Here is a 224,448-nt window from a genome sequence, read left to right on the forward strand (position 1 = left end):
CTGCTGGCGGAACAGCGCGGGGTCTTTGAGTTGCATGGCGGTCTCCTCGGACATCGTAGCGGCAGGCCCGCTGCGGAAAGTTTGGCTAACGCGACGATGATCTGAACCGTCCTCGGGCGTCCGGTTCCTGCCGCTTCGTTACTGCGAATGGTCATGCTAGGACCGCGGCCAGCCGGCCGGCAAGTTCATGGCGCGCGGCGTTGTCCTGCCATTGACCGGTCTGATGCACGGGCGCGTCTGTTACGCCTTGTTACCCATTGCCGGCCACCCTGCGCGGTATAGTCACGCGCCGGCGGCCAGGCCGCCGCATCCCGTTGACCGATAAATGGAGCTATTCGTGAAAGCATTGATGACAGGCGTCGCGACTGCCGTTCTGCTGCTCAGCACCGCCGCGCAGGCGCAGTTGAAACCGGAAGAAATGGTCGAAACCCGCCAGGCCGGCTACCAGTTCATGTCGTGGAACATGGGCAAGATCAAGGCCCAGGTGGTCGACGGCGAGGAGTCCTACGACCAGGCCAAGGTCGCCGCCGCCGCCAACGCCATCGCCGCCATCGCCAACTCCGGCATGGGCAGCCTCTACAGCCCGGACACCACCACCGCGCAGCTCGGCGACAAGACCCGCCTGAAGCCGGAGTTCTTCCAGAACCTCGACGAAGCCGGTCGCATTGGCCGCAACTTCACCACCGCCGCCAACCAGCTCGCCAAGGTTGCCGCTGAAGGCGATCAGGCCGCGATCAAGAAGGCCTTCGGTGACGTCGGCGGAAGCTGCAAATCCTGCCACGACAAATTCCGCGCCGAATAAGCGCTCCGGCCTGCCGGTCGCCTGCCGCGACCGGCCGTGCCTCCTACCAGTCCAGACTGGGCGCCGCCGCCGCGGGTGCCGGCTTCATCCGCTCCGCCACCGTCTGCACCGCCCATACGCTCCCCAGCGCCACGATAACCGCCAGCGCGGCCGCCAGCAGCGAGCCACCGCGGGCATCCTGCTGCGCGGGATGCTCGCGCCGGGCGCGCCCGGCGATCATCGCGCGCACCAGCGGCTTGCGCCGGACCAGGCCATACCAGCCGATCGCCGTCAGGTGCAATCCGATCAGCGCCAGCAGCAGCCACTTGGCCTGGCGATGCAGGCCGCTCAGCCAATCGCTGGTCGCGCTGTCGACCAGCGCATAGAGCGGCCCCTGGAGGGCGATGTCGTCGGTCGCCAGCAGTCCGCTGGCCACCTGGAAGCCGACCAGCCCCAGCATCGCCAGCACCGAGAACGCGCCGAGCGGGTTGTGCCCGGCCTCGCGCCAGTTGTCCTGCAGGTAGTCACGCACGCCGAGCGTCGCTGCAAGAATCCGCGACCAGCGCGCATAGGTGGAACCGACGAAGCCCCACAGCAGGCGGAACACCAGCAACCCCAACACCAGCAGACCGAGACGGCCGTGCCAGACCATCAGGTTGCCGCCGATCCAGCCGGTGACGATGGCGGCCGTTACCGACGCGGCGAACAGCCAGTGAAAGATCCGCAGTGGCGCATCCCATAGTTTGATATGACCCACGTTCCCCCCTCAGCAATCCGAACAGGCACGGCCGGCGCGGCCGTGCGGTCGCAAGGGTAACAGCCGTCCGCAGCGCCGGCAGCCGTCCGGCGGTCGCACTGCGTCGCGCCGACAACGGCGCCCCGGCCGGCATGGACGCCTGCGGAGGACATGCGTATGATTGCGCCCCGCAACGCATCCGTAGCTCAGCTGGATAGAGTACTGCCCTCCGAAGGCAGGGGTCGTGGGTTCGAATCCCGCCGGATGCGCCATCTCTCCCGCCGCTGGTTTGCCTGAAGCCAGCGCCGCGCTCAGCAGCACTTCTTCCCGTTCCCGAACCCATCACCCGTCGCATCGCGGCCGGTGCGCAGCGGCGTGACCATGCCCGCCGGTGCGGGCATGGTCTCACTTGCCGTGCCGCTTATTGCACGCTGCAGACGCGATTGCGGCCCTGGGCTTTGGCCTCGTAGAGCGCGCGGTCGGCGCGGTCGATCAGGCTGGCGACGGTTTCGCCGGCGTTCAGCTGCGCGACGCCCAGCGACAGCGTGATCGGCCCCACCTCCGGGTGCGGCGAACGTTCGATGCGTGCGCGAATCCGCTCGGCCTGCTCCATCGCGGCACGCAGCTCGCAGTGCGGCAGGATCACCATGAATTCTTCGCCACCCCAGCGCACCACGCCATCGGTCGCCCGCACGCAGGCGCGCAGCAGGCGCCCGACGCGCTCCAGCACGCGGTCGCCGGCCGGATGGCCGAAGGTATCGTTGATCGCCTTGAAGTGGTCGATATCGGCCAGGATCAGCCCGAAGGGCGCACCACCCTCGCGCGCGCCGATATAGGTGCGTTCGAGCAGGCTTTCGCCGCCGCGGCGGTTGTACAGCCCGGTCAGCATGTCCAGCGAGGCTGCATCGCGCAGCGCCTGTTCGTGGCGCACGCGCGCCGTCAGGTCGCGAATGATGCTGACGAAATGGGTGCGGTTGTCGTCGCGGCCGCGCACCGGCGAGATGGTCTGGTCGGCATGAAAGATGTGACCGTCGCGGTGGCGATCGGCGAAGGTCGCAAGGAATGGCCGCCCGGCGCGCAGACTCTCGTAGAGGTCGGCGTAGAAGGCGTCGTCGTGTTCCCCGGAGCGCAGGAACGCCGGGGTGCGACCGAGGACTTCAGCCACCGCGTAGCCGGTCATGGCCTCGAAGGCCGGGTTGGCGAACTCGATGATGCCGTTCTCGTCGGTGATCAGCACCGCGTCATGCGAGGCGGCCAGCGCCTCGAAGAGCAGCTGGCTGGTGTGCTGCGCCGCGACCAGTTCGGAAAAGCCGCGCTGCACCGACACGTAGTGGGTGACGGTTCCTTGCGCATCGCGAATCGGCGAGATGTTCCATTCGACCCAGTACGGCTCGCCGTCCTTGCGGTAATTGACCGTCGAACCGTGGAAGAAACGCCCCTCGTGCAGGCACTGGCGCAGCTCGTCGAGCACGTCGCGGTCGGTCAGCGGGCCCTGGAGGATGCGCGGCGTCTGGCCCGCCAGCTCTTCGGCGCTGTAACCGGACAGCGCGCAGAACGCGGCGTTGGCATAGAGAATCCGCGGGCCGTGCGGCGCCGGTTGCGCATCGGTGATCAGGACCGAGTTGAAGGCCTGCTCGACTGCCTGAAGCAGCAGCTGCGGCGAGATTGCATCGGGGATGGCCTTCATGGTTTTACTCTGGCGGCAGAAACAACGTGCATTCTAGAGCCGGCTCACATTGACGCGCTTGATCGATGCGCGCATGCCGCTCGTCCATTAGGCGTAGGCGAAGCGCGCCGCGGATTAATCATCCGTTGCCCTGCAAGCCCGCGCCGCCTGCGCTCAGCGGCGGTGGATCGCCCGCGCCGCGTTAAGGATGCAGCGCGTCAGCTCCGGCACCGAGAACTTGGTGAGAATCTCGTTGGCGCCCACTGCCTTCGCCCGGTCGGTGCTGATGGTGCTGTCCAGCGAGGTGTGCAGCAGCACATAAATACCGGCGTAGGTCGGATGCTGGCGCAGCGCCTGGGTGAAGGCGTAGCCGTCCATCTCCGGCATCTCGATGTCCGAGACCACCACGTTGATTTCCTCCGGGCCGCCGTGCAGCTCATCGAGCCTGGCCAGCGCGGCGCGCGCGCCGGTGACGGCATGGCAGGTCACGCCCAACTGGCCCAGCGCAGCCAGCGACATGCTGCGCGCGACCTGGCTGTCGTCGACGATCAGCGCGCGCGTCTCGGTGAGCAGCTGCGCATCCTCGACGTTCAGGTCGGACAGATCGGCTTCGGCCGAAGCCGGCGAGATGTTGTGCAGCACCTTTTCGATATCCAGCACCTGGATCAGCTCGCCATCCACCTCGGCGGTGCCGGTGATGAACGAGCGCCCCTTGGCGCCGTAGGGCGGCGGCAGGATCTTCGAGGTGGCGCAGCTGACGATCCGCGCCACCGCCTGCACGTGCAGGCCGTGCTTCTGCCGGCTGATCTCGGTGACCACCAGGCAGCCACCGCGCGGGTCCTCCAGCGGCGCCATGCCGATCGCCTGGCTCAGGTCGATCACCGACAACGGCTCGCCGCGCAGAGTCGCCACGCCTTCGATGTGCGGATGCGCCTCGGGCAGCCGCGTCAGCCGCGGCATGGGGATGATCTCGCTGACCTTCAGCAGATTGATCGCCATCTGCTTGCCGCTGCGCAGCGTGAAGAGAAGAAGCGACAGTGAATCGGCGGTGTAGGAGTTGCTCATGTCTTGCCCTGCGACTGCGTTGGCCGATGGCCGTTGCGCGGGTTATCGGCACGCCTTGGATTTCTTGCAGTCCGGCGATGCGCTTTGCCTGCCGTTCGGCGGCTGTCATCTGCCGGACGATGAATGGTCGGCCGTGCATCATGCCTCAATGTCACAATGACATCATTGTTCAGCCCTACCCCGCACCACCACGAGCTCACCTCCATGCACGCCGACATCCGCTATTCCGTCATTCTCGAACGCACCGGGCAGACGCTGCTCGCCCAGGCCGATCTGCAGCAACTCGAAGCCTTCTGGGACGCCCACGATGCGGAGTACGTCGGCCTGCGCATCGAGGACGAGCAGAGCCGCCACCCGCGGGTGATCGTTACCGACCAGCTGCCCGCCGAGGAAGACGCCGATCTGGTGTGACGACGCGGCGCGGCCGCGCCACGTCGGCGGCAGGCGGTTTACTTGTCGCGATCGATATTGAACGGAGACCAGGCCTGACGCGTCGGCATCACTTCCAGGCGGTTGATGTTGATGTGATCCGGCAGGGTGGCGACGTAGAAGATCTGCTCGGCGATGTCCTCGGCGCTCAGCGGCGTGGTGCCGCGGTAGAGCCGGTCGCTGGCGGCCTGATCGCCCTTGGTGCGCACCAGGGTGAACTCGGTTTCGGCCATGCCCGGCGCGATGTCGGTGACGCGCACGCCGGTGCCGAGCAGGTCGCAGCGCAGGTTGTAGCCGAACTGCTCGACGAACGCCTTGGTCGCACCGTAGACGTGGCCGCCCGGATACGGCCAGTGGCCGGCCACCGAGCCGATGTTGACGATGCTGGCGCCCTTGCCGGTGGCGATCAGCGTCGGCAGCAGCGCGTGGGTGACGTTAACGAGGCCGGTGATGTTGGTGTCGATCATGGTGTGCCAGTCCTGCAGGTCAACCTGCTGCGCCGGCTGCGGCGCCAGCGCCAGGCCGGCGTTGTTGACCAGGCAATCGATCTGGCGGAATTCGGCGGGCAGCTGCTCGACCACCTCCTTCACCGCGCCGGCGTGGCGCACGTCGAGCGTGGCGATGTGCACCGGCACCTTGGCCGACAGCTCGGCCTTCAGCTCCTGCAGGCGCTCGCTGCGCCGGCCGGTGAGGACCAGCGCCCAGCCGGCCTCGGCGAAGCGGCGGGCAGTGGCGCGGCCGAAGCCGGAGGTGGCGCCGGTGATGAATACGATCTTCTGTTTCATGCTCTTCCTCTTTTCTGACAGGCCCGACCGTCGTGTAGGCGACGCGGCAGCTCGCCGACCAGCTTAGGGGCGCGCGCCGCGCAGGCAAAGCCTTGCGTGCACCGACTGGCCGCTGCGCTCACCGTCGAAGCTTCACCGAATGGTCATCGCAGGTTCACGGACGCTTAGCGGGACTGCAACAGAGCCTGACTACCTTCTCGTCTAGACAAGTTGGCCGACCTCCCCGGCCGCGCAGACGAGAGGGCAAGACATGAATGCGGCTATTCGAGTCGAGCGACTGAACAAGACCTTCGCCGGCAAGCAGGCGTTGTTCGACCTGGGCCTGGCAATACAGCCGGGCGAGATGGTGGCGCTGATCGGCGCGTCCGGTTCCGGCAAGTCCACGCTGTTGCGCCATCTGGCCGGCCTGGCCTGCTGCGACCGCACCGCCGGCGGGCGCATCGAGGTGCTCGGCCGCGAGGTGCAGGCCACCGGCCAGCTGCACGGCGAGGTGCGCCGCCTGCGCGCCGACATCGGCTACATCTTCCAGCAGTTCAACCTGGTCACCCGGCTCAGCGTGCTGGACAACGTGCTGCTCGGCTTTCTCGGCCGCATGCCGCGCTGGCGCGGATCGCTGGGCATGTTCAGCGACGAGCAGAAGCGGCAGGCCATGGCCGCACTGGAGCGCGTCGGTCTGGCCGAGCGAGCCGCGCAGCGTGCCTCGACGCTCTCCGGCGGCCAGCAGCAGAGGGTGGCGATCGCCCGTGCGCTGACCCAGCAGGCCGAGGTGATCCTCGCCGACGAACCCATCGCCTCGCTCGACCCGGAGTCGGCGCGCAAGGTCATGGAAATCCTCGCCGACATCAACCGCCAGGACGGCAAGACCGTGGTGGTGACCCTGCATCAGGTCGATTACGCGCTGCGCTACTGCTCGCGCGCCGTGGCGCTCAAGGGCGGGCGCATCCATTACGACGGCCCCTCGGCGGCGCTCAGCGACCGCCTGCTTAACGATCTCTACGGCGCCGATCTGGACGCCAGCCTGCTGTTCTCCGACCGCGCCCGCGCCGCCGAGCCGCGGCAGCTGCAGCTGGTCAACGGCTGAGCCGCGGGCCAACCCGACAACCAACGCCACACCCCAGGAGTGATCTCCATGTTGAAACGCTTCAGCCGCGCCCTTGCTGCCTCCACGCTGGTCGCCGGTGCGATGCTCGGCACCGCGCAGGCCGCCGAGACCATCACCTTCGGCATCATTTCCACCGAGTCCTCGCAGAACCTGCGCAGCGTCTGGGACCCCTTCCTCGCCGACATGAGCAAGCAGACCGGCTACGAGGTGAAGGCCTTCTTCGCCCCCGATTACGCCGGGGTGATCCAGGGCATGCGCTTCGACAAGGTCGACCTGGCCTGGTACGGCAACAAGTCGGCGATGGAGGCGGTGGACCGCGCCGGCGGTGAAGTCTTCGCCCAGACCGTCGCCGCGAACGGCAGCCCGGGCTACTACAGCCATCTGATCGTGCACAAGGACAGCGCCCTGAACTCGGTCGAGGACGTGCTGAAGAACGCCAAGAGCCTGACCTTCGCCAACGGCGACCCGAACTCCACCTCCGGCTACCTGGTGCCCGGCTACTACGTGTTCGCCAAGAACAAGGTCGACGCCAGCCAGGCCTTCAAGCGCAGCCTCAACGGCAGCCACGAAGTGAACGCGCTGTCAGTGGCGAACAAGCAGGTCGATGTCGGCACCTTCAACAGCGAAGGCATGGAGCGCCTGGAGATCACCGCGCCGGACAAGGCCGCGCAACTGAAGATCGTCTGGACCTCGCCGCTGATCCCGGCCGACCCGCTGGTCTGGCGCAAGAACCTGAGCGACGAGCAGAAGAACAGGCTGCGCGAGTTCTTCATGAGCTACGGCGCCAAGCCGGCCGAGAAGGAAATTCTCGCCGCGCTGCAGTGGGCACCGTTCCGCGCCTCCGACAACGACCAGCTGCTGCCGATCCGCCAGCTGGAACTGTTCAAGAAGCGCAGCGAAGTCGCCGCCGACAGCAAGCTCTCCGACAGCGACCGCCAGGCGCAGCTGCAGGGCATCGACGACGAGCTGGCCAAGCTGGAGCAGCGCATGGCCGAGCGCGAGCAGAAGAACGCCGCCGCCAAGGCCAGCTGAGCAACGCCGGGCGTGGCGCGCTGGCGCCACGCCCCCGTCCGTGTCGTTTGTGAGAACCGAACATGACCACTCTGAGCACCACCCCGCCACTGGCGGGCAACGACAAGCGCAGCTGGTTGCGCCTGCTCGGCTGGGGCCTGTGCCTAGCCGTGCTGGCCTGGTCCTGGCAAGGCGCGGAGATGAATCCGCTGCTGCTGATTCGCGACAGCGCCAACATGGCGACCTTTGCCGCCGACTTCCTCCCGCCGGACTTCAGCAACTGGCAGCTGTACCTCAAGGAGATGGTCACCACGGTGCACATCGCCCTCTGGGGCACCCTGCTGGCGATCGTCTGCGCCATTCCGCTGGGCATTCTCAGCTCCGAGAACATCGTGCCCTGGTGGGTCTACCAGCCGGTGCGCCGGCTGATGGATGCCTGCCGGTCGATCAACGAGATGGTCTTCGCCATGCTCTTCGTCGTCGCCGTCGGCCTCGGACCCTTCGCCGGCGTGCTGGCGCTGTGGATCAGCACCACCGGCGTGCTCGCCAAGCTGTTCGCCGAAGCGGTGGAAGCCATCGAGCCGGGCCCGGTGGAAGGCGTGCGTGCCACCGGCGCCAGTGCGCTGCAGGAAGTCATCTTCGGGGTGATTCCGCAGGTGCTGCCGCTGTGGATTTCCTACTCGCTGTACCGCTTCGAATCCAACGTGCGCTCGGCCACGGTGGTCGGCATGGTCGGCGCCGGCGGCATCGGCGTGATCCTCTGGGAAGCCATCCGCGGTTTCCAGTTCGGCCAGACCGCCGCCCTGCTGCTGATCATCATCGCCGTGGTGAGCCTGATCGACCTGCTCTCCCAGCACCTGCGCAAGCTCTTCATCTGACGGAGCGAGGCGCTGTGCGCCTCTCGAAAACACCATGCAGTTGTCTAGACAACCCAGCGAACCGCTCTACCTCGAACTGGCCCAGGTGCTGCGCGGCGAGCTGCGCCACTACCGCATCGGCGACTTCCTCCCCGGCGAGATGCAGCTGGCGCGGCGCTTCGCGGTCAACCGCCACACCCTGCGCCGTGCCGTCGACGAGCTGGTCCAGGAAGGCCGCCTGCTGCGCCGCCAGGGCAAGGGCACCCAGGTGCTGCAACGCCCGCTGGTGTATCCGCTGCAGGCCGACAGCGCCTACAGCGAATCGCTGGCCGCCCTCGGCTTGCGTACCGAGGCGCGCCTGCTCGCGCGCCGTCAGCTCAGCGCCAGCGCCGAGGAAGCACGTCACCTGCAACTGGCCGAAGGCGCCGCGCTGATCGAGCTGAGCACCCTGCGCCTGCTCGACGGCGAGCCGGTCAGCCTGATCCGCCACCGCTACTGCGCCAGCCACACCGAGCTGCTCGCCGACTACCAGGGCGGTTCGCTGCGCCGCTACCTCGGCGAACGCGGCCTGCCGCTGACGCGCCGTTTCAGCCTGATCGGCGCGCGCCTGGCCGACCGCGACGAGGCCGCACAGCTGCTGATGCCGCTGCGCATGCCGCTGCTGTCGGTCTTCACCCTGTCCTGCGATGCCACCGGGCGACCGGTGGAGATCGCCCTCTCGGCCAGCCGTTCCGACCGCTTCCAGTACCAGGTCGCCACCTGATGGAGAACCCCATGCACATCCGCGAACAATCCCCGCGCCAGCGCTGGATGGCCGTGCTGGCCCGCGCCAGCGCCGCCGATCTGGCGCCTTTCGAGAGTGACCTGCGCGACTGCGCCTACCAGCTGATCCGCCCCGCGGAAATCGGCATGACCCTGGTGCGCGGCCGCATGGGCGGCACCGGTGCGCCGTTCAACCTCGGCGAGATGAGCGTCACCCGCTGCGTGGTGCGCCTGGCCGACGGCAGCACCGGCTACAGCTACCGCGCCGGCCGCGACAAGCGCCAGGCCGAGCTCGCCGCGCTCGCCGACGCCCACCTGCAAGGCCCGCAACAGAGCCGCTGGCTCGCCGAGCTGATCGAACCGCTGGCCGCCGCGCAGGCCCGCCGCGCCGCGCAAAAGGCTGCCGAAACCGCCACTACCCGCGTGGAGTTCTTCACGCTGCTGCGAGGAGAAGACTGATGAATAGCGCCCCATCCGACCTGTTGCAGGCCGCCTTCGCCGACCCGGTGCTGGACGCGCAGAAGTGCTTCCGCGCCGCGCTCAAGGCCCTGGCCGAGCCGGGCACGCGCCAGCCGCTGGTCAGCGTCGCCGCCGTCGACCATCTGCAGGCCGCCGGCTACGCGCTGTGCCTGAGCCTGTTGGATAACGACACGCCGCTGTGGCTGGCGCCGGCCTTTGACACCCCGGCGATCCGCGCCAACCTGGCCTTCCACTGTGGCTGCCCGATCGTCGAGGCGCGTGAGGAGGCGATGTTCGCCCTGCTCGACGCCGCGGCGCTTGACGACCTCTCCGGCTTCTACGCCGGCAGCGAGCGCTACCCGGACCAGTCCTGCACGCTGCTGATCCAGCTCGACCGGCTCGACCGCGGCCCGGCGCTGAGCTGGCAGGGTCCGGGCATCGACGGCAGCCGGCTGGTCGGCCTGCCGCTGAAACCGGCGTTCTGGCAGCAGCGCGCCGCACGCAACGACTTCCCGCGCGGGCTGGACGCGCTGTTCTGCGCCGACGGCGAAGTGCTCGGCCTGCCGCGCAGCACGCGCATCGGCGATTCGCTGCAGGAGGTGGCCTGATGTACGTCGCGGTCAAGGGTGGCGAACAGGCCATCGACAACGCCCACGCGCTGCTGGCGAAGAAGCGCCGCGGCGATACCGGCATCGCCGAACTCGGCGTCGAGCAGATCCGCCAGCAGCTGCCGCTCGCCGTCGCGCGGGTGATGAGCGAAGGCTCGCTGTATGACGAAGAACTCGCCGCGCTGGCGATCAAGCAGGCCGCCGGCGATCTGGTCGAGGCGATCTTCCTCTTGCGCGCCTACCGCACCACGCTGCCGCGCTTCGCCGAAAGCCTGCCGCTGGACACCGGCGCCATGCAGCTCAGCCGGCGCATCTCGGCGACCTTCAAGGACGTGCCCGGCGGCCAGCTGCTCGGCCCGACCTTCGACTACACCCATCGCCTGCTGGATTTTGCCCTGCTCGCCGAAGGCGAACGTCCCGGCCCGCCGGTGGATGAAGGCGCCACGCTGGGCAACTGCCCGCGGGTACTCGGCCTGCTCGGTGAGGAAGGCCTGATGACCCCGGAGATCGACCGCGGCGAGCCGGTGCCGGACCTCACCCGCGAGCCACTGGAGCTGCCGACGAGCCGCGCCGAACGCCTGCAGGCACTGGCGCGCGGCGACGAGGGCTTTCTGCTGGCGCTGGGCTACTCGACCCAGCGCGGCTACGGCCGCAACCACCCGTTCGCCGGCGAGATTCGCATCGGCACCGCCGAGGTCTGGATCGAGCCGCAGGAGCTGGGTTTCCCGGTCTGCCTCGGCGAGATCGAGCTGACCGAGTGCGAGATGGTCAACCAGTTCGTCGGCGAGAGCGCCGCACAGGCGCAGTTCACCCGTGGCTACGGCCTGGCCTTCGGTTATGCCGAGCGCAAGGCGATGGGCATGGCGCTGGTCGACCGCGCGCTGCGTGCCGGCGAGTACGGCGAGGAGGTGCAGGGTCCGGCGCAGCAGGAGGAGTTCGTCCTGATGCACTGCGACAACGTCGAGGCTGCCGGCTTCGTCTCGCACCTGAAGTTGCCGCACTACGTCGACTTCCAGTCCGAACTGGAGCTGATCCGCAGGCTGCGCCAGCCGCAGGCCGAGCCGGCCGAAGCGCTCGCTGAAACGCCAGCGAAGGAGAAACGCGCATGAATGCCCACGCCATCCCCGCCAGCGAGGCGGGCTACAACTTCGCCTACCTCGACGAACAGACCAAGCGCATGATCCGCCGCGCGCTGCTCAAGGCGGTCGCCATTCCCGGCTATCAGGTGCCCTTCGGCGGCCGCGAGATGCCGCTGCCGTACGGCTGGGGCACCGGCGGCATGCAGCTGACCGCGGCCATTCTCGGCGCCGACGACGTGCTCAAGGTGATCGACCAGGGCGCCGACGACACCACCAACGCGGTGTCGATCCGCCGCTTCTTCGCCCGCACCGCCGGGGTCGCCACCACCGAGCGCACCCCCGCGGCGACGGTGATCCAGACCCGCCACCGCATCCCGGAAACCCCGCTCGCCGCCGGGCAGATCATGGTCTACCAGGTGCCGATTCCCGAGCCGCTGCGCTTCATCGAGCCGTCGGAAACCGAGACGCGCACCATGCACGCGCTGGCCGACTACGGCGTGATGCACGTGAAGCTCTACGAGGACATCGCCACCTTCGGCCACATCGCCACCAGCTACGCCTACCCGGTGACGGTGGACGGGCGCTACGTGATGGACCCGTCGCCGATTCCCAAATTCGACAACCCCAAGCTGGACTGCAGCCCGGCGCTGATGCTGTTCGGCGCCGGCCGCGAGAAGCGCCTCTACGCCGTGCCGCCGTACACCCGCGTGGTCAGCCTGGATTTCGAGGATCACCCCTTCCAGATCCAGCAGTGGGAGCAGAGCTGCGCCATCTGTGGCAGCGGCGATTCCTACCTCGACGAGCTGATCGTCGACGACGCCGGGACCAAGCAGTTCGTCTGCTCGGATACCGACTATTGCGCGCAGCGCGCCCAGCCCCAGGAGAGCCGCCCATGAGTGCCGCCGAACAATTGCTGCCCGCCGCGAGCGTCGCCACCGAGCCGCTGTTCGCGGTGCGCGACCTGACCCGTCTGTACGGCCCGGACAAGGGCTGCCAGGGCGTGTCCTTCGACCTCTACCCCGGCGAGGTGCTGGGCATCGTCGGCGAGTCCGGCTCGGGCAAGTCCACCCTGCTCTCGCTGCTCTGCGGCCGCTGCCCGCCGGATCGCGGCACGGTGCTCTACCGCGACGCTGCCGGCGACTGGCTCGACCTCTACGCCGCCAGCGAGGCCGAGCGGCGCACGCTGCTGCGCACCGAGTGGGGCTTCGTCGAACAGAACCCGCGCGACGGCCTGCGCATGGGCGTTTCCGCCGGCGCCAACATCGGTGAACGGCTGATGGCCCAGGGCGTACGCCATTACGGCCAGCTGCGCGCCGCCGGGCTGGACTGGCTGCAACAGGTGGAGATCGACCCGGCGCGCATCGACGACCTGCCGCGGACCTTCTCCGGCGGCATGCAGCAGCGCCTGCAGATCGCCCGCAATCTGGTTTCCAGCCCGAAGCTGGTGTTCATGGACGAACCCACCGGCGGCCTCGACGTGTCGGTGCAGGCACGTCTGCTCGACCTCCTGCGCGGGCTGGTGCGCGAGCTGGACCTGGCGGTGGTGATCGTCACCCACGACCTCGCCGTGGCACGCCTGCTGGCCGACCGGCTGATGGTGATGCGCCGTTCGCGGGTGGTGGAGTCCGGCCTGACCGACCAGATCCTCGACGACCCGCAGCACCCCTACACGCAGCTCTTGGTGTCCTCGGTGCTGCAGCCATGAAGGAATCCGTCATGACGAACCTGATCGAGGTCCGTGACCTCGCCAAGACCTTCACCCTGCACCAGCAGCACGGCATCCGCCTGCAGGTGCTGCGCGGGCTGAACTTCACCGTCGCCGCCGGCGAGTGCCTGGTGCTGCACGGCCAGTCGGGTGCCGGCAAGTCGACCCTGCTGCGCACGCTGTACGGCAACTACCTGCCGGCCGGCGGCAGCATCCGTATCCGCCACGCCGGCGACTGGCTGGAGCTGGTCGGTGCCGAGCCACGCCAGGTACTCGCCGTGCGCCGGCAGACGCTGGGCTATGTCAGCCAGTTCCTGCGGGTGATCCCGCGGGTGCCGGCGCTGGAGGTGGTGATGGAACCGGCGCTGGCGCGCGGCTGGACGCGTGTCGATGCCGAGGCGCGGGCCAGGGCGCTGCTGACCCGGCTGAACATTCCCGAGCGGCTCTGGCAGCTGGCCCCCGGCACCTTTTCCGGCGGCGAGCAGCAGCGCGTCAACCTGGCGCGCGGCTTCATGGTGAGCTGGCCGGTGATGCTGCTCGACGAGCCCACCGCCTCGCTGGACGAAGCCAACGCCCGCGTGGTGCTGGAACTGATCGATGAGGCCAGGGCCGCCGGCAGCGCGCTGATCGGCATCTTCCACGACCGCGCGATCCGCGAGGCAGTCGCCGACCGCTATCTGGACATGACGCAGGAGGACCTGGCCCATGCCAGCTGAACAGATACTCAGCAACGCCCGCCTGGTGCTGGCCGATCAGGTGATCCATGGCAGCCTGCTGATCCGCGATGGCCTGATCGCCGATATCAGCGAGGGCGCCAGCAGCCTGCCGCAGGCCCAGGACCTGGGCGGCGACCTGCTGCTGCCGGGGCTGGTGGAACTGCACACCGACAACCTGGAAAAGCACATGAGCCCGCGTCCTGGCGTGGACTGGCCGTCCGCCTCGGCGGTGCTGACCCATGACGCACAGATCGTCGCCGCCGGCATCACTACGGTGTTCGATGCGCTGTCGATCGGCGATATCAATCCCAAGGGCAAGCGCATGCAGCAGCTCGGGGTGATGCTCGAGGCCATCGCCGAGGCCGAGGCGGCCGGGCAGACCCGCGCCGAACACCGCCTGCACCTGCGCTGCGAAGTCAGCCACCCGCAGTGCCTGGAGCTGTTCCGCGAGCTGGTCGAGCAGCCCCTGGTGCAGCTGGTCTCGGTGATGGACCACGCGCCGGGCCAGCGCCAGTTCGCGCGCATGGAGAAGTACCGCGAGTACTACATGGGCAAGTACCACCTGAGCCCGGCGGAGATGGATGCCTTCGTGACCGAGCAGCTGGCCAACTCGGCGCGGCACAGCGACCAGCAGCGCGCCGCCATCGTCGACATCTGCCGCAGCCGCGACCTGGCGCTGGCCAGCCACGACGATGCGACCCTGGAGCACGTCAGCGAGTCGGCGGACTACGGCATGGCCATCGCCGAATTCCCGACCACCTTTGAGGCCGCCGAGGCCAGCCACGCACGCGGGCTGAAGGTGCTGATGGGCGCGCCGAACATCGTCCGTGGCGGCTCGCACTCGGGCAATATCGCCGCTGCCGATCTGGCCCGGCGCGGCGTGCTGGACATCCTCTCCAGCGACTACTACCCGGCCAGCCTGCTGCAGGCCGCGCTGGGCCTGGCCGAACAGGACAACGGCTACGACCTGCCGCGCGCCATCGCCACCATCAGCCTGGCGCCGGCACGCGCGGCCGGGCTGGATGATCGCGGCGAGATCGCCGTCGGCCTGCGCGCCGACCTGGTCCAGGCGCAGGTGCACAAGGGCCAGCCGGTGATCGGACAGGTCTGGCGCCAGGGCCGGCGGGTGTTCTGATGGCGCACTCCGATAAAGCTGACAAGGCGCCAGCAGGTAGCGCGGCTGGCTCTATACTGCCTGCCACTGCGCTGGCTTCGATGATCGGGAGTAACCCCATGAAAGGCCGCTTGATTTACCTGATCGGCCCCTCCGGGGCCGGTAAGGACAGTCTGCTCGACGCCGCACGCGCAGCGCTCGCCGAGCGTGGCGTGCGTATCGCCCGGCGGGTCATCACCCGCTCGGCAGAAGCCATCGGCGAGGCCGCGCAGGCGGTGAGTCCAGAGCAGTTCGAGCGCCTGGAGGCCGAGCAGGCCTTCGCCCTCAGCTGGCGCGCCAACGGGCTGGCCTACGGCATCCGCGCCGAGATCGACGCCTGGCTGGCGGCCGGCGAGGATGTGCTGGTCAATGGCTCGCGTGGTTACCTGGCCGAGGCGCGCCAGCGCTACCCGGACCTGCTGGCGGTGCTGCTGACCGTCGAGCAGGACGTGCTGCGCGAGCGCCTGCTGAATCGCGGACGGGAAACCCCGGAGCAGATCGAGGCGCGACTGGCGCGCAACGCGTTGTTCAGCGGCGAGCTGGACGACTACATCCGCCTGGACAATTCCGCCTCGCTGACCAGCAGCGTCGAACGCCTGCTGCAGCTGCTCGACGAGCACCGCCGATGCGACTGACCCTACTCGGCACCGGCGATGCCGCGCAGCTGCCGGTGTACAACTGCGGCTGCCCGGCCTGCGCCCGCGCCTGGCGCGAACCGGCCTATCGCCGCGGTCCGTGCTGCGCACTGATCGAATGCGCCGGCCAGCGCTGGCTGCTCGACAGCGGCCTGACCGATCTCGGCGAGCGCTTCGTCCCCGGTAGCCTCAGCGGCATCCTGCAGACGCACTACCACGCCGACCACGCCCAGGGTCTGCTGCAGCTGCGCTGGGGCACCGGGCTGCGCATTCCGGTACACGGCCCGGACGATCCCGCGGGCTTCGCCGATCTCTACAAGCACCCGGGTATCCTCGATTTCAGCCAGCCGTTCGCCGCCTTCGAGCGCCGTGCGCTGGGCACGCTGCGCGTCACGGCGCTGCCGCTGCAGCACTCGAAGCCGACATTCGGCTACCTGCTCGAAGGCGTCGGGCGCAAGATCGCCTATCTCACCGACACCCTCGGCCTGCCGGACGACACCCGCGCCTACCTGCAGGGCATCGCGCTCGACGTGCTGGTGCTCGATTGCTCGCAGCCGCCGCAGGAACCACCGCCGCGCAATCACAACGATCTGACCCGCGCGTTGCAGAGCGTCGAAGCACTGCAGCCGGCACAGGCCGTGCTGACCCACGTCGGTCATGCGCTGGATGCCTGGCTGATGGAACAGCCACGGGAACTGCCGGGCAACGTGCGGCTGGCGTACGACGGCATGATGCTTTAGACGACGCGTGGAAAACGCTGCGCGGTTTTCCACCCTACCGATGCCGATGCCGATGCCGATGCCAGTCGTAGGGTGGATAACGCGAAGCTTATCCACCTTGGCCCCACGCACAGTGCAATGCACCTCAAGCAAACCCGGAGCTACGTGACAAGGCTGCGCACCGTCGGCGGGCAGCAGCCCCTGGGCCGCTCAGCGCCCCGGCTGCGGACGAAAGCCCGGCACGTTGTCCGGCCGCTCGATGCGCGCGGCGGGCAGCGTGCAGTTGAGGTCGCGGAAGGCGCGCTCGTTGAGCCGCTGCCAGCCCTCGCCCGGGGAGGTCTGGCGGCAGATGACGGTGCCGTCGAGCTTGCTCTGCCACTGGTAGTACGGCGCTGGCGCGGCGTCGGCCAGCAGCGGCAACGACAGGCAGAGGAGCAACGGAAGCAGGCGCATGACAGGCTCGGGAGGGACGATGGCGCCACTCTAATCCATCGTCGGCGCCACGCAAGCACCGCCGGGCGCGCCGGGTATCGGCAAGAATCCGCCGATCACCGACGCAGCATGAGCGATTCTCCGCTTATCGGAACCCCGTCGCGGCGCCGCACGCCCGAGCTAGCGCAGTTTCGCCAGCTGGCACAGCACGTGCAAAGCCACCATGCCCGTTGCGATCACACGAACAAGAAAAGCCGCACGCCGCGCTCCGCTTCCCCGGGAAGCCTCCGCTCGCCGCCTCGTCTTTTCCTGTCCGCCGGCAACCTGCAGGGTTGCCGCCGATCGCCTATGGTCTACAGCGCCCGAATCCAATAACAACACGGAGAAACACCATGAGACTGACCAAGCGCATCAGCCTGCTGGCTGCCGCCGCAGCCTTCACGGCCAGCACCGCGGCCGTCGCCGCGCCGACCTTCATCAACATCCTCACCGGCGGCACCAGCGGGGTGTACTACCCCATCGGCGTGGCGCTGTCGCAGCAGTACAACAAGATCGACGGCGCCAAGACTTCGGTGCAGGCGACCAAGGCCTCGGTGGAAAACCTCAACCTGCTGCAGGCCGGGCGCGGCGAACTGGCGTTCGCCCTCGGTGATTCGGTGGACGATGCCTGGAACGGCGTCGAGGATGCCGGCTTCAAGGCGCCACTCAAGCGCCTGCGTGCCATCGCCGCGACCTATCCGAACTATATTCAGATCGTCGCCAGCCAGGAATCGGGCATCAAGACGCTGGAAGACCTCAAGGGCAAGCGCATTTCCGTCGGCGCGCCGAAGTCCGGCACCGAGCTGAACGCCCGCGCCATCTTCAAGGCCGCCGGGCTGAGCTACGAGGACATGGGCCGGGTGGAATTCATGCCCTACGCCGAGTCGGTCGAGCTGATCAAGAACCGCCAGCTGGATGCCACGCTGCAGTCCTCGGGCCTGGGCATGGCGGCGATCCGCGACCTGGCGTCGATGGTGCCGATCACCTTCGTGGCGATCCCGGCCGAGGTGGTGGAGAAGATCGGCAGCAGCGCCTATCAGGCCAAGGTGATCCCGGCCGGTACCTACGACGGCCAGGACGCCGACGTGCCGACCGCGGCGATCACCAACATCCTGGTCAGCCACGACAAGGTGTCCGACGAGGTGGCCTATCAGATGACCAAGCTGATGTTCGACAACCTCGATCGCCTGGTCAGTTCGCACTCCGCGGCCAAGGACATCAAGCTGGAGACCGCCACCGAAGGCCTGCCGATCCCGCTGCATCCGGGCGCCGAGCGTTTCTACAAGGAAGCCGGCGTGCTCAAGTAAGCACGTCCGCCGCCAGCCACCGCGCGATGCAGCCGGTGGCCGGCGGCCCTTGCGGAACCCGCAATGACACGCTGCCCGCGCCACGGGCAGCGTCCCCCGCATCGTCCGCTTGAAGCCCCGACGCTTGAAGCCGCTGTTCCGGAGAGTTCTCCATGAGCGAATCCAAAGGCCTGCACGCCAGCCCCAGCGAATGGCCGAAGGCGCTGTTCTACACGGCCCTGCTGTTTTCCACCTACCAGATCATCACCGCGGCCTTCCACCCGGTGTCCAGCCAGGTACTGCGCGCCGGCCACGTCGGTTTCCTGCTGCTGATGGTGTTCCTCTGCTACCCGGCGCGCGGCAACGACCGCCCGTGGCAGCCGATGGCCTGGCTGCTGGGCCTGGCCGGCATGGCCACGGCGTTCTACCAGTGGTACTTCGAGGCCGATCTGGTGCAGCGCTCCGGTGACCTGACGCAAACCGACCTGATCGTCGGCATCACCCTCACGGTGCTGGTGTTCGAGGCCGGGCGCCGGGTGATGGGCATCGCGCTGCCGCTGATCTGCGCGCTGTTCCTGGCCTACGGGCTGCTGGGCGAATACCTGCCGGGCGACTTCGCCCACCGTGGCTATGGTTTCGACCAGATCATCAACCAGCTGTCGTTCGGTACCGAGGGTTTCTACGGCACGCCGACCTACGTCTCGGCGACCTACATTTTCCTGTTCATCCTGTTCGGCTCGTTCCTCGAGCAGGCCGGGATGATCAAGCTGTTCACCGACTTCGCGATGGGCCTGTTCGGGCACAAGACCGGCGGCCCGGCCAAGGTCTCGGTGGTGTCCTCGGCGCTGATGGGCACCATCACCGGCTCGGGCGTGGCCAACGTGGTCACCACCGGCCAGTTCACCATCCCGCTGATGAAGCGCTTCGGCTACAAGCCAGCCTTCGCCGGCGCGGTGGAGGCCACCGCGAGCATGGGCGGGCAGATCATGCCGCCGGTGATGGGCGCGGTCGCCTTCATCATGGCCGAAACCATCAATGTGCCTTACGTGGAAGTCGCCAAGGCAGCGCTGATTCCGGCGATGCTGTACTTCTTCGCGGTATTCTGGATCGTGCACCTGGAGGCACGCAGCAAGGGCCTCAAGGGCCTACCGAAAGACCAGTGCCCGAGCGCCTGGGCATCGGTCAAGGAGCGCTGGTTCCTGCTAGTGCCGCTGGCGGTGCTGGTGTTCCTGCTGTTTTCCGGCCGCACGCCGATGTTCTCCGGCACGGTGGGCCTGGCGCTGACGGCCATCGTCATCCTCGGCTCGGCGATCATCCTCAAGGCCAACAGCTTCTGGCTGCGCGCGGTGTTCTGGATCGCCCTGGGCGTGCTCTGCGCCGGCTTCTTCCAGCTCGGCATCGGAGTGATCTTCGGCGTCATCGGTGCGCTGGTGGTGGCCTGCTGGTTCATCAAGGGCGGTCACGACACCCTGCGCGCCTGCCTGTACGCCCTGGTCGAGGGCGCACGCCACGCGATCCCGGTGGGTATCGCCTGTGTGCTGGTGGGGGTGATCATCGGCATCGTTTCGCTGACCGGCATCGCCAGTACCTTCGCCGGCTACATCCTAGCCATCGGCGAGAACAACCTGTTCCTCTCGCTGCTACTGACGATGCTGACCTGCCTGGTGCTGGGCATGGGCATTCCGACGATTCCCAACTACATCATCACCAGCGCCATCGCCGCGCCGGCGCTGGAGCAGCTGGGCGTGCCGCTGATCGTCTCGCACATGTTCGTCTTCTACTTCGGGCTGATGGCCGACCTGACGCCGCCGGTCGCGCTGGCCTGCTTCGCCGCGGCACCGATCGCGCGCGAGAACGGCTTCAAGATCAGCCTGTGGGCGATCCGCATCGCCGCCGCCGGCTTCGTGGTGCCGTTCATGGCCGTCTACGACCCGGCGCTGATGATGCAGGGCGACAGCTGGCTGGCCACGGCGTACATGGTGGTCAAGACGGTCTTCGCGGTGTGCCTGTGGGGCATGGCGGTTACCGGCCACCTGAGCCTGCGCATGCCGATCTGGGAGCGCCTGTGGGCGTTCGCCGCTGGCGTCGCGCTGATTCTGGCCATGCCGGTCAGTGATGAAATCGGCTTCGTGCTGGGCATTGCGCTGCTGGCGCAGCATATTTGGCGCGCCCGTCGCACCGAGCGGCTGGCAACGGCGTGATCGGCCTCTGCTTGGGCCTGGCCGGTGTGGTGTGGGCGCAACTGCCCACACCCGCCTTCACCCTGGCGTGGAACCACACCATCGAGAAGATCCGCTGGGAGGAGGATTACCGCGTCACGGCGGACGGCCTGCTGCTCGGCGAAGCGCGGATCAAGGGTTCGGGGGCCGGCATGGAAGCGCCGGAAGGTGCCGAACTGCGCAACGGCGCCTGGCACTACCGGCGCCAACTGCCGGCGCTGCAGCCGCTGCGCGTCGGCCGCACGCCCGAGGCCGGTGACTACCAGCTGTGCTTCGACGGACAGTGCCACGCGCTGAGCGAATGGCTCGGCCCGCCGCGCGCCGACCGACCGGGGCTGGAGCTGTGGAGCTGCGAGGTGGCGCGGCGATCCTGAGCCTCGGCGGTGGATCGTTAAAGCGTTGCCTACCCTACGCTCCTGCTCAGACCGCCAGCTCCACTTCCCGCCGCAACGCCGCGTGCTGCCGCGCACGGCGCTTGCGCCACCAGATCACCACGCCGGTCACCGACAGCACGGCAATCGCCACGCCGAGCACGGCGATCAGGATGCGCCCCGGCAGGCCGAGGATGCGTCCGCCGTGGATCGCCGGTTGCAGCAGGTGAAACTGCTGGCCCAGCGTGCCCTGGCCGGGGATTTCCTGACCGAGCAGCCGCGTGCCGTCGGTGCCGTGGAAGAACAGCCAGGCGTTGCCCTGGTTGCTGTCGTGCGCACCGAAACCGGCGCCGTAGAAGTTGTACTCGAAGCTGTAGTACAGCTCGGTGATCGGCTCGCGCAGGCCCAGCGTCGCCGCGTGCTGCATGGCGTAGTCGTAGGCCTGATGGAAGTCGTAGGCGGTGCTGCCCAGCTGCTCAGCCGGCAGCCGCCCGCGCGCCTCATAGACGCTCGGCTCCACCGCGGAGAACAGCGAGACCACCGGCTTGAACACCTGCTCCGGCAGGTTCATCGCCACGCTGCTGACCGCCACTGGCGTCAGCAGCAGCCACAGCCACAGGCCGCCGGCGCGGTGCACGTCGTGGTTCAGGCGCTGGCGCTTGATCTTCCAGGCCGTCCACCACTTGCCGAAGAACGGCCGGCCGCGCGGCAAGGTCAGCAGCAGCGAGACCAGGCAGTCGATCACCCAGGCGATCGCCACCAGGCCCATCAGCCACAGCCCCCAGTTGCCGGGCAGCGCAAGGTTGTAGTGGAACTCGAGCAGGAACGGCACCAGATTCTTGCGCGAGAAGCAGCACTCGCCCCAGTAGCGCGTGCCCACGGTCTCGCCGGTCACGGTGTCGAGGTAATGCACCACCGGGCGCTCGGCAAAGGGCTTGCCGGTGGCCGGATCGTTGCGCGGCACCAGGGCCAGCAGCGCGGCGTGGCCCGGTTCGTCCGCGAACTCCATGTACCAGACCTGCAGGCGCGGGTTGGCCGCCTCGACGCGCTCGACCAGCGTGCCCGGCGCCAGCAGCGGACCGTCACTGGCGGTGTGGTAGAACTCCGGGTTCAACCACTCGTCCAGCTCGTGATGAAAGGCCAGCACGCTGCCGGTGAGGCCGGCGAGAAACAGGAACAGCGCGGTCGCAAGGCCGACGTAGCGGTGCAGCAGCACGAGGATCGGGCGCATCGGCGGTCTCCGTTTGCAGAAAGCACAAGGCCGCCGCCCCTTGGGAGCCGGCGGCCGCTGGGGGCGTTCAGAAGTCGTAGGTCACGGTGGCCATGACGTTGCGCGCCTCGCCGTAGTAGCACTGGCTGAGGCTGTTGCACGCGGCGACGTACTTCTCGTCGGTGAGGTTGTTCAGGTTCAGGCGCACGCCGACCCCCTGCAGCCCGACGCGCGACAGGTCGTAGCCGAGCATGGCGTCGTACAGCGTGTAGGACGGGATGTGCAGGGTGTTCTCCGCATCGGCCCAGCTCTTGCCGAAGTAGCGCGCGCCACCGCCGATCTGCAGACCGGCCAGCGGTCCCTGATCGAACGTGTAGTCGGCCCACAGCGAAGCCATGTTGCGCGCCACGGCGTTGGGCCGGTTACCGCGGTTGTTCACCCCGGCGGCGCCGGTGAAGTCCTTGGAATACTCGACGTCCATGTAGGTGTAGCTGGCGATCAGGTTGACCTGCTCCACCGGTTTCAGACGCGCCTCGACTTCCACGCCCGTGGAGGTCAGCTCGCCGACCGCGCGGTAGAAGTTCTCGTTGGAATCCTTGTTCGCCAGGTTGGACTGTTTCAGGTCGAACCAAGAGATGGTGTACAGATCATCGGTGCCCAGCGGCTGGTACTTCAGGCCGACCTCGACCTGCTCGCCCTCGGTGGGATCGAGCAACGCGATGTCGTAGACGCCCGGTGCAACCTCGTTGTAGGCCGCGGTGGCGTTGGGGTTGAACGACTCGGAGTAGCTGGCATACGGCGACAGGCCGTTGTCGAAGGCATAGAGCACGCCGACGCGGCCGGTGAACTGCTCGAGCTTGGCGTTATCGGCCTGATCGCCGTAGCTCGCATCCTCGGTATGGTCGAACGACACATCCACCCAGTCCTGACGCATGCCCAGCGAGAAGCGCCAGTTGCCCAGGCTGATCAGGTCCTGCACATACAGGCCGGTCTGCTCCAGCTCGCGGGTCTCGTCGTACTGGTGGTAGAACACCGGGCTGCCGACGCCGACTGCGCCGCTGTAAGGGTTGATCGGCGCCAGGCCGTAGCCGGCGTCGTAGGCGACCTTCGCCTTGCGCCGCTGATAGTCGAGGCCGGTCACCAGAGTGTGGCTGAGCGCGCCGGTATCGAAGAGAAACTGCAGCTGGTTGTCGATCGTCCAGGCGTGCAGCGCCTCGTCGGCACCGGTGTAGTAGCGCACCAGCTCGTCGGCCGTCGCGTAGCCGTACTGGTAGACCTGGCCGGATTCCACGGTCGAGTCGAGGTACTGGAAATTCTGCCGCGCCGAAACCACGTCGTTGAAGCGATGCTCCAGCTGATAGCCGATCATCTGCTGGTCGCGCTCGAACTGCTCGTAATCCTCGTCGCCCTCGAAGAAGCTGCGCGAAATGCGCTGGCCGTTGTGCGAGGTCACCGTGCCGTCCGCCGGCAGGCCACCGTGATAGCCGCTCTCGGGGTCCTTCTGCAGCATCGCCAGCAGGGTCAGGCGGGTGTCGTCGGTGAAGTCGATGCTCACCGACGGCATCACCGCGTAGCGCTGTTCCTCGATGCCATCGACCTGGTTGTCGGCATCCTTGACCACACCCGCGAGGCGATAGGCGATGCGCTCGTCCTCCAGCGGCCCGGTGAAATCGAACGCGGTCTGCTTGTAGTCGTGGCTGCCGTAGGAGAACTGCAGCTGGCGACGGGTTTCGTGCTGCGGCTTCTTGGTGGTCATCGCCACCAGCCCGCCGGGCAGGCTGCGGCCGTAGAGCACCGAGGACGGCCCCTTGAGGATGTCGATGCGCTCGATGAAGTATGGATCGACCTGCAGGCTGCTGTAGGTGCCGCTGTCACCGAGCAGCTTCTGCCCGTCGAGGTAGAGGTTGTCCACCGAACCATCGGTGATGCCGCGCATGGCGACATAGTCGTAGCGGGTCGTCGCGCCGTAGGGCGTGCTCATCAGGCCCGGCGTGTAGCGCACCGCCTGGGCGATGGAGCGCGAGCCCTGATCCTCGATCTGCTGGCGGGTGACCACCGAGACGGTCTGCGAGGTTTCCACCAGCGGCATGCTGGTCTTGGTCGCCACGCTGCTGTGGGTGGCGCTGTAGCCGTCCATCTCGCCCAGCGCGTTGCCCAGGGCGAAGCCCTGCACGGTCATCGGCTGCAACTCGACCGCACCGGTTTCGCTGGCGCGGCGGACCAGCGAGTAGGTGCCCTGGCTGTCGCGCACCGCCTGCAGGCCGCTGCCGGCAAGCAGTGCGGCAAAGCCATCGTCGACACCGTACTGACCGCGCAGACCGTCCGACTGCAGGCCCTGCAGCAGGCTGCCATCCACCGACAGCAGCACGCCGGCCTCGCCGGCGAAGCGGCTCAGCACGCTGGACAGCGCGCCGGCGGGAATGTCGTAGCGGCTCTGCGCCTGCTGGCTCGAAGCCGGTTCGGTGGCGCTCGCCAGGCCGGGCAGCGTGGCCGTCAGCGGCAGGCAGAACAGGGTGGCGCGGATGGCGCGCGCAAGCACGCGCGGACGATGGGGGGCTGAACGCATGAAAAAATCCCTAGTGGTGAGGACCGGCACATGGCCTTTGCAGCTGAAGCCCGTTACCACCGATAAAAGGGAACCTCATATGCGATTATTTTTCATTGGCGATGCAATCGCATCACGCCGCGCCGGAAGGCTCCAGGCTGACCCACCAGGACATGCGCCGCTGCACGCGTACCGGCAGCGTCGCCGCCAGCGCATCGAGCACACGGTCACTGTCGGCCAGCGGGAAGGCACCGACCACGCGCAGTTCGGCGATGCGCGGATCGCAGCCGAGATAGCCGTGGCGGTAGCGCGCCAGCTCGGCAAGGAAATCCACCAGGCGCAGGTTGTCCGCCAGCAGGATGCCGCGCGACCAGGCCTGCTGCCCGGCCTGTACCGGCGCGGGCGGACCGATCCGGTTGGCACTGAAGCCGACCTGCTGCCCGGCGCCGATGCCACGGCCGAGTCCGCTGTCATCCGGCTGGATGTCCACCATGCCGCTGAACACGCTGAGCTGGGTGCTGCCGTCACGCTGGCGCACCGAGAAGCGCGCCGCCTGCGTGACGCGCAACTGGCCCTCGCGGCTTCGCAGCAGCAGCGGTCGCGCTTCGTCCACGGCTTCGACCAACACTTCGCCGCGATACAGCGCCAGCCGCCGGAGCGCGCCGTCGAAGCCGGCATCCGCCGCGCTGTCGGTGTTCAGCCAGAGCCGCGATCCATCGGCGAGCCGCGTCTCGCGCACCTCGCCGACGCCGGTGCGCAGATCGGCGCTCCAGTCCTGCCAGGGCAGCCTGCCGCCCGCCAGCCCCAGCGCCGCACCGCCACACACCAGCGACAGCAGCTTGAGCGCCTGCCGGCGGCTCGGCGTGCGCTGCTGCAGCATGCCACCCGCCGCGCGCCCGGCCGGATGCGCGCTCAGCGGCGCGAATCGACCGCTGATGCGCTGCACCTTCTGCCAGGCGCGCGCGTGTTCCGGCTGGCGCACCCAGGCGGCCCAGGCCTCGCGCTCGGCGGCGTCGACCGTATCCGATTCGAGCCGCGCGAACCATTCGGCGGCCTCCTGCAGCACGCGGTAATCGAGGCTCATGCGTCGTCGTCCAGCAGCATCAGGCAATGCAGCATGGCCTGCGCCATGTACTTCTTGACCATCCGTTCGGACACCTCCAGCTCGGCGGCGATGGCGGAGTAGGTCATGCCCTGCAGCTGCGACATGAGGAAGGCGCGGCGCACCTTGTGCGGCAGGCGGTCGAGCATCGCGTCGATCTGCAGCAGCGTCTCGACGATCAGCGCCTGCTCTTCCGGCGACGCCGCCAGCGGTTCGGGCTGCAGCGCCAGCGCGTCGAGATAGGCCTGCTCGATCTGCCGACGCCGCCAGTGGTTGATCAGCAGCCCCTTGGCGATGGTGTGCAGGTAGGCGCGCGGCTCGCGGATGGCGGACAGGTCCTGCGCTTCCCTGGTCAGCACGCGGACGAAGGTGTCCTGCGCCAGGTCGGCGGCACGCTGGCTGCACTTCAGGTGGCGGCGCAGCCAGCCGTTCAGCCAGCCGTGATGCTCGACGTAGAGCCGCTGCACGAATTGCTGCCGGATGAAACCGTCGGCGGCCATGAGGACCTCCCGGATGCTGAGTGCTGAATGCTAACGCTTCTCAACAACACACGCCACGGCATTCGCCTTGCGCGCGTGCTCCCAGGGTTTGGCTACGCTGGGTAAACCCCTGTTGCCACGGAGCCACGCCATGAACCGCACCCTGATCGCCTTCGCCTTCCTGCTCTCATGCAGCCTGCCGGTGCAGGCCGCGCCGATCCTGCCTGGCCTGTGGGAATTCACCAGCCGCGACATCCAGGTCGACGGCCAGCAGATGCCTGGCGTCAGCGAGATGCTCGAACAGATGCAGAACCTGCCGGCCGCGCAGCGCCAGCAGATGGAGGACATGCTCGCCGCGCAGGGCGTACAGCTCGGTGGCCAGGGCGTGCGCATCTGCCTCAGTGAGGCGCAGGTGAATGCCGAGGAACTGCCGTTCAGCGATCAGCCCGACTGCACCCAGGAGATCACCGAACGCACGGATCGCCTGTGGAAATTCCGCTTCCAGTGCCCGGACGCCAGCGGCCAGGGCGAAACCCGCTTCATCAGCGAGCGTGAATTCGTCAGCGTGGTGGAAAGCCAGTACAGCGCCGGCGGCGAGCGCGGCAGCAGTCGCATGGAGTCGCAGGCGCGCTGGCTCGGGGAGGATTGCGGCGCGCTGAAACCCGCACGCTAGCCGGTCGTTCCACGTGAAACCCCCGGCCGCACTGGGCTGCGCGGGTCAGTCGCCGCTTTCCCAGCGCCCGCCGCTGTTCTGTTCGCAGGCCGGCCGGAGGAAGCGGCCGTCGCTGGCGACGCCGTAATAGTGGATGTCCTGGCGGTACGGCAGGTTGGACACCTGGGCGTCGCGGCAGATGCCGAACGCACCGCTTGGGCAGCTCTCGACGAACTCCACGTCCACCTGCTGGTCCTTGAGCTGCGGCTGGCAGAAGCCGCTGCGGAACAGTTCGGCGGGGATGTTGCGATTCTGCTGGCAGAGCCGCACTTCGATGCGCGCATCCCGGCTATGGACGATGCAGGCCTCGGCCAGCACCTCACCGGCCAGACTCAGCAGCAGCGGCAGCAGCAACATCGGACGCATCGCGTGACCCTCTCCCTCGAACGGCGGCGACTCTAGCATGGCGGCGCGGAAAAACGGCTTCCCCGCGCACGCCAAAATGCGGACCATGCCGGCATGCTCACACAGATTCCTACCCACCTGATCGGCGGCCCGCTGGGCGCCGGCAAGACCAGCCTGATCCGCAACCTGCTGAGGCAGAAGCCGGCGGGCGAGCGCTGGGCGGTGCTGGTCAACGAATTCGGCCAGATCGGCCTGGATGCCGCCCTGCTGAGCACCGATGCCGCTGGCATCGGCATCGCCGAGGTTGCCGGCGGCTGCCTGTGCTGCGTCAACGGCCTGCCGTTTCAGGTCGGCCTGACGCGCCTGCTGCGCCAGGCCCGGCCGCAGCGCCTGCTGATCGAACCCTCCGGGCTTGGCCATCCGGCCGAGCTGCTGCGCCAGCTCCGCCAGCCGCCGTGGACCGAGGTGCTGGCCGTGCAGCCCAGCGTGCTGGTACTGGATGCCGCCGCGCTGGCGCACGGCGCGGCACTCCCGGACAGCCAGCAGCAGGCGCTGGACAGTGCCGGCCTGCTGGTGCTGAACAAGAGCGCAGCGCTGGATGCCGCGACGCGGACGGCACTCGCCGCGCGCCTGCCGGCGCGGCCGCTGCACTGGACCGAACAGGGCGCGCTACCGCTGGCGCAGCTGCCGGGCAGCGCCCAGCAGGCGTGCGCGGACAATGGTCGCGATGCACTGCCGGCCGCTGCGGCGCCACTGCCCGGCATCTGGCTCGATCCGCGTCAGCCGATCTGCCAGGTTCAGGCCGGCGCGGACGGCTGGAGCATCGGCTGGCGCTGGCATCCGAGCCAGCGCTTCGACATGGCACGGCTGCAACACTGGCTGCGCCGCTGGCCATGGCGGCGCGCCAAGCTGGTGCTGCATGGCGAAAGCGGCTGGTTGTCCGGCAACGCGCTGGATGGCGCGCCGATGCATCTGCAACCGAGCGAGTGGCGCAAGGATTCGCGACTGGAGCTGATCTTCGTCGCACCGCAAGCGCAGGCGGCGCTGCAACAGTCGCTCGATGAGTGCCGGATCGGCTAGTCAGCAGGTTGCTTTCAACGCCGGCTAGTGGCGCCGCCAGTCATCGAGCTGGATGACCTGCCCGCTCGGCGGCTCGGCGGGGGCACGGAACGGATGCGCCTCAAGCTCGATCCGCCCGACGTGCGCGCCGAACATGACGATCTGCCCGACGTGCCGCTGCTCGCCGGTCACGGTGAACTCGAAGCCATAGACGCGCGCCAGGCGACGATGTCCGGCGCCATCGCGCAGCAGCGCCAGACGCTTGAAGGCGACGTTGCCGTCGAGCAGCTCGACGTCCAGCTTCTGACAATGCCGGCGCGCCGCGACCAGCGCGCGCTCGCGAATGCCGTGGCCGTGCCAGAGCCACGCCACCACGCTGGCCAGGACCAGGAAGACGAACAGGTTACCGAGCGTCAGCATGGCGCGTTCCCGCCGCTCATCGCGATGCTCATGCGCCGCTTTCCAGCCACACGTCGCGCACCCAGTGCCAGACCGTTTCCCAGGTCTGCTCGGTGAGCTCGTGGCTTTCGCCGTCGAACAGCGTGACCTCACCCTCCAGATCGACCACGTAGTAATCGGGGCCGTCCTGGCAGATCGGCAGCAGATCGCGCGGCACGCCGGCGTCCCAGGCGTTGGCGGCCACTTCCGGCAGGTAGGTGTGCGACTGCGGATCGCTGGCGGTGACCGGCTCCAGCCGGCCGTAGACCACGTCGCTGACCAGCAGCAGGAACTCGCGCAGGCCGAACGGCAGGTTGATGAACAGCTGCTCCTCGACCTCGACCAGTTGTTCGTCGTCCGGCAGCTCGAGCGGCACCGGCACCGGCTCGTTGCGTTCGCGCAGCTCTTCGATGACTTCTTCCATCGCTCCTCCTGTTCATGCACCGCGGGGCAAGGCGCCGTTATACAGCCCCGCGGTGCGCCGAACCAGCCGCGCGGCGCCGGTGGCGCGGCAGCCGTGCCCGGCGGTTCAGGGCACCAGTACCGCCGCGCCCTGAAAGCGCCCGTGGCGCAGATCGTCCAGCGCCTGGTTGGCCTTTTCCAACGGGTAGGCATGGATTTCGGTATGGATGCCGACCTGCGCGGCGACCGGGAAGAAGTCCAGACCATCCTGTCGGGTCAGGTTGGCCACCGAAACCAGCTCGCGTTCCTGCCAGAGGATGTCGTAGGGAAAGCTCGGGATGTCGCTCATGTGGATGCCGGCGCAGACCACCCGGCCGCCCTTGCGCACCGCGCGCAGCGCCGCCGGCACCAGCTCGCCGGCCGGTGCATAGATGATCGCCGCATCCAGCGGCACCGGCGGAAGCTCGCCCGAATCACCCGCCCAGAGCGCACCCAGCGAACGGGCGAAGTCCTGCGCGGCCACATCGCCAGGGCGGCTGAAGGCATAGACATCACGTCCCTGCCAGCGCGCCACCTGCATGACGATATGCGCCGCGGCGCCGAAGCCGTACAGCCCGAGGCGCTTGCCGTCACCGGCCTTGACCAGCGAACGCCAGCCGATCAGCCCGGCGCAGAGCAGCGGCGCCAGTGCTACGGGGTCGCCGTCCTCGCCGAGGGCGAAGGCGAAGCGCGCGTCGGCCACCACGTATTCGGCGTAGCCGCCGGGACGGGTGTAGCCAGTGAATTGCGGCGCGTCGCAGAGGTTTTCCTCGGCGTGCTGGCAATAGCTGCAGGTGCCGCAGGTATGCCCCAGCCACGGAATGCCGACGCGCTGGCCCAGCTCGAAACCGCTGACGCCCTCGCCCAGTGCATCGACCCGCCCGACGATCTCGTGGCCCGGAATGATCGGCAGCGGCGCCGCCGGCAGCTCGCCATCCACCACGTGCAGGTCGGTGCGGCACACGCCGCAGGCCAGCACCTTGACGCGCAGCTCGCCGGGGCCGGGCTGCGGCTGGGGAATGTCACGCAGGTGCAGCGGTTCGCCGGTTCGTTCCAGCAGCATGGCGCGCATCGACGGCTCTCCTTTCGTCTCCTGTTCTGCTGCAGGGTAGGCCGATCAGCGGAAAAAGGCTCTAGGTACCGCCCATTCGAGGCACGCCTGGTGGGCTGAAGCCCACCCTACGGGTTCGGCGTGGCTTTGTAGGGTGGGTTTCAGCCCGCCCAGGGCACTCGGCACTGCGAGAAAAGTCTCTACACTCGACACGTCTTGCCATTTCCGGAGTACGACCCGATGACGCTTTCGCCCTTCCATCTCGCCATTCCCGTCTACGATCTGGCCGCCGCCCGTGCCTTCTACGGCGAGGCGTTCGGCTGTGCCGAGGGCCGCAGCAGCGAGCACTGGGTGGATTTCGATTTCTTCGGCCACCAGCTGGTGATCCACGAGGCGCCGAAGATGCCGCATCAGGAGGCGGCGCACAGCAATCCGGTGGATGGCCACGACGTGCCGGTGCCGCACTTCGGCGTGGTGCTCGGCTGGGAGCAATGGGAGGCGCTGGCCGAGCGGCTGAAGGCGCGCGGCACGCGCTTCGTGATCGAGCCCTACGTGCGCTTCCAGGGCCAGGTCGGCGAGCAGGCGACCATGTTCCTGCTCGACCCCTGCGGCAACGCCCTGGAGTTCAAGGCGTTCAAGGACATCGGCCAGCTGTTCGCCAAGTGAGCGGGATCAGCCGCGCTCGGCGAGGTGCTGGTCCTTGAGCTTGACGTAGTTGCCGGCGGTATAGCTGAAGAAGCTGCGCTCCTTGTCGGTCAGCGGGCGCGCCTGCTTCACCGGGCTGCCGACATAGAGGTAGCCGGACTCGAGCGTCTTGCCCGGCGGCACCAGGCTGCCGGCGCCGATGATCACCTCGTCCTCGACCACCACGCCGTCCATCACGATCGAGCCCATGCCCACCAGAATGCGGTTGCCCAGGGTGCAGCCGTGCAGCGTGACCTTGTGCCCGACCGTGACCTCGTCGCCGATGGTCAGCGGAAAGCCGTCCGGGTTGTACGGCCCGGCATGGGTGATGTGCAGCACGCTGCCGTCCTGGATGCTCGAGCGCGCGCCGATGCGGATGCGGTGCATGTCGCCGCGGATCACCGTCAGCGGCCAGACCGAGCTGTCGGCGCCGATTTCCACATCGCCGATGACCACCGCGGAGTCGTCCACGAACACGCGCTCGCCCAGTTGCGGCGTGCGGTTTTGGTAGCTGCGTATCGCCACGATAGAAACCTCTCTGGCTGCGGGAAGAGTCGATTGTAATTAAGATGGCCGGCATTGCCGCCGCCGCACGACCGGAGCATCGCCCGGCCGGTGTGGTCTGAGTTCTACCCTCTTCGATCCAAGGTGTCCCGTGAGCGCGAACAATCCCCTGCTGCAAGACTTCGACCTGCCGCCCTATTCCACCATCCGCCCGGAGCACGTCGAACCGGCCATCGACAGCATCCTCGGCGACAACCGCGTGGCGATCCTGGAGCTGCTCAGCCGTCCGGCCGAAAGCCTCGACTGGCAGACCCTGGTGGTCGGCCTCGACGAGCTGAACGACCGCCTCGGCCGCGCCTGGGGGCCGGTCGGCCATCTCAACGCAGTGTGCAACAGCCCGGAACTGCGCGCCGCCTACGAGGCGTGCCTGCCCAAGCTGTCGGCCTACTGGACGGAACTCGGGCAGAACCGCGCGCTGTTCGAGGCGTACCAGGCGCTGGCCCAGCGCCCGGAAGCGGCCGGCTACGAGGTGGCGCAGAAGACCATTCTCGACCACGCGCTGCGCGACTTCCGCCTGTCCGGCATCGATCTGCCGCCGGTCGAGCAGCAGCGCTTCGGTGAAATCCAGATGAAGCTCGCCGAGCTGGGCAGCCGCTTCTCCAACCAGCTGCTGGACGCCACCCAGGCCTGGACCCGCCACATCACCGACGAAAGCCTGCTGGCCGGCATCCCCGACTCGGCCAAGGCGCAGATGGCCGAGGCAGCCAAGGCCAGGAACCTCGACGGCTGGTTGATCAGTCTGGAATTCCCCAGCTACTACGCGGTGATGACCTACGCCGACGATCGTGGCCTGCGCGAGGAGGTTTACGCCGCCTACTCCACCCGCGCCTCCGATCAGGGGCCGAACGCCGGGCAGTTCGACAACGGCCCGGTGATGGAAGAAATCCTCGCGCTGCGCCACGAACTCGCGCAGCTGCTGGGCTACGGCAACTTCGCCGAGCTGTCGCTGGCGACCAAGATGGCCGAATCCACCGAGCAGGTGCTGAGCTTCCTGCGCGACCTGGCGGTGCGCAGCAAGCCGTTCGCCGCGCGCGACCTGGCCGAACTGCGCGCCTTCGCCGCCGAGCAGGGGCTGGACGACCTGCAGAGTTGGGATCTGGGCTACTACGCCGAGAAGCTGCGCCAGAGCCGCTACAGCCTGAACCAGGAGGAGCTGCGCGAGTACTTCCCGATCGACAAGGTGCTCTCCGGCCTGTTCGCCATCGTCCAGCGCCTGTACGGCATCGAGATCCGCGAGCTGGAGGGCTTCGAGCGCTGGCACCCGGACGTGCGCCTGTTCGAGATCAGCGAGCACGGCGAGCACATCGGGCGTTTCTTCTTCGACCTCTACGCGCGGCCGAACAAGCGCGGCGGCGCCTGGATGGACGGTGCCCGCGACAAGCGCCGCACCGCCGCCGGCACGCTGCAGACGCCAGTGGCCAACCTGGTCTGCAACTTCACTCCGCCGGTGGGCGAGCGCCCGGCGCTGCTGACCCATGATGAGGTCACCACGCTGTTCCACGAATTCGGCCACGGCCTGCATCACCTGCTCACCCAGGTCGAGCACGCCGGCGCCTCGGGCATCAACGGCGTGGCCTGGGATGCGGTGGAGCTGCCGAGCCAGTTCATGGAGAACTGGTGCTGGGACCCCGAAGGCCTGGCGCACATCTCCGGCCACTACCAGACCGGCGAGCGCCTGCCGCAGGACAAGCTGGACCGCATGCTGGCGGCGAAGAACTTCCAGTCCGGCATGATGATGGCGCGCCAGCTGGAGTTTTCCCTGTTCGACTTCGAGCTGCACGCCACCCACGGCGACGGCCGCAGCGTGCTGGAGGTGCTCGAACACATCCGCGACGAGGTCTCGGTGATGCGGCCGCCGGCCTACAACCGCTTCCCCAACAGCTTCGCGCACATCTTCGCTGGCGGTTACGCGGCCGGTTACTACAGCTACAAGTGGGCCGAGGTGCTGTCGTCTGACGCCTTCTCGCGCTTCGAGGAAGAAGGCGTGTTCAACGCCGAGACCGGCCGCGCCTTCCGCGAAGCGATCCTCGCCCGTGGCGGCTCGCAGGAGCCGATGGTACTGTTCGTCGATTTCCGAGGCCGCGAGCCGTCCATCGACGCCCTGCTGCGCCACCTCGGGCTGGTAGCGGAGGCCGCGGCATGAGCAACGACGTATCCCGAATCACCACCAAGCGCTTCATCGCCGGAGCCGTGTGCCCGGCGTGCAGCGCCAGCGACTGCATCAAGATGTGGGATGTCGACGGCGTGCCGCACCGCGAATGCGTGGTCTGCGGCTATGCCGATATCCTCAACGCCCAAGGCCAGTCGGTGCCGCTGGAACTCGGCACGCGGGTCAACAAGGTCCAGCCCAAGGCGGCCAATCCGCAGGTGCAGTCAGTGCAGTTCTTTCCGAATCCTAAGTTGAAGAAGCCGGAGTGATGCGGCTCGGTTGAACCTAAAAAGCCCGCCAAATGGCGGGCTTTTTGTTTTCTTCTCATTCATGTTTGGGGGGAACTGCCAGTTTTCGGGCATTGCTGGGCACGTTGCAGTCACGCCGGTCGGCAGAGTCGCTTGAAAGCTTGGTTTCGCCCTGCTGGGCGAGTCACTTTTGCCAGTCGCCGGAGGCCGGCCCCGACAAAAGTAACCAAAACCGCTTGCCCCTGCATCCGGCCCTGCGCTTCGCGCAGGGTCCGTTCGTTCCATCGCCGCTTCAAGGGGGCCGGCTTACAAGGGCCATCCTTGGCCCTTTAAGCCTCTCGCCGCATCCATGCGGCTCGCTCCCTTACGCAACGATTCCACTCACCCTCCTGAAAGGGGCGGTTGGTGCCGCCTGAAAGCCCGTGCAGCTAAAAGCCAAAGCAACAACGAAAAACCTTCAGGCGACTCGGGCTCCGATCCCGTCAGGAGGCCGAGTAGAGGTGTCGCGCAGGGGGACGCGAGGCAGGACGCCGAGCGAGTCACGAAGGGACAGGGACGTCCCTTCGTGACGTGCCCCCGGAGCGGCGCCGGAGCGAGGGAAGTCTGGTCGCAGGCCAGACCCGGATGTCGGGCGCGCTTTCTCTTTGGTCACTTTCTCTTTCGCGCGAGCAAAGAGAAAGTGACTCGGCCGGGTGGCCGAAACCAGAACCACCATCTCACGCGGTAATGGCCCTGATCTCCAGACCACAAACCTAAACGAGCAGGCAGACCACCCAGTTCTGCCAGCCAATACCGCCAATCTTTGCTTTTTCAGGGAAAGCGCGATGACCCTTGGGGCCGCCGGATCAGCCCTCGCTGCCCCGTGCCGCCCGCCCCGGCTGCGGCGCGCGGGCAAACAGGCGCTTGAGCTTCATCGCCGGCGCCTCGACCAGGTGCCAGGACAGCGCCGCGCAGATCAGCGTCGGCACCAACGCAATCAGCGACAGACCGACGACACCGATCTGCGGACCGAACAGGTAGACCGCCAGCTGCTGGAACGGAAACGCGTAGATGTACAGCCCATAGGAAAAGTCGCCGTACTTGCCGAAGCGCGACACCCACGGCAGCGGCGCGTACGCCAGGTAGAGCACCAGATACGGCAGCGCGACGAAGTACACCAGCTGTCCGATGTCGGTCCGGAAAGTCGCCACCAGCGCGGCGAACAGCAGCGCCGCGATCCAGCCGCGCCAGGGCACGTCGTCGCGGTAGAGGAACAGCGCCGAGCCCGTGTAGTAGAGCAGCCCGAGCTTGAAGATGTTCTTGATGAAGTACGAATCGATGCCCAGCTTGCCCAGCAGCCAGAAATGCCCGACGGCGAGCACGGCGATCGGCAGGAAGATCCGCCGGCGCGTGAGGAAGCCGGTCAGCCCGAGGATCATCACGCCGATGTACATCAACACTTCCAGCGGCAACGTCCACAGCGAACCGTTGACCACGTCCGGGTAGATGTTGCCGTCGAATACCCCGGGCAACTCGAAACGGGTCACCAGCAGGATGTTCTGCAGGTAGGTCCAGGTGCCGTCCGCGGCGAGGTAGCGAGCAAGGTCGAACTGCGTGACCAGCGGGCCGAGAACGAAGGTGGTCAGCAGCACCGCGACGATCAGCGCCGGGAAGATGCGCAGTGCGCGCTTGAGCAGGAAGCTCTGCGGACTGCTGCTGGCCAGCCAGGACGAGGCGATCAGGTAGCCGCTCATGACGAAGAAGATGCCGACCGCGATCGAGCCGCCCTTCTCGTAGCCGGTCAGCACGGTCAGCGGCTCGTCACCGCGCCGCCCGACCAGCGGATAACTGTGGGCGAACAGCACCAGCGCCGCGGCGAAGAAGCGCAGGAAGTCGAAGTTGTTCTCCCGCGTGTGGAAGGAGGTCTGCATGGTCTGCTCCTGAGGTGTCGGCAGCCGATGGAATTGAAGAGGCCTGGCCGGTACTGCCGGGCCGGTACGCGTACCGGCATCCCTGTGGAATCCGACCAGACTGGTTTGTCCCGGGCGCGGCGCAAATGTTCCCGGAGCGGATGACCGGTGGTCATCGCACCGTCGATCGGATCGCGCTAGCAGGCTGCTGCTCGAGTAAAATACTGTACGAATAAACAGTAACAGGCTCGATCCTCATGCCCGGCTTGCCTCAGACACCCCGCGGTCGCGGAACCGCGATCAATCCCGACAACCGTTTCGCGCCGACACGCAGCGAGGCCTACGATGACGGCTGGCAGCAGGACGTGCCGCCGACACGCGCCACCGAGGTGCGCCGGGAGATCGCCAAGTCGGTGCTGACACGCAATCAGTCGCCGGATGTCGGCTTCGACCGCTCGGTGAACCCCTATCGCGGCTGCGAGCACGGCTGCATCTACTGTTTCGCGCGGCCCAGCCATGCCTACTGGGACCTGTCGCCGGGTATCGATTTCGAGACGAAGCTGATTGCCAAGACCAACCTTGCCGAGCGCCTGGAGGCGGAGCTGAGCAAGCCGGGTTATGTGCCGCAGCCGATCGCCCTGGGGGTGAACACCGACGCCTATCAGCCGCTGGAGCGCGAGCAGCGGCTGACGCGCCAGGCGCTGGAGATCCTGCTGCGCTACCGCCATCCGGTGCACATCATCACCAAGGGTTCGCTGGTGCTGCGCGACCTCGACCTGCTGGTGCCACTGGCCGAGCAGCGGCTGGTCAGCGTGTCGGTCAGCCTCACCACGCTGGACGACGAACTCAAACGCATCATGGAGCCGCGCGCGGCCTCGCCGGCGGCGCGCCTGCGGGTGCTGCGCACGCTGCACGAGGCCGGCGTGCCGGTCAGCGTGATGTGCGCGCCGATGATCCCGATGATCAACGATATGGAGCTGGAACACCTGCTCGAAGCCGCCCGCGGCGCCGGCGCGGCGTCGGCCGGCTACGTCCTGCTGCGTCTGCCGCACGAGCTGGCAGAGCTGTTCGAGGCCTGGCTGGCCGAGCACTTCCCGCAGCGCGCCGCGCATGTAATGAGCCTGGTGCGCCAGTCGCGTGGCGGCCGCAGCAACGACAGCCGTTTCGGCAGCCGGATGCGCGGCGAAGGCCAGTTCGCCGAGCTGCTGGCGCAGCGCTTCCGCCTGGCCTGCCGGCGCCTGGGCTTCAACCGCCGCGAGCAGAACCACGGTCTGGATTGCAGCCGTTTCGCCCCGCCCGGCCGGCAGATGAATCTGCTTTGACGGCGTGCCCCGGCAGCGCGCAGATGCCGACGGACGCGTGGAAAACGCTGCGCGGTTTTCCACCCTACGCAGCGTCCGCGGGCCAGGCGGCGAGGAACTAACTGGCGCTGCCGCCGCACCAATTCCTGTATCCCCGTATCGGAGTGGGCTGTGGACTGGATCGATCTGCTGCAATGGCCGGCCATGCTCGTCACGGTGATCGCTGCCTGGCTGATCGGCTCGCTGCGCCCGGGGCGGCGCTTCATCGGTTTCTGCTGTTTTCTGCTGAGCAATCTGCTCTGGGTGATCTGGGGTTGGCACGCCCAGGCGTGGGCGCTGATCGTGCTGCAGGTCTGTCTGGCACTGATGAACTTGCGTGGAGTGAAGAAGAACGATGCGCCCACAACCCGCGTGGCAGACGCTTCCGATGTCTGAATTGCCAGTCAGGAATGGCTGTCTATACTCCGTTCGTAGGCGTACCTGATTGAAGTTCCGACTGCGCGTGCAGGCGCCGGCGTAACCACCGCTTCATAGCGGCGGTGCGGCGGCAAAATCGGGCTGATCGAAAACGTAGCTGGCATCCCGGAACGATTCCGGCCAGACGATTTTCGGCGGTGGCGATGGCAGTCGGCGGGATAACAAGAATCATAAGGGGAACCCGCAATGTCTCGACATCCATGCATCTGGATGGGGCTTGGACTATCGACGCTCGTCAGCCAGGCGCAAGCGGCCTGGGACGTGAACATGCGCTCGGGGGCGACGGAGGTCAGTCGCTCGGTATTCGACCTGCATATGGCGATCTTCTGGATCTGCGTGGTCATCGGCGCGCTGGTGTTCGGCGTGATGATCTATTCGATGATCGCGCATCGTCGCTCACGCCGGCAGGAGTCGGCCAACTTCCACGAAAACACCAAGGTCGAGGCGCTCTGGACGATCATTCCGCTGCTGATCCTGATCGGCATGGCGGTCCCGGCCACGCGCACGCTGATCCACATCTACGACTCCAGCGAATCGGACGTCGATGTGCAGATCACCGGCTACCAGTGGAAGTGGCACTACAAGTACCTGGGCGAGGACGTGGAGTTCTTCAGCAACCTCACCACGCCGCGCGAGCAGATCAACAACCAGGCGCCCAAGGGCGAGCACTACCTGCTGGAAGTCGACCAGCCGCTGGTCATCCCGGCCGGTGCCAAGGTGCGCTTCCTGGTCACCGCGGCGGACGTGATCCATTCCTGGTGGGTGCCGGACCTGGCGGTGAAGAAGGACGCCATTCCCGGCTTCGTCAACGAATCCTGGACCCGAGTCGAGCAGCCCGGCATCTACCGTGGGCAGTGCACCGAGCTGTGCGGCAAGGACCACGGTTTCATGCCGGTGGTGGTGGAGGTCAAATCGCAGGAGGACTACGCCGCCTGGATGGCCGAGCGCAAGGCCGAGGCCGCCAAGCTCAAGGAACTGACCGGCAAGGAGTGGACGCTCGAAGAACTCTCCGCGCGCGGCGAGAAGGTCTACCAGACCAACTGCGCCTCCTGCCACCAGCCGACCGGCGAGGGCCTGCCGCCGATGTTCCCGGCGCTCAAGGGCTCGGCCATCGCCACCGGCGAGGCCGGTGGCCACATCAACATCGTCGTCAACGGCAAGCCGGGCACCGCCATGGCGGCGTTCGGCAAGCAGCTTTCGGAAGTCGATCTGGCCGCGGTCATCACCTACGAGCGCAACGCCTGGGGCAACGCCAAGGGCGACATGGTCACGCCGAAAGACGTGCTGGATTTCAAACAGGCCGAAGAAGCCACCCAGTAAGAGGACAGGCTGATGAGTGCAGTGATCGACGATCATGGGCATGCCGGGCATGACCACCACCACGGCCCGGCCAAGGGCCTCTCGCGCTGGCTGCTGACCACCAACCACAAGGACATCGGCTCGATGTACCTGTGGTTCAGCTTCTGCGCCTTCCTGCTCGGCGGCACCTTCGCCATGGTGATCCGCGCCGAGCTGTTCCAGCCGGGCCTGCAGATCGTGCAGCCGGAGTTCTTCAACCAGATGACCACCATGCACGGCCTGGTGATGGTGTTCGGCGCGGTGATGCCGGCCTTCGTCGGCCTGGCCAACTGGATGATCCCGCTGATGATCGGCGCGCCGGACATGGCCCTGCCGCGGATGAACAACTTCAGCTTCTGGCTGCTGCCGGCGGCCTTCGGCCTGCTGGTGTCGACGCTGTTCATGGAGGGCGGCGGGCCAAACTTCGGCTGGACCTTTTACGCGCCCTTGTCCACCACCTACGCGCCGGAATCGGTGACCTTCTTCATCTTCGCCATCCACCTGATGGGCATCAGCTCGATCATGGGAGCGATCAACGTCATCGCCACCGTGCTCAACCTGCGCGCACCCGGCATGACGCTGATGAAGATGCCGCTGTTCGTCTGGACCTGGCTGATCACCGCCTTCCTGCTGATCGCGGTGATGCCGGTACTGGCCGGCGTGGTGACCATGATGCTGATGGACATCCACTTCGGCACCAGCTTCTTCAGTGCCGCTGGCGGCGGCGATCCGGTGCTGTTCCAGCACGTGTTCTGGTTCTTCGGCCACCCCGAGGTGTACATCATGATCCTGCCGGCGTTCGGCGCGATCAGCTCGATCATCCCGGCATTCAGCCGCAAGCCGCTGTTCGGTTACACCTCGATGGTCTACGCCACCGGCGCCATCGCCTTCCTCTCGTTCATCGTCTGGGCGCACCACATGTTCACCGTCGGCATCCCGCTGACCGGCGAGCTGTTCTTCATGTACGCCACCATGCTGATCGCCGTGCCCACCGGCGTGAAGGTGTTCAACTGGGTATCGACCATGTGGCGCGGCTCGCTGACGTTCGAGGCGCCGATGCTGTTCGCCGTGGCGTTCGTCATCCTGTTCAGCATCGGCGGCTTCTCCGGGCTGATGCTGGCCATCGCGCCGGCCGACTTCCAGTACCACGACACCTACTTCGTGGTGGCGCACTTCCACTACGTGCTGGTGCCGGGGGCGATCTTCGGCATCTTCGCCTCGGCCTACTACTGGCTGCCGAAGTGGACCGGGCACATGTATGACGAGACGCTGGCCAAGCTGCACTTCTGGATGAGCTTCATCGGCATGAACCTGGCGTTCTTCCCGATGCACTTCGTCGGCCTGGCCGGCATGCCGCGACGCATCCCCGACTACAACATGATGTTTGCCAACTTCAACATGGTCTCCAGCGTCGGCGCCTTCATGTTCGGCGCCACGCAGCTGTTGTTCCTGTTCATCGTCATCAAGTGCATCCGCGGCGGCGTGCCGGCCCCGGCCAAGCCGTGGGACGGCGCCGAAGGGCTGGAATGGAGCGTGCCGTCGCCGGCGCCCTACCACACCTTCACCACGCCGCCGGACATGGACACCCTGCACGAGCACCGCACGGGGCCCAAGCATGACTAGCGCAGCCGCCGGCCGCCCACGCGGGCGGCGCCTGCCGAGGAGCCGCCGATGAGCGAGTCACTGCCCACCGCGCGTCTGGTTCGCCGCCTGTTGCTGGTGGTGGCGGCGATGTTCGCCTTTGGCTTCGCCCTGGTGCCGATCTACGACGTGATGTGCCAGGCGTTCGGCATCAACGGCAAGACCGCCGGCGCCTATGACGGCAAGCAGACGGTGGATGCGGCGCGCCAGGTGCGCGTGCAGTTCCTCGCCACCAACGCCGCAGGCATGGCCTGGGAGTTCCAGCCGCTGGCCGCGCAGGTGGAGGTGCATCCGGGCGCCAGCCAGGAAATCCGCTTCGTCGCCTTCAATCCGACGGACAAGCCGATGACCGCCCAGGCGGTGCCGAGCGTCTCGCCGTCGAAGGCCGCGGCGTTCTTCCACAAGACCGAATGCTTCTGCTTCACCCAGCAGGTGCTGCAGCCGGGCGAGCGCATCGAGATGCCGGTGCGCTTCATCGTCGATCGCGACCTGCCGGCCGATGTGCGCCACCTGACCCTCGCCTACACGCTGTTCGACATCACGTCCCGCCAGCCACCGGTCGCCGCCCTGGCGACGGCCGCGGCCAAGGAGAGTCTGCAATGAGCACCCAGACCCACGAGCAGTACTACGTCCCGGCGCAGAGCAAATGGCCGATCGTCGCCACCATCGCCCTGCTGGTCACCTTCTTCGGCCTGGGCACTTGGTTCAACGATCTGAAGGCCGAGCGCGCCGAATCCAGCGGCCCGCTGATCTTCTTCATCGGCGCGCTGCTGATCGCCTACATGATGTTCGGCTGGTTCGGCGCGGTGGTGAAGGAGAGCCGCGCCGGGCTGTACAGCGCGCAGATGGACCGCTCGTTCCGCTGGGGCATGAGCTGGTTCATCTTCTCCGAGGTGATGTTCTTCCTGGCGTTCTTCGGCGCGCTGTTCTACGTGCGCTACTGGGTCGGCCCCTGGCTTGGCGGTGAAGGTGACAAGGGCGTCAGCAACATGCTGTGGCCGGGCTTCGAGTACAGCTGGCCGCTGCTGAACAATCCCGATCCCAAGCTCTATCCGGCGCCGGAAGGCACCATCAGCGCCTGGGGTCTGCCGCTGGTCAACACCATCCTGCTGGTGTCCTCCAGCTTCACCCTGACCTGGGCGCACCACGCGCTGCGCAAGAACAATCGTCAGCAGCTGAAGATCGGTCTGGCGGTGACGGTTCTGCTCGGCGTGGCCTTCCTGATCCTGCAGGCCGAGGAATACATCCACGCCTACAACGAGCTGGGGCTGACGCTCGGCTCGGGCATCTACGGCGCGACGTTCTTCATGCTCACCGGCTTCCACGGCGCGCACGTGACCATGGGCGCGATCATCCTCACGGTGATGCTGATCCGCATCCTGCGCGGGCATTTCAGTGCCGAACACCACTTCGGCTTCGAGGCGGCGAGCTGGTACTGGCACTTCGTCGACGTGGTGTGGATCGGCCTGTTCGTCTTCGTCTACGTGATCTAGGAAGCCAGCCCCGGGCGCAGTTCGCCGGACCAGAAGCCCCAGGCGATCAGCGCAACGGTCAGCGCAGCCAGGCAGACGCGCACGAACAGCGCCGCGATCACGCGAGAGCGGCGCCCCTCGTCGCGCACCAGGAAGAACAGGCCACTGAACAGACTGACCAGCGTGGCCACTAACGACAGGACGATCGCCGTCTTGAGCATGAGCGATTCCATGACGGGGGAGCGGGAGTGGGGGTGGAGTATAGCCAGCCATATCGACATTCCAGGGTGCCGGCCATGAGCCGCTTCCGCCCGGGGCTGCTGCCGACCCTGCTGGTGTTGGCGCTGCTGCCGCTGCTGGTCTGGCTGGGTTTCTGGCAGCTGGAACGCAGCGAGCAGAAGCGCGAGCTGCTGGAGCGCCAGCAGGCCCGCCAGGAGGCCGCGCCGCTGACGCCGGAGCAGCTCGACGGCAGCGCCGGGCAGGCCTACGCGCGCGTGTACCTGCAGGGGCGCTTCGATGCCGCGCACAGCTTCCTGCTCGACAGCCGCACGCGCGACGGCCAGGTCGGCGTGGAGCTGCTGCAGCCCTTCTACGACGAACCCAGCGGTCGCTGGCTGCTGATCAACCGCGGCTGGCTGCCCTGGCCGGACCGGCGCATCGCCCCGCAGTTCGACACACCGCAGCAGCCCCTCAAGCTCGCCGCCTGGCTGTACGTGCCGCCGGGCAAACCGTTCGTCTTCAGCGAGCGCATGGCCGAGGGCTGGCCGCGGCTGATCAGCCACGTCGATGTTCCGGCGCTGTGGGCGCTGCTCGGCCGCGACGGCGTGGCCCAAGAACTGCGCCTGGAGCCCGGCCCGAGCGCCTACCGCGCGGACTGGCCGGTAACCAGCATGAGTCCGCAGCAGCACGTCGGCTATGCGGTGCAGTGGTTCGCCCTGGCCGCGGCGCTGCTGGCGCTGTTCGTCTATTTCGGCGTGCATCAGGCACGAGGAGCACGGCATGAACCCGATGAATCCGACCATGACCGCCACTGAGCCGCGCCGCGGGCGCGGGCGCCTGCAACTGCTGCTCATCATCGCCGTGGTGCTGGGACCGATGCTGCTGGCCTCGGCGATGTACCGCTACGGTTTCTGGGTACCGCAGAGCCGCAGCTACCACGGCGTGCTGGTCGCCGACGGGCAGAACCGCGCGGCCATCGGCGTGCAGGCGCCGGCGGACGCGGCACGCTGGGAGCTGCTGGTCACCGCGCCGCAAGGCTGCGCGGCGGACTGCCTGCGGCTGGTCTACCTGGCGCGGCAGATCAACATCGGCCTGGCCCGCGAGGCGGCGCGCGCCGGCCATGCGCTGGCCAGCAGCGAGCCGCTGGCAGCCGAAGCCGAGCAGCGGCTGGCACGCGAGTACCCGCAGCTGCAGCGCTACGGGCTGACGCCGACCGGCGATGCCGCGCCGCAGCTGTGGATCGTCGATCCGCACGGCAATCTGGTGCTGCGCTACGACGCCAAGGCCGACGGCAAGGCGATCCTCGACGACCTCAAGTACCTGCTGAAGATTTCGCAGATCGGCTGAAGCCGGCTTAAAGGAGCGCCCGATGACCCGCCCCGGTTACCGCCTTGCCCTGTTCGCCACCGCGCTGGCCGTGGTGGTGGTGCTGCTCGGCGCCTACACGCGGCTGACCCACGCCGGCCTCGGCTGCCCGGACTGGCCGGGCTGCTACGGTTTTCTCGGCGTGCCGATGAGCGAACAGGCGCAGAGCCTGGCCGCCGAACGCTTCCCCGATGCGCCGGTGGAAGTGCACAAGGGCTGGAACGAGATGGTCCATCGCTATTTCGCCGGCAGCCTCGGCTTGGTGATCCTCGCGCTGGCGCTGCAGGCGCTGCGCCGTCGCAACGAGCCAGGGCAGCCGGTGAAGCTGCCGTTGCTGCTGCTCGCCGTGGTGATCGCCCAGGCGCTGTTCGGCATGTGGACGGTGACGCTGCAGTTGTGGCCGCAAGTCGTTACGGCGCACCTGCTGGGCGGCTTCACCACCCTGAGCCTGTTGTTCCTGCTGTGCCTGCGCCTGTCCGGGGCGCTACCGCCGCTGGGCGCGGTCGACGGCCGGCTGCGCGCCTTCGCGGCGCTCGCCCTGCTGCTGGTGGTCGGCCAGATCACCCTCGGCGGCTGGGTCAGCAGCAACTATGCAGCGGTGGCCTGCACCGATTTTCCCACCTGCCACGGTGAATGGTGGCCACGGATGGATTTCGCCAACGCCTTCAACCTCACCCATCACGACATCGGCCCCAACTACCTCGGCGGCCTGCTCTACGGCGAGGCGCGCACGGCAATCCACGTCAGCCACCGGCTCGGCGCACTGAGCGTGACACTGGTGCTGCTGGCGCTCGCCGCGCTGCTGCGGCGCAACGGCCTCGGCCGCCTCGCGGCGCTGGTGCTCGGCGCGCTGACGCTGCAGGTCGGGCTGGGTATCGCCAACGTCGTGCTGCACCTGCCGCTGCCGGTCGCGGTGGCACACAACGGCGGCGGCGCCGCGCTGCTGCTGGTGCTGGTGCTGGTCAACTACCGCCTGCGCCAGCCTGCACGCGCCCGACATCCCGCATCGATGACGTCCACGGCCGGTCGCTTCGACCTGCCCGGCGCCCGACCATAAGGAGAACACCATGGCCACCGTACTCAGCGAACACCGCGTCCAGGCCAGCTGGCGCGACTACCTGGAGCTGACCAAGCCGAAGGTGGTGCTGCTGATGCTCATCACCTCGCTGGTCGGCATGTTCCTCGCCACCCGTGCCGGCGTGCCGTGGACGGTGCTGCTGTTCGGCAACCTCGGCATCGCGCTGTGCGCCGGCGGCGCGGCGGCGGTCAATCACGTGGTGGACCGCCGCATCGACGCAGTGATGGCGCGCACCCACAAGCGCCCGCTGGCCGAGGGCCGGGTGTCACCCGCCGCCGCGCTGACCTTTGCGCTGGCATTGGGCGTCGCCGGGCTCGCGCTGCTGCTGGCCTTCACCAATGCGCTGGCGGCCTGGCTGACGCTCGCCTCGCTGATCGGCTACGCGGTGATCTACACCGGCTTTCTCAAGCGCGCCACGCCGCAGAACATCGTCATCGGCGGCCTGGCCGGCGCCGCGCCGCCGCTGCTCGGCTGGGTCGCGGTGACCGGCCAGATCAGCGCCGAACCCCTGCTGCTGGTGCTGATCATCTTCGCCTGGACGCCACCACATTTCTGGGCGCTGGCGATCCACCGCCGCGCCGAGTACGCCAAGGTGAACATTCCGATGCTGCCGGTGACCCACGGCGTGCACTACACCAAGGTGCACATCCTGCTCTACACCGCGATCCTGCTGGCAGTCAGCTTCATGCCGTTCGCCATCCACATGAGCGGCCTGCTGTACCTGGTCGCCGCGGCGTTGCTGGGCGCGCGGTTTCTCTACTGGGCCATCGCGCTGTACCGCGACAGCCGGCCACATGCGGCAATCAAGACCTTCAAATTCAGCATCTGGTACCTGTTCGCGCTGTTCATCGCGCTACTGGTTGATCATTATCTGCTGCTCGATTTCTAGTGGCCTGTGCGGTGAGTGGGTTGAGGCAAGTTCGGATGAACATGGCTCCGAGACAAGGCGCTGCGACGAGTCATGGCGAGCTATGGCAAGGAGCAGCAATGCAGTGTCGGGGTCAGGGGCGCCGAAATCGACCAACTGAGCTCACCAAACAGGCCACCCAGCCGCCCACAGGACGCCCATGACCCGCATCCAGAAAACCGTTTTCATCCTCGTTGCGCTGATCGCGCTGGTCGTCGGGCTGACGGTTTCCAAGGTACTCAATGGCGAACGCCAGCTCGACCCGACTCAACTGCTGGATGCCGGTATCGTGCTGCTGCCGCAGAGCCGCCCGCTGCCGGCGCTGAGCCTGACCGACGAGAATGGCCAGGCGGTGCAGGTCGACCAGCTCAAGGGCGGCTGGACGCTGCTGTTCTTCGGCTACACGTTCTGTCCCGACATCTGCCCGACCACCCTTGCCGAGCTGCGCCAGCTCAACGGCCTGCTCCCCGAAACGGTGCGCGGGCAGCTCCAGCCGATCCTGGTCAGCGTCGATCCGAACCGCGACACGCCGGCCAAGCTCAAGGAATACCTGGGTTATTTCAACGCCGGTTTTCACGGCTGGACCGGCACGCCGGAGAACATCCAGGCGCTGGCCAACGGCGTCGGTATCCCGTTCATTCCGCCGGACACCAGCAAGGAAAACTACACCGTCGACCACAGCGGCAATCTGGTCATCATCGGCCCGGACGGTCGCCAGCACGGCTTCATCCGCGCACCGCTGCGGGTGCAGAAGCTCGCCGAACAGTTGCCCGCGCTGGTGCAGCAGCCGCGCTGAGTGACCACCCCTTTCCGTAGAAACGACAAAGCGCGGCGAAAGCCGCGCTTTGCATTCGGGCCGCGCTTACTTGGTCTGCAGGATCAGATCGCGGCGCATCAGCGTCTTGATCTTCAGCAGGTGATCGTCTTCCTGGGTCTTGGCCTTGACGAAGCTGTCGCCGATGTTCGGATGGCCCGCGGCCTGCGCCAGCTCGATCAGCAGTTCCCAGGCGGCGTTGTCCGCCAGCTCCGCCGTCAGCAATGCATTCAGACACTGCGGGATGTTGGTGCGTGGATCGGTCAGCACCTGCATGATGCCCATCGCCATGACCCCGGCCACGTCGGCACAGGGCGTCTGCGCGGTGGGATCGGCGCCGAGTTTTTCCATCGCCGCGTGCACCAGCATCATGTGCTCGAACTCTTCGTCACGGATGTGCTGCAACTCGTCCACCAGCGCGCTGCCGGAATCGAGGTTGCGCGCCTTGGCGATCATCGCCTCGTACAGACGCACACCGTTGCGCTCGAACGCCAGGCGCTCGCCGAGCTTGTCGATGAACACCTCGGGGCTCTTGCCTTTCATCATGTCGAAGCCGGTCTTGAGCATGCCCTTGGCCGAACCTGGCACCGGTACCGAGCCGATGCGGTCGGCCTCTTCATTGCGTTCGGCGCGCTCGACCAGCATGCCGTGCTCGTCACCCGGCACGTCCGGATGAATCTCGTTGACGGCATCGAGCAGGCGCTTGGTGTCTTTCGGCGACATCTGCACGCCGGTGAAGTTGGTACCTACTTTCGCTGCAGTAGCCATGTTCGTCTCCTCAGGAAGCCTTGCGCATCAGTTCGCCACCCGGCGCCCACTGGTAACCCGCCGAGACGATGTCCGAGGCGAGCCCTTGCGAGGCGAGGTGGTTGCGGTAATCGAGCGAGGACTGCGGCTCCTTGGCCTTGTCCACATAGGCCGGGCCGGCGGTACGCAGGTTGACCTCGGCGGCCAGCACCTGGCGGACGAAATCACGCTGGCTCTTGAACTCGACCATCTTCGGCAGCGGACCGGCGAGAATCTCGGCCGGGTCGCGACCTTCGAGTTTCTTGAACCACTCGCAGGCGACGTTGAGGTGGCCCAGCTCGTAGTCGAGGAAACGCTCCCACATGGCCTTGATGCGCGGATTGGTCTCCTGCTCGGCGCAGCTGGCGTACATGTAGACCTCCATCGCCTCGTGCACCAGCCACTTCTCGATGTGGCTTTCGCTGGGGTCGGAGAGCGAGCCGTACTGGGTGACGTGCTGCTCCTCAACCGAGGCGATCTCAGCGTACAGCTGGCGCGCCAGCGGGTCGGCGAACAGCGGGCCGATGTTCATGTAGTAGTCGTGGGTCTGGTATTCCGCGCCGGTGATCAGCGCCGCGTGGATCTTGGTGATCAGCGCGGCGGAGTTCTTCTCGTAGTTGTCGCGAATGTCGTTTTCCGGATGACGATGGTGCTCCGACGTTTTCCGCCCGGGCACGATGTCGGTATAGCCCTGCAGGATGTTGTTGGCATCCTTGCCCTCGAGGCGATCGAGCATCGCCGAGTAGCGGTACAGGTGATCGAAGTCTTCCAGCAGGCCGAAGCGATAGGTCTGCGCCTGGTAGGGGTCGGGCTCGTTCTGCGCCACCGCGGCGGTCACCTCGATGGCCACCTGTTCGTAGGCCACGGTGGTTTCCAGCGGCGAGTGGTCGGCGCCGATCAGCCAGTTGATCATGGTCGCCTGGTGCTGCTCGGTACGCCGGATCTGCGCCAGCGGCAGGCGCAGTTCCTTGTTGAAGCGGGCGATGCCGTGGGAAAGGCGCAGGGCATCGGTCTCGACGCCGTTCATGAGGATGATGCGCACACGGGTAAAGGCATCGTCATCGAGCTTGCTGATCGGCTTGCCGGCCATTTCCTTCCAGGTGAACTTTTGCTTCTCCAGCGGCGTGCCTTTGTTGTCGAAAATTCCGGATAGGGTCTCCATGGAGCCTCCGTGGTTATGCGTGGGTATCAGGCATGAGGAATCGCCGCCGTATGAATCGGCGACCTAGTAAAGAGGACCGGAGGCTTCGGCAAACGATTCGCACCGTTCAGCGGTCGAGGGAATCGCCGCCGATGAACGGTATATCGCAACTTTTAGACACATGAACCGCGTTCGGCGCAAAGCGCCGTGGTAGCGCGCGGCGCCGTTGCGCCTGCTCAGTCGGACAGCTGCCTGAGCGCGGCCTCCCGCTCGTCGGCGGGATGCTCGGCGAGCGCCTCGACCGCCGCGTGAAAGCGCGCCCAATCGCGTTCGCTCTGTTCGAACAGTGCGGCAAACGCCGGCACCCAACGGTCGTACAGGCCGAACGGCACCAGGCTGGCGTTGTTCAGCGGCCGCGCGAACCAGCCATCGAAACGCCGCGAGCCGCCCCAGGCACCGTCGCGCAGGTGCCGGTAGTCACGCCGCAGCCGCGTGAATTCGGCCTGTTTGAGCGCCCGCAGCTCGGCCTGCGGCCTGCCCGAGGCATACAGCGCGGCCAGCCGCTCGCGCGTAGCCAGCAGCAGTTCGACCAGCTGGCGATACTGCCGCTGCGCCTGGCCGTCCAGCGGCGGCAGGCCGCGCGCGCGGCGCCACTGGCGCAGTCCCTCGCGCTCGACGAAGGTGGCGTAGGACTCGTTGAACGCGGTGTCACCGGGCACGTAGAGACGCTGGTGCGCCAGCTCGTGGAACAGCAGCGCGGCAAGCTGCTCGTCGTCACGGCGCAGCATCGAGCTGAGCAGCGGGTCGGCGAACCAGCCGAGCGTCGAATAGGCCTCGACGCCCGCCACGTGGGTATCCAGCCCCTGCGCCCGCAGACGCGCCGCCTCGCCGCGCGCGGCACCCTGGCGGTAATAGCCGCGATAGGCCACGCAGCCGGCAATCGGGAAGCAATGCTCGACGGGCTTCACCGAGAACGCTTCGGTGGCGAACAGGTTCCACACCACGTAGGGCCGCTGGATGTCCGCGTACAACCGGTAGCTGTCGTTGTCCGGCAGCCCCAGCGCGCTGCTGGCAAAGCGGCGCGCCTGCAGCGCATGGGTCAGGCGCTGGCGCAACGCCGGGTCGCGGGTTTCATCGGCGATCACCCGCGCGACCGGCTCGCGCTGGCGCAGCAGTTCGAGCTGACCGACCGCCAGCTGGCTGTAATAGCTGCAACCATTCAGACCAACGGCAAGCAGCAGGGGAACCCAGCGCAGGGCGCGGTGGTCGATGGTGGCGGCGTTGGGCTTCGGCATCGGGAATCAACCGGTGAGTCGCAACCGGCGTCGTGCCGGGTCAGCCGGCACCCTACAAAGGCCGCGCGGCGGATGGCAATCCCACGCCGGCATTCGCTTTCGATTCGCTAGCCGGGCGCCTGCTTCCCGGTCGGAGCCTTCCCGATGCGCGTTCTCATCGTTGCCCTGCTGCTTTCGCCCCTCGCCGGTTGTTCGCTGTGGATGCCCAAGCCCGACCCCAACCAAGCCTGGGTCGACCTCCGGCCGCATGGCGAAACGCAGTTGCAGGCGCTGGCGGTGGACGGCAAGGCACTCGACGACGGCCGCTACTTCCAGGTCGAGCCGGGCAGCCGCACGCTGGAGATGCGCTATCGCTTCCAGGTCGAGGGCAGCAACATCGGCCCGACCAGCGCGCCGCTGCCGCGCGACTGCAAGCTGACCCTGGCTTACGACCGTTTCAATGCCGGCGCCCGCTATCGGCTGGTCGCCGGCGGCTACGGCTTCCGCCCCTGGGCCAAGCTCTACGACGAACACCAGTACGTGCTGGCGCGCGCCGAGGAAAAGGGCTGCGGCAACCTCGCCGAACGCTGAGGCCGGCGCCCGCCTGGCGCGGTTGAAAAGCCCCGGCATCTGGCGCAGGCTCGCAGGATCGTGACGAGGCACTGGCCTCGTGCATGTCCGTCGAGGAACTCATCATGCGCCTGCCGCTCGCCCTGTTGCTCGCTCTCGCCGTCACCGGCTGCGCCAGCCCGTTGCCGCCGCACGATCCGCAGATGGCCTGGGTGGACATGCGCGCGCAGACCATCGACATCTTCATGTCCGACCGGCTGGACGGCAAGCGCACCTACGACGGGCGCTTCTTCCAGGTGCCGCCGGGCCGTCATGAACTCGAAGCCAACTACGAATTCGAAGTCAGTGGCGGCGGCCTCGGCATGTTCGGCGAGACCCAGACCATGCGCTGCACGATGGTGGTGCAGTACGACCACTTCGAGGCCGGCAAGCGCTATCTGTTCCAGGCGCGCTCGCTCGGCTTCACGCCACAGGGCTGGCTGCTCGACGAACAGCGCAACGTGCTGGTCGAGGCACAGGCCGAGCACTGCTATTGAGGAAGAGGTAGACGATGTCCCGTATTGCCCAGACCCGCTTTTCCGCCCTCGACCTGGCACCGATCCGCGATGACGGCACGCCAGCCCAGGCGCTGCACAATGCCCTGGCGCTGGCGCGGCACGTCGAAGGGCTCGGCTTCCAGCGTTTCTGGGTCGCCGAGCACCACAACATGGACGGCATCGCCAGTGCCGCCACCGCCGTGCTGATCGGCTACCTGGCCGCCAACACCACGCGCATCCGCCTCGGCGCCGGCGGGGTGATGCTACCCAACCACGCGCCGCTGGTGATCGCCGAGCAGTTCGGCACTCTGCAGGCGCTGTATCCCGGCCGCATCGACCTCGGCCTCGGCCGCGCACCGGGCGCCGACCAATTCACCGCCCATGCGCTGCGCCGCGACCGCATGGGCAGCGCCGACGACTTCCCGCAGGACGTCGAGGAGCTGGAACGGTTGCTCGGCCCGCGCCAGCCGAACCAGCGCGTCATCGCCATGCCCGGCATGAACAGCAACGTGCCGATCTGGCTGCTCGGCTCCAGCCTGTTCAGCGCCCAGCTGGCCGCGGCCAAGGGCCTGCCGTATGCCTTCGCCTCGCATTTCGCGCCGCGCTTCATGCATCAGGCGATCAAGCTCTACCGCGACAACTTCCAGCCCTCGGCGGTCCTCGACAAACCCTACGTGATGCTCGGCGTACCGCTGATCGCCGCTGACAGCGACGAGCAGGCCGAGTACCTGGCGACCAGCGTCTACCAGCGCATCCTCGCGCTGATCCGCGGCCAGAGCCTGGTGCTGCGCCCGCCGGTGCCGAGCATGCACGGCCTGTGGCTGCCGCATGAGCAGCAGGCGGTGGGCGATTTCCTCGGCCTGGCGCTGATCGGCGGGCCGGAGAAGGTCCGTGCGCGGCTGGACGTGCTGCTGGAGCAGACCCAGGCCGACGAACTGATCTTCACCTGCGATCTGTACGAAACCGCCGACCGGCACCGCGCCTTCGAGATCCTTGCCGGGCTGAAGTGAGCCCGGCATGCCTCAGCGCGGCTGCCGCATCAGCTGTCGTTGAGACGGAAGCCGATCTTCACCGCGACCTGGAAGTGCGCCACCTGGCCGTCGCGGATGTGCCCGCGAATCTCGCCCACCTCGAACCATTCTAGGTTCTGCAGCGTCTTGCCCGCCTCGGCCACGGCGTTGCGGATCGCCTCGTCGACGCTGTTGCGCGACGAGCCGACGATCTCGATCTTCTTGTAGGTGTGATGGTCCGACATGCATGCCCCCTTGCGTTCGATGAGCCTCCGCTCGATTGAGGCCGTCCCTGCCTGAATTGAGGCTAGCAGAGCCACGCGAAGTTCAGCCGCCGCGGCGGCCATTCAGGCAATGCGCCGGTAGGCATAGTGCTGCGCCTTGAAGACCTGATTGAAATGCCGGCCCAGCGAATCGGCCTCCAGCAGCGCCTGCACTTCCGCCGCCGGCACCTGCTCGTAGCGGTACAGCGCGCCGCTGGCGAACTCCACCTCCAGCACCTGCTGCGCGGCGTCGTAACCCAGCGAACGCAGGCTGCTGGAGGCCACCGGCGCGCGCTTCATCGCCGGCTGGTCCGGTTCACGGTTTGCGCTCTATCCGCTGATCGACGCCGCCGACGGCGAACTGCGGCTCCTGGCCCTGCCAGAGCAGCCGGTTATCGGCGCCTTCGACCGACACCTGCGCCGGCGCATCGAAGCGCAGCTCCAGCTCGTGCTCGGCGCCGCTCACCTCGACGACCGCCGGCTCGGCGCCCGCCACGATGGCCGTGCGCACACGGTTGCGGTTGGTGTCCACACTCAGGCGGCCAACGGTGTCGGCCTGCACGCTGTTCTCGGCGCCGGAAACGGTCAGCGCGGCGGCACGCTGCAGGCTCACCTGATGATCCGAGCCGTAGACCTCGACCGCGCCGCAGTCGCCGGTCAGCTGGATGCGGTTGCCGTTACCGGAGATGTTCACTGCCTGGCCGTTGCACGGCACGTCCCGCGACAGGCCGATGCCGTCCAGTTCGATGACGGCGGCCTGCACCGCGGCGGAGGCCAGCAGGCCGGCCAGCAGGGCCGGGGCGAAAAAGGTCGGGTGCATCTGGAACATCCTTTTTTTGCGCGAAGGGGCTCGCCGCAGGGGCCGTCGAACACGCCACGCGGCGATGCGCATAGGACTCGACGGCCACGCCGGAGTTCTGCCGCGGCGCCGGGGTCAGCCCGGCGACGGGCGCGCCGCGTGAAGCTCCGCACGCAACCACTCGGCCAGCCGCTCGGCGCGCCGGCCGACACGCCGCGTCGGCACCCACAGCGCCAGCCGCGCCGAGGTCTCGACGAAACCCCAGGGCGCCAGCAGGCGGCCGCTGGTCAGGTCGTCGGCGACCAGCTGCTGCGGGGCGATGGCTACGCCAAGCCCGGCCAGCGCGGCTTCCAGCAGGAAATACAGGTGCTCGAAGCTCTGCCCCAGCCGCAGCCGTGCCGGCTCCAGCCCCTGCTGGTGCGCCCAGCTCGGCCAGGCCTGCGGTCGCGAGGCCGGGTGCAGCAACGGCTCATCGAGCAGCGCCGCCGCCGGCAGGGCACGCAGCGCGGCGCACCGCGGATGATGCGGGCTGAGCACCGGGCCGATGCGCTCGGCGTCCAGCTCGAACACCTGCATGTCGGCCGGCCACGGCGGTTCGGCGTACCACAGCGTGGCATCCAGGCCGGGGCGGCGCGGGTCCAGCTCGCCCTCGCTGGCCGACAGTTGCAGGCGCAGTTCCGGCAGGTCGCGGTTGAGCCGGTCAAGCCGCGGAATGAACCAGCGCGCCAGCAGGCTGCCCGGACAGCCGAGCACGAACGGCGCCTCGGCGGTATCGCGTCGAAGCTCGTCACAGGCGCCGCGCAGCCGGGCGAAGGCCTCGCCACTCGCTTCGCCCAGCCGACGCCCGGCATCAGTGAGTTTTACGCCGCGCCCTTCCTTTTGCAGCAGCGCCACCCCGAGGGTTTCCTCGAGCGCCCGCAGCTGCCGACTGATGGCCCCATGCGTGACGTGCAGCTCGTCCGCTGCGCGCTTCAGGCTGCCCAGGCGGGCAACAGCCTCGAAGGCACGCAGCGCGTTGAGAGGAGGAAGCTCGGTTGCCATAGGTGAGTTTTCCTGACGTATTGCGGCGATCTTATCGCTTTTCCGCGAGGGTCTGCAGCCGTAAGCTCGCCCTCATACCTGCCGTAGGGTGGAAAACTCGCGAAGCGATTTTCCACCGTCGATCACGATGGTGGACAAGGCTGCGCCGTTGTCCACCCTACGGTCACCCCGACTGCGTATCGGCACCCTCCAAGGAGCTTTCCATGACCTCATACCGCACCGGCCCGGACAACCGCGGGCTGTTCGGCCGCTTCGGCGGCCAGTTCGTCGCCGAAACCCTGATGCCGCTGATCAACGAGCTGGCCGCCGAATACGAGAAGGCCAAGGGCGATCCGGCCTTTCTCGAGGAGCTGGCCTACTTCCAGCGCGACTACATCGGCCGTGCCAGCCCGCTGTACTACGCCGAGCGCCTGAGCGAGCACTTCGGCGGCGCGAAGATCTACCTCAAGCGCGAAGACCTCAACCACACCGGCGCGCACAAGATCAACAACTGCATCGGCCAGATCCTGCTGGCCAAACGCATGGGTAAAAAACGCATCATCGCCGAGACCGGTGCCGGCATGCACGGCGTGGCCACGGCCACCGTGGCCGCGCGCTTCGGCATGCAGTGCGTGGTGTACATGGGCACCACCGACATCGACCGCCAGCAGGCCAACGTCTTCCGCATGAAGCTGCTGGGCGCCGAGGTGATCCCGGTCACCGCCGGCACCGGCACGCTGAAGGATGCAATGAACGAGGCCCTGCGCGACTGGGTGACCAACGTCCACAACACCTTCTACCTGATCGGCACCGCCGCCGGCCCGCACCCCTACCCGGCCATGGTGCGCGACTTCCAGTCGGTGATCGGCAACGAAGTGCGCGAGCAGATCATGCAGAAGGAAGGCCGCCTGCCCGACTCGCTGGTCGCCTGCATCGGCGGCGGTTCCAACGCCATCGGCCTGTTCCACCCATTCCTCGACGATGAAAGCGTGCAGATCGTCGGCGTCGAGGCCGCCGGTCATGGCATCGACACCGGCAAGCACGCCGCCAGCATGGCCGGCGGCGCGCCGGGCGTGCTGCACGGCAACCGCACCTTCCTCTTGCAGGACGCCGACGGCCAGATCACCGACGCGCATTCGATTTCCGCCGGCCTCGACTACCCCGGCGTCGGCCCCGAACACGCCTGGTTGCACGAGATCAAGCGCGTCGAGTACGTGCCGATCACCGACCACGAGGCGCTCGCCGCCTTCCACGACTGCTGCCGCCTGGAAGGCATCATCCCCGCGCTGGAAAGTGCCCACGCCCTGGCCGAAGCCTTCAAGCGCGCGGCGACGCTGCCCAAGGAGCACCTGATGGTGGTCAACCTCTCCGGCCGCGGCGACAAGGACATGCAAACCGTCATGCACCACATGAGCGAACAGGAGAAGCACGCATGAGCCGCCTGCAGAGCCGCTTTGCCGAGCTGAAAGAACAGAACCGCGCGGCGCTGGTGACCTTCGTCACCGCCGGCGACCCGGACTACGCCACCTCGCTGGCGATCCTCAAGGGCCTGCCGGACGCCGGCGCCGACGTCATCGAGCTGGGCATGCCGTTCACCGACCCGATGGCCGACGGTCCGGCGATCCAGCTGGCCAACATCCGCGCCCTGGCGGCCAAGCAGAACCTGCCGAAGACGCTGCAGATGGTCCGCGAATTCCGCGAAACCAACGCCAGCACCCCGCTGGTGCTGATGGGCTACTACAACCCGATCTTCGCCTATGGCGTCGAGCGCTTCGTCGCCGATGCGAAAGAGGCCGGCGTCGATGGCCTGATCGTCGTCGACCTGCCGCCGGAGCATAACGACGAACTTTGCGACCCGGCCCAGGCCGCGGGAATCGACTTCATCCGCCTGACCACCCCGACCACCGACGACCAGCGCCTGCCCACCGTGCTCAACGGCAGCTCGGGCTTCGTCTACTACGTCTCGGTGGCCGGCGTGACCGGCGCCGGTTCCGCCACCCTGGAACACGTCGAGGAAGCGGTGGCGCGTCTCAAGCGGCATACCGCCCTGCCTGTGTGCGTCGGCTTCGGCATCCGTACGCCGGAACAGGCCGCGGCCATCGCCCGGCTGACCGAGGGCGTGGTAGTCGGCTCGGCGCTGATCGACCAGATCGCCAGTGCCAAGAGTCCGGAACAGGCGGTGGAAGGCGTGCTCGGCCTGTGTCGCGAACTCAGCGCCGGCGTGCGCAACGCGCGCGGCTAAGCCCCCCGCTCCACGTAGGGTGGAAAACGGCGCAGCCTTTTCCACCGGCCGGAACGCCGCAACGGCCCAGCGCCGGTGGATGATCGCCCAGGCGAGTCAGCCACCCTACGCGCTCCACCCCCCGCCATCCGTAGCCGTAGGGTGGGCTTCAGCCCACCACATGCCCCCTCATCCGGCATCGAACAAACCCTCGCCCATCGATGACCAATATCGACCGGCTCGATTTCGAGCGCGCCGTCCGGGCGCGTAGGATGCTCTGCACATTCCCAGTCCCCTCTCGAGGAGATCGCCATGCCTGATACCCCTTACGTCCCACCGAAGGTCTGGACCCACGACGCCCCCTCCGGCGGCCAGTTCGCCAACATCAACGCCCCCACCGCCGGCGCGCGGGTCGAGCGGGCGCTGCCGGTGGGCAAGCACCCGCTGCAGCTCTATTCGCTGGCCACGCCCAACGGCGTGAAGGTCAACATCATGCTCGAGGAACTGCTCGCCAGCGGCCATGCCGGCGCGGAATACGACGCCTGGCCGATCCGCATCGCCGATGGCGACCAGTTCGGCAGCGGCTTCGTCGAGGTCAACCCGAATTCCAAGATCCCCGCGCTGGTCGATCACAGCGCCGAAGGCGGGCCGCTGCGGGTGTTCGAGTCGGGCTCGATCCTGCTGTATCTCGCGGAGAAGTTCGGCGCCTTCCTGCCCAGGGAACTGCGCGCACGCACCGAGACGCTGAATTGGCTGTTCTGGCAGATGGGCTCGGCGCCCTTTCTCGGCGGCGGCTTCGGCCACTTCTACGCCTATGCGCCGGAGAAGTACGAATACCCGATCAACCGCTACGCGATGGAAGCCAAGCGCCAGCTCGACGTGCTCGACCGCCAGCTGGCCGAGCACCGCTACGTCGCCGGTGACGACTACAGCATCGCCGACATGGCGATCTGGCCCTGGTACGGCGTGCTGGCGCTGGGTGAGCTGTACGGCGCCGGCGAATTCCTCTCGGTGCAGGACTATCAACACGTGCAACGCTGGGCCGCCGAGATCGCCGAACGCCCCGCCGTGATCCGCGGGCGCAAGGTCAACCGCACCTGGGGCGAGGAAGCCGAACAGGCCCCCGAACGCCACAGCGCCGCCGATCTCGACTGAGCGCATCATCCAAAGCGCTGCCGTAGCCGTTCAGCAAACAAGCGCGGCGGCACGCGGCGCCGGTCCACGAATGGTCAGGCAGGGTCTACCAGATCCTGCCATTCCTCGTGGCGCTCGACGTACCTGGCGATGAACTCGCACTGCGGCACCACGCGCTTGCCGCGACGCCGTGCATCGTCCAGCGCGCCCTTGGCCAGCACGCTGCCCAAGCCCTGCCCGGACAGGCTGGGGTCGACCTCGGTATGGGTGAACACCATTCTGCCGCCCTGCTCGCTATACGCGGCGAAGCCGAGTGGCTGGCCCTCGACCAGCAACTCATAGCGCTGCTGCGCGGCATCGTGGCGGACGCTGGCTGGTTTATCGGTCATGGCAGACTCCTCTCAGTTGAATGATGGCGGCTAGAGGTACGAGTGGCCACGGCGGACAAGGGTTCAGCATGAGGCAGGGCTTCACGTAGCGGCCCTCAATCCACCCCGACAAACCCACCGGTCTGATGCTGCCACAGCCGCGCATAGAGGCCACCGCGGGCGATCAGCTCGGCGTGGGTGCCGGTCTCGATCACCTGGCCTTTGTCGATCACCACCAGCCGATCCATGCGCGCGATGGTCGACAGCCGGTGGGCGATGGCGATCACCGTCTTGCCTTCCATCAGGGTATCCAGGCTCTCCTGAATCGCCGCCTCGACCTCCGAATCCAGCGCCGAGGTGGCTTCGTCGAGCACCAGGATCGGCGCGTCCTTGAGCAGCACCCGGGCGATGGCGATGCGCTGCCGTTGCCCGCCGGAGAGCTTCACGCCGCGCTCGCCGACCATCGCCTCGAAGCCCTTGCCGCCCTGGCTGTCGTCCAGGGTCTCTATGAACGCGTCCGCACGGGCCTTGCGCGCCGCGGCCCAGAGTTCGTCTTCCGTGGCGTCGGGCTTGCCGTAGCGCAGGTTGTCGCGGATGGAGCGGTGCAGCAGCGCCGTGTCCTGGGTGACCACGCCGATATTGGCGCGCAGGCTTTCCTGGCTGACCTCGGCGACGTTCTGCCCGTCGATCAGGATGCGCCCGCTCTCCAGGTCATAGAGGCGCAGCAGCAGGTTGACCAGCGTCGACTTGCCCGCACCCGACGGCCCGACCAGGCCGATCTTCTCGCCCGGACGAATGTCGATGGTCAGCCCGCTAATCACCCCGCCCTGCTTGCCGTAGTGGAAATGCACATCCTCGAAGCGCACGCCGCCCTGCTCCACCTGCAGCGGCCTGGCGTCCTCGGGGTCGAGCACATCGCGCGGTCGGACGATGCTCTTCATGCCGTCCTGCACGGTGCCGACGTTCTCGAAGATGCCGTTGACCACCCACATGATCCACTCGGCCATGTTGTTGATGCGGATCACCAGGCCCAGTGCCAGGGCGATTGCGCCTGTGGTGATCAGCGCCTCGCTCCACAGCCACAGCGCCAGCGCGCCGGTGCCGACGATCAACAGGCCGTTCATGCAGGTGATGAGGAAATCCAGGCTGGTGATCACCCGCGACTGCAGGCGGAATTTGCCGAGCAGCTCCTGCATCGCCTCGCGGGCGTAGCTCTCCTCCTCGCGCGAGTGGGCGAACAGCTTGAGCGTGGCGACGTTGCTGTAGCCGTCCACCACCCGCCCCATCACCTTCGAACGCGCCGCGGACGCCGCCGCCGAACGCGCGCGGATACGCGGCACGAAGTACCAGAGCGCGGCGCTGTAGCCGACGATCCACAGCAACAAGGGCACGATCAGGCGCAGGTCGGCGGCGGCGAACAGATACAGCGCGCTGCCGGCATAGACCACCACATGCCAGAGCGCGTCGATCACCTGCATGGCCGAATCGCGCAGCGACGGCCCGGTCTGCATCACGCGCTGGGCGATGCGCCCGGCGAAGTCGTTCTGGAAGAAGTTCAGGCTCTGCTTGAGCACGTAGCGATGGTTCTGCCAGCGGATCAGATTGGTCAGCCCCGGGTTGATCGCCTGATGCGTCAGCAGGTTGTGCAGGCCGAATACCAGGGGCCGGATGACCAGCGCCACCGCCGCCATCCACAGCAGCGCGTTGCGGTGCTCGGCAAAGAAGGTCCGCGCGTCATCAGTCGTCTGGGCCATGTCGATCAGTTGGCCGAGAAAACTGAACAACGCCACCTCGATCAGCGCCGCGAAAAAGCCGACCACCAGCACGGCGGTCATCAACGGCCAGACCTGCTTCAGGTAATGGGCATAGAAACGCAGCATCCCGGCCGGCGGTGCAACGTCCGGGCTGGGCTTGAAGACATCGATCAGGTTTTCGAAACGGCGGAACAGCATGGGGAAGTCTGCTTTGTGGCGAGGTGGGCGAACGTCATTCGCAAATACGACCGCACGGGCGCGGCATCCCGGTTGGACGCCCGGAGCCCGCGAGCGTTTCGCCAACCGCCTGCCCTGCCCGTCGATTCGCGTCGGTGGACAAGCAGAGCGTTGTCCACCCTACGCCACTCGGCCTCCTCTGCCGACACCACGCACGCGTAGGGTGGAAAACGGCGAAGCCTCTTCCACGCGTCACGTCCGGACCACCTCGCTGCCTGCTCCGAGCGCAGCACCGTAGGGTAGGCTTCAGCCCACCAACCCCATAACCGAACCGCCCCGGTGGGCTAAAGCCCACCCTACCCGGCTAAGCAGGCCTAACGTTTGGTTAAGGGGCGGCTTTAGCCCGTCCCAGTGAGCGAAGCGAACGATTTGAACCAGTTGTTAGGCTCTGCCCCGGTTTTCAGGATGGATTAACTCTTTCAAAATGCTGACAAGACTTTGTGCGGAAAGTGATTGGTAGTGCTGTTTTTTAATGATTGGGTCGTATACAGAAAGCATTCGGTTGTACGCTTCGACCATAGGGCAGTGCGAGTTAAAGTATCTTTGTTTGAACTCTGAGAACCTATCCAATTCGTTAACGAGGAAAGAGGCTGTTCCCATGTACTCTGCTTCATTGTTTCCATCGAAGCCCCGAAATTTGGGGTCTTTTCCGAAAGGAGTTGCCTCTGCTTCAACAAAAGCTTTTTCATCGTCTGTAAGGTCGTCGTAACTTCTTTCGATAAAGCTCCACATATCAAGTATATTCAATACTTCCTTTACGATTTCAGGCGTGTCTTGTTCGTCGAAGGGGATGCCGGCGTACTTCCATGGAATACTCCATGTGTTATTGCTGAAAACTGCGGACCGTATGAAGTCGGGATCAATTTCACCTCTGACTTCCAACTTCTCGTATAGCTCACTCAGCATCAAAATTATTAGTTTCTCGCCGTCTGTGATTTTCATTCGAATTCCTTAATTCCCAGTTGCGATGGTTTCTTTCTTCTCGTCTGCCAGATTCTTGGCAACAGGTAGAAAACTATTGATCTTGTGATAAATTCGAGTGCCGATTTCTTTCTTTTCGTATTGTTGTGTCGCGTCAGCTAGAGACGTTATATCGTCGTTGAGGTCGCCGCATAATTCTAATGCATGATTCTTGAATAACTCAGAGTAATGCGTGCTGTGCTCATTTATTAGCCTGCAATACTCTTCAACATCTTTTGCAATGCTGCTGCAGTCAATACCAGTTAGCAAATTTAGGCTGGAAGATGGGCCTATCCTTGAAACGACACTAAGTATTCTTTTTGTCTCTGTGTGTATTTGAGATAGTTCGACCATCTCCCTTCGGGTTACAAGTTCACTTCTTACTCTTTCGGCTCTTAATGCAGATCTTGATGCATCGCGGGCCTCAATAAATGCCCATGCGGCACCACCAATGGATGCAAGGGAACCTATTATAGATATCCATGTTTCAGCAGTGCTCACTATTATGGATTCCTTATGAGCCTAACATTTGGTTAAGGGGCGGGATTTAGCCCGTCCCAGTGAGCGAAGCGAACGGTTTGAACCAGTTACTAGGCATTGGCCCAGCGTTGATGCCGAAACATTTGTTGATTTGCTCTTTAGGACAAGAGAACGAAACAGTTCGATCGGATCGTCTAGAGTTGTTCGAAGGGCAATGAAGAGTTGAATTAAGCCAGTATGATGTTCGGATGACGGCTCCACAAGTTCTGTGTGTAGTTGGTCAGCTGCATTTCCAAAGTGTGTCTTAAAGCCGGAAAGACTTTCTTTCCAATCGAGGCGCAAAATAGAGCCAGAAGGTTGCTCGCTGTAGATGCCCGGCTCATGAAATTCGGCCTGCCCGTAGAAGTCGTAGAAGATGCTATTGGTTACCTTGACAAATAGCGTAGCTATATCAACAGCGTCTTCAGCTTCAGCGCGTTCGGGAACTTTGAATTCGTGCTCCAAGAAATTTCTAGTTTTATTCACCTTTTGCAGTATCCGAGGTGCAACTAGGCCAATTCGTTGAAGTTGGCAGATTCTTTCAGGAAAATTCTTCTTCTTCGGGAGACCGAATTTGGAGATAAGTGCCTCTAACTGACAATCTATTGCACGCTTCGCGTTCGTGAGGGCGTTGATATTTCCAGCGTTATCTTCGTGTTGAAGGTCTCTCTCGGCTGACTTTAGATAATCATCGCCAGTTTGCTCAAATGGAAAATTGAGCGACCCCATAGCAAATAAACCCCATTCCGATAGATGTGGTCCGCGATTAATCAGAAATTTACTGAGCAGCATTTATTTGCCTAACGTTTGGTTAAGGGGCCGGCTTTAGCCGGTCCCGAGTGAGCGAAGCGAGCGGCTTGAACCATTTGTTAGGCTTTTTTATCCCAGCCGACTACATAGCCATTTTCTACTGTGATTCGAAGTGCGAAGCGGTTTACGCCTTGCCGATTGTATTTCCAGATTTCTTTAGTCTTTGTTTTTAACAGCTTGTTGTCGACAGCCTCAGGGTTGCCTAAGGAGTCTAGAAGCTGTTCAGAGGTTTGTCCCTCCCAGAAATATCCATCATAGATCTTCTGGGTAATTGTCTCGTCTTTGTATTTCTCACGTAGATATGCGAGGCGTTGCTGCTTTTTGTTGTGTTTGTATATTGCTATTAGGGTTAGCACTCCGACAACTATGAGTGATGGGACTACCCAGCCAGCTGTCTCAAATATTTTTGAAATTCCGTATATAGGAAGCCCAATAATCAAGGCAAGAGCGATTAAGCTATTTTCTGCCTTGGTTGATCTTCGAGCCATCACGGATCCTCTGTATAGGCCTAACGTTTGGTTAAGGGGCGGGCTTTAGCCCGTCCCAGCGAGCGCAGCGAGCGATTTGAACCAGTTGTTAGCCTTACCACGTTAGCTCAGTAGGCTTGTAGTTCTTCACCCACTTGTCAGCGTCATTTTCTAGCCATGTGACAACAACTGATGCTTTACAAGAATATGCTTCTTCTAAACTTTCAATCATGTCTGGAGTTGCCCAGAGCACTAGATAAACGGATGCACTCTTATAGTTTTTAAATGTTCTATCTGAACATAAATCAATGCTCTCCCCAGTGGGGAGCTTGACAGACTTGTGTTTAGCCAAGCATTTAACAAGGTCTTGACCAATAGCTGATGCTAACAGAGTAGAGTCAAGGTGCTGCATTGTGGGGACATAAATTACGCCATCACCGTGTTTTTGACATAACTCCAAAAATTTTAATACACCTGCTTTTGTGGCTGCGTGATCATCGCCAATGGCCTTTAGCAAAAATCTTTCTGTATTTCTCATGGGTTCTTCCTTGTGGCTAACGTTTGGTTAAGGGGGCGGGCTTTAGCCCGTCCCAGTGAGCGAAGCGAACGGTTTGAACCAGTTGTTATGCATTAAGGCTGAGCCCGACTGGATTGGCCTCAATCAATTCAACTGCATGTCGGATACCGTAGGTAATAATAATTCCAGTGTTATATCTATACGCCAGTGGCAATTGCTGAGCACCCTGATAGATAGGCTCTTCATTGTACCTATAACCTGAAATTACCCCGGCCACCTTGAAGTCATGTCTATTTTGCTCTTTAAAAACTACCGGGCCGCCCGAAAATCCCGGGTTATTGTGCCCGTCAAGAAACAGTAATTGATTACCAGTGGGCGTGGTATACATGCAAGACAAAATAGCTTGCTTTACGAAAGGAAGGGGAAAATCACGATTCATTTCTCCTATAGCCCCTGTCATACCATAGGGAAAGCCAAGAAAGTAAACGTCTTGTCCATAAACAATGCCTTCCATGGTGGCTGGAAGCGGATAGTTAGGAGATAGGAGCACATTTGTAGCGAGTACAGAGATATCTATTTCACCATCACAATGACCAACCAATGTCACATCTATATCTTTCCATTGGTCGCCGTGAAACATAGATATTTTTTGAGTGCCAGAAATTCCAGAAACCACATGTTTTGCAGTAATGATGTACTGCTTATCGGCAACATCAATTGTAAAGCATGTACCGATGGAATCGTCGACGCGAATATGAAATGTTCTTTGAATTACGTTGGTGGTAATCACATCACTTCCCTATGCATAACTATAATTAGACACCAATTGGTGCATAACACGCCGAACGGGCGTGGTGTAAAACATTCTCTTCGTTTCGCACAGACCTACTCTAGCTTGGGCAATACAGCGATATCAGCGCTCGTATTGCTTTTTATGCACCACCGCTTTCGCTCGGGCGCTGGCCCTGATGATAGAGCCGCGAGCGCAAATGGGCCGGAGTAGCTCGTAATGTCACAGCGGAACGACGAACAAATCGCAATTGCTGCGCGTGATGGCACATTAGCCACTGCTTCCGTATGGGTAAAGCAGACGATGGATTAATCCTCGATTCTCATACTGTCGCCTGACGCGCGGTCACTCGCGCCGGATGCGCTTTCCGCCCACCTACCCTGTCCACCCTACATGGCTCAGTTGCGGAGGTGATCGTGAAAGGCATGTTTTCAGTAGCGCAACGACATTGATACGCACGCTGGTGGTGGGCGTGCTGGCCTATATCAGCCTGGTGCTGCTGTTGCGCCTGTCGGGGCGGCGGACGTTGTCGAAGTTGAATGCGTTCGATCTGGTGGTGACGGTTGCGCTGGGTTCGACCTTCGCGACGATTCTGCTCAATCGCAATGTGTCGCTGGCCGAGGGGGTGCTGGCGTTCGCGCTGTTGATCGGGCTGCAGTATGTGGTCACCTGGTCCAGCGTGCGGGTGGCCTGGGTGCGGCGTACGGTGACGGGCGAGCCGGCGCTGCTGTTCTTTCGCGGGCATTTTTTTTGGCGATGCCATGCGCGTGGCGCGGGTGACCGAGGATGAGGTGCGGGCCGCCGCGCGCAGTCAGGGGCTGGCCGCGCTGGATGGCATCGAGGCGGTGGTGCTGGAGACCGATGGCAGTTTCAGCGTGATCACCGATGGCGCCGGCGACAGCCGTTCCACGCTGGGCGGGTGAATGTGCCGGGGCCGAACGAAAAGGGTGTTTGAGGCCGTGGCACCCTTCGCCGGCGGCTGATCGACGGGCCTGCCGCCGGGGGCCCGCGCCGGTCCGGTTGCCGCCACGCGGCGCTGCCGCCAGACTCGTTGCTCCTGCCCGCCATTCAATGCGACCCCACCGATGAAAACCAACCTCGACGAAATGCTCGCCTTTGTCAGCGTGGTCGACAGTGGCTCGATCAGCGCCGCGGCCGAGCAGCTGGAACAGACCGCCTCGGGTGTCAGCCGGGCGTTGAGTCGGCTGGAGGACAAGCTGGCGGTGACGCTGTTGCGCCGCACCACGCGGCGCCTCGAACTGACCGAGGAAGGCGCGGCGTTCCTGGCGCAGGCGCGGCGGATTCTGGCCAGCGTGGAGGAGGCCGAGGAGCAGATGGCGCTGCGGCGGCAGGCGCCGGCCGGGCGCTTGCGGGTCAATACCGCGTCGCCGTTCATGCTGCATGTGATCGTGCCGCTGATCGGCGATTTCCGCGCGCGCTATCCGCTGATCGAGCTGGAACTGCACAGCGACGACCGCATCGTCGATTTGCTGGAGCGGCGCATCGATCTGGCCATCCGCATCGGCCCGCTGCCCGATTCCAGCCTGCATGCGCGGCCGCTGTGCCACACCCTGCGGCGGGTGCTGGCGAGCCCGGCCTATCTGCAGCGGCATGGCGTTCCAGAGGGCGTCGAGGCGCTGGCCGGGCACAGTCTGATCGGCTTTACCGAGCCGGATCGCCTCAACGACTGGCCGCTGCGCCACGCGCTGGGCGAGAGCTGGCGGATCACCCCGGCATTGCGGGCCTCCAGCGGCGACACGGTGCGCGAGCTGGCGCTGGCCGGCGAGGGGCTGGCGTGCCTGTCCGATTTCATGACCGACAAGGATCGCCAGCGTGGCGAGCTGGTGGAGGTGCTGGCGGCGCAGCGGGTCGACGTGCGCCAGCCGATCAACGCGGTGTACTACCGCAACAGCGCGCTGGCCTCGCGCATCACCTGTTTTCTCGATTACCTCAGCGAGCGCCTGGGCGCCCATCAAGGGCACGGCTGAGCCAGCACCCATCACGTGGTTCCGCGAGCGCCGATTCGGGGCCAGGGGAACCGCCACCGCTTCAGCGGTCTTAGCTCTGGATAAACGCCGCATAGTGGCGTTTCATTCGCTTCGCGCCGCGCCCGGGTGGGCCGGCGTTTCGCCTTCTTCGCACAGGACCCATCGATGAGTATCGCCCCGAACGCAGGACGCCTGCCCGACCCGCACAGCCTGACCCACCTGCCGCGCCTGGTGGCGCGCTACTACAGCGACCGCCCGGACCCGTCCGATCCGGCGCAGCAGGTGGCGTTCGGCACCTCCGGGCATCGCGGCTCCTCGCTCAAGGGCAGCTTCAACGAATGGCACATCCTCGCCACCTCCCAGGCGATCTGCGATTACCGCCGCCAGGAAGGCATCGACGGCCCGCTGTTCATGGGCATGGACACCCATGCGCTGTCCGAACCGGCATTTATCTCGGCACTGGAAGTGCTGGCGGCCAACGGCATCGAGACGCGCATCGACGCCGGTTGCCCGGAAACCAACGGCGAGCCGGGTTACACCCCGACCCCGGCGATCTCCAACGCGATCCTCAGCTACAACCGCGGCCGCACGAGCGGGCTGGCCGACGGCATCGTCATCACGCCGTCGCACAACCCGCCGGGCGATGGCGGCTTCAAGTACAACCCCACCAATGGCGGCCCGGCCGACACCGGCGTGACCAAGTGGATTCAGGAGCGCGCCAATGCGCTGCTGGTCGCCGGGCTCGATGGCGTCAAGCGCATGGATTACCGCCAGGCGCTCAAGGCCTCGACCACTCAGCGCTTCGATTTCATCGACGCCTATGTCGGCGGACTGGAGCGGGTGATCAACCTCGCGGCGATCCGCGATTCGGGCCTGACGTTCGCCGTCGACCCGCTGGGCGGCGCCGGTGTGCACTACTGGCCGCGCATCGCCGAGCGCTTCGGCCTGCCGCTGGAGGTGCTGTCCACGGTGGTCGACCCGACCTTCCGCTTCATGCGCCTGGACTGGGACGGCAAAATCCGCATGGACTGCAGCTCGCCGCATGCCATGGCCGGGCTGATCGAGAACAAGGACCGCTTCGACGTGGCCTTCGCCTGCGACACCGACCACGACCGCCACGGCATCGTCACCCGCTCCGGCGGGCTGATGAACCCCAACCATTACCTGGCGGTGGCCATCGAATACCTGTTCACCCATCGCCCGGGCTGGAGCGCCGAGGCCGGCATCGGCAAGACGCTGGTGTCCTCGTCGATGATCGACCGCGTCGCCGCCGGCATCGGTCGGCGGCTGGTGGAAGTGCCGGTGGGCTTCAAGTGGTTCGTCGACGGCCTGATGGATGGCAGCCTGGGCTTCGGCGGCGAGGAATCGGCCGGTGCGTCGTTCCTCGACCTCAACGGCAACGCCTGGTCCACCGACAAGGACGGGCTGATCCTCGGCCTGCTGGCGGCGGAAATCACCGCCGTCACCGGCAAGGACCCGAGCGAGCGCTACCAGGCACTCACCGAGCGCTTCGGCGCGCCGGTGTACCAGCGCATCGACGCCGCGGCCAATCGCGAGCAGAAAGCGCGCCTGGGCAAGCTGTCGGCGTCGCAGGTCACGGCGAAGGAACTGGCCGGCCAGCCGATCACCCGCATCCTCACCGAGGCGCCGGGCAACGGCGCGGCCATCGGCGGGCTGAAGGTGGAAACGGAAAACGGCTGGTTCGCCGCGCGGCCGTCCGGCACCGAGGACGTGTACAAGATCTACGCCGAGAGCTTCGAGGGCGAGGCGCACCTCAAGCGCATCCAGACCGAAGCCAAGGCGCTGGTGGACTCGGTGCTGGCCGGCTAATCGGCAGCCGCGCCGCGCGCAGTCAGTGACGCGCCGGCGCGGCCTCGCTGTCGCCCTCCTCGGCAGACGGGGCCGCGCGGCCGTAGACGCTCTTCTTCATCTTGCCGACCACCTGCAGGCAGAGGTCGCTGTGCGGCATGATGCGGCAGGCCAGCGCCATGCCCTGCGCCTGTTCCTCGGCGCTGACGTGGGCCTGGCTCATGACCTTCGCCTCATAGCTGCCCTGGGTGACCTGCACCTTGCACACGCCGCAGCCGCCGCCGCGGCAGCCCAGCGGAATGCCGCGCCGGCCTAGGCGGGCCATGCCGTGCAGCACCGATTCGTGCTCGTCGCAGGGATAGTGCTCGGCGGTGTCTTCGATGGTGATCTGATGCTTCATCATCGCCCTCACTCTGCCGAATTGAGCCCAAGCGCTGCGAGCGCGGCACGGGCGCAGGCTTCGTCCTGCTCCTCACTGCCGCCGGAGACGCCGACGCCACCGATGCAGCGCCCCTCGACCAGAATCGGCAAACCGCCGCCGAGTACCACCAGCCGCGGTCGGGTGGTCAGTCCGGTGTACAGGCGCGGGTTGTCGCCGATCACCTCCAGCCACCGGCCGGTGGGGAAGCCGAAGCTGGCGGCGGTGTAGGCCTTGTCGACGGCGATGCTTTCCGAGTGCAGGAACGCCTCGGCCATGCGCAGGTAGGCCAGCGTGTTGCCGCTGCGGTCGACCAGCGCGACATGCACGCGGATGCCCAGGCGCTCGGCGCAGTCCAGCGCTGCCTGCGCGGCGACCGCGGCGCCGCGCCAGTCGAGGCGCGGCCCCTGGGATCGGAGGAAATCGCGATGGGTCATGATGCGGCCTCCCCTGCCTGATCGCGCGCCGCGATCTCCGCCGCGCGCAGCAGGTCGGCCGGTATGCCGCCGATCGACCAGTCCTCGGGTTGCACACGAATGCACAGCCCGCGCACCAGCTGCGGCTGCACATCGAGAATGCGCACCAGCAGTTCGGTGAAGCCAGCCATCAGCCGCCGCCGCTCCTCCAGCGGACGGCCGTCGAGCACACGGAATTCAAAGTACGGCGCCTGCCGCCCGACTTCGCCGGCGACGGCGAAACACTCGCGCGGGTACAGGCTGATCATCGCCCGCACGCGGTCGATCGGCGAGGCAAGCACCTGGCTGTACAGCCGCGAGGCTTCGCCAAGCAACTCGATCTGCTGTTCGGGGCTGGCGCTGCCTTGCGCCAGGTGAAAGTTCACGATGGGCATTGGGTTGTCTCCACGGCGTCGTTGTAATTGTTCGTCCGCTTCGTTTCGGTTGGCTGCCTGGCTCAGGGCAATCCGCGGCGGCGCCCCGAGTCGAGCATCAGCGTCGAGCCGGTCATCGCGTCGGCTTCCGGCGCCAGCAGCAGCGCCACCGCCCAGGCGACCTGCTCCGGCGTGGTGAAGGCGCCGAGCGAGGATTCGGCGCACATCTCGGCCAGCACCGCCGCGCTGTCGATACCGCGTTGCCGCGCGCGGTCGGCGGCGACCCGGTGCAGCCGCTCGGTGTCGGCCGGTCCGGGCGCAACCAGGTGCGCAGTGATGCCGCGCGCGCCGTAGGCCAGGCTCAGCTGGCGCACCGCGTTGACCAGTGCCGCGTTGGCGATGCCGGCCGAGGCGGCATAGGCGGTCGGCTCGAAGCCGTAGTGCCCGCCGATGGCGACCAGCCGTGAGCCGGCGCGCAGGTGCGGATCGACCGCACGCACCAGCCGCAGCAAACCACCGACTTTGATATTCACCGCATCCACTAGCGCGGCGACCGGCGCATCCAGCACGCCACCGGCGACCGCCACGCCCGGCCCGTGCACCACCATGCGCACCGGCCGGTCGAGCGCCGCGCCAATGGCCGCGACCGATGCATCGGCCGCGAGATCGGCGACGCAGGGAATCACCCGCGGACACTCCGCGCGCAACGCCTGCAACGGCGCTGCGCTGCGCGCCACCGCGAGCACGTCGAGACCGCTGTCGATCAGCCGCGCGACGATCCGGCAACCGAAAGCGCCCGAGGCGCCGACCACCACCGCCAGTTCGTTGGCCACTGTCTGCCCTCCTGCGCTGCGTGCCATCAGGCCCGGAAGGCGATGCCGCGCGCCTTGGCCATGGTCATCGCGGTGTCCGGGATCATGTCTTCCTGGCCGCCGATCATCTTCTTGCGGCCCAGCTCGACGAGGATGTCCCGCGCCGGCACGCCGAAGCGCTCGGCGGCCCGCTTGGCGTGCAGCAGGAAGGTCGAGTAGACGCCGGCATAGCCGAGGGTCAGCGACTCGCGGTCGACCCGCACCACGTGCTCCATCATCGGCACGATGATCTCTTCGGCGACGTCCATCAGCTTGAACAGGTCGGCACCGGTTTCCATGCCCATGCGCTCGCACACGGCGGCGAAGACTTCCAGCGGCGTGTTGCCGGCACCGGCACCGAGGCCGGCCACCGAGCCGTCGATGCGCGTGGCACCGGCCTCGATGGCGGCGATGGAGTTGGCGATGCCCATGCCCAGGTTGTGGTGGCCGTGGAAGCCGATCTCGGTTTCCGGCTTGAGCACCGCACGCAGCGCACCGACCCGCGCCTTGACGTCCTCGGGCAGCATGTAGCCGGCCGAATCGGTGACGTAGACGGTCTGCGCGCCGTAGGACTCCATCAGCTTGCCCTGCTGGGCGATGCCTTCGGCGTCGTTGAGGTGCGCCATCATCAGAAAGCCCGAGGTGTCCATGCCCAGCTTGCGCGCATAGGCGATGTGCTGCGGCGAGGTGTCGGCCTCGGTGCAATGGGTGGCCACGTGCACACTGCGCGCACCGCAGTCGTAGGCCGACTGCAGCTCCTTCATGGTGCCGAGACCGGGGATCAGCAGCACCGAGACCTTGGCCTGCTTCATCTGCGCCGCGACCGCGCTGATGTATTCCTCGTTGCTGTGCGGCGCGAAGCCGTGCTGCAGCGAGTTGCCGCCCAGGCCGGCGCCGTGGGTGACCTGGATATAGGGCACGCCGGCATCGTCCAGCGCGGTGGCGACCTTGACCATCTGCGCAACGCTGATCTGTTCGCGCTTGGCGTGCATGCCGTCGCGCAGGCACATGTCATGCAGGATGACCTTGCGGCCTTTCAGACTGTTGGACTGACTCATCACGCAACCTCCACGGCAGGCAGCTGGATTTTTCCGGCCAGGATTTCCTCGGCGAACATCTCGGCGGTACGGGTGGCGGCGGCGGTCATGATGTCGAGGTTGCCGGCGTAGGTCGGCAGGTAGTCGCCCAACCCGGCCACTTCGAGGAATACCGAAACCTTGTTGCCGTCGAAGATCGGCCCGTTGACCAGGCGATAGCCCGGCACGTACTTCTGCACCTCGCCGATCATCTCGAGGATCGAGGCGGTGATGCGGTCGCGGTCCGGCTCCTCGTCGGTCAGGCAGTAGACGGTGTTGCGCATCATCATCGGCGGTTCGGCCGGGTTGATGATGCACAGCGCCTTGCCACGCCGCGAACCGCCGACCTTGCAGATTGCGCCGGAGGTGGTGGTGGTGAATTCGTCGAGGTTGGCGCGGGTGCCCGGGCCGATGGATTTCGACGCCAGGCTGCCGATGATTTCCGCGTAATCCACGCTCTGGATGCGCGACACCGCATAGACCACCGGGATGGTCGCCTGGCCGGCGCAGGAGATCATGTTGACGTTCATCTCCAGTTTCTCGGCGTGCGCCTTGAGGTTCACCGGCGGCACGCACAGCGGGCCGATGGCCGCCGGGGTGAGGTCGACCATCAGCACGCCGAGCGCGTTGAGTTTGCGGCTGTTCTCGGCGTGCACGTAGGCGCTGGTGGCGTCGAAGGCGATCTGGATGCCGTCTTCGAGCACGTGCGGCAGCAGGCCGTCGACGCCCTCATGGGTGGTTTTCAGGCCCATTTCGCGGGCACGCTTGAGGCCTTCGGATTCGGCGTCGATCCCCACCATCCACACCGGTTCGAGCACCGGGCTGCGCATGATCTTGTAGATCAGGTCGGTGCCGATGTTGCCCGAGCCGATGAGTGCGCATTTGATCTTCTTCATTGTGCCTGCTCCCGTTTCGCGGCGCGTTGAGCGAGCGTCATACCGCCGACATAGAACTCCCCGCTGCTGTGTTCGGTGATGAGGATCCGTACCGTTTCCGGCGCGCAGTCGAGACTCTCGGCAACCGCCGCGGTGACGGCGGCGGCGACGCGGCTCTTCTGCTCGTGGGTGCGCCCTTCGACCATGTGCATTTCGATGATTGGCATGAGTGGTTCTCCGGTTAGTCGACGAAGCGCATCGAGACGCTGCCCAGGTCCTGGAAGCGCGCGACCACGTTATCGCCGGGCTTCACCGCCACGGCTTCGGTGATTCCGCCGCTCATCACGAAGCTGCCGGCCGGCAGGCTCTCGTCCAGTTCGGCGAGGATGTTGACGACCATCGCGATGGCCTCGGCCGGATGCCCCATGACCGCCGCCGAGGCGCCGGTGGCGACGATTTCGCCGTTGATCTCGATCACCACGCCGAGGGTGCGCAGGTCCAGCTCCTCGACGTAACGCGGGCGGCCGCCGCCGACGAAGCGCGCCGACGAGGCGTTGTCGGCGACCACGCTGGCGAGGTCGAACTTGAAGCCGGAGAAGCGCGAATCGATGATCTCCACCGCCGGCAGCACGTAGTCGGTGGCCGCCAGCACATCACTGGCGGTGCAGCCGGGGCCGCGCAGTTCCTGCTTCATGACGAAGGCGACTTCGCACTCGACGCGCGGATGCACCAGGTCAGCGGTGGAGATGGCCGAGTTCTCCGGGCGCGCCATGCGGTCGGTGAGAAAGCCGATCGACGGCACATCGACACCCATCTGCTGCATCTTGGCCTTGGAGGTCAGGCCGGCCTTCCAGCCGATCAGCTTGTGGCCCTGGGCGATGAAGCGCTTGCGCAGTTCGTTCTGCACGGCGTAACCATCGGCGATGGTCATGTCCGGGTATTCGTTGGTCAGCTTGGGGATCGCGTAGGCGCGGGTCTGCGCGCCTTCGACGCGCTCGCACAGGCGCACCACGTCTTCCCGCGAAAGTGTCAGATTCATGCTCATGCCGCGCTCCTCCCGGAAAACTTCACCCGGCAACTGCCCAGGCCACCCACCGTGCATACCAGCTCGTCGCCATCGACCACCGGCACCAGCGCCGACTGCGAACCGGAGAGGATCACCTCGCCGGCCTTGAACGGAATGCCCAGCTCGCCGAGGGTGTTGGCCAGCCAGGCCACGGCGTTGGCCGGCGAACCCTGCACGGCGGCGCCGACGCCGGTGGAGAACAGCTCGCCGTTCTTTTCCAGCACCATGCCGGCCAGGGTGATGTCCAGCTTGCGCGGGTCGCCCTTGGTCTTGCCCAGCACGTACACGCCGCAGGAGGCGTTGTCCGCCACGGTGTCCTGGATCTTGATCTGCCAGTTCTCGATGCGTGAATCGACGATCTCGAAGCACGGCAGCACGTAGTCGGTGGCGCGGATCACGTCCATCGCGGTGATGCCGGGGCCCTGCAGGTCGTGCTTGAGGACGAAGGCCAGCTCGGCCTCGGCCTTGGGCTGGATCATCTGGCCGAGGTCGATGGTGTCGCCTTCCTGAAACACCATGCCGCTGGTGAGGATGCCGAAGTCCGGCTGGTAGACGCCGAGGAATTCCTGCACCGGCTTGCTGGTGGCGCCGATCTTCTTGCCGACCACGCGCTCGCCGGCGGCGAGGCGCCGCGCGACGAAGCGCTGCTGGATGCGGTAGGCATCTTCGATGCTGATGTCCGGCTCGCGCGCCAGCAGCGGTGGCACCGGGCGGCGCGCGACGAAGGCTTGGTAAAGCTCGTCGCCGTATTGTTCGATCTTGTTGTTATCCATGTCGTTCTCACAGGTTTGCGGCGGATAGGCACAGCCTTCCCCCAGGCGCAGGGGAAGGCGCAGCCGTTCTCAGAGCTTCACGCAGATGTTGCGGGTCTCGGTGTAGAACTCGAGCGAATGCACGCCACCCTCGCGGCCGATGCCGGACTGCTTGGAGCCACCGAAGGGCGTGCGCAGGTCGCGCAGGAACCAGCTGTTGATCCAGGTGATGCCGACATCGACGCGCTCGGCGACGCGATGCGCGCGCGCCAGGTTGCTGGTCCAGATGGTGGTCGACAGGCCGTACTCGGTGGCATTGGCCTTGGCCACCACCTCGTCCTCGCTGTCGAACGGCGCGATGTGGCAGCACGGCCCGAAGATTTCCTCGCGCACCACGGCGGCGGTTTCCGGCAGCCCGGTCCAGATGGTCGGCTGCACCCAGGCACCCTCGGCCAGCTCGCCGGGCATGTCCGGCACGCCGCCGCCGGTGACCAGGGTCGCGCCCTCCTCGATGGCCTTGCGGTAGTAGGACAGCACCTTGTGCTGGTGCTCCAGGCTGATCAGCGGGCCGAAGTTGCTGCCGTGCACCTCGGGACGGCCGTACCTGACCGCCTCGGCCTTGGCCTTGAGTGCCTGCACGAAGCGCTCGAAGATCGGCCGCTCGACGTAGACGCGCTCGGTGCCCAGGCAGACCTGCCCGGTGTTGAGGAACACCGAACGCGAGAAGCCTTCCACCGCGGCATCGAAATCGGCGTCGGCGAAGACGATGCCGGCGTTCTTGCCGCCCAGCTCGAAAGACACGTCGCGCATGCCCTCGGCGGCGGCTTTCATGATCGCCGTGCCGGTGCGCGTCTCGCCGGTGAAGGTGATGGCATCCACGCCCGGATGGCGGGTGACGAACTCGCCGGCCGAATCCGGGCCGAATCCGTGCACCACGTTGTACACGCCCTTGGGAATTCCCACGGCGTTCATCACCTCGCCGAGCAGCGCGGCGGTCTGCGGCGACTCCTCGGAGGGCTTGACCACCACGGTGTTGCCGCAGGCCAGCGCCGGGCCGACCTTCCAGGTCATCAGCATGAACGGCGCGTTCCACGGGCAGACCACACCGATCACGCCCTTGGGCTTGCGGATCGAGTAGTTCAGCGCGCCGCGGCCGTCCGGCGTGTCCATGCGGAAGGATTCGCTGGCGACGTTCTTGATGGTGTCGGCGAAGACCTTGAAGTTGGCCGCGCCGCGCGGGATGAACACGTGCTTCATGACGTGCTCGGGCTGGCCGGTGTCGGCCATTTCCGCCGCGACGAAGTCATCGAAACGGCGGGTGATCTCGTTGGCCACCGCGTACAGCAGCTCGACGCGGCGCTCGGTGCTCATCGCGCCCCATTCGCCCTGCAGCGCGGCACGCGCAGCCTGCACAGCGGCGTCGACCTCGTCGCGGCCAGCCTCGCTGACCGAGGCGATGACGCGGTTGTCCAGCGGCGAGCGCTTGTCGAAGCGTCGGCCACTGGCCGCCGCACGGTATTCACCGGCAATGAAGTTTTCAATCTGGCGCATGATCACTCCGCATCGTTGTTCTTGGACCGGCCAGCCGGTGCGATCGGGCTGGCCTTTGCGATTGAGTCTAGGGACGGCTTTCTATACCGGCTAATACTTTGTTACTTGCTAATCGATACCTCACAGGTATGGCAATGGTCAGCCAGCGACCGCTCGCCATGACGTCTGACGAGCGACCGGGCGTCCTCAGCCGGGCATCTTGGCGAAGTGCGGCAGGTCGTCCAGCGGGCGGCCCCACGGCTGCGCGCTGTCGCAGTAGATGTGCATGGTCGGGCTGACCGACACCGGGTTATCCAGGCTGGCGGCACGGACGAACTGCAGGTCCGGCAGCACCGTCACCTCGGAATACAGCGGCGAGCCGCACTCGCCGCAGAAGTGCCGCAGCACCGGGTTGCCGCTGTCGCCGCGGGTGGCGTAGCTGCGCGTCTGCCCGCGGCTGTGCAGCGCCGCGCGCGGCACGGCGAACACCGTGGACATGGCGGCGCCGCTGGCGCGCTGGCAATCGCGGCAATGGCAGTGGGCGACGATGACCGGCGCGGCCGCACAGTCGTAGCGCACCGCGCCGCAAGCGCAACCTCCGGCGAGTCTGATCTCGTTCATGTGCCTCTCCTCGCTCAGATCGCCTTGAACAGCGGGCTGCGCACCTGCTGGGCGTCGGCCGCCGAGATGAACTTCTCGGTGTAGATGTCACGCTCGAACAGCCGGCCCTGCATCAGCGTGCTGATGCACGACTCGATCATCAGCGGCGGGCCGCAGAGGTAGGCCTTGTGGTCGCGGAAGTCGTTGTCGAAATGCGCCTTCGCCGCGTCATGTACGAAACCGCGGAACCCCTGCCAGGCGCTGCCTTCGGGCTCGTGGGAGAGCGCCGGGACGTAGTGGAAGTTGGGGTGACGGATGGCCAGAGCGAGGAATTCCTCGTGGTAGTACAGCTCCTCGCGGTTGCGCTGGCCGTAGATCAGCGTGATCGGCTTGGTGAAGCCTTCGGCCAGCAGGTCGAGGATCATCGAACGCGGGCTGGACAGCCCCGAGCCGCCGGCCATGAAGATCACCGGCAGGTCGGCGGACTTCTTCACGAAGAAGCGGCCGTACGGCCCGGTCAGGTGCACGCGCTCGCCGACCTGCAGCTGCTCGTGCACGTACATCGTGCCGCGCCCGCCGGGGACGATGCGGATATTCAGCTCCAGCTCGTCGGCGCCCGGCACGCTGGCGATGGAGAAGGCGCGGCTGCCGATCTCGTCCGGCAGCATCAGGTTGATGTACTGGCCGGCCTGGAACTGCACGCCCTCGGCATCGTCGAGCTTGATCCAGACGCCCTTGATGGTCGGTGTCAGCGACTCGATGCGGCTGACGGTGCCGTAGTAGTCGCGCACCGGCAGGTTCAGCGAGTCCGGGTCTTCCTCGACTTCCGCCTCGATGACCACGTCGCTCTCGACGGTGGCGCAGCAGGCCAGGCACTTCTGCTCCTCGCGCTCGAAGTCCATCAAGGCGAAGGTGGAGGCCTCGCCGTGGTCGATCTCGCCGTCCACCACCTGCACCTTGCAGGTGGCGCACAGCCCGTGGCCGCAGGCATGCGGCAGGTAGATACCGGCACGTAGCGCGGCGTCGAGGATGGTCTGGCCTTCCTCGATCTCGATGGTCTGGCCCAGCGGCTCGATGGTCAGTTCGTAGCTCATGCTCAACCCTCCTCGTTCACTGCACGGCGCAGACGCTGTTCAGGCCCGGTGTACGCAGGCGCAGCTGCTGTTTGTGGCCAATACCGTTGTCGGCCAGGCTGCCCTCGAAGTCCGGCACCCAGGGCTGGTTGCCCTTGAGCCATTCGGCCTTGCTCCAGTCGATGGCGGCGCTGTCCGGGTCGGCCTGCAGCAGGGGCTGCAGGTGGCGGTCGAGCAGTTCGCCGAGGCGGGTCTGCGGCGTCACGCAGAACATCATCGGCGCGGCGAACAGCAGGTGATGGTCCCAGCTGATGAAGACCAGCTGCTTGCCGTTGAAATTCTCGATTCGGTCGCGGGCGACGCCGACATACTCTTTGCGGGCAACTACGGACATGGTGATGTTCCTTCTTGTTGTTCTGTTCACGAAGCCGGTGTGACCGGCCTCGCCTGACTCCTGCGCCCGCAGGCGCAGGGATCGTCGGTCACTGGTTGGAGGTGGACTGCGCGCGCCAGCGCTCGAAATTCTCACGATCCTGCGAGGTGGCGAAATCGCCGTTGTCCTGGCCGTCGGTGAGGAACGCCCAGTCCATCCAGGCACCCAGATCGCCATGCAGCGGCGCCTGCATCAGCCCCGGCATCGGCAGCCAGGCCTGGATGTACTTCTCCGGCTCGTTGTCGAAGATGTCCTTACAGCCGTCGGAGCAGAAGTGGTAGGTGTCGCCCTTGTAGACGGTCTCGCGGTGGCAGGTCAGCGTCGGGTCGCCCGGCTCGGTGAACAGGGTCGGCAGCTGGCAGCACTGGCACAGCTTGGGCAGGCCGAAGTTGTTGAACGGCGCACCGGTCGCGGCTTCGTGCTTCTTGATGTGCTCCCAGCGCGGGCGGTAGTACTTGTCGAAGGTGGTCGGGTACTTCTTCGACAGCCAGTCCATGTCCTCCTCGGACGGCACCCAGACGTGGAACGCGGTGCCGAACTTCCACTGGTACAGCGCCAGCATCAGCTGGTGGGACATGTGGTCGATGGCCTCCTCGGCCTGGTCCCAGTGCTTGGGCGGACGGATGCCGTAGCGCGCCAGATCCTTGAACAGCGCGCCGCCGTTCTCCACGCCGTAGATGTTCCACGCCTCGCGCCAGCTCATCACGCGCTTGGGCAGCATGTAGTCCATCATCGTGCTGACCAGGCTCAGCACGCGCACGCCGCGCCAGAACCACTTGTCGATCCAGGCCTGGACGATCGGCAGGTTGTCCGGGTGCTGTTCGAGCATGAACTTGATGCACTCCAGCCCCAGCGTCATGTGCCGCGCCTCGTCGGACTGCGCCGAGAAGCCGAAGGTGACGGTGGCCATGTCGCCGTTGTAGGCGGCGCCGGACATGAACGGCACGAACAGCAGGTTGGTCAGCACGTATTCGAAGCTGAAGCCGATCGCCATCATGAATTCGAACGGCCCGGCGGACATGGCGTCGTCGAAGAACGAGCGCGCCACCGAGGTGTACCAGATGCGGTCGCGCTGTTCGGCGAAGGCATGGAAGCCGTTGTAGAACTTGTTGTAGTTCGACAGCGCGTGGATCTGCGTCTGCGCGTGGCGGATCTCGTCGATGGCCTGCATCTGGCAGGCGACCTGGGTGCCAACACCGCGGAACTCGCGACCGACACGGGCGAAGCCCTTGTGCGCCGAGTATTCGCCGGGGCTGATGGCCTGCAGGAAAATCTTCAGTGCCGACAGGTAGCGCGCGTCGGTGATGTTCAGGTGGCCGTTGTTCTGCGCATGGGCGTCGATGATCGCGTAGAACTTGCGCTCCTTCTCCGCCTGGTACTTCCAGTAGGCGTCCATGGTCAGGCGGAACGGGTCTTCCCACTTGTCCCAGTCGGTGATCTTGATGCCTTCGTAGTCGATGTACGGAAAGATCTCGGCGCTGCTGCGATAGCTCGGCTCCCAGGCCAGGTCGCGGGTCAGCAGGCGGTATTTTTCCTTCTGGGTCAGTTTCTTGTTCTGGGTCTTCATATCCATGGGAAAGTCCTCGCTCAGGAGCGCCAGGTCAGGGTCAGCGAGTCTTCGTCTTCGCAGACGTTGCCCGACAGGGTGATCAGGTTGACGTTCAGCTCCTGCATGTCGAAGCTGCGGCCGATCTGCTCCTCGATGGTTTCGCGGTTGATCACCAGCTGGCCGGGAGCGTCGATCTTGACCATCGCCGGTTCGCGGTTGACCACCGCCTCGGGGTTGTCGAGTTCGATGGCCTCGATGATCGGGCGGGTTTCTTCGTTGGCTTGCAATGCGATGAATACGGTGGACATGTCGAAGCTCCTCAGATGACCACGCCGGTCTTGTCGAGACGCGCCTTGAAGGCGTCCAGTTGTTCGCTGACGATGTCCTCGGCCTGTTCGGCGAAGACCTGGCGCACCAGCGGCAGCAGCGCCGGCACCGCGCGTTCGCGCCAGACGCCGACCCAGGCCTGCAGCTGCTCGCGATTGGCCTCGGATTCGGCGGCAGCGGTCTTGATCACCGCATCGACCCACTTGCGGGTCTCCTCGAACCAGTCGCTCATGAACTGGGTGAGCATGGCCACCGCCGAACCGCCGTTGGCGGCGAAGTGCTCATCGACGATGCGCGCGTAGACCAGCGGATAAAGCAGGCCGTCGAGCACCAGGTTCTGCGCCACGAACGACTCGAACGGGTCGCGCAGCACCAGGGTGTCTTCGACATAGCGGCGCAGTTCCTGCCAGGCCGCACCTTGCATCCAGGCCGCCTTGCCGGCGTCCAGCGCCTCGGTGCCGCCCAGCAGCAAGCCAATGCGCGACAGGTACTGGGCGGTGCCCAGGTTGTCCATCGCGTGGTAGATGCACGGCTGGGTGAAGATCGCGCTGTAGCCGTAGCCGCAGATGAAGGTGTTGTTCAGGTTGGCGCCCCAGGCGGCGTGGCGCAGCGGCACCAGCAGCTCCAGCGCGGCGGTGCGCACCGCCTCGGGCAGCAGCTCGACCAGCCCGCGCGACTCGACGAAGGTGAAGTTGGCCTCGGTGGTTTCCTGCTGGCGCGCGCGCGTCAGGGTGTAGGTGCTGTAGTAGAACTGACGCGGGTCTTTCAGCGCGTACCAGTCGCGCATGACGATCTTGCTGATGGCCGGGTCGTAGAGTTCCTGGTCCGGGTCCCAGGTCGGCCGGTAGTGCAGGTTTTCCGCGGCCTGGATGTCGTAGCTGCCTTCCTGGTAGCGCGAGGCGGGCTTGTCGCCGAAGCGCCGGGCCAGATGGTCGAAGGTCTGGCGCAGTGGCTGAATGCTGACCGTGCGTAGATCGATTTGCATGTGCTGTCTCCCTGGGGCGCCGCGCCGCTGGCGGGCGCCGTTGTTCTAGTGCTTGAAACGAACCTTGGTGGCATCGGCCAGTCGCCAATTCCACTGCGCGGCATCGGAGCCGTCGTCGAGCACGCCGGCTTCCGGCGGCAGGACTTCCACCGCGTTGGCGGTGCAGAACTCGATGAAGGCCTCGTAGGTCAGGATCATTTCGACGAACAGCTCCGGCTCGCCGATGGCGAAGTCGAACTCGACGAATTCACCGCCCCGGCTGCCGGTGATGCGCACGTAGCGCTTGCGCGTATCCAGCTCGGCCGGCGTCATGTCCAGCGCGTGTTCGGGCGTGCTCATGGCCGGCTCCTCACGTCACGACGGTCAGGAAGGTTTCGTGCAGCTTGCGTTGCGGGTAGTCCAGCCCCTGGCCGAAGTTGTCGAACGTCCAGGTGATCGGCTCGTAGTCGGGGTACGGCTGATAGCCGCCCATGAAGGTCTCGAAGCGGTTGCCGGACGGGTCCCAGGCATAGATGGTGCAGCCGCGGGTGACGCCGTGGCGGGTCGGGCCGATGTCCACCTCGACGGCGTTCATCGACATGATGTCGCCGGCGCGCAACACCTGCTCCCAGCTCTCCATCAGGAACGAGCAGTGGTGCAGCTTGCCCGGCTCGGGGTATTCGGCGAAGGCGATGTCGTGGACCTTGTGCGAGCAGGACAGCCAGATCGCCGCTTCGCCTTCGCCATCCGGGGCGAGCACGCGTTCGACCAGATAGAAGCCCAGCACTTCGGTGAATATCTTCTTCACTTCGGCGACGTTCGGCCCGTACATCAGCGCGTGGTCAAGACGTACCGGACCGATGCCGTGCTCGCGGGCCTGGGTCCAGGGTGCCGGGTTCACCAGGCCGGCGCCGTTGCCGATGATGGTCTTCTCGGCATACAGCTCCATCAGGTGCCCGGAGGGCAGTTCGAAGCGCACGCGCTCGCCGGTTTCCAGCATCTCGCCGGCGGGGATGCGGGTGGTTTGCAGGCCATAGGCGCGCAGGTCGGCGTCGAGTTTTTCCAGGGTGGCGCGGTCGAGCACCTTGAAGCCGAAGAAGTCGAGACCGGCGCTGTCGGCCTCGCGGATCACGTAGGAGTTGTGGTCGCGTTCATCCCAGCATTTGAAGTAGACGCGACCCTGCGCGTCGCGGCCGGTTTCCACCAGACCGAGGACGTCGCGGTAGAACCGTACCGCTTCTTCCAGATTGAGCACACGGACCTGGGCATGGCCCGGCCTCAACACACCTGTCATCGCCATTTCTTGTCTCCGTTATTGGCTAATGAGGCTTGGTTTCGGTCTGCCTGGCGGCACACCGTAGACCTTTCTGTTGTTGCAGCAGAGGTAGTGCAGGGACGGTGCCAACTCCTTTAATTCATTGATTTACATAGGTTTTAAGCTAAACAAGGTGCATCGCGAAGCGGCGCTGGACTTACGTTTATGTCCAACCGCCCTCGCCGCCTTACAAAAACGTAAAGCCTGCTGGCCGTTCATGGTCGACGGCGCGCGGCAATGCGCCGGAAATCACCGGCAATCGGCCGCCGCACGGCGGTTTGCGTGAGGAAAAAGCCTGCGCTGAAATGCCGCAGGCCAGCCGGCGGACGAAAATGTCCGCTGGCTGGCCGCATCGGCAGGGAGAACCGCGGGAGGTGTTCGTTTTGGTCAGGTACGCGGGCCTCAGCCCAGCGTCTGCTTGACTCGGTAGGCCAGCTGCCGACGGGTGATGCCGAGCAGGCGCGCAGCGTGGGTGAGGTTGCCGTTGGCGCGGCGCACCGCCAGTTGCAGCAGTTGCGCCTCGTGCGCCTGCAGGTCGAAGCCGTCCTGCAGCAAGTCGTCGTAGAGGCTGTCGAGCCGGGCCTGGCGGGCGTTGCCGACATGCCCCTGGGGATCGACCGCCGCGCCCGGCGCGGGCGCGGGCGCCATGCCCGGGAACAGGTACTTGACCTCGACCTGCTCGCCCGCCGGGGTCAGCAGCACGGCGCGCTCGATGATGTTCTCCAGCTCGCGCACGTTGCCCGGCCAGTCGTAGTCCATCAGCGCCTGCATGGCCAGGTCGCTGACGCCCTGCAGGGTCTTGTGATAGGTCGGCGAGTATTTTTCCAGCAGCACCGAGACCAGCACCGGGATGTCCGCCTTGCGCTCGCGCAGCGGCGGGATCACCAGCGGATAGGTGGCCAGGCGGTAATACAGGTCGGCGCGAAAACGTCCTTCGGCGATGGCCTGCTGCAGATCGACGTTGGTCGCCGCCACCAGCCGCACGTTGACCTTGCGCGGCTTGTCGTCGCCCAGTCGCTCGACTTCGCCGGTCTGCAGCACGCGCAGCAGCTTGACCTGCGCCGAGGGTGACAGCTCGCCGAGTTCGTCGAGGAACAGCGTGCCGCCGTCGGCGCGCTCGAAACGTCCCGCGCGCGAGGCCTGCGCGCCGGTGTAGGCGCCCTTCTGCACGCCGAACAGTTCGGCCTCGATCAGATCGTTGGGAATCGCCGCGCAGTTGACCGCGACGAAGGGTTTGTCCGCGCGCGCGCTGTTCTCGTGCAGCCACTGGGCGAAGACTTCCTTGCCGACCCCGGTCTCGCCCAGCAGCAGCACGGTGATCGGGCTGTTGGCGGCCTTGCTGAGCAGCTCGAAGGCGCGGCTGAAGGCCGGCGAACTGCCGACCAGATTGCCCGGCGCGCGCAGCTCGACCTGCCGGCTGCGCAGCTGCCAGAGGTTCTGCTGGAGGTCCTCGAAGGCCGTCGGTGTGTCGACCTGGCAGTAGTCCAGGTCGACATCGTCGCCCCAGGCTTCGGCCGGCTTGCCGACCATGGTGCAGATGGGGTCGCCGCAGCAGGTGCAGTGGGTCTCGCGGAACACGATCAGCCGCTTGAAGAAGCGCGACACGTAGCCCGACGCATAGCCGGCCATGGTCCAGCAGGCCATGTGCTCGCCGACGCCGAACAGTTGCAGGTGCGATTCGGCTTCCCACGAGTTGGCGCAGCTGACATCGCCGAAGAAGGTGCCTTCTTCCCAGTCGATCCGCGCGTCGGTGATGGTCGAGCGCACCAGCCCCTCGAAGGCGTGCAGCTCCGGGCCGATTTTGAACACGTCGTAGGCGTCGCCCTGGCCGTAGAGCTTGTGCGCCAGGTCGGCGTCGTTCTGCCCGGCGGCAAACCCCATGCGAAACAGCAGACCCTGGGCGCGCTTGGGACCGAGCGACTCAAACAGCTCCTGGCGCAGCGCGCCGAACGCCTTGGCGTGCAGCAGCAGCATGCGGTTCTCGTCGAGCCAGATCTGTCCGCTCTGGATGTCGAAGCGCAATCGCGACCTTAGGTTGAAGCGCTCGATCAGGGGTTGCTCGGCCATGGTCTTTTCAAGGCATCCCGGGTATCGGCCCATGATTATTGTTATTCCTGTTTGATGCTGCTTCTGGTACCGCCAATCCTTCGTTTGTAAGCGCACCGCCCTGGATTGTCACATGGGCTTTAGTCTAGGCGCCCAGCGCCGTACAGGCCTGCTTGACGCTGGCATAGGCGGCGCGCACCAGCGGCACGCTGCGTTCGCGCTGCTGTTCCAGCGCACCGTTCTGCGCGGCCGCCAGCAACGGATCGCGCTGCGCACGGTAGTCGAGCAGCGCCTGGCGCAGTTGCGCCAGCGCTTCGCGACGCACACTGGCCGGCAGCTGGGCGAGCAGTCCGTCGACCTCGGCGTCGAGCCGCTGGATGCGCTGCACGTGCGGCAGCATCTGCTCACGATTGCGCGCGTTGATCACCATGATGGTGTGCGCGCGGGTTTCCTCGACGGCTTCGAGCAGGCTGGCGTAGGCGTCACGGTTGACGTCGATACGGTTGGCCAGGCTCTTGAGTTCCACCAGCCCGAGCATCAGCTCGCGCAGCCCCTTGTTGCAGTCGTTGACCTTGCTGTCCAGCGTGCCGGCGAGCTGCGCCACCTCGCTGGAATCGTCAAGCAGCTGGCCGGCGCTACGTGCCTGGCTGTCGGCGTTGTCGGCGATGACCTGCACCGCACTGACGGTGTCCTGCGCGGTGGCGGCAATGCCGCCGAGCACCTCGGCCGCGGCGGTGGAGCGCGCCACCCCCTCGTCTGTGCCGCGTCGCGCGCCGGCCAGGCGCTGGTCGAGGCTGTCGATACCCTGGACGATCAACGAGATGATCTCGCCGACGCTGAGCGTGGCATTGCCGGTGCTTTCGGCCAGCTTGCGCACTTCGTCGGCAACCACGCTGAAGCCGCGGCCCTGCTCGCCGGCGCGCGCCGCCTCGATGGCGGCATTGAGCGCCAGCAGGTTGGTCTGCCCGGCGATGCCCTGGATGATCGCGACGATCTCGCCGATGCGCCCGACCTGCTTGCGCACGCCGTCGAATTCCTCACCGACGGCGGTGACGTTGGCCGACAGGTCGAGCATGGCACCAGCCACCTGGCGCACCTGCGCGCCGCCGCCGGACACCTGCTCGCGCGCGCTGGTACTGGCTGCGGCCAGGCCCAGCGCCTGCTGCAGGGTGGCACGCGCCTGGTCGGCCATGTCCTCGACGCGCCCGCGCGAATCGCGCGCCAGGGCCGACTGCTTGTCGGCGGTGGCCACCGCCTCGGTGAAGCCGGACACCAGCGTGCCGGTGGCGACGGTCAGGTCGCAGGCCAGTTTGCTCATGTGCTTGACCGCCTCGACCTTACCCTGCAGCACCTGTTGCAGCAGATCGAGCGAGCGCCGGGCGTCGCCGCCGGCATCCTGCGGGTCGTCGAGCAGCGCGCGGATGCCGTCGATGCGCGCGGTGAGTGCCCGTTCGCGACGCGCCACGCCGGTCAGCAGCAGCAGGCCGAGCGGCACCAGCAGCGCCAGCCACAACCCGCGCAGCTGCAGGGCATCGAGCCCGCCGAGGCAGGCAACGCCGGCCAGCGCCAGCATCGCGATCCAGTCCTGGGGATATCGATTCATGCGGGTCTCCTGGCCGGGTCGGTTCAGGCCGTCACGCCGGCTGGCTGGGGCTGGCTGCGCAGCACCGGTGCGGCCATTGGACGGAACAGGAAGTGCGCCAGCGCCGGCAGCAGGATCAGCGCGCCGAGCATGTTCCAGATGAACATGAAGGCGAGCAGGATGCCCATGTCGGCCTGGAACTTGATCGGCGACCAGACCCAGGTGGCCACGGCGATGCCGAGGGTGATGCCGGTCAGCACCACCACCTTGCCGGTGAAGGTCAGCGCCTTGTAGTAGGCCTCGGACAGCGAGCGGCCGGCGCGCAGCTGCGCCAGGGTCACGGTCATCACGTACAGCGCATAGTCCACACCAATACCCACGCCGAGGGCGATCACCGGCAGGGTGGCGACCTTGACGCCGATGTTCAGCCAGACCATCAGCGCCTCGCAGAGCACCGAGGTGATCATCAGCGGCACCACGGCACAGACCACCGCGCGCCACGAACGGAAGGTGATGAAGGCCAGCACGATCACCGCCGCGTAGACCAGGAACAGCATCTGCACGTTGGCCTTCTTCACCACGATGTTGGTGGCCGCCTCGATGCCGGCGTTGCCGGCGGCGTTGAGGAAGCGGATCTCGTCGCTGCCGTAACGGGCGGCAAAGGCTTCGACGGTGTTGACCACGCTGGTCAGGGTGTCGGCCTTGTGGTCCTTGAGGTAGGCATAGACCGTCAGCAGGTCGCAGTTCTGGTTGAACATCTCACGCGGGGCGCGGGTGATGATGGCGTTGAGCATGTCCTGCGAGCGCGGCATCTCGAACCATTTCATGCTGCCTTCGTTCATCCCGGCGTTGGCCACCTTGGCCAGCCCGGCCAGCGAGCTGGTGGTCTCCACGCCCGGCAGCTGCTGCAGCTCGCGCTCCAGCGCATCCACGGCACTCAGGGTGCTGTAGTGGGCGCAGGCGTACTGCGGGGTCTTGACCATGACGATGTAGACGTCGCTGCTCGCCGCGTAGTTGGCGACCATGAAGGCGTTGTCCTGGTTGTAGCGCGAGTCGGCGCGCAGCTCCGGCGCACCGGGATCGGTGTCGCCGATCTTCAGCTGGAAGCTGAATGCCAGGCCGACCGCACCGAACACCACACCCAGCGCCACCGCCGCACCGGCCCAGGGCATGCGGGTGAACAGGTCGAGGAAGGCCCAGAACGGGTGCTTGCGATGCTGCGGATCGTTGGCCTCCGTCAGTTCGGCCTTGAGGCTGCGCTGGGCGGCGACCGGGCTGACGCCGGTGTAGGACAGCAGGATCGGCAGCAGCACCAGGTTGGTGAAGATCAGCACGGCGACGCCGATGCTGGCGGTAATGGCCAGATCCTGGATGACCTGGATGTCGATCACCATCAGCACGGCGAAACCCACCGCGTCGGCCAGCAGCGCGGTGAGGCCGGCGAGGAACAGGCGGCGGAAGGTGTAGCGCGCCGCCACCAGCTTGTGGGTGCCGCGGCCGACGTCCTGCATGATGCCGTTCATCTTCTGCGCGCCGTGGCTCATGCCGATGGCGAACACCAGAAACGGCACCAGCACTGAGTACGGGTCCAGCTCGTAGCCGAGCGTCGGCAACAGGCCGAGCAGCCAGACCACTGCCACCAGCGAGCAGGCCACCACCAGCAGGGTGCTGCGCAGGCAACGGGTGTACCAGTAGAGCACCGCGGTGCAGATGACGATAGCGGCGGCGAAGAACACCAGCACCTGGCGCAGGCCGTCGATCAGGTCGCCGACTACCTTGGCGAAGCCGGTGACGTGGATGGCGATCTGGTCCGACTGGTACTTGTTGCGCAGTTCCTCGATGCGCTGCGACAGCGCGTGGTAATCGATGCGCTCGCCGGTCTCGGCGATGCGCTCCTGCAGCGGCACCAGGATGATGCTGGACTGGTAGTTGGCCGCCACCAGCTGGCCGATCTCGCCGGAACGCTCAACGTTGATGCGCACCTGTTCGAGGCTTGCCGGCGAGCCGTCGTAATCGTCGGGAATCACCGGGCCGCCGTCGAGGCCGTCCTCGGTGACGCCGGTCCAGCGCACCGCCGGCGCCCACAGCGATTTCATGTACGGGCGGTCGACGCCAGGCAGCAGAAACACTTCGTCGCTGAGCTTGCGCACGGTGTCCAGGTACTCGTCATCGAAGATGCTGCCGTCTTTCGCCTCCACCGCGATGCGCAGCGTGTTGCCCATGCCGGCCAGCTGCTTGCGGTTCTCCAGGAAGTTGGCGATGTACGGATGGCTGGTTGGAATCATCTTCTCGAACGCCGCGTTGAGCGACAGGCCGAGCGCCTGATAGCCGAGCACCAGGGTGACGAACAGGCACAGGCAGACGATGACCAGACGGTTGTTGAACAGCACGCGCTCGGCGAGGGTGCCGGACTGGCGGTCGAAGTCCTTGATGTCACCGATGACCAGGTCGGTGGGTACGGACGGCATGTGGCTCATCATTGGACTCTCTCTGCAAGTGCAGTGGGTTCGGCCAGCGCGGCGGGTTCGACGCGGACCAGCCCGCGCGTGCCGGCCAGCACCAGCGCGCCATCGTGGGTCTGCAGCAGGCTGGTGATGCTGGTTGCGGCGGCGGCCGGCAGGGTGGTGAAGCTCTGTCCGCCGTCGACGCTGTGCAGCAGGCGGCCGCTTTCGTCGGCCAGCAGCAGCGCACCGTCGCCCAGGCTCAGCGCGGCATTCACGGTGTTCTCCTGGCCCAGCTCGACGCGTTGCCAGCTGGCGCCGCCGTCGGCGCTGCGCCAGGCGTTGCCGCGCAGGCCGTAGGCCAGCAGGGCATCGCCGCCCAGTTCGAGCGCGCCGAAGAAGGTGCCGGCGTAGGGCGTCTGCACCGCGGCAAAGTGCGCGCCGGCATCCACCGAGCGGAACAGTGCGCCCTGCTCGCCGGCGATCAGCAGCGCGTCACCGGCAATCTGCACCTGATACAGGTGCTTACCGCGCGGGTTGGGAATCTGCCCGACCAGCGACTGCCAGTGCTGTCCGCCGTCGGTGGTGTACAGCGCGATGCCGTAGGCGCCGACCGCGTAGCCGCGCTGTTCGTCGGCAAAGCGCACGCCGAGGAAGGGTTTGTCCGGGCCATCGGTCACGAGAAATTCCGCACTGCGCAGCGCCGCCGCGGCGCCCTCCTCGCCGGCGTCGGCACGCCGCTTGGCGTCGTCGCGGATGATCAGCGCCGCCTGCTTGCCGTCGAGCTGGCGCGTCCAGCTTTCGCCGCCGTCGCTGCTGTGCAGCACCACGCCGCTGTGGCCGACCGCCCAGCCGTGACTGGCGGAGGCGAAATGCACGTCGGTCAGCGCCACGCTTACCGGCACGCTGCGCGCCTGGCGCCAGCTGCGTCCGGCATCGTCGGAGAGCAGCACGATGCCGCGTTCGCCCACCGCCACCAGGCGTTCGCCGGCACGGCTGACCGCCAGTTGCAGGCTGTGCTGGGCACGCGCGCTTTCCCGCGCCGGGAGGTCGAGCAGGTCGGGAACGGTCTGCCCGCCGGCCGCGTGGGAGAGGCCTGCCAGGCAGGTCAGGGAGAACAGGGCAGCGGCCAGGGCCGTGCGCCGGTGGAGCGGAATCAGCGCGTGCATGGTACGTACTCGCATCCGACTCCCGCCTCCGCTGCGCCGCCAAGCGGGGCGCCTGCGGGCGGGAAAGTCATGAGAGGGAACTCCGGCCCCTGCCGGCGGCAGGGGAACCGGGACTACAGCCTGGGTTTCGCGGTTCAGCGCACGCCGTCGGCGGCGACCGCGTCACCCGTCCAGTGCATTTCCGGCTTGCGCTCGACGACCCGGTAGGTGGCCTCGTTGAGCGACTGCGTGGTGCTCATGGTGTTGGCCTGCAGGTTGAAGATATGCGCCGGCTTCAAGCCCAGCATCGGGGTGGACGGCAGCACGAAGGGGGTGACCTGGGTGGTGCGCCACAGCTTGCCCTCGCTGTCATAGCCGTCCAGCAGCAGGATCATCCAGGAGTCCTCGTCGAAGTAGTACTTACGCTTGGCCACGGCGTGGCGCTTGCCGCTGGCGACGGTCGCTTCCACTTCCCAGACGCGGTGCAGCTCCCAGCGCACCTTGTCCGGATTGAGGTGATGCTTGCCGTAGGCCTCGTCCAGCGAGGCGGTCACCACCTCGTTGGCGTTGTACGGCACGTACATTTCCTTCTTGCCGACCAGCTTCCAGTCGAAGCGGTCGATATGGCCGATCAGCCCCTGCACTTCGTCGAAGTAGTTGGCGCCGGAAGCGACGAAGTCCGGGGTGTCGTAGGCGACGGTCGGAGCGCGGCGCACGCGGCGCTGCCCGACCAGGTACTGCCAGGCCTGACGCGATTGCTTGACGTCGATGCTGTCGCGAAACACCAGCGACTCGCCGGCCTTGAACGGCGGCGCGATGGTGGAGAAACGCTGCAGCCAGTACTCGCCGCTCCAGTTGTCCACCGAACCGTCCTTGTAATAGTACGGGTACTGGTTGGACTGGTCGTTCATGGTGGCCAGGGTGCGCGAGCCGTCGGCGGTGAGCACGATGTTCTTGAAGCTGGCCAGTTCGGTCGACTCGTTCTCGACGCGCAGCAGATGGTTCCAGGCCACCTCGACGCCGGTCTTGGGGATCGGGAACGGAATGCCGCCGTAACAGCCAACCATCGACATGCCGTTATCCTTGGTCTGGCAGCTGGTGGCATTCTTCGCGGTGTTGTCGTAGACGTACTGCGGCGCCACGCCGGTGCGGTGGGTCGGGTAGACGTCCACGCGGAAGCTGTCGGGGTACTTCTTCAGCAGCGCCTGGGTGCCCTCGGAGAGCTTGTCGGCGTACTGCGCCATGTTCTGCGCGGTGATCTGCACCAGCGGTTTTTCGTTGGCGAAGAGTTTGGTCGGGATGTCGCCGACCTTGGCGACACTACCGTCCACGCCCTGTTTGCCGGTCCAGGCCGGGATGCTGCCGTCGGCGTTGCCGGCCATCTCGCCACCCAGCGGGTTGAGCGTCTTGCCCAGCGCGGCGGCCTCATCGGCGCTTACCGCGGCCTGCACGCCCTGGACGCCCATCAGTACGGCAGCCAGTGCCGCCCACAAAGCCGTTTTCTTATGCATTGTCGTTCTCCTCGACTCGGGGATCGCAACCGCCTGGACAGCGGCGGCTCGCTCAGAAGGTGCGTTGCACGGAGAACGACACGAAGTCGCGGTCGCCGTGGAAGTTGTTGTAGGAAAGCTCGGGCACGGCGGTGTCGTAGCGGATGATCGAGCCATCCGAGCCGTAGTAGTGCGTGTAACCGACGCTGGCCTGCCAGGTCTTCTGGTACTCGGCCTTGAGGCCGATGCTGACGTTGCCGCCATTGTTCGCCGGGAACAGCGCGCCGTTGACCGAGGAGCGACCGAACAGGCCGTAGCTCACGCCGATCGGCAGCTGCAGGTCGAGGCCCGGCGCCACCTGGAAGTACTCGGGCGTGAAGACGAACTGCAGCGCGCCGGCATCGCGGGTTGCCAGCGGGTCGAGCTGGTCCTTGTTGTCGGTGACGCTCAGGCGGCGGTTGAAGGCGAATTCGCCGATGAACGAGGCGCCGTCCCACAGCGGCGACGCGGACAGCACGCTGATCGCCGAGAGGTTCAGGTGCATGGTGCGGCCCTTGGGAAACGCCGCATCGTCACCGCCATCGGCGCCGACGAAGGCCGGCACGATCACGGTGTTGCCGCTGGCCACCAGCGGCATGTCGTCACGGAACGACAGCTCGGCGGCGACGTTGGTCTCGCCGACCAACGTACTGACGCTGAAGCCGATGGTGCGGATGTCCTCGGCGTACACCATCTCGTAGCGGCTGGTGTCCGGGTAGAGGTAGAACTGCGGCATCTTGTCGTGGAACTGCGCGGCGTAGATGCCGAACTCGTAGTCGCCGGAGCTGATCTTCAGCTGCACGCCGCCCTGCCCGGAATCGCGCGCCTCGATGTCGTCGGCGCGGTAGGCGACGCCACCGGGCACCGGCGCGAAGATGGCCTCGCCGCCCTCGTCGACGAAATCGGCAAAGCTGAAGTAGCTGCCGGCGCCCGGCAGGCGGCTCTTGCGCCATTCCAGCTGGTAGTAGGCGCCAATGGAGACGTTGGAGTTGAGCTGCAGCTGGCCGGCGACCTGGCCGATGGGGCGCAGGATTTCCTTGAACTGCGAGTTGGGCACCGACAGCGCCTTGATCAGGTCCAGCGAGGTCTGCGCCGCGGCGATACCGTTGGAGCCGAAGAACAGGCTCTCGCCGTACAGCTGGGTGAAGCGGCCGGCCTTGGCGTTGAGGCTCATGCCGGCCGGGGCGAAGCTGCCGTAGACGAAGGCGTCGAGCAGCTCGGCCTTGCGCCCGTGGAGCTTCTCGGTGTCGTTGGTGAACTCGTCGAAGTCGGCGCTGCGCGAGTTGACCAGCGCGCCGCCCAGGGCACCGGGGTTGTCGTTGTCCTTGTTGTAGACGTCGTCGTACCACGCCGCGCCGCTCAGACGCAGGCCGTAGTTGCGCTTGTAGCGCAGATCGAATTCGGAGAGCAGGTCGAGGCGGTTGGAGATCAGCCCCTTGTCGAAGTTGAGGTCGCCGTCGTTGGTGTTGGCCTGCACGCCGACGGAGCTGTCGGCGACTTCGGAATCGGCACCGCGCACGCGCCAGGCGGCGCTGTACTTGATGGTGTTGTCCCACGACATGCGCAGATCGGGATTGCCGAGATCGATCGGCATGGCCTGTACGGGCACCGTCGCCGCGGCGCCGGCGAGAGCACCGGTCACAGCAATGAACAGAGTCTTCAAACGAGCCGTCGGCAGACAGGTACTAGGCACCATGTCGTACTCCTGAATTATTGTTGTTAGAAGTAGCGCAACCCACCCTTGACCGGCGGTGTTCGCGAGGCCAAAGCTAAGCGCCGTCGGAATTACCGTCCAATACTAAAAAAACCGCTGATCGATACCTTCAGGGTATGGAAAAAGCCCAGCACCGACGCCATCCACCGATCGGGAACGCTTCATGGAACTTCGCCACCTGCGCTACTTCATCGCCGTCGCCGAGGAACGCAACATCGGTCGCGCCGCCGCCCGCCTGCACATCTCGCAGCCCCCGTTGACGCGGCAGATCCAGCAGCTCGAAGAGCAACTCGGCGTGCAGCTGTTCAACCGCACACCGCGCGGCATGGAGCTGACGCCGGCCGGCGAGCTGCTGCTGGATGAGGCGAAGAACATCAACGCGGTGATCGAGCAGGCCACCGAGCGCACGCAGCGCGCCGGCCAGGGCAAGTTCGGCCGGCTGGATGTGGCGATCTTCGGCTCGGCGATCCTCGATACCATCCCGCGGCTGCTGGCGGATTTCCGCGGGGCCTATCCGGACGTCAAGGTGGTGCTGCACAGCATGCACAAGGACGAGCAGCTCGAAGCCCTGCGCCAGCGGCGGATCAGCGTCGGCTTCAACCGGATCCTCACGCCCTCGCCGGACTTCGCCGCCGAGCTGGTGGACACTGAGCCGCTGCTGCTGGCGCTGCACGAGGATGATCCGCTGGCGCGCCAGCAGCGGGTGGATTTCCGCGCGCTGGCCGACCAACCGCTGGTGCTGTTTCCCACCGGCGGGCGCCCGAGTTTCCTCGACAAGGTGCTCGGCCTCTGCCAGCAGGCCGGCTTCGTGCCGACCATCGCTCAGGAAGTCGGCGACGCGGTGACCGCCGTTTCGCTGGTCTCCAAGGGCTTCGGCGCCTGCCTGGTGTCGCAATCCACGGCGGCGCTGTCGCTGCCGGGCCTGACCTACCGGCCGCTGGACGGCATTCCGGGCAACACGCGGATCGATCTGTCGTGCATCTACCGCCCCGACGACCGCTCGCCGATCCTCGCCGCATTTCTTGAGGTAGTGCGTTCGTATCGTCAGCGCCGCAGCGCAGAGCGCCCCGCCAAGGGTTAGTGGTTTGCCGGACATGCGTGCTGCTGCGCGGCGCCGCGTCGCGCAGCAGCACGCGCCGCAAGTACTCTTGTGCCAATTGCATGACCGGGAACCCGCATGAGCCTCGATGACATCGACTTCGCCGAACGCTATCGCCAGCACCTGCGCCGCAGCGCCCGCCCATCCAAACCGCCGGGCGCCTGGGACAAGCGTGCCGTCGAACTGGCAAGCAAACCGCTGGGCGGCGCCTATACCGACGCGTTCATAAGGCTCATGGACCTGAGCGGCGCTCGCAGCCTGCTGGATATCGGCTGCGGTCCCGGCACCCTGTGCCTGCCGCTCGCCGCGCAATTCGAGCGAATCTACGCGCTGGACTACAGCCCCGGCATGCTGGCCTGCCTGCAGGCGCGCCTCGACGAATCGGGCGTGGACAACGTGCAGCCGCTGCAATGCGCTTGGGAGGACGACTGGAGTGCAGTTCCGGTGTGCGACATCCTGATCGCTTCGCGCTCGGGCCTGGTCGATGATCTGGATGCCGCGCTGGAGAAGATCCACCGGCATACCCGGCTGCGGGCCTACATGACCCAGCTGGCCGGCGGCCACTTCATCGATCCGGCCATCGCCCGCCTGCTCGGACGCGAGCAGGCCAGCGTGCCGGACTACATCTACACCCTCAACCTGCTGCACCAGCGCGGCATTCATCCGCGCCTGGACTATATCGAGCTGCCCAGCCGCCTGGCTGGCTGCACCACCTTCGAGGAATTCGCCGAGCGCGTCGCCGGGTCGCTCGGTCCGCTCGACGACGGGCAGCGCGAAACCCTGGCCGACTGGTACCGCGCCGACCCGGAGCGCGCCCGCCAGGGCGGCGCGCCGATGCGCTGGGCCTTCATCGGCTGGACGGTACCGTCGGCCACCACCTAACGGCGGGGGCCAGCGCGGTTATTCCACGGTGACGGACTTGGCCAGGTTGCGCGGCTGGTCGACGTCGGTGCCACGTAGCACGGCGACGTAGTAGGACAACAGCTGCAGCGGCACGGTGTAGAGGATCGGTGCCAGCGCATCGTGGATGTGCGGCATGTTCACCACGAAGGTGCCCTCGCCATTCTCCAGCCCGGCGGCGCCATCGGCGAAGACGATCAGCTCGCCGCCACGCGCGCGCACTTCCTGCAGGTTGGACTTGAGCTTCTCCAGCAGCTCGTTGTTCGGCGCCACGGTGACCACCGGCATGTCGGCGTCCACCAGCGCCAGCGGTCCGTGCTTGAGTTCGCCGGCCGGGTAGGCTTCGGCGTGGATGTAGGAGATCTCCTTGAGCTTGAGTGCACCTTCCATCGCCACTGGATACTGTGCGCCGCGGCCGAGGAACAGCGTGTGGTGCTTCTCGGCGAAATGCTCGGCGACCTTCTCCACCGTGGTGTCCATCGCCAGCGCTTCGCCCAGACGCGTCGGCAGGCGGCGCAATTCGGCCACCAGCTCGGCTTCCCTGGCCGCCGTCAGGCTGCCGCGCACCCGGCCGAGGGCGAGGGTCAGCAGCATCAGTCCGGTCAACTGGGTGGTGAAAGCCTTGGTCGAGGCGACGCCGATCTCCGGCCCTGCCTGGGTCAGCAGGCAGAGGTCGGATTCACGCACCAGCGAGCTGATGCCGACGTTGCAGATCGCCAGGCTGGCCAGATAGCCGGCGTCCTTGGCATTGCGCAGCGCGGCCAGGGTGTCGGCGGTCTCGCCGGACTGGGAGATGGTGACGAACAGGCTGTCGGGCTGGACCACGACCTTGCGGTAGCGGAACTCGCTGGCGACCTCGACCTGACAGGGAATCCCGGCCAGTTCTTCGAGCCAGTATCGCGCGACCATGCCGGCGTGGTAGCTGGTGCCGCAGGCGACGATCTGCACGTTGCGCACCTTGGCGAACAGCTCGGCGGCCTGCGGGCCGAAGGCCTGCACCAGCACCTGGTTGTCACCCAGGCGACCTTCGAGGGTGCGCTGCACAACCTTGGGCTGCTCGTGGATTTCCTTGAGCATGAAGTGCCGGTACTCACCCTTGTCCGCCGCCTCGGCGCCTTCGTGGTATTGCACCGCTTCGCGCTGTACCGGCTGCCCGGCGGCATCCCATATTTGCACGCTGTCGCGGCGAATCTCGGCGATGTCGCCCTCTTCCAGGTACATGAAGCGGTCGGTGACCTGACGCAGCGCCAGCTGGTCGGACGCGAGGAAGTTCTCGCCCAGGCCGAGACCGATCACCAGCGGACTGCCGCTGCGCGCGGCAAGCAGACGATCCGGCTGGCGCGCCGAGATCACCGCCAGGCCGTAGGCGCCGTGCAACTCCTTGACCGCCGCCTTGAGCGCCACGGTTAGATCGCCGAACTCGTCGAGCTTGTGGTGCAGCAAGTGGACGATGACTTCGGTATCGGTGTCGGACTGGAATTCGTAGCCCAGCGCCTTGAGGCGACTGCGCAGCGCCTCGTGGTTCTCGATGATGCCGTTGTGCACCACGGCCAGGTCGTGGCCGGAGAAATGCGGGTGGGCGTTGCGCTCGCAGGGCGCGCCGTGGGTGGCCCAGCGGGTGTGCGCGATGCCCAGACGGCCGGCCAGCTGGGCCTCGGTCTGCGCCTGTTCCAGCTCGGCAACCTTGCCGGTGCGGCGCAGGCGCTGCAGCGTTCCGGCGCCATCCAGCACGGCGACGCCGGCACTGTCGTAGCCGCGGTATTCCAGGCGCTTGAGGCCTTCGAGCAGGATCGCGGTGATGTTGCGTTCGGCGACGGCGCCAACGATGCCACACATGGGTCAGGTCTCCAGATTGGGTTCGATGGCCGCGCAGATCAGTCTGACGCCACGGGCCTGAATGGATGCGCGCGCCGCGTCTGTGAGGCGCTCGTCGGTGATCAGGGTGTGGATCCTGCCCCAGGGCAGTTCCAGATTGGGAATGCGCCGGCCGATCTTGTCGGACTCGGCCAGCACGATGACTTCGCGGGCAACCTCGGCCATCACCCGCGACAGCCCCAGCAGTTCGTTGAAGGTGGTGGTGCCACGCTCCAGATCGATGCCGTCGGCACCGATGAACAGCTGGTCGAAATCATAGGAGCGCAGCACCTGTTCGGCCACCTGGCCCTGGAAGGACTCGGAATGCGGGTCCCAGGTGCCGCCGGTCATCAGCAGCACCGGCTCGTGTTCCAGTTCGCGCAGCGCGTTGGCCACGTTCAGCGAGTTGGTCATCACCACCAGGCCATGCGTGTGGCCGAGCTGGGGAATCATCGCGGCGGTGGTGGTACCGCTGTCGATGATGATTCGCGCATGTTCGCGAATGCAGCCGACGGCCGCTCGGGCAATGGCCTGCTTTGCCGGCGAAACCGGCTGCGCGCCGTCGCCGATCAGCTCTTGCGGCAGCGATACCGCGCCGCCGTAACGGCGCAGCAGCAGACCATTCTTCTCGAGCGCGGCAAGGTCCTTGCGGATGGTGACTTCGGAGGTTTCAAAGCGCTGCGACAGCTGATCGACGCTCACCTCGCCCTGCTCGGCGAGCAGCGCAAGGATCGCGTGGCGGCGTTGCGGTGTGTTGCGCTTCGACATCAGCGATGTTTCGATCCGAAAGTTACAGGCGCGAATCAAAACATAAAGCGTTTGGAGGCTGCAAGCGGAAGTATTAGGACTTCTTCTTCACCGGCCTCTGCCAGCCATCGATGTTGCGTTGACGACCGCGGCCGAGGCCGAGGGTGTGCGCGGGTACGTCTTCGGTGATCACCGAACCCGCACCGGTGGTAGCACCGTCGCCGAGCATGAGCGGCGCGACCAGCGAGCTGTTGGAACCGATGAACACGTCTTCGCCCATCACCGTGCGGAACTTGTTGGCGCCGTCGTAGTTGCAGGTGATGGTGCCGGCGCCGATGTTGGTCCGCGCACCGATCTCGGCGTCGCCCAGGTAGCTGAGATGGCCGGCCTTGGCGCCCTCGCCGAGCACCGCGTTCTTCAGTTCGACGAAGTTGCCGACGTGCGCCTTGCGGCCGAGCACCGCGCCGGGCCGCAGCCGGGCGAACGGCCCGCAGTCGGCGCCCTCCCCCACCTCGGCGCCTTCCAGGTGCGAATTGGCCTTGATGATCGCGCCCTTGCGCAGGACGCTGTCCTTGATCACGCAATTGGGGCCGATCTGCACATCGTCCTCGATCACCACGCGGCCTTCGAGGAGCACGTTGACGTCGATCAGCACGTCGCGACCGACCGACACCTCGCCGCGCAGGTCGAACCGCGCCGGGTCGCGCAGGGTGACGCCCTGTGCCATCAGCCGCCGCGCCGCGCGCTGCTGGTAATGACGTTCCAGTTCCGCCAGCTGGATGCGGTCGTTGGCGCCCTGCACCTCCATAGCATCCAGCGGTTGCTCGGTGGCGACGCGCAGGCCGTCCGCCACGGCCATCGCGATCACGTCGGTCAGGTAGTACTCGCCCTGTGCATTGCTGTTGGACAAGCGCCCCAACCATTCGCCGATCCGCGCGCCCGGTACGGCGAGGATGCCGGTATTGCCTTCGCGGATCGCCCGCTGTGCGGCGCTGGCATCCTTGTGCTCGACGATGGCCTGCACCTCGCCCTGCGCGTCGCGCACGATGCGGCCGTAACCGGTCGGATCGGCAAGCTCCACGGTAAGCAGGGCGAGCTGGTCGGGGCCGACCTTGTGCAGCAGTCGCTGCAGGGTATCGGTTTCGATCAGCGGCACGTCGCCATAGAGGATCAGCACCCGTTCGGCGGTCAGGTTCGGCAGCGCCTGCGCCACCGCATGCCCGGTACCGAGCTGCTCGGCCTGCACAACGTAGCTCAGATCGTCACCCGCCAGGCGCTGACGTACCTGTTCAGCGCCATGACCGATCACCACCTGGATACTCTTGGGCAGCAGCGCGCGGGCTGTGTCGATGACGTGGCCAAGCATGGACTGCCCGGCCACCGGATGCAGGACCTTCGGCAGGGCGGAACGCATGCGGGTGCCCTGACCAGCGGCGAGAATGACGATATCAAGAGACATGACGGTGATCCTGAACGGTTTGGCGCCGTCCGCTGGCCGGACAGGTCGGTCGCCGGTACGGACAGAATGACGGAAAAAGAAAAAGGGTAGCCAAGGCTACCCTTTTACTCGTATGCGATGAAGTCGCGGATCGATCAGTGCCGACCGTACTTCTTGCGCAATGCCTCGATGGTCCGCAGCTGGGCAGCGGCCTCGGCGAGACGAGCGGCGGCGGAACCGTAATCGAATTCCGCGCCCTTCTCGTTCAGCGCCTTTTCCGCGGCCTTGACCGCAGCCTGCGCGGCGGCCTCGTCGAGGTCCTTGGCGCGCGTGGCGGTATCGGCAAGCACCTTCACCATGTTCGGCTGCACTTCGATGAAGCCGCCGGAGATGTAGAAGATCTCTTCGTCGCCACCCTGCTTGATCACACGCACCGGACCCGGCTTGAGATCGGTGAGCAGCGGCGCGTGGCCCGGCAGAATCCCGATGTCACCCAGGTTACCGTGAGCGACGACCATTTCCACCAGCCCCGAGAACAGCTCTTCTTCCGCGCTGACGATGTCGCAGTGGACTGTCATAGCCATACATATGCCTCGGTAATCGGCCTGCCCGGCCGAGGCCGGTCAGGCTGGATCGGCGCCCGCGAACGGGCGCGCCAGTTACAGTTTCTTGGCCTTCTCGATGGCTTCGTCGATGGTGCCGACCATGTAGAACGCCTGCTCCGGCAGGTGGTCGTAGTCACCATTGAGAATGCCCTGGAAGCCACGGATGGTTTCCTTGAGCGACACGTACTTGCCCGGAGCGCCGGTGAAGACCTCGGCTACGTGGAACGGCTGCGACAGGAAGCGCTGGATCTTACGCGCACGAGCAACGAGTTGCTTGTCCTGCTCGGACAGTTCGTCCATACCCAGGATGGCGATGATGTCCTTCAGTTCCTTGTAACGCTGCAGCACGTACTGCACGCCGCGAGTCACTTCGTAGTGCTCCTGGCCAACCACCAGCGGGTCCAGCGAACGACTGGTGGAGTCCAGCGGGTCCACGGCCGGGTAGATACCCAGGGAAGCGATGTCACGCGACAGAACGACGGTAGCATCGAGGTGGGCGAAGGTGGTCGCCGGGCTCGGGTCGGTCAGGTCGTCCGCGGGAACGTATACGGCCTGGATCGAGGTGATCGAACCGGTCTTGGTGGAGGTGATGCGCTCCTGCAGAACGCCCATTTCCTCGGCCAGAGTCGGCTGATAACCCACCGCCGACGGCATACGACCCAGCAGTGCCGACACTTCGGTACCGGCCAGGGTGTAGCGGTAGATATTGTCGATGAACAGCAGAACGTCGCGACCTTCCTCACGGAACTTCTCGGCCATGGTCAGGCCGGTCAGGGCAACGCGCAGACGGTTTCCCGGCGGCTCGTTCATCTGGCCGTACACCATCGCCACTTTGTCGAGAACGTTGGAGTCCTTCATCTCGTGGTAGAAGTCGTTACCCTCACGAGTACGCTCACCCACGCCGGCGAACACGGACAGACCGCTGTGCGCCTTGGCGATGTTGTTGATCAGCTCCATCATGTTCACGGTCTTGCCGACACCGGCACCACCGAACAGACCAACCTTGCCGCCCTTGGCGAACGGGCAAACCAGGTCGATGACCTTGATGCCGGTTTCCAGCAGGTCGTTGCCGCCCGCCTGATCGGCGTAGCTCGGCGCAGCGCGGTGGATGCCCCACTGCTCGTCGCAGGCAACCGGACCGGCCTCGTCGATCGGCTCGCCAAGGACGTTCATGATGCGGCCCAGGGTGCCGGCACCAACCGGAACCTGGATGGCGTTGCCGGTGTTGTTGACGTCCAGGCCGCGCTTGAGGCCTTCGGTCGAACCCATCGCGATGGTACGCACAACGCCGTCGCCCAGCTGCTGCTGGACTTCCAGGGTGGTCTCGGCGCCTTGTACTTTCAGCGCGTCATAGACGTTCGGCACCTGATCGCGCGGGAATTCCACGTCGATGACGGCGCCGATGATTTGAACGATACGTCCGCTACTCATGTTTGGTTCCTCTGAATATTTGAACCGTTCTTAAACCGCGGCAGCGCCGCCGACGATTTCCGAAATTTCCTGAGTGATCGCAGCCTGACGGGCCTTGTTGTAGACCAGTTGCAGGTCGCCGATCAGCTCCCCGGCGTTGTCGGTTGCGTTCTTCATGGCAATCATCCGCGCCGCCTGTTCGGCTGCGCCGTTCTCAACCACCGCCTGGTAGACCTGGGACTCGATGAAGCGCACCAGCAGGGCATCCAGCAGCTGCTGGGCATCCGGCTCGTAGAGGTAGTCCCACTGACCTTTCTTCACTGGCTCGGCGCTCGCGTCTGCCGCCAGGGGCAGCAGCTGGTCGACCGTCGGCTTCTGGGTCATGGTGTTGATGAACTTGTTGGATGCCAGGTACAAGCGATCGATACGGCCTTCGTTGAAGCCGTCCAGCATGACCTTGACGCTACCGATCAGATCGTTGATCGACGGTGCTTCGCCGAGGTTGCCGATCGCCGCGACGACGTTACCGCCGAAGCTGCGGAAGAAGCTTGCGCCCTTGTTGCCGATCACGCACAGGTCGACCTCGACCCGCTGGTCGTGCCATTCCTTCATGCTCTTGATCAGGGCCTTGAACAGGTTGATGTTCAGGCCACCGCACAGACCACGATCGGTCGACACGACGATATAGCCGACACGCTTGACCGGACGCTCCACCATGAACGGATGACGGTATTCCGGGTTGGCATTGGCCAGATGGCCAATCACCTGCCGAATCCGCTCCGCGTAGGGACGGCTGGCCGCCATGCGCTGCTGAGCCTTGCGCATCTTGCTGACCGCCACCTTCTCCATGGCGCTGGTGATCTTCTGCGTGCTTTTGATGCTCGCAATCTTGCTGCGAATCTCTTTTGCGCCTGCCATTTGACACCTATCGGGTTAGCAGGCGGGAGCCTTGCGGCTCCCGCTGCGGCTTACCAGCTCTGCGTGGCCTTGAACTTCTCGATACCCGCCTTCAGGCCGGCGTCGATCTCGTCGTTGAAGTCGCCCTTCACGTTGATCTTCGCCATCAGATCGGCGAACTCGCGGTTGAAGAAGGCGATCAGGGCCTGCTCGAAGGCGCCAACCTTGGCCACTTCCACGTCCGCCAGGTAGCCACGCTCGGCGGCATACAGGGACAGGGACATGTCGGCGATGGACATCGGCGCGTACTGCTTCTGCTTCATCAGCTCGGTGACGCGCTGACCATGCTCCAGCTGCTTGCGGGTCGCTTCGTCGAGGTCGGAAGCGAACTGCGCGAATGCCGCCAGTTCACGATACTGGGCCAGAGCGGTACGGATGCCGCCGGACAGCTTCTTGACGATCTTGGTCTGCGCCGCACCACCCACACGCGATACCGAGATACCGGCGTTGACCGCCGGACGGATACCCGCGTTGAACATGGCCGACTCCAGGAAGATCTGACCGTCGGTGATCGAAATCACGTTGGTCGGAACGAACGCGGAAACGTCGCCCGCCTGGGTTTCGATGATCGGCAGTGCGGTCAGCGAACCGGTCTTGCCGGTCACGGCGCCCTTGGTGAACTGCTCCACGTACTCCTCGGAAACGCGCGAAGCACGCTCCAGCAGACGGCTGTGGAGATAGAACACGTCGCCCGGATAGGCTTCGCGTCCCGGCGGACGGCGCAGCAGCAGGGAGATCTGGCGGTAGGCCACGGCCTGCTTGGACAGGTCGTCGTAGACGATCAGGGCGTCTTCGCCGCGGTCGCGGAAGTATTCACCCATGGTGCAGCCGGAGTACGGAGCCAGGTACTGCAGGGCAGCGGACTCGGACGCCGACGCGGCTACAATGATGGTGTTCTGCAGCGCGCCGTGCTCTTCCAGCTTGCGCACCACGTTGGCGATGGTCGACTGCTTCTGACCGATGGCCACGTAGACGCAGCGGATGCCGCTGTTGCGCTGGTTGATGATGGCGTCGATGGCCATCGCGGTCTTGCCGATCTGGCGGTCACCGATGATCAGCTCGCGCTGGCCGCGGCCGACCGGGATCATGGCGTCGACCGATTTGTAGCCGGTCTGTACCGGCTGGTCGACCGACTTACGCCAGATCACGCCCGGTGCCACTTTCTCGACCGCATCGGTCAGCTGGGCATTGATCGGGCCCTTGCCGTCGATCGGGTTGCCCAGGGCATCGACCACGCGACCCAGCAGCTCCGGACCTACCGGAACTTCGAGGATGCGGCCGGTGCACTTGGCGCTCATGCCTTCGGTCAGGCCCAGGTAGTTACCCAGAACCACGGCACCTACGGAGTCCTGCTCCAGGTTCAGTGCCATGCCGAAGATGCCGCCAGGGAACTCGATCATCTCGCCGTACATGACGTCGGCCAGACCGTAGATGCGTACGATACCGTCAGAAACGCTGACGACGGTGCCCTCGTTACGGGCTTGGGCGGCGACATCGGATTTCTCGATGCGCTGCTTGATGATTTCACTAATCTCGGAAGGATTCAGTTGCTGCATGCCATGACCCTCAAATCAGGATTTCAACGATTCGGCCAACTGGCTCAGTTTGCCGCGGACCGAACCGTCGACAACCACATCACCGGCGCGAATCAACACGCCGCCGATCAGCGCAGGGTTCACGACCTGCTGGAGGTTGACGGTACGATCTAGCCGCTTCGACAGGGCGGCAGCCAAAGTTTGGAGTTGCGCATTGCTGAGCTCGAAGGCGGTTTCAACCTCTGCCTCGAGCGTTTTCTCGGCTTGCGCCTTGATGTCCTCGTACAGTTCCCACACGGTCGGCAGGACCGTCAGGCGATCATTTTCGCCGAGGGTCTGGACGTAGTTGCGGAACGCTTCGTCGGCATCGTTGCCAAGCAGACGCACCAATTCCTGAACCTTGCTTGCGCTGGTCAGGCGGGGGTCGTTCAGCAACGCCGCGACTTCAGGGACTTCAACAGCGATGGCGGCCAGGTTCAGCATCTTCGACCAGGAATCGGTCTGTCCGGCCGCGCTGGCGAACTCGAAAGCGGCTTTCGCGTAAGGCCGAGCAAGCGTCTGGGTATTGATCATCGCTTGCCTCGCTTAGAGTTGGGAGGCCAGTTTTTCGACCAGCTCGTTGTGCACCTTGGCGTCCACCTGGGACTCCAGGATCTTCTCCGCACCGGCGACGGCCAGAGCCGCTACCTGACTGCGCAGTTGGTCCCTGGCACGGTTCACTTCCTGTTCGATCTCGGCGCGTGCACCGGCGACCAGACGCTCGCCTTCGACACGTGCCTGCTGCTTGGCTTCCTCGATGATCGAGTTGGCGTGCTTGTTCGCCTGCTCGAGAATCTGGGCAGCCTGCTCCTTGGTCTCACGCAGGGTGTTGGACACCTTGTCCTGAGCCAGCTTCAGGTCTTGCTGCGCACGGCCTGCCGCATCCAGCCCTTCGGCGATCTTCTTCTGGCGTGCGCTCATGGCAGCCGTGATCGGCGGCCAGACGAACTTCATGCAGAACCAGACGAAGATAGCGAAGGCGAGCGTTTGACCGAACAGCGTCAAGTTAATGTTCACAGCGATATACCTCGTGCTATCTCGTTCAACGCGGGAGTCATTCCACGGCGACGGGGTTCGCCCGGCGAACCCCATCTCAAACCGGAAAAATGATTAACCGGCGACAACGAAGATGAGGTACATCGCGATACCAACGCCGATCATCGGCACGGCGTCGAGCAGACCGGCCATCAGGAAGGTCTTGGTCTGCAGCTGCGGGGCCAGCTCAGGCTGACGCGCGGTGGATTCCAGCAGCTTGCCGCCCAGCAGGGCGAAGCCGATGCCAGTGCCCAGGGCACCCAGACCGATCATGATGGAGGCGGCGATGTAGACGAGTTCCATGTAAAGCTCCTGAAGCTAGGGGGGTTTAAGGTTTTTCGGTTAAAGCGTTGCGTTTTCAGTGATGTTCTTCATGGGCAGAGCTCAGGTACACCACCGTCAGTACCATGAAGATGAAGGCCTGAAGCGGGATCACCAGGATGTGGAAGATCGCCCAAGGCACATTCAGGGTCCACTGCACGTAGAACGGCAGCAGTGCGATGAGGATGAACACCACCTCACCGGCATACATGTTGCCGAACAGACGCAGTGCGAGGCTGAGCGGCTTGGTCAGCAGACCGAGGATTTCGAGGAACAGGTTGAACGGCACCAGCGACCAGTGGTTGAACGGGGTGAATGCCAGCTCCTTGCTGAAACCACCGAAACCCTTGACCTTGACGCTGTAGAACAGAATCAGGATGAACACGCCGAGCGACAGGCCGAAGGTGCCGTTAGGATCGGCGGTCGGCACGATCTTGAACGCCGGCAGGCCGAGCAGACCAGCGATGCCCGGGATGTAGTCGACCGGAATCCACTTCAGGCTGTTCATCAGGAACACCCAGACGAAAATGGTCAGCGCCAGCGGAGCAATCAGCGTATTGCGGCCGTGAAAGGTGTCCTTGACCACGCCTTCGACGAATTCCACGCACATCTCGACGAAATTCTGCAGCTTGCCCGGTACGCCGGCGGTAGCGGCCTTGGCGGCGCTGCGGAATAGCAGGATGAACAGCGCCCCCATCAACAGCGACCAGCCCAGGGTATCCAGGTGCACGGCCATGAAGCCCATGTCGCGCGCTTCGAGGCCGGTCTGGGCAATGGTCCAGGTCGCCTGATCGAGGACGCTGCCATCAGCACGCTCGTAACCGGCCGGCAGCTTGCCGTAAGTCAGGTTTTGCAGGTGATGCTGGATATATTCAGCCGGTGTGCTCGCCATAAACGCCTCAAATGCTCAATGCTTCGGATTGTTTTTCATCAGCAGGAGTGCACTCGCGCCGACACCCAACACCAGCAGGTAGCCGGTGAACAGGGCAACCGGTTCGAGCGGTCTCACCCCCACAAACACCAGCGCAAAAAGCGCTGCTGCCAGAATCTGTTTACCCATCTCGCCTGACCAGAAGGACTGGATGATCGCCCTGGTCGAACGTGCGCCAAAATAACGGAATGCCTTGTAGGCGAAGTACAGGTTCGCCAACCAGGCGATCAGCCCGCCGAGCAACGCCGAATAACCGGCGACGATGCCGAAAACCATTCCACAAAGGACCGCGGCCGCCAGGGCTGCCAATACCTGTATCTGCAACACGCGAACGGCCGGCAAACGGTGCAAAGGCGTCTTGTTGCGTATGTTCACCAAAAAACCATCGCTGGCGGCGAGGCCGCGCCGGGCGCGTTTGCGCAGTCCAAAAAAGCGCGGCGAGTATAGGAGGAGGACCCACCTCGTTCAACCATCGGGTAGTAATTTCCGACCGGCACTACAAATTCTTTGTATCAGCGGATGTGCGCCAGTACGCCCTGCAGCTCATCCAGCGAGTTGTAGCGGATCACCAGCTGCCCCTTGCCCTTCTGGCCATGCTTGATCTGTACCGGAGAGCCCAGCCGCTCGGCCAGGCGCTGTTCCAGACGGCTGATGTCCGGGTCCGCCTTGACGGCGCTTTTCTCAGCCGGCTTGCCGCTCAGCCACTGGCGAACCAGCGCCTCGGTCTGTCGTACCGTCAGTCCGCGTGCGACAACATGCCGCGCACCGTCGATCTGCTGTTCGGCCGGCAGGCCAAGCAGGGCGCGGGCGTGCCCCATCTCCAGGTCACCATGCGACAGCAACGTCTTAATCTCTTCCGGCAAGGCGATCAGGCGCAGCAGATTGCTGATCGAGACCCGCGACTTGCCCACCGCATCGGCAAGCTGTTGCTGGGTCAGCTGGAATTCCTGCTGCAGGCGCTGCAAGGCCACCGCTTCCTCGATGGGATTGAGGTCCTCGCGCTGAATGTTCTCGATCAGCGCCATCGCGATGGCCGCTTCATCGGGAATATCGCGTACCAGTGCCGGGATACTGTCCTTGCCGGCCTGCTGACTGGCACGCCAGCGGCGTTCGCCGGCGATGATCTCATAGCGGCCGCCGGTGATCGGACGTACTACGATCGGCTGCATCACGCCCTGGCTGCGGATCGATTGCGCCAGCTCCTCGAGTGCCGTCGGATCCATGTCCCGGCGTGGCTGGTACTTGCCGCGCTGCACGAGATCCAGCGGCAGGTGCTGCAACTCTCGGTCGTCGATGCGTACGGCCTCTTCCTGCATCGCCGCGACCGTGGTGCCGCCGAGCAGGGCATCCAGCCCGCGTCCGAGCCCTCGTTTCTTGGTAGCCATGAAGATTCCTTATGCGAGAGCGCTGCGAGCGGCCTTGCGCTGGCGGCGCGACAGCTCGCCCGCCAGTGCCAGGTAGGCGATCGCGCCCTTGGATTGCTTGTCATAAGCCAGCGCCGGCATGCCGTGGCTCGGCGCCTCGGCCAGGCGTACGTTGCGCGGAATGACGGTGTCGTAGAGCTTGTCGCCGAAGTGCGCCTTGAGCTGCGCGGACACATCGCTGGTCAGGCTGCTGCGCGGGTCGTACATAGTGCGCAGCAGGCCTTCGATGGTAAGGCTGGGATTGAGCAGCTGGGCGATGCGCTGGATCGAGTTGACCAGATCGCTCAGGCCCTCCAGTGCGTAATACTCGCACTGCATGGGGATGATCACGCCGTCGGCGGCGGTCAGCGCGTTGATGGTCAACATCGACAGCGACGGCGGACAGTCGATCAGGATGTAGTCGTAATTCTCGCGTACCGGCGCCAGCGCCTCGCGCAGGCGGTTTTCCTTGGCCGGCAGGTTGAGCAACGCCACTTCGGCGGCGGTGAGATCGCGATTGGCCGGCAGCAACTGGTAGCCGCCATGCTCGGAGAACTGCATGGCATCGACCAGGCTGCATTCGCCGATCAGCACGTCGTAGATCGAGTACTCCAGATTGAGCTTGTCCACGCCGCTGCCGGTGGTGGCGTTGCCCTGCGGATCCAGATCGATCAGCAGGACCCGACGCCGCGTCGCCACCAGCGATGCCGCCAGGTTGATGCAGGTGGTGGTCTTGGCGACACCGCCCTTCTGGTTGGCGATGGCGATTACTCTGGCCATGATCAGTCTCTGTCCCCGGTCATGAATCGTGGGTCACGAAGTGCGGCGCAGTATCAGCAGATGGCGCTGGCCTTGGCAACCGGGAACCTTGAGCACATGACAGGCCTCCAGTTGGAAGTCCGCGGGCAGTGCCTGCAGCTCGTCGTCCGGCTGCACGCCCTTCATCGCCAGCCAGCGCGTCTCGGCACAGCCGAGGTGACGGGTCCAGGCAGCGAAATCCTGCAGCGCGCTGAAGGCACGCGAACTGATGCCATCGAATGGTACGTCCGGGCGGTACTGCTCGACACGGCTGTGGATAACCTCGAGGTTGGCCAGGCCGAGTTCCAGCTTCACCTGAGTGAGGAAGCGGGTCTTCTTGCCGTTGGAGTCCAGCAGGGTGAACGCGCGCTCGGGAAACATGATCGCCAGCGGAATGCCCGGCATGCCGCCGCCGCTGCCCACGTCCAGCCAGCGCGTGCCGCCTTCGGCGACAAAAGGCACCACACTCAAGCTGTCGAGCAGGTGGCGCGAGACCATCTCATCAGGGTCACGCACGGCGGTCAGGTTGTAGGCCTTGTTCCACTTGATCAGCAGCGCCAGGTAGGCGAGCAGCTGCTGCTGTTGCCGCTCGCTCAGCTCGATGCCGAGCTCATGGGCACCGCGCAGCAGCTCGGCGGCATGCGCATCACTGACCATCAGGCGCTATGCTCCAGCTGCTGGCCGGCGCTGCGCTTCTTCAGGTGAATCATCAGCAGCGATACCGCCGCCGGCGTGACGCCGGGGATGCGCGAGGCCTGACCAAGGGTTTCCGGACGCGCCTGGGCCAGCTTGTGCTGGATCTCCTTGGACAGACCGGAAATGCTCGCGTAGTCGATGTCTGCCGGCAGCCGCAGATTCTCGCTGGCACGCAGCCGCTCGATCTCTTCCTGCTGGCGTTCGATATAGCCGGCGTACTTGGTACGAATCTCCACCTGTTCGGCGACTTGCGGATCCGCTGCGCCGTTGCCGGTCAGCTCGACCAGGCTCTGGTAATCGATTTCCGGGCGCGCCAGCAGATTGAGCAGGTTGTATTCGCGCACCAGCGGGCTGCCGAAGCGCGCGCTGATCGCCGCGTTCTCGGCGCTGCCCGGATGCACCCAGCTGTTCTTCAAGCGCTGTTCTTCGCGCTCGATGCCTTCTCGCTTGGCGCAGAACGCGGCCCAGCGGACATCGTCCACCAGGCCCAGCTCACGGCCCTTCTCGGTCAGGCGCAGGTCGGCATTGTCCTCGCGCAGGATCAGCCGGTACTCGGCGCGCGAGGTGAACATGCGATACGGCTCCTGCGTGCCGAGGGTGATCAGGTCGTCGACCAGCACGCCAAGGTAGGCCTCGTCACGGCGCGGACACCAGCTCTCGCGTCCCTGGGCACGCAGTGCCGCGTTAGCGCCGGCAAGCAGGCCCTGGGCACCGGCCTCCTCGTAGCCGGTGGTGCCGTTGATCTGCCCGGCGAAGAACAGCCCGCCGATGACCTTGGTCTCCAGGCTGTACTTGAGGTCGCGCGGATCGAAGTAGTCGTACTCGATGGCGTAGCCCGGACGCACGATGTGCGCGTGCTCCATGCCGCGGATGCTTTGCACGATCTGCAGTTGCACGTCGAACGGCAGCGAGGTGGAAATGCCGTTGGGATACAGCTCGTGGGTGGTCAGACCTTCGGGTTCGAGGAAAACCTGGTGGCTGTCCTTGTCGGCGAAGCGGTGGATTTTGTCCTCGATGGACGGGCAATAGCGTGGCCCGACGCCTTCGATCACCCCCGAATACATCGGCGAGCGGTCGAGGTTGGCGGCGATGATCTCGTGGGTGCGCGCATTGGTATGCGTGATCCAGCAGCTGACCTGACGCGGATGCTGCTCGCGCTTGCCGAGGAACGACATCACCGGCAGCGGGGTGTCGCCCGGCTGCTCGGTCATCTGGCTGAAGTCGACCGAACGACCGTCGATGCGCGGCGGTGTGCCAGTCTTCAGTCGACCGACGCGCAGCGGCAGCTCACGCAGGCGTTGCGCAAGCGCAATCGACGGCGGATCGCCAGCGCGGCCACCGGAGTAGTTTTGTAGCCCGATGTGGATCAACCCACCGAGGAAGGTACCGGTGGTCAGCACCACCGAGGTGGCGAAGAAGCGCAGCCCCATCTGGGTGACCACACCCTTGACCACATCCTGTTCGACGATCAGGTCGTCGGCTGCCTGCTGGAATATCCACAGGTTCGGCTGGTTCTCGAGTATTTCGCGGATCGCCGCCTTGTACAGCACGCGGTCGGCCTGCGCGCGGGTGGCGCGAACCGCCGGTCCCTTGCGGCTGTTGAGCACACGAAACTGGATACCGCCGAGGTCGGTGGCAACCGCCATCGCTCCGCCCAGCGCATCGATTTCCTTGACCAAGTGGCTTTTCCCGATACCGCCGATGGCTGGGTTGCAGCTCATCTGGCCGAGGGTTTCCACGTTGTGGCTGAGCAACAGAGTCTTCACGCCCATGCGTGCTGCTGCCAGGGCAGCTTCGGTGCCGGCATGACCGCCGCCGATCACGATCACGTCAAAACGGGAAGGGAAGTCCACCACGCACCTCGTGCCTGTTCAGATGGGGAAATTTCGGGGAAGCCGCGAAGTATAGGCAGTTAGCCCACACATAAGAAGAGCTCTGGACAAAAAATGATCAAAAGGGGCCAGACGGTCAAAAAATAAAAGAAAGAAGAAATTTATAAAGAGCTTGTTTATATGTTTATGTATGTAGCACCGCTTTTCTGTGGATAACCTCTGGTATCCCCTGATCTACCTGGCTTACGGGTAAAAATAAGTCTGTGCGCTAGCTGGGGCGTGCCGGTGCGGCGCCGGTCACTAACCTGTGGATATAACGTAGGGTTATGCACAGGGCGGATTATCCACCCTTTCCCTGATCACTTATCGACGGACCTCAGGGCAGGTTGTGCACAGGGCTGCGGAAACAAAAAGGCACGCCGTTGGGCGTGCCTTCGTTGGGGTTCAAAGCGCAATGGCGCGTTTGCGCAATGCGCTCACTTGCCGATGCAGAAGCTCGAGAAAATGCGTCCGAGCAGATCGTCTGAGCTGAACGCCCCGGTGATTTCGCCAAGCGCCTGTTGCGCCAGGCGCAGGTCCTCGGCCAGCAGCTCGCCCGCGCCGGCCTGAGTCAGCTGGGCATGGCCGTGCTGCAGATACTGCTCGGCCAGGCGCAACGCATCGAGGTGCCGGCGGCGTGCGCTGAAACTGCTTTCGGCGGTTTGTTCGTAGCCCATGCACTGCTTGAGATGTTCGCGCAGCAAATCGATGCCCTCGCCTGCCTTGGCGGAAAGACTGAGGGTAACGTGACCGTCAACGGCCTGGTTCAGCACGACGGCCTCGCCGGTAAGATCGGCCTTGTTGCGAATCAGCGTGACCTTGTCCGGTTGCGGGCGGCTGGCAAGGAATTCGGGCCACAACGCCATTGGATCGCTTGCCTCGGGTGAGCTGGCGTCGACCACCAACAGCACGCGGTCCGCGCTGCCGATGGCATCGAGCGCGCGTTGCACACCGATGCGCTCGACCTGATCGTCGGTGTTGCGCAGACCGGCGGTGTCGAGCACGTGCAGCGGCATGCCGTCGATGTGGATGTGCTCGCGCAGCACATCCCGGGTGGTACCGGCGATATCGGTGACGATTGCTGCTTCACGGCCGGCCAGTGCATTGAGCAGGCTAGACTTGCCAGCGTTCGGCCGCCCGGCGATGACCACCGTCATGCCATCCCGTAGCAAGGCCCCCTGCCCGGCTTCGCGCAGTACTGCGGATAACTCGTTGCGTACGCCGTCCAGCAGCTGGAGCACATGCCCGTCGGCGAGGAAGTCGATTTCCTCCTCGGGAAAGTCGATCGCCGCTTCGACGTAAATACGCAGCTGTATCAGTCGTTCGGTGAGCTGGTGCACGCGCCGGGAAAAATCGCCCTGCAGGGAGCGCACCGCATTGCGCGCCGCCTGCGTCGAACTTGCTTCGATAAGGTCGGCGATCGCTTCAGCCTGGGCTAGATCGATCTTGTCGTTGAGAAAAGCCCGCTCGCTGAACTCGCCGGGACGCGCCAGCCGCGCACCGAGCTCCACGCAGCGCCGCAGCAGCTGATCGAGCACCACCGGGCCGCCGTGCCCCTGCAGCTCCAGCACGTCCTCGCCGGTGAACGAATGTGGGCCCGGGAAGAACAGCAGCAGGCCTTCGTCGATCACCTCGCCGTCGTTGGCATGGAACGGCCCGTAGTGGGCGTGGCGCGGCGTGGGTTCGCGACCGCTGAGGGTGATCGCCAGCGCGCGTGCGCGTGGCCCGGAAACCCGAACGATACCCACCCCACCGCGACCAGGCGCGGTGGCGACGGCGGCAATGGTGTCGCGAACGGTGCTCATGGCAGCTCTCCGATATTGGCCGGGCAAATAGCAGAACGCCCCATTCAAGGGGCGTTCTCGGTGTCGATGACTGAAGGCGGTCAGGCGCTCTTGGCCTGCTCGATCTGCCGGGTAATGTACCACTGCTGCGCGATCGACAGGACGTTGTTGACCACCCAGTACAGCACCAGGCCAGCCGGGAACCAGAGGAAGAAGAAAGTGAAGATGATCGGCAACAGCTTCATCACCTTGGCTTGCATCGGGTCCGGCGGCGTCGGGTTTAGCTGCTGCTGGATGAACATCGTGACGCCCATGATGATCGGCAGGATGAAGAACGGATCCTTGATCGACAGGTCGGTGATCCAGAACATCCAAGGCGCCTGGCGCATTTCCACGCTTTCCAGCAGCACCCAGTACAGAGCGAGGAAGACCGGCATCTGCACGATGATCGGCAGGCAGCCGCCGAGCGGATTGATCTTCTCCTTCTTGTACAGCTCCATCATCGCCTGCGACAGCTTCTGGCGATCGTCACCGTACTGGTCCTTGAGCGCCTGCATCTTTGGCGAGACCGCACGCATGCGCGCCATCGACTTGTAGCTGGCGGCCGACAGTGGGAAAAACGCCAGCTTGATGATGATGGTCAGGACGATGATCGACCAGCCCCAGTTGCCCAGCAGCGCGTGGATGTTCTCCAGCAGCCAGAAGATCGGTTGGGCGATGAACCAGAGAATGCCGTAGTCGACGGTCAGGCGCAGGCCGGGTGACAGCTCTTCGAGCTGCTCCTGGCTCTTCGGTCCCGCGTACAGCGTTGCGCCGGTTTCGCCTTGCGCACCCGCGGCGACGCTGACTGCCGGACCGGTGAAGCCGATGATGTAGTTGCCTTGGCTGTCCTTGCGAGTCTGCACCAGGTTGGTGTCGCCGGCTTGGGGAATCCAGGCGGTGACGAAATAGTGCTGCAGCCAGGCGATCCAACCGCCCTGCACCGTCTCGCGCAGGCTCTTGTCATCCATGTCGCCCATCGACACCTTGGTGTAGGGCTCGTCCTTGGTCCACAGCGCGGCGCCCAGGTAGGTAGCGGTTCCGGTCGCGGTGCTCGAGGACGGATCGGCACTGGCGTCGCGCTTGAGCTGGCCGAACAGATGACCGGTCCAGGGCTCGCCGCTCTGGTTGTCGATCAGGTAGCGCACAGCCAGATCGTACTGGCCGCGTTCGAAGACGAAGCGCTTGGTGTAGTTGACGCCGTCGGCACTGTATTTCAGATCGACCACCAGTTGATGCTGGCCTTCGCCAAGCTGATAGTCGTTCTTCTCGCTGCTGTATTGCGGACGGCTGCTGGCCTTGTCGGGTCCGTCGCCAATCAGGCCGCTCTGGGCCTCGTAAGTTCTCTCGCTGCTGCGTTCGAACAGTTGGAACGGCACGTCCGGACGATCCTGCCGACGTGGATACTGCGGCAGACGCAGGTCGACGATATCGCCGCCATGCGGATCGATCGCTACGTCCAGCACGTCGGTGCGTACGCGGATCAGCTGCTTGCTCGGCTCGCTGGCCGGAATGGCGTTGGCCTGCGGCTGGCCTGCCAGACTGGGAACATCTTCGTTGGCTGCGGCATTCGCCGGGGTTGTCTCCGGCAATGCGGCCACGGGCGGCTGGGTTTGGGCGGTCTCGGCCGGAAGTGCGGCCTGGCCATAATCCTGGTTCCACTGCAGAACCATCAGGTAGGCAACGACTGCCAATGCCACGAGCAGGATCGAGCGTTTGATATCCATGGTTACTCGGCCATCGATGATGAATTGGAGGTTTTAGGAGAAGGCACGGGATCGTAGCCGCCGGGATGCCACGGATGGCATCGGCCGAGTCGACGCAGACTCAGCCAGCCGCCCTGTAGCAAGCCATGTGTTTCGATGGCTTCTAGCGCATAGCACGAGCAGCTGGGATAGAAACGGCAATGGCTGGCCATCATCGGACTGATGGCGTACCGGTACAGCTTGATGGAAGCAATGGCCAAGTTACGCATGGGTAGGGTTGGCTGCTCCAGGATCGCCCGATAGCGCGGGCTGCTGGCGGGACAAGCGTTTCCACAGTTTGGTGAACTGCCGGGCCAGCTCGGGATTGTCCAGGTCGGCCAACCCCTTGCGCGCAACGATCACCACATCCCATCCAGCCAGCTCGAGCTGGTGCTGGCGAAACGTCTCACGTATCTGCCGCTTGATGCGATTGCGCTCGACCGAGAGCTTGACGCTCTTTTTGCCGATCACCAGACCGAGGCGTGGATGTTGCAGACCGTTCTCGCGTGCCAGTAGCAGGACATTCCTGCCAGGCACCTTGCCGGCCGGGGAGTCGAACACACACTTGAACTGGCGCGGTGTCAGCAGACGCTTTTCCCGGCCGAAGTCTCGACTCACCCCCTGCGCCGATATCAGACGGTTAGACGCTTGCGGCCTTTGGCGCGACGACGCGACAGGACTTGGCGGCCGTTCTTGGTGGCCATGCGGGCACGGAAACCGTGGGTACGAGCGCGCTTGATAGTGCTGGGTTGGAAAGTGCGTTTCATGGTGCGTTTACCTGGTGATCCATTGTGGGCCGGAATGGCCCCCTTTCAAGAGACCGGCGATTGTAGAGAAGCAATCGGGTCAGGTCAATTTCCAGCCAGCTACGTCCCAGAAGAAAATAGAAAGAAAAGAATTAGAAAGCTTTTCCAGATATAAAGCTTATATATGTTGCTTGCCTTATCTGTGTATAACCCTGCGGAAGCGCCGCCGTAGAAGGAGTATGACAAGACGGAACCCAGTGGAGCGAGCGTGTATTTCCGGTGATTATGGCGTTAGCCAGCTGAGGATAACATGGGAAGATATCCACAAGCCTACGCCAGCTCAGCTTGATCACAGTCTTTTCAACTAATCTCAGGCGGGGTTATCAACAGGTGTGATTTTGCCGCTGCCGATAGCCGGGGTCCTCTAGATAGAGGAGGTGTTGCGGAGGGAGTTGTGGATAACCTGGGTAGCGGCGGCTACAATGGCGGCCTTCTGAACTCGGCGAAGGTTGATAGGAGTTTCCGTGTCCGTGGAACTTTGGCAGCAATGCGTAGACCTGTTGCGCGACGAGCTGCCTACTCAGCAATTCAACACATGGATTCGTCCACTGCAGGTGGAGAGCGAAGGCGGCGAGCTGCGCGTCTATGCTCCCAACCGTTTCGTCCTCGATTGGGTCAACGAAAAGTACCTTTCGCGCCTGCTTGAGCTATTGACCGAGCGTGCCGATGGCATGGCACCGGCGCTGTCGCTGCTGATTGGCAGCAAGCGCACGGCGCCTGCTGCGCTGCCTTCCGCGGCGGCGGCACGGCAGCAGGTGGCTGTGGCTGCCGTCAACATCACCGACGTTACATCTGTCACTCCGATGGGGCAGGCAGCGACAGTTGTCGCAGAGCCGGAGCCGGAAGCGGCTCGCCCTGCGCGCAACGTGCAGGTCGAAGGCGGACTCAAGCACACCAGTTATCTGAATCGTACCTTTACCTTCGAAAATTTCGTCGAAGGCAAGTCCAACCAGCTCGCTCGCGCGGCGGCCTGGCAGGTGGCAGACAATCCCAAGCATGGCTACAACCCGCTCTTTCTCTACGGCGGTGTCGGGCTCGGCAAGACCCACCTGATGCATGCGGTGGGCAATCACCTGCTGAAGAAGAATCCCAATGCCAAGGTGGTGTACCTGCATTCGGAGCGCTTCGTCGCGGATATGGTCAAGGCGCTGCAGCTCAACGCGATCAATGAATTCAAGCGTTTCTACCGCTCCGTCGATGCGCTGCTGATCGACGATATTCAGTTCTTCGCCAAGAAGGAACGCTCGCAGGAGGAGTTCTTTCATACCTTCAATGCGCTGCTCGAAGGAGGCCAGCAGGTCATCCTCACCAGCGACCGCTACCCGAAGGAGATCGACGGCCTTGAAGAGCGCCTTAAGTCGCGCTTCGGCTGGGGCCTGACCGTTGCCGTGGAACCGCCGGAGTTGGAAACCCGGGTGGCGATCCTGATGAAGAAGGCCGATCAGGCCAAGGTCGATCTGCCGCATGATGCGGCATTCTTCATTGCCCAGCGCATCCGCTCCAACGTGCGCGAGCTCGAGGGCGCGCTCAAGCGGGTAATCGCTCATGCGCATTTCATGGGGCGGGAGATCACCATCGAGTTGATCCGCGAGTCGCTCAAGGATTTGCTGGCATTGCAGGACAAACTGGTCAGCGTGGACAATATCCAGCGCACCGTGGCCGAGTACTACAAGATCAAGGTTGCCGATCTGTTGTCGAAGCGACGGTCGCGTTCCGTCGCTCGTCCACGTCAGGTGGCGATGGCGTTGTCCAAAGAGCTCACCAATCACAGTCTGCCGGAGATCGGCGATGCGTTCGGTGGGCGCGATCACACCACGGTGCTTCACGCTTGCCGTAAGATCGCCGAATTGCGCGAAATAGACGCCGATATCCGTGAAGATTACAAGAATTTGCTGCGAACTCTGACAACCTGAATGCGATCCACCCAATAAGGCAAGGGACCAGACCATGCATTTCACCATTCAGCGCGAAGCCCTGTTGAAACCCCTGCAACTGGTTGCCGGCGTTGTCGAACGGCGGCAGACCTTGCCAGTGCTTTCCAACGTTCTGCTGGTCGTACAGGGGCAGCAACTGTCGCTGACCGGTACCGATCTGGAAGTCGAACTGGTCGGTCGCGTTACCCTCGACGACGCGGCTGAACCCGGAGAGATCACCGTTCCGGCGCGCAAGCTGATGGACATCTGCAAGAGCTTGCCCAGCGATGCGCTGATTGATATCCGCCTCGACGAGCACAAGGTGCTGATCAAGTCGGGACGCAGTCGCTTCACGCTCTCTAGCCTGCCGGCCAACGATTTTCCCACCGTGGAAGAAGGCCCTGGCTCGCTCGGATTCAGTGTCGAGCAGGGCAAGCTGCGGCGCCTCATCGAGCGCAGCAGTTTTGCCATGGCGCAGCAGGATGTGCGCTATTACCTCAACGGTATGTTGCTTGAGGTTTCCAACGGCATGCTGCGCACGGTCGCCACCGACGGTCATCGTCTGGCCATGTGTTCCATGCAGGCCGGTATCGAGCAGGCTGACCGTCACCAGGTCATTGTCCCGCGCAAGGGAATTCTCGAGTTGGCGCGCCTGCTCACTGAGCAGGACGCGGAAGTCAATATCATGCTCGGCCAGCATCATGTGCGTGCCACGACAGGCGAGTTCACGTTCACTTCGAAGCTGGTTGACGGCAAGTTTCCGGATTACGAGCGCGTTCTGCCGCGTGGCGGCGACAAGCTGGTCATCGGTGACCGTCAACAGCTGCGCGAGGCCTTCAGCCGTACGGCCATTCTGTCTAACGAGAAGTATCGTGGCATCCGTCTGCAGCTGGAGAGCGGCCTGCTGAAGATCCAGGCTAACAACCCGGAGCAGGAGGAGGCCGAGGAAGAGGTTGCGGTCGACTATAGCGGTGGTTCGCTGGAGATCGGCTTCAATGTCAGCTATCTGCTCGATGTGCTAGGCGTGATGACGACCGAGCGGATTCGTCTCATCCTGTCCGACGCCAATAGCAGCGCGCTGTTGCAGGAGTTCGATAACGACGATTCCGCTTACGTCGTGATGCCGATGCGTCTGTAACCTCAGTTCGATGTCCCTGACCCGCCTGAGCGTCACCGGGGTGCGTAATCTGCAACCGGTGGCGCTCGCACCCTCCCCTCGCATCAATATCCTTCATGGCGATAACGGCAGCGGCAAGACCAGTTTGCTCGAAGCCATTCACCTGCTCGGGCTGGCCAGGTCGTTTCGCAGCTCCCGACTCGGTCCGGTCATCGCGTACGAGCATCCCAGCTGCACGGTCTTCGGCGAAGCTCAGCTTGCCAGTGGGCAGCTCTGCACGCTGGGTGTGGCACGCGAGCGTGGCGGCGACTTGCGCATCCGCATCAATGGGCAGAATGCGCGCAGCATGTCGGAGCTTGCCGATACGTTGCCGTTGCAGCTCATCAATCCGGATAGTTTCCGTCTGCTCGAAGGTGCACCGAAGCTGCGGCGGCAGTTTCTCGACTGGGGTGTGTTCCACGTGGAACACCGCTTTCTCGGTGCCTGGCAGCGCGTCCAACAGGCCCTGAGGCAACGGAACTCGTGGCTGCGGCATGGTACACTTGACGCCGTTTCGCAGGCCGCCTGGACACGCGAGTTGGTGCTGGCGAGCGACGAGATCGACAGCTATCGGCGCACGTACATCCAGATATTCAAACCGGTTTTCGAGCGTACGCTAGCGGCCCTGCTGCAGCTGGAAGAGCTGCAGCTCAGCTACTACCGCGGTTGGGACAAGGAGCGCTCGCTCGAAGAAGTACTCGATGCGGCCGTCGATCGTGATCGTGCGTTAGGCCATACCCAGGCAGGGCCGCAACGCGCCGATCTGCGGTTACGTATCGGTGGTCACAACGCAGCCGACGTGTTGTCGCGCGGTCAGCAGAAGCTGGTGGTTTGCGCGCTGAAGATCGCCCAAGGGCACCTCGTCAGCGAAACGAAACGCGGCCAGTGCATCTATCTGGTGGACGACCTGCCATCGGAGCTGGACGACCAGCACCGCCAGGCGTTGTGTGGATTGTTGGAACAACTCGACTGCCAGGTTTTCATCACCTGCGTCGACTCGACTGTTTTGCAAGCAGGCTGGAACGCAGAAACGCCAGTCTCAATGTTTCACGTGGAACATGGGCGCATTACCCAGACCACGGCCCTTTCGGAGTGAAAGTATGAGCGAAAATCACGCGTACGATTCGTCCAGCATCAAGGTGCTGAAGGGGCTCGACGCCGTACGTAAGCGCCCAGGCATGTACATCGGCGACACCGATGACGGTACCGGCTTGCACCACATGGTCTTCGAGGTCGTCGACAACTCCATCGACGAAGCGCTGGCCGGCCACTGCAGCGATATTTCCATCACCATCCATACCGATGAATCGATCACCGTTCGCGACAATGGCCGCGGTATTCCGGTGGATATCCACAAGGAAGAAGGCGTTTCCGCGGCGGAAGTGATCATGACCGTGCTGCACGCGGGCGGTAAGTTCGACGACAACTCCTACAAGGTGTCCGGCGGCCTGCATGGCGTAGGCGTATCGGTGGTCAATGCGCTGTCCGAGGAGCTGCTGCTGACGATTCGCCGTGAAGGCAAGGTCTGGGAGCAGCTCTATCGCCACGGCGTTCCGCAGGCGCCGCTGACCGCGGTCGGGGTTACCGAGGGTTCCGGCACGGAGATTCACTTCCGTCCATCGCCCGATACCTTCCAGAACATCCATTTCAGCTGGGACATCCTGGCCAAGCGTCTGCGCGAACTGTCGTTCCTCAATTCCGGCGTCGGCATCGTTCTGCGTGACGAACGCAGCGCCAAGGAAGAACTGTTCAAGTACGAAGGCGGCTTGAGTGCGTTCGTCGCTTACCTGAACACCAACAAGACTGCGGTCAACCAGGTGTTCCACTTCAACGTGCAGCGCGACGATGGCGTCGGAGTCGAAGTGGCACTGCAGTGGAATGACAGTTTCAACGAGAACATTCTTTGCTTTACCAACAACATCCCGCAGCGTGATGGCGGTACCCACCTCGCCGGTTTCCGTTCGGCGCTAACGCGTAACCTGAACAACTACATCGAGCAGGAAGGGCTGGCGAAAAAGCACAAGATTTCAACCACGGGCGACGACGCGCGCGAAGGACTCACTGCGATCATTTCGGTGAAAGTGCCGGACCCGAAATTCAGCTCGCAAACCAAGGACAAGCTGGTTTCTTCCGAGGTAAAGACCGCGGTGGAACAGGAGATGGGCAAGTACTTCGGCGATTTCCTGCTTGAGCACCCCAACGAGGCCAAGGCGGTGGTCGGCAAGATGATCGATGCCGCGCGCGCGCGCGAGGCAGCCCGCAAGGCCAGGGAAATGACCCGTCGCAAGGGCGCGCTGGATATTGCCGGCCTGCCGGGCAAGCTGGCCGACTGCCAGGAGAAGGACCCCGCCCTCTCCGAACTCTACATCGTGGAGGGTGATTCCGCGGGCGGTTCGGCCAAACAAGGCCGTAACCGCAAGACCCAGGCGATCCTCCCGCTCAAGGGCAAGATCCTCAACGTCGAGAAAGCGCGCTTCGACAAGATGCTTTCCTCGCAGGAAGTCGGCACGCTGATCACCGCGCTGGGCTGCGGTATTGGCCGCGAGGAATACAACATCGACAAACTGCGCTACCACAACATCATCATCATGACCGATGCTGACGTTGACGGCTCGCACATCCGCACCCTGCTGTTGACCTTCTTCTTCCGCCAACTGCCGGAACTGATCGAGCGCGGCTACGTGTACATCGCCCAGCCGCCGCTGTACAAGGTCAAGCGCGGCAAGCAGGAGCAGTACATCAAGGACGACGAGGCGATGGAGGAATACCTGACTCAGTCCGCCCTGGAAGACGCCAGCCTGCATGTCAATGAGAGCGCGCCGGGCCTTTCCGGCGAGGCCCTCGAGCGGCTGGTCAACGAGTACCGCTCGGTGATGAAGACGCTGCAGCGTCTGTCGCGCCTGTATCCGCAGGAGCTGACCGAACACTTCATCTACCTGCCGCGCATCACTGCCGAACAGCTCGCCGACGAGTCGGCTATGCAGGCCTGGCTGGAGCTGTACGCAGACAAGCTCAAGGGCGTCGAGCGCTCGGGGCTGAGCTACAGCGCCAGCCTGCGCGAGGACAAGGAACGTCACCTATGGTTGCCGGAAGTGGCCATCACCTCCCACGGCCTGGTCAGCTACATCACCTTCAATCGCGATTTCTTCGCCAGTAACGACTATCGCACCGTCACCGCACTCGGCGAGAAGCTCAGCAGCCTGCTCGAGGAAGGTGCCTACGTGCAGCGTGGCGAGCGCAAGAAGGCTGTGGCCTCGTTCAAGGATGCTCTCGACTGGCTGATGACTGAAGGCACCCGTCGGCATAGCGTGCAGCGCTACAAGGGTCTGGGCGAGATGAACCCCGACCAGCTTTGGGAAACCACCATGGACCCTGCCGTGCGCCGCATGCTGAAGGTGACCATCGAAGATGCCATCGCTGCCGACCAGATATTCAACACGCTCATGGGCGATGCGGTAGAGCCTCGTCGCGAGTTTATCGAGACCAATGCGCTGGCCGTATCTAATCTCGATTTCTGATCGCTGCTGCTGTATCTCAGCAACAAGAAGAACCCGGCGCAACGCCGGGTTTTTTCTGTCCCCTTATATAGTCAACATTTATCGATGAGAGATGTTTAATCAATTTCTAAACCATGCACGCGCCCCGTAAGGTGAGGCCATCAAGTTCATTCACCTTCCTTTTGCGAATTCTGTAGCGGGGTAAACCGAATGTTGGACACCAATCTCAAGACCCAGTTGAAAGCCTACCTGGAGAAGGTCACCCAGCCCTTCGAGATCGTCGCGTCCCTCGATGACGGCGAGAAATCCCGGGAGCTGCTGAGCCTGCTGCAGGACATCGCCAGCCTCAGCGACAAGATCACCTTGAAGACCGACGGCGACGATGCGCGCAAGCCGTCGTTCTCGCTGAACCGCATCGACGGAAACATCAGCCTGCGTTTTGCCGGCATCCCCATGGGCCACGAGTTCACCTCGCTGGTGCTCGCCCTGCTGCAGGTCGGCGGCCACCCGTCGAAGACCGCACCGGAGGTGATCGAGCAGATCAAGGCGCTGGACGGCGACTACCGCTTCGAAACCTACTTCTCGCTGTCCTGCCAGAACTGCCCGGACGTGGTCCAGGCGCTGAACCTGATGGCCGTGCTCAACCCGAACATCAAGCACGTCGCCATCGACGGCGCGCTGTTCCAGGACGAGGTCGAAGCCCGCCAGATCATGTCGGTGCCGAGCATCTACCTCAACGGCGAGCTGTTCACCCAGGGCCGCATGAACGAGGAAGAGATCCTCGCCAAGCTCGACACCGGCGCCGGCGCACGTGACGCCGAGAAGCTCAAGGCCAAGGATGCCTTCGACGTGCTGGTGGTCGGCGGTGGCCCGGCTGGCGCCGCAGCGGCCATTTACGCGGCGCGCAAGGGCATCCGCACCGGCGTCGCGGCCGAGCGCTTCGGCGGTCAGGTGCTGGACACCATGGCCATCGAGAACTTCATCTCGGTGAAGGAAACCGAAGGCCCGAAACTGGCCCGCGCGCTGGAAGAGCACGTGCGCGAGTACGAGGTCGACATCATGAACCTGCAGCGCGCCAGCCAGCTGATCCCGGCCGGCGAAGACGGCCTGCATCGCGTGCAGTTCGAGAACGGCGGCGAACTCAAGGCCAAGACCCTGATACTCGCCACCGGCGCGCGCTGGCGCGAAATGAACGTGCCGGGCGAGCAGGAGTACCGCGGCCGTGGCGTCGCCTACTGCCCGCACTGCGACGGCCCGCTGTTCAAGGGCAAGCGCGTGGCGGTGATCGGTGGTGGCAACTCCGGCGTGGAAGCGGCCATCGACCTGGCCGGCATCGTCGCCCACGTGACCCTGCTGGAATTCGGCGAAGACCTGCGTGCAGACGCCGTGTTGCAGCGCAAGCTCAACAGCCTGCCCAACGTCCGCGTGCTGAAGATGGCGCAGACCACCGAGGTCAAGGGCGACGGCCAGAAGGTCACCGGCCTGGTCTACAAGGACCGCACCAACGACGAGGTGCACAACGTCGAGCTGGAAGGCATCTTCGTGCAGATCGGCCTGCTGCCCAACAGCGAATGGCTCAAGGGCACCTTGGAGCTGTCGCGTTTCGGCGAGATCATCGTCGACGCCAAGGGCCAGACCAGCATCCCGGGCGTGTTCGCCGCCGGCGACGTGACCACGGTGCCGTACAAGCAGATCGTGATCGCCGTCGGCGAAGGCGCCAAGGCCTCGCTGAGCGCCTTCGATCACCTGATCCGCACCTCCGCGCCGGCCTGATCGAGGCGCGAAAAACAAAGGGGAGCAGCCGTGCGGTTGCTCCCCTTTTTCTTTTACGCTGAGCCTGCTGTCAGCCGGCGTATAGCACGCAGCGATTGCGCCCGCCGTGCTTGGCCTGATAGAGCGCCTGATCGGCCTGTTGCAGCAGGCGCTCGTAGTCGGGGTGACCGTCGTGCACCGCCATACCGATGCTGACCGTCACCTGCAGCACCTCGCCGCTGGACAGGCGAAAGTGCTCGCGGGCGATGCGTTCGCGCAGTTTCTCGGCGGCCGCCAGCGCCTGGTTGGGGTCGATGTCCACCAGCACCAGCAGGAACTCCTCGCCACCCAGGCGGAACGCATAGTCGCCACCGCGGGTGTTGCTCGCCAGCAGGGCACCGACCTGCTGCAGAATCTGGTCACCGCCGTCATGCCCATGGGTGTCGTTGATGCGCTTGAAGTGATCGACATCGATGGCGAGCACGCCGAAGGTGTTGTTCGACTGCCGCGCGTAGAGCACTTCCTTGGCCATCACCACCGGCAGGAACTTGCGGTTGAGCAGCCGCGTCAGTACGTCACGACCGGCTTCCAGGTCGTTGGCCTGCTCGAACAGGCTGTCGAGCAGGAACTTGATCGAGCGCGTCTGCTCGCGGATATGGTGCAGCTTGGCCAGGCGACCGGTGGGGTCTCCCAGCGTGGCGATGGCCTTCAGCTCGTCATCGATCCGTGTGATGTAGTCGAGGATGCTCGCGCTCTCCGGCGAGCCCTGAAAGGCATGGGAAGCCTTGTGGCGGAACCACAAACCGAACTCGGAGCCGGCCAGCTGCGGCAGCGCGCCGGCGAGGTTGCCGATGGCCAGGTCGAACATCAGCTGGTTCTCCCAGTCCAGCAGCGCCGCACGCTGGCGCTCCTTTTCGACACCGATGTTCTGCGACACGGAGAACAGCCGATAGGCTTCCTCGGCCCGCGAGTTGCGGTCGTGGGACTGCGAGTAGGCGAAGCAGATGATCTCCACCGCCAGATCAATCAGATCGGCGCCCATCCGTGCGGCCTTGCGCCGTACCGGTTCTTCGAGCTCGCGCTGTTCCAGCAACTGGCGCAGGCGACCCTTGAGCAGCCGGGAACCGCGCAGCACCAGGCTGACCGGAATCTCGATGCGTGCATGGATGTCGCCGACCTTGCGCTGCAGGTCGACCACTGCATCGAGGTCGCTATGGGCCGTCGAAGAACAGACCGTGATGATCCAATTCTGCATGGATCTGCCGAGACGGGTCTTGACCTGCTCGTGGGAGAGAAAGCTGGCGGAATGGGGCTCGGCGAGCATCTGCGAATAGAAGTGCTCGGCCAGTTCCTGGCTTTTCTCGTTCGCCACCGCCTGCAACGCGGCGGCGGCTTCGGCCGGATAGCCGCCCAGCAGGCGCAGCCACTCGGCGACCAGTTGATGGTTGGATATTTGCTGCATAGGGACTCGCTAGGAGGGGCGGGCGTCCCTGCCGGCCCCGACGTGATCAGGGGGTTGGACGACCCTGCGTTTCGAGCTGGCTGACCTGCGCGTTGACCCAGTCTTCGGCACGCTGGTTGAGTTCGGCGACGGCACGCGGCCCTTCGTTCTCGGCGTACATGGCCGGGCCGATGACCACCTGAATGGTACCGGGGCGCTTGCCCCAGCCGGCCTTGGGCCAGAACATCCCGGCGTTATGCGCGATCGGCAGGACCGGCAGACCGGCATTGACTGCCAGCGAGGCGCCGCTGCGGGAGAACTTGGCCGGCTGGCCGACCGGTACGCGGGTGCCCTCCGGGAAGATCAGCACCCAGGCACCCTGCTCCAGGCGTTCGTGACCCTGCTTGGCGACCTGGCGCAGCGCCGCCTTGGGGTTGTCGCGATCGATGGCGATCGGCTTGAGCAGCATGATCGCCCAGCCGAAGAACGGCACACGCAGCAGCTCGCGCTTGAGCACCTGGGTCAGCGGCTCGAAATAGGCAGAAAGAAAGAAGGTTTCCCAAGTGCTCTGGTGCTTGGCCAGGATCACGCAGGGGCGCGTCGGGATGTTCTCCGTGCCATGCACCTCATAGCGCAGGCCGACCAACGTTTTTGCCAGCCAGACGGCGCAGCGGCACCAGTTCTGTACCACGAAGCGGTAGCGCGGGCGGAACGTCATGAACGGCGCGCAGACCAGACTGACCAGGCACCAGGCGAAGGCGGTGAACGCCAGCAGGAAGTAGAACAGCGCGATGCGCAGGGGCAACAGGCTCATCGAGGATTCTCGAGCAGATGATCGACAACGGCGGCCAGGTCATCGAAGACCTGGGTACCCGGCGGCAGCGTGCCTTCCAGGGTGCGCAGGCCCTTGCCGGTCCTGACTAGGTAAGGCACGCCGCCGAGCAGCATGCCGGCATGCAGATCGCGATGACTGTCGCCCACCACCGGCACGCCTTTCAGGTCCGCGAGACCGAAATGCTCGGCAATGCTGCGATACATTCCCGGTTTCGGTTTGCGGCAGTCGCAGCCGTCGTCGGGGCCATGTGGGCAATGCACGATCAGCTCGATGCGACCGCCCTGCTCCATCACCAGCTGCTGCATCTTGAAATGCATGTCGCTGAGGGTGCTTGCATCGAACTTGCCGCGCGCCACGCCGGACTGGTTGGTGGCCACCGCCACCGTCCAACCGGCCTTGCACAGCCGGGCGATGGCTTGCAGCGAGCCGGGAATCGGAATCCATTCCGCCACCGACTTGACGTATTCGTCGGAGTCCTCGTTGATCACCCCGTCGCGGTCCAGCACGATCAGCTTCACGGGCCTAGCCAAGTGCGGAAATATCGGCGACACCAAGGAACAGTCCTCTCAGCCGGGCCAGCAAGGCATAACGGTTGGCGCGCACCGAGGCGTCCTCGGCATTGACCAGCACCGCCTCGAAGAAGGCATCCACCGGGCCGCGCAGGTGCGCCAGGCGCTCCAGCGCCTCGCGATACTGGCGCGCGGCGGCCAGCGGCTGCACGGCCTGTTCGGCCTGCTGGATCGCCGAATACAGCGAGAACTCGGTGGCGTTGTCGAACCAGCGTGGTTCGACCGCTTCCGGCAGCTTGGACTCGAACTTGGCCAGCAGGTTGGAGACGCGCTTGTTCGCCGCGGCCAGCGCCTCGGCTTCTGGCAGGGTGCGGAAGGCCTGCACCGCCTGTACGCGCTGATCGAAGTCCAGCGCCGAACCGGGCTGCACGGCACGCACCGAGAGGTAGGCGGCGACGTCGACGCCCTCATCCTCGTAACGCGCACGCAGGCGGTCGAAGATGAACTCCAGCACCTGATCGGCAAGGCCGGCCGACTGGACCTGTGTACCGAACTGGCCGATGGCGAAGTTCACCGCCTCGACTAGGTTCAGGTCCAGCTGCTTCTCGATGAGGATGCGCAGCACGCCGAGGGCGGCGCGCCGCAGTGCATAGGGGTCCTTGGAGCCGGTCGGCAGCATGCCGATGCCGAAGATCCCGACCAGGGTGTCGAGCTTGTCCGCCACTGCCACCGCGGCACCGGTCAGGGTGCCCGGCAGCTCGCCACCGGCGCCACGCGGCATGTACTGCTCGTTCAGCGCCAGTGCAACGTCCTCAGGCTCGCCCTCGTTGAGCGCATAGTAGTAGCCGGCGATGCCCTGCATCTCCGGAAACTCGCCGACCATCTCGGTGGCCAGGTCGGCCTTGCTCAGCAGGCCGGCACGCATGGCGCGCGCCTTGTCGCCGCCGGTGCGCTCGGCGATCAGCCCGGCCAGGCGCGAGACACGCTCGGCCTTGTCGAACACGGTGCCGAGCTGGGCCTGGAACACCACGTTCTTCAGACGATCGTTGAAGCGTTCCAGCGGCTGCTTCTTGTCCTGCTTGAAGAAGAACTCCGCGTCGGTCAGACGCGGACGCACGACCTTCTCGTTGCCGGATACGATCTGCGCCGGGTCCTTCGATTCGATGTTGGCCACGGTGATGAAGCGCGGCAGCAGTTTGCCGTTGGCATCCAGCAGGCAGAAATACTTCTGGTTGTCCTGCATGGTGGAGATGAGCGCCTCCTGCGGTACCTCGAGGAAACGTTCCTCGAACGAGCAGACCAGCGGCACCGGCCACTCCACCAGGGCGGTGACCTCATCGAGCAGCGCCGGCGGCACGATGGCACTGCCGTTCTGCTCGGACGCCAGCTGCTCGACGCGCTTGGCGATCAGCTCGCGGCGCTCGGCGAAGTCGGCGATGACGTGGGCGCCGCGCAGGTCCTCCAGGTAGCCTGCCGGGCTGGAGATGCGCACCTGACCGGGACTGTGGAAGCGGTGGCCGCGCGATTCGCGGCCGGCGCGCTGGGCGAGGATCTCGCAGTCGAGCACCTGCTCGCCGAACAGCATCACCAGCCACTGGGTCGGGCGGACGAACTCGTCCTTGCGTGCGGCCCAGCGCATGCGCTTGGGAATCGGCAGATCGTTCAGCGAGGCTTCGATGATGCCCGGCAGCAACTGGCTGGCGGGCTGGCCCTCGATGGTGCGGCTGAACTTGAGCTTCGGCCCGCTGCGATCGATATCGGCCAGGTCTACGCCACACTTGCGGGCGAAACCCAGGGCAGCCTGGGTCGGCTCACCGTCAGCGTCGAAGGCAGCCTGGATCGGTGGGCCGTCGAGGTTGACGCTGCGGTCCGGCTGCTGGGTCGCCAGCTGCTCGACCAGCACCGCCAGCCGACGTGGCGCGGCGTAGGCGTGGGCCTTGACGAAGCCCAGGCCGGCGTCCTTCAGGCCCTTCTCGATACCGGCGAGGAAGGCCTCGCTCAGGGTTTTCAGTGCCTTGGGCGGCAGCTCTTCGGTACCCAGTTCGACCAGAAAATCCAATGCACTCATTCTTGAGCCTCCAGCTTGGCCAGCACTTCGTCACGCAGTTCGGGGGTGGCCATGGGGAAGCCGAGTTTGGCGCGGGCCAGCAGGTAGCTCTGGGCGATCGAGCGCGCCAGGCTGCGCACACGCAGGATGTACTGCTGGCGCGCGGTGACCGAAATGGCGCGGCGGGCATCGAGCAGGTTGAAGGTGTGCGAGGCCTTGACCACCATCTCGTAGGCCGGCAGCGGCAGCTCGGCGGCCATCAGCCGGTTGGCTTCGCTCTCGTAGAAATCGAAGAGTTCGAACAGCTTCGGCACGTTGGCGTGCTCGAAGTTGTAGGTCGACTGTTCAACCTCGTTCTGGTGGAACACATCGCCATAGGTCACGGTGCCGAACGGGCCGTCGGCCCAGATCAGGTCGTACACCGAGTCCACACCCTGCAGGTACATGGCCAGGCGCTCGAGACCGTAGGTGATCTCGCCGGTGACCGGGTAGCACTCGACGCCACCGACCTGCTGGAAGTAGGTGAACTGGGTGACTTCCATGCCGTTGAGCCAGACTTCCCAGCCCAGGCCCCAGGCGCCGAGCGTCGGCGATTCCCAGTTGTCCTCGACGAAGCGCACGTCGTGCACCGAGGTGTCGACACCGATGCGGCGCAGCGACTCCAGGTACAGGTCCTGGATGTTGTCCGGGTTGGGCTTCAACACCACCTGGAACTGGTAGTAGTGCTGCAGGCGGTTGGGGTTCTCGCCGTAGCGGCCGTCGGCCGGACGGCGCGAAGGCTGCACGTAGGCGGCGTTCCAGGTCTCGGGACCGATGGCGCGCAGGAAGGTGGCGGTGTGGAAGGTACCGGCGCCCATTTCCATGTCGTAGGGCTGCAGAACCACGCAACCCTGCTCGGCCCAGTAGCTCTGCAGGGCGAGGATCAGGTCTTGGAAGGTGCGCACGGCAGGCGTAGTCTGGCTCAAAATTTCACCTGTGCTGGGCTTCGACAGAAAGCCTCGGAGTATACCTCCCGCGCCCCTGCGCTTGCGACGGTTTCCGGGCACGGCACGCCGGCGCGAGGATGGCTATGCCACGTTGCAACTGGTGCGGCAGCGACCCGCTGTACATCGCCTACCACGATCACGAATGGGGCGTGCCGACGCGCGACCCACAGGTGTTGTTCGAATTCCTCTTGCTCGAAGCCTTCCAGGCCGGGCTCTCCTGGATCACCGTATTGCGCAAGCGCGAGCGCTACCGGCAGGTGCTGTTCGGTTTCGATGCCGAGCGTCTGGCGATCATGAGCGACGCCGAGATCGACGAGCGCATGCAGGACCCGGGCATCATTCGCAACCGCCGTAAGCTCGAAGCCGCGCGTGGCAACGCCTGCGCCTGGTTGCGGCTGGACGATCCGGCCGGCTTCGTCTGGTCATTCGTCGGTGGTGCGCCGAAGATCAACCGCTTCGCGCGCATCGATCAGGTGCCGGCGGTCTCCGCCGAAGCCGAGGCCATGAGCAAGGCGCTGAAGAAGGCTGGTTTCAGCTTCGTCGGTCCGACCATCTGCTACGCCTACATGCAGGCCTGCGGCATGGTCATGGACCATCTGATCGACTGCGAGCGGCATGCCGCACTGGCTGGACCGATCCCGCTCGGCACGTGGCGTGCGGATGACGTTTAGCGATCGCGTGGCGGTGGAACGCCGCCGCTCCACCCTGTCCGGCGCAAGCAGGTAAACTCGCGTTTTTGCTACCGGAGTGCGGCGTGGAAAAACTCAAAGGTGCCCTGGTGGTCGGCGCGCTGCGCCTGGTGGCGATGCTGCCCTGGCCGGCGGTGCAGGGGCTCGGCTCGGCAATCGGCTGGCTGATGTGGAAACTGCCCAATCGCTCGCGTGAGGTCGCACGGACCAACCTGCACAAGTGCTTTCCCGAACTCGACGCCGGGCAGCTGGACGCCCTGCTCGGCCGCACCCTGCGCGATATCGGCAAGACCTTTACCGAAAGTGCCTGCGCCTGGATCTGGCCGGCGCACAAGACCCTCGGTCTGATCAAGCAGGTCGAAGGCCTCGACGTGCTGGAACAGGCGCTGGCGTCCGGCAAGGGCGTGGTCGGCATCACCAGCCACCTGGGCAACTGGGAGGTGCTGAATCACTTCTACTGCGCGCAGTGCAAGCCGATCATCTTCTACCGTCCGCCGAAGCTCAAAGCGGTGGACGATCTGCTGCAGGAGCAGCGCGTGCAGCTGGGCAACCGTGTCGCGCCGTCGACCCGCGAAGGCATTCTCAGCGTGATCAAGGAAGTCCGCCGCGGCGGCTCGGTGGGCATCCCGGCCGATCCCGAGCCGAGCGAAGGCAGCGGCCTGTTCGTGCCGTTCTTCGCCATCCAGGCGCTGACCAGCAAGTTCGTGCCCGGCATGCTCGCCGGCGGCAAGGCGGTCGGCGTGTTCCTGCACGCACTGCGCCTGGAGGATGGTTCCGGCTTCAAGGTGATCCTCGAAGCGGCGCCCGAAGGTATGTACAGCGAGGATGTGGAAACCGCCGTGGCGGCCATGAGCGCGACGATCGAGAAATACGTGCGCGCTTATCCGAGCCAGTACATGTGGACGATGAAGCGCTTCAAGAAGCGCCCGCCGGGGGAGAAACGCTGGTACTGAGCGGGCCAGACGATAACGACAACAAGGACGAGCAAGCATGAGCAACCAACGCCAGTACCCGCGCACCAGCATGAAATGCCGGATTCGCATCAGCCATCCCGCCTTCGGCGATGTCTTCGCGCACACCCGCGATCTGTCGGATGGCGGCGTCTACATCAGGCATCCCGAGTTGGCGGCGCTGGCGCCTGGCAGCGTGGTGACCGGCCAGGTGCAGGATCTGCCGATCCCGGCGCCGGTGCTGCGGCTGGAAGTGATGCGAGTGGATGCCGAAGGCGCCGGCCTGCGTTTTCTGCAGGACGACTGACGCGCGCGCTCAGTCAGGCGTGAGCTTGTCGAGGCGGCGCAGGAACAGCGTCATTTCCTTTTCCGCCTGCTTGTCGCCCCGCGCGACGGCGGCGGCGATGCCCTGCTGCCAGGCCTGGCGTGCGCCGGCGATGTCGTCGTCGGCCTGCAGGGCCTTGCCGAGCAGCTTCCAGGCGGCCGAATACTTCGGATCGAGCTCCACGCAGCGCCGCAGATGCAGGGCCGCCCGGCCCGGCTCGCCGGCATCCAGATAACCCTTGCCCAGGCCGAAGCGCAGCATCGGGTTGTCCATGCCTTGCGAGAGCATCTTTTCCAGGGATTCGAGCATCATCAGACCCTTAGCGCAGAGTGCGCGGTGCTTTTCACACTGTAGTGCACGGCCTCTGCCGGGCAAGGCCGGCAGCATACGCCATTGGTCTGAGGCGGCGCACCGCCTTCACGCGGGTGCGCCGGCGACGGCCGTCTAGAAGAACGTCAGGCCGGCCTGGAACAGCCGTTCCACGTCGCGGATGTGTTTCTTGTCGACGAGGAACAGGATCACATGGTCGCCGGAAGCGATCACCGTGTCGCCGTGGGCGATCAGGACTTCTTCGTCGCGGATCACCGCGCCGATGGTGGCGCCGGGCGGCAGGGCGATCTGGCTGATCATGCGGCCGATCACCTTGCTCGAGCGCGCATCGCCGTGGGCGACCACTTCGATGGCCTCGGCCGCTCCGCGGCGCAGCGAATGCGCGCTGACGATGTCGCCGCGCCGCACATGGGTGAGCAGCGTGCCGATGGTCGCCAGCTGCGGACTGATGGCGATGTCGATATCGCCGCCCTGCACCAGGTCGACGTAGGCCGGGTTGTTGATGATGCACATCACCTTGCGCGCGCCGAGGCGCTTGGCCAGCAGCGAGGACATGATGTTGGCCTCGTCGTCGTTGGTCAGCGCGAGGAATACGTCGGCATCGTTGATGTTTTCTTCCACCAGCAGATCGCGATCCGAAGCGCTGCCCTGCAGGATCACCGTGCTGTCGAGCGCGTCCGACAGATAACGGCAGCGCGCCGGGTTCATCTCGATGATCTTCACCTGATAGCGGCTTTCGATGGCCTCGGCCAGCCGTTCGCCGATGTGCCCGCCGCCGGCGATGACGATGCGCTTGTAGTTCTCGTCCAGACGGCGCATCTCGCTCATCACCGCGCGGATATGGCCCTTGGCAGCGATGAAGAACACCTCATCGTCGGCTTCGATCACTGTGTCGCCCTGCGGCAGGATCGCGTGGTTGCGGCGGAAAATCGCCGCCACCCGCGTATCGACGTTGGGCATGTGGCGGCGGATCTGGCGCAGCTCCTGACCCACCAGCGGGCCGCCGTAGTAGGCGCGCACCGCTACCAGCTGCGCCTTGCCGCCGGCGAAATCGATCACCTGCAGCGAGCCGGGGTGTTCGATCAGCCGCTTGATGTAGTTGGTGACCACCTGCTCGGGGCTGATCAGTACGTCGACGGGAATCGCCTCGTTGTTGAACAGGCCGCTACGTACCAGATAGGCCGGCTCGCGCACCCGGGCGATCTTGGTTGGGGTGTGAAACAGCGTGTAGGCGACCTGGCAGGCAACCATATTGGTCTCGTCGCTGTTGGTCACCGCCACCAGCATGTCGGCATCGTCGGCGCCAGCCTGACGCAGCACGGTGGGGAACGAGGCGCGCCCTTGCACGGTGCGGATGTCCAGGCGATCGCCGAGGTCGCGCAGGCGGTCGCCATCGGTGTCGACCACGGTGATGTCGTTCGCTTCGCCGGCGAGATGTTCGGCGAGGGTGCCGCCGACTTGGCCGGCGCCGAGGATGATGATCTTCAAGACTGGACTCCCGAAACGGCGTTAGCGCCGGATACGCCACGTGGCTGCGCGGCGATCTTGATCAGCTTTGCGTAGTAGAAACCGTCGTGACCGTCGACCTGCGGCAGCAGCTGGCGCCCGTGCGGCTGCGTCACGCCGAAGCCGGCGGGCAGGTCCAGCTCGCGTGCGCCCGGCGTGCGGGCGAGGAAGGCGGCGATCACCTCGCGATTCTCGGTCGGCAGCACCGAGCAGGTCGCATAAAGCAGCACGCCGCCGACCTCCAGCGTCGGCCACAAGGCGTCGAGCAGCTCGCCCTGCAGCGCGGCGAGCGGTGGAATGTCCTCGGCCTGCCGGGTCAGCTTGATGTCCGGATGCCGGCGAATTACACCGGTCGCCGAACAGGGCGCGTCGAGCAGGATGCGCTGAAACGGCCTTCCGTCCCACCATTGGTCGATGGCGCGGGCGTCGGCGGCCAGCAGGCGGGCGCTGAGCTGCAAGCGGTCGAGGTTTTCCTGTACCCGGGCCAGCCGCTTGGGTTCCAGATCCAGGGCGACCACCTCGGCCAGTTGCGGCTCGCGTTCGAGCAAGTGGCAGGTCTTGCCGCCCGGCGCGCAGCAGGCGTCCAGCACGCGTTGGCCGGGGCCGAGATCGAGCAGCCCGGCGGCCAGCTGCGCGGCTTCGTCCTGTACGCTGACGCGGCCGTCGGCGAAGCCGGGCAGCTGCTGCACGTCGCAGGGGCTGGCCAGGCGGATACCGTCTTCGCTGAAATCGCAGGCGAAGGCTTCGATGCCGGCGGCCTGCAGCTCGGCGAGATACTGCTCGCGGCTGCCCTGGCGACGGTTGACCCGCAGCATCATCGGCGGATGCGCATTATTGGCGGCGCAGACCGCTTCCCACTGATCCGGCCAATGCGCCTTGAGCGCCTTCTGCAACCAGCGCGGATGGGCGACGCGGATCACCGGGTCGTGCTCGAGCTCGGCCAGCAGCGCCTCGCCCTCGCGCTGGGCGCGGCGCAGCACGGCATTGAGCAGACCCTTGGCCCAGGGCTTCTTCAGCTTGTCGACGCAGCCGACCGTCTCGCCGATGGCGGCGTGCGCGGGGATGCGGGTGTGCAGCAACTGGTAGAGGCCTACCAGCAGCAGCGCCTCGACGTCGTGATCGGCGGCCTTGAACGGTTTCTGCAGCAGCTTGGCCGCCAGCCCGGCCAGCCGCGGTTGCCAGCGTGCAGTGCCGAAGGCCAGCTCCTGGGTCAGGCCGCGATCGCGCGCATCGACCTTGCCGAGCACCTCGGGCAGGCTGCTGCCCAGCGAGGCCTTGCCCGACAGCACGACGCTCAGCGCACGGGCCGCCGCCAGGCGCGGATTCATTGGCCGAGGACCTGGCCGGCGGCGAACTGCTCGCGGCGGCTGTTGTACAGGTCGGCGAAGTCCAGCGGCTTGCCGCCGGGTAGCTGCAGGCGGGTCAGGCTCAGCGCGCCCTCGCCGCAGGCGACGGTCAGCCCGTGCCTGCTCGCCTCGAGGATGTGTCCCGGCTCGCCCTGCCCGGCGCCGACGCGCGCAGCGTGGATTTTCAGCGCATCGCTGCCAAGCGTGGTGTGGCAGATCGGCCACGGATTAAAGGCGCGGACCAGCCGTTCCAGCTCGACCGCCGGACGGCGCCAGTCGATGCGCGCCTCGTCCTTGCTCAGCTTATGCGCATAGGTGGCGAGGGCATCGTCCTGGGGCTCGGGTTGCAGTGTGCCGGCAGCCAGTGCGTCGACTGCCCGCACCACGGCCTGCGAGCCGAGTGCGGCGAGGCGGTCGTGCAGCGTGCCGCCAGTGTCTTCGGCCGTGATCGGCGTGCTGACCTTGAGCAGCATCGGTCCGGTATCCAGCCCCGCTTCCATCTGCATCACCGTCACGCCGGATGCATCATCGCCGGCTTCGATCGCACGCTGGATCGGCGCCGCGCCGCGCCAGCGCGGCAGCAGGGAGGCATGGCTGTTGATGCAGCCCAGGCGCGGCAGGTCGAGCACCGCCTGCGGCAGGATCAGGCCGTAGGCGACTACCACCATCAGATCGGCCTGCAGCGCTGCCAGCTCGGCCTGCGCCGCCGGATCGCGCAGGGTCTGCGGTTGATACACCGGGATGCCGTGCTGCACGGCGAGCTGCTTGACCGGACTCGGCGCCAGCTTCTGCCCGCGCCCGGCGGGGCGATCCGGCTGGGTGTAGACGGCAACGACAGTGCGGCCCGCATCGAGCAGTGCCTGCAGATGCTGGGCGGCGAACTCCGGGGTACCGGCAAAAACGATGCGCATGGACTGGGTCATGGGGGGGCTCGCTAAGAAAAAAGGCCTGCCGTAGCAAGCCTTTCGGGGGAACGGTGATCAAGCCTGCTGGCGGTGCAGTTTTTCCAGCTTCTTCTTGATCCGGTCGCGCTTGAGGCTGGACAGGTAATCGACGAACAGCTTGCCGTTGAGGTGATCGCATTCGTGCTGGATGCACACCGCGAGCAGGCCCTCAGCGATGATCTCGTAGGGCTGGCCGTCGCGGTCCAGCGCCTTGACCTTGACCTTCTGTGGGCGATCGACGTTCTCGTAGAAGCCCGGCACCGACAGGCAGCCTTCCTGATACTGGTCCATCTGCTCGGTCAGCGCTTCGAATTCGGGATTGATGAATACCCGCGGTTCGCTCTTGTCCTCGGACAGGTCCATCACCACCACGCGCTTGTGCACGTTGACCTGCGTTGCGGCCAGGCCGATTCCCGGTGCCTCGTACATGGTTTCGAACATGTCGTCGATCAACTGACGGATGCCGTCATCGACCACATCCACCGGTTTAGCGATGGTGCGCAGGCGCGGATCGGGAAACTCAAGGATGTTCAGAATGGCCATATGCGTTTGTGATGCACTTATGGAATAAAGTCAAAAGCCGCTGCTAAGATGCCCGGCAGCTCGGAAACCGGCTTCACGCCGCATTCCACAAGGGTTCCGCGGCGCTAGGGCGCTTCAGGCGAAGGCACATCATAAAGGGATTCACCACATGAGGAAATCACTACTCGCCCTGCTGCTGGTGGCGGTGGGCGGTATCGCCCAGGCCGCGGTGCAGCTGAAGGACGACCATCCGCAGCGCTATACCGTGGTGAAAGGCGACACCCTGTGGGGCATCTCCGGGCGCTTCCTCAAGGAACCCTGGAAATGGCCGGAACTCTGGCACGCCAACCCGCAGATCGAGAACCCGCATCTGATCTATCCCGGCGACAGCCTGAGCCTGGTCTACATCGACGGCCAGCCGCGGCTGGTGCTCAACCGCGGCGCCTCGCGCGGCACCATCAAGCTTTCGCCGACAGTGCGCACCACACCGATGGCCGACGCCATCCCGACCATTCCGCTGGAGGCGATCAACAGCTTCCTGCTGAGCAACCGCATCGTCGACAGCGAAGAACAGTTCAAGGGCGCGCCGTACATCGTTGCCGGCAATGCCGAGCGCGTGGTCAGCGGCGCCGGTGACCGCGTCTACGGGCGTGGCGCGTTCGCCGAGGACATCCCGGTATACGGCATCTTCCGTCAGGGCAAGAGCTACGTCGATCCGGACAGCGGCGAGTTCCTTGGCATCAACGCCGACGACGTCGGCACGGCGGAAATCGTCGAGCGCGAAGGCGACATCGCCACCCTGCAGCTCAGCCGCACCAGCCAGGAAGTACGCCTCGGCGACCGGTTGTTCGCCAGCGAAGAGCGTTCGGTGAATTCCACCTTCATGCCCAGTGCGCCGGCCAGCGAAATCGATGGACTGATCATCGACGTGCCGCGCGGCGTGACCCAGATCGGCCAGTTCGACGTGGTGACGCTGAACAAGGGTCGCCGTGATGGCCTGCAAGACGGTAACGTGCTGGCCGTGTACAAGACTGGCGAAACCGTGCGCGACCGGGTGACCGGCGAGAACGTGAAGATTCCCGACGAGCGCTCCGGCCTGCTGATGGTCTTTCGCACCTACGAGAAGCTCAGCTACGGCCTGGTGCTGCAGGCCACCCGCTCGCTGGCGGTGCGCGACAAGATCCGCAACCCCTGAACCACAAGCCCCGCCGATGCGGGGCTTGTTCTATCCACCGTCAAAAAACACCGCACGGATGCGGTGTGCTGAGCAAGGAGTGCTCGCCCATGCCGTCCCTCTCGCCTGCCGAACTCGATGCCCGCCTACGCCTGCATCTGCTGCCCGAGCTGGGGCCGCGCCGCTGGCAGCGCCTGCTTGGAGCCTTCGCCAATGCCGCTTCGGCGCTGAGTGCGCCGGCCAGTGCCTGGCGTTCGCTGGGGTTGCCGGCCGGCTGTGCCGAAGCGCGGCGTAGCGATGCCGTTCGCGAGCGAGCCAGTGCCGCGCTGGCTTGGCTCGAGCAGCCGGGCCATCATCTGCTGTGCTGGGACGACCCGAACTACCCGGCGCTGCTCGGCGAACTGGCCGACGCGCCGCCACTGCTGTTCGTCGCCGGTGATCCCACGCTGCTCGAGCAGCCGCAACTGGCGATGGTTGGCAGCCGCCGCGCGTCGCGGCCGGGGCTGGACAATGCCCGAGCGTTCGCGCGCAGCCTCGCCGGTGGCGGCTTCGTGATCACCAGCGGACTGGCACTGGGCATCGACGGTGCCGCGCATCAGGGTGCGCTGGATGCGGGCGGCAGGACCGTCGCCGTACTCGGCACCGGCCTGCAGCGGCTCTATCCGCAGCGCCATCTGTGCCTGGCTGAAGCCATCGTCGAGGGCGGTGGCGCGCTGGTGTCCGAGCTGCCGCTGGATTGCCCGCCGCAGGCCGGCAACTTCCCGCGGCGCAACAGGATCATCAGCGGCCTGGCGCTCGGCGTGCTGGTGGTCGAGGCGAGCCCGTCGAGCGGCTCGCTGATTACCGCCCGCCTGGCGGCCGAGCAGGGGCGCGAGGTCTACGCGATACCGGGCTCGATCCATCATCCGGGCGCGCGCGGTTGCCACCAGCTGATCCGCCAGGGTGCGACGCTGGTGGAAAGCGTCGAGGACGTGCTCGAAGGCCTGCGTGGCTGGCGGCAGCTGGCACCGGCCGACCTGCCGGCAGCCGCGCCGGCTTCGCATCCGCTGCTTGCCGCACTGCTTGCCGCGCCGATGACCAGCGAGGCCCTGGCGGCAGAGGCACAGCTGCCGCTGGCGCAGTTGCTGGCCCAGCTCACCGACCTCGAGCTGGACGGCCTGGTCGCCAACGAAAACGGCCTCTGGTGCGCGCGCCAACCTTGAGCGTCAGGTGATTTTCCCGTGAGCTTGGGTACACTGCCGCGGTCTTTTGCATGGAGGTCGCCATGATCGGCAGTTGGCGTATACAACAGGTCGCCCGGGTAGTGCGGGCCGGTGGCGTGATCGCCTATCCGACCGAGGCCGTCTGGGGGCTGGGTTGCGACCCGTGGGCTGCGGACGCCGTCCAGCGGCTGCTGGAGCTGAAGATGCGCCCGATGGAGAAGGGCCTGATCCTGGTCGCCGCGCACATCGACCAGTTCGACTTCCTCCTCGATGATCTGCCCGAACGCTGGCTCGATCGCCTCGTCGGCACCTGGCCGGGGCCGAACACCTGGTTGGTGCCGCACCGTGAACGGCTGCCGGAATGGATCACCGGTCAGCATGACAGCGTGGCGCTACGGGTCAGCAATCATCCGCTGGTGGCCAGGCTCTGCGCGTTGACCGGGCCGCTGGTATCGACCTCGGCCAACCCTGCCGGTCGCCCGGCCGCGCGTTCGCGGCTGCGGGTCGAGCAGTACTTCCCCGGCCAGCTGGACGCCGTCCTCAACGGTCCGCTGGGCGGGCGACGCAATCCGAGCACGATCCGCGACGTGCGCAGCGGCGAGGTGATCCGCGCGAGCTAGCGGCCGGTCATTGCGCCTCCGACTTGAGGCGCCCGCGCGGTGCGCCGTTACGGCAGCAGGATCGTCGAGCCGGTGGTTTCCCGTGCGGCCAGGCGGCGTTGGGCTTCGGCGGCGTCGCGCAACGGATAGCGCTGGCCGATCTCGATGTGGATCCGGCCGCTTTCGATCATCGCGAACAGCTCATCGGCCATCGCCTGCAGGCGTTCGGGCGAGTCGGCATAACCGGCGACCGTCGGCCGGGTGACGAACAGCGAGCCCTTCTGCGCCAGCACGCCGAGGTTCACCCCGGTGACGGCGCCGGAGGCGTTGCCGAAGCTGACCAGCAATCCGCGCGGGGCGACGCAGTCCAGCGAGATTTCCCAGGTGTCCTTGCCCACCGAGTCGTAGACCACTGGGCATTTGCGTCCGTCGGTCAGCTCCAGCACGCGCTGGACGACGTCTTCCCGGCTGCGGTCGATGGTCGCCCAGGCGCCCAGCGCCCGCGCACGTTCGGCCTTCTCGGCCGAGCCGACCACCCCGATCAGCCGCACGCCCAGCGCCTTGGCCCACTGACAGGCGATCGAGCCGACGCCACCGGCCGCGGCGTGGAACAGCACGGTATCGCCGGCCTGCAGCGGGTGGGTCTGGCGCAGCAGGTACTGGCAGGTCAGGCCCTTGAGCATCGCCGCGGCAGCCTCTTCGAAGCTGATCGAGTCCGGCAGCTTCACCAGATTCCCCGCCGGCAGCACGTGATGCTCGGCGTAAGCCCCCAGTGGTCCGGTGCCATAGGCAACGTGGTCGCCGGGCTGAAAGGCAGTGACGCCCTTGCCCACTGCCTCGACCACCCCGGCGCCTTCGTTGCCCAGCCCCGAGGGCAGGCTCGGCGGTGCGTAGAGGCCGCTGCGGAAATAGGTGTCGATGAAGTTCAGGCCGATGGCGTGATTGCGTACGCGAACTTCGCCCGGCCCCGGTTCGGCCACCGGCGCGTCGACCAGTTCGAGAACCTCGGGACCGCCGTGCTGGCGGAATTGAATGCGCTGCGACATCTCAGGCTCCTGCTGGGGATCAAAGAGACCTATCCAACCTGCCGAGCCTGCTTTAGTCAATCGAGCGGATGCTATGCTTGCCGGCCCGATCCACGCCCCGACACCCCTGCGCCCGGCTCCGCTCGCGCGCGGTGCCGTCATTCGCAAGGTGATTCGTGAACGTTCGAACCGAAGCCGTCAAAGCCTACCTGCTCTCGTTGCAGGACCGCATCTGCGCCGCCCTGGAGGCCGAAGATGGCCGCGCGCGCTTCATCGAGGATGCCTGGACTCGGCCCGGCGGGGGCGGCGGTCGCACCCGTGTGATCGAGAACGGCGCGCTGATCGAGAAGGGTGGGGTCAACTTCTCCCACGTGTTCGGCACCGGCCTGCCACCCTCGGCCAGCGCGCATCGGCCGGAGCTGGCCGGGCGCGGCTTCCAGGCGCTCGGTGTATCGCTGGTGATCCACCCGGAGAACCCCCACGTGCCGACCTCGCATGCCAACGTGCGCTTCTTCATCGCCGAGAAGGAAGGCGAGGAGCCAGTCTGGTGGTTCGGCGGCGGGTTCGACCTCACGCCCTACTACGGCGTCGAGGAAGACTGCGTGCACTGGCACCGGGTCGCGCGCGATGCCTGTGCACCGTTCGGCGCCGACGTCTATCCGCGCTACAAGGAATGGTGCGACCGCTATTTCCACATCAAGCACCGCAACGAACCGCGCGGGGTCGGCGGTCTGTTCTTCGACGATCTCAACCAGTGGGACTTCGATACCTGTTTCGCCTTCCTGCGCGCGGTCGGCGATGCCTATCTGGAGGCCTACCTGCCGATTGTCCGCAGGCGCAAGGACACGCCCTATGGCGAGCGCCAGCGCGAATTCCAGGCCCTGCGCCGCGGCCGCTACGTCGAGTACAACCTGGTCTATGACCGCGGCACGCTGTTCGGCCTGCAATCGGGCGGGCGCACCGAATCGATCCTGATGTCACTGCCGCCGCGGGTGAGCTGGGGGTATGACAAGCAGCCGCAAGCCGGTTCGGCCGAAGCTCGGCTGACCGAATACTTCCTCAAGGACCGCGATTGGCTGGCAGAGTGCTCCTGAGTACAACCCTGCGCCTAATGCCCGTAAAAATAACTCGTTGATGTAGAAGGAATTCTGGATGGACCGCTACGGCGTCTTCGGCAATCCTATCGGCCACAGCAAGTCGCCGCAGATCCATGCGCTGTTCGCCGCGCAGACCGGCCAGGCGCTGCGCTACGACCCGCTGCTGGCGCCGCTGGAGGAATTTCCGGCATTCGCCCGGGCGTTCTTCGAGAGCGGTCAGGGTGCCAACGTCACCGTGCCGTTCAAGGAACAGGCCTATCGCCTCGTCGACCAGCTGACCGAGCGCGCCCGCCGCGCCGGTGCGGTCAATACCTTGAAGAAGCTCGCCGACGGGCGCCTGCTCGGCGACAACACCGATGGCGTCGGCCTGGTCAACGATTTGCGCAACGCCGGCATCGAGCTGGCCGGCCGGCGCGTGCTGCTGCTTGGCGCCGGCGGTGCCGTGCGTGGCGTGCTCGAACCGCTGCTGGCACAGCGCCCTGCCGCCTTGCTGATCGCCAACCGCACGCCGGCCAAGGCCGAACAGCTGGCCGCCGAATTCGCCGAACTCGGGCCGATCTCTGCCTGCAGCTTCGCCGACGTGCCGGCCCCGGTCGACCTGATCATCAACGGCACTTCGGCCAGCCTGGGCGGTGACGTGCCGCCCCTGGCCGACGCGCTGATCGTTCCCGGCCGGACCTTCTGCTACGACATGATGTACGCGGCCGCGCCGACGGCGTTCTGCCAGTGGGCGAGCGCGCGCGGCGCCCGGGTGCGTGACGGCCTCGGCATGCTGGTGGAACAGGCCGCGGCGGCGTTCGAGCTGTGGCGCGGCGTGCGTCCCGAAACCGCGCCGGTGCTCGCCGAACTGCGCCGCCAACTCGCCGGCTGAGGGCGCTCAGAGACGGAACTGAATACGCTGGTGCAGGTGTTGCGGGCGCTCCAGCTCGTCGAGCATGCCGGCGGCGATGCGGCGCAGCTGCACGCGTGGATCGTTGCGCGGCAGCCCGGCGACGTCGCTCAGATCATCGATGGACAGCTCCTCGCCCGCCGTGCCGGCATCCACCAGCGTCCATTTCAGCGGGTGCGAGGCGATCAGCTTCAGCGCGGCGTCCAGTTCCGATTCCTCTGCATGCGCCGCGAAGTCGGCCACCAGCATCAGGCGCTCGACACCGGCTTCGGTCATGCCGTTGAGCAGCGTGTACACCGCCTGGTAGAGGTCCTGCGGCTGGCCGACGATGGCGGCGTCCGGGGCGCTGGGCACCGACGGGCTGTCGAACAGGCAGATCACGCCATCCATGCCGGCCACGCTGCGCGCCACGCTGGCGACGTCGAACAGGTCGCCGGGCTTGGTACGCAGCCCGGGACGCGCGGTGATCGAGTTGCAGTCGTTGAGCAGGGCCACAGCCTCGTGCTGCCGGCTCAGCAGTTCGCAGAGCACGGCACTGCCCAGGCTGGAATGCGCTCCGTAGAGCGCGAACTTCAGGCGTGGCGTTTCGGCGTTGAGCATGGCGGCCGTCTCTTAGCGCCGCGTGACCAGATAGCCGATCAACGCGCAGGCACCGGCGGCCAGTGCCACCGTGGTCCACGGATGCGCGCGGGCGCAATCCTTGGCCATGCGACTGGCATCGCGGGTACGCCGCGACAGGTCGGCGCAGTGCTCATCCCAGTGAGTGTCGTGCCAGAGCGCTTCGGCACGCGAGCGCAGATCCTGCAGACCGTGGCGGGAGCCGCGCGTGGCGTCGTGTCTGAGCTCGTCTAGGGCGCGCATGAGGGTATCGATCTCGTGCTGGACTTCGGCACGCGTGGTGGGTGTGTGGCTGAATCGCGACATGTGAGGCCTCCCCTGCAATCGATGTGAGCCAATTTGGACTCTGCGCCCTACCAAAGGTGCCACTCCGCCCAGGAACGGGGCAGCGCGATTGAGCGGGCCGCGCTACGCTCAGCGTAGTCGATGCTTGCGGCCTCGGCGCATCGCACGCGAAAGCTGCGGTCCGCCTGGGGCGCGCATATACTGCGCGCCGCGTCTGTCGTTGCGGCGCGTCCCGTTTCCGAACCTTTCTGTGGGTGAAATCCGTGAAGCTACGTCAATCGTTCCTGGGGCTGCTGCTGGGATGCGGCGGTATCGTGCTGGCCACGCTGGCCTGCGCCGCGCCCAAGGGCCAGCAGGAACTGGCATCCGGCAGCGCCCTGCTGGTCGACCTGCGGACCAGTGAAGTGCTCTATTCGAGCAATCCCGACCTGGTGGTGCCGATCGCCTCGGTGACCAAGCTGATGACCGCGATGGTGGTGCTCGATGCCAAGCTGCCGCTGGACCAGGTGCTGCCGGTCACCATTCGCGAAGCGGTCGAGATGCGCGGCGTCTACTCGCGCGTGCGCCTGGGCAGTGAGATCAGCCGGCGCAACATGCTGCTGCTGACCCTGATGTCCTCGGAGAACCGCGCGGCGGCCAGCCTGGCGCACCATTACCCGGGCGGCTACGGCGCCTTTATCCAGGCGATGAACGCCAAGGCGCGGGCGCTGGGCATGAGCAGCACGCGTTACGTCGAGCCGACCGGGCTCTCCGAACGCAACGTCTCCAGCGCCAACGATCTGGTCAAACTGATCCGCGCCAGCCAGCATTACCCGCTGATCGAGCAGTTCAGCACTACCACCGAGAAGACCGTGGCGTTCCGCAAGCCGAGCTACACCCTCGGTTTTCGCAACACCAACGCGCTGGTGCGCAAGCCCAACTGGGACATCCAGCTGACCAAGACCGGCTTCACCAACGCCGCCGGTCATTGCCTGGTGATGCGCACCACCATGAATCGGCGCCCGGTGGCCTTCGTGGTGCTGGATGCGTTCGGCAAGTACACGCACATGGCCGACGCCAACCGGCTGAAGAAGTGGGTCGAGACCGGTGCCGTCACGCCGGTGCCGGCGGCGGCGCTGGCCTACAAGCAGCAGAAGATGGCCCAGCGCCAACAGATGCTGCAGGCCGCGCAGTAGCAGGATGGAGAAATGAAAAAACGCCGCATCGCGGCGTTTTTTTATGGTTGCCGGCTCAGAGTGAGCCGAGCCGCTGGACGAACAGGAAGAACACCAGCAGCACGCTATTGATCGCCCAGGCGGCGGTCAGCAGTCGCGCCATGTCGCCATAAAGCCTGTTGCGCACGTTGTCGGCGCACAGCCAGATTTCCATGATGATCCAGGCCGTGTAGCCGAGAATCAGCCCGAACATCAGCAGGTTGGTCGCCAGCGAGGCGCCGTTGAAATAGGCGAACAGCGCCATGCCCCAGAGAATCTGGCTGGGGATCACGCCATAGAGCCAGAACACCACGCCCAGCGGGCGTTTGATCAACAGGGAAGCCAGTGGGGATGACGATTTCATGGCTGCGATCCTTATTCCAGAGGGCTCGGCCATCATCCGCAGGACACTGCGGGTGGCGTGGACGAGGCGGCTTGCGAATGCCGCGCTCGATTTCACTCTAGCCCTGTCCCATCTGCGACGCAATGCCGCACCCTGCGAAGCCTCCGCGCGAATTTCTTGCGTTTGCGCAATTTCATTAGTTGATATTAATTCTTAAGATCACTCGCCTCCTCCACCCGCGGATCGCTCATGCGCCGTAGCCGTACGACAGCCTGGATTGCCCTCGCGGCCATGCTCCTGCATCTGCTGGCGATGCCGCTTGCCGGCAGCCTGTCGGCCGAGACCAAGCGCCTGCTCGGCTGGGGCGGCTACTGTCCGCTGGCGCAGCAGCTCGAACATGCCGGCCATGCGCAGGCGGCGGCCGATCAGCACGATTCCGGGCCGGCTGCGCACCACGCCAGCATGCCGCAGTGCTGTTGCGGTGCCGGTTTCGCCGGGCTCGCCGTTCTGCCCAGTGCCACGCCGTCGCTGCCCGATCCACATGCCCTGCTGCGGGTGCGCCTGCCCGCCGAGCCCGCATCGCTGCCAGCGCCGCGCCAGCAATGGCCGGCGCTCAACCCGCGCGCATCCCCCCTCGCCTGAAGCGGGCCGACCGGCCCTTTCGTTCATCGAACCGTACTTGCCGCCGCGGCTGTGGCCGCGCGCCCGTACCCGATCACCCGGCGTTTGAGCGTCGGGACACGAATCGCTTCAAGGAAACTCATCGATGGTCTTTCACCCGCGCGCCCCGCGCCACTCCACCCTGCCCTGCCTGCTGGCCAGCTCGGCCCTGCTGTCGCTCTGCGCAATGGCGCACGCCGACAACCGCGCCGACTCCGCCCTGAGTCTGGGCAGCAGCACCGTCACCGCCGACGGCAGCGGTCCGCTGCAGACCAGCAGCGTCATCAGCTCGGTCGACCTGCTCGGCGGCGACATCCTCGAGCAGCAGCCGGTGCTCTACAGCTGGGAACTGTTCCGCCGCGCGCCGGGCGTGATGCTCACCGAGTTCGGCCAGGGCACCAGCTCCGGCAAGCTGTCGTTCCGCGGCTTCAATGGCGAGGGCGAGGTCAACGCGGTCAAGCTGCTGATCGACGGCATTCCGAGCAACAGCAACGACGGCAACATGCCCTACCTGGATATGCTGTTCCCGCTGGAGATCGACGGCATCGAGGTGGTGCGTGGCACCAACGACCCGCGCTACGGCCTGTACAACATCGCCGGCAACGTCACCGTGCATTCGCGCACCGGCGGCGAATACGGCAAGGCGCGGCTGCGCTACGGCAGCTTCGACACCCAGGAACTGCAGGTGGCCAAGGGCATCGAGGGCAGCAACTGGACGCAGAACTACTTCATCGGCCAGCAGAAGAGCGGCGGCTATCGCGACCACGCCGACGCCGAGCGCACCAGCCTGTCCGGCAAGTGGTTCTACCAACCGGACGCCGCCGCCTGGCGCCTGGGCCTGATCGCCCGCCACTACCAGGCCGATGCCAACGAGCCGGGTTACCTGTCACGCGAGGATGCGCGCCGCTCGCCGCGCGAGTCCTACGCGCTGTCGGCCACCGACATGGGCGAGCGCGAGATGAACCAGCTCAGCCTGCACCTGGACAGCGAGCTGGCCACCGATCTGTCGTGGGCCACCAAGGTCTGGCTCAACACCCTGGACGACGACCGCTGGGTGCGCTTCTCGCAGTCGGCGCCGCAGCAGCAGCGCACCACCGAGGAGCGCCACTACGGTGCGCGCAGCTCGCTGACCTACCGTCCGGAGGTGGCCTGGCTGCATGACTTTTCCCTCGAAGGCGGGCTCGACACCGAGCAGCAACGCAACCGCAGCGAGCGCTTTACCACCGTCGAACGCGAGCCGGTGACGCAGACCCGCGACCAGCGCTTCGACTACGACAGCTACGGCGCCTACCTGCAGGCGGTGATCCAGCCGGTGGAGTCGCTGAAGCTCATCCCGGCGTTTCGCGTTGATCGCATCGAGGGCGACTACACCGACGAGCTGACCGGCAAGGACTATTCGATCAACGACTACGGCAGCATCGAGCAGCCGAAGATCAGCCTGGTCTACACCCCGGTGAAGGCGCTCAGCCTCTACGGCAACTGGGGCCGCACCTTCCAGATCGGCACCGGCGCCGCGGCGTACAAGGTGCCGCCGCGCACCACCGACCTGTCGCCGTCGATCAACGACGGCTGGGAGACCGGCATCAAGTTCAATCCGACGCCCTGGCTCGACGGCCGCATCGCCTACTGGGAGCAGGTCGCCTCCGACGAAGTGCGGCGCCGGCTCAACGACCCCAGCGGCGAATCGGAAAACCTCGGGCAGACGCGTCGCTGGGGTTACGACGCCCAGCTCAACCTCTACCCGAGCGCGGAGCTGAGCCTGTGGCTGGCGCACTCCTGGCAGTTCTCCGAGATCGAGAAAGCCGACCCGAGCCTGCCGGCCAGCCAGGGCCAGGAGATCGATCACGTGCCGCAGCGCCTGTATTCGGCCGGCAGCACCTACCAGGCGACGCCGGACCTGCAGCTCAGCGCCTGGCTCAACGGCCAGACCGACTACTACCTCGAGCGCGAGAACACCCAGGGCACCTACGGCGGCTATGTGCTGTTCAACCTCGGTGCCAACTACCAGCTGACCGAGCAGCTGGCCGTCGACCTGCAGCTGAAGAACCTCACCGATCGCTACTACGAGTACGTCTGGTACGACGGCGTGCAGTCGCTGCATGCGCCGGGTGACGGCCGCGCGCTGTACGCCGCCGTGACCCTGGACTTCTGAGCGGCATGAAGCGCTACCTGTTCCTGGCGCACCGCTGGCTCGGCATCGTCCTCGGCGTGTTCGTGCTGCTGTGGATCGTCAGCGGCATGGTGATGCTCTACGTCGGCTATCCCAAGCTGACCAGCGCCGAGCACCTGGCGCGGCTGGCACCGCTGGCCGGCGATTGCTGCGTCGCACCCGGGGTGGCGCTGGCGGCCGCGGGCGGCGCACGCCCAGCGAGCCGTCTGCGCCTGACCAGCGCCGGCGGCTCGCCGCGATACCTGCTCGATCACGGCGACGGCCCGCTGATCGCGGTCGATGCACAGAGCGGTCGGCGCATCGAGCGGATCGGTCCGGGCGAGGCACTGGCCAGTGCGCGGCAGTTCGCCGGGGGCGCCGCGGTTCGGCTCCTCGACCTGATCGAGGAGGACGCCTGGACGCGCAACCACGCGCTGGCGCGCGAACGGCCGCTGTACCGGGTGCAGAGCGCGGACGCCGAAGGCCGTCTGCTCTACGTCTCCAGCCATACCGGGCTGGTGGTACGCGACGCGACCGCGCGGGAACGTGCCTGGAACTACCTGGGCGCCTGGCTGCACTGGCTGTATCCGCTGCGCGAGGTGTTGCCCAAGGCGGCCTGGGCCGTGGCGCTGGTCTACGGTGCGCTGCTGGCGGGGCTGATGGTGCTGCTCGGGCTGCTGGTCGGCGTGCTGCGCTGGCGCTTCGCCGGTCGCTACCGCAACGGTTCGCGCTCGCCCTACCCAGGCGGCGTCGGGCGCGTGCACCATGTCGGCGGCCTGCTCGGCGGCGGCGTGCTGCTGCTCTGGCTGCTCAGCGGGATGCTGTCGATGGAACCCTGGGGGCTGTTCCAGAGCCGCTCGGGCATCAGCGCCGGGACGCTGGCGGGCGCGCCGCTGCCGCTCGACGCCTTGTCCGACGATCTGCACAGCAGCCTGCAGCGCCTGCGCGAGGCCGGCATCGAGGCGGTCGAGCTGGACTGGTACATGCTCGCCGGTGAGCCCTACCTGCTGGGTCGCGATGCCCGAGGCGAGACGCGCCTGCTGGCACTGGGCGACGCCGCGGCGCGGCTGCGGCTGCCGCGCGCCGAGCTGGAGCGCGCGGTGCAGCAGGCCTGGCCCGAGTTGGCGCCAACCTTCGACTGGCTCGAACAGGCGGACCGACACTACTACGCGCGCAGCGAGCCCAGCCTGTACAGCGACCTGCCGCGCCGCCTGCCGGTGCTGCGCGTGCGCTTCGACGATCCGGCGGCGACCTGGCTGCACATCGACCCCTACAGCGGCGCGGTGATCGAGCAGCTCGACGAGCGTCGGCGCGCGGTGCGCTGGGTGTTCAAGCTGCTGCACAGCTGGGACTGGCTGCCGCTGCTGCAGCGTCCGTGGCTGCGCGACGGCCTGCTGCTGGCGGGCAGCGCCGGCGTGCTGTTGCTCGCGGCCAGCGGTGTGCTGCTCGGCTGGCGGCGGCTGCGGCGCAAACCGCGGCGGCGCACGGAGGTCGCGGCGAAGGCGGCTGCGCCGTCACGCTAGGCAGGCGGATGCAACGATGGCGAGGCGCTCGACTCCAATCGCTATATCGCCCTGTCTTGCCCCAACGGATCGACGCATGAGCAACCCGGACAACGCCTATATCCAATGGCTGGTCGACCAGTCCATGCTGCACGCGGCGCGCCAGAGCGCGCGCCTCTACGCCGGCCAGTCGCGCCTCTGGCAGCGCCCCTACGCCCAGGCCCGCCCGCGCGATGCCAGTGCGATCGCCTCGGTGTGGTTCACCGCCTACCCGGCGGCGATCATCACCGCCGACGGCGCCTCGGTGCTGCAGACGCTGGGTGACGAGCGGCTGTGGAGCGCGCTGTCCGAGCTCGGCGTGCAGGGCATCCACAACGGCCCGATGAAACGCTCCGGCGGCCTGCGCGGCCGCGAGTACACGCCCACGGTGGATGGCAACTTCGACCGCATCGGCTTCGACATCGACCCGGCGCTCGGCAGCGAGGAGCAGATGCTCCAGCTCAGCCGCGTCGCCGCCGCGCACAACGCCGTGGTGATCGACGACATCGTCCCGGCGCACACCGGCAAGGGCGCTGACTTCCGCCTCGCCGAAATGGCCTACGAGGACTATCCCGGCCTCTACCACATGGTGGAGATCCGCGAGGAAGACTGGGCGCTGCTGCCCGAGGTGCCGCCGGAGCGCGACGCGGTGAACCTGCTGCCGCCAGTGGTCGACCGTTTGAAGGAAAAGCACTACATCGTCGGCCAGCTGCAACGGGTGATCTTCTTCGAGCCCGGCATCAAGGACACCGACTGGAGCGCCACCGGCGAAATCACCGGGGTCGACGGCAAGGTGCGCCGCTGGGTCTATCTGCACTACTTCAAGGAAGGCCAGCCGTCGCTGAACTGGCTCGACCCGACCTTCGCCGCGCAGCAGCTGATCATCGGCGATGCCTTGCACGCCATCGACGTCGGCGGCGCGCGCGTGCTGCGGCTGGACGCCAACGGCTTTCTCGGTGTCGAGCGGCGTGCCGAAGGCAGCGCCTGGTCGGAGAGCCACCCGCTGTCGGTGACCGGTAACCAGCTGATCGCCGGCATGATCCGCAAAGCCGGCGGCTTCAGCTTCCAGGAGCTCAACCTGACCCTGGACGACATCGCGGCCATGTCCCACGGCGGCGCCGACCTGTCCTACGACTTCATCACCCGCCCCGCCTACCAGCACGCATTGCTCACCGGCGACAGCGAATTCCTGCGGCTGATGCTCAGGGAAATGCACACCATCGGCATCGACCCGGCGTCGCTGATCCACGCGCTGCAGAACCACGACGAGCTGACCCTGGAGCTGGTGCATTTCTGGACGCTGCACGCCTACGATCATTACCACTTCCGCGGGCAGACGCTGCCCGGCGGGCATCTGCGCGAGCTGATCCGCGAGGAAATGTATGAACGCCTGACCGGCGAGCAGGCGCCCTACAACCTCAAGTTCGTCACCAATGGCGTGGCCTGTACCAGCGCCAGCCTGATCGCCGCCGCGCTGGGCATTCGCGATCTGGACGCCATCGGGCCGGCCGAGGTCGAGCAGATCCAGCGCCTGCACCTGCTGCTGGTGATGTTCAACGCCATGCAGCCGGGCGTGTTTGCCCTCTCCGGCTGGGACCTGGTCGGTGCCCTGCCGCTGGCGCCCGAGCAGGTCGCGCACCTGATGGGCGACGGCGACACGCGCTGGATCAACCGTGGCGCGTATGACCTGGCCGATCTCGCGCCCGACGCGCAGACCTCCGCCGAGGGTCTGCCGCGTGCCCGCGCGCTGTACGGCAGCCTCGTCGAGCAGCTGCAGAACCCCGGTTCCTTCGCCTGCCAGCTCAAGCGCATCCTCAGTGTGCGGCGCGCCTACGACATCGCCGCCAGCCGGCAGATCCTGATTCCCGAGGTGCAGGCGCCGGGCCTGCTGGTGATGGTGCACGAGCTGCCGGCCGGCAAGGGTGTGCAGCTCACCGCGCTGAATTTCGGCGCAGCGCCGATCAGCGAGACGATCTGCCTGCCCGGCGTCGCGCCGGGGCCGGTGGTCGACATCATCCACGAGCGGGTCGAGGGCGATCTGACCGAGAACTGCGAGCTGACGCTCAACCTCGATCCCTACGAAGGCCTCGCCCTGCGTGTGGTCAGCGCCGCCTCGCCGGTGATCTGAGCGGCCCTTCGCGGGCCGGCGCCGCGCCGCTATAGTGCGCGGCGCCGATCGCCTCCCGTCTGCGAGAACCGCCGTGCCGCTCAATCCGTTCCTTCGTCTGACTCGGGGCCTGCTCACGCTGCTGGTGCTGGGCAGCGCCGCCGTCCCGGCACAGACCAGCTGCCCGTCCGGCGAGCAGCCGCTCTGCCTGGGCGGTAACTGCTTCTGCGTGCCCGGCGCGGCCACCGATGCCCAGGTGGTGCTCGAGCGCGTGCAGCAGATGAGCGCGCTGGCGCTGCAGAGCTGGATCCAGCAGTCGCGCGAGCAGCTGATCGCCGCCGGCGCCGAGCCGATTCCGCTGCACTTGCGCCTGCAACTGGAGCCTTACTTCGACCTGGCGGTGCTGGAGACGGCGCGCTTTCGCGTTGGCGACCAGGTTGCGCTGGATGCCGGCAACGCGCTGTTGCGCAACCCGGACGTCAACGCCGTCACCCTGATCGACGTCATCGTGTTCCGCCGCGCGGCAGACGCGCAGGACAACCTCGCGCTGTGGGCGCATGAGCTCAAGCACGTCGAACAGTATCTGGATTGGGGCGTGGCCGAATTCGCGCGGCGCTACACGCTGGATCACCGCGCCGTGGAAAGCCCCGCTTACGCGCTGGAGCGCGAGGTCGAGCAGGCGTTGCGTCAGGCCGAGGCGCAACCCTGAGCTGCGGACATGAAAAACCCCGCCGCGGCGGGGTTTTCGGTCACAGCGCTAGCGTTCAGTACACCGGCACCACCGCACCGGCGTACTTCTCGGCCATGAATTGCAGGACGTCTTGGCTATGCAGCACCTCGACCAGCTTCTGCATGGCGGCGCTGTCCTTGTTGTCCGGCCGGGCGACCAGGATGTTCACGTAAGGCGAGTCGCTGCCTTCGATGATCAGGGCGTCCTCGATCGGGTTCAGCTTGGCTTCCAGCGCGTAGTTGGTGTTGATCAGCGCCAGGTCGACCTGGGTCAGCACGCGCGGCAGGGTCGCGGCTTCCAGCTCACGCACCTTGATGTGCTTGGGGTTGTCGGCGATGTCCTTCGGCGTGGCGGTGATGCCGGCGCCTTCCTTCAGCGTGATCACCCCGGCCTTGGCCAGCAGCAGCAGCGCGCGGCCGCCGTTGGTGGCGTCGTTGGGAATCACCACGTTGGCGCCGTCGGGCAGCTCGTCCAGCGACTTGTACTTGCTGGAGTAAGCGCCGAACGGCTCGATGTGCACGCCGGTGACGCTGACCAGATCGGTGCCCTTGCCCTTGTTGAACTCGTCCAGGTACGGCTGGTGCTGGAAGAAGTTGGCGTCCAGGCGCTTCTCGGCGACCTGGATGTTCGGCTGCACGTAGTCGGTGAAGATCTTGATCTCCAGTTCCACGCCCTGCTCGGCCAGCTTGGGTTTGACGAACTCGAGGATCTCGGCGTGCGGCACCGCGGTGGCGGCGACTTTCAGTTCTTCGGCCGCGTGAGCGGAGAAGGCGGCAACGGTGGCCAGGGCGGCAATCAGTTTCTTCATCGTTCGGTTCCTTCAGGAGTTGAGCGGGGTGCGATGGTTCGCTCGCCCTGGTTGCGGTTATTTGCGCGAAAAGTGCGTGACCAGCCGGTCGCCGACGCTTTGCAGTACCTGCACCAGCACCAGCAGCAGGACCACGGTGACCACCATCACGTCGGTCTGGAAGCGCTGGTAGCCGAAGCGGATCGCCAGGTCGCCGAGACCACCGGCGCCCACCACACCGGCCATCGCGGTGTAGGACACCAGGGTGATGGCGGTGACGGTAATCGCCGCGATGATGCCCGGCCGCGCCTCCGGCAGCAATGCGCTGAAGATGATCTGCCGGGTGGTGGCGCCCATCGCTTGGGTGGCCTCGATGATGCCGCGGTCGACCTCGCGCAGCGCGGTCTCCACCAGCCGCGCGAAGAACGGCGCAGCGCCCACCACCAGCGGCGGAATCGCCCCGGCCACACCCAGCGAAGTGCCGGTGAGCAGCACGGTGAACGGGATCATCACGATCAACAGGATGATGAACGGCAGCGAGCGCAGCACGTTGACCACGAACGACAGCGCGGCGTACAGCGGGCCGTTCTCGAACAGCTGGCGCGGACCGGCGAGGAACAGCAGCACGCCCAGCGGCAGGCCGAGCAGGATGGTGAACAGCAGCGAGCCGCCGAGCATCAGCAGGGTGTCCAGCGAGGCCAGCCAGATTTCGTACCAGTCCACATTCCCTAACAAAGAGCCGAACAACGCATCCATCAGCGCAATACCTCCACGTGCACGTCGGCGGCCTGCAGACGGCTGATCGCCGCACTCATGTCACCGCCGATCAGCGACAGCGTGAGCTGGCCGTAGGGGGTGTCCTTGATGCGGTCGATGCGCCCGGACAGGATGCTGTAGTCGACCCCGGTTTCACGGGCGACCGTGCCCAGCAGCGGCTTGTAGGTCGAATCGCCCTGAAAGGTCAGGCGCAGGATGCGCCCTGGCACATGGGCGAAATCGTCGTGTTGCTCGCCTTCGTCCACTGCCTCGTCTTCCAGGACGAAACGCTGGGTGGTCGGGTGCTTGGGGTGCAGGAACACCTCGGTGACCGGACCCTGCTCGACGATCGCGCCGCCGTCCATCACCGCGACGCGATCGCAGACGCGGCGGATCACGTCCATCTCGTGGGTAATCAGCACGATGGTCAGCTGCAGCTCGCGGTTGATCTCGGCCAGCAGTTGCAATACCTGCGCGGTGGTCTGCGGGTCGAGGGCGCTGGTGGCTTCGTCGCAGAGCAGGATGTCCGGCTCGGTGGCCAGCGCCCGGGCGATGCCGACGCGCTGCTTCTGCCCGCCGGAGAGCTGCGCCGGGTATTTGCGCGCATGGTCCGTGAGGCCGACGCGCGCGAGCAGGGCGGCGACGCGGCGGTCGATATCGGCTTTCGAGTAGTTGCCGGCCAGGCGCAGCGGCATGGCGACGTTGTCGGCCACGGTCTTGGACATCAGCAGGTTGAAGTGCTGGAAGATCATCCCGACGCGCTGGCGGAAGCGCCGCAGGCCGTCGGCATCCAGCGCGGTGACATCCTCGCCGTTGACCAGAATGCGTCCGCCGGAGGGTTCCTCGAGGCGGTTGATCAGGCGCAGCAGCGTGCTCTTGCCGGCGCCGGAATGGCCGATCAGACCGAACACTTCACCGGAGGCGATCTCCAGCTGCGTCGGCTGCAGGGCGGGGACGTCCCTGCCGGCGGTCCGATAGGTTTTGTGGACTTGATGGAATTCGATCACGGGCGAACCTTGTGGGTGCGGCGTTCGTTGCCGGGATATTCGGCGAAAGCCGGGCATTCTACCCGTTTGCCGGGCGGGTCGCTCGAATGTGCCCATTCGATTGACTGAATATATCGCTGCCATAGGCAATGCAAATCGTCGCAGCCGGCAACCTTGCAGCCGTTGCCGGGGTCACTAACCGGTACGCCGTGAATTGATCACGCATCTGGCCAGCCCCGGCTCGATCGTTCGCGGTTCAGCTAATCGGCTAACCGAGGCCCATCATGACGCACAAGACCCCCAAACAGAGCGAGCTCGCCGGCACCGATACCGTCGACCGCGCCAATCACAACGCCAAGCTCGATCAGCTGGAAGCATTCCGCAGCGACGCCACCGGCGAGGCGCTGCGCACCAATCAGGGCGTGAAGATCGCCGACAACCAGAACACCCTCAAGGCCGGCGATCGTGGACCCTCGCTGCTCGAAGATTTCATCATGCGCGAGAAGCTCACCCACTTCGATCACGAGCGCATCCCCGAGCGCATCGTGCACGCGCGCGGCGCGGCCGCGCACGGCGTGTTCAAGAGTTACGCCGACCACAGCTGGCTGACCAAGGCTTCGTTCCTCGCCGGCGAAGGCAAGGAAACGCCGGTATTCGTGCGTTTCTCCACCGTGCAGGGCTCGCGCGGCTCGGCCGATACGGTACGCGATGCACGCGGCTTCGCTACCAAGTTCTACACCGACGAGGGCAACTTCGACCTGGTCGGCAACAATATGCCGGTGTTCTTCATTCAGGACGCGATCAAGTTCCCGGACTTCGTCCACGCGGTGAAACCCGAGCCGCACAACGAGATCCCGCAGGCGCAATCGGCGCACGACAGCTTCTGGGACTTCGTCTCGCTGACCCCGGAGTCCGCGCACATGGTGCTCTGGACCATGTCGGACCGCGGCATTCCGCGCAGCTTCCGGGCGATGGAGGGTTTCGGCGTGCACACTTTCCGCATGATCAACGCCGAGGGCGTCAGCCGCTTCGTCAAGTTCCACTGGAAACCGGTGGCCGGCGCGTTCTCGATGGTCTGGGACGAGACGCTGAAGATCGCCGGCAAGGACCCGGACTACAACCGCCGCGACATGTGGGAGTCGATCGAGAAGGGCGACTACTTCGAGTGGGAGCTGGGCGTGCAGGTGGTCGAGGAGGCCGACGAGCACAAGTTCGACTTCGACCTGCTCGACCCGACCAAGATCATTCCCGAGGAGCTGGTGCCGGTGCAGAAGCTCGGCAAGATGACCCTCAATCGCAACCCGGACAACTTCTTCGCCGAGACCGAGCAGGCCGCCTTCCACCCGGGACACGTGGTGCCGGGCATCGACTTCAGCAACGACCCGTTGCTGCAGGGCCGGCTGTTCTCCTACACCGACACGCAGCTGCTGCGTCTCGGCGGGCCGAACTTCCACGAAATCCCGATCAACCGGCCGGTGTGCCCGTTCCACAACAACCAGCGCGACGCCTTCCATCGCCAGACCATCCACAAGGGCCGCGCCAACTATGAGCCCAACTCCATCGATGGCGGCTGGCCCAAGGAAACCCCGCCGGCGGCCCAGGGCGGCGGGTTCGAGAGCTATCCGGAGCGGGTCGAGGGGCACAAGATTCGCAACCGCAGCGAATCCTTCGGCGACCACTTCTCCCAGGCCACGCTGTTCTGGAACAGCATGAGCGCGCCGGAGAAGGAGCACATCATCGGCGCCTATACCTTCGAGCTGGGCAAGGTCGAGCGGGTGTTCATCCGTGAGCGTCAGGTCAACGAGATCCTCGCCAACATCGACCTGGAGCTGGCCCGCCGCGTGGCCGAGAACCTCGGCCTGCCGGCGCCGAGCGCACCGACCGTAGCGCCGAAGGTGCCGACGCCGCAGAGCTCGCCGGCCCTGAGTCTGATGAACCACGTGCCGGGCAATATCAAGTCGCGCAAGGTGGCGATTCTGGTGGCTGCCGGCGTCGATGGCGCGGCGATCGATGCGTTCAAGGCCAAGCTGGCCGAGCAGGGCGCGCTGGCCAAGATCATCGGCCCGTCACCGGCGCCGGTGAAAACGGCGGACGGCAAGATGCTGCCGGTCGACGCCGCGATGGATGGCATGCCCTCGGTGATGTTCGACGCGGTGTTCGTCCCCGGCGGTGCCGATGCGGCGGCGGCCATGGCCAAGTCCGGCGAGGCCAAGCACTACCTGCTCGAGGCCTACAAGCACCTGAAACCCATCGTGGTGCTCGGTGCGGCACGGCCGCTGCTGGCATCGCTGAACCTCACCGCCGATGCCGGACTGCTGGAGGGCGATGCCGTCGATGGGGTATTCGGCCACTTCGCCCAGGCGCTCGGCCAGCACCGCATCTGGGCGCGTGAGGCCGCGGCGGCGGCGATCCCGGCGTAACGTAACGGGTCAGCGTAGGGTGGATGGCCGCAGCCATCCACGCGGATGAGGCGCGAGGTCCGGCATGAGGCCAAACCAGGCACTGACGCGTGGAAAATCGCTTCGCGAGTTTTCCACCCTACGCAGGCTTCGGTACCAGCGGGGCGTAGGGTGGATGGCCGCAGCCATCCACGCAGGGCGGCTCCTCAGCTGCCCTGCAGCTCCCGCCAGTGCAGGAACAGCCGCAGGTCGAACTCGATCTGCCCGTAGCCGGGCAGCATGTGTTCGCACAGCTTGTAGAAGGCGCGGTTGTGCTCGCTCTCGCGCAGGTGAGCGAGCTCGTGCACCACGATCATCTGCAAAAACTCCGGCGCCGCCTCGCGGAACAGCGCGGCGACGCGGATTTCCTTCTTCGCCTTGAGCTTGCCGCCCTGCACCCGCGATACCGCGGTATGCAGGCCCAGCGCGCGGTGAGTCAGGTCCAGCCGGTTGTCGTAGAGCACCTTGTCGATCGGTGGCGCGCTTTTCAGGTACTCCTGCTTGAGCGTCTGCACGTAGCCGTACAGCGCCTTGTCGCTCTGCACCTCATGACGGCCGGGATAGCGCCGTTGCAGGTAATCGTCCAGACGGTCCTCGGCGATCAGCTGGCGCACCTGAGCCAGCAGCGCTTCAGGGTAGCCGCGCAGGTACTTGAGATCGGTCATGCGCGCTTCGGCCAGGCGAAGCTGAGCAGGAACAGCGCGGCGGCGCTGACCACGATGGACGGACCGGCCGGGGTGTCCTCGTACCAGGACAGCGTCAGCCCCAGGCACACCGCGACGATACCCAGGATGCTGGCGCCCAGGGCCATCTGCTCCGGCGTGCGCGCATGGCGCTGTGCGGCCGCGGCGGGAATGATCAGCAGCGAGGTGATCAGCAGCACGCCGACGATCTTCATCGCCACGGCGATCACCACGGCGATCAGCAGCATCAGCGCCAGGCGAATGCCGGCCACCGGCAGCCCTTCGACCTTGGCCAGCTCCTCGTGCACGGTGATCGCCAGCAGCGGTCGCCACAGCGGAATCAGCATCAGCAGCACCAGGGCGCTGCCGCCGATGATCCAGGCCAGATCGCTCGGCCCGACGGCGAGCAGGTCGCCGAACAGGTAGCCCATCAGGTCGACGCGCACATCCTTCATGAAACTCAGCGACACTAGGCCGAGCGACAGCGTGCTGTGCGCGAGGATGCCCAGCAGCGTGTCCGAGGCCAGTGGCTGGCGCTGCTGCAGGGTCACCAGCAGCAGGGCGAGCAGCACGCAGCCGACGGTCACCGCCAGCGTCAGGTTGACGTCGAGCATCAGTCCGAGGGCGACGCCGAATAGCGCGGCGTGGGACAGGGTGTCGCCGAAATAGGCCATGCGCCGCCAGACCACGAAGGAGCCGAGCGGACCGGCGACCAGCGCCAGGGCGAGGCCGGCGAGCAGGGCGTTGAGCAGGAAATCGGGCATGCTAAGGCCTATTGATGCTTTGGCGCGAGCCGCGTTGCCGCGTCAAATGGTGCCAGGCAAGGCGCGGGACGCAGGCAATGGTCGCTCCCTTGGCAAGTCCCGCAACGCCGCATGGCACCATTTGACGCGCAACCCGAAGGGCCGGGCCAGTTTTAGCGCGGTGCTGCGTTATTCGTCGTTTATTTGGAATAACCAAACTTCTCTCCTCATGCCTTGCCCCGCGCTAAAACTGGATCCGGCGCGGCCGTGACAAAGCATCAATAGGCCCTACTAGTGCTTGCAGTTCGGGCCGTGGACATGGGGTTTGCCGATCACCACGCTGCCGTGCAGGTCGTGGCGGTGATCGTGCTGGTGGTGATAGACCGCGAGGCTGCGGGCGTCCTGGCCGAACAGCTCGACGAAGGCCGGGTCGGTACTGACCTGCTCCGGATGGCCGGAACAGCAGACGTGGCGGTTCAGGCAGACCACCTGATCGGTGGCGCTCATCACCAGATGCAGGTCGTGGGAGACCATCAGCACGCCGCAGCCGTAACGCTCGCGCAACCGGCCGATCAGCCGGTACAGCTCGGCCTGGCCGGCGACGTCGACGCCTTGCACGGGCTCGTCGAGCACCAGCAGCTCCGGTTCGCGCAGCAGGGCGCGGGCCAGCAGCACGCGCTGCAGTTCGCCGCCGGAAATTTTCTGCAGCGGGCTGTCGATCACCTGTTCGGCGCCCACCTCGCTCAGCGCCGTCAGCGCGCGGGCACGATCCACACCCGGCACCAGCCGCAGGAAACGCAGCACCGACAGCGGCAGCGTGGCATCGACATGCAGCTTCTGCGGCATGTAGCCGACCCGCAGCCTCGGCTTGCGCCAGACCTCGCCGCGCTCCGGCTTGAGCAGGCCGAGCACCACGCGCACCAGGGTGGTCTTGCCGGCGCCGTTGGGGCCGATCAGCGTGACGATCTCGCCGCGGTGCACTTGCAGGTGCGCGCCTTCCAGCACGCCCTGGCCGGCAAAGCGCACGTGGACGTCATCCAGCCGCAGCAGCGTATCGCTCATGCCGCGCTCCGGCATGGTGTGCACAGCCCGACCACTTCGACGGTCTGGCCTTCGACGGCGAAGCCGACGTTGCGCGCCGCGGCCTCGATGGCCTCGGCGATGGACGGTTGCTCCAGCTCGATGGCGGTGTGGCAGCTGCGGCAGATGAGGAACTGGCCCTGGTGCGGGTGCTCCGGATGGATGCAGCCGATGAAGGCGTTGAGCGAGGCGATGCGGTGCACCAGACCGTTCTCCAGAAGAAAATCCAGCGCGCGGTATACGGTCGGCGGGGCGGCGCGGCGGCCGTCCTGCTCGCTCAGCACGGCGAGGATGTCGTAGGCGCCGAGCGGTCGGTGGCTCTGCCAGACCAGCTCAAGCACACGCCGGCGCAGCGCGGTCAGGCGCACGCCCTGGCGCGCGCACAGCGCATCGGCTTCGGCCAGCGCATGGCTGACGCAGTGGTCGTGGTCGTGGGGCGTGCAGGCCAGCGGAGTCTTGGACATGGGCGGCGACGTTCTGATGGAGAGACGTTATTATGTACCATTTACAGCCTCCTGAGTGATAACCCGTGAAGCGTCTTTTCTCTCTCCCGCTGCTTGCCGCGTTGCTTGCATGCAGCGCCGTTGCCCAGGCCGACATTCGCGTGCTGACCAGCATCAAGCCGTTGCAGCTGATCGCCGCGGCGGTACAGGACGGCGTTGGCACGCCCGACGTGCTGCTGCCGGCCAGCGCTTCGGCGCATCACTACGCGCTGCGTCCATCCGACGTCCGGCGCATCCGCGAGGCCGAGCTGTTCTATTGGATCGGCCCGGATCTGGAAACCTTCCTGCCGCCGGTGCTGAAAGGGCGTAGCGGCGCGACCCTCGCCGTGCAGCAGCTGCCGGGCCTGACGCTGCGGCACTTCGGCGACGCGCCGGCCAGCGAAGAGGCCGCGGAGCATGACGAGCACGACGAACACGGGCACGACGCGCATGAGCATGAGACCGCCGCTGCGCACGACGAAGACGAGCACGACCACGATCACCGTCCCGGCAGCCTCGACGCCCACCTGTGGCTGCTGCCGGCCAATGCGCGGGTAATCGCCGAGCGCATGGCCAGCGATCTCGCCGCTGCCGACCCGACCAACGCGGCGCGCTATCAGGCCAACAGCGCGGCCTTCGCGCAACGCCTCGAGGCGCTCGACGGTCGCCTCGGCGAGCGATTCGAGGGCCTGCGGGGCAAGCCATTCTTCGTCTTCCACGAAGCCTACGACTACTTCGAGGCCGCCTACGGCCTGCGTCATGCCGGCGTGTTCAGTGCTGGCGGCGAGGCGCAGCCGGGAGCCCGGCATGTCGCGGCGATGCGCGAGCGGTTGCAGCAGGCCGGGCCGAGCTGCGTGTTCAGCGAGCCGCCGGCTCGCCCGCGTCTGGCTGAAACCCTGACTCGCGGCCTGCCGGTGCGGATGGCCGAGCTGGATGTGCTCGGCGTTAACCTGACGGTCGGCGCACGCGGCTACGAACAGCTCGTCGAGGACCTCGGCGACACCCTGGCCGACTGCCTGCAAGCGCTCTGACAGACGGCGTGCGCTGCTGCTGCAGCACGCGCCCACCCGTCGGGAATTGCGCTGTTTTCATGTTGGCTCCCACCCTCGATTGATATCCATCATGTGCGTCCGACGCGCTCATGACATAAGCTTCGCGATCTTTTTTATCCAATCGACGAAGGACGTGCAGCGCATGGCGAAGACGGGTGGGCCGGTCGCGGCAGAGAGCAAAATCACCTCCAGCATCCCCCTGCAGGTGGCCTCCGAAGATATCTGGGCGCAGAAATATCGCCTGACCAACAAGGACGGCACGCCGGTCGACGACAACGTCGACGCCACGTGGCAGCGCGTCGCCCGTGCCCTGGCCGATGTCGAGCCGGCCGAGCAGCGCGAGCACTGGCATGAGCGCTTCCTCTGGGCGCTGCGCAACGGCGCCATACCGGCCGGGCGGATCATTTCCAACGCCGGCGCGCAGGACTACAAGCCGGCGACTTCGACCATCAACTGCACCGTCTCGGGCACCATCACCGACTCGATGGACGACATCCTCGGCAAGGTCCATGAGGCCGGGCTGACGCTGAAGGCCGGCTGCGGCATCGGCTACGAATTCAGCACGCTGCGCCCGCGCGGATCGTTCGTCTCCGGTGCGGGCGCGCACACCAGCGGCCCGCTGTCGTTCATGGATATCTTCGACAAGATGTGCTTCACCGTCAGCTCCGCCGGTGGCCGTCGCGGGGCGCAGATGGGCACCTTCGAGGTCGGTCATCCGGACGTGCGCGAGTTCATCCGCGCCAAGCGCGAGGACGGCCGGCTGCGCCAGTTCAACCTCAGCCTGCTGATCACCGACGAGTTCATGCAGGCGGTGGAAGCCGACGGCGAGTGGCCGCTGGTGTTCCCGGTGCATGCCAAGGAAGCCGCCGAGCTGGACCTGAGCGACGCCGAGCACGTGCTCTGGCGCGAATGGCCGGTGCACGACAACTACATCGTGCGCGATGACGGCCTGGTCGCCTGCAAGATCTACGGGCGGGTCAAGGCGCGGCATCTGTGGGACATGATCATGGTCTCCACCTATGACTACGCCGAGCCGGGCTTCATCCTCATCGACCGCGTCAACCAGCTGAACAACAACTGGTGGTGCGAGGCGATCCGCGCCACCAACCCCTGTGGCGAGCAGCCGCTGCCGCCGTACGGCTCCTGCCTGCTGGGTTCGGTCAACCTGACCAGCTTCGTCATCGACCCGTTCGGCGCCGAAGCACGCTTCGACTGGGACAAGTACCGCGAAGTGGTGCGTATCTTCACGCGTATGCTGGACAACGTCGTGGAAATCAACGGCCTGCCGCTGGAGCAGCAGCGCCACGAGATCGAGACCAAGCGCCGCCACGGCATGGGCTTCCTCGGCCTCGGTTCGACGCTGACGCTGCTCAAGTTGCGCTATGGCAGCCCGGAAGCCTGCGTGTTCACCGAAGAAGTCGCGCGCGAGATGGCGCTGGTCGGCTGGGAACAGGCGCTCGAACTGTCCCGCGAGAAGGGTCCGGCACCGCTGCTGAGCGAAACCTTCACGGTCACCGCGGAGATGCTGCGCAAGCGTCCGGAAATGGCCCGTGATGGCTACAAGGTCGGCGATCAAGTGGCCGGCCGCGTGCTGCACGCCAAGTATTCGCGCTACATGCAGAAGATTGCCGAGTACGCCCCCGAGCTGATCGAGGCGCTGGCCACCGAAGGCGCGCGCTTCACTCACCACAGCTCCATCGCGCCGACCGGCACCATCAGCCTGAGCCTGGCCAACAATGCCTCCAACGGCATCGAGCCGAGCTTCGCGCATCACTACTCGCGCAACCTGATCCGCACCGGGCGCAAGGCCAAGGAAAAGATCGAGGTTTACAGCTACGAGCTGCTGGCCTATCGCACGCTGATCAACGAGCGCGCCAAGCCGGGCTCCGACGAGCCGGGCGAGAAGCTGCCGGACTACTTCATCACCGCCGACGACGTTACTCCGACCCAGCACGTCGACATCCAGGCTGCGGCGCAGAAGTGGGTCGACTCGTCGATCTCCAAGACCGCCAACGTGCCGACCGACTATCCGTTCGAGTCGTTCAAGGACATCTACCGCTACGCCTGGCGTCAGGGCCTGAAGGGTTGCACCACCTTCCGCTTCAACCCGGCGGCATTCCAGGGCGTGCTGGTCAAGGAAGCCGATCTGGAGAAAACCCTGTATCGCTTCACCCTCGAGGACGGCAGCGTGGTCGAACTCAAAGGTAACCAGGAAGTGGAATACGACGGCGAGGTGAATACCGCCGCCAACCTGTTCGATGCCCTCAAGGAAGGCTATTACGGCAAGTACTGAGCCGAGCCGCCAACTGAATAGTCGCCGGGCCGCCAACGCCGCCCGGCAGGAGAGACCGCACCAATGACCGTAAAGATCACCCAGCGCATCAAGGGCTTCAAGGTCGTCGACGAGACCCTCGAACGTCCCGCCGCGCCCGCGCCTGCCACCGATAGCAAGGCGGCCAAGCCCGTCAAGGTAGTGGAGATGGACGAGAGCCTGCAGCGTCCGGAAACCCTCATCGGCATGACCTACAAGATCAAGTCACCGTTGTTCGAGCACGCGCTGTACGTCACCGTGAACGACATCGTGCTCAACGCCGGTACGCCGCACGAGCAGCGCCGGCCGTTCGAGATCTTCATCAATTCGAAGAACATGGACCACTTCCAGTGGATCGTCGCGCTCACCCGGATCATGTCAGCGGTGTTCCGCAAGGGCGGCGACTGCACCTTCCTCGTCGAGGAGCTCAAGGCGGTTTTCGATCCGCGCGGCGGCTACCTGAAGAAGGGCGGCGTCTACATGCCGTCCATCGTCGCCGAGATCGGCGCGGTGCTGGAGCGCCATCTGATCGCCATCGGCATGATGGAAGGCCAGGCGCTGGACGAAACCCAGCTCAAGTACCTGGCGGAGAAGCGTGCCGCCTACGAGGCCAGCCAGGGCGCGGTGGCGGTCGAGCCGGGCGAGGGTTTCCCGGCGGGCGCGCAGTTGTGCAACAAGTGCAATACCCAGGCGGTGGTGCAGATGGACGGTTGCGCCACGTGCCTCAACTGCGGCCATTCCAAGTGCGGCTGAGTTCGCCGGCCGAACGCTGCGCCTGACAAAAAAAGCCCGGGGTCGATGCCCCGGGCTTTTTGTTGGTGTGGCGCTCAGCTCACCACGTTGTAGCACGGCTCGTAGGCCGCGCTGCCGGGCAGCTTCATGCGATGCTGCTCGACAAAGGCCTGCAGCAACTCGTCCAGCGGCTGCATGATGCAGGCGTCGCCGTGAATCTGGTAGCGGCCGTGCTGTTCGATGCGGCGAATGCCCTTGTCCTTGACGTTGCCGGCGACGATGCCGGAAAACGCGCGGCGCAGGTTGGCGGCCAGCTCGTGGGGCGGCAGCGCGCGGCGCAGCTGCAGGCTGGCCATCGCTTCGTGGGTAGGGTCGAACGGGTGCTGGAAGCTCTCGTCGATCTTCAGCAGCCAGTTGAAATGGAAGGCATCGTTGCGCTCGCGGCGGAAGCGGCGCACCTCATGCATGCCGGCGACCATCAACCGCGCCACTTCGCTCGGATCGTCGATCACCACCTGGTAACGGCTCTGCGCCTGCTCGCCGAGGGTGGCGCCGACGAATGCGTGCAGCTGTTGCAAGTACGGCGCCGCCTCGCGCGGGCCGGTGAGTACGACGGGGAAGGGCAGCTCGCGGTTGGCCGGATGCAGCAGGATGCCGAGCAGGTAGAGAAATTCTTCGGCGGTGCCGACGCCGCCGGGGAAGATGATGATGCCGTGGCCGACGCGCACGAAGGCTTCCAGGCGCTTCTCGATGTCCGGCAAGATCACCAGCTCGTTGACGATCGGGTTCGGCGCCTCGGCGGCGATGATGCCCGGTTCGGTGAGGCCGACGAAGCGGCTGCCGGTCAGGCGCTGCTTGGCATGGCCGATTGCCGCGCCCTTCATCGGGCCTTTCATCACGCCCGGCCCGCAGCCGGTGCAGACGTGCAGACTGCGCAGGCCCAGCTCGTGGCCGACGCGCTTGCTGTATTTGTATTCCTCCAGGCTGATCGAGTGGCCGCCCCAGCACACCACCATGTTCGGCTCGACGCCCGGGCGCAGCGTGCGGGCGTTGCGCAGCAGGTGGAACACGTAGTCGGTGATGCCCTGCGAGGTGCTCAGGTCGATGCGGGCGTTGCCCAGCTCGCTCTCGGTGTAGACGATGTCGCGCAGCGCGCTGAACAGCATTTCACGGGTGCTGGCGATCATCTCGCCATCGACGAAGGCATCGGCCGGGGCGTTGAACAGCTCCAGGCGCACGCCGCGATCCTGCTGACGGATCTCTACCTCGAAGTCGGCATAGGCCTCGAGGATGGTCTTGGCGTTGTCGATGCGCGCGCCGGTATTGAGGATGGCCAATGCGCACTGGCGAAACAGCTTGTGCGCACGCCCGGCGCCGACTTCGCTCAGGTGCTGGACTTCGCGCTGCGAGAGGGTTTCCAGGCTGCCCTTGGGGCTGACCGAGGCGTTGATTACATGGCGTTGGGTCATTCGTCGTTCCCTGAAGGCGCTGCACCGAACGGCGATGCTCGGCCGCAGCGCAAGAGTGGGGCGCCGCTAGGCGCAAAAGAGCGGGCGGCCGGCGACGCTCAGCGTCGGTCCGGACCGCAGGTATCAGCGTTGCCGCTGGAAAAAGAGCGCCATCTTACCCGGGCGTGGCCCGATACTCGACCGCGCGGTCGCGTCGTCAGAAGGCAAAAGGTAGGACACTCGCCGGCTGCTGGCGTGCGACCAGCAGGCGATGAAATTCGCCCGGGTCCTTCACCTGCACGTCGGGAGTGCCCCCGAAGTGTTGTGCCGCGATCAGGCGCGACAGCCAGAAGCGCACGCAGGCGACACGCAGCATCGGCTGCCACAGCTCGGCTTCGGCCGGGGTGAAGCGGCGCAGCGCGGAATAGGCGGCCAGCAGCGGCTCGCTGCGTTCGGGATCGATCTCGCCATTGGGGTGCGAACACCAGTCGTTCACGGCGATGGCGAGGTCGTAGAGCATCGGCCCGGAGCAGGCGTTGTAGAAGTCGATCACCCCGGTCAGGTGGCTGCCTTCGAACAGCACGTTGTCGCGGAACAGGTCGGCATGCAGGTTGGCACGCGGCAGGGCGAGGAGCTTGGGGCGCAGCTCGGCGATTTCCGCCAGGCCATCGCGCAGCAGCGGCAGTTGGTTCTCGGGCAGGTTCAGCGCCAGGCTCGGGCCTTGTTCCTGCATCCAGTCCAGCCCGCGGTCGCTGGCGCGCTCGAGAATCTGCTCGCGGGTCGCCAGATGCAGGCGTGCCAGCAGGCGGCCGACCTCTGCGCAGTGATGCGGGTTGGGCTCGATCACATGCCTGCCGGCCAGGCGCGGCTGCAGCAGCGCGGGCTTGCCGGCCAGCTCGCGCAGCGCTTTGCCGTCTTCGCTGTGCAGGGCGTAGGGCACCGGCAGACCGGCGTGGTGCAGGCGCTCGAGCAGCTCGATGAAGAACGGCAGATCCTGCGTCGGGCCGCGCTCGATCAGCGTCAGCACGTATTCGCCCTGCTCGAGACTGACGAAGAAGTTGCTGTTCTCGCTGCCGGCGGCGATCCCCTGGAAGTCACGCAGCCGGCCGAGCCGGTACGGCGCCAGAAAGGCTTCCAGCTCGTCGCGCTGCAGGGGGGTGAATACCGACATGTCAGGCCTCCCGACGGCTTACCAGCTGAAGATCTTCCAGGCGGGAATCAGCATATCCGGCTGGTCGGCGCGCACGAAATTGCCGTCGTTGCCGTCGGCGCGCACCAGGAAGTACGGCTTGCCATGCTTGGGCGTCACCTTGACCGCATAGAGGAAGCCGTTGACGCGGTACTCCTCGACGGTGCGGTCACCCTCCTGGCGGATGGTCACGTCCGGCTCGCCGTCGACCGACTCCTGGGCAAAACCGGTCAGAGGCACGCACGCCAGCAGGGCGGCCAGCATCAGGGGTTTGAGAGCGCGCATGATAACCTTGTCCCTTTGTCGATAAGTGGTCCTGTGCATTCTAGCGCCGGGCCCGCCGAAAAGGTTATTCCGCTCATGAGCCAAGCGCCTCTCGTCCTGGTGGACGGTTCGTCCTACCTCTATCGCGCCTTCCATGCGCTGCCGCCGCTGACCACCTCCACCGGCAAACCGACCGGCGCGGTGAAAGGCGTGCTGAACATGCTGCTGGCGTTGCGCAAGCAGTACCCGGACAGCCCGTTCGCCGTGGTCTTCGACGCCAAGGGGCCGACCTTCCGCGACGAACTGTTCGAGCACTACAAATCCCACCGCCCGCCGATGCCGGATGACTTGCGGGTGCAGATCGAACCGCTGCATGCGGCCGTGCGCGCCCTTGGCCTGCCGCTGCTGAACGTCGATGGCGTCGAGGCCGACGACGTGATCGGCACCCTGGCCCGGCAATGCGCGGCGCTCGGTCGCGACGTGGTGATCTCCACCGGCGACAAGGACATGGCGCAGCTGGTCTGCCCGCATGTCACCCTGGTCAACACCATGACCGGCAGCGTCTACGACATCGAGGGTGTGAAGACCAAGTTCGGCGTCGGCCCGGAGCTGATCATCGATTTCCTCGCGCTGATGGGCGACAAGGTCGACAACATTCCCGGCGTGCCGGGCGTGGGCGAGAAGACCGCCTGCGGGCTGCTCAATGGTATCGAGGGCGGCTTGAAGGGCCTCTACGACAACCTCGATCAGGTCGCGGCGCTGCCGATTCGCGGTGCCAAGACGCTGGGCGCCAAGCTCGCCGAGCATCGCGATGCGGCGTTCATGTCCTACGAACTGGCGACGATCAAGCTCGACGTCGCGCTGGACGTCGAGGTCTGCGACCTGATGCCCGGCGAGCCACACCGCGAGGCGCTGATCGCGCTGTATCGCGAACTGGAATTCAAGAACTGGCTCGACGACCTGCTGCGCGAGGCCAAGGCCGCGGGCGAGAACTGCGAGGTGGCGCCGGAGAACTGCTCGATCCAGGCCGAAGCCGACTACGAGACGCTGCTTGAGCAGGCCGACTTCGATCGCTGGCTGGCGCGCCTGCGAACCGCCAGCTGCTTCGCCTTCGATACCGAAACCACCAGCATCGACGCCCAGCGTGCCGAGCTGGTTGGGCTGTCGTTCGCCATCGAGGCCGGCAAGGCGGCCTACGTGCCGCTGTGCCATAGCTATATGGGCGTGCCGCAGCAGCTCGAGCGCGACGCCGTGCTCGCTGCGCTCAAGCCGCTGCTGGAAGACCCGGCGAAACCGAAAATCTGCCAGCACGGCAAGTACGACATGAACGTGCTGATGCACTACGGCGTCGAGATGCGCGGCATGGCCTTCGACACCATGCTCGAATCCTATGTGCTGGACGCCACCGCCACCCGCCACGACATGGACAGCCTGGCGCTCAAGTACCTCGGCCGCGGCACCATCCGCTTCGAGGACATTGCCGGCAAAGGCGCCAAGCAGCTGACCTTCGACCAGATCGCCATCGAGCAGGCCGGCCCCTATGCCGCCGAGGATGCCGACGTCACCCTGCGCCTGCACCAGACCCTGCTCGGCAAGCTGGAGCAGACGCCGTCGCTGCTCAAGGTGCTGACCGAGATCGAGATGCCGCTGGTGCCGGTGCTGGCGCGCATCGAGCGCAACGGCGCGCTGGTCGATGCGCAGCTGCTCGGCCAGCAGAGCGTCGAACTCGGCGAGAAGATGGTCGAGCTGGAGCGCGAAGCCTTCGCCATCGCCGGCGAGGAGTTCAACCTCGGCTCGCCCAAGCAGCTCTGCGCGATCCTCTATGACAAGCTCGGTTGCCCGGTGCTGTCCAAGACCGCCGGCGGCCAGCCGTCCACCGCCGAAAGCGTGCTGGCCGAGCTGGCCGAGCAGGACTACCCGCTGCCCAAGGTGATCATGCAGCACCGCAGCCTGAGCAAGCTCAAGGGCACCTACACCGACAAGCTGCCGCAGCAGATCAACCCGCGCACCGGGCGCATCCATACCAGCTACCACCAGGCGGTCACTGCGACCGGGCGGTTGTCGTCCTCCGACCCGAACCTGCAGAACATCCCGATCCGCACCGCGGAGGGCCGGCGCATCCGTCAGGCCTTCATCGCGGCGCCCGGCTACCGGCTGCTGGCGGCGGACTACTCGCAGATCGAATTGCGCATCATGGCCCACCTGGCCCAGGATGCCGGCCTGCTGGATGCGTTCCGCAACGGCCTGGACGTGCACCGCGCCACTGCCGCGGAGGTGTTCGGCGTGCCGCTGGAGCAGGTCAGCAGCGACCAGCGGCGCAGCGCCAAGGCGATCAACTTCGGCCTGATCTACGGCATGAGCGCCTTCGGCCTGGCCAAGCAGATCGGCGTCGGCCGCAAGGAGGCGCAGGAGTACATCGACCGCTATTTCGCCCGCTACCCCGGTGTGCTCGCCTATATGGAACGCACCCGCGCCCAGGCCGCCGAGCAGGGCTTCGTCGAGACGCTGTTCGGCCGACGCCTGTACCTGCCGGAAATCCACTCGAAGAACGGCGCCATGCGCAAGGCAGCCGAACGCACTGCGATCAACGCGCCGATGCAGGGCACCGCGGCGGACATCATCAAGCGCGCGATGGTCGCCGTCGACGCCTGGCTGCAGGACTCGGGGCTGGACGCGCGCATCATCCTGCAGGTTCACGACGAACTGGTACTTGAGGTCCGCGAGGATCAGGTCGAGACGTTGCGCGAGCGCATCGGCCCGCTGATGAGCGCGGCCGCCGATCTGGACGTGCCGCTGCTGGTCGAGGCGGGCGTCGGCGCCAACTGGGACGAGGCGCATTGAGTTTTTTTCGCGGCCCGTGGAACCAATTGCGGAACCCGATGGTCAATGCATGCGAAGGGTGTAAAAGCCCTTCAATGCTCCTTGTTGTGTTAAGTGTTGGCAGATCTCTGGACCCCGCCCTAGCGGTCCGGATTTGGACCTCGAACTTCCCCCTCCCCCAATGAAGTTCGAGGTTTTTTTTGCCTTGAAAAAACCTTCGCATCGTCATTCATCTGCGCAAGAAGTGGCGCACTCCTCTGTGGATAACTCTGTGGAAAGGCCTGTGTAGCGCTTGCGGCACCATGCGTGCGAGTAGTTGCGCAAGGTTTTCTGCCGGCTGTGCCAGATCTTGCGCAGTTTTTCGTGATGCGCTTCCACAAAGGAGCGAAACGTTCTGCTGATATTTTTATAACTGATTGAATTTAAAGTTATTTACAGATTTGGCATGGCGTTTGTACCAAGGGGAATTGCCAACTACGGCATTTCATTCAGCAAGGAGAGCACCCATGCCAACACCCGCGTACCTGTCCCTGGAAGGCACCAAGCAAGGCCTGATCACTGCCGGCACCTTCACCGAGGACTCGGTGGGTAACATTTTCCAGGAAGGCCACGAAGATCAGATTCTGGTCCAGGCTTTCCAGCACCAGGTCATCATTCCGCGTGACCCGCAGTCGGGCCAGCCGACCGGACAGCGCGTGCACAAGCCGCTGATGATCACCAAGGTGTTCGACAAGTCGTCGCCGCTGATCTTCAACGCCCTGACTTCCGGCGAGCGCCTGAACAAGTGCCGTCTGGAGTGGTACCGCACCTCGTCTACCGGCACCCAGGAACACTACTTCACCATCGAACTGGAAGACGCGGTGATCGTCGACGTGCAGTCGCGCATGCCCAACTGCCAGGACCCGAACATGTCGCACTTCACCCATCTGGAAGACGTGTACTTCACCTACCGCAAGATCGTCTGGACCCACGAAGTTTCCGGCACCTCCGGCTCCGACGACTGGCGCACCCCGATCGCCGGCTGATTCGCCGCGGTCCCGCTTCGGCCAGGCTCGCCTGGCCGAACGTCTTTTTGCGAAGCACCGAACAGAATCCGACGTTGCCGTTGCGGAATGCGTAAGGCGCGCGTTGCCGAGCGGCCGGTCTGTGCTACATCGACGCTCCGCAGCGCCCCTGCGCCGATACATGGACTGAACAGGAGGAACATGGATGTTCGCCCCAGCCAACCAGGCCCATTTCAGCCTCACGTTTGACGGTTTCGCGCACGACTTCAAGGTGCTCGAATTCCAAGGCCGCGAGGCCATCAGTCAGCCCTATCGCTTCGAGCTGGAGCTGGTCAGCGAACGCCCCGATCTGGAGCTGGAAAGCCTACTGCACCGCCCGGCCTTTCTCGCCTTCGCTCCGGCTGGCAGCGGCATTCACGGCTTGGTATATCAGGCCGGCCAGGGTGAATCCGGCAAACGTCTGACCCGCTATCGGTTGACGCTCGTGCCGCAGCTGGCCTACCTGGCCCATCGCACCAACCAGCGCATCTTCCAGCATCTGAGCGTGCCGCATATCGTTGCCAAAGTGCTCGAGGAACACGGCATTCAGGCCGACGCCTATCGCTTCCAGCTCGGTCCGGTGATCTACCCGCCGCGCGAGTACTGCGTGCAATACGATGAATCTGACCTGCACTTCATCCAACGCCTGTGCGAGGAGGAGGGTATCCACTATCACTTCCAGCACAGCGCAGATGGACATGTGCTGGTGTTCGGCGACGATCAGACGGTCTTTCACAAGCTCGCCACAACTGCCTATCAGCAGGACAGCGGTCTGGTCGCCGACCAGCCGGTGATCAAGCGCTTTGGCCTGCGTCTGGAAACCCGCACCAGTCGCGTCACGCGCCGCGATTACGACTTTGAGAAGCCGCGTCTGACCATGGAGGCCGCTTTCCATAGCGACTTCCAACCCGCTCTCGAGGACTATGACTACCCAGGCCGCTTCACCGAGCGCGCCCGCGGCAAGCACCTGTCGCAACGCGCCTTGGAGCGCCACCGCCACGATTACGAACTGGCCGAAGGCGAAAGCGACCAGCCGAGGCTGGTGAGCGGGCATTTCCTCCCGCTCACCGAACACCCCTGCAACGACTGGAACCAGCTCTGGCTGCTTAACGAAGTGCTGCACGAAGGCAAGCAGCCGCAGGTGCTGGAGGAGTCGGTCACCAGTGATGTCGATAGCGGTGACGGTTTCGTCCAGGGCTACCGCAACCGCTTCAGCGCCACGCCCTGGGACATCCCCTTCCGCCCGGCCCTTCGCCATCCGAAACCCAGGATCCTCGGCAGCCAGACCGCCGAGGTCACCGGCCCGGTAGGGGAAGAAATCCACTGCGACGAGTATGGCCGCGTGAAGGTCCAGTTCCACTGGGACCGCCACGGCCAGGCCGACGACAAGACCAGCTGCTGGCTGCGCGTCAGCTCCAGCTGGGCCGGCGACCGCTACGGCGGTATCGCCATCCCGCGGGTCGGCATGGAAGTGCTGGTGACTTTCCTCGAAGGCGATCCCGATCAACCGCTGGTGACCGGCTGCCTGTACCACAAGGAGCATCAGGTCCCCTACGACCTGCCGGCCAACAAGACGCGCACGGTGTTCAAGACCCTGAGCAGCCCGGGCGGTGGCGGCTACAACGAACTGCGCATCGAAGACCGCAAGGGCACCGAGCAGATCTACCTCCACGCCCAGCGCGACTGGGACGAGAACATCGAGCAAGACCAGAAGATCCGCGTCGGCCACGAGCGCCACGACACCGTGGAGGCCAACAGCTACAGCGAATTCCGCGCCGAAGAACACCGCACCACCCACGCCGACCGCAAGAGCGAAGTCCGCGTCAGCGACCATCTGACCGTGGGCAACAGCCAGCACCTGAAGATCGGCAGCGGCCAGTTTGTCGAAGCGGGCCAGGAAATTCACCTCTCTAGCGGCCTGAAAGTCGTCCTGGAGGCTGGCAGCGAACTCACCTTCAAGGCAGGCGGCAGCTTCGTGAAGCTCGACGCAGGGGGCGTGACGTTGGTGGGGCCAGTGGTCAGGGTGAATTCGGGCGGTACGTCGGGGAGCGGGGCGGGCGCGGCGCCGATATCACCTGACTTGCCCAAACCAGCAGATACCGCGCCGGTGGGCGAGAAAACCGGTACTGCCACCACCAACCTACCGTCTCTACTTTCAGAAAAGGGGGGCAAGGGGTCGCAGCAACTGATCGTGGACGTATGGGGTGACCCGGAGCAAGGCGGGCAAGTCAAGTTGCTCGACCCGGAGGAAGGCGCATGAGCGAATTGATGGATCACCCCATTGATCAGGGCGTTCGCAAACGAACCCAGTATGACGACGCTCAACGCAAGAGACTCGCACTGAGCATCGAGCGGGAGGACGGTGGTGAGTTTTCGTTGCCCATTGCCGTGGACATGCGCAGCCATGATGAAGAAGAGAACATTCAGCAGAACACGCTTCTGGCGGTAATGCCGCTGGCCAGACTTCCGGGTCACAACGCCTATAACGAAACCCCCAAGGGAGCGCTCCCGCGCTCTGGTCGTATCTACGTATTTCAGAGCGGCAAGCTCTGGCGCGAAGTGCTATGCGACGGCCAAGGCAACATGAAGGATGTCGATCTTGCTCATTGGCGCAAGCAGGCCGAGAACAAGGCTCCTGCCGATGATCGTCGATCCGTTGGCAAGCAACAGCAGATTCTGTTGATCCCGATACTGGTACAGGGACAATCCGTCGCCAATAACTACCTGATGGCCTACAGCGAAAAGCCCTGGACGTGGGAATACATCCAATGGCTGGAGGCTGACCAGAACAGAGTCAAGAGCCGTGCGCAGAATGTGGGGTTCGCTTGGTCAGCGGCCGTCGTCGGCCAAGGACAATGGCGCCCGACGCAAGCGATGCCGGCAGTCGTGATCGGTGTCCAGACAGAGGGCTACAGGCCACGGGATTTCAGTATCGAAAGTTTGCTGGGTGACCCCTCCCTGTTCACGCCCAGCCTTGGCAGTCTCCCATCGTACGAAATGAGCAGCCGCATGCAGATGCGCCTGGAGGAGCTTGCTGCCGCGACACAGAGCCAACCCCCGCAGCCGCTGCCAACATTGGAGGCCGGCAAGGATGTGCTTGTAGACCGCAATCTGCGCTCCTATCCCAGGCTGGTCGGGCTCATGCTCGATGATCCTCTGTTCGCGCTCAGACACGCCTGCGCGCAAGCACGCCTGGCGGAATCCTACCTGCTTACCCTCAATGCATTGGTGCCGCATCGTCCGAATGGCCAATATGCCCATGCGCTATACAGTTCGGTCATGCAGAGCCCGAACAGCCCGCTGGGTAAGCTCAAGACACACCTTCATCTTGAACAGCTTCAGGACACCGTGTTCGACGGGGAGCGCAAGGTGGCCCGAAACCATCTTGCCTCGCAACTTCAGCGCCTCACCGATCTGTTATCGGATGTGCCGCTGGCTGCAAGTCTGTGGGATTGGCAATACACGCACGATGAACGCCTGCTGGAACCCTATCTACTGTTCAGCGATATATTCACCACGCTGGGGAAACTGCCGGAGCACATAGATGCCTTAGCCCAAGCGGGCAGCAGCAACGCCTTGCAAGGCCGCATCGCTCAACTGAGTGATCGACTCCTGAGCGGACGTCACCCCATTACCCAGCCATTTTTGGCAAAAGCGGATGGCGCGCTGCCTGAGCCCGTGAACCGACTTGTCGCCCTGGCTGCGAAGAAGCGTGAACCCGACCCGCAACGTCTGGGCATGAGCAGCCTTCTGCACGTTGCCAACATCGATCCGCAGGATGCGGACAAGGGGTTGATCTACAAGAACCTGCACTCGCTGATCGATGATTTCACGACCACCTTCTCCATGGCCGTGCTGACCCAGATTCAGCGTCTGAATGCCGCCGATGTAACGGTAGCGATTCGGTTCAACCGCCTATTCGGGCCGACGCTCGGTGTGCTCGATAAGCTCTCCCCTAGCTGGCACGGTATACAGCTGGTCACCGAGTCACAGGCTCAGGCTGCGAACCTCAGGATTCTGGGTATTCAAGGAGAAGGCCTTAGAAATGGCCTGACCGTTTCCGAGCGTGCGGCGATCACTCGCAAGAACTATCTATATCTGAACATCAACAACCCTCAGGGACAGGTCGTCGCTTCCACCAGCCCTCGCCAGGTAGGCCATGGACTGCCAAATCATGGCTCAGGAGTAATCATTGCGGCGCCTGCCGATCACCCGGAAGTGGCCAAGTACAGTGCCTGGAAACATGCGGTTGCCAACAAACTCGATACTGCTGCGCGGTCGCCCTCTATGCCACTGGTTGCAGTGGCTTGCGCCATGTACAACCTGAATGTGCAGGTTGAGGGGATGAAGAGTTTGCAAAGGGAAGTGGGGGATGGCCGACGCCGCTATGTGGCAGGTTATGCATCAGCAGCAGCAGATCTTATGGTTGCCTCGGGAAATCTTTCCAAATTTGTTCTTGGCGGCGAACACCAGCTCGTGACATTGCTAAATAAGCCTCGTGTCGACGTTTATAGGTTTTCCACCCGCTGGGCCATAAATCTGACCGAGCAAACGGGCAACCCGCGGTTGCCCATACTGCGTGCTCTTTCGGGCGGGGCCATGCTTGTGACAACGCTGATTACCGTCTGGGACGCCAAGCGCGCCTGGAACCAGGGTGATCGCGATGCCGCTTTGGTCTATGGCGTAGCGGCTGCAGGTGGCGCAGCCTGGACGGCCTACGCCTTGGGTATGTGCATCAACCCTGTGGTGCTGGTAGCAGGAGCGATGCTATTCATAGGCGGCAACATTGTGGCGGGCTGGCTGGTCGACAGCGATATCGAGGCCCTAATGAAGAACGGTCCATTTGGCAGGGATCATGGCCAGACAAGCATGCTCGACAAGGTATTCGGTGACGACCAGCGCTTTGCCCATCTCAGCGATCCGAAAGTTGCCTACCAGCAACTGATCGGCATTCTCGGCAGGCCCGTGATTCAGGTCAGCCGCCTAGGTGATTGGCTCGACCAAGCACCCCGTAGCGTGCGCTCTCGCCTCGGCACCCTCAACGGGCAACGGGCCCCACTGAACACCGGTTTGGAATGCCGCCGCGCATCGGCGCAACCTTTCGAGCGTGAAGACTGGGCGGTACGTGTCCATTCGCCGCTGCTAGGAATGTTCGATGCCCAGCATTTTCAGTTCTACGCCAGGGAAGAAGTGGCGGCCCTCCCATTCACGGGAGTCTTCAACGTAGAACGCCTTGAGCAACGTACGATCAACGAGGCGAAGTTGACGGGACACCCTTTGGACAATACTTCGGTGCTCTATATTCTGCCGAAGCAGTTTCCCGTGATGACTCAAACGCCATTGCAACGTCACGCTCAGAAAATCACCCAGCGCCTCAAGGTTTTTGGCCAGTTCCGTCTCGCCAAGGCGCCCGACCGATCCGATGAATTGGTGCTGCCACAACCCAGTCCGAAAACCTGGCGTCCCTATCAGCCCGCCTTTTCTCGACCGCCCGCTCCGAACACTCAACCTGATGATGCACCTTACTGGCAGGTTGAAATCCAGGAATTCAAGGTATGACGATTAAAACTTACGGCCCTGCTGCCTATTGCGGCCAAACATTGCCCTCACTACCGCCACCTATTCGCGATAAGCAAGGCCTGTTCGACACCGCCTTGAAATGGGGGCATTACGCCAATCTGGACTCGATATCCGAAATCGAAGGTCAGCTTATGGGAGAGGCCCATCTGACTTATGAGCGGCAAGCAAAGGAGAAACGTAAACAACATATTTATTGCGATGCAGAGCGTTGGAACTTCGAAAATAGTGGCAAACTATTGAGTTTTTTATTTGTATCGAGACTTTGTTGTATAACTTTGTTTTTTTTTCCATGGGTTGTGGAAGTTTCGGTAATTTATGACTCCATGATCATTCCGATATTTGGAGTTGCCCTGATGTTTGTGAACTTGATTGTCTATAGTTCATCAAGGCCCTGGCTGGCCTATATACTTTGGGGGGCGCTAACAATAATCACCGCTGGAAGTATTGCCTGGGATCAAGGTGCACTCTGGGGTTTCTGGAGTGAACAAACCGCATTCTGGTTTGGAGCGGTTCTGCTGTTCATGGCAGCTATCGGTGTCGACCTGCTGATCGGCCTGTACTCTTTGATCTACACCCACGACGGCAGCGGCTTCAACCGGCGCGACGGCATGCTGCGCATCGGCAGGCGCTTCCGCTCTCCCTTCGTCGCGCCCTTCTACGAGTTCGATCCGGTCATGCAGCTGCAGGTCACACCCCATGGCGGGCATGATTACGTGCTCTGGCTGCATCACCGCTACACCGACACCAAGGTCTGCTTGGGCATGAAGATGCATAGCCTCGGGCTCGACAAAGCCAACCTCTACGCCTTCTGGGATACCCTGCAGCGCTATATGGACGTCGAGCAACCGCTGCCTGACCTGCCGGTGCTGGAGCAAAGTCGCCACCTCGACCCGGTTACTGCTGCCCATGATGCCGCCATCGGCCGCCCTGAGCGCTACTGGCGCGACCGTACACTCGAAGGCTGGAAGCGCAACTCCGCTTCCAGGGCGTTGCGGGAGAAGCTGGCCAGCCACCCTTGGCAGCAACACCCCTGCACCCTGCGCGCCAGAATCGACGCAAGCCTTGGCATTGAGGACTACTACCGCAGCCAGCGGGCCAGGGGCATCCATGCCGCCCGTAAGGGCGGCGACGATGCTGTGGCTCTCCAAGGTTAGCTTGGTGCAGCGCCTAGATGGCATGGGCTCAGCGCAGCAGCTGTAGGGGCCTCACGGCAATTCCAACCCACCTCCAGCCTTGTGCAGCCCGCGCAGGTGCTCCCCGATCTGCGTCAGGTTGGCTTCGATCGCTTCCAGTTCCTTCCGCCGCTCGTCTCCGAGCAGTACGCGCACTTCGCGGTCGAGTTCTTCGCTTAGCTCATTCAGGCGCAGCTGGCGCTGTTCGCTCTCGCGCTCCAGGCGGCGCCACTCGCTGGCTTGTGGCAGGCCGTAGCCGTCGCCGTCGAGCAGTTCGGCCGGGCGGCTGAGGTAGCCGCTGCTGGCGAGGATTTCCTGCAGCGCGCCGTCAGCCTTGTCGAGCCGGGCGTCCTGACCGCGACCACCGAGGTAGCGGTTCTTCAGTTCGTCCTGGGCCAGCAGCAACTGCTTGCGCAGGGCGGCCTGCTCGACCAGCAGCAGCGCGGCGGCGGCGCGCAGGTCGGCGCGTTCGATCCACGGCCGGCGCTTGGCCGCGTCGAGCTCCAGCCATTGTTCAACGCTGTCCTGCGGCAGGCCGAGGCGTTCCTTGAGTACGACGAACATCGCCTGATAGCGGTCGCGGTAGGAGTCGAAGCGATAGCCCAGGCGCAGCGCTTCGCGAGGATCGTCGAGCACGCTGGCGTCGGCGAGACCGCGGTGGATCAGCACCTCCAGCAGGCCGTTGGGCATGATGCTGTCCAGTGCGCGCAGCTCGTCGCGCGCGGTGCCGCCGCGCAGCAACTTGAGGGTTTCGACCGCACAATTGTTGGAGAGGAAGTAGTAGTCGCCGTCGTAGCTCCAGTGCAGCTCGGCGCTGCGCTCGACCAGCTGGCGAATCTCCTCGCGGCGCAGCTTCAGCGGTACCGAAGCGAGGCTGCGCAGCTCCACCTTGGTGTATTCGTCGATCACCTGGCCCAGCGGCAGGATGAACAGCCGCGAGGGGTAGGCGCCGGTCAGGCCATCCCAACTGGACAGCTGCACATCATCGACGAAGGCGCGGAAAGACAGCACCAGATGATGTTCCAGATCCAGCCGGCAATCCGGTCCGGGCGTGCGGCCGGGCGCGCAGATCACCAGACGTAGCATGCTGTGACCCCAGCGGCTGACCCAGGCGTCGTTGGCTTCGGCGAACAGGTAGTCGACCTCAAAGACCCGCGCCGGATCGAGCGTCAGCAACGGTGTGCGGCCGAAGTCTCGGCCGGCATTGAGAAACGGATAGCCCGGCGCGCAATCGGCCGTGGACGCCGGTGTCCAGCCGAAGTGCGCGCTGAAGTAGCGCTGCAGCGAGGGGCGGCGGCAGGCGTAGCTGGGGTCAAGCAGAAAATATTCGAGATTGACCGCGACAAACTCGCGCGGATTGCTCAGCTCGTAGCGATCCGGGCTGCGTGCGACCTGGGCGTTGGTCAGTTCGCGCGCGCCGCGGCGGCCGACCCGCTGCGGCCAGCCGGCGAGGTCGAGCAGGCGCGGTTCGTCGCTGAGGGTGAAGCGGCGCCGCTCCTGGCCACGGCAGTCGTCCGGCAGACCGACCGCGCCTAGACTGCCGACGCGCTGGCGGCACTGCGCCTGCAGAAGATGCTGGTCGGGCGACCACAGGCGGGCGCGATCGTAGAGGTGGGCGATTTCGTGGATGACGGTGGCGAGCAGTTCGCGGCGAACCGTGCCGTGCGTACGCCCGGTACGCTGGCTGGCGGCGGAGCCGTCGACGAGGGCCGGCAGCAGTCGTCGATTGAGTTCGAGGCGATCGCCACCGGCGCGACCGTAGGCTTGCGTTGGCAGCCCGTCCTGCCACACCACCTGCACGTCGCGATCCAGCCGCTGGAGCAGGCGCGGCGGCAGCGCGGCCAGCGCCTCGTCCAGCAGCGCCTGGCTGGCCTGGCGTTCGCTGGCCTGCAGGGCGGTGGCATCCAGCGTCAGACGCAGGTCGGCCTGGGCGGTGGCGGCCAGGCCCAGGCAGCTCGCCAGCAGCCAGGCGCGAATCACAGGGCGAGGATGGCTTCGGCCAGGGCCAGATCGCTGGCGTCGCGGGCCGCCGGGAATTCGCTGCGCAGCGAGCCGAGCGCGGCTTCCAGGCGGGCGCCGCGGATCTCGCCTTCGCTGGCGACGAAGCTGGCGGCCTCGTCGCGGGCTTCGACCACGACCTTCATGTCGCGGATCGAGGTGGTGGTGTCGGAGGTGAAATCGAGGCTGCGATCCAGCGCGCGCACCACGATGTTGCTGGTTGCCACCAGCGTCTGGGCCTGGGCGGCGCCGGCGCATAGCGCCAGGGCGAGGGGGAGGGCAATCGACAGTCTGTGCATGGTGCGAGTCTCATGGCTGGGGCGGGGCGATGCGCGATGACGGCATCGGGCGCCGGATCATTGAACGAGGATGGCCTCGGCCAGCTGCAGATCGCTGGCGGGCAGGCCGGGGTGCTGCTCGCGCAGCCAGTGCAGCGCCGCCTGCAGGCGCGCGCTGCGGATCTGGCCGCCACTGCCGACGAAGCTGGCAGCATCGTCGCGGGCGGCGGCGACCAGCTTGTTGTCGAACGGTGCACTGGTCAGCTGGCTGGCGACGAAGGTGGTCTTCGCGACGCCGGCGATGGTGGTGTCCAGTGCCAGCGCGGGGCCGGCGGCGCAGCAGGCGATGGCGAATACGAGGTGCAACGAACGCATGGGAACCCTGGCAGCAAAAAAACGGCGCCAAGGCTAGCGAAACGCCGGTCTCAGGGCCAGCGTCCGCCGCGTTCGCCTCACAGCGCGAGGATCGCCTCGGCCAGTTGCAGGTCGCTGGCGCCCAGTTGCGGTTGCTGTGCGCGGATGTGCAGCAGCGCGGCCTCCAGATGCGCACCGCGCAGCTCACCCTGGCTGGCGACGAAGCGCGCCGCGTCGTCGCGGGCATCCAGCACGAGCTTGTCGTCGCGCAGCGAGGAGGTCAGGTCGGAGGTCGCATCGACGGTGTTGATCAGACCGCCGACCACCATGTCGGTGGTGCCGGTGAAGCTGGCGGCCGAGGCGTTGCCGGCCAGCAGCAGGCCGGCGGCGCAGAAGGGGAGCAGGTAGCGGTGCATGACGAAGTCTCCAGATGTTCGCACTAGACCGTACCGCTTGCAGCATGTTCCGCCCCGCGGCCGGCTGGGCGCAGCATAGGCGCCCGGTCGCGGCCTGCAAAGCGGATCGTGCGATCCGCGTCTGGGCGTTCAGCGCCAGAACGGCCGGCGCAGCTCTTCCTGGCGTTCGCTGGGGCTGATGCCGGCATCCGCCAGCAGTCGGGCGTCCAGCTGTGCCAGCTGACGGCGGCTACGCGCGCGTTGCTGCCACAGCCGCAGCGTGTGCGGCAGGCGCGCAAGCCAGGCTACGGACGGGGTGATGATGACGAGGGTGCGAGGCGCGGCGCGGTCCATGAGGCCTCTCCTTCCCGGCTGGCGGGGGCTGATGTCTGGGGAGACAGGATGGCGCGCGTCACGCCGGTGCGGCAGCCACAGGGAAAGACAATTGTGCCGGTGCAGTCGCGGCGCGCGGCAAACTGTACCGCTGCCCGGTGGTGCAACTGTTCGTCGTGCGCTAATCGCGTCGTGGTCGCGCCACGGCGCCCGGGGTGGCGCCGAAGTGCAGGCGGAAGGCGGCGATGAAGGCCGAGGTGGAATCGTAGCCGCAGGCGAGCGCGACCTCGGTGACCGCCTCGCCCTGTTCCAGCAGCGGTAGCGCGCTGAGCAGGCGCAGGCGCTGGCGCCAGGCGCGGAAGCTGAGGCCGGTATCGCGCTGGAACCGGCGCGTCAGGGTCTTCTCCGACACCTGCAGGCGCTCGCTCCACTGCGCCAGGCCGAGCGGCAGGTCGGGCTGCGCGTAGAGCGCCTCGCAGAGCTGCCGCAGCCGCGCGTCGCCGGGCCATGGCAGCGAATAGCCGATCTCCGGTGCGGCGCGCAGCTGGTCCAGCAGCACCGCGGCCAGACGCCCGTCGGCGCCCTGCTCGTCGTACTCCACCGGCAGTTCGCCGAACGCGCGGATCAGCTCGCGCAGCAGCGGGCCGACCGCCAGCACCTGGCAATGCGGCGGCGCCCAGGACACGGCGCGGTAATCGATGTACAGGCTGCGCATTTCGGTACGTGGCGAACTCACCACCTCGTGCAGCAGCCCCGGCGGCACCAGGATGGCGCGCTGCGGCGGCGCGAGAAAACGGCGCCGCTCGGTGTGTACCCGCAACACGCCGCTGGTGGCGTAGGACAGCTGGGCCCACGGATGACTGTGGCGCGGCGTGGTGGTGCGCTCGGCCAGCGATTCACTGCGGGCGAATAGCGGGCGCGGCAGGGACGCCATCGTCGGGATGGGGCGTTGCGGCAGGATGGCCTGTCCGTTTGTCGACATTAGCTGGCTCGATGGCGTTAGTCGGATATCCGAGACGACAGTAGACTCGCGCTCAATCCGTCGCAAGTCACCGTCCTCAGGAGCACACATGGCCAGACCCCGCCTGTTACCGGACAACTTCACCCTTGCCCTGCTTGGCGCGGTGGCCCTCGCCACGTTGCTGCCGGCGCGCGGACAGGGCGTAGCGGTGTTCGAGTGGATCACCAACCTGGCCATCGGCCTGCTGTTCTTCATGCATGGCGCCAAGCTGTCGGGGCCGGCGATCCTCGCGGGACTGGGGCACTGGCGCCTGCACCTGCTGGTGTTCGGCTGCACCTTCGTGCTGTTCCCGTTGCTCGGCCTGGCGCTGCGCCCGCTGCTGACGCCGCTGATCGGCCCGGAGCTGTATCTGGGCATGCTCTACCTGTGCGCGCTGCCGGCCACGGTGCAATCGGCTATCGCCTTCACCTCGCTGGCGCGCGGCAACATTGCCGCGGCGGTGTGCAGCGCGGCGGCCTCCAGCCTGATCGGCATCTTCCTCACCCCGTTGCTGGTGCTGCTGCTGATGGGCGCGCAGGGCGATGGCGGCTCGACACTGGATGCCATCGGCAAGATCGTCGTGCAGCTGCTGCTGCCGTTCATCGCCGGGCAGTTCGCGCGGCGCTGGATCGGCGACTGGGTGGCGCGCAACAAGGGCTGGCTGAAGAACGTCGACCAGAGTTCGATCCTGCTGGTGGTCTACACCGCGTTCAGCCACGCGGTGGTCGAGGGCATCTGGCAGGAGGTGCCGCTGCCACAGCTGCTCGGCCTGGTGCTGGCCTGCTGCCTGTTGCTGGCGCTGGCGCTGGGTATCACCTGGCTGATCGCGCGCGGGCTGGGCTTCGATCTGGAGGACCGGATCACCATCCTCTTCGCCGGCTCCAAGAAGAGCATGGCGACTGGCATTCCGATGGCGCAGGTGCTGTTCGCCGGCGGCGCGCTGGGCACGCTGATCCTGCCGCTGATGCTGTTCCACCAGATCCAGCTGATGGTCTGCGCGGTGCTCGCTCAGCGTTATGCGGCGCGGCCGGAGTCGCCGCCGGTGGCGAAAGCTGTGTAGTTCGCCACCAATAGCTTGGAGATTCGTGACGGATACGCACAAATCATTTGCCCGTTCCAATCTGGGTGCGGTGCGCGGGGATGAGTAAACTGCGCGCCAATCCGTTCCCGAGGCCTCTCCATGAAGAAGATTCTGCTACTCAACGGCGGCAAGGCGTTCGCCCATTCGGCCGGCCGCTACAACGCCACGCTGCATCACGCCGCACTCGAAACCCTGACGGCGGCCGGCTTCGAGGTGCGCACCACCGAGATCGACGCCGGCTACGACGTGCAGCAGGAAGTCGAGAAGATTCTCTGGGCGGATGCGCTGATCTATCAGATGCCCGGCTGGTGGATGGGCGCGCCCTGGACGGTGAAGAAGTACCTGGACGAAGTGTTCACCGCCGGCCACGGCAGCCTCTACGCCAACGACGGTCGCACCCGCTCGGACGCGTCGCAGAAGTACGGCAGCGGCGGCCTGCTGCAGGGCAAGCGCTACATGATTTCCGCCACCTGGAACGCGCCGCAGCAGGCCTTCGACGACCCCAGCGACTTCTTTGCCGGCAAGGGCGTGGATGCGGTCTACCTGCCGTTCCACAAGGCCAACGAGTTTCTCGGCATGCAGGGCCTGCCAACCTTCCTCTGTGTCGACGTGATGAAGCGGCCGCAGGTTGAGGCGGATGTCGAGCGCTATCGGCGGCACCTGGGTGAGGTGTTCGGCTTCAGTGTCTGACCCTTCGCTACAGGCAAAGAAAAACCCCTCGCGGCATGGCCGGGAGGGGTTTTTTTCGTTTCAGCGCGAGGCGATCATTCCACGGCCTTGACCATGTCCTCGACCACCTTCTTGGCGTCGCCGAAGACCATCATGGTCTTGTCCATGTAGAACAGTTCGTTGTCCAGGCCCGCATAGCCGCTGGCCATTGAGCGCTTGTTGACGATGACGGTCTTGGCCTTGTACGCCTCGAGGATCGGCATGCCGGCGATCGGCGACTTCGGATCGGTCTTGGCCGCCGGGTTGACCACGTCGTTGGCGCCGAGCACCAGCACCACGTCGGCCTGGCCGAACTCGGAGTTGATGTCCTCCATCTCGAAGACCTGCTCGTAAGGCACCTCGGCTTCGGCCAGCAGCACGTTCATGTGCCCCGGCATGCGGCCGGCGACCGGGTGGATCGCGTACTTCACGGTCACGCCCATGTGCGTCAGCTTCTCGGCCAGTTCCATCAGCGCGTGCTGCGCGCGGGCCACCGCCAGGCCGTAGCCGGGCACGATGATCACGGTGTCGGCGTTGGTCAGCAGGAAGGCGGCATCATCGGCCGAACCGGACTTCACGTTGCGCTCCTGCTGCGCGCCCGCCGGGCCACCGGCATCGGCGTCGGCGCCAAAGCCGCCGAGGATCACGTTGAAGAACGAGCGGTTCATCGCCTTGCACATGATGTACGAGAGGATCGCGCCGCTCGAGCCCACCAGCGAGCCGGCGATGATCAGCATCGAGTTGTTCAGCGAGAAGCCGATACCGGCGGCCGCCCAGCCCGAGTAGCTGTTGAGCATCGACACCACCACCGGCATGTCCGCGCCGCCGATGGGGATGATGATCAGCACACCGATGACGAAGGCCAGCGCCACCAGGATGGCGAAGGCGGTCAGGTTGCCGGTGAAGGTGTAGACCAGACCCAGACCGACGATCGCCAGGCCCACGGCCAGGTTGACCATGTGCTGGCCCTTGAACACCACCGGAGCGCCCTGGAACAGGCGGAACTTGTACTTGCCGGACAGCTTGCCGAAGGCGATCACCGAACCGGAGAAGGTGATGGCACCGATGGCCGCGCCGAGGAACAGCTCCAGGCGGTTACCGGCCGGAATCGCGTAGCCCATGTGCTCGACGATGCCCAGCGACTGCGGCTCGACCACCGCGGCAATGGCGATGAACACCGCGGCCAGGCCGATCATGCTGTGCATGAAGGCGACCAGCTCGGGCATCTTGGTCATCTCGACGCGCTTGGCCATGATCGATCCGGCGGTGCCGCCGATCAGCAGGCCGACGATCACGTAGCCGATGCCGGCGGTGGCCAGCTCGCTGCCGAGCTTGAAGATCAGGCCGACCGTGGTCAGTACCGCCAGGCCCATGCCGATCATGCCGAACAGGTTGCCGCGGCGTGAGGTGGTCGGGTGGGAGAGGCCTTTCAGCGCCTGGATGAAGCACACCGAGGCGATGAGGTAGAGAACGGTGATGAGGTTCATGCTCATGGCTTACTTGCCCTCTGCCTTGGCCGCGCTGCGGTCCTTCTTCTTGAACATTTCCAGCATGCGTCGGGTGACCAGGAAGCCACCGAAGACGTTGACCGCGGCCAGGGCCACGGCCAGGGTGCCCATCGCCTTGCCCAGCGGGGTGACGGTGAGCGCGGCGGCCAGCATGGCGCCGACGATGACGATTGCCGAGATCGCGTTGGTGACCGCCATCAGCGGCGTGTGCAGGGCCGGGGTGACGTTCCAGACCACGTGGTAGCCGACGTAGATCGCCAGCACGAAGATGATCAGGTTGTAGATGCCGTCCGAAATCAGATCCATGTTCGCGTCTCCCTTAACCGTTGGTCCGCACGACCTGGCCGTCGCGGCACATCAGGCACGCGGCGACGATGTCGTCTTCGAGGTTGAGCTGGAACTGGCCGTCCTTGTCGATGACCAGCTTGAGGAAATCCAGCAGGTTGCGGGCGTACAGCGCCGAGGCGTCGGCCGGCACCAGCGTCGCCAGGTTGGCGTGGCCGACGATGGTCACGCCGTGGCGCACCACCACCTGATCGATCTCGGTCAGCGGGCAGTTACCGCCGTGCCCGGCCGCCAGGTCGACGATCACCGAGCCGGGCTTCATCTGCTCGACGGTGGCCTCCTGCAGCAGCGTCGGCGCCTTGCGGCCCGGGATCAGCGCGGTGGTGATGACGATGTCCGACTGCAGCGCACGCTCGTGCACCGCCTGCGCCTGACGCGCCATCCACGAGGCCGGCATCGGCCGCGCATAGCCGCCGACGCCTTCGGCGCATTCGCGCTCCTCGTCGGTCTCCAGCGGCACGTCGACGAACTTGGCGCCGAGCGATTCGATCTGCTCCTTCACCGCCGGGCGCACGTCCGAAGCCTCGACCACCGCGCCCAGGCGCTTGGCCGTGGCGATGGCCTGCAGCCCGGCGACACCGGCCCCGAGGATCAGCACGCGCGCGGCCTTCACCGTACCGGCGGCGGTCATCAGCATCGGCATGAAGCGCGGGTAGTGATGGGCGCCGAGCAGCACCGCCTTGTAGCCGGCGATGTTGGCCTGCGAGGAGAGCACGTCCAGGCTCTGTGCGCGCGAGGTGCGCGGCGCGGCTTCCAGCGCGAACGCGGTGATGCCGCGCGCGGCCATGCGCGCGATGCAGGCGTTGTCGAACGGGTTGAGCATGCCCAGCAGCACGCTGCCGGACTGCATCTGCGCCAGTTCCGCCTCGTCCGGCGCATTGACCTTCAGCACCAGCTCGGCGGCAAAGGCCGCGGCCGCATCGCCGATGGTCGCGCCAGCGGCCTCGTAGGCGCTGTCCGGCACGCTGGAAAGCAACCCGGCGCCGCTTTGCAGCGTTACCCGGTGCCCTTGGCCGATCAGTTTCTTGACGGTTTCCGGGGTCGCGGCGACGCGCGTTTCCCCGACATGGGTTTCGAGGGGTACACCGATGTGCATTGTTGTTGTTCTCCTGCGTGATCTTGACCAGAGCGCGGTAACCGCTGCCCTGGCGAGCTTTTTCACCCGGCCACTACTCTGGCGGTCGGGTTTTGAAACGATGGAGCGGGCCTCGGCGACTGCGCTAAACAGCCGGTCCGGCGCGGCATTCTGCAAGCACGGAAAAAATCAAACAACTGTTTCAATCGGGCGATTGCATCTGACGCACCGGTCGCAAGCCGACTCTAGATTCGCACAGAGTCGCGCCAGCCAGCGCAGCTTAGGGGGCCGCTTCGGTTAAAAGTGCGGTCGCCAAGGAAAAAACGTGCGGATCATGAATGACGCACCATTGCCACGGTATTCCCCTGCGGTGCCGGCTGACTGCGACCTTGGTGCCGGTGGTCTAGGGTTGATGCAGCGATACAGCGGTTGAAATGTCGTTCGATTCTTGTAGTCCAAGCGCTCTGGCTGCTTTTGTTGTCTGGAGTGTTTCGGCGCAGCGACAAACTGTCGCTGCGCACCCTGCTGGAGTTGCACGATGCCCGAACCCGATGTGGACGAACTGACCGAGCTGCTCGAGCCCTCGCCGCAGCGCCGCCTGCCGTTCGCCTTCGCCCGCCGCCACGGCGTGTTCCTGCTCGAACGCGACGGCGCGACCAGCCTTTGTCTGCGTGAAGGCGCGGCGCTGACCGCGGTGCAGGAAGCGCAGCGGGTGGTCGGTGCGCGCCTGGCGTGGCAGTGGCTGGCGCAGGACGCCTTCGAGCAGGCGCTCGGCGTGGCCTACCAGCACGATTCCTCGGCGACGATGCTGATGGTCGAGGGCCTGGGCAACGATCTGGATCTGGCCAGCCTGGCCGACCAGATCCAGGAAACCGAGGACCTGCTGGAGCAGGAGGACGATGCGCCGATCATCCGCCTGATCAACGCCATTCTCGGCGAGGCGATTGCCGAGAACGCCTCGGACATCCATATCGAAACCTTCGAGAAGCGCCTGGTGATCCGCTTCCGCGTCGACGGCATCCTCCGCGAAGTGGTGCAGCCCAAGCGCGAGCTGGCGGCACTGCTGGTGTCGCGGATCAAGGTCATGGCCAAGCTGGACATCGCCGAGAAGCGCATCCCGCAGGACGGGCGTATCTCGCTGCGGGTCGGCGGCCGCGAGGTGGACATCCGCGTTTCCACGCTGCCCTCGGCCAACGGCGAGCGGGTGGTGCTGCGTCTGCTGGACAAGCAGGCCGGGCGTCTGACCCTGCGTCATCTCGGCATGAACGAGCAGGACCGCCGCCAGCTGGAGCAGGCGGTGAAGAAACCGCACGGCATCATCCTGGTCACCGGGCCCACCGGCTCGGGCAAGACCACCACTCTCTATGCCGCGCTGACCACGCTCAACGACCGCACCCGTAACATCCTCACCGTCGAAGACCCCATCGAGTACCACCTCGAAGGCATCGGCCAGACCCAGGTCAACACCAAGGTCGACATGACCTTCGCCCGCGGCCTGCGCGCCATCCTGCGTCAGGACCCGGACGTGGTGATGGTCGGCGAGATCCGCGATCAGGAAACCGCCGACATGGCCGTGCAGGCCTCGCTCACCGGCCACCTGGTGCTCTCCACGCTGCACACCAACAGCGCCATCGGCGCGGTCACCCGCCTGGTCGACATGGGCGTCGAGCCGTTCCTGATTTCCTCGTCGCTGCTCGGCGTGCTGGCCCAGCGGCTGGTGCGGGTGCTGTGCCACGACTGCAAGCGCCCCTATGTCGCCGATGCCGCCGAATGCGAGCTGTTCGGCGTGACGCCGGACGCGGCGCCGACGCTGTACCACGCCGAAGGCTGCGAGCACTGCCGCGGCATCGGCTATCGCGGGCGCACCGGCATCTACGAACTGGTGCTGTTCGACGACGCGCTGCGCAGCATGGTGCATACCCGCGCCAGCGAGCAGGACATGCTGCAGCACGCGCGCCTGCTCGGCCCGAGCATCCGCGACGACGGCCTGCGCAAGGTGCGCGAGGGCGTCACCACCATCGAGGAAGTGTTGCGGGTGACCCGTGAGGAATGATGCCCTGCGCCGTCCGGCTCACCGTGGAGAGCACCGCTGATGGCCGCCTTCGAATACCTCGCGCTGGATGCGCGCGGCCGCGAGCAGAAGGGCCTGATCGAAGCCGACAGCCCGCGTCAGGCGCGCCAGTTGCTGCGCGACAAGCAGTGGGCGCCGCTGGAGGTGAAGCAGGCCAAGTCCAAGGAGGATGTCAGTCGCGGCGGCTTCAGCTTCGGCCGCGGGCTGTCGGCGCGCGACCTGGCGCTGGTCACCCGGCAGCTGGCGACCCTGGTGCAGGCTGCGCTGCCCATCGAGGAAGCCCTGCGCGCGGCGGCCGCGCAATCCACCTCGGCGAAGATCAAGTCGATGCTGCTGGCCGTGCGCGCGCGGGTGATGGAGGGCCACAGCCTGGCCGCGGCGCTGCGCGAATATCCGTCGGCCTTTCCCGAGCTTTACCGCGCCACCGTGGCGGCCGGGGAGCACGCCGGCCATCTTGGGCTGGTGCTCGACCAGCTGGCCGACTACACCGACCAGCGTCAGCAGTCGCGGCAGAAGATCCAGCTGGCGCTGCTCTATCCGGTGATCCTGATGGTCGCCTCGCTGGCCATCGTCGTGCTGCTGCTCGGCTACGTGGTGCCGGACGTGGTCAAGGTATTCGTCAACACCGGGCAGGAACTGCCGGCGCTGACCCGCGGCCTGATCGCCACCAGCGACGTGGTGAAGAACTGGGGCTGGCTGATCGTGCTCGGCATCGTCGCGTTCGTGCTGGCCATGCGTGCGGCGCTGCGCGATCCGGCGCTGCGCCTGCGCTGGCATGCGTTCATCCTGCGCCTGCCGCTGATCGGCCGTCTGAGTCGGGCGACCAACACCGCGCGCTTCGCCTCGACCCTGGCGATCCTCACGCGCAGCGGCGTGCCGCTGGTGGAGGCGCTGTCCATCGCGGCGGCGGTGATCGCCAACCTGCGCATCCGCGAGCGGGTGGTCGAGGCGGCGCAGAAGGTGCGCGAAGGCAGCAGCCTGACCCGTGCGCTGGAGGCCACCGGCGAATTCCCGCCGATGATGCTGCACATGATCGCCAGCGGCGAAAAATCCGGTGAACTGGATCAGATGCTGGCGCGCACCGCGCGCAACCAAGAGAACGACCTCGCCGCCCAGGTGTCTCTGCTGGTCGGCCTGTTCGAACCGTTCATGCTGGTGTTCATGGGCGCGGTGGTGCTGGTCATCGTGCTGGCGATCCTGATGCCGATCCTTTCTCTCAACCAACTGGTGGGGTAACGACAATGAAGTTGCAACGACGCACGCAAGGGGGCTTCACCCTCATCGAGATCATGGTGGTGGTGGTCATCCTCGGCATCCTCGCCGCGCTGGTGGTGCCGCAGGTGATGAGCCGCCCCGAGCAGGCCAAGGTCACCGTGGCCAAGGGCGACATCAAGGCCGTCGCCGCCGCGCTGGACATGTACAAGCTGGACAACTTCGCCTATCCGAGCACCCAGCAGGGGCTGGAGGCGCTGGTGACCAAGCCGACCGGCAATCCGCAGCCGAAGAACTGGAACCGCGACGGCTACCTCAAGCGCCTGCCCAAGGACCCATGGGGCAACGACTACCAGTACCTGTCGCCAGGCACCCGTGGCCAGTTCGACTTGTACTCCTTCGGCGCCGACGGCAAGCCCGGCGGCTCGGACCTCAACGCGGACATCGGCAACTGGGACCTCTGACCGATGCGCCGGCGCGCCCGCGCCTTCACCCTCATCGAACTGCTGGTGGTGATCGTCCTGCTGGGCATTCTGGTCAGCCTGGCGGTGCTCACCACCGGCAGTTCGAGCACCTCGCGCGAGCTGCGTGACGAGGCCCGGCGCATCGCCGCGCTGATCGGCGTACTCAGCGACGAGGCGGTGCTCGACAGCCGCGAATACGGCCTGCTGGTCAACCGCGAGGGCTACCGTGTGCTGCGTTACGACGAGGCCGACGCCCGCTGGCGCGAGGTCGAGCGGCGCAAGGTGCATCGGCTGCCGGAGTGGATGCGCCTGGAGCTGGAACTGGATGGCACGCCGCTCGAACTGGTGGCGCCGGTCAGGCAGGCGGACGACCGCGCCGGGCTGAGCGACGCCGACAGCCGCGGGCGCAGCCGCGAGCGCAACAGCGGCCCGCGGCTGGAACCGCAGCTGCTGATCCTCTCCAGTGGCGAATTGTCGCCGTTCAGCCTGCGCCTGTCCGAGCGCAAGGTCGGCGGCAGCACCTGGCTGATCGCCAGCGACGGCCTGCGCCTGCCGCAGGCCGAACTGCTCGAGCACCGGCGATGAGTGCATCGATGGCCAGGGCCGGCCGCGGCTTCACCCTGCTCGAAGTGCTGGTGGCGCTGGCGATCTTCGCCACCGTCGCCGCCGTGGTGCTCACCGCCGCCGGGCGCAGCCTGAGCAATGCCGGGCGGCTGGAGGAGTTGACCCTGGCCGGCTGGATCGCTGACAACCGCCTCACCGAACTGCAGCTGCAGCCGACCACGCCGGCGCCCGGCCGCGAGACGCTGGAACTGGAATTCGCCGGCCGCCGGTGGCAGACCCTCAGCGAGATCGAGGCGAGCAGCGATCCCGGCCTGCTGCGCGTCACCGTCTGGGTCGCGCTGGACGAGCGCCGCGCGCGCAACCGGCCGCTGCCCGAGCGCGCGGTGACCAGCCTCAGCGGCTTCGTCGCGGTGCGCCAGGCCGGCAGCGGCCAGCCGGGGCTCGCGCAATGAATCCGCAGCTGCCGCGGCGCATGGCCGGCTTCACCCTGCTCGAACTGCTGATCGCCATCGCCCTGTTCGCCCTGCTTGGCCTGGGCACCTACCGCATGCTCGAAGCGGTGCTGCGCAGCGACGCGGCGACCGCCGGGCAGGAACAGCGTCTGCGCGAGCTGAGCCGCGCGCTGTGGCTGTTCGAGCGCGACCTGCTGCAGGTGATCGACCGGCCGGTGCGCGACGGCTACGGCGACGAGCGCAACGCGCTGGTGGGCCAGCTCGAAGGCGACGACGGCGCGCCCATACTGGAGCTGACCCGTAGCGGCTGGCGCAACCCCACCGGCCTGCGCCGCGCCAACCTGCAGCGGGTGCGCTGGCGGCTGGTCGGCGAACGGCTGGAGCGCACCTACTGGGTGGTGCTCGACCGCGACGTCGACAGCCAGCCGCGTGTGCAGGTCGCGCTCGACGCGGTGCGCGCGCTGCAGCTGCGCTACCTCGACGAGGACCACGTCTGGCACGAGGAGTGGCCGCCGTTCGACTACGGTCGCGGCGGCGGCGAGGAGGCCGCGCAGCGCCTGCCGATCGCCGTCGAGCTGACCCTCGAACACCCGCGTTACGGCCGCATCAGCCGCCTGCTGCGCTTGCCGGACGGTCCGCCGCAGCAGGCGCAGATGCAGCTGCCGGGCGCCGAGGGCGTGCCCGAACCGTACGACGGGGAGCAGCCGCAATGACGCGCCAGCGCGGCGTCGCGCTGATCACCGTGCTGCTGGTGGTGGCGATCGTCACCGTGGTCAGCGCGGCGATGGTGGCGCGCCAGCAACTGGCGATCCGCGCCAGCAGCAACCAGCTGCAAGCCCGTCAGGCGTGGCATTACGCGCTGGGCGGCGAGGCGCTGGCGCAGTCGATCCTGCAGCGCGATGCGCGCGCAGGCGGGCAGGCGCCGGTCGATCATCTCGGCGAGGCCTGGGCGTTGCCGCGACCGGCGTTCGCCGTCGACGAAGGGGAGATCCGCGTGCACATCGAGGACCTCGCCGGACGCTTCAACCTCAACAGTCTGGTGAAGAACGGTCAGGCCGACGCCGCCGCGCTGGCGCAGTTTCGCCGGCTGCTGTTGCGCCTGCAGATCGCCGCGCCCTATGCCGAACGGCTGGTCGACTGGCTGGACGTCGACCAGCAGCCCGGCGCCGAGCAGGGCGCCGAGGACAACGCCTACCTGCTGCTCGAGCCGCCGTATCGCACGGCCGGACGGCGGCTGTTCGATCTTTCCGAACTGCGCCTGCTGCTGGACATGCGCGACGAGGATTTCCAGCGTCTGGCGCCCTACGTCGCCGCGCTGCCGGCCGATCACGGGCTGAACGTCAACACCGCCAGCGCGCTGGTGCTGTCCAGCCTGGGCGACAACCTCAGCCTCGGCGCCGCCGAAGCGCTGGTGGAGGTGCGCCGCGCCAGCCCTTTTCGCGACACCGCGGCGTTCCTCGCGCAGCCGGCCATGGCCGGCAATACGCTGCAGGGCACCGCGCTGGCGGTCGGCAGTCAATACTTCCAGGTCACCAGCGAAGTGCATCTGGGCGACCGCCGGCTGGCGCTGGTCAGCCTGCTGCAGCGCGAGCAGGACGGCACGGTCCGCGTGCTGGCGCGCAACCTCGGGCAGCCGCCGCGTCTGCCCGCACCATCCGCAAAGGGAGAACGCTAGATCATGGATTGCCTGTTCCTGCCCGCCGACTGTGCCGCGCACCTGCAGCCGGAGACGCCTGGTTACTGGCTGCCGCGCGAGGGCGCTGGCCGCTGGCTGAGTCTGGCGCAGTGCGCCGCTGCCGCGCAGGGCGCTGTGACGCTGGTGCTGCCGGCCGAGCACTGCAGCGCCTTCGCCGTGGCGCTGCCGACGCGCAAGGCGCGCTGGCTGCAGCAGGCGCTGGCCTACGCCGCCGAGGAGCTGCTGGCGGAGAATGTCGACGAGCTGCACCTGAGCCTCGGCGAGGTGCTGGACGACGGCCGCCACCGGGTCATCGCCATCCGCCGCAGCCTGCTGCAGGGCTGGCTCGAACAGCTGCGCGGGCTGGGGCTGCCGATTGTCGCCGTGCATGTCGACGCCGACCTGCTGCCGCGTACGGGCAGCCAGATTCTGCTGCTCGGCGCGCGTGGACTGCTCGGCGGCAGCTTGGAGGCGCGGCTGGCCTTCGTTGCCGAGCAGTGGCCGGCACTGGCCGAACAGTGCCCGGCGCCGCGGCAGGCGCACGGCGACGGCGAGACGCCGCCGCCCGGGGTGGATGACTACCAGCGTCTCGACGACCCCTATGCCTGGCTCGCCAGCGGTCGCGCGGCGGCGGTCAATCTGGCGCAGGGCACGTTCGCCATCGATCTCGGCGGCAGCGGGCTGGCGCGCTGGAAACCGCTGTTCGCCACGCTCGGGCTGATCCTGCTGGTGCAGCTGGGCTTCAACCTGGCGCAGGGTTGGTACTTCCAGCGTCAGGGTGACCTGCATGCCGACGCCAGCCTGGCGCTGTACCGCGAGCTGTTTCCGGCCGACACGCGCATCGTCAATCTGCGCGCGCAGTTCGACGACCACCTGGCCCAGGCCGGCGGCGCCCGCGCCGGCTTCACCCGCCTGCTGGAACATGCCGCCACGGCCGTCGCCGACGGCGCGCCGGTGACAGTGCAGCGGCTGGACTACAACGAGACGCGCGGCGATCTGGCGCTGGAGGTGCGCGCCGCTGATTTCGCCGCGCTGGAACAGCTGCGCCAGCGCTTGAACGAGCAGGGCCAGAGCGTGCAGCTGGGCTCGGCAAGTCGCGACGGCGATGCCGTCAGCGCCCGCGTGGTGATCGGAGGCTGACGATGAATTTCAAACAGCAACTGGCCGTGCGCCTGACCGATTCACCGCTGTGGCGCCGCTGGCAGCGCCTGCCGCCGCGCGACCGCCTGGCGCTCGGCCTGCTCGCCGCGTTCCTCGTTGCCCTGCTGTTCTACCTCTGGCTATGGCTGCCGGCGCAGCGCCATGCCGCCGCCGCGCGCGAGCATTACCAGGCGCAGCGCGAGCTGTACGCCTACCTCGAACAGAACAGCGAACTGGCGCGGCAGATGGGCCGTAGCGGCGAGCAGGTGATGCTGGCGCCGGAGGAGTTGCAGGGGTTGGTCACACAGAGCGCACAACAGAGCAACCTGCGCATCGAGAGCTTCGACAGCGGCGCCGACGGCGGCCTGCAGGTCAGCCTGCCGGGTGCGTCGTTCGCCCTGCTGCTGCGCTGGCTCGCCGAATTGCAGGCGCTGGGGGTGAACGTCGGCGAGGTCAGCCTGGAGCGCGCCGGCGAAGGACAAGTGGATGCACGGGTGGGGCTGCGCGCGGGCGGCTGAGGCGCTGCCCGCGCATCTCGCCGGTCACTGATGGGGAAACGGCATGGCCAGCGCGCGCAGCGCGGCTTCGGCGTTGAGCACGCGGGTCACCGCCTCGTCGGCCTTGTCGCGGCTGAGACCGAGGCGGTCCAGCAGCGGCTGCGGAATGTCCTGCGGGCCGCCGGTGCCGATGCCGCGCTGGCGCAGCAGGCGCACGGCCAGGCAGACGAGGTTCGGATAGGCGGCGTGCTCGCCGGCATAGTCCGGGTCGTTCTGGAAGCGCAGGGCATTGGCCACTTCGTCCGGCATGCCCCACAGGCGCATCAGCCAGGCGCCGATCTGCTCGCGGGTGATGCCCAGCAGGTGCTGTTCGATATGGTTCGAGCCCAGGTGCGGGTTGACCTCCAGATGCCGGCAGATCAGCGAGAAGTGCGGCGGAAAGATGTGCGCCAGCACCAGGTAGCCGAAGTTGTGCAGCAACCCGGCGAGATAGCTCAGCCCCATCTCCGGGCGCGTTTCGCGCGGGATGGCGCGCGCCAGCCCTTCGATCACCGCGGCGGTGTAGATCGCCTGCTGCCAGTACGGCGTCGCTTCCTGCGGCCGGTCCTTGGGCAGGCTGAGGGTCTTGCCCAGCGCCAGGCCCAGCGCCAGGTTGATCACCAGATCGAAACCCAGCACGCGGACGATGGCGTCTTCCACCGAGCGGATGCGCCCGGGTGCGGCGTAGTAGGGCGAGGCCGCCCAGCTGATCACCTGCGCCGCCAGTGCCGGGTCGGTTTCGACCACGCCGGTGATGTCGTCGACGGTGGCTTCCGGGCTCACGCGCAGCTTGATGATGCGCTGCGCGGTATGCGGCAGCGGCGGAATCTCGATGGTTTCCTCCAGGCGCTTCTGGATGCGCCGCGCGGTGAAGCTCTGCACCGCCTGGCTGATCTCTTCGCGGTCGTCATGCGGACGGTCGAGGTTCGGCCGGATGTCACGCAGCGGCACGGCGAAGCTGCCGGCACTGGCCTTGTTCAGCAGGCGCTGGAAATCCTCCGCCGCCAGCTCCACCAGCAGCCCCGGCTGGCCCGATTCGACCAGCAGCCGCGGTTGCTGCAGCAGGCAGCGCTCGTACAGGCAGGGCGAACTGGTCAGCGGCGGCAGGCCGGGCAGGCGGTTCAGCTCGTGCTTGGCGAGCATGCGTGCCAGGCGTTCCGGTTTTACCGCCAGCAGCTGGCGGCCGGTGAGCTCGGTCAGCCGCGGCAGATCGAGCAGATGATCCTGGGGAAACAGCACCAGCATGGCACCGACGCTGTCTTCCAGCAGCACCGCCTGGACCCGCTGCGCAGCCGGCAAGGCGGCGTGGTCGCGCAGGATCTGGTAGCGCACGCCGAGGTCTTTCAGCAGCTTGGTGATCAGCAGCGGCAGTTCGGAGCAGCTTTCGGTATCGACAGCAGAATTCATGAGCGGACCCGTGATGATGGCCTGCCCGAGTATAGCGAAGCCCTCAGGCGGAAAAATTGCGGTGACGAGTGGTTGTCACACCTGGCCGTACTCCTGGCCATGACGCAGCCAGCGCTCCAGCAGCGGGCTGACATGTTGCGGCCAGCGCGCCAGCAGCTCCTGGGCGGCGTCGCGCACCGCCGGCAGCAGGTCGGCGTCGCGCATCAGGTCGGCGACCTTGAACTGCAGCAGGCCGGTCTGACGGGTGCCGAGCATTTCGCCGGGGCCGCGTAGCTCCAAGTCCTTCTCGGCGATTATGAAGCCGTCGCAGGTCTCGCGCATGATCGCCAGCCGCTCGCGGCCCAGCTGCGACAGCGGCGCGTGGTAGAGCAGCACGCAGTGGCTGGCCGCGCTGCCACGGCCGACGCGGCCGCGCAGCTGGTGCAGCTGCGCCAGGCCCAGACGTTCCGGGTTCTCGATGATCATCAGGCTGGCGTTGGGCACGTCGACGCCGACTTCGATGACCGTGGTGGCGACCAGCAGCTGCAGTTCGCCGCGCTTGAACTGCTCCATCACCGCGGCCTTCTCGGCCGGCTTCATGCGCCCGTGGATCAGCCCGACGCGCAGGCCGACCAGCGCCGCCGAGAGATCGTCGTAGGTGGTTTCCGCCGCCTGGCAGGTCAGCTCCTCGGATTCCTCGATCAGCGTGCACACCCAGTACGCCTGACGCCCCTCGTTGCAGGCGATGCGCACCCGCTCGATCACCTCCAGGCGGCGGCTATCGGCGATCACCAGGGTGTTCACCGGCGTGCGGCCCGGCGGCAGTTCGTCGAGGATCGAGGTATCGAGATCGGCGTAGGCGCTCATCGCCAGGGTGCGTGGGATCGGCGTGGCGGTCATGATCAGCTGGTGCGGGCAGAGTCGGCCGTCGATGCCCTTCTGGCGCAGGGCGAGGCGCTGCTGCACGCCGAAGCGGTGCTGCTCGTCGATGATCACCAGGGCCAGGCGCTTGAAGACCACCTCGTCCTGGAACAGCGCGTGGGTGCCAACCACCATCGGGCAGCCGCCGGCGATCTGCTCCAGCGCCGCGGCGCGGGCCTTGCCCTTGAGCTTGCCGGCCAGCCAGGCGACCTCGATGCCGAGCGGCTCCAGCCACTTGCTGAAGTTGAGAAAGTGCTGCTCGGCGAGGATCTCGGTCGGCGCCATCAGCGCCACCTGGTAGCCGGCTTCCAGCGCCTGCAGGGCGGCGAGGGCGGCGACCACCGTCTTGCCGGCGCCAACATCGCCCTGCACCAGACGCAGCATGGGCTCGTCCTGGGCCAGGTCATAGGCGATCTCGGCACCGACACGCTGCTGCGCGCCGGTTGGCGCGAAACCGAGGTTGGCGAGAAAGCGCTGCGGCAGCTTCTGCGCCGGCGGCAGCGCCGGCGCCTGCTGCGCGCGCACCCGCTCGCGCAGGCGCTGCAGCGACAGCTGGTGGGTCAGCAGCTCCTCGAACGCCAGGCGATGCTGCGCCCAGTGCCGACCTTCGGCGAGTTCCTCCAGATCGGCATCGGCCGGGGGGCGGTGCAGGTAGCGGATGGCTGCGTCCAGCGCGCCGAGCTGGTAGTCGCGGGCCAGCTCGGCGGGCAGCCAGTCCGGCAGGCTGTGCGGGCCGAGCCGCGCCAGCGCCTGTTCGCTGAGGTTGCGCAGACGCTGCTGGGTCAGGCCTTCGGTGGTCGGGTAGATCGGCGTCAGGGTCTGTTCGACCGGTGCCGGTTCGCCGGTCAGCGCGCGGTATTCCGGGTGATAGATCTCCAGCCCCGAGGCGCCGGGACGTGCCTCGCCGTAGCAGCGCAGCGGGGTGCCGCGCTTCAGGGCTTCCTTCTGCGCCTGGCTGAAGTGGTAGAAGCGCAGGCTCAGGGTGCCGCTGCCGTCCTGCAGACGCACCAGCAGGCTGCGGCGGCGGCCCATGACGATGTCGGCGCCGGACACCACGCCTTCGATCACCGCGTCCTGCCCCGGGCGCAGTGCGCCGATCGGCACCACGCGGGTGCGGTCCTGGTAGCGCAGCGGCAGGTGAAACAGCACGTCCTGCAGGGTTTCCAGGCCGACCCTGGCGAGCTTCTCGGCCAGCGCCGCGCCGACGCCCTTGAGCGCGGTGACCGGGATGGTCGCCAGTTCGCTCATGGCCTCAGGCTTTCGCCGACGGCGGTTTGCCTACCGAACACAGGCGGATCGAGTCGGCGAGGATCTCGATCGCCTTGGGCCGCGGGAAGCTGGCGCGCCAGGCGATCGCTACGGTGCGGAACGGCACCGGCGGCGTCAGCGGGCGGGTCTCCAGTACGCCGGGGGCGTAATGGTGGCTCTCCACTGCCGACAGCGGCAGGATCGACACGCCCAGACCCGAAGCGACCATGTGGCGGATGGTTTCCAGCGAACTGGATTCCACCGTGGTGTGGCTTGGCGCCTCGCCCTTGCGCGTCGTCGGGCAGGCTTCGAGCACCTGATCGCGGAAGCAGTGACCCTCACCGAGCAGCAGCAGGCTCTTGTCGTTGAGCATCTCGGCGTCGATGGTTTCCTTGGCCGTCCACGGATGGTCGGCCGGCATCAGCACATAGAACGGCTCGTCGTAGAGCGGCTTGGTCAGCACGTCGGCTTCCTGGAACGGCAGCGCGATGATGATCGCGTCCAGCTCGCCGGTGCGCAGCTTGTCGCGCAGGACGTGGGTGAAGTTTTCCTCGATGTACAGCGGCATGTCCGGCGCCACGCGGTGTAGCTGCGGGATCAGGTGCGGGAACATGTACGGGCCGACGGTATAGATGGCGCCGACCTTCAGCGGTGCGGCCAGCTGGTTCTTGCCCACCTGCGCCAGCTCGCGGATGCTCTGTGCCTGCTCCAGTACCTTCTGCGCCTGCGTGACGATGCCTTCGCCGACCGGGGTCAGGCGCACCGCGCTCTTGGTCCGCTCGAAGATCAGTACGCCGAGCTCGTCCTCGAGCTTCTTCACGCCGACCGAGAGGGTCGGCTGACTGACGTGGCAGCGCTCGGCGGCGCGGCCGAAGTGCTGTTCCTGGGCGAGGGTGACGATGTAGCGCAGTTCGGTCAGGGTCATAGTCAGCGTCCATTAGATTGGCGGCAAGCATAGCCTTTGCGTAGCGGTCTAACCAACTGCGGGCGCAGGCCGAAGCGTTCGGCAAATGGCGCGTGCGGTGTTCGGCATGAGCCAGCGCGGCGGCGCTACACTGCGCAACAGGAAGATGATGCGGTCTCGGTGGGTCGCCGGAGGATGAAGGATGGGCAAGCGTTATTCGGTATTGATCGCCGGCTGTGGCGATGTGGGATGCCGTCTCGGTCTGCAGCTGAGTCGCGCGGGCTGGCGGGTGTACGGCATGCGCCGCGAAGCCGCCGGCCTGCCGGTGCCGATCCTGCCGGTCAAGGGTGACCTGAGCAGCGCGGAATGTCCGCGCACCTGGCCGAATGGCGAGCTGGACTATCTGGTCTATGCCGCCTCGGCCAGCCAGCACGACGAAGCAGGCTATCGCCAGGCCTATGTCGACGGCGTGCGCCATGTGCTCGACTGGCTCGAACAACGCGGCCAGCGCCCGCGGCGGCTGTTGTTCATCTCCAGCACCGGCGTCTACGGCCAGCACGACGGCGAGTGGATCGACGAGACCTCGGCCACCGAACCCAGCGGCTACACCGGCCGGGTGATGCTGGAGGCCGAGCGTCAGGTGCTCGGCTGCGGGCTGCCGGCGACCGTGGTGCGCATGGGCGGGCTGTACGATCCGGCGCGGCCGTGGATGCAGAATCAGGTGCGCGCCGGCCTGCGCGTCGAGCGTGATCCGCCGCAGTACAGCAACCGCCTGCACCGCGACGACGCCGCCGCGCTGCTGGCGTTCCTGCTGCAGGCCGATGCGCGTGGCGAACCGCTGGATGATTGCTACCTGGGCGTCGATGACGATCCGGCGCCGCTGCACGAGGTGGTCGACTGGCTGCGCGCGCGCCTCGGCGTCACCCAGTGGGCCGAGCAGAGCATGACCCGCCGCGCCGGCAGCAAGCGCTGCAGCAACGCCCGCGCCCGCGCGCTGGGCTGGGCGCCGCGCTATCCGAGCTATCGCGATGGCTACGCCACGCTCGGCGAGCGGCGTGACTGACGGCAATCGCCTACTGGCGCGGCCCTGGTTGCCGGGCGTGGAGCTGTTCCATGCCGACTTCTCCGGCCAGCCGTTCGGCCGGCATAGCCACGATGCCTTCGCCATCGGGGCCATCCTCCACGGTGTCGGCGGCTACCAGTGTCGCGGCGCGCGCCATGCGCTGCCGGCCGGCACGCTGTCGCTGATGAATCCGCAGGAGCCGCACACCGGCCACGCCGAGTCACCGCGGCTGATCTACCGCATGCTCTACATCGAGGAGGCGCGGCTGCCGGCGCTGCTCGGACGCAAGCAGCTGCCGCGCGGCTTTCGCCAGCTCAATCCGGCCGACGATGGCGCCGTGGCCGCCGGGCTGGCGCAATTGGCCGTCGACTTCCAGCACGGCGACGCGCTCGGCCTGGAGAGCCGCCTGCTGCAGCTGCTGGACCTGGTGTTCACCCGCCACGGCGGCTTGCGACCGATGCAGACGGCGCGGCGCGACGGCGGCACGGTCGCTGCCCTGCGCGATTACCTCGAGCAGCATTACGCCGAGGCGGTCAGCCTGCAGGCGCTGGCCGAGCAGCTGCAGCGCCATCCGCGCCATCTGATCGAAGCCTTCCGCCGCGCCTATGGCGTGCCGCCGCATACCTGGCTGCTGCAGCGGCGCATCCGCGAGGCCAAGCGCCGCCTGCTCGATGGCGAGACGCTGGCCGAGCTGGCGCTGGGCCTGGGCTTCTACGATCAGGCGCACTTCAGCGGCACCTTCCGCCGTTTCACCGGCGTCACGCCGGGGCAGTTCCGCGCTACCGCGCGGGCCTGAGTTTCTTCCAAGACCGTAGCGAGCCGCTGCGGCAGTCTGGCCGCCCCTGTCAAAGGAGGCGGTCATGATCGGGTTGTTTCTGCTGGTTGCCGGTACGCATTTCGCCGCCCTGCTGTCCCCGGGGCCGGATTTTTTCCTGCTGATCCGTGCGGCGCTGCTGCATGGCCGGCGCCAGGCCGATGGCTGCGCGGCCGGCATCGCCCTGGCGAATCTGCTGTCGATGCTGCTGGTGTTGCTCGCCCTGGCGGCGCTGCCCGGCGCCAACGGCGGGCTGTGGCGCAGCTTGCAGCTGGTCGGCGGCGGCTATTTCTGCTGGCTCGGCAGCCAGGCGCTGCTAGCCCGGCGCGAACTGCAGCTACCGGACGGCTCCGGCGAAACCGGCGGGCGCTGGCGGGCCGGCTTCGGCCAAGGCCTCCTGGCCAGCAGCCTGAATCCCAAGCTGCCGCTGTTCTATGCCGGCCTGTTCGGCGTGCTGCGCGAAGCGGCGGTGCCCGGTTGGGGGCTGGCGCTGGCGATGGTCTGGATGGCGGCGGTGGTGCTCGGCTGGGACCTGGCGCTGGTGCGCCTGCTCGGCCACGCGCGCTGGCGTGGTTGGCTGCGCCGGCGGGTGCGCACGCTCGACCGTCTGTGCGGCGCATTGCTGCTGGCGCTCGGTGGCTGGTTGCTGGTGACCGCTGTGCCGGGGTAATGGCCTGCGCATGCAGTCCGTCGGCCCGGCGGCAACTCTGCGGCGGCGGGACTTACTAAAACTCAGACGACACGTCGCACGGCAGGAGCGGCAGCACCCCCGCGCAGTCAGCGAGGCACAGGGAGATCACCGAGGCGGCGCCCCGACCCCCGATCTGGAGATTGCCCATGAGAGCGCTACGCTGGCACGGCAAGCACGACATCCGCTGTGACGACCACCTCCCCGACCCCACGATCGAAGATCCGCGCGACGCCATCATCAAGGTCAGCTCCTGTGCCATCTGCGGTTCGGACCTGCACCTGTATGACGGCTTCATGCCGGGCATGAAACACGGCGACATCATGGGCCACGAGTTCATGGGCGAGGTGATGGAAGTCGGCTCGGCGAACAAGAAGCTCAAGGTCGGCGACCGCGTGGTGGTGCCCTTCACCATCGTCTGCGGCGAATGCGAGCAGTGCCGGCGCGGCAATTTCTCGGTCTGCGAGCGTACCAATCGCAACAAGGACATCGCCGACAAGGTCTTCGGCCATAGCACCGCCGGGCTCTATGGCTATACCCATCTCACTGGCGGCTATGCCGGCGGCCAGGCCGAGTATGTGCGCGTGCCCTACGCCGATGTCGGCCCGGTGGTGATCCCCAACGGCCTGACCGACGAGCAGGTGCTGTTTCTTGGCGACATCTTCCCCACCGGCTGGCAGGCCGCCGCGCAGTGCGACATCCAGCCGACCGACACCGTGGCGGTGTGGGGCGCCGGTCCGGTCGGCCAGTTCGCCATCCGCAGCGCGGTGATGATGGGCGCCGAGCAGGTGGTGTGCATCGACAACGTGCCCGAGCGGCTGTCCATGGCGCGTGCCGGCGGGGCGATCACCATCAACTTCGACGAGGAAAGCGTGGTCGAGCGCCTCGCCGAGCTGACCCGCGGCAAAGGGCCGGAGAAGTGCATCGACTCGGTGGGCATGGAGGCGCATGCCAGCGGCTCGCTGGATTCGATGTACGACCGTGCCAAGCAGGCGCTGATGCTGGAAACCGACCGCCCGCACGTGTTGCGCGAAATGATCTACGTCTGTCGACCGGCCGGCATCATCTCGATCCCCGGCGTCTACGGCGGGCTGATCGACAAGATCCCGTTCGGCGCGGCGATGAACAAGGGACTGACCTTCCGTATGGGCCAGACCCACGTCAACCGCTGGACCGACGACCTGCTCAAGCGCATCCAGGAAGGCCAGATCGATCCGAGCTTCGTCATCACCCACACGGTCAGCCTCGAGCAGGGCCCCGAGATGTACAAGACCTTCCGCGACAAGCACGACGGCTGCATCAAGGTGGTCCTCAAGCCATGACCTGGTCGCCGATCCCTACGGTAGGGATCGGCCTGCGAACATATCGAGCGAGGAGTCTGCATGAGCATTCCACGGCAAGTTACCCGGCCCAACCCTTCGGCTCGCTCGCTGGCGCGCGGGCTGGGCTGGTTCAGCATCGGCCTGGGCGTCGTCCAGCTGGTCGCGCCGCGCCAGGTCGCGCGCTTCATCGGCATGCCCGGCAGCGACGGGCTGATCCGTGCCTGCGGGCTGCGTGAGATCGCCACCGGCGTCGGCATCCTGCTGGCGGACGACCCCAAGCCCTGGATCTACGGGCGCATCGGCGGCGATGCGCTGGACCTCGGCTGCCTCGGCTGGAGCATCGAGCACGGCCGCGAGCCGGCCAATGCGGCCATCGCTGCCGGCGCGGTGGCCGGCATCACCGCACTGGACCTGAGCTGCGCCAAGGGTCTGGATGCCGAACGGGTGCCAGCGGTCGAGTGGGACTACAGCGATCGCAGCGGTTTTCCCGCAGGCACGCAGCAGGCTCGCGGCTGCGTCGAGGCGGAATTCGCTGCGGCCCGCGCCGAACCCAACGGCTACTCGCCCTCGCTGCACTGACGTACTGCGCCGAGCCGGGGCGCCTGCGCTCTCGGTTCGGCGAAGTTTTTGTTAAGGTGCCGGCCGTTCCGGTCGTCCGCCCGCTGGGCTCAGCGACGACGCTTCAGATGAGAGCCCATGTCTTCGGTCATCAACGTTGTCCTGCCCGTCTTCGCCCTGATCCTGCTCGGCTACCTGTGCCGCCGCAGTGGGCGCATGGGGCCGACCGGCGCTTCGGAACTCAACCGTTTCGTGGTCTGGCTGGGCCTGCCGGCACTGCTGTTCAGCGTGGTCGCCACCTCCACCTGGGAGCAGCTCTGGCAGCCGGGGTTTATCGCCGCCTTCGCCATCGGCTGCCTTGGCGTGTTCGCCTTCACCCTTGCGTATCGCCTGCTGCAGAAGCAGCCGCTGGTCGATGCCAGCCTGGATGCGCTGGGCGCGTCGTACGCCAACACCGGCTATGTGGGGATTCCGCTGTGCATGCTGGTACTCGGCGACGAGGCGCTGCAGCCGGCGATGGTCGCCTCGATCGTGGTGGTCTGCGTGCTGTTCGCCATTGCCCTGGCCTGCGTCGAAACCGGCCTGCATGCCGGGCAGGGCGTGCTGCGCACGCTGGGCAAGGTGAGCTGGGCGCTGGTGCGCAACCCGCTGGTGGTCGCGCCCATGCTCGGTGCGCTGTGGGCGGCCAGTGACGCGCAACTGCCGGTGCCGCTGGCCACATTGCTCAAGCTGCTGGGTGCGGCGGCGGCGCCGTGCGCGCTCGCCTCGCTGGGGCTGTTCCTCGCCCAACCGCAGCCGGCCGGCCCGGTGCGCGGGGTGTGGCCGCTGGTGGGGCTGAAGCTGCTGGTGCAGCCGCTGATCACTTGGTATCTGGCGTTCCAGGTTTTCGCGCTGCCGACCCTGTGGGCCTATTCGGCGCTGCTGCTCAGCGCGCTGCCCACCGGCACCGGCCCGTACATGCTTGCCGAGTTCTACGGCCGCGAAGGCTCGCGGGTGTCGCGGGTGGTGCTGCTGTCGACGCTGGGCTCGCTGATCAGCCTGTCGCTGATCCTGGTGCTGTTGCCGGTCTGATCTGCGCGCTCACTTGGCGCGTGGATAAGCCTGCGGCGTTATCCACCCTACGCCGGAGCTGCCGTAGGGCGGAAAACCGCGAAGCGTTTTCCACGCGCTATCCACATGCTAACGGTCAGCTCACCGGGCGCGTTACTTCCAGCACCACGGCGGCGATGCGGTCGCAGCGGGTGTAGGCGCCGCCGAGCAGCTCCTCGCCGAACACGTCCGGGTCGATTTCCCGGTAGCGCCAGGTCAGCGGCGTCGGGGCCAGACGCTGGCAGGCTTCGGCGAGGAACGGGTCCTGGTTGTCCAGCATCGCCACGCCGGTATACAGCAGCAGCGTGCCGCCCGGCGCCAGCCGGCCAAGCGCCGCATCGAGGATCGCCAGCGACAGCTCGGCGCCCAACGGCCCGCCGCCGTGGCGGTAGGCGCGCTGATCGGCATCGACCAGATACGGCGGATTGGCCAGGATCAGATCGAACTCGCCGTCCACGGCGCCGAGCAGGTCGCTGTGCTCGGCGCGCAGGTTGTCGACGCCGGCCAACGCCGCGTTGATGCGCGTCAGGCGCAGCGCCTGCGGGTTGATATCCACCGCCAGCACCTCGGCCTGCGGCCGTGCCAGCGCGGTGAGTATCGCGCCGGCGCCGGAGCCGCAACCGATGTCCACGACGCGGCGGATCTCGCCGGTGTGACGGTCCAGATGACAGCGGATGGCGCTGGCGAAGCGGTAGGTATCCGGGCCGAAGAACACCGCGTCGGGCGAGTCGGTGGGATACGCCGAATGCACGAACAGCTGGCCATCGAGGCTCGACAGCCTTACCCGTGAGCGCCAGCGCGGGCCGCACGGCTCGAGCACCTGCGCCTGATCCATCAGGCTGAACAACGGCGGCGGCAGCAGCTCGTGCTGGAACGGCCGGCTCCAGCCGAACACCCCGGGGAGATCGCCGGCCAGTGCATTCTGCGGCCGCTGGTTGACCCGTTCATGGGTCAGCGGCGTGGGCGTGATGAAGTGATAGCCACGCTCGCGCAGGGCCTGGCCCAGATGCAGCAACGCGCGGTCCTGCGCGGTTTCCATGATCATGATGCGTCCCTTGATGCCTTCAGTTGAACAATCCGTTGAACAGCCGCGTGGCCAGCAGGCCGACGGCGCTGTGGTGGCGTTGCGGCGCCAGCAGCGGCAGCAGCAGACGCATGCGCGCGGCACGGTCCGGCTGGCGGGCGAGCTGCTGTTCGAGCAGCTGCAGCTCCGCGTCGAAGTCATTACCGGCGGTCGCCTGCGGCGCGGTCGAATCCGCCGCCGGGCGACGCGCGTTGAACCGCGCCTGCCCCTTGAGCAGCGCGCTGCGCGGGCTGCGCTTGCCATCGGCCTGCCAGTCGTCGGCGATCCAGTCGTGGATCATCTGCTGCTCGTAGGCGCTGAACACGCCGAACATCGGTGCCTGCTCGCCGACGATCAGCTGCCAGAAGCGGCTCTCCTGCGGGTCGTGGCCGCGCTTGATCCACCCCCGCGTCTCGAGCACGGCGAGGAACTGTTCGACGTCCTCGGCCAGCCATTGATTGACCGTGCGGCCCTCGAAGCGGCAATAGTCGGAATGCACGAACTGGCCGACCGCGGCCTTCTTCTCGAAGATGCGCTGCACCTCCGTCGACAGGTCGAAGTCGCCGATCACCGAGACGGTGCTGGCGCCCAGGTCGTTGAGCCGGTAGCCGTTGCGCACGCGCTGGTAGAACGCCGCGCCGTCGCCCATCTGCGGCCAGGCCGCGCGCAGGCCCTGCACCGCCTTGTGCGCATGGCCGTTGTCGGCGTTGTCGACGGTGACGTGCAGGGTGAAGTAGTACGGATCGATGCCCAGCTCGGTCAGCTCGTAGGCGGTGATCAGCAGGTGCAGCGGCAGCTGCTCGTAGCCCAGGTTGAAGCCGATCACCTCCGGCAGGAAGCGCTCGGCGTGCTCGGCCAGCGCCAGCTGGATGGCGCCCTGGACGAAGTGCTCGTCGTCCAGCTGCTGCCAGTCGTCGCAGCCCTGGCTGGCCAGCAGCTTGCGGTAGAGCACCACGTGGTTCTTTTCCGGCTGACCCTCGCCGAGTTCTTCCAGGTAGGTCTGGATCAGCGCGGTGAAGCGGCCATCGTCCCAGCGCTGCAGCAGGCCATAGAGCCAGGCGCCGTCGACCAGCTTGGTCGGCGCCACGCCGCGCAGGAAATGCAGTGCATGCGCCTTGCTCGAAAAATAGCGCCGCGCACCGCCGGCGCGGCGCTGATCCAGATAGGCCTGGTACTGGTGCCCGACGGCTTCGGTGCGCTGCATGACCCAGGTGTCCAGCGCCGCCGGATCGTCCGGCAGGTCGCAGGGCAGCGTGGCCGCGCGTTGCAGCTGGTCTTGCAGGTAATGCGCGGCGTCCTCGCGGCTGGCGCCATCGAGCAGGGCGAAATACAGCTCGCGCGATTCCTGCGTCGGTCGCGGATCGGCGGCGCGCGGCGCGGCGGGCAGGCGGTGCAGAGTCATCGGCATGGTCTTGTTCGGCGGCAGTGGTATGCAGATTTGGGCCGGCCGCCGCGACCATTAGTTCAGCTCGCCCGCCGAGTGGCCGCTGTGCGGCTTGCAACTTCCCGTGCGCGGGTCATCACTAAACCGGGTGAGCGGCAGCCCGTCGGCGCCGCGCGGACAGCCGGAGGCAACAGCATGAATACCGAGCACAGCGGCCGCGAAAGCATCGAGTCCATCGATCAGAGCGGCGACGCCCACGAGCAGAATCCGGAAACCACCATCACCCACGGTGAAGTCGCCGGCGGCGAGGAGGCCGACGTACCGGGCGGCGCCTACAACGTGCCGCCGGAGCTGGCCGAGGAGCTCAGCGACGAGGAGGCGGTGCACGACCAGGGGCCGGACGCCGCGCGCTAGCGGGCGAAACGGCGACTGGCGCACGATTTTCGACGGCGGGTCTTAAACGCCGACCGCGGGCGGTCGCCTGTTGGCAGTCATACATCGGCCGCGTGTTGCGCATGCAGCGCTGCGCGCCGCCCTGCGTCCAGCGACCGGAGCAATGGACATGCGCCAGCACAGCCGCCTCAGCTTTCGCCACATCAGCCGCATCCAGGTGACCAACCGCCTGAACGGTGAGCCGATGGGCTATGTCGCCGACCTGTCGCTGGGCGGCCTGCGCCTGGTGGCGAGGCAGCCGCTGGCGGTCGGCGGTTGCTACGACATGCTGTTGCACGTGCCGGAGCAAGGCGAGCGCGTGCGCGAGGTGCCGGTGGTGGTGATCTGCCAGTGGTCGCGCAAGGATTCGCGGCGCGACAGCTTCGAGATGGGCTTCGCCCTCGACCGCCCGGCGCCGGGCTTCACCGCGCTGGTCGCGCAGCTGCTGCCCAAGCGCCGCTGAGGCGCGCGCCGGTCAGCCGAGCGTGCCGAGAATCTGTACGCCGACGCGGTCGGGAATCTCGTTCTGCGACAGCACGTGCAGCCCCGGGCTGAATACCCGCGCATAGCGCGCCAGCAGCGGTCGCAGCTGCGGCATCACGGTGAGGATCGGCGGATGGCCGTCCTTGCGCAGCTTCTCCTTCACCACCGGCATGCTGTTCTGCAGCTGGTTGAGCAGGCTCGGTTCCACTGGGATGTTGTCCAGGCTGACCTGGCCGGCCTGCTGGGCGATGGCCAGGGCGTTGAGCAGGGTGTTCTCCAGCGCGTTCTCCAGCACGAACACGGTCAGCTCGCGACGGTCGCCGGCGATCATCGAGACGATGCTGCGGCGCAGCGCATAACGCACGTCGGCGGCCAGCAGCACCGGGTCCTTGGTGGTTTCGCTGCATTCGAGCAGGGTGCTGGCGATGGTCTCGATGTCGCGCAGCGGCACCTCCTCCTGCAGCAGCTGACGGTAGACGCGCATCTGCTGGGTGTAGCTCAGCGCCGCCTTGAGGCTTTCCGCCAGCTTGGGCGCCTGCAGGGTCAGGCGCTGCATCAGGTGCTCGACGTCGTCGTGCTTGAACAGCTCCGGCAGGTGTTCGCGCACGACCTTGTTCAGGTGGGTGGCGATGACGCTGGCGCAGTCGATCACCTGATAGCCGAGGTTGAGCGCGCGGGGCTTGTCGTTCGGCTGAATCCACACCACCTGCATGCGGTAGGCCGGGTCGGTGCCGAGGATGCCGTCGATCTCGCCATACAGCTCCGGCGAGGGAATCGCCATCAGGCGGTCGGCGTGCAGCTCGGCGCCGTCGATCTTCTCGCCGTTGATGTAGATGTCGTACTGCGAGGCCTTGAGCCTGAGGCTGTCGCGGATTTGCACCTCCGGCAGCAGGAAGCCCAGGTGCTCGGACAACGTCTGCCGCACGCCGCGTACCCGCGCCGGCAGCGGTGCGCCGGACGCCTCGTTGACCAGCCCGACCAGCTTGTAGCCGAGCGAAATCGACAGCCGCTCGACCAGCGGAATGTCTTCCCAGGCCAGGCTCTGCGCCTTCTCCTTGTCCATCGCCTGGCCGAGCGCCTGGATCTCCTTGAGATCGGCACCGGCCGCCGGCGGCGCCTGCAGCGACACCCGCCAGCCGATGAAGCCGACCAGCGCGGCGAAGCCGAGGAACGCCAGGTGCGGCATGCCCGGCACCAGGCCGAGCACGGCGAGAATGCCGGCCACGGTGTAGAGCGTCGCCGGGTTGGCCAGCAGCTGGCGCTGCACCTGGCTGGTGATGTCGCTGGATTCGTTGATGCGGGTGACGATGATCGCCGCCGCGGTGGACAGCAGCAGCGCCGGAATCTGCGCCACCAGGCCGTCACCGATGGTCAGCAGGGCGTACTGGCGGAAGGCTTCGCCGGCATCCAGCGCGTAGACGAACACGCCGATGGCGAAGCCGCCGAACAGGTTGATCAAGAGGATCAGGATGCCGGCGATGGCATCGCCACGGACGAACTTCGAGGCACCGTCCATCGCGCCGTAGAAGTCGGCTTCCTTGGCCACTTCCTGGCGCCGCGCCTTGGCTTCGTCCTGGGTCAGGGTGCCGGCGTTGAGGTCGGCGTCGATGGCCATCTGCTTGCCCGGCAGGGCGTCGAGGGTGAAACGCGCGGTCACTTCCGAGATGCGCTCGCCGCCCTTGGTGATGACTATGAAGTTGATGATCATCAGGATCACGAACACCACCAGGCCGACGATGAAGTTGCCGCCGATCACCACCTCGCCGAAGGCCTCGATCACCTTGCCCGCCGCGCCGGTGCCGGTGTGGCCCTCGAGCAGCACCACCCGCGTCGAGGCGACGTTCAGGCACAGGCGCAGCAGCGTGGTGACCAGGATCACCGTGGGAAACAGCGAGAAGTCCAGCGGACTCCTCGACGACACGCTGACCAGCAGCACCAGGATCGCCATGGCGATGTTGAAGGTGAACAGGATGTCCAGCAGCTGCGGCGGCAGCGGCAGGATGATCATCGCCAGGATCGACAGGATCAGCACGGGAATGCCGATCCGGCCACTGCGCAAGGTCGGCGTGAGTTTTTGCATCAGGCTCATGAGCGGGCTCGGTTGAACAGTTCTTCGGGAATGGGAATGTGCCTGGCGAGTTCAGGGCGCGCCTGGCGGCGGCCCTGCTTCCAGGCCTTGAGCTGGAGGATGTAGGTCAGCACGTGGGCCACTGCGGTATACAGCGGCGCCGGGATCTGCTGGTTGACCTGCGTGCTGAAGTAGATCGCCCGCGCCAGCGGCGGCAGCTCGATCACCTCGCAGTGATTGGCCTGCGCCATCTTGCGGATGTACAGCGCCATTTCGTCGACGCCGCGGGCAATGACGAACGGCGTCTCGGCCTTCTTCGGGTCGTATTTGAGCGCCACCGCATAGTGCGTCGGGTTGACGATCACCACGTCGGCGGTCTTGATCACCTTGCTGATCTGCCGCTGCGCCAGCTGGCGCTGCAGCTGCTTGATGCGCGCCTTCACCTCGGGGCGGCCTTCCTGGTTCTTGTGCTCTTCCTTGCGCTCCTGCTTGGTCATGCGCATTTTTTTCAGGAAGAAGAAGCGCTGCAGTGGAATGTCGATCAGCGAGAACAGCACGAACACCAGTAGCAGCGAGATCGCCAGGTCGAAGGTCAGGGTAAAGGCGCTGCCGATGGCGTTGCCGATATCGGTGCGTTGCAGCGCGATCAACTGCGGCGCGGCATGCAGCAGCTGCCAGACGGCAATGCCGAGCAGCGTGGCGATCTTCAGCAGCGACTTGGCCAGCTCGCTCCAGTTCTGCGCGCCGAACATGCGGCCCAGGCCGGTGATGGGATTGAGCTTGCCGAAGTTGGGCGCGAAGTTCTTCGAGGCGAACACCCAGCCGCCCGGCACCAGGGCGAAGACGATCACCAGCAGCGGCGTCAGCAGCAGCGGCAGCAGCACCCAGATGAACACCAGCAGGTTGTGCAGCATCACCAGCTTGAGGTCGTCGAGGCCGATCTCGCTGTGGCCGAAGTTGACGAACGAGTAGCTGAAGCTCTGCTGGATGCCGTCGAAGAACAGGCCGATGCTCAGCTTGAGCACCAGCAGCGTGACCAGCAGCGACACGGTGGTGGCGACATCCTTGGAGCGCGCGACCTGGCCGTCGCGCTTGCTCTTGCGCAGCTTCTGCTCGGAGGCCTCCTCGGTCTTGTCCTGGGCACTGCTCTGCTCAGACATGCGCAGCGCTCCCGAGCAGCACGCCGAGCTTGTCCAGCAGGTCGCGGGTCAGGTGCAGGTAGGCCTCGGCGAGGTTCGGCAGGGTCAGCGCGATCAGCGTCAGGCCGGCGAGGATCGCCATCGGAAAGCCCAGCGAGAACAGGTTCATCGCCGGCGAGATGCGGTTGAGCAGACCGAAGCAGAACTGCACGAGGGTCATGCAGAAGACGATCGGCAGCGCGATCAGCAGCGCCGCCGAGAGCACCCAGGCCAGCGACCAGGCGATGGTTTGCAGGCCGTCCCAATGGATGCCGCTGCCGATCGGCCAGTGCACGAAGCTCTGGTAGAGGATGCTCACCGTCACCAGATGGCCATCGATGCTGAAGAACAGCAGCGCCAGCATGATGAAGTACAGCTGGTAGATGATCGAGGCCGAGGACACGCCGTTCATGGGGTCGTTGAGCAGTGCCATGGACAGGCCGAGCTGGGTCGAGACGATGTCGCCGATCAGGGTGAACACGGTGAACACCAGCAGCAGCGCCAGCCCCAGCAACAGCCCCATCGCCACCTGCTCGAGGGCGGTGAGCAGGCCGGCCGGCGACAGCGGATCGAGCACCGGCGGTGCCGGCAAGGCGGCGCTCAGCACCAGCGTCAGCGCCAGCGCCAGCAGCACGCGTACGCGCACCGAGATGGCCTTGTGGCTGAACAGCGGCGCCAGGCTGAACACCGCCATGATCCGGCAGAACGGCCACCAGTAGGCCTGCAGCGCTTGCAGGTAGTGGCCGGCGTGCAGCAGCGCGTCGTGGTTCATGCTCAGCCCACCAGGCGCCCGGCCTGCTGGAACGTCTCGATGAACAGATCGGAGAGCGTGCGCAGGATCCAGTGCCCGGCGAACACCAGCATGCCGAGCGTGATCAGCAGGCGCGGGAGGAAGCTGAGCATCTGTTCGTTGATCTGCGTGGCGGCCTGAAAAATGCTGATCAGCAGGCCGCCGAGCAGGCTCGGCACGATCAGCACGCAGACCACCAGCACGATGATGTGGATGGCGTTGGAGACGATGTTGACGGCGGTGTCGGGGGTCAGCATTGGGGCACCTTGGCGGTGGGCGTTTGGTACGGGCCGGGGTGGCGCGGCGGTCGGCATGCGGGTGTGGCGTTTGGGGCGGGAGGTGCCTTCTGTGTGTTCTTCTGGCCAAGAGCCGCAGGGTGGAAAACCGCGCAGCGTTTTCCACCTTGTTGGGCGCCTATGCCTGAGAACGGCGCAGCGCTTTCCTCGGCCCGGGCTACCGGTTGCGCCTTGCACGGCGCGTCACTTTCTCTTGTCTCGCCAAGAGAAAGTAACCAAAGAGAAGGCGCCCCCTGCATCCGGGTCTGGCCGCTACGCGACCAGACTTCCCTCACTGCGGCGTCGCTCCGGAGGCACGTCACGAAGGGGCGTCCCTGCCCCTTCGTTCCTCGCTCGGCGTCCATGCCTCGCGTCCCCCTGCGCAACGCCTGCGTTCGGCCTCCTGAAGGGGATTCCGGTCCGAGTTGCCTGAAGGAGCAGTTGCTGGCTTCGCTTTGCTTTTCCATGCACGGCCCAATAGGCGACACCACTCTTCCCCTTGCAGACGGCCGAGTGGAGCCAGCGCGCAGGGGGACGAGCGGCATGGATGCCGCGAGAGGCGTAAAGGGCCAGGGATGGCCCTTGTACGCCGACCCCCGGAGTGCTGGCGGAAGGAGGGAAGTCCGGGGGCGAAGCTCCCGGACCCGAATGAAGGGGCGCGTTTTCTTTTGCTTACTTTTCTTTGCGCGTGCAAAGAAAAGTAAGGCGCCGTGCAAGGCGCAACAGAAAGCCCCCGCCGAGGAAAGCGCCGCGCCGGACACAAACCTACACGCCTCCATTGGTGGAAAACGCTTTGCGGTTTTCCACCCTACGCAAGCGGGCGCGGACCAGGCGGCAGCCAACATCGCCATCACCTAAAACGGCTGAACACTGGTGGTCAGCGTGCCCATCAACAGCACCCAACCATCCACCAGCACGAACACCATCAACTTGAACGGCAGCGAGATCATCATCGGCGAGAGCATCATCATGCCCATCGCCATCAGTACGCTGGCCACCACCAGGTCGATCACCAGAAACGGCACGAAGATCATGAATCCCAGCTGGAACGCCGTCTTCAGCTCGCTCAGCACGAACGCCGGCAGCAGCAGCGAGAAATCCAGCTCGGCGAGGTCTTCCGGCAGTTCCTCGCCGGCCAGCGACACCATGGTCTGCAGCGAGTTCTGGTTAGTCTGCGCCAGCATGAAGCGCGACAGGCTGCCCTTGGCCGCGTCGAGGCCCTGTTCCAGGCTGATCTCGTCCTTCTGGAACGGCTGATAGGCCTGGCTGTGAATCTCCTGCCAGACCGGGCGCATCACCAGCAGCGTGATGATCAGCGCGATGCCGATCAGCACCTGGTTCGGCGGGCTCTGCTGCAGGCCGATGGCCTGGCGCAGGATGGCCAGCACGATGATGAAGCGGGTGAAGCAGGTCATCATCATCAGCATCGCCGGCAGGAAGCCGAGCAGCGTCATGATGATGAGGATCTGCAGCTTCACCGAGAAGGCCTGGCCGTTCTCGGTGTCGTTCAGGTTGAACAGGGTGATCTCGCCACCGGCGGCCTGCGCGGCCAGCGGTAGCAGGCTGAGCAGCAGCAGGCCGAGCAGCAGCAGGCCGCGACGCGGATTCATCGGGCGAGGGCGTCCAGGCTGGTGCCGGACAGCTCGACGATGCGCAGGCCGTAGTTGCCGTTCATCACCACCACCTCGGCCTTGGCGAACAGCGTGCCGTTGACCTTCACGTCCAGCGGTTCGCCGGCCAGCTTGTCGAGCACGATCACGCTGCTGGTGTCGCACTCCATCAGCTCCTTGAGCGAAATCTCCGCCGAGGCGACCTCGAGGGTGACGTTCACCGGAATCTTGCCGAAGAAGCTCAGGTCCTGGCGCGGGGCTGGCAGCGCTGCCGCCGGCTCGACCACCGGCTCGACGACGGCATCGAGGTTGAGGTCGCCGTCGTTGATGAGCTGCTCGAAATCATTGTCGGAAAGTTGGCCGTTCATTGGGGGTTCACGCTTTCAAGTGAAGTGAGGAACAGGGCGCCATCCTCTTCGAAAATGGTGCCGCGATAGAGCTTCTGCTGGTTGATGCGCACTTCGTAGCGATCCAGCGGACGCAGCATGAGGATGTCGTTGAGCTGCAGGTCGAGGACCTGCGCCAGCGGCATCTGTGCCGCCGCCACCACGCAGTCCAGCCGCACCGGCAGGTGCTTGATGTGATCGATGGGGTTTCCGGCCAGGCGCGCCGGAGGCGGACCGGTCAGGCGGCTGGTCAGCTCGTCGACCAGGTCGGTGTCCAGATAGATGTAGATCGACGACAGGCTGCCGGTGATGTGGCTCAGGTAGCGGTATTCGGCGACGTACTCCCAGCTGGTTTCCTCATAGTCGTTGCGGTAGCTGTCGAGCTTGCCGAAGGTTTCGCCCGAGAGGATCGAGCGGGCAAAGATGTCGGCGATGTCCATGCCCAGCCGGTTGCGCATGCGCTGTTCGGAGGTGCTGATCGGCGGCGTGTTCTGCGTCGGCACGATGGTGCCGCCGTAATAACACTCCAGCGCTTCGGTGAGTAATTCGCGATCAATGGAAAAACCCACTTTGCCCATCGCCGAGCGATACATGCAATCGGGCGCCTGCTCGATCTGTTCCTGAACTTCGATCTTGTTCAGTTCAAGGCTGATGCGGTAGTTGCGCACGAAGTAATCGGCAATCAGGCGCGGGTTCTTGTTGGTGGTTTCCTTGATGTACTGCGGGATCTTGTGGTGATGCCGTCCCAACTTCTGCGGTTTCAGTGTGGTCAGGCTTTGGGCGGGCACGCCATGGTGGACTTTGGAATTGCCAGACATGTTGTGAACTGTATTCCTGGTGCTGAAAAGTGGGCCGGCATAATCGCTCGGCGGCTGTTGCAGAGGTCGAGTAGGGCGCGCGCACGAAAGCAGCGGGCACGGCGCCAACCTGCCGCCAATCTAGGCATGGGCGCGAGGTTGGGTTAAATCAATAGATATCAAATGAGCTTTTTTGAGCTCAGCTGTTAACTAATGATTCGGTTTAAGCGCAACTGATTGGTCAGCGGCGGCGAGGGGTTGTTAGCGTGCGCGCAGTTGTCCTGGCCTGTCTCCGTAAGATTTGGTAGTTGGACTTTCAGGGCGACGAAAGTTTCAGTTGGATTAAACTTTTCTTAAAATTTTTTCTGCAAAAGATATCCGGCGTGACTGCGGCTTATTTGCGCAGGCGCCCTCTGCGGCAAGGTGGTTACATTGAAGAGTGTCAGTCAGGCGATGAATTACTCATGCGACGAGCTATTCGATGAATTGCCGGCGCGCAAGCATGTGGTGGTGATTGGCGAAAGTGCCGAGGCAGGTTGCCAGTTATTGCGCGAACGGCTGCGCAAAGAGGGTTGTGAAGTTGTCGCGCGGGAGAACTTCGAACGCCTCGATCAGGCGCTGCTGAAGGATGTCGCACTGGTCTTCATCGTCATCGGTGGGCTGCCGGCGCACGCCTTGTATGCGCAGGTCAACGCGCTGGTGCAGCGGGTGCGCCACATCAGCGTGATTCCGGTGGTGCAGTATGCCGATCAGGAAAAGGCCGCCGCGCTGCTGGAGCTCGGCTGCGTCGACTACCTGCTGTCGCCGTTCAGCGACAGCCAGCTGACCGCACTGCTGCGCCGTCAGGAATACGCCAACGCGGCGCAGGAAAGCTTCGTCTCCTGCTCGCAGGCCGGCCGCCGCCTGCTGGCGATGGCCCAGCGCGTGTCGCTGACCCGCGCGCCGATCCTGATCACCGGCGAGACCGGCACCGGCAAGGAGCTGATGGCGCGTTACATCCATCGCTTCTCCGCCAGCGCCGAGGCGCCGTTCGTCGCGGTGAACTGCGCGGCGATCCCCGAGCAGATGCTCGAATCCATTCTCTTCGGTCACGAAAAAGGCGCCTTTACCGGCGCGGTGAGCGCCCAGCCGGGCAAGTTCGAGCTGGCCAACGGCGGCACCCTGCTGCTCGACGAGATCGGCGAGCTGCCGCTGGGGCTGCAGGCCAAGCTGCTGCGCGTGCTGCAGGAACAGCGTGTCGAACGTCTGGGCGGGCGCCGCGAGATCGAACTGAACGTGCGCATCATCGCCGCCACCAACCGCGACCTGCAGCAGGAGGTCGCCGAGGGCCGTTTCCGCGCCGACCTGATGTTCCGTCTCGACGTGCTGCCGCTGCACATCAGTCCGCTGCGCGAGCGCAAGGAAGACGTGTTGCCACTGGCGCGGCGCTTCATCGGCAAGTACGCGCCGCAGGACGCCGACACCGACCTGCTCACCGAGGACGCCTGCCGCGCGCTGCTGCAGCACGACTGGCCGGGCAATGCGCGGGAACTGGAAAACACCGTGCAGCGCGCTCTGGTGCTGCGCAACGGCCTGTTCATCCAGCCGCAGGACCTCGGCCTGGCGGCGCCGGCGCCGCTGGAGGCACGGCTGGAAAAGCCGCTGGCGGTGGCGGTGGAGAACGGCAAGGCGGCGCTGCGCGCCAGCGGCAAGTGGGCCGAATACCAGCATGTGATCGACACCATCCGCCGTTTCGACGGCCACAAGGCCAAGGCCGCCGCGAGCCTGGGCATGACTTCGCGCGCCTTGCGCTATCGCCTCAATGCCATGCGCGAGCAGGGCATCGAGCTGAATTTCTGAACAATCGGGGAGAGCAGCGATGAGTTCCATCATGCAGGTCCAGCAGCAGCTGCTGGGCCGGATGCAGCAACTGGCAGAGGCCGCCGACGGCCAGCCGATCCGCCCGGCGAGCGGGCCGGCCGCTGGCATCGGCGGCTCGTTCGAGGCCGCCCTGCGTTCGGTGGATGCCGAACAGCACCAGGCCAGCGCGGCGATGGCGGCGGTCGACAGTGGCAAGAGTGACGATCTGGTCGGCGCGATGATCGACAGCCAGAAGGCCAGCGTGTCGTTTTCCGCGTTGCTGCAGGTGCGCAACAAACTGACCACGGCGTTCGACGACGTCATGCGGATGCCGCTGTAAGCGGCCCAGAGAGCTGAGACGTGCTGCAGACAATCAAAAGCAAGTTGCCCGCCGGCGGGCTGAGACCCGATCCGCGCATCACCCTCGCCGGCATGGCGGTGGTCGCCGCGGCGCTGGCCGTGGCGGTGGTGTTCTACCTCTGGCGTGACAGCGGTTCGTTCCGCGCGCTGCACGGCGCCGGCGAGTCGTTCCCCGCCGCCGAGGTGATGCAGGTGCTCGATGCCGAGGCCCTGCAGTACCGCATCCACCCGCAGAGCGGGCAGATCCTGGTGCGCGAGGACCAGCTGGCGCAGGCGCGCATGCTGCTCTCGGCCAAGGGCGTGAAGGTCAGCCAACCGGCCGGCTATGAACTGTTCGATCAGGAAGAGCCGCTGGGCACCAGTCAGTTCGTCCAGGACGTGCGCCTCAAGCGCAGCCTGGAAGGCGAGCTGGCGCGCACGGTGATGGCACTCAAGGGCGTGCAGCATGCGCGGGTGCATCTGGCGCAGGAGGAGAACAGCTCCTTCGTGATCAGCAAGCGGGCGCCGACCAAGGCCTCGGTGATGCTGCAGCTGGATGCCGGTTACAAGCTCAGCAGCGATCAGGTCGCTGCCATCGTCAATCTGGTGGCCAACAGCGTGCCCAACCTCAAGCCGGAAGATGTCGGCGTGGTCGACCAGTACGGTGCGCTGCTGTCGCGCGGGCTCAACGTCGGCGGCGGTCCGGCGCAGAACTGGCGCGCCGTGGAGGATTACCAGCAGCAGGCGGTGGCCAACATCGAGCAGGTGCTGGCGCCGGTGCTGGGCAGCGGCAACTACCGCATCAGCGTGGCGGCGGACATCGACTTCAGCCAGAAGGAGGAAACCCTCCAGGCTTTCGGCGATGCGCCGCGTCTGCGTCGCGAGGTGCTGAGCAACGAGAGCGCGCTGGATCAGCTGGCCCTCGGCGTGCCCGGCTCGCTGAGCAACCGCCCGGTCGGCCCGCCGCAAGAAGGCGAGGAGCCCGCAGCGGCGGACAAGCAGACCAAGGGCGCCACCTCGCTGCGCGAGGAATCTACCCGCCAGCTCGACTATGACCAGAGCGTGATCCATGTGAAGCACGCCGGTTTCGCCCTGCGTCAGCAGAGCGTGGCGGTGGTGCTCAATGCCGCCGCCGCGCCGGAAGGTGGCTGGAGCGAGGCAGCGCGTGCCGAGCTGGAAGCCATGGTGCGCAGCGCGGTGGGCTTCCAGCAGGCGCGTGGCGACCTGCTGACCCTCAGCGTGCTGCCCTTCGCGGCGGTCGAGAATCCTGCCGAAACGCTGCCCTGGTGGGAGAACAGCCAGGTGCATGCGCTGGCCAAGGTCGGCGTCGCCGGGCTGATCGCCCTGCTGCTGTTGCTGATCGTGGTTCGCCCGGCGGTGCGCAACCTGACTCAGCGCGACGGTGCGCAGCTGCCGCAGGCGGAGCCGCCGGAAGGCACGCTGGCCCCGGCCGGTGTCGCCGCGGCGCTGGAAAGCGAGGTGCGGCCGGCGCTGGTCAGCCCGCGCCAGACTGACGGCCCGCACATCTTCGGCGAACTCAACCCGCTTTCGGAAATCCGTCTGCCGGCGCCGGGCTCGGGCCTGGAGTTGCAGATCGAGCATTTGCAGATGCTCGCCAAGAACGATCCCGAGCGCGTCTCGGAAGTCATCAAGCATTGGATAGGGCGCAATGAAAGAGACCTCAACCCAGCCGGCTGATCAGGACACCGCGTCCGCCAAGGAGATCAAGCCGCGCCCGCTGCAGCTGCGTTCGGTCAGTTCGCTCGACCAGGCGGCGATCCTCATGCTGAGCATGGGTGACGAGATATCCGCCGGCATCCTGCGCAACTTCTCGCGCGAGGAGATCATCAGCATCAGCCAGGCGATGGCGCGACTGTCCAACGTCAAGCAGCCGATGGTCTCCGACGTGATCAGCCGCTTCTTCGACGATTACAAGGAGCAGAGCAGCATCAAGGGCGCCTCGCGCAGCTACCTGGCCGGCATGCTCGGCAAGGCGCTGGGCGGCGACATCACCCGCTCGCTGCTGGACTCCATCTATGGCGAGGAAATCCGCGCCAAGATGGCCAAGATGGAATGGCTCGATCCCAAGCAATTCGCCGCGCTGATCGCCAAGGAGCACGCGCAGATGCAGGCGGTGTTCCTCGCCTTCCTGCCGCCGGGCATGGCCACCGAGGTGCTCGAATGCATGCCGGCCGAGCGCCAGGACGAACTGCTCTACCGCATCGCCAACCTCTCGGAGGTCAACAGCGACGTGATCGCCGAGCTGGAGCAGCTGATCGACCGCAGCCTGCGCGTGCTCAGCACCCAGGGCTCGCAGGTGCGCGGGGTGAAGCAGGCGGCCGACATCATGAACCGCTTCAAGGGCAACCGCGACCAGATGTTCGAGCTGCTGCGCGCGCACAACGAGGAGCTGGTCGGCAAGATCGAGGATGAGATGTACGACTTCTTCATCCTCTCGCGACAGAACCAGGACGTGCTGCAGACCCTGCTGGAAGTGATTCCGCTGGAAGAATGGGTGGTCGCGCTGAAGGGTGCCGAGCCGGCGCTGGTGCGGGCGATCCAGGGCGCGATGCCCAAGCGTCAGGCGCAGCAGATGGAATCGATCAACCGCCGCCAGGGCCCGGTGCCGCTGTCGCGCGTCGAGCAGGTGCGCAAGGACATCATGGCGGTGGTCCGCGAGATGTCCGCCGATGGCGAGCTGCAGGTGCAGCTGTTCCGCGAACAGACGGTGGAATGAGATGACGGTCAAGGTGGTCAAGGGCGCGGGCCGCAGCTGGCGGCCGTTCCGGTTCCCGCCACGGGTCAAGGCCCCGGCGCAGCTCGCCGAGGGTCTGGCCGGCGATCCGGCGGCGCTGCAACGCGCGGTGGCCGAAGGTTTTCAGGAAGGCATCGACAAGGGCTACCGCGAGGGCCTCGAGCAGGGCCGCGAGGCGGGGCATCGCGAGGGCTTCGAGCGCGGCGTCGAGGATGGCCGCAGCATCGGCCGCGAAGAGGGGCGCCAGCAGGGGCGTCAGGCCTTCGAGACTGCTGCGCGGCCGCTGGACGGGTTGATCGAGATGTTTGAGCACTTCCAGCGCGATTACCAGCAGGCACGCCGCGAAGAGTTGCTGGAGCTGGTGCAAAAGGTTGCCAAGCAGGTGATCCGCTGCGAGCTGACCCTGCACCCCACGCAGTTGCTGACCCTCGCCGAGGAAGCGCTGAATGCCATGCCCGGCGACCAGGACGACGTGCGCATTCACCTCAACCCGGAGGAGTGCGCGCGCATTCGCGAGCTGGCCCCGGAGCGCGCCGCCGCCTGGCGCCTGGTGCCGGACGACAAGCTGGCGCTCGGCGAATGCCGCGTGCTGACCGCCCAGGCCGAAGCCGATATCGGTTGCCAGCAGCGCCTGGATTCATGCATGGACACCCTCGCCGAACACATGCGGGACTCGGCCTGAGATGTCCCTGCGCGAGAGCTTCCGGCTCGACGAGGCGCTGCGCTCGCTGGACAAGGTGCAGCTGGCCAAGGTCAGCGGCCGCCTGGTGCGCGTCTCCGGCATGCTGCTGGAAAGCCTCGGCTGCCAGCGCATGACCGGCCAGCGCTGCTATGTCGAACTGGCCGACGGCGCCATGCTCGAAGCGCAGGTGGTGGGCTTCAACCGCGATATCACCTACCTGATGCCGTTCAAGAAACCGATGGGCCTGAGTGCCGGCTCGCGGGTCTTCCCGGCACCCGACGAGGCGATGCTGCACATCGACGAATCCTGGCTCGGGCGGGTGGTCAACGGCCTCGGTGAGCCGCTGGACGAACTGGGCAAGCTCGGCGGCTGCGATCCGCTGCCGACTGAGCTGCCCTCGGTCAATCCGCTCAAACGCCGGCCGGTGGAGGCGCCGCTGGACGTCGGCGTGCGCGCGATCAACGCCCTGCTGACCCTCGGCAAGGGCCAGCGCGTCGGCCTGTTCGCCGGTTCCGGCGTCGGCAAGAGCGTGCTGCTGGGCATGATCACCCGGCAGACCAAGGCCGATGTGGTGGTGGTCGGCCTGATCGGCGAGCGCGGCCGCGAGGTACAGGAATTCATCCTGCATGCGCTGGGCGAGGAGGGCCTGAAAAAGGCCGTGGTGGTGGTGGCGCCGGCCAACGAATCGCCGCTGATGCGCCTCAAGGCCACCGAGCTGTGCCACAGCATCGCTGCCTATTTCCGCGACCAGGGCCATGACGTGCTGCTGCTGGTCGACTCGCTGACCCGCTACGCCATGGCCCAGCGCGAGATCGCCCTGGCCCTCGGCGAGCCTCCGGCGACCAAGGGCTATCCGCCGTCGGTGTTCGGCATGCTGCCGGAACTGGTGGAAAGCGCCGGCAATGGCGCCGATGGCAGTGGCAGCCTCAGCGCGATCTACACCGTGCTCGCCGAGGGCGACGACCAGCAGGACCCGATCGTCGACTGCGCGCGGGCGATTCTCGACGGCCACATCGTGCTGTCGCGCCGCCTGGCCGAGGCCGGTCACTACCCGGCGATCGACGTCGGCGCCTCGGTCAGCCGCTGCATGAGCCAGGTCGGCCAGCCGGCGCATCTGGGCGCGGCGCGGCAGCTCAAGGAGCTGTACAGCACCTTCGAGAAGATCCGCGAACTGATCCCGTTGGGCGGCTACACCCCGGGCATGGACCCCAAGACCGATCGCGCGGTACAGCTGGCACCGACCATCGAACGCTTCCTGCGCCAGGAGGTGGGCGAGGCCGCCGAACTGGAGCTGAGCATCGTCACCTTGCAGAACATCATCGGGAAGCCGCGATGAAACAGCAGATCGAAACGCTGTCGCGCCTGGCCAGCCTGCGCGGCAACCGCGTGCGGCAGATGCTCGGCCAGGTGCAGTACCAGCAGAACCTCTGCCAGCGCTATCGCAACAACATCACCGGGCTGAGCCGCCTGTGCGGTTTCTCGGTGCCGATGAACACGCCGCTGCAGCGCGACAACCAGCAGCGCTACAAGGCCACGCTGTACAAGATGGTCGAGCTGCAGCGCCGCGAACTGGCGGTGGCCGAGCAGGCGCTGGCGCGCATCCAGGGCGAGCTGTTGCAGGCCATGCGTAGCGAGAAGGTGGTGGCGCAGGTGATCGACAACAAGATGCAGCAATGGCAACAGCAGCTCGCGCAGCAGGAGCAGAAGATCCAGGACGGGCTGGCGGCGCAGGCCTGGTGGCGCAACCAGGCGGGATGAGCGACTGCCGCGCTGGCGGCGACTGTGTGAAAATCGCGTTTAAGTTTTGCGCCAGGGCGGTCGCCTGATTGGCTGTAACCACCGAGTTGGAAAGAAATCATGGAAATCAGCCGGCACTTCAAGCCCGCCCTCAGCGTCCCCGGCGAAACCGCCACCGCCCGCCAGGCGGCACCCGCGCCCGTCGCGCCGCCTGCGGCCCGCCAGGCCGAGAGCCTGCCGCTGGAGCAGATGCACGAAGCCCTGCGCGCCATGCCGGAGGTCGATCTGGAGCGCGTCGCCGCACTCAAGCAGGCCCTGCAGCGCGGTGAGCTGTCCAGCGACCCGGCCGAGCTGGCCAGCAGCATGCTCGCCTACCACCGCGGGAACGATGCGTGAGCCAGCGCGACAGGCTGCTGCAGATCGTCGACGCCGACCTGCAGCAGGACTGTGGTGACTACCTCGCCCTGCGCGACCTGATGCAGGCGCTTTACAGCTTCCTGCTCGAACGCGACAGCGTTGAGATCGAGCGGATCAATCGCCAGATCAGTCGCCACGTCGACAACCTCGGCGGACGTGCCCAGCGCCGCGGCAAGATACTCGCCGCCTTCCGCCTGAGCGACGATGGCGCCGGCATGCAGCGCCTGCTGGAAAGCTACCCCGAGGTGCGCCGCGCGGTGCTGCAGCAGTTCTGGCAGCAGCTCGGCCGGCTGGCGGCCGAATGTCAGCAGCTCAACGAGCGCAACGGCAAACTATTGGCGATGCACCACGAGATCCTCGAACAGCTGCTCGCCAGCCAGCAGCCGACCCACCTGTACAGCCCTCAGGCGTACTGAGCGCCGCCGGCCCTGTCTGAATCCATCACGTCGCCAGCGCCAGCACGGCGCGGCCGTGATCGCGCCCGCTTAAGTAACCCCCTTCCTGCGCCGCCCTTGTAAAGAGATGTTCCGTCGTCGATGCGGGCGGAAACGGCGTTTCCCCGTTTCCGCATCCACTGCCCGGGCGGAAGCGTTTTTTCTGCATGCGCCAAGCGAAAGTCTTTGTAAATCAATGCTTTGAGACTTGGCACTCAATTTGCTCAATAGATTTGGGGAAGGGGATCGGCAATGGCGATGGATTCGAATTACGTAAAGCAGATGTCGACGCAGTTGGCCACCTACGAGGTGCAGTCCTCGCTGGACCGGCTCAACCGCAACGAGGCGAACTACAAGACCCAGCGTGACGCGCTGAGCAAGCTGCGCACCTCGCTGACCACGTTCAAGTCGGCACTGACCAAACTCAACAGCAGCACCTCGAGCATGCTGGTCAACAGCGCGTCCTACAGTCAGGACGGCTACGCCACGGCCACCGTCGGCACTACCGCGCAGCCCGGCAGCTACCAGTTCTACGTCGAGCAGCTGGCCAGCAAGCAGCAGGTCGCCGTGCAGGGCCTGACCGAGGGCAGCCTCAGCGGCACCCTGACCCTGAATGCACAGACCTTCGACCTGAGCAGCTACGCGACGCTCGACGAGGCGGCCAAGGCCGTCAACGACGCCGGCCTCGGCGTGCAGGCGACGCTGGTGCGCAGCAACGGCCAGGTCAACCTGGTGCTCACCGGTGAAGAGAGCGGCGCGGCCAACGCCTTCACCTTCGGGCTGACCGGTGGCGCCACCAGCACCACGCTGTCCACCGCACAGGATGCGCGCATCCGCATGGGTGGCAGTTTCGGCAGCGGCGGCATCGAGCTGACCAGCGCCAGCAATACCTTCGACAACGTCATCGACGGCGTCAGCCTCACCGTCAGCAAGGTGCACAACGCCAGCGATGCCGCGCTGACCCTGACCGTCGGCCAGGACAAATCGGCGACCAAGGCCCAGGCGCAGAGCTTCATCGACGCCTTCAACACCCTGATGAGCAGCCTCGACGGCCTTACCGCCAGCGGCAGCGAAAGCAGCGAGCGCGGCCCGCTGGCCGGCGATGCCAGTGTGCGCTCCATCGAGGGTCGCTTGAACGCCCTGCTGCGTACCGATTTCGGCGGCGTCAGCCTGATCGACTTCGGCATCAGTTCCGACCGCAACGGCAAGCTGACCCTCGACGCCACCCGCTTCGAGGCTGCCGTCGCCGCCAAGCCGGAGGCCTTCGAGGCGCTGTTCACCGGCAAGGACCAGATGCTCGACAGCATCGACAAGACCGTCGCCAGCTTCACCAGCAGCGCCAACGGCATGCTGAAGAACCGCATGGAGACGCTGGACCTGAACCTGCGCCGCATCGACGACCAGTTCGACAAGCTGCAGCAGCGCTACGACAGCTACTACTCCCGCTACCTCAAGCAGTTCACCACGATGATGCAGACCATGCAGTCGATGGAGCAGACCTCAGGAATGTTCGGATGACCTATCTCCCCAACGACAGTTACGACAGCTACCGCGCGGTGGACCTGGAGGCCCGTGCGGCCGCCGCGTCCCCCTACGAGCTGGTGCTGGTGCTGATGGACGGACTGCTCGACGAGCTGGCCCGCGCCCGCGGCCACATCGAGCACAAGCGCTACCAGCAGAAGGGTGCGTCGCTGGAAAAATGCATGAACATCCTCAACGGCCTCAACGGCGCGCTCGACGAAGAGAACGGCGGCGAGGTGGTGCAGGGCCTGGCGCGACTCTACGAGTACTGCATCTACCGCCTCTCCGATGTCAGCGTGACGCTGTCGCTGGAAGGGCTGGATGAAGTGACCAATCTGCTCGGCATCCTGCGCGAAGGCTGGGAGGGCGTCAGTGCCGCTCGCAAGTGATGCCCAGCGCCTGCAGCAGCTGCACGCGCAGCTGGATCAGGCCCTGCAGCGCGGGGACTGGCAGGCGATCGCCACGGTGGACGCTGCCATCGCCCAATGCCTGCGCGCGTTGGCCGAGAGCGAGCAGCTTGACCCGGCCACCCTCGCCGCCCGCGCAGCGCTCAAGCAGCTGCACGACCAGGCGCGGGTCGCCTGCGCCGAGGAGTGCGAACGCCTACGCCAGCTGCTGGTGAACCACCTGGAGTACGCCGAAGGACTGGCGGCCTATCAGCGCGTCGAGCTGTTCCACACCGGAGAGGCTCGATGATTCAGTCGATGTCCGCCCCGCAGACGCCCGGCCAGCCGGCGCCGCGTGCCGCGCAGCCAATCGGCGCCATGGTGGTAGCGGCCGCAGCGCCGGTGCTGGATGGCCACGCGGCAACTGGCGAACAGCCCGGGGTCTTTGGCGCGCAGATGGCACGCGCCGCCGATGCCGAGCAGCTGCCACCCGTGGACCTGCCGGCGTTGCCGTTCGGCGCGCTGCCGGTGGCAACGACGGATGAAGCCACGTCAGGGCTGCCCGCGCGCGAAGCCGCTTCCGCCACCGAGGAAACTTCCCTGGAGTTGACTGCCGAGCAATGGCTGCTGGGCATGCTCGGGCAGCAGCAGACGCAGGTGCAGGCGCGCGACGCCGGCCAGCCGGCGGCGCCGGTGGCGACAGTCGCGATCGCCTTGGCCGCCACGGCGGCACCGCCCCCGACCACGACCGACCCGCTGCCGGTATCGGCCGCGACGCTACCGCCGACCGAGCCGCCGGTGCGGCGTGGGGTGGACGCTGCGCCGACCGTCGTCGAAACGCGTCTGCCTCCGTCGCGAGCCGGCGCCGAGCCGCAGCCTGCGCCTTCCGCGGCGCCGCTGTTGGAGGCTGGCGCCGAGGTGGCGCAACGGGTAGCTGACCCGGTCGATGCGCTGCTCGGCGTCGATGATGCCGCGCGTGGCGAGCCGGCCAGCACTGCCGGCGAGCGGCCGGCACAGTCACCGCAGCTCGGCAGCGAACGCCTGCTCAAGCTGCAGACGCCGCAGGCACGCTGGGGCGAGCAGATGCTGCAGGCCCTGCGTGACAACGTCGAGCTGCAGCTGCAGCAGAAGATCCAGAGCGCCACCATCCGCCTCGATCCGCCGGAGCTGGGCGCGCTGGAGATCCACCTCAGCCACGAGTCTGGTCGGCTGAATGTCCAGCTGAGCGCCGCGCACGCCGATGTTGCCCGCTTGCTGCAGCAGACCAGCGACCGCCTGCGCCAGGAACTGGTGGGGCAGAACTTCGTACAGGTCAACGTGCAGGTCGGCGCGGACGGTCAGGGCCAGCAGGGCCGCGGCCAGCCGCGTGCACCACTGGCCGAGGACCAGCCGCTGCCGGCGGCCAATGCGCAGCAGCCGGCCACGCAGGCGCGCGGCCGTGAGCGGGCCGCCGATGTGCTGGTCACCGTATGACCGGCTCAACCGTAACTTTCCGATTGTGAGTGCTTTATGAAGAC

At 65.9% G+C, this 224,448-nt stretch carries 227 protein-coding genes, 1 tRNA gene and 1 pseudogene (2 of these 229 only partly in view); 107 read left to right on the plus strand and 122 right to left on the minus strand.

Annotated features, from left to right (window positions below; all coding sequences use genetic code 11):
• On the minus strand, window positions 1-36 hold the 5' end (the start) of the coding sequence (gabD, locus tag HU825_RS04565; RefSeq protein ID WP_234302997.1) for an NADP-dependent succinate-semialdehyde dehydrogenase. It extends 1,413 nt beyond the left edge of the window; 36 of the gene's 1,449 nt are visible here — the first part of the coding sequence; it begins with the start codon at window positions 34-36; its stop codon lies beyond the left edge, outside the window.
• A gap of 313 nt (window positions 37-349) precedes the next feature.
• Here gabD and HU825_RS04570 point away from each other — a divergent pair, with 313 nt between their 5' ends.
• Entirely contained in the window at window positions 350-802 is a 453-nt protein-coding gene (locus tag HU825_RS04570) for a c-type cytochrome (protein ID WP_234303370.1), read from the plus strand.
• A 43-nt stretch (window positions 803-845) separates the two neighbouring features.
• Here the strand turns inward: HU825_RS04570 and HU825_RS04575 are convergent, their stop codons facing one another.
• Window positions 846-1,538 carry a cytochrome b/b6 domain-containing protein gene (locus tag HU825_RS04575; protein ID WP_234302998.1) on the minus strand — a complete coding sequence of 231 codons (693 nt, stop codon included), beginning with the start codon at window positions 1,536-1,538 and terminating at the stop codon, window positions 846-848.
• Between the two features lie 174 nt (window positions 1,539-1,712).
• Here HU825_RS04575 and HU825_RS04580 point away from each other — a divergent pair.
• A tRNA-Arg gene (locus tag HU825_RS04580) sits at window positions 1,713-1,789 on the plus strand.
• Between the two features lie 149 nt (window positions 1,790-1,938).
• Here the strand turns inward: HU825_RS04580 and HU825_RS04585 are convergent.
• Complete coding sequence (locus tag HU825_RS04585) at window positions 1,939-3,204, minus strand: sensor domain-containing diguanylate cyclase (RefSeq protein WP_234302999.1); 1,266 nt, start codon at window positions 3,202-3,204, stop codon at window positions 1,939-1,941.
• 153 nt (window positions 3,205-3,357) lie between these two features.
• Window positions 3,358-4,248: a chemotaxis protein CheV gene (locus tag HU825_RS04590; RefSeq protein ID WP_043295065.1), complete on the minus strand. Its 891-nt coding sequence runs from the start codon at window positions 4,246-4,248 to the stop codon at window positions 3,358-3,360.
• A gap of 204 nt (window positions 4,249-4,452) precedes the next feature.
• On the opposite strand from HU825_RS04590, the gene HU825_RS04595 reads away from it, so the two are divergent.
• The gene (locus HU825_RS04595) at window positions 4,453-4,659 is read left to right on the plus strand and encodes a hypothetical protein (protein ID WP_054094303.1); all 207 of its coding nucleotides are present in this window, start codon (window positions 4,453-4,455) and stop codon (window positions 4,657-4,659) included.
• 38 nt (window positions 4,660-4,697) lie between these two features.
• On the opposite strand, the gene HU825_RS04600 is transcribed toward HU825_RS04595, so the two are convergent.
• Window positions 4,698-5,462, minus strand: coding sequence for an SDR family oxidoreductase (locus tag HU825_RS04600; protein WP_234303000.1), 765 nt, complete (start codon window positions 5,460-5,462; stop codon window positions 4,698-4,700).
• Between the two features lie 250 nt (window positions 5,463-5,712).
• Between HU825_RS04600 and phnC the strand changes: the two genes are divergently transcribed.
• From phnC to phnP, 13 genes are all read left to right on the plus strand, one after another.
• Window positions 5,713-6,543, plus strand: coding sequence for a phosphonate ABC transporter ATP-binding protein (gene phnC, locus HU825_RS04605; protein WP_234303001.1), 831 nt, complete (start codon window positions 5,713-5,715; stop codon window positions 6,541-6,543).
• A 48-nt stretch (window positions 6,544-6,591) separates the two neighbouring features.
• Window positions 6,592-7,596, plus strand: a complete 1,005-nt coding sequence (phnD, locus tag HU825_RS04610) for a phosphonate ABC transporter substrate-binding protein (protein ID WP_234303002.1) — start codon at window positions 6,592-6,594, stop codon at window positions 7,594-7,596.
• 62 nt (window positions 7,597-7,658) lie between these two features.
• Window positions 7,659-8,453, plus strand: a complete 795-nt coding sequence (gene phnE / locus HU825_RS04615; RefSeq protein WP_234303003.1) for a phosphonate ABC transporter, permease protein PhnE — start codon at window positions 7,659-7,661, stop codon at window positions 8,451-8,453.
• Between the two features lie 34 nt (window positions 8,454-8,487).
• Window positions 8,488-9,195, plus strand: coding sequence for a phosphonate metabolism transcriptional regulator PhnF (phnF, locus tag HU825_RS04620; RefSeq protein WP_234303004.1), 708 nt, complete (start codon window positions 8,488-8,490; stop codon window positions 9,193-9,195).
• Between the two features lie 11 nt (window positions 9,196-9,206).
• Entirely contained in the window at window positions 9,207-9,653 is a 447-nt protein-coding gene (gene phnG / locus HU825_RS04625) for a phosphonate C-P lyase system protein PhnG (protein ID WP_077682335.1), read from the plus strand.
• Window positions 9,653-10,261, plus strand: coding sequence for a phosphonate C-P lyase system protein PhnH (gene phnH, locus HU825_RS04630; protein WP_234303005.1), 609 nt, complete (start codon window positions 9,653-9,655; stop codon window positions 10,259-10,261). Before phnG ends, phnH begins: the two co-directional genes overlap by 1 nt.
• On the plus strand, window positions 10,261-11,370 hold the full coding sequence (locus HU825_RS04635; RefSeq protein WP_234303006.1) for a carbon-phosphorus lyase complex subunit: 1,110 nt from the start codon (window positions 10,261-10,263) through the stop codon (window positions 11,368-11,370). Before phnH ends, HU825_RS04635 begins: the two co-directional genes overlap by 1 nt.
• Complete coding sequence (locus HU825_RS04640; protein ID WP_234303007.1) at window positions 11,367-12,236, plus strand: alpha-D-ribose 1-methylphosphonate 5-phosphate C-P-lyase PhnJ; 870 nt, start codon at window positions 11,367-11,369, stop codon at window positions 12,234-12,236. Before HU825_RS04635 ends, HU825_RS04640 begins: the two co-directional genes overlap by 4 nt.
• On the plus strand, window positions 12,233-13,045 hold the full coding sequence (gene phnK, locus HU825_RS04645) for a phosphonate C-P lyase system protein PhnK (RefSeq protein ID WP_043295050.1): 813 nt from the start codon (window positions 12,233-12,235) through the stop codon (window positions 13,043-13,045). Before HU825_RS04640 ends, phnK begins: the two co-directional genes overlap by 4 nt.
• A gap of 11 nt (window positions 13,046-13,056) precedes the next feature.
• The gene (gene phnL / locus HU825_RS04650; RefSeq protein WP_234303008.1) at window positions 13,057-13,761 is read left to right on the plus strand and encodes a phosphonate C-P lyase system protein PhnL; all 705 of its coding nucleotides are present in this window, start codon (window positions 13,057-13,059) and stop codon (window positions 13,759-13,761) included.
• The gene (locus HU825_RS04655; RefSeq protein WP_234303009.1) at window positions 13,751-14,896 is read left to right on the plus strand and encodes an alpha-D-ribose 1-methylphosphonate 5-triphosphate diphosphatase; all 1,146 of its coding nucleotides are present in this window, start codon (window positions 13,751-13,753) and stop codon (window positions 14,894-14,896) included. The genes phnL and HU825_RS04655 overlap by 11 nt, the downstream gene beginning before the upstream one ends.
• Before the next feature lie 98 nt (window positions 14,897-14,994).
• Window positions 14,995-15,549 carry a phosphonate metabolism protein/1,5-bisphosphokinase (PRPP-forming) PhnN gene (phnN, locus tag HU825_RS04660; RefSeq protein WP_234303010.1) on the plus strand — a complete coding sequence of 185 codons (555 nt, stop codon included), beginning with the start codon at window positions 14,995-14,997 and terminating at the stop codon, window positions 15,547-15,549.
• Window positions 15,540-16,289, plus strand: a complete 750-nt coding sequence (gene phnP, locus HU825_RS04665; RefSeq protein ID WP_054094291.1) for a phosphonate metabolism protein PhnP — start codon at window positions 15,540-15,542, stop codon at window positions 16,287-16,289. The genes phnN and phnP overlap by 10 nt, the downstream gene beginning before the upstream one ends.
• 189 nt (window positions 16,290-16,478) lie before the next feature.
• On the opposite strand, the gene HU825_RS04670 is transcribed toward phnP, so the two are convergent.
• Window positions 16,479-16,721, minus strand: coding sequence for a hypothetical protein (locus HU825_RS04670; RefSeq protein WP_155550974.1), 243 nt, complete (start codon window positions 16,719-16,721; stop codon window positions 16,479-16,481).
• A gap of 371 nt (window positions 16,722-17,092) precedes the next feature.
• Here HU825_RS04670 and HU825_RS04675 point away from each other — a divergent pair, with 371 nt between their 5' ends.
• From HU825_RS04675 to HU825_RS04685, 3 genes are all read left to right on the plus strand, one after another.
• Window positions 17,093-18,046, plus strand: coding sequence for a TAXI family TRAP transporter solute-binding subunit (locus HU825_RS04675; protein ID WP_043295040.1), 954 nt, complete (start codon window positions 17,093-17,095; stop codon window positions 18,044-18,046).
• Between the two features lie 152 nt (window positions 18,047-18,198).
• Window positions 18,199-20,226: a TRAP transporter permease gene (locus HU825_RS04680; RefSeq protein WP_054094289.1), complete on the plus strand. Its 2,028-nt coding sequence runs from the start codon at window positions 18,199-18,201 to the stop codon at window positions 20,224-20,226.
• Window positions 20,223-20,618, plus strand: a complete 396-nt coding sequence (locus HU825_RS04685; RefSeq protein WP_043295035.1) for a DUF1850 domain-containing protein — start codon at window positions 20,223-20,225, stop codon at window positions 20,616-20,618. Before HU825_RS04680 ends, HU825_RS04685 begins: the two co-directional genes overlap by 4 nt.
• A gap of 46 nt (window positions 20,619-20,664) precedes the next feature.
• Here the strand turns inward: HU825_RS04685 and HU825_RS04690 are convergent, their stop codons facing one another.
• The 4 genes from HU825_RS04690 to HU825_RS04705 all read right to left on the minus strand — a co-directional run bounded on the left by HU825_RS04690 (window position 20,665) and on the right by HU825_RS04705 (window position 25,972).
• Window positions 20,665-21,846: a PepSY-associated TM helix domain-containing protein gene (locus HU825_RS04690; RefSeq protein WP_138300700.1), complete on the minus strand. Its 1,182-nt coding sequence runs from the start codon at window positions 21,844-21,846 to the stop codon at window positions 20,665-20,667.
• Between the two features lie 67 nt (window positions 21,847-21,913).
• On the minus strand, window positions 21,914-24,391 hold the full coding sequence (locus tag HU825_RS04695; RefSeq protein ID WP_234303011.1) for a TonB-dependent siderophore receptor: 2,478 nt from the start codon (window positions 24,389-24,391) through the stop codon (window positions 21,914-21,916).
• Between the two features lie 112 nt (window positions 24,392-24,503).
• The gene (locus tag HU825_RS04700) at window positions 24,504-25,454 is read right to left on the minus strand and encodes a FecR domain-containing protein (RefSeq protein WP_234303012.1); all 951 of its coding nucleotides are present in this window, start codon (window positions 25,452-25,454) and stop codon (window positions 24,504-24,506) included.
• On the minus strand, window positions 25,451-25,972 hold the full coding sequence (locus HU825_RS04705; protein WP_234303013.1) for a sigma-70 family RNA polymerase sigma factor: 522 nt from the start codon (window positions 25,970-25,972) through the stop codon (window positions 25,451-25,453). The genes HU825_RS04700 and HU825_RS04705 overlap by 4 nt, the downstream gene beginning before the upstream one ends.
• Window positions 25,973-26,102: 130 nt before the next feature.
• Here HU825_RS04705 and HU825_RS04710 point away from each other — a divergent pair, with 130 nt between their 5' ends.
• Complete coding sequence (locus HU825_RS04710; RefSeq protein WP_102828130.1) at window positions 26,103-26,624, plus strand: DUF3617 domain-containing protein; 522 nt, start codon at window positions 26,103-26,105, stop codon at window positions 26,622-26,624.
• A gap of 45 nt (window positions 26,625-26,669) precedes the next feature.
• Here HU825_RS04710 and HU825_RS04715 read toward each other — a convergent pair whose 3' ends face one another.
• Window positions 26,670-27,029, minus strand: a complete 360-nt coding sequence (locus tag HU825_RS04715; RefSeq protein WP_043295025.1) for a hypothetical protein — start codon at window positions 27,027-27,029, stop codon at window positions 26,670-26,672.
• 93 nt (window positions 27,030-27,122) lie between these two features.
• Between HU825_RS04715 and HU825_RS04720 the strand changes: the two genes are divergently transcribed.
• Window positions 27,123-28,088 (plus strand): CobW family GTP-binding protein, encoded by a 966-nt coding sequence (locus HU825_RS04720; RefSeq protein ID WP_043295023.1) that lies wholly within the window; start codon window positions 27,123-27,125, stop codon window positions 28,086-28,088.
• A gap of 24 nt (window positions 28,089-28,112) precedes the next feature.
• Here HU825_RS04720 and HU825_RS04725 read toward each other — a convergent pair whose 3' ends face one another.
• From HU825_RS04725 to HU825_RS04735, 3 genes are all read right to left on the minus strand, one after another.
• A complete protein-coding gene (locus HU825_RS04725) occupies window positions 28,113-28,487 on the minus strand; it encodes a DUF3301 domain-containing protein (RefSeq protein WP_043295022.1) in 375 nt (124 codons plus the stop codon).
• A 28-nt stretch (window positions 28,488-28,515) separates the two neighbouring features.
• Window positions 28,516-28,929, minus strand: a complete 414-nt coding sequence (locus HU825_RS04730) for an SMI1/KNR4 family protein (protein WP_043295020.1) — start codon at window positions 28,927-28,929, stop codon at window positions 28,516-28,518.
• Window positions 28,930-29,034: 105 nt separating this feature from the next.
• Window positions 29,035-30,018, minus strand: a complete 984-nt coding sequence (locus HU825_RS04735) for a zinc-dependent alcohol dehydrogenase family protein (protein ID WP_043295019.1) — start codon at window positions 30,016-30,018, stop codon at window positions 29,035-29,037.
• 219 nt (window positions 30,019-30,237) lie between these two features.
• Between HU825_RS04735 and HU825_RS04740 the strand changes: the two genes are divergently transcribed.
• The gene (locus HU825_RS04740) at window positions 30,238-30,663 is read left to right on the plus strand and encodes a VOC family protein (RefSeq protein ID WP_045159503.1); all 426 of its coding nucleotides are present in this window, start codon (window positions 30,238-30,240) and stop codon (window positions 30,661-30,663) included.
• 6 nt (window positions 30,664-30,669) lie between these two features.
• Here HU825_RS04740 and HU825_RS04745 read toward each other — a convergent pair whose 3' ends face one another.
• Window positions 30,670-31,206 (minus strand): gamma carbonic anhydrase family protein, encoded by a 537-nt coding sequence (locus HU825_RS04745; protein ID WP_054094281.1) that lies wholly within the window; start codon window positions 31,204-31,206, stop codon window positions 30,670-30,672.
• A 130-nt stretch (window positions 31,207-31,336) separates the two neighbouring features.
• Between HU825_RS04745 and prlC the strand changes: the two genes are divergently transcribed.
• Window positions 31,337-33,388 (plus strand): oligopeptidase A, encoded by a 2,052-nt coding sequence (prlC, locus tag HU825_RS04750; protein WP_234303014.1) that lies wholly within the window; start codon window positions 31,337-31,339, stop codon window positions 33,386-33,388.
• Window positions 33,385-33,663, plus strand: a complete 279-nt coding sequence (locus tag HU825_RS04755) for a YheV family putative zinc ribbon protein (protein ID WP_234303015.1) — start codon at window positions 33,385-33,387, stop codon at window positions 33,661-33,663. The genes prlC and HU825_RS04755 overlap by 4 nt, the downstream gene beginning before the upstream one ends.
• Before the next feature lie 824 nt (window positions 33,664-34,487).
• Here the strand turns inward: HU825_RS04755 and HU825_RS04760 are convergent.
• Window positions 34,488-35,552, minus strand: coding sequence for an acyltransferase family protein (locus tag HU825_RS04760; RefSeq protein WP_043295009.1), 1,065 nt, complete (start codon window positions 35,550-35,552; stop codon window positions 34,488-34,490).
• Between the two features lie 236 nt (window positions 35,553-35,788).
• On the opposite strand from HU825_RS04760, the gene HU825_RS04765 reads away from it, so the two are divergent.
• The 6 genes from HU825_RS04765 to HU825_RS04790 all read left to right on the plus strand — a co-directional run bounded on the left by HU825_RS04765 (window position 35,789) and on the right by HU825_RS04790 (window position 41,781).
• Entirely contained in the window at window positions 35,789-36,853 is a 1,065-nt protein-coding gene (locus HU825_RS04765) for a PA0069 family radical SAM protein (protein WP_054094279.1), read from the plus strand.
• 150 nt (window positions 36,854-37,003) lie between these two features.
• Entirely contained in the window at window positions 37,004-37,267 is a 264-nt protein-coding gene (locus HU825_RS04770; RefSeq protein ID WP_043295005.1) for a hypothetical protein, read from the plus strand.
• 228 nt (window positions 37,268-37,495) lie between these two features.
• Window positions 37,496-38,629 carry a cytochrome c oxidase subunit II gene (gene coxB, locus HU825_RS04775; protein WP_054094278.1) on the plus strand — a complete coding sequence of 378 codons (1,134 nt, stop codon included), beginning with the start codon at window positions 37,496-37,498 and terminating at the stop codon, window positions 38,627-38,629.
• Window positions 38,630-38,641: 12 nt separating this feature from the next.
• Entirely contained in the window at window positions 38,642-40,270 is a 1,629-nt protein-coding gene (gene ctaD, locus HU825_RS04780; protein WP_102828136.1) for a cytochrome c oxidase subunit I, read from the plus strand.
• 48 nt (window positions 40,271-40,318) lie between these two features.
• A complete protein-coding gene (locus HU825_RS04785; RefSeq protein ID WP_043295002.1) occupies window positions 40,319-40,891 on the plus strand; it encodes a cytochrome c oxidase assembly protein in 573 nt (190 codons plus the stop codon).
• Entirely contained in the window at window positions 40,888-41,781 is an 894-nt protein-coding gene (locus tag HU825_RS04790) for a cytochrome c oxidase subunit 3 (RefSeq protein ID WP_043294999.1), read from the plus strand. The genes HU825_RS04785 and HU825_RS04790 overlap by 4 nt, the downstream gene beginning before the upstream one ends.
• On the opposite strand, the gene HU825_RS04795 is transcribed toward HU825_RS04790, so the two are convergent.
• Window positions 41,778-41,981: a twin transmembrane helix small protein gene (locus HU825_RS04795; RefSeq protein WP_043294998.1), complete on the minus strand. Its 204-nt coding sequence runs from the start codon at window positions 41,979-41,981 to the stop codon at window positions 41,778-41,780. The genes HU825_RS04790 and HU825_RS04795 overlap by 4 nt on opposite strands.
• A 75-nt stretch (window positions 41,982-42,056) precedes the next feature.
• Between HU825_RS04795 and HU825_RS04800 the strand changes: the two genes are divergently transcribed.
• From HU825_RS04800 to HU825_RS04820, 5 genes are all read left to right on the plus strand, one after another.
• Window positions 42,057-42,794 carry an SURF1 family protein gene (locus HU825_RS04800; protein WP_234303016.1) on the plus strand — a complete coding sequence of 246 codons (738 nt, stop codon included), beginning with the start codon at window positions 42,057-42,059 and terminating at the stop codon, window positions 42,792-42,794.
• Window positions 42,769-43,326, plus strand: coding sequence for a hypothetical protein (locus tag HU825_RS04805; RefSeq protein WP_043294994.1), 558 nt, complete (start codon window positions 42,769-42,771; stop codon window positions 43,324-43,326). Before HU825_RS04800 ends, HU825_RS04805 begins: the two co-directional genes overlap by 26 nt.
• A gap of 22 nt (window positions 43,327-43,348) precedes the next feature.
• A complete protein-coding gene (locus HU825_RS04810; RefSeq protein ID WP_234303017.1) occupies window positions 43,349-44,401 on the plus strand; it encodes a COX15/CtaA family protein in 1,053 nt (350 codons plus the stop codon).
• A gap of 10 nt (window positions 44,402-44,411) precedes the next feature.
• Window positions 44,412-45,311 (plus strand): heme o synthase, encoded by a 900-nt coding sequence (gene cyoE, locus HU825_RS04815; RefSeq protein WP_234303018.1) that lies wholly within the window; start codon window positions 44,412-44,414, stop codon window positions 45,309-45,311.
• A gap of 178 nt (window positions 45,312-45,489) precedes the next feature.
• Complete coding sequence (locus HU825_RS04820) at window positions 45,490-46,125, plus strand: SCO family protein (RefSeq protein WP_234303019.1); 636 nt, start codon at window positions 45,490-45,492, stop codon at window positions 46,123-46,125.
• A 66-nt stretch (window positions 46,126-46,191) separates the two neighbouring features.
• Here HU825_RS04820 and HU825_RS04825 read toward each other — a convergent pair whose 3' ends face one another.
• From HU825_RS04825 to HU825_RS04835, 3 genes are all read right to left on the minus strand, one after another.
• Window positions 46,192-46,911 (minus strand): ferritin-like domain-containing protein, encoded by a 720-nt coding sequence (locus HU825_RS04825; protein ID WP_234303020.1) that lies wholly within the window; start codon window positions 46,909-46,911, stop codon window positions 46,192-46,194.
• A gap of 10 nt (window positions 46,912-46,921) precedes the next feature.
• Complete coding sequence (locus HU825_RS04830; RefSeq protein ID WP_234303021.1) at window positions 46,922-48,091, minus strand: hypothetical protein; 1,170 nt, start codon at window positions 48,089-48,091, stop codon at window positions 46,922-46,924.
• Between the two features lie 215 nt (window positions 48,092-48,306).
• Entirely contained in the window at window positions 48,307-49,365 is a 1,059-nt protein-coding gene (locus tag HU825_RS04835) for an aminopeptidase (protein WP_234303022.1), read from the minus strand.
• A gap of 144 nt (window positions 49,366-49,509) precedes the next feature.
• Between HU825_RS04835 and HU825_RS04840 the strand changes: the two genes are divergently transcribed.
• From HU825_RS04840 to HU825_RS04850, 3 genes are all read left to right on the plus strand, one after another.
• On the plus strand, window positions 49,510-49,935 hold the full coding sequence (locus HU825_RS04840; protein ID WP_043294983.1) for an SRPBCC family protein: 426 nt from the start codon (window positions 49,510-49,512) through the stop codon (window positions 49,933-49,935).
• 104 nt (window positions 49,936-50,039) lie between these two features.
• Window positions 50,040-50,450: a PA0061/PA0062 family lipoprotein gene (locus HU825_RS04845; RefSeq protein WP_043295112.1), complete on the plus strand. Its 411-nt coding sequence runs from the start codon at window positions 50,040-50,042 to the stop codon at window positions 50,448-50,450.
• Window positions 50,451-50,464: 14 nt separating this feature from the next.
• On the plus strand, window positions 50,465-51,460 hold the full coding sequence (locus HU825_RS04850) for an LLM class flavin-dependent oxidoreductase (RefSeq protein ID WP_054094272.1): 996 nt from the start codon (window positions 50,465-50,467) through the stop codon (window positions 51,458-51,460).
• Window positions 51,461-51,489: 29 nt separating this feature from the next.
• On the opposite strand, the gene HU825_RS04855 is transcribed toward HU825_RS04850, so the two are convergent.
• From HU825_RS04855 to HU825_RS04870, 4 genes are all read right to left on the minus strand, one after another.
• Window positions 51,490-51,705: a dodecin gene (locus HU825_RS04855; protein WP_043294980.1), complete on the minus strand. Its 216-nt coding sequence runs from the start codon at window positions 51,703-51,705 to the stop codon at window positions 51,490-51,492.
• Window positions 51,706-51,807: 102 nt separating this feature from the next.
• Window positions 51,808-52,023, minus strand: coding sequence for a KTSC domain-containing protein (locus HU825_RS04860; protein WP_054094270.1), 216 nt, complete (start codon window positions 52,021-52,023; stop codon window positions 51,808-51,810).
• A 16-nt stretch (window positions 52,024-52,039) separates the two neighbouring features.
• Complete coding sequence (locus HU825_RS04865; protein ID WP_077682362.1) at window positions 52,040-52,543, minus strand: DUF3060 domain-containing protein; 504 nt, start codon at window positions 52,541-52,543, stop codon at window positions 52,040-52,042.
• Window positions 52,544-52,657: 114 nt separating this feature from the next.
• Window positions 52,658-53,563, minus strand: a complete 906-nt coding sequence (locus HU825_RS04870; RefSeq protein WP_234303023.1) for a LysR family transcriptional regulator — start codon at window positions 53,561-53,563, stop codon at window positions 52,658-52,660.
• Between the two features lie 203 nt (window positions 53,564-53,766).
• On the opposite strand from HU825_RS04870, the gene trpB reads away from it, so the two are divergent.
• The 3 genes from trpB (at window position 53,767) to yghU (ending at window position 56,918) form a co-directional block, all read left to right on the plus strand.
• Complete coding sequence (trpB, locus tag HU825_RS04875) at window positions 53,767-54,978, plus strand: tryptophan synthase subunit beta (RefSeq protein ID WP_054094267.1); 1,212 nt, start codon at window positions 53,767-53,769, stop codon at window positions 54,976-54,978.
• Window positions 54,975-55,784, plus strand: a complete 810-nt coding sequence (trpA, locus tag HU825_RS04880; RefSeq protein ID WP_054094266.1) for a tryptophan synthase subunit alpha — start codon at window positions 54,975-54,977, stop codon at window positions 55,782-55,784. The genes trpB and trpA overlap by 4 nt, the downstream gene beginning before the upstream one ends.
• A gap of 291 nt (window positions 55,785-56,075) precedes the next feature.
• Window positions 56,076-56,918, plus strand: coding sequence for a glutathione-dependent disulfide-bond oxidoreductase (gene yghU / locus HU825_RS04885; RefSeq protein WP_234303024.1), 843 nt, complete (start codon window positions 56,076-56,078; stop codon window positions 56,916-56,918).
• A 74-nt stretch (window positions 56,919-56,992) separates the two neighbouring features.
• On the opposite strand, the gene HU825_RS04890 is transcribed toward yghU, so the two are convergent.
• From HU825_RS04890 to HU825_RS04925, 8 genes are all read right to left on the minus strand, one after another.
• Window positions 56,993-57,286 carry a GNAT family N-acetyltransferase gene (locus HU825_RS04890; RefSeq protein WP_234303025.1) on the minus strand — a complete coding sequence of 98 codons (294 nt, stop codon included), beginning with the start codon at window positions 57,284-57,286 and terminating at the stop codon, window positions 56,993-56,995.
• 95 nt (window positions 57,287-57,381) lie between these two features.
• Complete coding sequence (locus HU825_RS04895) at window positions 57,382-59,217, minus strand: ABC transporter ATP-binding protein (RefSeq protein ID WP_234303026.1); 1,836 nt, start codon at window positions 59,215-59,217, stop codon at window positions 57,382-57,384.
• 420 nt (window positions 59,218-59,637) lie between these two features.
• Entirely contained in the window at window positions 59,638-60,198 is a 561-nt protein-coding gene (locus HU825_RS04900) for a YfbU family protein (RefSeq protein ID WP_234303027.1), read from the minus strand.
• Between the two features lie 9 nt (window positions 60,199-60,207).
• Window positions 60,208-60,717 (minus strand): hypothetical protein, encoded by a 510-nt coding sequence (locus HU825_RS04905; protein WP_234303028.1) that lies wholly within the window; start codon window positions 60,715-60,717, stop codon window positions 60,208-60,210.
• 21 nt (window positions 60,718-60,738) lie between these two features.
• Window positions 60,739-61,527: a DUF4145 domain-containing protein gene (locus HU825_RS04910; protein ID WP_234303029.1), complete on the minus strand. Its 789-nt coding sequence runs from the start codon at window positions 61,525-61,527 to the stop codon at window positions 60,739-60,741.
• A gap of 77 nt (window positions 61,528-61,604) precedes the next feature.
• Window positions 61,605-62,033 (minus strand): hypothetical protein, encoded by a 429-nt coding sequence (locus HU825_RS04915; protein WP_234303030.1) that lies wholly within the window; start codon window positions 62,031-62,033, stop codon window positions 61,605-61,607.
• 94 nt (window positions 62,034-62,127) lie between these two features.
• Window positions 62,128-62,550, minus strand: a complete 423-nt coding sequence (locus tag HU825_RS04920) for a hypothetical protein (RefSeq protein WP_234303031.1) — start codon at window positions 62,548-62,550, stop codon at window positions 62,128-62,130.
• 85 nt (window positions 62,551-62,635) lie between these two features.
• A complete protein-coding gene (locus tag HU825_RS04925; protein ID WP_234303032.1) occupies window positions 62,636-63,319 on the minus strand; it encodes a S1 family peptidase in 684 nt (227 codons plus the stop codon).
• A gap of 425 nt (window positions 63,320-63,744) precedes the next feature.
• Here HU825_RS04925 and HU825_RS04930 point away from each other — a divergent pair.
• From HU825_RS04930 to pgm, 3 genes and pseudogenes are all read left to right on the plus strand, one after another.
• Window positions 63,745-64,274 (plus strand): annotated as a pseudogene (locus HU825_RS04930) (DUF421 domain-containing protein).
• 130 nt (window positions 64,275-64,404) lie between these two features.
• Window positions 64,405-65,307, plus strand: a complete 903-nt coding sequence (locus tag HU825_RS04935) for a LysR substrate-binding domain-containing protein (protein WP_234303033.1) — start codon at window positions 64,405-64,407, stop codon at window positions 65,305-65,307.
• Window positions 65,308-65,472: 165 nt separating this feature from the next.
• A complete protein-coding gene (pgm, locus tag HU825_RS04940) occupies window positions 65,473-67,137 on the plus strand; it encodes a phosphoglucomutase (alpha-D-glucose-1,6-bisphosphate-dependent) (RefSeq protein ID WP_234303034.1) in 1,665 nt (554 codons plus the stop codon).
• A 22-nt stretch (window positions 67,138-67,159) separates the two neighbouring features.
• Here pgm and HU825_RS04945 read toward each other — a convergent pair whose 3' ends face one another.
• The 24 genes from HU825_RS04945 to HU825_RS05060 all read right to left on the minus strand — a co-directional run bounded on the left by HU825_RS04945 (window position 67,160) and on the right by HU825_RS05060 (window position 91,216).
• Entirely contained in the window at window positions 67,160-67,516 is a 357-nt protein-coding gene (locus HU825_RS04945) for a 2Fe-2S iron-sulfur cluster-binding protein (RefSeq protein ID WP_234303035.1), read from the minus strand.
• Window positions 67,517-67,524: 8 nt separating this feature from the next.
• Complete coding sequence (locus HU825_RS04950; protein WP_234303036.1) at window positions 67,525-67,971, minus strand: GlcG/HbpS family heme-binding protein; 447 nt, start codon at window positions 67,969-67,971, stop codon at window positions 67,525-67,527.
• The gene (locus tag HU825_RS04955; RefSeq protein WP_234303037.1) at window positions 67,968-68,384 is read right to left on the minus strand and encodes a tautomerase family protein; all 417 of its coding nucleotides are present in this window, start codon (window positions 68,382-68,384) and stop codon (window positions 67,968-67,970) included. Before HU825_RS04955 ends, HU825_RS04950 begins: the two co-directional genes overlap by 4 nt.
• A 62-nt stretch (window positions 68,385-68,446) precedes the next feature.
• On the minus strand, window positions 68,447-69,196 hold the full coding sequence (locus HU825_RS04960) for an SDR family oxidoreductase (protein ID WP_234303038.1): 750 nt from the start codon (window positions 69,194-69,196) through the stop codon (window positions 68,447-68,449).
• Between the two features lie 26 nt (window positions 69,197-69,222).
• Window positions 69,223-70,275, minus strand: a complete 1,053-nt coding sequence (dmpG, locus tag HU825_RS04965; protein ID WP_177325130.1) for a 4-hydroxy-2-oxovalerate aldolase — start codon at window positions 70,273-70,275, stop codon at window positions 69,223-69,225.
• Window positions 70,272-71,186, minus strand: coding sequence for an acetaldehyde dehydrogenase (acetylating) (locus HU825_RS04970; RefSeq protein WP_043294953.1), 915 nt, complete (start codon window positions 71,184-71,186; stop codon window positions 70,272-70,274). The genes dmpG and HU825_RS04970 overlap by 4 nt, the downstream gene beginning before the upstream one ends.
• Window positions 71,183-71,392 carry a tautomerase family protein gene (locus HU825_RS04975; RefSeq protein ID WP_043294952.1) on the minus strand — a complete coding sequence of 70 codons (210 nt, stop codon included), beginning with the start codon at window positions 71,390-71,392 and terminating at the stop codon, window positions 71,183-71,185. The genes HU825_RS04970 and HU825_RS04975 overlap by 4 nt, the downstream gene beginning before the upstream one ends.
• 14 nt (window positions 71,393-71,406) lie before the next feature.
• Window positions 71,407-72,210, minus strand: a complete 804-nt coding sequence (gene dmpH / locus HU825_RS04980; RefSeq protein WP_234303039.1) for a 2-oxo-3-hexenedioate decarboxylase — start codon at window positions 72,208-72,210, stop codon at window positions 71,407-71,409.
• Complete coding sequence (gene dmpE / locus HU825_RS04985; RefSeq protein WP_003288484.1) at window positions 72,207-73,004, minus strand: 2-oxopent-4-enoate hydratase; 798 nt, start codon at window positions 73,002-73,004, stop codon at window positions 72,207-72,209. Before dmpE ends, dmpH begins: the two co-directional genes overlap by 4 nt.
• A gap of 69 nt (window positions 73,005-73,073) precedes the next feature.
• Entirely contained in the window at window positions 73,074-74,534 is a 1,461-nt protein-coding gene (locus tag HU825_RS04990) for a 2-hydroxymuconic semialdehyde dehydrogenase (RefSeq protein ID WP_043295106.1), read from the minus strand.
• A gap of 186 nt (window positions 74,535-74,720) precedes the next feature.
• A complete protein-coding gene (locus HU825_RS04995) occupies window positions 74,721-75,134 on the minus strand; it encodes a GFA family protein (protein ID WP_234303040.1) in 414 nt (137 codons plus the stop codon).
• 14 nt (window positions 75,135-75,148) lie between these two features.
• Window positions 75,149-76,207 (minus strand): NADH:ubiquinone reductase (Na(+)-transporting) subunit F, encoded by a 1,059-nt coding sequence (locus HU825_RS05000; RefSeq protein WP_234303041.1) that lies wholly within the window; start codon window positions 76,205-76,207, stop codon window positions 75,149-75,151.
• Window positions 76,208-76,223: 16 nt separating this feature from the next.
• Window positions 76,224-76,580 carry a phenol hydroxylase subunit P4 gene (locus tag HU825_RS05005; protein WP_043294946.1) on the minus strand — a complete coding sequence of 119 codons (357 nt, stop codon included), beginning with the start codon at window positions 76,578-76,580 and terminating at the stop codon, window positions 76,224-76,226.
• Between the two features lie 88 nt (window positions 76,581-76,668).
• Window positions 76,669-78,192 carry a YHS domain-containing protein gene (locus tag HU825_RS05010; protein WP_234303042.1) on the minus strand — a complete coding sequence of 508 codons (1,524 nt, stop codon included), beginning with the start codon at window positions 78,190-78,192 and terminating at the stop codon, window positions 76,669-76,671.
• Window positions 78,193-78,206: 14 nt separating this feature from the next.
• Window positions 78,207-78,476, minus strand: coding sequence for an MmoB/DmpM family protein (locus HU825_RS05015; RefSeq protein WP_003288492.1), 270 nt, complete (start codon window positions 78,474-78,476; stop codon window positions 78,207-78,209).
• An 11-nt stretch (window positions 78,477-78,487) separates the two neighbouring features.
• Window positions 78,488-79,480, minus strand: coding sequence for an aromatic/alkene monooxygenase hydroxylase subunit beta (locus tag HU825_RS05020; protein ID WP_234303043.1), 993 nt, complete (start codon window positions 79,478-79,480; stop codon window positions 78,488-78,490).
• A 45-nt stretch (window positions 79,481-79,525) separates the two neighbouring features.
• Window positions 79,526-79,819, minus strand: a complete 294-nt coding sequence (locus HU825_RS05025; protein ID WP_167133759.1) for a phenol hydroxylase subunit — start codon at window positions 79,817-79,819, stop codon at window positions 79,526-79,528.
• 10 nt (window positions 79,820-79,829) lie between these two features.
• On the minus strand, window positions 79,830-80,759 hold the full coding sequence (locus HU825_RS05030) for a catechol 2,3-dioxygenase (protein WP_167133756.1): 930 nt from the start codon (window positions 80,757-80,759) through the stop codon (window positions 79,830-79,832).
• Window positions 80,760-81,176: 417 nt separating this feature from the next.
• Window positions 81,177-82,841, minus strand: coding sequence for a sigma-54-dependent Fis family transcriptional regulator (locus HU825_RS05035; RefSeq protein ID WP_043294940.1), 1,665 nt, complete (start codon window positions 82,839-82,841; stop codon window positions 81,177-81,179).
• A 124-nt stretch (window positions 82,842-82,965) separates the two neighbouring features.
• On the minus strand, window positions 82,966-84,423 hold the full coding sequence (locus HU825_RS05040) for a methyl-accepting chemotaxis protein (RefSeq protein WP_234303044.1): 1,458 nt from the start codon (window positions 84,421-84,423) through the stop codon (window positions 82,966-82,968).
• 23 nt (window positions 84,424-84,446) lie between these two features.
• Entirely contained in the window at window positions 84,447-86,879 is a 2,433-nt protein-coding gene (locus HU825_RS05045; protein ID WP_043294938.1) for an efflux RND transporter permease subunit, read from the minus strand.
• Window positions 86,879-88,027: a WD40/YVTN/BNR-like repeat-containing protein gene (locus tag HU825_RS05050; protein WP_234303045.1), complete on the minus strand. Its 1,149-nt coding sequence runs from the start codon at window positions 88,025-88,027 to the stop codon at window positions 86,879-86,881. Before HU825_RS05050 ends, HU825_RS05045 begins: the two co-directional genes overlap by 1 nt.
• A 119-nt stretch (window positions 88,028-88,146) precedes the next feature.
• Window positions 88,147-89,502 (minus strand): DUF1329 domain-containing protein, encoded by a 1,356-nt coding sequence (locus HU825_RS05055; protein WP_234303046.1) that lies wholly within the window; start codon window positions 89,500-89,502, stop codon window positions 88,147-88,149.
• 52 nt (window positions 89,503-89,554) lie between these two features.
• The gene (locus tag HU825_RS05060; RefSeq protein WP_234303047.1) at window positions 89,555-91,216 is read right to left on the minus strand and encodes a DUF1302 domain-containing protein; all 1,662 of its coding nucleotides are present in this window, start codon (window positions 91,214-91,216) and stop codon (window positions 89,555-89,557) included.
• Between the two features lie 181 nt (window positions 91,217-91,397).
• On the opposite strand from HU825_RS05060, the gene HU825_RS05065 reads away from it, so the two are divergent.
• Together HU825_RS05065 and HU825_RS05070 are read left to right on the plus strand one after the other, a co-directional pair.
• Window positions 91,398-92,315, plus strand: a complete 918-nt coding sequence (locus HU825_RS05065) for a LysR family transcriptional regulator (RefSeq protein ID WP_043294934.1) — start codon at window positions 91,398-91,400, stop codon at window positions 92,313-92,315.
• Window positions 92,316-92,411: 96 nt separating this feature from the next.
• The gene (locus tag HU825_RS05070) at window positions 92,412-93,215 is read left to right on the plus strand and encodes a class I SAM-dependent methyltransferase (protein WP_234303048.1); all 804 of its coding nucleotides are present in this window, start codon (window positions 92,412-92,414) and stop codon (window positions 93,213-93,215) included.
• A gap of 18 nt (window positions 93,216-93,233) precedes the next feature.
• Here HU825_RS05070 and glmS read toward each other — a convergent pair whose 3' ends face one another.
• From glmS to rpmH, 21 genes are all read right to left on the minus strand, one after another.
• Window positions 93,234-95,069, minus strand: a complete 1,836-nt coding sequence (gene glmS / locus HU825_RS05075; RefSeq protein ID WP_234303049.1) for a glutamine--fructose-6-phosphate transaminase (isomerizing) — start codon at window positions 95,067-95,069, stop codon at window positions 93,234-93,236.
• Between the two features lie 3 nt (window positions 95,070-95,072).
• A complete protein-coding gene (locus tag HU825_RS05080; protein WP_177325131.1) occupies window positions 95,073-95,858 on the minus strand; it encodes a DeoR/GlpR family DNA-binding transcription regulator in 786 nt (261 codons plus the stop codon).
• A 70-nt stretch (window positions 95,859-95,928) separates the two neighbouring features.
• Complete coding sequence (gene glmU, locus HU825_RS05085; protein ID WP_234303050.1) at window positions 95,929-97,293, minus strand: bifunctional UDP-N-acetylglucosamine diphosphorylase/glucosamine-1-phosphate N-acetyltransferase GlmU; 1,365 nt, start codon at window positions 97,291-97,293, stop codon at window positions 95,929-95,931.
• 134 nt (window positions 97,294-97,427) lie between these two features.
• A complete protein-coding gene (locus HU825_RS05090) occupies window positions 97,428-97,856 on the minus strand; it encodes a F0F1 ATP synthase subunit epsilon (RefSeq protein ID WP_003290900.1) in 429 nt (142 codons plus the stop codon).
• A gap of 75 nt (window positions 97,857-97,931) precedes the next feature.
• Entirely contained in the window at window positions 97,932-99,308 is a 1,377-nt protein-coding gene (gene atpD, locus HU825_RS05095; RefSeq protein ID WP_043294929.1) for a F0F1 ATP synthase subunit beta, read from the minus strand.
• Between the two features lie 30 nt (window positions 99,309-99,338).
• Window positions 99,339-100,205, minus strand: coding sequence for a F0F1 ATP synthase subunit gamma (atpG, locus tag HU825_RS05100; protein WP_043294928.1), 867 nt, complete (start codon window positions 100,203-100,205; stop codon window positions 99,339-99,341).
• A gap of 50 nt (window positions 100,206-100,255) precedes the next feature.
• Entirely contained in the window at window positions 100,256-101,800 is a 1,545-nt protein-coding gene (atpA, locus tag HU825_RS05105) for a F0F1 ATP synthase subunit alpha (RefSeq protein ID WP_043294927.1), read from the minus strand.
• Between the two features lie 15 nt (window positions 101,801-101,815).
• Window positions 101,816-102,352 (minus strand): F0F1 ATP synthase subunit delta, encoded by a 537-nt coding sequence (locus tag HU825_RS05110; protein ID WP_008569111.1) that lies wholly within the window; start codon window positions 102,350-102,352, stop codon window positions 101,816-101,818.
• A 12-nt stretch (window positions 102,353-102,364) separates the two neighbouring features.
• A complete protein-coding gene (locus tag HU825_RS05115) occupies window positions 102,365-102,835 on the minus strand; it encodes a F0F1 ATP synthase subunit B (protein WP_008569110.1) in 471 nt (156 codons plus the stop codon).
• A 93-nt stretch (window positions 102,836-102,928) separates the two neighbouring features.
• Window positions 102,929-103,156 (minus strand): F0F1 ATP synthase subunit C, encoded by a 228-nt coding sequence (gene atpE / locus HU825_RS05120; RefSeq protein WP_003290909.1) that lies wholly within the window; start codon window positions 103,154-103,156, stop codon window positions 102,929-102,931.
• A gap of 55 nt (window positions 103,157-103,211) precedes the next feature.
• On the minus strand, window positions 103,212-104,066 hold the full coding sequence (gene atpB / locus HU825_RS05125; RefSeq protein ID WP_043294926.1) for a F0F1 ATP synthase subunit A: 855 nt from the start codon (window positions 104,064-104,066) through the stop codon (window positions 103,212-103,214).
• A gap of 15 nt (window positions 104,067-104,081) precedes the next feature.
• The gene (locus HU825_RS05130) at window positions 104,082-104,480 is read right to left on the minus strand and encodes a F0F1 ATP synthase subunit I (protein WP_077682426.1); all 399 of its coding nucleotides are present in this window, start codon (window positions 104,478-104,480) and stop codon (window positions 104,082-104,084) included.
• A 137-nt stretch (window positions 104,481-104,617) separates the two neighbouring features.
• Window positions 104,618-105,490, minus strand: coding sequence for a ParB/RepB/Spo0J family partition protein (locus HU825_RS05135; protein WP_043294925.1), 873 nt, complete (start codon window positions 105,488-105,490; stop codon window positions 104,618-104,620).
• A 9-nt stretch (window positions 105,491-105,499) separates the two neighbouring features.
• Entirely contained in the window at window positions 105,500-106,288 is a 789-nt protein-coding gene (locus HU825_RS05140; RefSeq protein WP_043294924.1) for a ParA family protein, read from the minus strand.
• Window positions 106,289-106,321: 33 nt separating this feature from the next.
• Window positions 106,322-106,963, minus strand: a complete 642-nt coding sequence (rsmG, locus tag HU825_RS05145) for a 16S rRNA (guanine(527)-N(7))-methyltransferase RsmG (RefSeq protein ID WP_156715828.1) — start codon at window positions 106,961-106,963, stop codon at window positions 106,322-106,324.
• A complete protein-coding gene (mnmG, locus tag HU825_RS05150) occupies window positions 106,963-108,855 on the minus strand; it encodes a tRNA uridine-5-carboxymethylaminomethyl(34) synthesis enzyme MnmG (protein WP_234303051.1) in 1,893 nt (630 codons plus the stop codon). The genes rsmG and mnmG overlap by 1 nt, the downstream gene beginning before the upstream one ends.
• Window positions 108,856-109,310: 455 nt before the next feature.
• Window positions 109,311-110,678 (minus strand): tRNA uridine-5-carboxymethylaminomethyl(34) synthesis GTPase MnmE, encoded by a 1,368-nt coding sequence (gene mnmE, locus HU825_RS05155; RefSeq protein WP_234303052.1) that lies wholly within the window; start codon window positions 110,676-110,678, stop codon window positions 109,311-109,313.
• 80 nt (window positions 110,679-110,758) lie between these two features.
• Window positions 110,759-112,423 (minus strand): membrane protein insertase YidC, encoded by a 1,665-nt coding sequence (yidC, locus tag HU825_RS05160; protein ID WP_234303053.1) that lies wholly within the window; start codon window positions 112,421-112,423, stop codon window positions 110,759-110,761.
• A gap of 2 nt (window positions 112,424-112,425) precedes the next feature.
• Window positions 112,426-112,671 carry a membrane protein insertion efficiency factor YidD gene (gene yidD / locus HU825_RS05165; RefSeq protein ID WP_008569099.1) on the minus strand — a complete coding sequence of 82 codons (246 nt, stop codon included), beginning with the start codon at window positions 112,669-112,671 and terminating at the stop codon, window positions 112,426-112,428.
• Window positions 112,664-113,059, minus strand: a complete 396-nt coding sequence (gene rnpA / locus HU825_RS05170; protein WP_043294919.1) for a ribonuclease P protein component — start codon at window positions 113,057-113,059, stop codon at window positions 112,664-112,666. Before rnpA ends, yidD begins: the two co-directional genes overlap by 8 nt.
• 14 nt (window positions 113,060-113,073) lie before the next feature.
• Complete coding sequence (gene rpmH, locus HU825_RS05175; RefSeq protein WP_003290924.1) at window positions 113,074-113,208, minus strand: 50S ribosomal protein L34; 135 nt, start codon at window positions 113,206-113,208, stop codon at window positions 113,074-113,076.
• Between the two features lie 503 nt (window positions 113,209-113,711).
• On the opposite strand from rpmH, the gene dnaA reads away from it, so the two are divergent.
• The 5 genes from dnaA (at window position 113,712) to ahpF (ending at window position 121,586) form a co-directional block, all read left to right on the plus strand.
• Window positions 113,712-115,160, plus strand: a complete 1,449-nt coding sequence (dnaA, locus tag HU825_RS05180; RefSeq protein ID WP_054094233.1) for a chromosomal replication initiator protein DnaA — start codon at window positions 113,712-113,714, stop codon at window positions 115,158-115,160.
• Window positions 115,161-115,194: 34 nt separating this feature from the next.
• Window positions 115,195-116,298: a DNA polymerase III subunit beta gene (gene dnaN / locus HU825_RS05185; RefSeq protein WP_234303054.1), complete on the plus strand. Its 1,104-nt coding sequence runs from the start codon at window positions 115,195-115,197 to the stop codon at window positions 116,296-116,298.
• A 10-nt stretch (window positions 116,299-116,308) separates the two neighbouring features.
• Window positions 116,309-117,412, plus strand: a complete 1,104-nt coding sequence (recF, locus tag HU825_RS05190; RefSeq protein WP_234303055.1) for a DNA replication/repair protein RecF — start codon at window positions 116,309-116,311, stop codon at window positions 117,410-117,412.
• A 4-nt stretch (window positions 117,413-117,416) separates the two neighbouring features.
• Window positions 117,417-119,834, plus strand: a complete 2,418-nt coding sequence (gene gyrB / locus HU825_RS05195; protein WP_234303056.1) for a DNA topoisomerase (ATP-hydrolyzing) subunit B — start codon at window positions 117,417-117,419, stop codon at window positions 119,832-119,834.
• Between the two features lie 189 nt (window positions 119,835-120,023).
• A complete protein-coding gene (gene ahpF / locus HU825_RS05200) occupies window positions 120,024-121,586 on the plus strand; it encodes an alkyl hydroperoxide reductase subunit F (protein ID WP_234303057.1) in 1,563 nt (520 codons plus the stop codon).
• 70 nt (window positions 121,587-121,656) lie between these two features.
• On the opposite strand, the gene HU825_RS05205 is transcribed toward ahpF, so the two are convergent.
• Genes HU825_RS05205 through glyQ form a run of 5 tightly spaced genes read right to left on the minus strand, consistent with a single transcriptional unit; the run spans window position 121,657 to window position 127,362 of the window.
• Window positions 121,657-123,027 carry a GGDEF domain-containing protein gene (locus HU825_RS05205; RefSeq protein WP_234303058.1) on the minus strand — a complete coding sequence of 457 codons (1,371 nt, stop codon included), beginning with the start codon at window positions 123,025-123,027 and terminating at the stop codon, window positions 121,657-121,659.
• 46 nt (window positions 123,028-123,073) lie between these two features.
• Window positions 123,074-123,820: a lysophospholipid acyltransferase family protein gene (locus HU825_RS05210; RefSeq protein WP_234303059.1), complete on the minus strand. Its 747-nt coding sequence runs from the start codon at window positions 123,818-123,820 to the stop codon at window positions 123,074-123,076.
• Window positions 123,817-124,359: a D-glycero-beta-D-manno-heptose 1,7-bisphosphate 7-phosphatase gene (gmhB, locus tag HU825_RS05215; protein ID WP_008569088.1), complete on the minus strand. Its 543-nt coding sequence runs from the start codon at window positions 124,357-124,359 to the stop codon at window positions 123,817-123,819. The genes HU825_RS05210 and gmhB overlap by 4 nt, the downstream gene beginning before the upstream one ends.
• Window positions 124,360-124,363: 4 nt before the next feature.
• The gene (glyS, locus tag HU825_RS05220) at window positions 124,364-126,418 is read right to left on the minus strand and encodes a glycine--tRNA ligase subunit beta (protein ID WP_234303060.1); all 2,055 of its coding nucleotides are present in this window, start codon (window positions 126,416-126,418) and stop codon (window positions 124,364-124,366) included.
• Window positions 126,415-127,362 (minus strand): glycine--tRNA ligase subunit alpha, encoded by a 948-nt coding sequence (gene glyQ, locus HU825_RS05225; RefSeq protein WP_043294910.1) that lies wholly within the window; start codon window positions 127,360-127,362, stop codon window positions 126,415-126,417. Before glyQ ends, glyS begins: the two co-directional genes overlap by 4 nt.
• A 104-nt stretch (window positions 127,363-127,466) precedes the next feature.
• Here glyQ and HU825_RS05230 point away from each other — a divergent pair, with 104 nt between their 5' ends.
• The 3 genes from HU825_RS05230 (at window position 127,467) to HU825_RS05240 (ending at window position 129,329) form a co-directional block, all read left to right on the plus strand.
• A complete protein-coding gene (locus HU825_RS05230; RefSeq protein ID WP_043294909.1) occupies window positions 127,467-128,054 on the plus strand; it encodes a DNA-3-methyladenine glycosylase I in 588 nt (195 codons plus the stop codon).
• A gap of 83 nt (window positions 128,055-128,137) precedes the next feature.
• Complete coding sequence (locus HU825_RS05235; RefSeq protein ID WP_043294908.1) at window positions 128,138-129,025, plus strand: lysophospholipid acyltransferase; 888 nt, start codon at window positions 128,138-128,140, stop codon at window positions 129,023-129,025.
• A gap of 37 nt (window positions 129,026-129,062) precedes the next feature.
• On the plus strand, window positions 129,063-129,329 hold the full coding sequence (locus tag HU825_RS05240) for a PilZ domain-containing protein (RefSeq protein WP_043294907.1): 267 nt from the start codon (window positions 129,063-129,065) through the stop codon (window positions 129,327-129,329).
• A gap of 9 nt (window positions 129,330-129,338) precedes the next feature.
• On the opposite strand, the gene HU825_RS05245 is transcribed toward HU825_RS05240, so the two are convergent.
• The 5 genes from HU825_RS05245 to def all read right to left on the minus strand — a co-directional run bounded on the left by HU825_RS05245 (window position 129,339) and on the right by def (window position 134,016).
• Entirely contained in the window at window positions 129,339-129,656 is a 318-nt protein-coding gene (locus tag HU825_RS05245; RefSeq protein WP_043295104.1) for a tetratricopeptide repeat protein, read from the minus strand.
• A 135-nt stretch (window positions 129,657-129,791) separates the two neighbouring features.
• Window positions 129,792-131,165 carry a Trk system potassium transporter TrkA gene (gene trkA / locus HU825_RS05250; RefSeq protein ID WP_043294906.1) on the minus strand — a complete coding sequence of 458 codons (1,374 nt, stop codon included), beginning with the start codon at window positions 131,163-131,165 and terminating at the stop codon, window positions 129,792-129,794.
• Window positions 131,162-132,511, minus strand: coding sequence for a 16S rRNA (cytosine(967)-C(5))-methyltransferase RsmB (gene rsmB, locus HU825_RS05255; RefSeq protein WP_156715842.1), 1,350 nt, complete (start codon window positions 132,509-132,511; stop codon window positions 131,162-131,164). Before rsmB ends, trkA begins: the two co-directional genes overlap by 4 nt.
• Entirely contained in the window at window positions 132,508-133,452 is a 945-nt protein-coding gene (fmt, locus tag HU825_RS05260) for a methionyl-tRNA formyltransferase (RefSeq protein ID WP_234303061.1), read from the minus strand. Before fmt ends, rsmB begins: the two co-directional genes overlap by 4 nt.
• Window positions 133,453-133,509: 57 nt before the next feature.
• Window positions 133,510-134,016, minus strand: coding sequence for a peptide deformylase (gene def / locus HU825_RS05265; protein ID WP_054094224.1), 507 nt, complete (start codon window positions 134,014-134,016; stop codon window positions 133,510-133,512).
• Between the two features lie 148 nt (window positions 134,017-134,164).
• Between def and HU825_RS05270 the strand changes: the two genes are divergently transcribed.
• The 3 genes from HU825_RS05270 (at window position 134,165) to HU825_RS05280 (ending at window position 136,991) form a co-directional block, all read left to right on the plus strand.
• A complete protein-coding gene (locus HU825_RS05270; RefSeq protein ID WP_043294903.1) occupies window positions 134,165-135,190 on the plus strand; it encodes a LysM peptidoglycan-binding domain-containing protein in 1,026 nt (341 codons plus the stop codon).
• 89 nt (window positions 135,191-135,279) lie between these two features.
• A complete protein-coding gene (gene dprA / locus HU825_RS05275; protein WP_054094222.1) occupies window positions 135,280-136,371 on the plus strand; it encodes a DNA-processing protein DprA in 1,092 nt (363 codons plus the stop codon).
• Window positions 136,372-136,433: 62 nt separating this feature from the next.
• Entirely contained in the window at window positions 136,434-136,991 is a 558-nt protein-coding gene (locus tag HU825_RS05280; RefSeq protein ID WP_043294901.1) for an L-threonylcarbamoyladenylate synthase type 1 TsaC, read from the plus strand.
• A gap of 47 nt (window positions 136,992-137,038) precedes the next feature.
• Here HU825_RS05280 and HU825_RS05285 read toward each other — a convergent pair whose 3' ends face one another.
• The gene (locus HU825_RS05285; RefSeq protein ID WP_156715846.1) at window positions 137,039-138,016 is read right to left on the minus strand and encodes a quinone oxidoreductase family protein; all 978 of its coding nucleotides are present in this window, start codon (window positions 138,014-138,016) and stop codon (window positions 137,039-137,041) included.
• A gap of 155 nt (window positions 138,017-138,171) precedes the next feature.
• On the opposite strand from HU825_RS05285, the gene hemF reads away from it, so the two are divergent.
• Window positions 138,172-139,089 carry an oxygen-dependent coproporphyrinogen oxidase gene (gene hemF / locus HU825_RS05290; RefSeq protein ID WP_054094220.1) on the plus strand — a complete coding sequence of 306 codons (918 nt, stop codon included), beginning with the start codon at window positions 138,172-138,174 and terminating at the stop codon, window positions 139,087-139,089.
• Window positions 139,090-139,147: 58 nt separating this feature from the next.
• Window positions 139,148-139,963: a shikimate dehydrogenase gene (gene aroE / locus HU825_RS05295; RefSeq protein WP_234303062.1), complete on the plus strand. Its 816-nt coding sequence runs from the start codon at window positions 139,148-139,150 to the stop codon at window positions 139,961-139,963.
• 6 nt (window positions 139,964-139,969) lie between these two features.
• Here aroE and HU825_RS05300 read toward each other — a convergent pair whose 3' ends face one another.
• Together HU825_RS05300 and HU825_RS05305 are read right to left on the minus strand one after the other, a co-directional pair.
• Complete coding sequence (locus tag HU825_RS05300) at window positions 139,970-140,581, minus strand: NAD(P)-dependent oxidoreductase (RefSeq protein ID WP_234303063.1); 612 nt, start codon at window positions 140,579-140,581, stop codon at window positions 139,970-139,972.
• A 12-nt stretch (window positions 140,582-140,593) separates the two neighbouring features.
• Window positions 140,594-140,905, minus strand: coding sequence for an ElaB/YgaM/YqjD family protein (locus HU825_RS05305; RefSeq protein WP_234303064.1), 312 nt, complete (start codon window positions 140,903-140,905; stop codon window positions 140,594-140,596).
• 242 nt (window positions 140,906-141,147) lie between these two features.
• Between HU825_RS05305 and pbpG the strand changes: the two genes are divergently transcribed.
• On the plus strand, window positions 141,148-142,059 hold the full coding sequence (gene pbpG / locus HU825_RS05310) for a D-alanyl-D-alanine endopeptidase (RefSeq protein ID WP_138300749.1): 912 nt from the start codon (window positions 141,148-141,150) through the stop codon (window positions 142,057-142,059).
• Window positions 142,060-142,114: 55 nt separating this feature from the next.
• Here the strand turns inward: pbpG and HU825_RS05315 are convergent, their stop codons facing one another.
• Window positions 142,115-142,441, minus strand: a complete 327-nt coding sequence (locus tag HU825_RS05315) for a hypothetical protein (RefSeq protein ID WP_043294895.1) — start codon at window positions 142,439-142,441, stop codon at window positions 142,115-142,117.
• Window positions 142,442-142,669: 228 nt separating this feature from the next.
• On the opposite strand from HU825_RS05315, the gene HU825_RS05320 reads away from it, so the two are divergent.
• The 5 genes from HU825_RS05320 to HU825_RS05340 all read left to right on the plus strand — a co-directional run bounded on the left by HU825_RS05320 (window position 142,670) and on the right by HU825_RS05340 (window position 149,586).
• Window positions 142,670-143,062, plus strand: a complete 393-nt coding sequence (locus HU825_RS05320; protein ID WP_138300750.1) for a DUF2946 family protein — start codon at window positions 142,670-142,672, stop codon at window positions 143,060-143,062.
• Window positions 143,063-143,186: 124 nt separating this feature from the next.
• Window positions 143,187-145,232: a TonB-dependent receptor gene (locus HU825_RS05325; RefSeq protein WP_431978446.1), complete on the plus strand. Its 2,046-nt coding sequence runs from the start codon at window positions 143,187-143,189 to the stop codon at window positions 145,230-145,232.
• A gap of 5 nt (window positions 145,233-145,237) precedes the next feature.
• Window positions 145,238-146,752, plus strand: a complete 1,515-nt coding sequence (locus tag HU825_RS05330) for a PepSY domain-containing protein (protein ID WP_234303065.1) — start codon at window positions 145,238-145,240, stop codon at window positions 146,750-146,752.
• Window positions 146,753-146,828: 76 nt separating this feature from the next.
• A complete protein-coding gene (treS, locus tag HU825_RS05335; protein ID WP_234303066.1) occupies window positions 146,829-148,898 on the plus strand; it encodes a maltose alpha-D-glucosyltransferase in 2,070 nt (689 codons plus the stop codon).
• 73 nt (window positions 148,899-148,971) lie between these two features.
• Window positions 148,972-149,586 (plus strand): eCIS core domain-containing protein, encoded by a 615-nt coding sequence (locus HU825_RS05340; RefSeq protein ID WP_431978447.1) that lies wholly within the window; start codon window positions 148,972-148,974, stop codon window positions 149,584-149,586.
• Window positions 149,587-149,641: 55 nt separating this feature from the next.
• Here the strand turns inward: HU825_RS05340 and HU825_RS05345 are convergent, their stop codons facing one another.
• From HU825_RS05345 to HU825_RS05355, 3 genes are read right to left on the minus strand one after another with little or no spacing between them, the layout of a single operon-like run.
• Entirely contained in the window at window positions 149,642-150,415 is a 774-nt protein-coding gene (locus HU825_RS05345; protein WP_234303067.1) for a MetQ/NlpA family ABC transporter substrate-binding protein, read from the minus strand.
• Between the two features lie 57 nt (window positions 150,416-150,472).
• On the minus strand, window positions 150,473-151,150 hold the full coding sequence (locus HU825_RS05350) for a methionine ABC transporter permease (RefSeq protein ID WP_043294889.1): 678 nt from the start codon (window positions 151,148-151,150) through the stop codon (window positions 150,473-150,475).
• Window positions 151,150-152,157 (minus strand): methionine ABC transporter ATP-binding protein, encoded by a 1,008-nt coding sequence (locus HU825_RS05355; RefSeq protein WP_054094212.1) that lies wholly within the window; start codon window positions 152,155-152,157, stop codon window positions 151,150-151,152. The genes HU825_RS05350 and HU825_RS05355 overlap by 1 nt, the downstream gene beginning before the upstream one ends.
• A 263-nt stretch (window positions 152,158-152,420) precedes the next feature.
• On the opposite strand from HU825_RS05355, the gene katE reads away from it, so the two are divergent.
• Window positions 152,421-154,556 (plus strand): catalase HPII, encoded by a 2,136-nt coding sequence (katE, locus tag HU825_RS05360; protein WP_043294887.1) that lies wholly within the window; start codon window positions 152,421-152,423, stop codon window positions 154,554-154,556.
• Between the two features lie 185 nt (window positions 154,557-154,741).
• On the opposite strand, the gene HU825_RS05365 is transcribed toward katE, so the two are convergent.
• The 4 genes from HU825_RS05365 to zur all read right to left on the minus strand — a co-directional run bounded on the left by HU825_RS05365 (window position 154,742) and on the right by zur (window position 157,544).
• Complete coding sequence (locus tag HU825_RS05365; RefSeq protein ID WP_043294886.1) at window positions 154,742-155,239, minus strand: YgjP-like metallopeptidase domain-containing protein; 498 nt, start codon at window positions 155,237-155,239, stop codon at window positions 154,742-154,744.
• Window positions 155,236-156,021, minus strand: a complete 786-nt coding sequence (znuB, locus tag HU825_RS05370; protein ID WP_014595334.1) for a zinc ABC transporter permease subunit ZnuB — start codon at window positions 156,019-156,021, stop codon at window positions 155,236-155,238. The genes HU825_RS05365 and znuB overlap by 4 nt, the downstream gene beginning before the upstream one ends.
• Before the next feature lie 270 nt (window positions 156,022-156,291).
• A complete protein-coding gene (znuC, locus tag HU825_RS05375; protein WP_234303068.1) occupies window positions 156,292-157,062 on the minus strand; it encodes a zinc ABC transporter ATP-binding protein ZnuC in 771 nt (256 codons plus the stop codon).
• Complete coding sequence (zur, locus tag HU825_RS05380; RefSeq protein ID WP_043294884.1) at window positions 157,059-157,544, minus strand: zinc uptake transcriptional repressor Zur; 486 nt, start codon at window positions 157,542-157,544, stop codon at window positions 157,059-157,061. The genes znuC and zur overlap by 4 nt, the downstream gene beginning before the upstream one ends.
• Window positions 157,545-157,609: 65 nt before the next feature.
• Between zur and HU825_RS05385 the strand changes: the two genes are divergently transcribed.
• The 3 genes from HU825_RS05385 (at window position 157,610) to HU825_RS05395 (ending at window position 161,678) form a co-directional block, all read left to right on the plus strand.
• Window positions 157,610-158,593, plus strand: a complete 984-nt coding sequence (locus HU825_RS05385) for a zinc ABC transporter substrate-binding protein (RefSeq protein WP_234303069.1) — start codon at window positions 157,610-157,612, stop codon at window positions 158,591-158,593.
• A 163-nt stretch (window positions 158,594-158,756) separates the two neighbouring features.
• A complete protein-coding gene (locus HU825_RS05390; RefSeq protein WP_138300760.1) occupies window positions 158,757-160,907 on the plus strand; it encodes an adenosylcobalamin-dependent ribonucleoside-diphosphate reductase in 2,151 nt (716 codons plus the stop codon).
• 63 nt (window positions 160,908-160,970) lie between these two features.
• Entirely contained in the window at window positions 160,971-161,678 is a 708-nt protein-coding gene (locus HU825_RS05395; protein ID WP_043294881.1) for a TSCPD domain-containing protein, read from the plus strand.
• A 74-nt stretch (window positions 161,679-161,752) separates the two neighbouring features.
• On the opposite strand, the gene ppnN is transcribed toward HU825_RS05395, so the two are convergent.
• The 3 genes from ppnN to HU825_RS05410 form a co-directional block, all read right to left on the minus strand.
• Entirely contained in the window at window positions 161,753-163,126 is a 1,374-nt protein-coding gene (ppnN, locus tag HU825_RS05400) for a nucleotide 5'-monophosphate nucleosidase PpnN (RefSeq protein ID WP_043294880.1), read from the minus strand.
• A gap of 196 nt (window positions 163,127-163,322) precedes the next feature.
• Window positions 163,323-164,276 (minus strand): homoserine kinase, encoded by a 954-nt coding sequence (locus HU825_RS05405; RefSeq protein WP_234303070.1) that lies wholly within the window; start codon window positions 164,274-164,276, stop codon window positions 163,323-163,325.
• 18 nt (window positions 164,277-164,294) lie between these two features.
• A complete protein-coding gene (locus tag HU825_RS05410) occupies window positions 164,295-164,579 on the minus strand; it encodes a DUF2782 domain-containing protein (protein WP_008567973.1) in 285 nt (94 codons plus the stop codon).
• A gap of 75 nt (window positions 164,580-164,654) precedes the next feature.
• On the opposite strand from HU825_RS05410, the gene polA reads away from it, so the two are divergent.
• The 5 genes from polA (at window position 164,655) to HU825_RS18800 (ending at window position 175,155) form a co-directional block, all read left to right on the plus strand.
• Entirely contained in the window at window positions 164,655-167,399 is a 2,745-nt protein-coding gene (gene polA, locus HU825_RS05415; RefSeq protein WP_043294877.1) for a DNA polymerase I, read from the plus strand.
• Between the two features lie 485 nt (window positions 167,400-167,884).
• Window positions 167,885-168,403, plus strand: a complete 519-nt coding sequence (locus tag HU825_RS05420) for an Hcp family type VI secretion system effector (protein WP_003286458.1) — start codon at window positions 167,885-167,887, stop codon at window positions 168,401-168,403.
• 184 nt (window positions 168,404-168,587) lie between these two features.
• Complete coding sequence (gene tssI / locus HU825_RS05425) at window positions 168,588-170,681, plus strand: type VI secretion system Vgr family protein (protein WP_234303071.1); 2,094 nt, start codon at window positions 168,588-168,590, stop codon at window positions 170,679-170,681.
• Window positions 170,678-173,980 carry a hypothetical protein gene (locus tag HU825_RS05430; RefSeq protein ID WP_234303072.1) on the plus strand — a complete coding sequence of 1,101 codons (3,303 nt, stop codon included), beginning with the start codon at window positions 170,678-170,680 and terminating at the stop codon, window positions 173,978-173,980. The genes tssI and HU825_RS05430 overlap by 4 nt, the downstream gene beginning before the upstream one ends.
• Before the next feature lie 542 nt (window positions 173,981-174,522).
• The gene (locus HU825_RS18800) at window positions 174,523-175,155 is read left to right on the plus strand and encodes a hypothetical protein (protein ID WP_054094203.1); all 633 of its coding nucleotides are present in this window, start codon (window positions 174,523-174,525) and stop codon (window positions 175,153-175,155) included.
• Window positions 175,156-175,206: 51 nt separating this feature from the next.
• Here HU825_RS18800 and HU825_RS05440 read toward each other — a convergent pair whose 3' ends face one another.
• The 6 genes from HU825_RS05440 to HU825_RS05465 all read right to left on the minus strand — a co-directional run bounded on the left by HU825_RS05440 (window position 175,207) and on the right by HU825_RS05465 (window position 179,513).
• On the minus strand, window positions 175,207-177,153 hold the full coding sequence (locus HU825_RS05440; protein WP_234303074.1) for a DUF7844 domain-containing protein: 1,947 nt from the start codon (window positions 177,151-177,153) through the stop codon (window positions 175,207-175,209).
• Window positions 177,150-177,470 carry a DUF2388 domain-containing protein gene (locus HU825_RS05445; protein ID WP_043294872.1) on the minus strand — a complete coding sequence of 107 codons (321 nt, stop codon included), beginning with the start codon at window positions 177,468-177,470 and terminating at the stop codon, window positions 177,150-177,152. Before HU825_RS05445 ends, HU825_RS05440 begins: the two co-directional genes overlap by 4 nt.
• A 57-nt stretch (window positions 177,471-177,527) precedes the next feature.
• Entirely contained in the window at window positions 177,528-177,824 is a 297-nt protein-coding gene (locus HU825_RS05450; protein ID WP_043294871.1) for a DUF2388 domain-containing protein, read from the minus strand.
• 77 nt (window positions 177,825-177,901) lie between these two features.
• Window positions 177,902-178,219, minus strand: coding sequence for a DUF2388 domain-containing protein (locus HU825_RS05455; RefSeq protein ID WP_043294870.1), 318 nt, complete (start codon window positions 178,217-178,219; stop codon window positions 177,902-177,904).
• 129 nt (window positions 178,220-178,348) lie between these two features.
• Window positions 178,349-178,552, minus strand: a complete 204-nt coding sequence (locus HU825_RS05460; protein ID WP_043294869.1) for a DUF1127 domain-containing protein — start codon at window positions 178,550-178,552, stop codon at window positions 178,349-178,351.
• A 160-nt stretch (window positions 178,553-178,712) separates the two neighbouring features.
• Window positions 178,713-179,513, minus strand: a complete 801-nt coding sequence (locus tag HU825_RS05465; protein ID WP_077682405.1) for an AraC family transcriptional regulator — start codon at window positions 179,511-179,513, stop codon at window positions 178,713-178,715.
• 88 nt (window positions 179,514-179,601) lie between these two features.
• Here HU825_RS05465 and HU825_RS05470 point away from each other — a divergent pair, with 88 nt between their 5' ends.
• Both HU825_RS05470 and HU825_RS05475 read left to right on the plus strand, forming a co-directional pair.
• A complete protein-coding gene (locus tag HU825_RS05470; RefSeq protein WP_077682406.1) occupies window positions 179,602-180,591 on the plus strand; it encodes a bile acid:sodium symporter family protein in 990 nt (329 codons plus the stop codon).
• A 120-nt stretch (window positions 180,592-180,711) separates the two neighbouring features.
• Complete coding sequence (locus HU825_RS05475; protein ID WP_054094198.1) at window positions 180,712-181,302, plus strand: NADPH:quinone oxidoreductase MdaB; 591 nt, start codon at window positions 180,712-180,714, stop codon at window positions 181,300-181,302.
• A 74-nt stretch (window positions 181,303-181,376) separates the two neighbouring features.
• Here the strand turns inward: HU825_RS05475 and HU825_RS05480 are convergent, their stop codons facing one another.
• The 3 genes from HU825_RS05480 to HU825_RS05490 are packed head-to-tail and all read right to left on the minus strand — an operon-like array spanning window position 181,377 to window position 184,269.
• Window positions 181,377-182,813, minus strand: a complete 1,437-nt coding sequence (locus tag HU825_RS05480; protein WP_234303075.1) for an NAD(P)(+) transhydrogenase (Re/Si-specific) subunit beta — start codon at window positions 182,811-182,813, stop codon at window positions 181,377-181,379.
• Window positions 182,814-182,816: 3 nt separating this feature from the next.
• Entirely contained in the window at window positions 182,817-183,134 is a 318-nt protein-coding gene (locus tag HU825_RS05485; protein ID WP_003284152.1) for an NAD(P) transhydrogenase subunit alpha part 2, read from the minus strand.
• Between the two features lie 13 nt (window positions 183,135-183,147).
• Complete coding sequence (locus tag HU825_RS05490) at window positions 183,148-184,269, minus strand: Re/Si-specific NAD(P)(+) transhydrogenase subunit alpha (protein ID WP_054094196.1); 1,122 nt, start codon at window positions 184,267-184,269, stop codon at window positions 183,148-183,150.
• A gap of 517 nt (window positions 184,270-184,786) precedes the next feature.
• On the opposite strand from HU825_RS05490, the gene gspE reads away from it, so the two are divergent.
• Genes gspE through HU825_RS05535 form a run of 9 tightly spaced genes read left to right on the plus strand, consistent with a single transcriptional unit; the run spans window position 184,787 to window position 192,344 of the window.
• Window positions 184,787-186,301 (plus strand): type II secretion system ATPase GspE, encoded by a 1,515-nt coding sequence (gene gspE / locus HU825_RS05495; protein ID WP_234303076.1) that lies wholly within the window; start codon window positions 184,787-184,789, stop codon window positions 186,299-186,301.
• A gap of 39 nt (window positions 186,302-186,340) precedes the next feature.
• Window positions 186,341-187,555 carry a GspF family T2SS innner membrane protein variant XcpS gene (xcpS, locus tag HU825_RS05500; protein ID WP_054094195.1) on the plus strand — a complete coding sequence of 405 codons (1,215 nt, stop codon included), beginning with the start codon at window positions 186,341-186,343 and terminating at the stop codon, window positions 187,553-187,555.
• Between the two features lie 5 nt (window positions 187,556-187,560).
• The gene (gene gspG / locus HU825_RS05505) at window positions 187,561-187,995 is read left to right on the plus strand and encodes a type II secretion system major pseudopilin GspG (RefSeq protein ID WP_054094194.1); all 435 of its coding nucleotides are present in this window, start codon (window positions 187,561-187,563) and stop codon (window positions 187,993-187,995) included.
• A 3-nt stretch (window positions 187,996-187,998) separates the two neighbouring features.
• The gene (gene gspH / locus HU825_RS05510; RefSeq protein WP_156715897.1) at window positions 187,999-188,580 is read left to right on the plus strand and encodes a type II secretion system minor pseudopilin GspH; all 582 of its coding nucleotides are present in this window, start codon (window positions 187,999-188,001) and stop codon (window positions 188,578-188,580) included.
• Entirely contained in the window at window positions 188,577-189,011 is a 435-nt protein-coding gene (gene gspI / locus HU825_RS05515) for a type II secretion system minor pseudopilin GspI (RefSeq protein ID WP_054094192.1), read from the plus strand. The genes gspH and gspI overlap by 4 nt, the downstream gene beginning before the upstream one ends.
• Entirely contained in the window at window positions 189,008-189,724 is a 717-nt protein-coding gene (gene gspJ / locus HU825_RS05520) for a type II secretion system minor pseudopilin GspJ (protein ID WP_054094191.1), read from the plus strand. The genes gspI and gspJ overlap by 4 nt, the downstream gene beginning before the upstream one ends.
• A complete protein-coding gene (gspK, locus tag HU825_RS05525; protein ID WP_054094190.1) occupies window positions 189,721-190,686 on the plus strand; it encodes a type II secretion system minor pseudopilin GspK in 966 nt (321 codons plus the stop codon). The genes gspJ and gspK overlap by 4 nt, the downstream gene beginning before the upstream one ends.
• A gap of 3 nt (window positions 190,687-190,689) precedes the next feature.
• Entirely contained in the window at window positions 190,690-191,826 is a 1,137-nt protein-coding gene (gene gspL / locus HU825_RS05530; RefSeq protein WP_234303077.1) for a type II secretion system protein GspL, read from the plus strand.
• Window positions 191,827-191,828: 2 nt separating this feature from the next.
• Entirely contained in the window at window positions 191,829-192,344 is a 516-nt protein-coding gene (locus HU825_RS05535) for a type II secretion system protein M (protein WP_043294855.1), read from the plus strand.
• Window positions 192,345-192,368: 24 nt separating this feature from the next.
• Here the strand turns inward: HU825_RS05535 and HU825_RS05540 are convergent, their stop codons facing one another.
• From HU825_RS05540 to HU825_RS05550, 3 genes are all read right to left on the minus strand, one after another.
• Window positions 192,369-193,769, minus strand: coding sequence for an aminoacyl-tRNA deacylase and HDOD domain-containing protein (locus HU825_RS05540; RefSeq protein ID WP_234303078.1), 1,401 nt, complete (start codon window positions 193,767-193,769; stop codon window positions 192,369-192,371).
• A 75-nt stretch (window positions 193,770-193,844) separates the two neighbouring features.
• Window positions 193,845-195,917, minus strand: coding sequence for an ATP-dependent DNA helicase RecG (recG, locus tag HU825_RS05545; RefSeq protein ID WP_234303079.1), 2,073 nt, complete (start codon window positions 195,915-195,917; stop codon window positions 193,845-193,847).
• A 4-nt stretch (window positions 195,918-195,921) separates the two neighbouring features.
• Complete coding sequence (locus tag HU825_RS05550; protein WP_008567477.1) at window positions 195,922-196,842, minus strand: hydrogen peroxide-inducible genes activator; 921 nt, start codon at window positions 196,840-196,842, stop codon at window positions 195,922-195,924.
• 181 nt (window positions 196,843-197,023) lie between these two features.
• On the opposite strand from HU825_RS05550, the gene HU825_RS05555 reads away from it, so the two are divergent.
• From HU825_RS05555 to HU825_RS05580, 6 genes are all read left to right on the plus strand, one after another.
• Entirely contained in the window at window positions 197,024-197,884 is an 861-nt protein-coding gene (locus tag HU825_RS05555; RefSeq protein ID WP_234303080.1) for an NAD-dependent epimerase/dehydratase family protein, read from the plus strand.
• Window positions 197,850-198,680, plus strand: a complete 831-nt coding sequence (locus HU825_RS05560; RefSeq protein WP_234303081.1) for an AraC family transcriptional regulator — start codon at window positions 197,850-197,852, stop codon at window positions 198,678-198,680. Before HU825_RS05555 ends, HU825_RS05560 begins: the two co-directional genes overlap by 35 nt.
• Window positions 198,681-198,744: 64 nt before the next feature.
• Window positions 198,745-199,368 (plus strand): LysE family translocator, encoded by a 624-nt coding sequence (locus HU825_RS05565; RefSeq protein ID WP_054094183.1) that lies wholly within the window; start codon window positions 198,745-198,747, stop codon window positions 199,366-199,368.
• A 167-nt stretch (window positions 199,369-199,535) separates the two neighbouring features.
• Window positions 199,536-200,708 (plus strand): zinc-dependent alcohol dehydrogenase, encoded by a 1,173-nt coding sequence (locus tag HU825_RS05570; protein WP_043294849.1) that lies wholly within the window; start codon window positions 199,536-199,538, stop codon window positions 200,706-200,708.
• A 60-nt stretch (window positions 200,709-200,768) separates the two neighbouring features.
• Complete coding sequence (locus HU825_RS05575; RefSeq protein WP_234303082.1) at window positions 200,769-201,287, plus strand: transcriptional regulator; 519 nt, start codon at window positions 200,769-200,771, stop codon at window positions 201,285-201,287.
• A 117-nt stretch (window positions 201,288-201,404) separates the two neighbouring features.
• A complete protein-coding gene (locus tag HU825_RS05580) occupies window positions 201,405-202,337 on the plus strand; it encodes an AEC family transporter (protein ID WP_234303083.1) in 933 nt (310 codons plus the stop codon).
• Window positions 202,338-202,452: 115 nt separating this feature from the next.
• Here HU825_RS05580 and HU825_RS05585 read toward each other — a convergent pair whose 3' ends face one another.
• Both HU825_RS05585 and HU825_RS05590 read right to left on the minus strand, forming a co-directional pair.
• On the minus strand, window positions 202,453-203,400 hold the full coding sequence (locus tag HU825_RS05585) for a methyltransferase (protein ID WP_043294846.1): 948 nt from the start codon (window positions 203,398-203,400) through the stop codon (window positions 202,453-202,455).
• 19 nt (window positions 203,401-203,419) lie between these two features.
• Window positions 203,420-204,820, minus strand: a complete 1,401-nt coding sequence (locus HU825_RS05590; protein WP_431978463.1) for an iron-containing redox enzyme family protein — start codon at window positions 204,818-204,820, stop codon at window positions 203,420-203,422.
• Window positions 204,821-204,997: 177 nt separating this feature from the next.
• On the opposite strand from HU825_RS05590, the gene HU825_RS05595 reads away from it, so the two are divergent.
• On the plus strand, window positions 204,998-205,216 hold the full coding sequence (locus HU825_RS05595) for a hypothetical protein (protein WP_054094178.1): 219 nt from the start codon (window positions 204,998-205,000) through the stop codon (window positions 205,214-205,216).
• A gap of 148 nt (window positions 205,217-205,364) precedes the next feature.
• Complete coding sequence (locus HU825_RS05600) at window positions 205,365-205,697, plus strand: PilZ domain-containing protein (RefSeq protein WP_043294843.1); 333 nt, start codon at window positions 205,365-205,367, stop codon at window positions 205,695-205,697.
• 12 nt (window positions 205,698-205,709) lie between these two features.
• Here the strand turns inward: HU825_RS05600 and HU825_RS05605 are convergent, their stop codons facing one another.
• The 7 genes from HU825_RS05605 to HU825_RS05635 all read right to left on the minus strand — a co-directional run bounded on the left by HU825_RS05605 (window position 205,710) and on the right by HU825_RS05635 (window position 212,842).
• On the minus strand, window positions 205,710-207,806 hold the full coding sequence (locus tag HU825_RS05605) for a flagellar biosynthesis protein FlhA (RefSeq protein ID WP_234303084.1): 2,097 nt from the start codon (window positions 207,804-207,806) through the stop codon (window positions 205,710-205,712).
• Window positions 207,803-208,945: a flagellar biosynthesis protein FlhB gene (gene flhB / locus HU825_RS05610; protein ID WP_156715917.1), complete on the minus strand. Its 1,143-nt coding sequence runs from the start codon at window positions 208,943-208,945 to the stop codon at window positions 207,803-207,805. The genes HU825_RS05605 and flhB overlap by 4 nt, the downstream gene beginning before the upstream one ends.
• The gene (gene fliR, locus HU825_RS05615; RefSeq protein ID WP_043294840.1) at window positions 208,938-209,735 is read right to left on the minus strand and encodes a flagellar biosynthetic protein FliR; all 798 of its coding nucleotides are present in this window, start codon (window positions 209,733-209,735) and stop codon (window positions 208,938-208,940) included. Before fliR ends, flhB begins: the two co-directional genes overlap by 8 nt.
• A 2-nt stretch (window positions 209,736-209,737) precedes the next feature.
• Window positions 209,738-210,010, minus strand: coding sequence for a flagellar biosynthetic protein FliQ (locus HU825_RS05620; protein WP_008567494.1), 273 nt, complete (start codon window positions 210,008-210,010; stop codon window positions 209,738-209,740).
• Window positions 210,011-210,882: 872 nt separating this feature from the next.
• Window positions 210,883-211,638: a flagellar type III secretion system pore protein FliP gene (fliP, locus tag HU825_RS05625; RefSeq protein ID WP_234303085.1), complete on the minus strand. Its 756-nt coding sequence runs from the start codon at window positions 211,636-211,638 to the stop codon at window positions 210,883-210,885.
• Window positions 211,635-212,006 carry a flagellar motor switch protein FliN gene (fliN, locus tag HU825_RS05630; RefSeq protein WP_043298631.1) on the minus strand — a complete coding sequence of 124 codons (372 nt, stop codon included), beginning with the start codon at window positions 212,004-212,006 and terminating at the stop codon, window positions 211,635-211,637. Before fliN ends, fliP begins: the two co-directional genes overlap by 4 nt.
• Window positions 212,003-212,842: a FliM/FliN family flagellar motor C-terminal domain-containing protein gene (locus HU825_RS05635; protein WP_043298633.1), complete on the minus strand. Its 840-nt coding sequence runs from the start codon at window positions 212,840-212,842 to the stop codon at window positions 212,003-212,005. Before HU825_RS05635 ends, fliN begins: the two co-directional genes overlap by 4 nt.
• 432 nt (window positions 212,843-213,274) lie before the next feature.
• On the opposite strand from HU825_RS05635, the gene HU825_RS05640 reads away from it, so the two are divergent.
• The 14 genes from HU825_RS05640 to HU825_RS05705 all read left to right on the plus strand — a co-directional run.
• Window positions 213,275-214,660, plus strand: coding sequence for a sigma-54 dependent transcriptional regulator (locus HU825_RS05640; RefSeq protein ID WP_043298634.1), 1,386 nt, complete (start codon window positions 213,275-213,277; stop codon window positions 214,658-214,660).
• Window positions 214,661-214,679: 19 nt separating this feature from the next.
• A complete protein-coding gene (gene fliE, locus HU825_RS05645) occupies window positions 214,680-215,000 on the plus strand; it encodes a flagellar hook-basal body complex protein FliE (RefSeq protein WP_234303086.1) in 321 nt (106 codons plus the stop codon).
• 20 nt (window positions 215,001-215,020) lie between these two features.
• Window positions 215,021-216,697 (plus strand): flagellar basal-body MS-ring/collar protein FliF, encoded by a 1,677-nt coding sequence (gene fliF / locus HU825_RS05650; protein WP_234303087.1) that lies wholly within the window; start codon window positions 215,021-215,023, stop codon window positions 216,695-216,697.
• Entirely contained in the window at window positions 216,669-217,736 is a 1,068-nt protein-coding gene (locus tag HU825_RS05655; RefSeq protein WP_043298640.1) for a FliG C-terminal domain-containing protein, read from the plus strand. Before fliF ends, HU825_RS05655 begins: the two co-directional genes overlap by 29 nt.
• 1 nt (window position 217,737) lies before the next feature.
• On the plus strand, window positions 217,738-218,436 hold the full coding sequence (gene fliH, locus HU825_RS05660) for a flagellar assembly protein FliH (RefSeq protein WP_234303088.1): 699 nt from the start codon (window positions 217,738-217,740) through the stop codon (window positions 218,434-218,436).
• 1 nt (window position 218,437) lies between these two features.
• The gene (fliI, locus tag HU825_RS05665) at window positions 218,438-219,772 is read left to right on the plus strand and encodes a flagellar protein export ATPase FliI (RefSeq protein ID WP_234303089.1); all 1,335 of its coding nucleotides are present in this window, start codon (window positions 218,438-218,440) and stop codon (window positions 219,770-219,772) included.
• Window positions 219,769-220,194, plus strand: coding sequence for a flagellar FliJ family protein (locus HU825_RS05670; RefSeq protein ID WP_234303090.1), 426 nt, complete (start codon window positions 219,769-219,771; stop codon window positions 220,192-220,194). Before fliI ends, HU825_RS05670 begins: the two co-directional genes overlap by 4 nt.
• Before the next feature lie 99 nt (window positions 220,195-220,293).
• Entirely contained in the window at window positions 220,294-220,569 is a 276-nt protein-coding gene (flgM, locus tag HU825_RS05675) for a flagellar biosynthesis anti-sigma factor FlgM (RefSeq protein ID WP_043298647.1), read from the plus strand.
• Window positions 220,566-221,006 carry a flagella synthesis protein FlgN gene (locus HU825_RS05680; protein ID WP_043298648.1) on the plus strand — a complete coding sequence of 147 codons (441 nt, stop codon included), beginning with the start codon at window positions 220,566-220,568 and terminating at the stop codon, window positions 221,004-221,006. The genes flgM and HU825_RS05680 overlap by 4 nt, the downstream gene beginning before the upstream one ends.
• Before the next feature lie 270 nt (window positions 221,007-221,276).
• Complete coding sequence (gene fliD, locus HU825_RS05685) at window positions 221,277-222,542, plus strand: flagellar filament capping protein FliD (RefSeq protein WP_234303091.1); 1,266 nt, start codon at window positions 221,277-221,279, stop codon at window positions 222,540-222,542.
• A complete protein-coding gene (gene fliS, locus HU825_RS05690; RefSeq protein ID WP_043298652.1) occupies window positions 222,539-222,934 on the plus strand; it encodes a flagellar export chaperone FliS in 396 nt (131 codons plus the stop codon). The genes fliD and fliS overlap by 4 nt, the downstream gene beginning before the upstream one ends.
• Window positions 222,918-223,241, plus strand: coding sequence for a hypothetical protein (locus tag HU825_RS05695; RefSeq protein ID WP_043298653.1), 324 nt, complete (start codon window positions 222,918-222,920; stop codon window positions 223,239-223,241). Before fliS ends, HU825_RS05695 begins: the two co-directional genes overlap by 17 nt.
• Window positions 223,238-224,404 (plus strand): flagellar hook-length control protein FliK, encoded by a 1,167-nt coding sequence (locus HU825_RS05700; protein WP_234303092.1) that lies wholly within the window; start codon window positions 223,238-223,240, stop codon window positions 224,402-224,404. The genes HU825_RS05695 and HU825_RS05700 overlap by 4 nt, the downstream gene beginning before the upstream one ends.
• 36 nt (window positions 224,405-224,440) lie before the next feature.
• Window positions 224,441-224,448 carry the beginning of a flagellar basal body-associated FliL family protein gene (locus HU825_RS05705; RefSeq protein ID WP_043298654.1) on the plus strand. The gene runs 457 nt beyond the window's last position, so 8 of the gene's 465 nt are visible here — the first part of the coding sequence; its start codon is at window positions 224,441-224,443; its stop codon lies beyond the right edge, outside the window.

The sequence above is a fragment of the Pseudomonas phenolilytica genome, from assembly GCF_021432765.1.
GTDB classification, from domain to species: Bacteria; Pseudomonadota; Gammaproteobacteria; order Pseudomonadales; family Pseudomonadaceae; genus Stutzerimonas; species Stutzerimonas phenolilytica.

Coding starts and splice junctions, on each gene's coding strand:
- HU825_RS04570 (WP_234303370.1), top strand. CDS start 350: ATGACAGGCGTCGCGACTGCCGTTCTGCTGCTCAGCACCGCCGCGCAG.
- HU825_RS04585 (WP_234302999.1), bottom strand. CDS start 3,204: ATGAAGGCCATCCCCGATGCAATCTCGCCGCAGCTGCTGCTTCAGGCA.
- HU825_RS04590 (WP_043295065.1), bottom strand. CDS start 4,248: ATGAGCAACTCCTACACCGCCGATTCACTGTCGCTTCTTCTCTTCACG.
- HU825_RS04595 (WP_054094303.1), top strand. CDS start 4,453: ATGCACGCCGACATCCGCTATTCCGTCATTCTCGAACGCACCGGGCAG.
- HU825_RS04600 (WP_234303000.1), bottom strand. CDS start 5,462: ATGAAACAGAAGATCGTATTCATCACCGGCGCCACCTCCGGCTTCGGC.
- phnC (WP_234303001.1), top strand. CDS start 5,713: ATGAATGCGGCTATTCGAGTCGAGCGACTGAACAAGACCTTCGCCGGC.
- phnD (WP_234303002.1), top strand. CDS start 6,592: ATGTTGAAACGCTTCAGCCGCGCCCTTGCTGCCTCCACGCTGGTCGCC.
- phnE (WP_234303003.1), top strand. CDS start 7,659: ATGACCACTCTGAGCACCACCCCGCCACTGGCGGGCAACGACAAGCGC.
- phnF (WP_234303004.1), top strand. CDS start 8,488: ATGCAGTTGTCTAGACAACCCAGCGAACCGCTCTACCTCGAACTGGCC.
- phnG (WP_077682335.1), top strand. CDS start 9,207: ATGCACATCCGCGAACAATCCCCGCGCCAGCGCTGGATGGCCGTGCTG.
- phnH (WP_234303005.1), top strand. CDS start 9,653: ATGAATAGCGCCCCATCCGACCTGTTGCAGGCCGCCTTCGCCGACCCG.
- HU825_RS04635 (WP_234303006.1), top strand. CDS start 10,261: ATGTACGTCGCGGTCAAGGGTGGCGAACAGGCCATCGACAACGCCCAC.
- HU825_RS04640 (WP_234303007.1), top strand. CDS start 11,367: ATGAATGCCCACGCCATCCCCGCCAGCGAGGCGGGCTACAACTTCGCC.
- phnK (WP_043295050.1), top strand. CDS start 12,233: ATGAGTGCCGCCGAACAATTGCTGCCCGCCGCGAGCGTCGCCACCGAG.
- phnL (WP_234303008.1), top strand. CDS start 13,057: ATGACGAACCTGATCGAGGTCCGTGACCTCGCCAAGACCTTCACCCTG.
- HU825_RS04655 (WP_234303009.1), top strand. CDS start 13,751: ATGCCAGCTGAACAGATACTCAGCAACGCCCGCCTGGTGCTGGCCGAT.
- phnN (WP_234303010.1), top strand. CDS start 14,995: ATGAAAGGCCGCTTGATTTACCTGATCGGCCCCTCCGGGGCCGGTAAG.
- phnP (WP_054094291.1), top strand. CDS start 15,540: ATGCGACTGACCCTACTCGGCACCGGCGATGCCGCGCAGCTGCCGGTG.
- HU825_RS04670 (WP_155550974.1), bottom strand. CDS start 16,721: ATGCGCCTGCTTCCGTTGCTCCTCTGCCTGTCGTTGCCGCTGCTGGCC.
- HU825_RS04675 (WP_043295040.1), top strand. CDS start 17,093: ATGAGACTGACCAAGCGCATCAGCCTGCTGGCTGCCGCCGCAGCCTTC.
- HU825_RS04680 (WP_054094289.1), top strand. CDS start 18,199: ATGAGCGAATCCAAAGGCCTGCACGCCAGCCCCAGCGAATGGCCGAAG.
- HU825_RS04690 (WP_138300700.1), bottom strand. CDS start 21,846: ATGCGCCCGATCCTCGTGCTGCTGCACCGCTACGTCGGCCTTGCGACC.
- HU825_RS04695 (WP_234303011.1), bottom strand. CDS start 24,391: ATGCGTTCAGCCCCCCATCGTCCGCGCGTGCTTGCGCGCGCCATCCGC.
- HU825_RS04700 (WP_234303012.1), bottom strand. CDS start 25,454: ATGAGCCTCGATTACCGCGTGCTGCAGGAGGCCGCCGAATGGTTCGCG.
- HU825_RS04705 (WP_234303013.1), bottom strand. CDS start 25,972: ATGGCCGCCGACGGTTTCATCCGGCAGCAATTCGTGCAGCGGCTCTAC.
- HU825_RS04710 (WP_102828130.1), top strand. CDS start 26,103: ATGAACCGCACCCTGATCGCCTTCGCCTTCCTGCTCTCATGCAGCCTG.
- HU825_RS04715 (WP_043295025.1), bottom strand. CDS start 27,029: ATGCGTCCGATGTTGCTGCTGCCGCTGCTGCTGAGTCTGGCCGGTGAG.
- HU825_RS04720 (WP_043295023.1), top strand. CDS start 27,123: ATGCTCACACAGATTCCTACCCACCTGATCGGCGGCCCGCTGGGCGCC.
- HU825_RS04725 (WP_043295022.1), bottom strand. CDS start 28,487: ATGCTGACGCTCGGTAACCTGTTCGTCTTCCTGGTCCTGGCCAGCGTG.
- HU825_RS04730 (WP_043295020.1), bottom strand. CDS start 28,929: ATGGAAGAAGTCATCGAAGAGCTGCGCGAACGCAACGAGCCGGTGCCG.
- HU825_RS04735 (WP_043295019.1), bottom strand. CDS start 30,018: ATGCGCGCCATGCTGCTGGAACGAACCGGCGAACCGCTGCACCTGCGT.
- HU825_RS04740 (WP_045159503.1), top strand. CDS start 30,238: ATGACGCTTTCGCCCTTCCATCTCGCCATTCCCGTCTACGATCTGGCC.
- HU825_RS04755 (WP_234303015.1), top strand. CDS start 33,385: ATGAGCAACGACGTATCCCGAATCACCACCAAGCGCTTCATCGCCGGA.
- HU825_RS04760 (WP_043295009.1), bottom strand. CDS start 35,552: ATGCAGACCTCCTTCCACACGCGGGAGAACAACTTCGACTTCCTGCGC.
- HU825_RS04765 (WP_054094279.1), top strand. CDS start 35,789: ATGCCCGGCTTGCCTCAGACACCCCGCGGTCGCGGAACCGCGATCAAT.
- coxB (WP_054094278.1), top strand. CDS start 37,496: ATGTCTCGACATCCATGCATCTGGATGGGGCTTGGACTATCGACGCTC.
- ctaD (WP_102828136.1), top strand. CDS start 38,642: ATGAGTGCAGTGATCGACGATCATGGGCATGCCGGGCATGACCACCAC.
- HU825_RS04785 (WP_043295002.1), top strand. CDS start 40,319: ATGAGCGAGTCACTGCCCACCGCGCGTCTGGTTCGCCGCCTGTTGCTG.
- HU825_RS04790 (WP_043294999.1), top strand. CDS start 40,888: ATGAGCACCCAGACCCACGAGCAGTACTACGTCCCGGCGCAGAGCAAA.
- HU825_RS04795 (WP_043294998.1), bottom strand. CDS start 41,981: ATGCTCAAGACGGCGATCGTCCTGTCGTTAGTGGCCACGCTGGTCAGT.
- HU825_RS04800 (WP_234303016.1), top strand. CDS start 42,057: ATGAGCCGCTTCCGCCCGGGGCTGCTGCCGACCCTGCTGGTGTTGGCG.
- HU825_RS04805 (WP_043294994.1), top strand. CDS start 42,769: ATGAATCCGACCATGACCGCCACTGAGCCGCGCCGCGGGCGCGGGCGC.
- HU825_RS04810 (WP_234303017.1), top strand. CDS start 43,349: ATGACCCGCCCCGGTTACCGCCTTGCCCTGTTCGCCACCGCGCTGGCC.
- cyoE (WP_234303018.1), top strand. CDS start 44,412: ATGGCCACCGTACTCAGCGAACACCGCGTCCAGGCCAGCTGGCGCGAC.
- HU825_RS04820 (WP_234303019.1), top strand. CDS start 45,490: ATGACCCGCATCCAGAAAACCGTTTTCATCCTCGTTGCGCTGATCGCG.
- HU825_RS04825 (WP_234303020.1), bottom strand. CDS start 46,911: ATGGCTACTGCAGCGAAAGTAGGTACCAACTTCACCGGCGTGCAGATG.
- HU825_RS04830 (WP_234303021.1), bottom strand. CDS start 48,091: ATGGAGACCCTATCCGGAATTTTCGACAACAAAGGCACGCCGCTGGAG.
- HU825_RS04835 (WP_234303022.1), bottom strand. CDS start 49,365: ATGCCGAAGCCCAACGCCGCCACCATCGACCACCGCGCCCTGCGCTGG.
- HU825_RS04840 (WP_043294983.1), top strand. CDS start 49,510: ATGCGCGTTCTCATCGTTGCCCTGCTGCTTTCGCCCCTCGCCGGTTGT.
- HU825_RS04845 (WP_043295112.1), top strand. CDS start 50,040: ATGCGCCTGCCGCTCGCCCTGTTGCTCGCTCTCGCCGTCACCGGCTGC.
- HU825_RS04850 (WP_054094272.1), top strand. CDS start 50,465: ATGTCCCGTATTGCCCAGACCCGCTTTTCCGCCCTCGACCTGGCACCG.
- HU825_RS04855 (WP_043294980.1), bottom strand. CDS start 51,705: ATGTCGGACCATCACACCTACAAGAAGATCGAGATCGTCGGCTCGTCG.
- HU825_RS04860 (WP_054094270.1), bottom strand. CDS start 52,023: ATGAAGCGCGCGCCGGTGGCCTCCAGCAGCCTGCGTTCGCTGGGTTAC.
- HU825_RS04865 (WP_077682362.1), bottom strand. CDS start 52,543: ATGCACCCGACCTTTTTCGCCCCGGCCCTGCTGGCCGGCCTGCTGGCC.
- HU825_RS04870 (WP_234303023.1), bottom strand. CDS start 53,563: ATGGCAACCGAGCTTCCTCCTCTCAACGCGCTGCGTGCCTTCGAGGCT.
- trpB (WP_054094267.1), top strand. CDS start 53,767: ATGACCTCATACCGCACCGGCCCGGACAACCGCGGGCTGTTCGGCCGC.
- trpA (WP_054094266.1), top strand. CDS start 54,975: ATGAGCCGCCTGCAGAGCCGCTTTGCCGAGCTGAAAGAACAGAACCGC.
- yghU (WP_234303024.1), top strand. CDS start 56,076: ATGCCTGATACCCCTTACGTCCCACCGAAGGTCTGGACCCACGACGCC.
- HU825_RS04890 (WP_234303025.1), bottom strand. CDS start 57,286: ATGACCGATAAACCAGCCAGCGTCCGCCACGATGCCGCGCAGCAGCGC.
- HU825_RS04895 (WP_234303026.1), bottom strand. CDS start 59,217: ATGCTGTTCCGCCGTTTCGAAAACCTGATCGATGTCTTCAAGCCCAGC.
- HU825_RS04900 (WP_234303027.1), bottom strand. CDS start 60,198: ATGAAAATCACAGACGGCGAGAAACTAATAATTTTGATGCTGAGTGAG.
- HU825_RS04910 (WP_234303029.1), bottom strand. CDS start 61,527: ATGCTGCTCAGTAAATTTCTGATTAATCGCGGACCACATCTATCGGAA.
- HU825_RS04915 (WP_234303030.1), bottom strand. CDS start 62,033: ATGGCTCGAAGATCAACCAAGGCAGAAAATAGCTTAATCGCTCTTGCC.
- HU825_RS04920 (WP_234303031.1), bottom strand. CDS start 62,550: ATGAGAAATACAGAAAGATTTTTGCTAAAGGCCATTGGCGATGATCAC.
- HU825_RS04935 (WP_234303033.1), top strand. CDS start 64,405: ATGAAAACCAACCTCGACGAAATGCTCGCCTTTGTCAGCGTGGTCGAC.
- pgm (WP_234303034.1), top strand. CDS start 65,473: ATGAGTATCGCCCCGAACGCAGGACGCCTGCCCGACCCGCACAGCCTG.
- HU825_RS04945 (WP_234303035.1), bottom strand. CDS start 67,516: ATGAAGCATCAGATCACCATCGAAGACACCGCCGAGCACTATCCCTGC.
- HU825_RS04950 (WP_234303036.1), bottom strand. CDS start 67,971: ATGACCCATCGCGATTTCCTCCGATCCCAGGGGCCGCGCCTCGACTGG.
- HU825_RS04955 (WP_234303037.1), bottom strand. CDS start 68,384: ATGCCCATCGTGAACTTTCACCTGGCGCAAGGCAGCGCCAGCCCCGAA.
- HU825_RS04970 (WP_043294953.1), bottom strand. CDS start 71,186: ATGAAGAAGATCAAATGCGCACTCATCGGCTCGGGCAACATCGGCACC.
- HU825_RS04975 (WP_043294952.1), bottom strand. CDS start 71,392: ATGCCAATCATCGAAATGCACATGGTCGAAGGGCGCACCCACGAGCAG.
- dmpH (WP_234303039.1), bottom strand. CDS start 72,210: ATGAGCATGAATCTGACACTTTCGCGGGAAGACGTGGTGCGCCTGTGC.
- dmpE (WP_003288484.1), bottom strand. CDS start 73,004: ATGGATAACAACAAGATCGAACAATACGGCGACGAGCTTTACCAAGCC.
- HU825_RS04990 (WP_043295106.1), bottom strand. CDS start 74,534: ATGCGCCAGATTGAAAACTTCATTGCCGGTGAATACCGTGCGGCGGCC.
- HU825_RS04995 (WP_234303040.1), bottom strand. CDS start 75,134: ATGAACGAGATCAGACTCGCCGGAGGTTGCGCTTGCGGCGCGGTGCGC.
- HU825_RS05000 (WP_234303041.1), bottom strand. CDS start 76,207: ATGAGCTACGAACTGACCATCGAGCCGCTGGGCCAGACCATCGAGATC.
- HU825_RS05005 (WP_043294946.1), bottom strand. CDS start 76,580: ATGTCCGTAGTTGCCCGCAAAGAGTATGTCGGCGTCGCCCGCGACCGA.
- HU825_RS05010 (WP_234303042.1), bottom strand. CDS start 78,192: ATGGATATGAAGACCCAGAACAAGAAACTGACCCAGAAGGAAAAATAC.
- HU825_RS05015 (WP_003288492.1), bottom strand. CDS start 78,476: ATGTCCACCGTATTCATCGCATTGCAAGCCAACGAAGAAACCCGCCCG.
- HU825_RS05020 (WP_234303043.1), bottom strand. CDS start 79,480: ATGCAAATCGATCTACGCACGGTCAGCATTCAGCCACTGCGCCAGACC.
- HU825_RS05025 (WP_167133759.1), bottom strand. CDS start 79,819: ATGAGCACGCCCGAACACGCGCTGGACATGACGCCGGCCGAGCTGGAT.
- HU825_RS05030 (WP_167133756.1), bottom strand. CDS start 80,759: ATGGCGATGACAGGTGTGTTGAGGCCGGGCCATGCCCAGGTCCGTGTG.
- HU825_RS05035 (WP_043294940.1), bottom strand. CDS start 82,841: ATGGCCGAGCAACCCCTGATCGAGCGCTTCAACCTAAGGTCGCGATTG.
- HU825_RS05040 (WP_234303044.1), bottom strand. CDS start 84,423: ATGAATCGATATCCCCAGGACTGGATCGCGATGCTGGCGCTGGCCGGC.
- HU825_RS05045 (WP_043294938.1), bottom strand. CDS start 86,879: ATGAGCCACATGCCGTCCGTACCCACCGACCTGGTCATCGGTGACATC.
- HU825_RS05050 (WP_234303045.1), bottom strand. CDS start 88,027: ATGCGAGTACGTACCATGCACGCGCTGATTCCGCTCCACCGGCGCACG.
- HU825_RS05055 (WP_234303046.1), bottom strand. CDS start 89,502: ATGCATAAGAAAACGGCTTTGTGGGCGGCACTGGCTGCCGTACTGATG.
- HU825_RS05060 (WP_234303047.1), bottom strand. CDS start 91,216: ATGGTGCCTAGTACCTGTCTGCCGACGGCTCGTTTGAAGACTCTGTTC.
- HU825_RS05065 (WP_043294934.1), top strand. CDS start 91,398: ATGGAACTTCGCCACCTGCGCTACTTCATCGCCGTCGCCGAGGAACGC.
- HU825_RS05070 (WP_234303048.1), top strand. CDS start 92,412: ATGAGCCTCGATGACATCGACTTCGCCGAACGCTATCGCCAGCACCTG.
- glmS (WP_234303049.1), bottom strand. CDS start 95,069: ATGTGTGGCATCGTTGGCGCCGTCGCCGAACGCAACATCACCGCGATC.
- glmU (WP_234303050.1), bottom strand. CDS start 97,293: ATGTCTCTTGATATCGTCATTCTCGCCGCTGGTCAGGGCACCCGCATG.
- HU825_RS05090 (WP_003290900.1), bottom strand. CDS start 97,856: ATGGCTATGACAGTCCACTGCGACATCGTCAGCGCGGAAGAAGAGCTG.
- atpD (WP_043294929.1), bottom strand. CDS start 99,308: ATGAGTAGCGGACGTATCGTTCAAATCATCGGCGCCGTCATCGACGTG.
- atpG (WP_043294928.1), bottom strand. CDS start 100,205: ATGGCAGGCGCAAAAGAGATTCGCAGCAAGATTGCGAGCATCAAAAGC.
- atpA (WP_043294927.1), bottom strand. CDS start 101,800: ATGCAGCAACTGAATCCTTCCGAGATTAGTGAAATCATCAAGCAGCGC.
- HU825_RS05110 (WP_008569111.1), bottom strand. CDS start 102,352: ATGATCAATACCCAGACGCTTGCTCGGCCTTACGCGAAAGCCGCTTTC.
- atpE (WP_003290909.1), bottom strand. CDS start 103,156: ATGGAACTCGTCTACATCGCCGCCTCCATCATGATCGGTCTGGGTGCC.
- atpB (WP_043294926.1), bottom strand. CDS start 104,066: ATGGCGAGCACACCGGCTGAATATATCCAGCATCACCTGCAAAACCTG.
- HU825_RS05135 (WP_043294925.1), bottom strand. CDS start 105,490: ATGGCTACCAAGAAACGAGGGCTCGGACGCGGGCTGGATGCCCTGCTC.
- HU825_RS05140 (WP_043294924.1), bottom strand. CDS start 106,288: ATGGCCAGAGTAATCGCCATCGCCAACCAGAAGGGCGGTGTCGCCAAG.
- rsmG (WP_156715828.1), bottom strand. CDS start 106,963: ATGGTCAGTGATGCGCATGCCGCCGAGCTGCTGCGCGGTGCCCATGAG.
- mnmE (WP_234303052.1), bottom strand. CDS start 110,678: ATGAGCACCGTTCGCGACACCATTGCCGCCGTCGCCACCGCGCCTGGT.
- yidC (WP_234303053.1), bottom strand. CDS start 112,423: ATGGATATCAAACGCTCGATCCTGCTCGTGGCATTGGCAGTCGTTGCC.
- yidD (WP_008569099.1), bottom strand. CDS start 112,671: ATGCGTAACTTGGCCATTGCTTCCATCAAGCTGTACCGGTACGCCATC.
- rpmH (WP_003290924.1), bottom strand. CDS start 113,208: ATGAAACGCACTTTCCAACCCAGCACTATCAAGCGCGCTCGTACCCAC.
- dnaN (WP_234303054.1), top strand. CDS start 115,195: ATGCATTTCACCATTCAGCGCGAAGCCCTGTTGAAACCCCTGCAACTG.
- recF (WP_234303055.1), top strand. CDS start 116,309: ATGTCCCTGACCCGCCTGAGCGTCACCGGGGTGCGTAATCTGCAACCG.
- gyrB (WP_234303056.1), top strand. CDS start 117,417: ATGAGCGAAAATCACGCGTACGATTCGTCCAGCATCAAGGTGCTGAAG.
- ahpF (WP_234303057.1), top strand. CDS start 120,024: ATGTTGGACACCAATCTCAAGACCCAGTTGAAAGCCTACCTGGAGAAG.
- HU825_RS05205 (WP_234303058.1), bottom strand. CDS start 123,027: ATGCAGCAAATATCCAACCATCAACTGGTCGCCGAGTGGCTGCGCCTG.
- HU825_RS05210 (WP_234303059.1), bottom strand. CDS start 123,820: ATGAGCCTGTTGCCCCTGCGCATCGCGCTGTTCTACTTCCTGCTGGCG.
- glyS (WP_234303060.1), bottom strand. CDS start 126,418: ATGAGTGCATTGGATTTTCTGGTCGAACTGGGTACCGAAGAGCTGCCG.
- HU825_RS05230 (WP_043294909.1), top strand. CDS start 127,467: ATGCCACGTTGCAACTGGTGCGGCAGCGACCCGCTGTACATCGCCTAC.
- HU825_RS05240 (WP_043294907.1), top strand. CDS start 129,063: ATGAGCAACCAACGCCAGTACCCGCGCACCAGCATGAAATGCCGGATT.
- HU825_RS05245 (WP_043295104.1), bottom strand. CDS start 129,656: ATGCTCGAATCCCTGGAAAAGATGCTCTCGCAAGGCATGGACAACCCG.
- rsmB (WP_156715842.1), bottom strand. CDS start 132,511: ATGAATCCGCGCCTGGCGGCGGCCCGTGCGCTGAGCGTCGTGCTGTCG.
- fmt (WP_234303061.1), bottom strand. CDS start 133,452: ATGACCCAGTCCATGCGCATCGTTTTTGCCGGTACCCCGGAGTTCGCC.
- def (WP_054094224.1), bottom strand. CDS start 134,016: ATGGCCATTCTGAACATCCTTGAGTTTCCCGATCCGCGCCTGCGCACC.
- HU825_RS05270 (WP_043294903.1), top strand. CDS start 134,165: ATGAGGAAATCACTACTCGCCCTGCTGCTGGTGGCGGTGGGCGGTATC.
- dprA (WP_054094222.1), top strand. CDS start 135,280: ATGCCGTCCCTCTCGCCTGCCGAACTCGATGCCCGCCTACGCCTGCAT.
- HU825_RS05280 (WP_043294901.1), top strand. CDS start 136,434: ATGATCGGCAGTTGGCGTATACAACAGGTCGCCCGGGTAGTGCGGGCC.
- HU825_RS05285 (WP_156715846.1), bottom strand. CDS start 138,016: ATGTCGCAGCGCATTCAATTCCGCCAGCACGGCGGTCCCGAGGTTCTC.
- aroE (WP_234303062.1), top strand. CDS start 139,148: ATGGACCGCTACGGCGTCTTCGGCAATCCTATCGGCCACAGCAAGTCG.
- HU825_RS05300 (WP_234303063.1), bottom strand. CDS start 140,581: ATGCTCAACGCCGAAACGCCACGCCTGAAGTTCGCGCTCTACGGAGCG.
- HU825_RS05305 (WP_234303064.1), bottom strand. CDS start 140,905: ATGTCGCGATTCAGCCACACACCCACCACGCGTGCCGAAGTCCAGCAC.
- HU825_RS05315 (WP_043294895.1), bottom strand. CDS start 142,441: ATGAAATCGTCATCCCCACTGGCTTCCCTGTTGATCAAACGCCCGCTG.
- HU825_RS05320 (WP_138300750.1), top strand. CDS start 142,670: ATGCGCCGTAGCCGTACGACAGCCTGGATTGCCCTCGCGGCCATGCTC.
- HU825_RS05325 (WP_431978446.1), top strand. CDS start 143,187: ATGGTCTTTCACCCGCGCGCCCCGCGCCACTCCACCCTGCCCTGCCTG.
- HU825_RS05330 (WP_234303065.1), top strand. CDS start 145,238: ATGAAGCGCTACCTGTTCCTGGCGCACCGCTGGCTCGGCATCGTCCTC.
- treS (WP_234303066.1), top strand. CDS start 146,829: ATGAGCAACCCGGACAACGCCTATATCCAATGGCTGGTCGACCAGTCC.
- HU825_RS05345 (WP_234303067.1), bottom strand. CDS start 150,415: ATGAAGAAACTGATTGCCGCCCTGGCCACCGTTGCCGCCTTCTCCGCT.
- HU825_RS05350 (WP_043294889.1), bottom strand. CDS start 151,150: ATGGATGCGTTGTTCGGCTCTTTGTTAGGGAATGTGGACTGGTACGAA.
- katE (WP_043294887.1), top strand. CDS start 152,421: ATGACGCACAAGACCCCCAAACAGAGCGAGCTCGCCGGCACCGATACC.
- HU825_RS05365 (WP_043294886.1), bottom strand. CDS start 155,239: ATGACCGATCTCAAGTACCTGCGCGGCTACCCTGAAGCGCTGCTGGCT.
- znuB (WP_014595334.1), bottom strand. CDS start 156,021: ATGCCCGATTTCCTGCTCAACGCCCTGCTCGCCGGCCTCGCCCTGGCG.
- znuC (WP_234303068.1), bottom strand. CDS start 157,062: ATGAGCGATACGCTGCTGCGGCTGGATGACGTCCACGTGCGCTTTGCC.
- zur (WP_043294884.1), bottom strand. CDS start 157,544: ATGTCCAAGACTCCGCTGGCCTGCACGCCCCACGACCACGACCACTGC.
- HU825_RS05390 (WP_138300760.1), top strand. CDS start 158,757: ATGGCGAAGACGGGTGGGCCGGTCGCGGCAGAGAGCAAAATCACCTCC.
- HU825_RS05395 (WP_043294881.1), top strand. CDS start 160,971: ATGACCGTAAAGATCACCCAGCGCATCAAGGGCTTCAAGGTCGTCGAC.
- ppnN (WP_043294880.1), bottom strand. CDS start 163,126: ATGACCCAACGCCATGTAATCAACGCCTCGGTCAGCCCCAAGGGCAGC.
- HU825_RS05405 (WP_234303070.1), bottom strand. CDS start 164,276: ATGTCGGTATTCACCCCCCTGCAGCGCGACGAGCTGGAAGCCTTTCTG.
- HU825_RS05410 (WP_008567973.1), bottom strand. CDS start 164,579: ATGCGCGCTCTCAAACCCCTGATGCTGGCCGCCCTGCTGGCGTGCGTG.
- polA (WP_043294877.1), top strand. CDS start 164,655: ATGAGCCAAGCGCCTCTCGTCCTGGTGGACGGTTCGTCCTACCTCTAT.
- HU825_RS05420 (WP_003286458.1), top strand. CDS start 167,885: ATGCCAACACCCGCGTACCTGTCCCTGGAAGGCACCAAGCAAGGCCTG.
- tssI (WP_234303071.1), top strand. CDS start 168,588: ATGTTCGCCCCAGCCAACCAGGCCCATTTCAGCCTCACGTTTGACGGT.
- HU825_RS05430 (WP_234303072.1), top strand. CDS start 170,678: ATGAGCGAATTGATGGATCACCCCATTGATCAGGGCGTTCGCAAACGA.
- HU825_RS18800 (WP_054094203.1), top strand. CDS start 174,523: ATGGCAGCTATCGGTGTCGACCTGCTGATCGGCCTGTACTCTTTGATC.
- HU825_RS05445 (WP_043294872.1), bottom strand. CDS start 177,470: ATGCACAGACTGTCGATTGCCCTCCCCCTCGCCCTGGCGCTATGCGCC.
- HU825_RS05450 (WP_043294871.1), bottom strand. CDS start 177,824: ATGCGTTCGTTGCACCTCGTATTCGCCATCGCCTGCTGCGCCGCCGGC.
- HU825_RS05455 (WP_043294870.1), bottom strand. CDS start 178,219: ATGCACCGCTACCTGCTCCCCTTCTGCGCCGCCGGCCTGCTGCTGGCC.
- HU825_RS05460 (WP_043294869.1), bottom strand. CDS start 178,552: ATGGACCGCGCCGCGCCTCGCACCCTCGTCATCATCACCCCGTCCGTA.
- HU825_RS05465 (WP_077682405.1), bottom strand. CDS start 179,513: ATGTCGACAAACGGACAGGCCATCCTGCCGCAACGCCCCATCCCGACG.
- HU825_RS05470 (WP_077682406.1), top strand. CDS start 179,602: ATGGCCAGACCCCGCCTGTTACCGGACAACTTCACCCTTGCCCTGCTT.
- HU825_RS05475 (WP_054094198.1), top strand. CDS start 180,712: ATGAAGAAGATTCTGCTACTCAACGGCGGCAAGGCGTTCGCCCATTCG.
- HU825_RS05480 (WP_234303075.1), bottom strand. CDS start 182,813: ATGAGCATGAACCTCATCACCGTTCTCTACCTCATCGCCTCGGTGTGC.
- HU825_RS05485 (WP_003284152.1), bottom strand. CDS start 183,134: ATGGATCTGATTTCGGACGGCATCTACAACCTGATCATCTTCGTGCTG.
- HU825_RS05490 (WP_054094196.1), bottom strand. CDS start 184,269: ATGCACATCGGTGTACCCCTCGAAACCCATGTCGGGGAAACGCGCGTC.
- gspE (WP_234303076.1), top strand. CDS start 184,787: ATGCCCGAACCCGATGTGGACGAACTGACCGAGCTGCTCGAGCCCTCG.
- xcpS (WP_054094195.1), top strand. CDS start 186,341: ATGGCCGCCTTCGAATACCTCGCGCTGGATGCGCGCGGCCGCGAGCAG.
- gspG (WP_054094194.1), top strand. CDS start 187,561: ATGAAGTTGCAACGACGCACGCAAGGGGGCTTCACCCTCATCGAGATC.
- gspH (WP_156715897.1), top strand. CDS start 187,999: ATGCGCCGGCGCGCCCGCGCCTTCACCCTCATCGAACTGCTGGTGGTG.
- gspI (WP_054094192.1), top strand. CDS start 188,577: ATGAGTGCATCGATGGCCAGGGCCGGCCGCGGCTTCACCCTGCTCGAA.
- gspJ (WP_054094191.1), top strand. CDS start 189,008: ATGAATCCGCAGCTGCCGCGGCGCATGGCCGGCTTCACCCTGCTCGAA.
- gspK (WP_054094190.1), top strand. CDS start 189,721: ATGACGCGCCAGCGCGGCGTCGCGCTGATCACCGTGCTGCTGGTGGTG.
- gspL (WP_234303077.1), top strand. CDS start 190,690: ATGGATTGCCTGTTCCTGCCCGCCGACTGTGCCGCGCACCTGCAGCCG.
- HU825_RS05535 (WP_043294855.1), top strand. CDS start 191,829: ATGAATTTCAAACAGCAACTGGCCGTGCGCCTGACCGATTCACCGCTG.
- HU825_RS05540 (WP_234303078.1), bottom strand. CDS start 193,769: ATGAATTCTGCTGTCGATACCGAAAGCTGCTCCGAACTGCCGCTGCTG.
- recG (WP_234303079.1), bottom strand. CDS start 195,917: ATGAGCGAACTGGCGACCATCCCGGTCACCGCGCTCAAGGGCGTCGGC.
- HU825_RS05550 (WP_008567477.1), bottom strand. CDS start 196,842: ATGACCCTGACCGAACTGCGCTACATCGTCACCCTCGCCCAGGAACAG.
- HU825_RS05555 (WP_234303080.1), top strand. CDS start 197,024: ATGGGCAAGCGTTATTCGGTATTGATCGCCGGCTGTGGCGATGTGGGA.
- HU825_RS05560 (WP_234303081.1), top strand. CDS start 197,850: ATGGCTACGCCACGCTCGGCGAGCGGCGTGACTGACGGCAATCGCCTA.
- HU825_RS05565 (WP_054094183.1), top strand. CDS start 198,745: ATGATCGGGTTGTTTCTGCTGGTTGCCGGTACGCATTTCGCCGCCCTG.
- HU825_RS05570 (WP_043294849.1), top strand. CDS start 199,536: ATGAGAGCGCTACGCTGGCACGGCAAGCACGACATCCGCTGTGACGAC.
- HU825_RS05575 (WP_234303082.1), top strand. CDS start 200,769: ATGAGCATTCCACGGCAAGTTACCCGGCCCAACCCTTCGGCTCGCTCG.
- HU825_RS05580 (WP_234303083.1), top strand. CDS start 201,405: ATGTCTTCGGTCATCAACGTTGTCCTGCCCGTCTTCGCCCTGATCCTG.
- HU825_RS05585 (WP_043294846.1), bottom strand. CDS start 203,400: ATGATCATGGAAACCGCGCAGGACCGCGCGTTGCTGCATCTGGGCCAG.
- HU825_RS05590 (WP_431978463.1), bottom strand. CDS start 204,820: ATGACTCTGCACCGCCTGCCCGCCGCGCCGCGCGCCGCCGATCCGCGA.
- HU825_RS05595 (WP_054094178.1), top strand. CDS start 204,998: ATGAATACCGAGCACAGCGGCCGCGAAAGCATCGAGTCCATCGATCAG.
- HU825_RS05600 (WP_043294843.1), top strand. CDS start 205,365: ATGCGCCAGCACAGCCGCCTCAGCTTTCGCCACATCAGCCGCATCCAG.
- HU825_RS05605 (WP_234303084.1), bottom strand. CDS start 207,806: ATGAGCCTGATGCAAAAACTCACGCCGACCTTGCGCAGTGGCCGGATC.
- flhB (WP_156715917.1), bottom strand. CDS start 208,945: ATGTCTGAGCAGAGCAGTGCCCAGGACAAGACCGAGGAGGCCTCCGAG.
- fliR (WP_043294840.1), bottom strand. CDS start 209,735: ATGAACCACGACGCGCTGCTGCACGCCGGCCACTACCTGCAAGCGCTG.
- HU825_RS05620 (WP_008567494.1), bottom strand. CDS start 210,010: ATGCTGACCCCCGACACCGCCGTCAACATCGTCTCCAACGCCATCCAC.
- fliP (WP_234303085.1), bottom strand. CDS start 211,638: ATGAATCCGCGTCGCGGCCTGCTGCTGCTCGGCCTGCTGCTGCTCAGC.
- fliN (WP_043298631.1), bottom strand. CDS start 212,006: ATGAACGGCCAACTTTCCGACAATGATTTCGAGCAGCTCATCAACGAC.
- HU825_RS05635 (WP_043298633.1), bottom strand. CDS start 212,842: ATGTCTGGCAATTCCAAAGTCCACCATGGCGTGCCCGCCCAAAGCCTG.
- HU825_RS05640 (WP_043298634.1), top strand. CDS start 213,275: ATGAATTACTCATGCGACGAGCTATTCGATGAATTGCCGGCGCGCAAG.
- fliE (WP_234303086.1), top strand. CDS start 214,680: ATGAGTTCCATCATGCAGGTCCAGCAGCAGCTGCTGGGCCGGATGCAG.
- HU825_RS05655 (WP_043298640.1), top strand. CDS start 216,669: ATGAAAGAGACCTCAACCCAGCCGGCTGATCAGGACACCGCGTCCGCC.
- fliH (WP_234303088.1), top strand. CDS start 217,738: ATGACGGTCAAGGTGGTCAAGGGCGCGGGCCGCAGCTGGCGGCCGTTC.
- fliI (WP_234303089.1), top strand. CDS start 218,438: ATGTCCCTGCGCGAGAGCTTCCGGCTCGACGAGGCGCTGCGCTCGCTG.
- HU825_RS05670 (WP_234303090.1), top strand. CDS start 219,769: ATGAAACAGCAGATCGAAACGCTGTCGCGCCTGGCCAGCCTGCGCGGC.
- flgM (WP_043298647.1), top strand. CDS start 220,294: ATGGAAATCAGCCGGCACTTCAAGCCCGCCCTCAGCGTCCCCGGCGAA.
- fliD (WP_234303091.1), top strand. CDS start 221,277: ATGGCGATGGATTCGAATTACGTAAAGCAGATGTCGACGCAGTTGGCC.
- fliS (WP_043298652.1), top strand. CDS start 222,539: ATGACCTATCTCCCCAACGACAGTTACGACAGCTACCGCGCGGTGGAC.
- HU825_RS05700 (WP_234303092.1), top strand. CDS start 223,238: ATGATTCAGTCGATGTCCGCCCCGCAGACGCCCGGCCAGCCGGCGCCG.